Genomic DNA, 186,676 nt, shown 5'->3' on the forward strand with positions numbered 1-186,676 from the left:
CGCCGGCCTGGCTGACGACGGGATGCGGGCGCTGCAGACAGCGAAAGGCATGGCCAAGGACCGAACCCGTGACCGCGTAGAACTCATGATCACTTCGGCTGAACTGGCTCGCTTGCGCGGAGACAGTGCCGGGCACGCAGGATTCGCCCGCCGTGCGGCGCTCAGCGCTCAGCACTTGGCGAGCAGGAGGTTGGCGACGCGCCTCAAGCGCCTTGCCGCGGGGCAACCTCTGGAAGGGTTCTAGGGGAGCTGGGCAGGCCGAATGCCGCAGCTCCCCTCTGCTGATGGCTCGGGCCCTTCTGACGTCGGACGCTCTGCCCTGTCGAGGCGCTTCATGACCGCCTTCAGGACGGGCGGCGCCATCAGCGGCGTGATGACGGCGATGAGGACGACGATGCTGTACATCGCCGTGTTCAGCAGCCCGATGCGGACGCCGGTCACCGCGATCACCACCTGGATGACGCCCCGGGCGTTGATGCCGGCTCCCACCGCGACGGCCTCCCACCAGTTGAGCTTGCCGGCCGCCGCCCCGACGAAGGCGCCCAGGTACTTACCGACGACTGCGATGCCCAGCGCGGCCAGGCCCCACAGGGCGATTGAAGGTGTGGCGAGCGCCGTCAGGTCGACACGCAGGCCCGCGAGCGCGAAGAAGAGCGGGGAGAGGAACGCGAGAACGGTCGTGTCCAGCGGCTCCATGCGTCGGCTCTGGTGTCCGTCGTCGCAGGCGCCAATGAGGATGCCGCACAGGAACGCGCCGAGGAGAGGTTCGAAGCCGAGGGCATGCGCGCCAGCGCCGGACCAAACCAGCAGGAGCACAGTTGCGGTAACGGTCGGACCGTGAGAACCGGAGCGGTGAGCCCACTTCAGGACGCGGCGCACCGTCCAGCCTCCGACAGTGAGCGTGACGAGGAGCAGGACGGCCATGTGCCACAGCGGCACGGCGATGTCGTGGACGGTGAGGCCGGTGGTGGCCAGTGCGGTGACGACGGAGACGAGCAGCCAGCCGACGGCGTCGTCAATGGTGGCAACGACCATGATCATCTGCCCGACGGGGCGGTCGATCAGCCGCATGTCGACCAGTACGCGGCCGATGATGGGGATCGAGCTGACGCACGTGGCGACGCCGATGAAGCAGGCGAAGGCGAACGTGTTGGCTCCCGCGGGCATGAGCCGGTGGGGCAGGGCGTATGCGAGGGCGATGCCGAGAGCGAGGGGCACCAACAGGGCCGCGGCGCTCACGCCGGCGGCGGTGCAGCCGCGGTTCCGGGCGAGGGATATGTCGATGTGCATGCCGGTGAAGCCGACCAGGAGGAGGACACTGAGCTGTCCCACAGCGTCTAGCAGGTGCGTCTGCGCGGGGTCGCACGGGAGGAACCAGTCAGACAGGCCGGGTGCGAGGTGCGCGAGGAGGGACGGGCCGAGGACGACGCCGGCGGCGAGTTCGCCCGCGACACTGGGCAGGCCGATGCGCTCGGCTGCGTGTCCCAGGAGGAACGCCAGGCCGAGGAGGATGCCGACCTGCAGGAGGAAGTGCATCAGCGTGTCCGCGGGCAGGGGCGCGATCGTGCCGACCGCGAGGCGGGCGGGGCCCATGGGCGAGTCTCCTTGAGACGGGCAGGGACGTGGATGGAGGGCGAGCCCGCGCGGGTGAGGCGGAGGATGGTGACGGCTTGGCCGTGTCGCCGTCGGGGCATCAGGGGGCGCCCTCGCTGATGCGGGTCGGTGTGGGGGTCAGCTGCGGTGGAGCGGGAGGGTGCTGCAGCGCAGGGAGCCGGGGATCTTGGTGACCTCGGAGTAGTCGACGGTGAGGACCTCGATGCCGCGGTTGCTCAGTTCGGCAGCGATGCGGTCGCTGCCGTCGGTGACGATGACGGTTCCGGGAGCGAGGGCCAGGATGTTGGCCTGCACCTTGAGGGCTTCAGCGTCGGTGACGTCGATGACGTCGAAATGCCGTTCGAACCAGCGCAGTTGGACTGCGGAGAACACGGAACGATGGACGAGTGCGATGCCGGGAGCGGCGATGTTGAAGTGGTCGTCCAGGTGGACGATGCCGTGCGTAGTGAACTCGACCGGAATGACATCACGGTCGATCTCGGCCTGACTCAACGCAGTCCGCAGCGCCGCCACGCCCTGCTTGGACGTTTCCTCGCTGAGCCCGACCAGAACGCATCCGGCGTGGAGCATGACGTCCCCGCCTTCGATCGTGCCGCCGGCAAGGCGTGCCACGTTTGCCATGCCAGCGGTGAGCGCGATGAGCGCTTCGGCTTCCGGGCGGCGCTCCCTGGAGTTCAAGCGGGCGAGGAACAGAACGTCGTCGATGACGAAGCCCAGGTCACGCGGGTAGTGCTGGGCGGAGCAGCCGTCAGCCGGGGCAAGGAGGCTGATGTCGATGTCCCGTGCGCGCAGCAGGTCGATCACGGCGTCCTGCTGGGTACGGACCCTGTTGACGTCGTACGACGCCCAGGTACTGGTGGTCATCTGGCGGGCGAGGACGGGATGGATGTCCGGGCCGTACAGGTGGCGGGTGAAGGGGGCGGCGTAGCGCATGGCGACGTGCCGCAGCGTGCCGAATTCGCTGGTGGCGTGCGGGGGCAGCACAGGGTCTCCTTATGGCCTGGGGAGTGGAGGGGGTCGTCGAGAGCCCTCTGGTGGTGAGGCGGCTTGTGCCGTCGTTCCCCTTGGCCGGACCCAGGGCGGTAAGCGTGTTAAAGGTGCTCACTGCCCCGGGCCGCACCGTCGCCGTCAGCCGACAGAGCCGTGCCGGGTGTCGGTCACCACAGGGAGCCAGGACACGGCGTTCTCGCGGAAGGACTGAGCGACCGGAACGAGGTCCTGGCCGGTGGTGTCGTGCAGCGCGGTGACGTTGATGCCGATGTTCGGCTCGCTCGCGTCGATGGCGGCCACGCGGGTGCCGCAGTTGCCGCAGAACGCGCGCTTGGCCTCGCCCGGGAAGGTCTCGTACCACGTCAGTTCGCCCGCGGTCCACGTGATGCGGTCCTTGGGCCAGCCGGCCCACCACATCACCGGGGCCCCGCCGAGCCTCTGGCAATGCCCGCACCAGCACAAGTGGGGGAAGTCTGCCGGTCCCCGGACCGTGAAGCGGTTCCGGCCGCACAGGCAGCTGCCTGTGCGTTCTTCGAGGACCTCGGCGGGGGCGTTCATCAGACCATCTCCGTTGCTCGGTGGGCCAGTTGGGTCCACCACTGTGTCATCCCTTCGAAGATCTCCAGGAATCCGGTGAGCGTCTGCGCCAGGTCGAGGTGGAAGGTGTCACTCTTCCGGATGAAGTCGGCCAGGCCCTCGATGTGGGCGGCCTCGACGCTCAGCCCGTCGACCTGCGCGGCATCATGGTCGTCGTCGAGGTGGAGGCGGTAGTAGTAGTCGAGTTCCTTCAGCGCGCTGCCGCTCCCGCTGCCGGTCAGCTCACCGTAGCGGTCGGTGATGTTCCGCAGCAGCTCGGTCTCGACGATGGCCACGCCCTCGGTGGCGTAGTAGCCGCCGGCGATCACGCCGGGCTGGTGGTGGTTGACCATCCTCTCGTGCAACTGGAGCAGCATCAGCGTCTCGGGCGCAGGGACGTGGCCGATGACGAAGAGACCGAGGTCGCTGAGCAGCGCCTTGGAGTACAGGACGAAGTGGGCCGGGACCTTGCCCGGCTCGCCGCCCTCCTCCAGATAGTTGCGGTACAGCTCGTGGGCGAGCGGGGGGCAGAAGCGCTCGACCGAGGCGGCGGCCTGGCGCAGGTAGGAGGCGTTGTAGCGAGCGAAGACGGACAGCTCCTCGATGTACATCCGGGCCTGCGCCTGGTTGAGCTTCTCAGGGGCGACGAGCTGTCGGATCTGTCCGTAGACCCAGTCGATCAGCGGCTTGAGGTGCTTGTCGACAAGCGTCTGGCCGGAGGTGAAGGTGCCCTGCAGGACGCCGCCGAACGCGGTGCGGGTCTCAGGATTCGCCCTGAGATAGGTGTGGACTAGGGAGTTCTCGGGCGTCATGCGGCGTCCTTAGTGGTGGTCGCGGTTGTGAGGTGGATTCCGCCGGTGGTGCCGAGGGCGCGGATGGCGGCCAGGAGGTCCTCGTCGTCGGGCAGCGTCATCGTGGTCCGGGCGTTGAGGGCCCTGACGAGGTCGGGGGTGAGCGCAGCGGTTTCGAGGTCGGCCTTGATGCCGCGCAGAAAGGCCGTCTTGGGGCCGGTGACGCGCAGCTGGTACGGGGCGGGAATGCGGATGACCGCGCCGGGCGCGACCTGATCGGCATGGAAGGCAGCGGCAGCTTCCTGGCGGCCGAGGTCGTCCTTCTTGTACTCCCAGCCGCCGTTGCTGAGCGTCCCGTCCCAGTAGTCCTGCGCGTGTTCGGCGAGCTTGGACTCGGCCTTGCCGCGCATGGCGTCGAGGGCGGTGTGAGCCAGGGGGATCAGCCGGCGGGCGACCTGCGCGCTGCCGACCGTGAGGTCGTGCATGGGCGACGGGTCGCCGAAGGGGTTGTCGAGGTCCTCGGCCAGCACCTCGTCGAGCAGTTCGGGCAGCGCAGACATGCGCAGGAAGCGGCGCTCGGGATAGGTGTAGAGGGGGACGGCGACGGAGACGGAGAAGGTGTCCTGCCGGCCGACGTGGAAGACGCGTGCGGGCAGGAACAGGGCGTCTCCCGGCTCCATGACGAACCGCTCGCCGTACGGCAGCAGCCACTGGTAGTCGCCCTTGAGGGGGTCCTTGCCGCCGGTGCGCTTGACGTACTCGTCGGCGGGCCAGCAGTAGAAGTCCTTGATACCGGGCCCGAGGTGGCACAGGAAGGCGTCCTCGGAGCCCTCGTGAACGCCGAAGGCGGTCCCCGAGTAGTTGCCGGCGAAGACAGCCTGCTCGGCGCCGCCGATCGGCACGCCCCAGCCGTCGAAGAGGGAGCTGAGGAAGGTGCCTAGGCCAGCCGCAAGGGCGGGGCTGACGGTTTCCAGGCCGTTGAGGACCAGGCTGAAACGCTCGGCGCCCGTGGTCTGCTGCATCCATGGGACGAAGTCGCCGTCCTTCCAGGCGTCGGCGGTGAGCACGGTCTCGACGAGTTCGTCGTGTCGCTCCTCGCCGAGGTAGACGCGGGCCTTGGCGGCGCTCGCGGTGCCGGCGGCGTGCGCGCGGCGCATCGTGACCAGGCCATCGATGACGTCCTCTGGCTGGGCTGCGGTGGCCGGGATGATGCCCTTGAACAGGTACGGGCTGGTGCGGCCGTTGGTCTGCTGGGGGAACTCGTCGGTCCAGAAGCCCGGGTGGAGGGGCCAGTCGTGTGCCACGGGGTCTCCTTCGCTGTCTGGTTGATGAGGGCGGGCACGGGCGAGCGGCGAGGCGGGTCAGCCGAGGTAGTCCTCCGGGCCGCCGTCGCGACGGGTGTCCAGCGTGAAGCAGTGGAAGCCGCCACCGAACAGCCTCCGGTGCCGGTGCTGGACGGGGACGACCGTGATCCCGAGGTTCTCCAGGAGTGTGATCAACTCCCGGTACAGGGCGTTGACGATGACGGTGTTCTCGTCGACGGACAGGACGTTGATGTCGATGTAGCGGCTGGCGATGGCGAAGCCGAAGTCGCTGTAGTCCGGGAAGGCGGACTCGTCCATGGGGGGCGGGACGATGACGTCCCAGGACCGCATGGCCTCGGGGAGGTAGTCGAGGTACTTGGGGTCGCGCAGCAGCATCAGGCCCGGCCGCAGCGGCACGATGACGCTGTCGATGTGGCTGTCGGCGATGCCGTCGAGGACGTGGAAGCGCAGCTCGGGGAAGTTGTCCTTCAACCAGCGCAGCGCGAGGGCGTGGTTGTCGTTGGCGACGTTGATCAGGATGTCGCGGCCGAGCCGCATGCACTGGGCACCGTCGAAGATCATCTCCAGACCCAGGCCGTCGATCGCCAGCGCCGTGTCGGCGTCGGTGACGTGGGAGACGTCGATGCCTTGGCGGCGGAAGTAGGCGTCGTCGAGGGAGCCGTGTGCGAGCGCCGGCTGCGGCATCTTCAGCCACTTCGCGCCCTCGTCGTAGTAGCGGTAGAAGAGGGGCTTGAGCTGGTCGTTCTCGAAGAGGCGGGCGCGCACGTGCGGGGCGGTCTCCACGATCGTGTTCCCGAGGATGATCGTGTTGTCCCGCACGTTCAGGGCAGGGGTGGCCCGAGCGTCCCAGAGCGGCGAGCGGATGTCGATGTTCTTCCCCGGCATGGCCGGCCGGACGACGTCGACGCCGCAGCCGGTCAGGGCGTCCACCAGACCGGCGATGTCCTCATTCAGCTCGTCGGTCAGCTGCGGCGGGATCGGCAGGAGCGTCTGCCCGGTACCGGTCTGAAGGGTGATGTTGTCGTAGAAGAACAGCTCGAATGAGGCGTCGACGTGATGATCGGTGTAGTGCTCGGCGCGGCCGACGATCACCTGGCGCAAACGGGTGAACTCGTCGTGGCTGTTCACGACCGGGATTGTTGTCATGGTGTGCCGCCCTCCCTGGCGGCGCGTGCCGACATGCGTCGGCCTGATGCGCTCGCTGCGCGCGGCAGGGCGCCCGGCAGCTGCGCTGTCGACTGGTGGTGGAGAGGCTCGAAAGGCTGAGGTCTAGGTCGCCGCGGCCGCAGGACGCCCGGCGGCCTGGGCGGCGAGGCGGTCGATGATGTCCTCGATGACGCATGGCTGGTCGGGGGTGGTGCGGCGGCGGAAGAAGAACCCGCTGCACCAGGGCACTTCCGGCCACCGCTCGAGGCGCTGTTCGAGGATCTGGCGGGCCTCGGGGAGCCGGTGGAAGGGAATCTGCGGGCACCAGTGGTGGATGGGATGGTGCATGTCGTCCAGGTGGCCGCCGAGAAGGTGCCGCGTGATCCCGTGGGACGACCAGCCGCGGGTCTGCACCAAGGGGCTCCGGTTTTCGATGAGGCCCGCGTGATTGCCCAGGTCGGTGATCCAGGTGGTGCCGGGCCGCACGAAGATCAGCGGAAGAAGCCAGTACAGGAGGAACGTCCCCAACGCGTCGAACGGCCAGCACACGGCGACGGCCCCGGCCCACAGGCCGCCACGGGCCACCAGCGCCCACCACGACTCCTGCGGCGCCTTGGTGAGCAGGGTTCGGACCGCTTCCTTCGGCAGGCGCCACACCGCATTGCGGATGATGACCTTGAAGACGAACGCGCAGCGACTGGCCGCTGGCCCAGCCCTGTGGATGCCGCCAGCGAGGTAGGACTGAAACATCGGATCATCAGCGCTGCCGAGCTTCGCGTGGTGGATGCCGTGCGTGACCTTGTACGGCAGAAATCCTTCGCCGAGCAGGCCCGTCAGGGCGTACCCGACCAGACGGTTCCCGCGGCGATTGGCGAGCAGCTTGGAGTGGACACACTCGTGAGCCAGGTTGGAAACGTGCCTCTGCCGGATGCCGATATAGAGCACAGCGAAGACCGGGCCGATGACGTGGCCAACGACCATGCCGGTGACAGCCGCGGCCACGATGGACAGGATGTCCACGAGGACGTCGAGCATCCCGATCGTCGGCCGGCCGCAAAGGCGCTCAAGCGCGGTGATGATCTCGGGCCCCAGCAACTCGTGCACGGCGCGCGAGGCGCCGGTCCCGTGACGGGTGCGGCGGGAAGCCAAGGGCGCCGTCCTGCGCTGTGCTCGGATGATCATCCAGGTCCTCCCCACATGTCGATCTTCGGTGTCTGTATCGGGCGGGGCCCGGCGGCGGGTGATGTACCGCCGGACCCCTGGCCGACCGTCCCCAGATCACCGGGTGCCGAGCGCCGAGGTGCTGCGGCGCTCGACGCTGATGGAAGGGGCCAGCCACCGGGCCTGACTAGGCCAGCGCGTCCGGACGGACACCCGTCTTCAGGGCAGTGGCATCCGGCCGGACACCCGTCTTCAGGCTGGTGGCGTCCGGACGGACACCGGTCTTCAGTCCGACGGCGTCGGGACGAACACCGGTCTTCAGGCCGGTGGCGTCCGGGCGGACGCCGGTTTTCATCGAGGGGGCCATGACTCCTCCTACTTCTTCGAGCACGGGGAAACCCCGTGCATGCGTGGTGATGGTGGAGAGCCGCGCGCAGGGGATGCGGGATGTGGAGCCCCGCTCCCCGGCATGCGCGGGGCACACGGAACGGCGAAGCAGTGAGCTGGCGGACCTGGTCTGCCCCCGCGGGTGCGGGCAACACCCTTCGCCAGAAACAGGCTGCGTGACCGCGGTTGAACCGGGCGCCGGGCACTCACGCTAGGACCGCTGAACCGTGGTCGGCAACGCCTCGGAGCGTTGCATCGATCGCATGCCGGTGTTGCATCCCGTGCCCTAAGGGTGTTGCACGAGTGTTGCGCCCGCTATGGGGCTGACCTGCAGAAATGCTCCGTTCGGAGCGGGGTGTGCCGGTGGAGTTCCGTGATCGCGGGTGGGCGGCTAGCGTGCGTCCACTGGCAGCGCACCCCGCGTCCCAGAGGCAGTGACGCGGCTGCCTACCCCCTCCCCTGCTGATTCAGGAGTGCTCCGTGGTGGATGCGATCGCTGTGAAGTCGGATGTGCTCTTCGCTCTACGAGAGGTACTGCGTGCCGACGGCTTCCGCGAGGTCATCACGCCCGTTGCCCGCCGCGCCGACCTCGGTCCGGGCCGGCGGGCACCGGTCGACCTGGACGGCGACCGCTACCTGCGGGCGATGATCGGGCCCGCCCTGCGGGTGAACCTCGAACACCACCCCCGGATCTTCGAGATCGGCGCGTGCTTCCGGCCCGAAAGCCCGGACAGCCTGCACGCCAGCGAGTTCTCGATGCTCGATCTGTACGCGGCCGGCGAGAGCTTCGTGTTCCTCTTCGCCCTGGCCGAGCGCCTGGTGAAGCCGCACATCCCCTACAAGTTGGAGCGGGTCTCGGTCGCCGAGCACATCCGTGAGGTTTTCGGATGCGACCTGCGAACCGAGACCCTCGGGGACCTGCCGCAGCGGATGGCATCCCGGCTCGGACTTGAGACCACCACGCCCTTCAAGACGACGCTCGGGCAGTTCGTCGAACAGGAGTTGGAGACCCAGAGCAAGGGCCGAGCGGTGTTCCTGACCGATTACCCCCTCGGCGGAGACGAGCCGTGCGCCCGCCTCACCCCCCAAACCACCTGCCTGATCAACCGGTTCGAACTCATCATCGACGGTCTCGAAGTCGTCCACGGCTACGAAGACGAAGTCGACGGCGAAGCCTTCGCCGCCCGGGCCAAGGCCGTGGACCTCTATGACGACGAGCAGGCCCTGGCATGGCAAGCGATCAGCGCCGGGCGCGTGCCGGCCAACAGCATCGGCCTCGGTATCGGAATCGAGCGGCTCTGCATGGCCGCCACCGGCATCAAGGACATCACCGTCTTCCAGCAGTCGCCCCAGTTCTGACCGGCCCGTCCCCGTCACCGTCAAAGGAGCCGCACGATGTCCCTGTTGCTGCGCCCGCTGGACGACAGCGGCTTCGGCGCCGTCGTCGACTGCAACCTCGCGGCCGAGCACGAAGAACTCGCCCCGCACCTGGCAAAGGCACTGCACGACTTCCGGCTGCTGATCATCCCTCAGCAGCACCTCACCCACGCCGACCTCCTGGCTGCCGCCACCTGCTTCGGGACGCTCGACACCCACATCGACCGCCGGTACGCCGTCGGCGGCTTCCCTGGCCTGACCGTCATCAGCAACATCGTCGAAGATGGCGAACACATCGGCATTTACGACGGGGACGACGAGGAGGAGTGGCACGCCGATAACAGCTTCAAGCCGGAACTGACGCGGGCAACGCTGCTGTACTCGGTCATCACCCCCGAGCGCGGAGGAGAGACCCGCTTCGCCGACGCCACCCGCGCCTACGCCGACCTCCCCGGGCCGGTGAAGAAGCAGATCGACCAGATGCACACGCTGCACTCGATCGAGCAGCTCGGCGTCCTGCAGAGCCAGGCCAGCGGCGGCCAGTCATCTGCCGCGACCGGAAGCCTCGCCAGCCACCCGGAAGTCGATCACCCGCTCGTCCTTAAACACCCAGTCACCGGCGCCCGCTCGCTGCTGCTCGGCTCCATGGTGATCTGCGGGATCACCGGCCTGCCGGAACAGGTCAGCCGCGATCTTCTCGATGAACTGCTGCGGCACACGACGAGCGACCGGTACGTCTACAGCCACCGCTGGAACCAGGGCGATCTGGTCGTGTGGGACAACCTCGCCACCCTCCACACCGCCTCGCCGTGTGACAGCTCCCGGCACCGTCGGCTGCTGTACCGCGCTGCCGTCCGATAGCCGAATGCCACCGCGTCACACCGCCGGCGGACCGGCGGCCGGAACGCGAGAGCCCCGCCTGCCACCACTCCTAGGGTTTGCCCATGACCGTGAAGGTTCCTCTGAAGGAGACCGCGCTCAACGCCGAGCGCATCGCTCGCATCGCCCGCGAAGTACGGCACGTCTGCCGGGAGTTCGACGCGGACGGCTTCGTGCAGTCGGTGATGACCGACCTTCCTGGGCTGGAGCTGGGCGCCCGGATCGCCCGCACCAGCGAGGGACTGCGTGCCCACCTTCCGGTCACCGGCCCCGAGGCGCTCGAAGTCCTGCTGCGCTCCCTGCCGACGACGCCCGAAGCGGCCGGCGTAATCAACGACTTCGGCCTGCACATCTACTCGCCCCACTCCGACTACGTCTCCCGCTACCTGTGTTCCGCCGAGTACTTGGACCAGGCCCTGGCCGCTCTGGCGCGTATGACCGGGTACTTCTCCGCCGAGGTCGCCGTGCGGCACTTCCTGGCCGAGTTCCCCGCCGAGACGATGAAGGCCGTTGACGCTTGGGTCCACGACGAGGACTACCGGGTGCGCCGGCTGGCGAGCGAGGCCACCCGGCCACTTCTGCCGTGGGCACCGCGGATCCCGCTGCCCGCCGATGCGGCGTTGCCCGTCCTCGAACAGCTCTACACCGACCCACATCTTTACGTGCGCACCTCGGTCGCCAACCACCTCAGCGACCTCGCCAGCAGCCAGCCCGACCTCGTGCTCTCCACCCTGGAGCGGTGGAAGCAGTCGGGCCATCTCAACGGCGAGCACTTCGCGTTCATTGCCCGGGAAGCTTTGCGTAACAAGCTGAAGGAGGGCTGGGCGCCCGCCTACGGCGTTCTCGGATACGCGCACGACGCGCCCATCGAGCTGACCACCCTCGCCCTGGACTGCAGCGAACTGCGCGACGGCGACACGCTCAGGTTCTCCGCTGCTCTTACGTCCACCGCCACCACCCCGGTGCATGTGATGTACGTGATCTCCACGACGGGGCGGAACGGCCAGCCACGAGAGAAGGTGTCCTTCCTGCGCCGCGCCTCTGCCGGGCCCGGCAGGGAGCTGCGGCTCGCCAAGGATCACCCACTGCGCTCGACCGCCCGCTGGAAGGTGACGCCGGGCACCTACTCCCTCGCTCTCCAGGTCAACGGACGCCGCTTCCCCTCCGTCGCCTTCACCGTCCTGTCCTCCTGACTCCTGTTTTCCTCCCTCTTCCGAACACCCACGCTGCAGGGGCCGCCAGCCAGCCACACCGAACCCCGGCCCTCTACGACGCCGTTCCCTCGGACCCGGCGCCACCGGCCGGACTACCGGACAACGACGCCCGCCTGAGATCCGCCCACGGCCGCCACTCCCAGGAGCATGACGTGAGCCTCTGCCACCTCGACCGCGCCGACACCCTCGAACTGCCCGTCACCGGCGACGGCCCGTTCAACGCCCTGCACACCTTCTGGAAGCCGTCCCACTACGCCACGGGCCTCGAAGCCCACACCCAGGCCAACAGCTGGCGCACCTTCCGCATCGACGACCTCGTCGTCGGTGTACGGCTGCGCGCCGCGGACCGCACAGTCATCGCCGATGTCTATGCCGACGGGGACTTCAAGCCCGACCACCGTCAGCAGCTCGCGCGTCGCTTGGTCTCCTCATACGGCCTGGCCGAAGACCAGGCGGCGTTTACAGAACTCGCGGCCCGTGTGCCCGCGATGAGCGAGGCGCTCACAGCCTTGGGCGGGATGCGGCAATCGTGTCCCGAGGACCACTTCGAGATCGCGGTAATCGCACTGTTGCTGCAGAACGTCACCGTCGCCCGCAGCTCCCAGATGACCCGCAATCTCCTCGTGCACTACGGCCAGCTCGTCCGCTTCGACGGGATCACACTGAGAGTCTGGTTCACCCCCGACGAAATCGCGCACGTCACGCCCGAGACCCTTAAAGAGCGGGACCGGCTGGGCTTTCGAGCCAAGAGCCTGCCGCACTACGCGGCCTACTTCCGCGACCACAGCACCGAGGACCTCCGGGCCGCCGGAAACCTCATGGAGGCCGTCCAGGAAATCAAGGGAGTCGGGCCCTACACCGCCGCGGTGATCGCCTCCCACGCCTCGCGCGACCCGGCCGTCTTCGGTATCGACGTGTGGAACCGCAAGATCCTGGCCCGCTGCCTCCTCGACGCCGACGACGCCGAACCGCAGACCGTGATGGCCCGCCTCAACGAGCTGTTCCCCGGCTACGCCGGCACCGCGGGCCTTTACCTCGTCGAGCACAGTTACCTCAGCCGGCCCGTTGCTCCGTTGCTCGCCCCAGATCACCACGCCCTCGCCCGCTGGAACGCTTCCCTGGAGCAGGAGGCTTCTGCGTAAGCCGGCACACCCCACACAAAGACCCGTTCGCGCTTCACGGGCCGTGGCCACCTGGCGCCGCGGCCTGCCCCCGTCATGCCCCGGCGATCCCCTCGGGCATGCGCCGGGCCGCTCCATCCCAGCCGTGCTGCTCCTGATGGACACGGAGGCATCCCGTCGGCCGGACTCAGAAGCCCTTTGTGCGGCACGCCGCACAAAGGGCCGCGCAATCACCGGATCGTGTTCGGTTCATGCTCGGACGCCCACGAACGCGGTCGAACAGGTGCCGCTTCCCGTCAGCTCTAGCCTGAGGCAGCAAATCCGCACATTCGCTCGAAGAATTCGCCCGCACCACCCCCGAACGCGTTCCTTCCGAGGCCGTTAGTCCGAGCATCTGTCCGAGCTTCACGTCAACGAGGAGGCGCAATGCACCCCGGCATGCGACGCACCGACGTTCCGCGGAACTTCGAACAGAGCGGGTGCCTCCGACCTCCCGGACCTGACGCACCGGGGCCCCAGCGCGCGGCGGAGAGCCCCCACGTCGCCCCCTCCAAGGGGGCTCACGTGACGGACCGCTACAAGAGCATCGTCGACGTGCTTGTCCTCCTGCACCGGCAGGACGGCCGCGTGCTTCTGCTCCGCCGTGCCGAGCCCCGGTACGCGGGGCAACTCACCATCGTCGGCGGCCATCTCGACCGCGACGAGTGGTTCGAGGACGGGGCGTGCCGCGAGGTCCGTGAGGAAGTCGGGGTGCACGTCGAGCCGGAGGATCTGTGGCTGTGCTGTACCGCGCATCTGCTCTCTCCCGACGGGGAGCGTCGGCTCGCCTTGTTGTTCACCACCCAGACCTGGAGCGGTGAGCCGTTCAACGCCGAGCCAGACAGGCACACCGAGTTGGTGTGGGCCGAACCGGGTGAACCTCCCCTCGACGCACACCCCTTCACCGCTGCCCTGCTGGAGCACTTCGTCACGGGGAGCGCCCGCGCCAATATCCGCATGCCCGCCGCCGGCGAGGAGGCGATCACGTGACCGCCCCGTCTCCTGTCCCCCGTCCATGGCCGGCCACTCCCTAGGAGGAGATCTGATGGCAACCGCCCTGAACTTGATCGGTGTCCACCTGCTGTTCGAACGCAACGACGAAGTCTTACTCGGTCTGCGCGGCCCCAACGCCGTGTACGCCCCCAACACCTGGCACTTTCCGGCCGGGGGCTGCGAGCACGAGTCGGTCAAGCAGTGCGCCGTGCGCGAGGCCGAAGAGGAACTCGGACTCCACCTCGACCCTGAACACCTCGACCTGGTGCACAGCGTGCACCTGCTGGATCCCGGCAACCCCCGGCCACTTCTGGAACTCGTCCTGCGGGTGAAGCACTGGACAGGCGAGCCACAGCTGATGGAGCCGGACAAATGCAGCGCGTGGGCCTGGTGGCCGAAGACCGCGCTGCCCGACCCGATCGTCCCGTACGCCAAAGCCGCGCTCGAAGGCATCGCCGGCGGAAGTGCCTACACCGAACTCGGCTGGCCCGAAGCCCGCCTGCCCCGCTCCACCACGTTGACGGCACCGAAGGAGTCCTGACCGCACCGCACCCCTGCCCGCCGATTCGCCCTGCTCGTTGGAGGCCCGCATGCACCACATCACCCCTGACGCTCCCCACACCGCGCCACCTCCCCTGCCCGAGGAGGACCCCCGGGCCTGGCGGGCCCGCCAGGAGATGGTCGCCCGGCTGGAAGCCGATCAGCCCCTGGACCCGGTCGTGCGCGAGGCGCTGCTTGCCCTGCGTCTGGACGTACTGATCCCGCGGGCGTACGTGCGCCAGGTGCCCGACGGTGTCGAGCCGGGGGTGTGGAAGCTGCTGGACGGGGCGCATCCCGAGGACCGCGAAGAGTGGATCAAGGTTCTCTACAGCGGCGACAGCGTCCGCGTCCAGCACGATGGCGAAAGCCTGGACGGGCAGCGGCGGGGAGTGGTGACCGGCGGGCGCATCACGTCCATGTCCAGCGTGATGTCGATGACCGCCGCGTTCCTCGGCGAACTCCAGCCACAGAGGGGGCAGTCCTTTCTCGACTTGGGCAGCGGCCCTGGGGTGACGGGGGCGGTGGCGTGCCTGATCTGCGGACCGGAGCGGGTGACACTCGTGGACCGCGACCCGCATCTGGTGGAAGCGGTCCTGGAGCGCCTGGCCCCGCTCGGCCTCCGCCCTCGCGCCGTCACCGGAGACGGCTATGCCGGAGCACCTGCCTTCGGCCCGTACGACCGGGTGTTGTCCGGCTTCGCGGTCGAGGCCCTCCCACCGCACTGGCTGGATCAACTGGCTGATGGCGGTCGGCTGTTGACGACCATCACGACCCGGTCGCCGAGCTGGCCGGGACGTGCCGTGGTGGAGAAGACCACGAAGGGGCGTGTGGAGGCCACGTTGCGCGGGGTGCGCAGCGGTCATCGCCCCGCCCACGGGCTGCAATGGCTGACCGTGCTCGCCCATCGCGAGCGGATCGCCGCCGAGCCCGGCTCGCGCCGGAGTACATCGTTGGCGCCACCGGCCAAGAGCGCATACGGCCTGTGGCTCGCCCTCGATCATCTCGCCCCTGGGCTGGTGCGGGACTACCAGGCCGAGCACCTGACGCTCGTCGCCCCCGACGAGGACTCGTGGGTCGTCGTGCGCCCTGCGGCCGGCGGCGGTTGGATGGCCGAGTCCGTCGGCGAGCGGCCCGTCTGGGCCGAAGTCGAGGAGGTGCACGCGCGCTGGGTGGCGGCCGGCGAGCCGACCTCCTACCGCTTGGAGGTCGCCGCCGACGGAACCCAGCACGTCACGTCCGCCACCGGACCAACGCCAGTGGAGTGGGCACTGCTCGCCCCGGCCGCACCCGGCATTCCCGCCCCGGCACGGGAGCGGTCATGAGCGAAGGGAAAGCTCCGCGACCCGATGCGGAGGAAGCCGAGGAAGCGGTGTCGGCATCGGAGATGCTGCTGTTCGGTGGTCAGCTGGAGTACGACGTGGGCTGGAACGCCCACCATGGGGCGTGGCTGGGGTTGTCCTTGTGGTCGATGGCCCGGCAGCTTCCCCGTTTGGTGGCTACGTCGGTACGGCTGGCGCATTGGGCGGACCGGCGGGCGCTGCGCACGGTGGCCGTGGCCGAGATCGGGTCGGGAGTGACCCAGGCGGTCGGTCTGGTGGCCGTCAATTCGGTACTGAGTCATCTGCTGGGTGCGGGGACGATCACGGAGCGGATCACCCATGCGCTTCCCGTCCTGATGGCCGTATCGGTGATGGGAGTTGTCGGGGCGCTGTGTGCGGCGGCGTCGACCGCCGCGACGGGGGCTTTGGAGCCCAAGGTTCAGCGGGTGGCCACGGAGCGGTACCTGACGCTGGTCTCGCGGGTTGAGTTGAAAGCGGTCGAGGACGACGAATTCCACCGGCTGCTGGACTCAGCGTCCTGGGGTGCGGAGTCGGCCCGCCGGATGGTGAAGTACACCACCAGCGTGGTCAACGCGCTGATCTCTTTGATCGCCGCGGCCGGGGTTCTCACCGTGCTGCACTGGGCCTTATTGCCGCTGCTGGCCGCGATGACGCTGCCCAGCGCGTGGGGTGCGATGGCCAAGGCTCGCCGCCGGTACGTCAGTTTCCACCAGTTCGTGCAGCACGCACGCGCTGCGCAGCTGCTGACCCGGCTGTTGATCAGCCAGGAGGCCGCCGCCGAGATCCGCCTGTATGCGATGGGGCCGTTCCTGCTGGAGCACTTCCGAGGCATGGCCGACACCAGCGAGCGGGAGCAGTCCCGGCTGGCCCGGCTCGATGCCCGTACCGGTCTTCTGTCCGCTGCCGCGACCGGCGCTGCCACCGCAGCCACGTACGGAATGCTCGGTGTGCTGCTGTGGACAGGGTCAATGCAGCTGTCCGTCGCCGGGACCGCGGTGCTGGCCATCCGCTCCGGCTCCTCGGCCCTGCGCCGATGCGTCCTGCAGATCTCCGACGTCCACCAGGAGAGCTTGTTCGTCGGGGACTTCGAGCGGCTGTGCACGGAGGCCGACCGTCGCGCCATCCCGGACGGTGGCCAGGACCTCCCCGAGCACGTAGAGGAGATCCGCTTCGAGAAGGTGACCTTCACCTACCCGGGCAAGGAGAATCCGGCGCTGTCCGAAGTGGACCTGGTACTGCCTGCGGGCAAGACGATCGCGCTGGTGGGCAGCAACGGTTCCGGCAAGTCGACCCTCGTCAAGCTGCTGTGCGGGCTCTACGCGCCCGACGAGGGACACATCTGGTGGGACAGCGTGGATGCGGTCCGCGCCGACCGCGCACAGATCTTCGACCGCGTCGCCGCCGTGAACCAGGACTTCTATCGGTGGCCCTTCACCGCGCGGGTGAACATCGGCATCGGCCGCCCCCGCCGCCCGTTCGACGACGAGCCGATCATGGAGGCGGCCACGTACTCGGGTGCCGACACGGTCATCGACGAGCTGCCCCGCGGGCTCGGCACGCTCCTGCAGCGCGGCTACAAAGGCGGGCAAAATATCTCCGGCGGACAGTGGCAGAAGATCGGCATCGCCCGCGGGCGGTTCCGCTCAGGCCAGGTGCTTGTGGTGGACGAGCCCACCAGCGCCCTGGACCCGGCCGCCGAGCAGCGGGTGTTCGACCAGATTCGCGCCCTGGCCGGCCAAGGGCAAACCGTCGTCCTGGTCACCCACCGCCTGCACAGCGTCCGGCACGCCGACACCATCGTCGTCCTCGACCACGGCCGTGTCGTCGAGCACGGTGACTTCGACCAGCTCATGGATCCCCACACCGGCACGGGAGCCTTCCGCGACGCCTATCTGCTCCAGTCCGACGCCTTCAACCAGACGGTCCCGGACCAGACCGCGGCACCGGACCCCACCACGCCCGCCTCGGAGCCAGCATGAGCGCTTGCGCCCCCACACCTGCACAGCAGCCCGCCGCGACGCCACCGCCGGCGGCCAGCGAACGCTTCGCCGCGCCCATCGACGTACACGCGGTCCTCCTACACCCCGGCGCGACCGGATGGGAAGTCCTGCTCACCCGCCGGGCCGGTGACGTCTACGCCACCGGTCTGTGGCACATGCCCTCGGGCCGCATCGACGGTGACCACGAGGACATCGTCGAGGCCCTCGTCCGGGAGGCCGCCGAGGAAACCGGCGTCGCCATCGTCCCTGGCGATGTTCAGATCGCCGCCGTCATCCATCACCGCAGTCCCAAAGGCTCTGCCCGCGTGGGTGTCTTCGGTATCGTCCGCTCCTGGACGGGTGAGCCGCACATCCGCGAACCCCATCTGTGCAGCGAGATGGCCTGGTACCCCCTGGACCGCCTCCCGTCGGACATGGTCGCCTACCCCCGCGCCGGGCTGGAGGCCCTGCGCGCCGGACGGCACTTCGCCATCCATTTCCAGCAGCCCGACGATCCCATCGCCTACACCGCGGACGGCCCGAACCGGCTGCAGTTGCTGCCCGAGACCAACTCCCTTGACCTGTCGGGCCCTTCGCAGGAACTCTGGAGGTTCGCCGAGCAGGCCGTCGGCCCGCTCGCGGCAATCGAGGACGCTTCATGGAGCCGTACCACCAGCCGAGTCTGGAAGCTGACCGGAAAGTCGGGCGGCACCTGGTACCTCAAGCAGCACCCGAGCGAGAAGTTCTACTCGCGTGAGGTGTTCGCATACCGGGAGTGGGTGCCCGCTCTCGGCGAGCGCGCCCCGCGCCTGGTCGCCTCGGACGACCGGCTCCTGGCGGTCGTCCTGACCCAACTGCCCGGCCGCCACCTCCACGGCCTCACCCTGGCCTCCACCGACGAGCGCCGTGTGCACCAGCAGCTCGGTGAGATCGCGCGGGCCTTCCACGACAGCGCCCCTGGCCAGCCGACCGAGCAACCGTCGGTCTCCCGCACCCAGAAGGTGGACCGTCACCTTCAGGCAGCCCGGCCGCTGCTGTCCTCCGCCGACGAGGACCTGGTACGCCAGCTGGCCACGCGCTACGACAGCCTGCCGCCCGGCGAGCGTGTCCCTACCCTGGGCGACTTGCAGCTGCGCAACGCCTTGCTCACCGACACCGGCCTGGTCGGCGTCTTCGACTTTGAGCGGGCCGAGCCACGGCAGCGGGGCCACGACTTCGTACGCCTGGCCGACCTCTGGGACGGTCGCGAAGACCTGCGCGCTGCCTTCTTCACCGGGTACGGCAGGCCCCTGACACCGCTCGAAACCGAGCACATGGAGTGCGAGGCGGCCCTCGACGCCCTCAGCGGCATCGCCTACGGCCTCACCCACGACGACCCCGAGGTCGTCGAACGCGGCCGACGGACCCTGCGCCGCCTCCATCGCACCCAGAGCGCCTGACTACCCCCTTCGACCCTAAGGAACGACCTCGGTGGGATACACGCAGCAAGACGAATGGCACGACCACTACGCCCGCGGCGAGAGCTTCCGGGCCCTGACCGACGCCGAACACGCCGTACTGGATACCACCCTGCGCCCGCAGGGCCCCGCCGTCGCCCTGGACGTGGGCTGCGGCCTGGGCGAACTCGCCCTCCACCTCGCCAAGATGGGCTACTCGGTCGACGCCGTCGACTACGCGGAGTCCGCCGTCGAACTCGCCGCCGCGCAGGCTCCCGACGGAGCCGACGTGCACTTCCTGCACCACGACATCGAGCACGACTCCCTCGCCGCCCTGCCTCACGACGCGTACGACCTGATCACCTTCCGCCTGAGCTACGCCTTCCTCCAAAACCGCACATGGCTCCTCAACCGTCTGCGCGAGCATCTGCGCCCCGACGGCACCATCTGCATCATCACGCCGCTCGCCGACACCGTCCCCGCCGACCGGCGCGACATCGCCCTGGACGAGGACGAACTCACCCTGGCCGCCGCCGGGTGGACCACGGCCGATCGATTCGACGCCGACGGCTTGGCGGTACTGGTACTGCGCCATCCGGCCACAGGGCCGGTGGCCTTCGCCGACAAACAACGCCCCACCCCACAGGGCCTCATCGGCGCCGGTGTCGTGGTCACCGACGAAGAGGGCCGCGTGCTGCTCGGACGATCAGCGCGCGGCGTCTGGGAGCTTCCCGGCGGCAAGCCCGACGCGGGCGAATCCTTCGAACAGGCAGCCGTCCGCGAGCTGGCTGAGGAGACCGGACTGGAAGCCTCGACGGACGACGCTCAGGTACTCGCCGTCCTGATGGACACCACCTACAACGTGCCCCGCCTGACCGCCGCCGTCCGTGTCACCGCCCACCATGGAACTCCCGCAGTGCTCGAACCCGACCTGTTCCACCGCTGGGAGTGGCACTGGCCCGCCGACCTGCCCGCTCTCACAGGCGCGCTGTTCACGCCGTCCGCGCATGTGCTGGACTGCGTCTGGCCCGGCGTTCTGAAGGACTTGCCGCCCGTGCACCGTAACCTCGCCCTCCAGCCCAGGCCGTCAGAGGCTCCCGAGAGGGAGCGCGAGAGTCACCGGCTGCGCGAGGCAATGACCGACAAACTGATCGACCAGGGCTACATCGACGACGCCTCCATCGAAGCTGCCTTTCGACGGGTGCGCCGACACCTCTTCCTCCCCGGGGTACCGCTGGAGACCGTGTACGCCGCAGAAGACGCGATCGTCCCCACCAAGCGAGACCGCAACGGCCGGGCCACCAGTACGGTCTCGGCACCCTGGCTGCAGGCCGTCATGCTCCGCGAGGCTGCTCTCGGCCCTGGCCAGACCGCGCTGGAGATCGGTTCCAACGGCCCCAACGCCGGGCACATGCAGGAAGTCGTCGGCCCTGCAGGGCTGATCGTCACCATGGACATCGACCCGTTCATCGTCGAGCGCACGGCGCGGTTCCTGTCCGCCGCCGGGTACGACCGGGTGCGCGTCGTACTGGGTGACGGCGAGCACGGTGCTCCCGGCTTCACCGACGAAGGCTCTCTCGACGCAATTATCGTGACCGTCCAAGCCCCCGACATCCCGCCGGCCTGGATCACCCCGCTCGTCGAGGGCGGGCGCCTCGTGGTCCCGCTGACGATCCACGGATACAGCTGGGCGATTGCCTTCGAGAAGCGAGACGACCAGCTGGTCAGCCGCTCGTACACGGTGTGCGGGTTCGTCCCTATGCAAGGCGCCGGAGCGCAAGTGGAAGACGTCGTGTCCCTGCGTGGCGGGGAAATCCGCGTGCGGTTCCCCGAGGGCGGAATGGCGGACGCCGGGCAGCTCACCCGGGCTCTGGAGGCACCGCGGCTCGAACGCCGGACCAGTGTCACGATGCCCGGCAACACCCCCTTCGACAAGCTCATGCTGTGGCTCGCCACCACGATGGACGGCTTCTGCCGCCTGGCCGTCGACCCGGAACTCGACACCGGGATCGTCGAGCGCTCCAAGGGCTGGGACGCGGCAGCCGTGGTCCGAGACGGCTCCCTCGCCCGCCTGCTGCTTCAGCAGACCGGCCCTGCCGCATGGGAGTGGTGCATTCACGCCTACGGACCGGCCGCCGCGCAACTCGCTGAGGAGATGACGCAGCAGGTCATCGTCTGGGACCGCGACCACCACATCCGCGACGCTCCCCGCTTGACGGTCCGTTCCCGCCTCGGTGGCGGCACCGAAGAGACGGGCGCCCGCACCCTCGTGAAGCGGCACGCACGCCTCGACTTCGACTGGACGAGCCCGCACCGCACAAGCCGTTAATGCTGAAGCCGTCCCCGCGTACGAGCCTGTGGCGGCATCGCGAACCCCCGTCCGTCAAAGAGATCCGTTTGAACGTCATCCTGATGTCCGACCCGCGCGTGGCCGCCATCCCTGTCAAGGAGTGCCGACGAACCACTCGTCGGTGTCCGGGCCTATCGAGACCTGCTGGTCGACGATCTCAAGTCCGAGCTGGCCGGGCACTTCGCGCACCTATGTCAGGGCGTCCTGGAACGCCCCCTTCATGGCCAGTCGCAGCTTCCTGCCGGACTCCGGCTGCTGTTCGTCGAGGGATACCGGCCACCCCAGCTCCAGGGGTCGTACTTCGAGAAATACGCGGGAGAGCTGCGAGCAGGCAATCCGAGCTGGTCCGAGGAACAGATCCGCTCCCCAGCCCGCGCCGAACACACGCCCGCCCACCCTCGAGGAAGGCAGAGCCAATGACCACTCCCATCTCACGTTCGGATCATGTTGCACCGCGTGCCGCCCGGTCCGCAGGGCAGCACGCCGCCTCCCGGCACGCGGTGTGGGTCGGCGCCGCCGCGCTCGTCACTGACCAGATCGGCCGCGTCCTGCTCGTTCACCCCACCTACCGCGCGGACGACCGGTGGCTGCTGCCCGGAGGAGTCGTCGAACCCGGCGAACACCCACACGTCACCTGCCAGCGCGAGATCACCGAGGAACTGGGCCTGGCGAACCTGCCCCTGTCGGACGTGCTCGCCGTCCACTCCCTCTCCCCGCACCACCCCGACACCAAGCCCGGCACGCCTTTCCCCGGGGAAATCCGGTTCGTCTTCGATGGGGGAACCCTCACCCCCGACCAGGTGGAGGCGATCCGCCTGCCGCGCGAGGAACTGTCCGAGTTCGCCTTCCTCGAAACCCGGGACGCGGTGCAGCGGCTGAGGCCCGTGGACGGGCAGATCATGCTCGCCGCCTACCGTGCCCGGCTCGGGAACACCGCCACAGCACACCTCGCCGACGGCCGGCACATCCTCGACGTCCCGGCGCTGGACCGCCATGACGTCCACGTCCGCTACCGGCCCCTGTGGGACAGCCCCCTCAACCGCGGCCCCGTCCCCGAGCGGATCCCCGTGCAGCAAGCCTGGGCGTGGTCATTCATCCCCGACGGCCGGGTCGTCCTCGTGGCCGACCCCGGCCCCCGGGGCGCGCTGCCGATGCTGCCCGGCGGCACCGTGGAGAAGACCGATACGACGCCCGAGGACACCCTCCACCGCGAAGCCGCCGAGGAGGCCCAGCTCACCCTCGCCGATCCGGTGCGACTGGGCTGGGTGCTGGACGACACCGGCGAGGTCTACGGCTCAGTGGGGCCCAACGCTCGGCTCCGCCTGGCCGCCCGGGTCACCGACATCGGACCGGCGGCCGTCGACCCCGCCACCGGACACCCCTTCGCACGCCTGCTCGCCACCCCCGCCCAGGCAGCCGCCCTTCTGGGATGGGGCCCGCCAGGAGCGCGGCAAGCCCTACTCGCCGCAGAGACGGCCCGGGAGCGCTGGGGCCTTCCCACCGCTCGCCCCGCGGCCATCGAGGAAGTCTCTGCGGAGGGGATGCGGCTGAGCTGACACGAACGACCATCCCGCCTCAACTCGATCCGCCCTGCGTCCCTCTGAGGTAGCCCTATGCCGCTGTCGCACGACCACATCCGCACCACCGTCGAGACCTACCTCGCTCGCCACCCTGACGAGCGCAGGCAACTCGGCGGTCTCCTGGACGCCCTCGACCGGCCCGCCAACATCGCCAGTCGCTCCACCTTCTCCGGCCACGTCACCTGCGGCGCCATCGTCGTCGATCCGCTCGGCCGCGTCCTGCACGTGCTGCGCCCTGCGAGCGGGAAGGTCCTCGCTCCCGGGGGACACACCGAGCCGGAAGACGACTCCCTGGCAGAGGCGGCCCTTCGGGAGTTGCACGAGGAGACCGGCATCCCTCCCCAGGCCGTGACACCGTGGCCCGGCCACGAGGCCGTGCCGTTCGACATCGACATCCACGACATCGACGCCCGTCCAGGCAAGGGTGAACCGGGCCACCGGCACTTCGACCTCCGATTCCTCTTCCGCCTGCGCACGGCGGCGGACGTGCCGGTCGTGCTGCAGGTGGAGGAGGTCGGCGACATCGAGTGGCGGCCCGTGGACAGGGTGTACTCCCCCTCGCTGCGCGAGAAGCTGCTCAAGCTCACGCCCAAAGCCGAACCGGAGACGGCCAACGCCTCCGCCCTGATCTACAACGACCGCGGCGAGTACCTGCTCCACCTGCGCGACTACTTCCCCGGCCAGATCTGGGAGCCGGGCATGTGGTCACTGCTGGGCGGCGGCCGAGAGCCCCAGGACGCCACCCTGGAACACACCGTGCGGCGGGAACTGGACGAGGAAGCCGGTCTCGACATCGCCGACCTGACCCCGTTCGGCATCGAGGAAGCAACCGACGCATCCGGCGGGACCGTGCCCATCGCCATCTACGCCGGCCGCTGGAACGGCGATCGCCGCGAACTCCGCCTGACGGAAGGGGTGATGCTGGCCTGGTTTGCCCCCAACGACCTCCACCGGCTACGCATCGCAGACACCACCAGCGACCTCGTACGGCGTCACGCGGCCATCCGCACGGCCAGCGCATCCAGCGCCGCGGCGCACACCGGGGCAGCCTCCGACGAGGAGCGCCACCCGGCCTCCACGCACGGCACGGTCCTCAACGTCATCGGCGTCCACCTCTACCTGGAGCGGCCCGACGGAACGGTGCTGCTCGGGCTACGCCACCCCGACTCCGCGTTCGCGCCGTCCACCTGGCACGTTCTGGCTAGCCATTGCGAGCAGGAGAGCGCCATCACGTGCCTGATCAGAGAGGCACGTGATGAGGCCGGCCTGCAGGTCCAGCCGCAGGACATCGAACTCGTCCACGTCGTCCACCACATCGACCGCGCCGGGGACCGACCCCGCATGGGCCTCTTCTTCCGCGCCCGGACCTGGACCGGCGAGCCCGAACTCCGCGAGCCGGACAAGTGCACCCAGTGGAAATTTTGGGACCCGGCCTCACTCCCCGACAACCTCGTCCCCTACACCCGAGTTGCCATCGAGGGCATCCGCGCCGGCCGCCTTTACTCCGAAACGGGATGGGCATGATCACTGTCGCCTCCAAGCACCCGGACCTCGCGCCCGAGGAAGTGCGGCAGCTCGCCGAGCAGGCCGTGGGGCGCCTCGCCACCTGCACGGAGCAACGCCGGTTCATCCTCCACGGGCCACAGACCGCAACGGACCCCACCGCATCCATCGGAGGCACACGTGCCTGAAGACACCCAACAGGGGATCCCGGCCGTCCCGAGGCCGGCGACCGGAGACGAACCGCAAGAGCACCACATGCACCTGCTCCCGCGGTACTACCGCCAAGTGGAAGCAGGCCGCAAGACAATCGAAGTGAGGGTGGCTACCCCGCAGAAGCGCGCCGTCGCAGCCGGCGACACGATCGTCTTCCACGATCGCGACACTGGCCGGGAACTCGACATCATCGTGCACCGAATCACCCCGTACCCCTCCTTCGAGGACCTGCTCAGCTCGGAGGACCCCGCGTGCATCGACCCCGACGGACCGCACGGAGAACTGCTCGCCAACCTCCGCAGCATCTACCCGCCGGCCAAGGAAGCACTTGGTGTCCTCGCCTTCGCATTCGACCACCGCCCTGCTCGGCCCGGCCGCCCCATGCCGATGACGCCCGCGCAGTACGCACAGACCGTCCCCCACCACACGGTGTACGGCTGCCTGTACATCCGCGACGAGCAGGACCGGCCGGTCCAGCTGCGCTCGGTCTACGGCTCGCGCCTCTGGCAGTTCCCGGGCGGCAACCTGGACGCCCCAGGCGAGGACCCGCTGCAGACCGCCCGCCGCGAAGCAGTCGAAGAGACCAGCCTCGAACTCGCACAGGACACGCCGAAGCTCCTCCTGACGCACTTCCTGCACGCCGGGCCCCGCCTGCCGCTGAACAAGGTAGGGCTCATCTTCGACGGAGGCCGGCTGACCGCCAACCAGCTCGGCCGGATCCGACTCGATCCCGACGAGCACGACATGTGGGCCGTCCACGACCTCGCCACATGGCAGGAGCTGATGGCGCCGCGCGCCTTCGCCCGCCTCGACGCCATCGAGCGGGCCCGGCGCGGCGAGGGTCCCGCCTACCTCACCACGCACACCTGATCCCCAGCGCACCCACCCAGGAGGCAATCGTGCCCTCCGAGGACACCAACACCCGGGCCTGGCAGATCTACGGCCAGCGTCAACTGGCCCGCGCCTACATACCCCCCATCCCCGACCACCTCGCCCCGGGAAGGGGTCGGACGGGGAGCAGAAGCCCTCGGTGACGCCCTGTCCCGCAAGGCCGTCAAATTACTTCACCCGACCAGTCCAAGCGAAGGTTCGGCACACCAGCTGCCGCGTCGAGCGACCCACAACTCCGGCCTGGACCCGGGCAGCTCCGGGCCCAGGCCGTCAGCGTTCCAAAGGGCCCCACTCCGCTTACACCTATCCGCGTCTCGGGAGGACTCCGTGAACCTGACCGTGATGAGCCAGAACGCCCAGGTCGGTGCCGTCCAAGACGGGCGGTGGGAGGGCCTGGTCAGCATCGTCCACGACGTGAGCCCGGACCTCCTGCTCCTACAGGAAGTTGACTGGCTCGCCCTACCCTCTGCAGCCGACGCCGCCCGCGCCGCCCTGGGCATGGATCTGTTCATGGCCCCGTCCAGGATGTTCAACACCGCGATCGCCTGGCGGCCCCAGACCCTGGAACTGCAGGACACCGATACTCGCTACAGCACGACGGACCTGCACCACGGCTACGCGCTGGGCCTCTTCCGGCCACTGGGCGTGACCGCGGAATGGCCCGCGCCGCTGACCGCGATCAGCACCCATCTCACCCCGTTTTCCGTCGAGGCAGCAGGTCAGGAGGCACAGATCCTAGTGAACCGTGCCTGGCGCTACGGCGGCATCGCCGTTAGTGGAGTTCCTGCGGGTTCGTTCGAGGCCGTTCTGGCCGCATAGGGGCAAATCAGCAGGTAGATCCGCCTTCAAGCCGCGTAGCCCGTTCGCGTGAGATTTGGCCTGTAGCTGGCAGATTCTGCGAGTAGCTGCGGTATTCATGTCAATCGTGGCAGATTCCGGAAGTCGCTGGTTAACGCTCGTCGCGCCGCCCGAGGGGCACGCCGACGAGCTGCCGAGCACGCCACTCGTCGATACGGGGCTGGCAGACGTCGTCTCGCTCCAGCGTCGAACGGCCTCCGGGGTGTCCGAAGCCGACGCGGAGGCGTTCTTCCACGACACGCTGATGGAGTACGTCTGGGCCCGCGACGTCGCCGGCCTCGCGCCCGGCACGCTCCACAACCTAGTCAAGCCGATCATCGAGCTGCGCGACTTCTACGACCTGTTCCCCTGGCAGCTCACACCGCGTCACCTGGACAGGTACTTCGCGGGAGCCGGCAAGCGAGCCTTGAGTACGATCCGGGGCAAGCTCCTGCGGATCGACTCGTACTTCTCCTTTCTCGAACAGCGTTACGCCGGCGAGATCGCCCGGCGGTTCGGGGCGGCGATCGAGTCCCCGGTCGACCCGTTCAACCGCCCGGTCCACCGCGGCGACTTCGGCCTGCGGATCCCGCCGTCGAAGCGAGCGACGAAGGAGTTCTTCGCCTCGTGGCGGGACGCGCTGCCCGAGTCGCGGAAGTACCCGGTCGCCGCGCGGGACTACGTGATGGCGAAACTGACGTACATCTCTGCAGTCCGCGCTTCGGAGCTGTGTGGCCTGCGGATCGAGAACGTCCATTGGGAGCTCGGCCAGTGGGGGCGGTTCGTCGTTCAGGGCAAGGCCGCGCGCGGCTCGGGCCCGAGGGAGCGGCAGGCGTACCTGTTCCAGGAGGGGCGGGATCTGCTGTGGTGGTACATGGAGAATATCCGTGGGGAGTTCTGCGACGACCCGACGGACCCGGCGGCCCCGCTGTTCCCGTCCGAGCGGCTTCCCCCTGGTGTGGCGGCGCTGAACGTGCCCGTCGCGCCGCCAATCGGGGCGGACGCCTTCCGCCGGTCATTGAAGGCGGCGTCGAAGTTGCACCTGTCGGGCACAGTCACGCACCTGTTCCCGCACCTGCTGCGACATGCTTGCGCCACGCATCACTACGAGGACGGCATGCCACTGTGGGACGTCCAGCAGATCCTCGGGCATCGCTGGGCATCGACGACGGTCGGGTACCTCTCGTCCGTCAAGGCCGACCCTGAGCGGGCGTGCATGGAAGCATCGAACCGGGCGATCACCCGGTTGAGGGGACGAGCATAGCGATGAAGTGGAACCTTCGGATGGTGGCCGCCCAACGGGACATCTGGCGGCCGGTCCTGCTCCTCGAAGCGTTCAAGGAGGTCGGCTTCACGCCCTCATTGAGCAAGGTCGCGGCCATGTGGGGCGGCCAGCCCGTCACGGTGCGCCTGGACGACCTCGACAAGATCTGCGCGGCGCTGGACTGTACCGTGGCGGACCTCATGCAAGCCGAGACGGCCGCCATCCTCACCGAGCACGACGAGTCGCCGCTGCAGGCAGCTGTGGGCCAGCCGGGAGCGCGGCCGGTTCCGCGCACTCCCAGCGGCGGGCAGAGGCGGTCGCTGCCGCCGAACTGACCCGCCATCGGACCGGACCACCCTGAGAGAAGGACGCATGCCCAAGAGCCGCCTTACTTTCGGGTACGGCAGCTGCCGCACCTGCCTGGGATGGGGCGACCTTCGGTTCGACGACGTGTGCTGGCCCTGCGCGCTGTGGACGCGGAAGATCCGCGATCCGCACCACGGAGCCTGCCGGCGGTGCGCGCGGACGAGCACGCTCACCTACGAGAGCATCTGCCGCCCGTGCACCGTCGAGATCCACTACGCCGACGGAGACTGGGTCCGCGCCCAGCGCAACGGGGCCGCGGTCCCCGTGCGCCCTCTCCAGTTGGCGCTGCTGCTGCCGGAGGTGAAATTCGCCGTGCTGCAGCCGCTGCACAAGCGGAACAGCACTCCGAAGCTGAACATGATGCCGCGCACCCGGGACTGGAAGACCGTCCATCTTCCGCCTGAGCGCACCGATGACCTGCGCGTCTGCACCCCGCAGATTCACGGCCAGCTAGCCCTGCTGACCATGGCGCGAACCTTCCGTCCGGCCGACGGCCGCCGGATCTGGGCACGTGAGATCGCCGAAGGCCACCTGCTCGACCTGACCGTGCGTCGGCTGCAGAAGGAACTCGGCCACGGCCAGCAGTGGCGCTACACGTTGATGCCGGAAGCCCGGCTGATCCTGGCCGCGCGCGAGGCCGACGAGGACCTGGTCCGCGAGGAGGATATCGACCGACTCCCCTATCAGCAGGGACCGGTGACCCTGGTCCTGCGCGAGGCCGGGCTGCTGCGACCGCGCAGCGAGCCGAAGCCCCCGGTCCTCCGCCGGCGGATGGTCGGACCGCGGCGGCTTCGGTCCGACGCCAAGCAGCCCCGGCCCCTGGCGAAGCGACCTCCCAGGATCCTCCTCAGCTGCGAGCAGTGCCTGGCCTGGACCGGGAACGCCCGTCGCCCGTGCGACCTGTGCCGCGCTTGGGCCCTCACACCGGGCCGCGCTGTCGGAACATGCAGTCGCTGCACTCGGCAACTGCCCCTGCACGAAGGACGATGCCGGTCCTGCTGTCTGGCGGTCGCTGCTGGCAGCCCTCCAGACCGCGTGATGGACCAGCTCTGGCTCGGCGCCAGCGGATACAGGCCGCCCCGACCCCGACCCCCCGAGCCCGAAACTCCGACCGCTCCGCCCGTCCCGCTGCACCTGGCCATCCCCGGCCAGGAGCCGCTCTTCGAGACACCGGTCCGTGACTGGACGCGCCTGCTCGGAAATCCCCTGCACGAACTGACCGCCTCCGCCCGCGATCTGCTCGACGTGCTCGACCGCAAAGCCCGCGCCGAGTCCTGGGATATCCAGATCCGCCGGGCCAATCTGCGCGTCCTGCGCGCCGCCGTCGCCTACCTCGGAGCGAAGGAACCCATCCCTGAAGTGGACATTCGCGCCATCGCGAAGCTGGGCACCAACTACGCCGGCCTTCGCGTCGCCCACTTCCTGGAAGCCCGCGGCCTGCTCATCCCGCGGCCCGACCGCGACATCGGTATGGACCAGGCCGCCGTCACGCGGCTGATCGCCACCGCCCCGGCTGGCTACCAGGGTGACCTCGACGCCTGGGTGCGCGTCCTGCGCGGCCAGGGACGCCGCCGGTCCGTTCCGATCGAGTGGGTCAGCGTCCGGAGGTACGTCGGCTACGTCCTGCCGGTGCTCGCCGAGTGGGAGTCCCGCTTCGCCACCCTCGCTGAAGTCGACAAGGACGACGTCGTCAAGGCGCTCAAGGCCCGCCCCGGCCCGCAGGGGTTCTCCCTCTTCAGCGGCTTGCGCTCGCTGTTCGGGGCGCTCAAGCGCGAACGGCGGATCTTCCACGACCCGGCCCGCAACGTCCACCTCGGCAGCAGGCCCCCCGTGGTTCCCCGCCCCATCCCGGACACCCGACTCGTCGGCATCCTCGACAAGGCGCGCACTCCGTTCGGCAAGTTGGTCGTCGCCCTGGTCGCGATCCACGCCGTCCGCCCGATGCAGCTGCCGAAGCTGATGCTGTCCGGGCTGGACCGCTCACGCGGCCAGCTCAAAGTTGGCCTGCGGACCGTGTATCTCGACGAGCTCACTCTGAGGCTCGCGAGGGACTGGCTGGCGGACCGTCACCGGCAATGGCCATGCAGTACCAATCCGCACCTGCTCGTCAGCCGGCGCACCGCGATGCACTCCTTGAACCCACCGGTGAGCAAGCTCACCATCAACTACGTGTTCCGCAGTACGGGTCTGAACCCGTCCACCGTCGCCGTCGACCGGGTCCTGGACGAAGCAGACCACAGCGAGGACCCGCTCCACCTGATGAAGGTCTTCGACCTATCGGTCACCACCGCCATCAAGTACGTCCAGGCCGCGCACCCCGAACTATGCGTCATCGACCCCATCCGCGCCTGAGCCGGGAGGGCCAGTGCGGTGTTCCGCAGCGCGTGTCGCTTCCGGGAGTGTCCGGCCTGTCGCATTGAGGCGCCGCCGAAGGTTGTCAGCGGTATTCCCAGAGGTTGTCACGGGAGATCAGATAATCGCCGTGACCAACCCCTGGACCTACCGCTGAAGGTTCTCTGGCACAAGGTTGATCTGCCCAGGAGCGACATCGAGGAGGAGCGGCATGACCCAGGATCTGGATCCATGGCGCCTGTTCGCCGCCAGCCCACAAGAGGAGTCGGCGTTCCGCCTCCTGAGCGCCCACCTCGCGGCCCAAGGCCGGCACGTGGTGCTGCGTGGGAAGCCGGACGACGAAAAAGCGCGATACCAGCGGATGTTCGGAGTCGACGCGGGGGTGCTTACCGTGGACGCGCATCTCGCCGTTGATGGAGCGGACTGGTACGTGGACCACACCACGGTGCCCCTGCCCGGGAGCGCCTGGGTTCCGTCTGCGATACGGGCGGCTTCTGAAACCCTTAACCGCCTGCTTGCTCGCGCGGTATTGCTGAGCCCGACGGGCGGACTGCTGATCAGGGTCACGCCGCAGCAGGGCACGCCGAAGGAGCGTCGGCGCTACTTCGCGCGACTGGCGGCCCTGGGCGAACAGGCCGCGCGAACCGGGCGGCCTGTCTTCGACACCGAGGCCCCCGACTTCGACCCGTCCTCCGCCGACCCTGTCGCCGAACCCTGGCAGCCGACGGACCCGGCCCAGCCCGTCGCGCTGTCGTTCGCCTTGCCCGAGCCGCTGCTGGTGCGTCATCGGCTCACCCCCCAGGGCTGGGTGCATGATCTCGGTCCGGCCGGTGACGTTCTTGCCCAGCCCATCCACGAGAAGCTGACCCCGCACAAGCGGAAGACCGGCGGCCCCGGGCAGCTGCGCCGCGCCGCCGAACTCGGGCTGACAACAGGACTCGTGATCGATGCGCGGGTCGGCTGGCAACCTCCCCACCTCCACGCCGACAACACGGGCGCACGGAAGCCGTCTCCCGCCATCGCGCCGCTCAATCCCGACGTAGCCAGACATCTGATGCGCGAGGTGACCTCTCGCTACCCAGACGTTCTGGACCGGGCCTGGCTCGTGGACTCTGACGACACCGTGCACGAGGTATTTGCCCGCTCGTGATCGTGCCCGGATGCCGACGGACTTCGTTCGATCCACACCGACACCGCAAACCCGACGCTACCGCTGGACTACCACTAGGCACTGTCCGGTGGGTGGCAGGCCATCACGAGCTACCGGACACGCCTAAGTAGGGCTCCGTTAGGTCGGTCGAGCCGTCGCAGCTCACGGTGATTCTGGTGCGCTCTCCGGGGCTTCCGGGCGCCTGTGCATTGCCGGTTCGCGTGGGCAGTGGTCGGGAATGCTCTCGGCTGGTTCGTCCTCAGCGCCGACAAGCACCTTTGGGAGGCTCGTCCTGAGCACTGTTCGCCGGTTCGCCGCCGCCATCGCAGCGACCGCCCTTCTTGCCCTGGGGAGCATCGCGCTCGCCACCCCCGCTCAGGCCGCCGACGGCAACTTCTACGGCACCGTCTACGGCATCTTCAGTCTCGCCTTCAACTTCATCACGAACCCCTTCGGCTCATTCTTCTCGGGCTTCCCGGGCCCTTGAAGGCTTTGATCGCTTTCACCGTGCGCTCAGCCTCGTTCCCGCGCGCGCCCGTCCGGCCACTTCGCGTCCGTAAGATCACCCCGCCCCACACGGGACGGAAGATCCACCGCAAGGACCGTCACATGACCCATCGGACACGCCTGGCTTTGTTGTCGAGAGTCAGCAACGCTTGCTGTTCAGTTTCGAGAACGGTGCGCCGGTGACGAGAGCGGTGTTGCCGAGTTCTAGCAGCGTGTCGATGGTCACGTCTGACTGTCTGGTGTGCTAGGGGGTTTGAAGGAGGGCATGTCGTCGGTGCAGGAGGTCAGGGCACCTGAGTGTTGTCCATACGGTGTCTGGCTTGAGCGGTTAATAGAGAAGTCCCGGGGCGTGAGCGCCGGGACTTCTGTAGACGGGGGCGTGGTCGCCCTTGGCGCTCAGGTCTGTGGTTGCAGGCCGAGTACCGCAGCGGCCTGGCGGAGCTTGGTGACTTCCAGTTCAGCGGTGACGGTTCGGGTGAGCTGTTCGCTGGTGGGGTAGTGGCCGTCGAGTTGCGCGAGCTGGGTGACGGCCTCGAAGTAGTCGTGCTCGGCGGCGTGAAGCGCTTCGGCGAGGGCGCGCTGGGTGTCGTTGAAGGCGCCGGCGCGGGCGGTGAGGATGTGCTCGGAGACCGGCTGGATCTGTCCGGGGGCATGGATGGGGACCCGCGCCGGGTACATGGCCAGCTGGCCGCCTTCAAGGCCGTTAAAGTAGACGAGCCAGCCGCTGTAGAGACCGGCGTTGGCCCTCACGTCCAAGCGCTTCCACTCGCCGGCCTCGACCGGCATGTCGGTCGACTCCCTGCGCATCTTGGCGATCGTGGTGCTGTCGGTGCGGGTCTTGGTCCACTTGAAGGACGCGGTGCGCTCGACCTTGACGCCCTTGACATTGACGCCGGCTGTCATGCTCAGCCCGGCCTCCCACTGCTCCGTGGTCGTGGAGGTGACCGTGACTGTCTCCTCGTTGACGTACTGCTTGGTGACCTTGCCCTGCACCGCCGCCATCCCCGTCACGTATGGCGCGGCCCCCACCAGCTTGCCCACGAACGCCGATGGGTACGGCTTGGTGTCCTTCCGACCGCACGCGATTTTCATCGCGGCCACCGTCGCTGCGGTGGCTGGCCAACCCCACATCTTCATCAGCATGTCTGCAAGCTCCCCGACGGCGCCCGAGGGCTTCTCCTGCCAGTTGGCGTGTACGGCCACCACGTGCTTCCGGTCGAAGTCACCGTTGGGCCAGAGCGCCTTGGTGTTGGCTTCCAGCGCCTGGTACGCCTCTTCCAGGGACATCTCCTTCTCGATGTCGGTCTTGCTGACGCCGGTGTCCCACGCGGTGAACACCTGCTTGTCCTTGGCATCGCAGTCGGGGATCCGCCTGAGGGACGATTCCGCCGGCAGCGTGTAGGGCAGCTTGGTGGTCGTGGGCAGGACGTTGTACCGCCCCATGGTGATCTCGTCGAAGGCCATCTTCAGGGCCCTTTCCCATGTTGTGCGGCCCTGGCCGGGCCACGGCTGGACGAAGACCAAGCAGGCCGCACCGCCGCCACCCAACCCAGGTCGCAGACCACAGTCATGGCCGGGCAGCCTTCGGCGAGATCGAGCAGCACGCTGCCGCTCGGCACAGGAAGCACCCGTCTCAAGCGGAGCTTGATCACCCACGGGTTCTAGCTGCTCCCTAAGCAGGCTGACCAGGGGAAAACGCATCCACTCACCCAGGTGGGCGGCACGGTTCACCGCAGAAACGAACCAGCTCAGCAGCAGCCACATGGACTTCGGAGCCCACTGCCGCGCCCCTCAGGTGTTCCTACTTCTCGCCGACATTCCTAGCTTTAAGGGTCGGACAGCGGTCCTGAAAGCCATCAACAATCGTTCTCACTTGTGACGTACGTAGCCAGACACGCCCTAGAGCCCACGCTCGGCGCCGGCTGCGGGGCCGAACCGGCATCGGAGGAGGCCGGCTGCGGCCCATGCGCTCTCGGTCCAGCTGTGCACCCTGCCGTGGCTCGGCTTTGTCCCCGACCATGTCGCGTCCGCGTCCGCGCCTGTCGCCGGCGGTACGGGCGCCGAGGCGCTGATGGCGGTTCTCTACAAGGGGAGCACGACTGTGTTGGCCGGCCGGTCCGATGCGACACCGGCGGTCGGGTCGCCGCAGAGGATGGAGCCGACCATGGTGGCCAGACACTTCGGACTGCTGAAGAACTCCCAGGAAAGCCGGATCTCGATCTCGCGTTTGACGTCGGCGCTGCTGCGTTGGCACAGCGTCAGGTGCAGCACGCAATCGGCTATCCACTCGCGGATCTCGTCACATTGCTGCTGCCAGTCGTCGCCGTCAGCTATCCGCGTGATCCTGTGCGCGGTGCGCTGGATCTCCGCGCATTCGCCGCACTCGCACTCCACCTCGCGCACAACGTCGTCCGGGGGCAGTGTGTACGGCTTGTCGAACAGGTTGGCCAGCCCCACGCGGCAGCTCTCGTCGCTCACGAACAGCTTGCCGCACTCCAGGATCTCGTCGCGGGCGGCCCTCCACGCCACGGCCGCCCATTCCTCGCAAGGGTGCCGGTAGGCGGTGAACGCCCACATCTGCGAGGCGACAGCCGCACCTGTCGTCCGGGTGGCGCGGCGGGTGAGCAGCTCGTGCCGGTACCACGACGCGATCTCGCGCCACACCATGGAGCACGCCGTGACGATGTTTCCGCAGATGCCGAACGCCTCGACCACCATGCTCGCGGTGGTGTTCAGCAGCTCGCCGGTTGCCATCTCGGCGCCGACGTCCTCGATCCGGTGGTTGAAGTCGGTTACCAGGTAGCCGTCGGTGGCGTCGATGCCGTCGCGGTGCCGTGTGTCGTAGTGGTAGTGCAGGAGGTTGTTCTCGGCGAGCTCCCACAGGATGGCGTACTCCGGGCAGAACCGGGCGACCCGCAGCCGCCCATCCGCTGTGCGGGCATACTGCTTCTCCTGGCCCAGATGCCGCGCCGCGTAGTCCAGCGACAACAGGGCCGGGATGCTTCGCCGGCGCCCCGCAGCCATGATGCGGTCGAAGACTCGAGCGAGGTATGCCTCATCGACGCCCAGCGGCGTCAGCACGTGCAGGCCGACTTCGTAGTAGAACCCGATGTCGTCCTCGATCTCGGCCAGGTCGTCGCCTCCGGCGGGCCACAGCAAGGTGGCCACCGGTGTCCCGCCGTAGACAATGTTGCTCCACGCCCACCCGCGGCCCAGGCCGTGGTCTCCGAGCTGTCCTGTGGCGTGCCTGGCGTGGTAACGCTCCTCCTTGCGCAGGCGTGTCGGCACCTCGTACCACCGCTTCGCGCCCTCGAACGCATCGAGCGTGTCCTGGCTGTGGAACTCGACCGGCAGACGCTCGTACAGCGCCAGGCCGCACAGGTTGTACACCACATACTCGCGCCAGTCTTCCTGCTGCAGCAGAGCCGACAGCACACGGTCGCTGACACGGCAGGTCAGGTTCCCCGCCACGCAGTCGTCATATCTGCGGTATATCCGCAGCAACTCGCGGGCAAAGGCATGGCGGTCGGGCACGCCCAACCGCTCCTGCAACCACGTCAGGCAGACTCCCAGGCTGGGGTCGGCGGCCACGGCGTCGATGGCGGCGGTCAGGTTGGCCTGCACGTCGCTCTTCCTCCCGGGCGTGACGCCGCACGCTCGCATGGTCTCGCTGATGATGTGGTCCAGGCTCAGCACACGAACAGTGCCGACGCCGGGCGCGGTGCCCAGGCCATCGCTCAAGACAGATCCCTCAACGCTAAATCGAACACTTCACCGATGAATGCCGAGAATGATCATGCCAGAGGGGAAAGGGGCGGCAGGATGGTCTTGGGCCCGTCCTGTCCCACTTGCCGGTGCGGGCAGGAGGGGCCGCGGCGGCGACCGACGAACCGGCGAGAGTGCGTGTCGTAGGTGGTGTCGCTCGTGAAGCGCGTCGCCAGCGGCGGTCGTGCTGGGCGTTCTCTATCAGAAGCTGCTTTTGAACCTGGGGCAGAGGTCATGGGGTAGCTGGATCATCGGCCGCAAAAACAACGGGCGGATCCGCGCCAAGTGACGGCGCAGGGGCGCGTGTTGCGGCGCTTGAGCGCGCGGCTGGAATGAGTGGTTCGGAAGGACGGTAGATACGGGTGCGGATCTACCGCCCTTTGGTTTTGGAGGAGTTCGTGATGAAGCAGGTGCAGCGCGTGCTGACGGTGGCCGCGGTGGCGGCTCTGCTCGGCCTGGGAGCGACACCGGCCGAGGCGGAGGTGAACGTCAATGCTCTCGGGGGTGTGGTCACCGTGTCCGGGGACGGCGCCACGGCCATCGGGATCCTGGGGTATCGGATCACCCTCCCCCTCTCCCTCGACTAGATAACCCACGCACTTGGGCTTCCTCGACCCGCGCAACCTGTCAAGCAGCCGCATCGCCGCAGATCAGCCATATCCGTTGTTTTTGCGGCCGATGATCCGGCTACCCCGTGATGCTCTTCTCCGTGCCGACAGCCGCTCGGGGGATGTGGATGGGTGGCTGCTCAGATCACCAGAGACGACCGCAAAGACACCGGCGGACACGGCCAAACCGCCAACACCCGACCCACTAACAACCGCCACAGACCAAAGCACGACTGAACCCGACCACTTCCCCAACTCACCCGCTGACAACAGGGATTGATAGCAACTTCTCACGTATCCGGCCAGCGGATCGGCCCACCAAAGGCCCCAGGCCGCGCTCAGCAACAGGCCGAGCAGGACGGCGGTGCCAGCAGGCCGTCGATCAGGGTGACGCGGCCCTTGGTCTTCAGGACCGCCGGCATCGCCGAGCGCACCGCCAAGTGGCGCGCGGCAGTCGACGGTGCCGCGCGACGGGAGATCCCCGACGTACTGCGGCTGACGGCGCCAGCTGCCGCAGCCAACGTAGGAGCTTGAGGCCCTGTCGCCGCACGGGCGATTCCGTGACGCGGCCACGAACCCGATTGCCACACCTCATAATTGGGTGGCATGACCTTCGGGTTCCTTCTCGGGTCACGCCGGGATTCTGCGAACCCGTCGGGTTCTACTGGAGGCGACCTCAACCACCTCCCTCTGGGCGACGAGGAACCGAACTGGTCCGCTGCCCAGCCCCACCACCGCGCTTCACGCTGCCTGCGCCGGGGGACGCCCGATGAACCCTGGCGCGGCAACCGGGTAGTGGGAGAGATCCTCCGCGAGGGCGATCTGACGGATGTTGCGAACCATCTCGCAGTGTTCCACCAGGATCCCCGGTTCCTCGCTCGCACCGGTGGCGGGTGGATTCGGATGGATCAGATCCACGTCACCCCAGCTCTGGTCCCCGCTATCCTCGACTACCAGCTGGTGGATACCGGCGATAGCTCAGACCATGACGGCATCGTCACCATTCTCGACCTGAACCGAGTGGACCATTCCGCCGCGCGCCCGTACATGTGACTGCTGGCCCTCGGATGCGTGTCCGCACGCTGCGCTGCCGGCCTCGGCGCGATCGCTGGAGCGCGCCTCCGTGCCTGACGCCACCCATGCTGGTGCAGGATCCTGGGCCGCAACCTCGAGAAACTGGGCGCCGAAGTAGCCGGATCCGGCACGCGAAGCAGACGGTCTGCACTCGACGTTGTCCTCAGGTTCCCACCAGTCAGCGACAATGCGGAGCGCATGGGCGTCCGAGGTCCTGGCACGCTCGTACGACCACAACTCGTAGCGCCCCTTCGGCTTGCTGAGCGGGTGGTGCGAGCGCAGGTCGCACACGAGCACCCCCGCACCCTCCAGGTCACTTGCCAGATCGTCGGGCGGCCGGAGGTCACTGTCACGGTAGGGATTTGCCGCCAGGAGGCCGACGACCCAGTCCTCCTGGTCCCAGCGTTGGTCGCCGGACTCGACGATACGCCCCAGCACCTGCAGCGGGACGCGGCCGTCAAATCGTCGCCGCGTGACTGACTGTTCGACCAAGGGCCGGAAGTACCCGCGGCTGGGAACGTCGAACCGCCGGTAGAGCTGCTGCAGCGAGCCGGGGTCCAGCGGCATTCCAACGAGCTGGAAGGAGACGTTGCAGCGCGCAACCCGGCGCGTTCGTTCCGCAGAGATGTTGCCGCACACGGTGTAGAACCCGCCGTCACATGCTTCGAAGTAGACGAACTCCTCGCTGTGGTGGGGTTTCTCCAGCTCTCTGGTCCGCTCTCTCCAGTTCTTGAGGGCCTCGGTGAAGGAATGGACGCCGCAGCCATGCCAGTTGCGGCCGTTCTGCTGGATGCTCCACTGACCCCGGTCGCCCATCCACCCGAGTTCATTGAGCGAGTCGAGGAGTCGGAGGAGGTCGTGCTGGCCCCATGCGGCGACCGGCATGTCCAGGCATACGCCGCTTCCCGCGGCTGGCACCCAGTCGACATCGGGCAGGTCGAGGCAGAAGACCGCAGGGTTAAATCCTCCTGCCCCGTGGAACCAGAGCACCTCGTCCCCGCCCGCGTCGAGCAACCTGTAGCGACTCCGGGGCAACTGCTCTGCCTTCTTGCGCGAACGCCGGGCGGTCTTCTCCGCCTCCCGCTCCTTCTCGCCTCGATGGACACGCCCGTGGACAACCAGTGCATCGCGCTTGAGACGAAGAAGGCGGTCCGACTCATGCGGGTCCCTCAAGAGAGTCAGGATGTCGGCGTCGTCGAAGACGAGAACCAACCCTTCCCCGCGGTATTCGGCAATCTCCTTATCCACCCCCTCAGCGATCCCGGACATGGTGAACAGCAACGCCACAACAGTGCCGTCGACACGGCGCAGGCGGCTGCGGACGGCTTGGACGACATCGGTGCCGGCCGGTTGGCCCTCCCACTTCGCTTCGACGAGGTAGCGGTGGTCATGAGAGATCACCGCGAAGTCGGTCTGCCTACGTCCTGCCATCTTCGGGTTGTGCACGACTTGGAAGTGCGCCCGCCGAAACATGCGCTCCAGCAGTGCTTCCAGCATGTAGCCACGGCCCTGCGCATCCGACATCGCCCGCAGGGCGTGTAACTCACGGAGCAGATCCGACTCATGCGAGGGCTCGATCTCGAAGTCGTCGTCCGCCGCGTCCGGGCGTTCCTCTTCATGGAGGGCCATGCCAAGTCATCTTGGCGTACGCCTTCGGGGCGAGCGAAGCGCAATGCGCCAATGACGTCGCAAGCCCCCGAAGTATGCTGCCGTGCTGGTAGAAGCCCCCCATGTACGAGGCCGCGTGATGAGGATCGGCTGAGGCATCTTGTCCGCCAAGACGGGGGTCCGTCGTACTCGGCGAGGACCGTGGCGGACCCCTCAGGCAACTGGACGAAGACCGTGACTGCTACCTCGGGACAGCTCCGGGTACCTCCCTGTACGGGGTCACGCGCAGCGGGACGGGCCCCTCTTGAGGCGGGGGTACCCGCGTCGTGCCCATCGTCCATAGTTCTCCCGGTTCCGTCGGCAGGGCTCCGGCGAACGGTCGCTTCCTCCCGTCGGAAGCCCACGGGAGCCTCTCGCACGTGGCAGCCAGGCCCCACAGGCCGGGATAGAGCCGCCCGCTGAACTGCACGTGCCCTTGCCCTACAGGCGCTCCGCACCCCATCGTCTCAAAGCCGACGGAAGGCACTACCAGGACCGGCCAGGAGCCGTCGGCTGATGGGGGCCCCCACGCCTCCAGTGCGCATTCGCTGGTCACGGTCACGTCGTTCAGTGCCTCGGAGATCGCAAATGACCGTTCGACCCAGGGCTCTTCGCAGCGGACGTCCACCACTAGTTGCTCCCACTCATCAGGGTGCCCGGCCGGGAGGCCGACATGAGACCTCGACCGAACGCCTTCGGCCGTGTCGTGATTGGTCGCGAGACGGATCTCCGGACTGGTGAACACGAACTCCCCGATAGGAGTGAGGAATCGTTCCTCGTCCGTGGCTGTCACCCGCAGAGTGGTCGCACTGAATTCCAAGGGCTTCATGAGACAAAGCATGTCAGAGCACGGACACCCCCGGCCCTCGATCCGGAAGATCAGGCCGTTGGCGATCAGCCACCCCCTCGGGGGATGGCAGCAACGCGTTCCCGCACCATCGGCTTCACTGCGCCGTCAGCGGTCGCATCGGCATGGTGCACGGCATCAGTCCAGCGCACAACTCAGTTGAGCCACCGTATGGTTGCAACAGGAGCCTGAGGCGGGACAGGAGCGAGGAGCAGATGGATGCGACACGGTGGTGCGCGGCACTGACGCGAGCGGCCTCGCTCACCGAGCAGGCGGGCCATCGGGCGGCCACGTGGGACGAGCGGGCGGTACGCGGCGTGCTCACCGTCGTCCTTGCCGCCATCGCTGAGCAGGAAAGCCTCGCGGTGGATCAAGTGTCCGCGTGCGCGTTGGTGGCATGTCTGGAGCGAGGGCCGCGGGCCGTGTACGAGCTGGGGCGGAGGCTCGGGCTGGGCGCCACCGGCGTGCCCGAGGAAGCGGGAGCGGAGTGGGCGTGGCTGACCAGGCCATGGCCTGTCGACTCGCCGGCCGCCAACGGCGGAGGGCTGGCGCGCGGAATCGGACGCATGTCCCCGCTCCCAGCGATCGACGTATGCACTCGATGGGCATTGGGGGCTGTCTATGCGGTGGCCCACAGTGAAGGGCCCGCAGTATGACGGCGGCTGACATGACGCAGGAGGAGATTCTGACCGCCGTCGCTTATCTCCAGGCGGTCTGGGATGAAGACACCGAAGCCGTCGAAGTACTGTCGAGCCGTGACGCATCCGAACGGGGCATCCTCGAAGTGGTCATCGACCTTGCCGATCGCTTCGGGCAGATCTGGATGCTCATCCGCCTCGGAATCCGCGAAGACATGGAGGATGACGAACAGCGAGCGGCAGCCTTGAAGAAGGTGGATGACGACCCGACCATGGCCGTCACGGCGGTTCTGATCGACGCCTACCGACGGTGGGCCAAGAGCGCCGAAGGCCCAGCGGTCAGAGAGCTGAGCCTGAACGTCATCGGCTACCTGGCCATGTCAGCGAAAGCCACGAAGGACGAGATCCCCACCCTGTTCGAGATGCTCCGAACCGCTGCCATCGCCAACAGTGGCTGACAGGCGCAGTCGTTCACTGCTGATCGTCGGATGCGTGTCCGCTCGCTACGCTGCTGGTGTCGGTGCGGTTTAGCTGGTCTTGCCGCTGTCGTCGGGTTCGAACTCGGTAGACGAACGACGGCGGACCGCGACCAGGGTGATAGCGCCGGTGTGGGCGAGGGCGCCGGCCGGCGCCTTGGGCGCGGAGTCGCTGTCCAGGTCCGCGGCGGTGAACGAAGGGGTCTGCATCCGGTGTGCCGGTGCCCTGCGGGTAAGGCTTGACCCCTCCGGCCCCGCTGCCCGGCTTATCCGCGGGTGTGGACGGGGCGCCGCTGGCTTGTGCGTCGGCTTGTCCGCGGGGTCGGGCTTCGGATCGGTGGCAGTCTTGGCGTTGGTGACGGTCACGGTCACCGGAGCGCCGGGGCCTGCGGTGAACGACTTGGACGGCTTGTAAAGGTCGCACCCGGCGGGGGCCTTGATCTCCTCGACCCAGTACTCCGTCTTCCGGCTCGGCACGGGCAGTTCTCCGGAGGCCGTGCCGTTGGCACCGGTGGTCAGGGTGAGCAGCCTCGAGGTGCCAGAGCCGATGTTCACGGTCGCACCGGCAGGAGCTTGCCGGTCTTGTCGTCCTTGGCCTACAGGAGGACCTTGGCTGCCTTGAACGGGTCGGTGATGGTCAGCTGTGTGGCCGCGCCCGGGGTGACGATGGCGTCCTGATCTGCGACGGCCTCGTGGAGCGGGCTGCCTTCCCTTCAAGGCACTCTTTTCAGGTGCTTCAGGCCGCCCATGATGCTGTCCCATCTGTGCACGAAAAGGACAGACCAAGGCGATCGCTGCTTGGCACTACCGGGGCATTTCACGCGGGAAAGTCGTGAATCCTTCGCTCCAGCCGATCGGCAGCGGAAGCGAGGGGTGCCGCTACTGATCTGAACGCGTAGAGGTCCGTCGTCAAACCCTCGCCCGCCTACGCGCCCCCGCCCTGACTGCATGCCCCGCCCTGGCTGGGTGCCGCCGCAGCCCTGCCCTCACCAGTTCTGCGACACGCCTCATGGGAGTAGGGGGTGGAGTCAGGTACGTCAAATAGCGAATGCCCACCTGGATTTGAGACAGTTGAGAAAGGTCAACGGGGCTGGGGTCAGTGATGGTTAGGGTCCATGTGGTGACGGGGCTCCTGCCGTAGTAGGCCGGCAGTTCGGCGAGAGTGGTGGCAGACGGCGTGGGGACTGCCGCGCTCGAGGAGCATGTGATGACCACCTCGCTCGTGTCAGCAGGCGCTTCCAGCATCAGGGTGGCACCATCACTTAGACGCATGGCCTGTGCATATCCGCTGTGTTCGAGGTCACCTGTTAGGGATGGCACGCCGGTGGTGGCTCCTACCAGGTTGATGTAAATCTGCTCGATTTTTAGTTCGCGGGTATCGGCAGGCAGGTCCTTGAAGTCAATCTTGAATGTGCAGGTCGGATTATTTTGCGAGTTGGGTACGAATTTCGGAGTGTTTATGGGAACCCACACGAAGCCTTGCGACAGGTTGTTCGCCATGTCGATTCCCTGTTGCGTGAAGACCGACCACCCCGGAGCCTGAGCCCAACTGACCGCTAGGGCATTTATGAGATTGAGAGCTGCCTGCGAGTTTGCGGTCTTCGCGGCCTGGTCGTTGCCGCCACGCCGCATTTCGAGCAGGGCGTCGGCTACAAGATCGGGGTACACCATGCCAAAATCGAGAGGCAAGGTTCTCGTTCGAGGGAAAGGCTGAGGGGCAGCACCTGCAGGAGCGACCGCAACTCCGTCGGCGAACGAGAATATGTCCAGCGCGCGAGCCGCCAGGAAGACGTACCGGAGGACAAACTCGCTTAGACGGGAAATCAGTTCGAGAAGAGTGTCGACGACCGCTGCAATCGCGTCCATTTTACCGACATTGATCTTCTTTGCGGCTTGTATGGCGTCTATGTCATTCTGGCATGCAGTGATGCGCGCCTGGGCTGCTTCCACTCGCAGCGCCGCAGAGGTGAGCTGATTCTGCTGATGCAATAGCTGAAATTTCAGCTCAAGCGCCTGCGCCGTCAGTTGCCTGATAGCTGCCTCATCGCCTTTGATTGTCGCATCGTTATTCTCCTGCAAGTTTTGAAATAGCCCTATCGCCTTCTGTGCTTCCTGTACGAGGTCGAGCAAGCCACCTGCCTCTTTGGCCAATGAGGCTAGATTGCTCACATCGCCTTGCCTCGCCAAAGTCTGCGCGACGGCAGAGTCGCCCTGCGTGGTATACCAAGAAGGCACGATAATCCCGGCCACACCTGTATCAATGCCTGCCCCTCCTGCGGCCGCTGCGGCACCAGCGGCACCTCCTGCAGCGGCTGCTGCTGCGGCCGCCGATGCCCCTCCTGCGGCAGCAGCCGCTGCAGGAGTCAGGAATTTCGCCACGGCCGCAGCCATTGTTATGACGGCCTGCACCGTGTCCCACGCCGCCACCAAAGGCAGCTCGGCTTCGAATTCGTACTGGGCCTGCTGAAGCTCGGCTTTCTTGGCGTTAATTTCAGCCGTAAGGTCCTGCATCTGGTCATTGAGATGTGCAAGCGTCTGCTGACTATCCGTCAGTTCGACGTTTGCAGTCTTGAGGTCGTCGCCAAGGGATTTCTTCTCGTTGGCAGCTTCAGCATTCAGGATGTCCAATTGGTCGCTTACGGCACTCGCCGCCACAGCTTGCAGTATCAGGTCGTTAACTGCTTGCACCAGGGGTGTCAGCATCGGCGTGTACCCAATGTACGCGCTTTGGAACGTGTTGAAGTCCGGTTTAAGCCAGACATCGTACGAGAGCCCCAGTGAGTTCATGTTTTGAGCGAGCCAGTCACTCCACTGGGCGGCTTGGGCACTGACGGGTGAAGCGTTCCCAGCCGTAGACAGGTTAATTACCGACTGGAACTCTGCGTAAGCCTGGTAGAGATAAGAGGAGCGCACACTGTCGGACGCATTGAAAGCCCGATAGAAGTACCTTCCCATTTTCAAGCGGTATTCCGCCCAGGCATCCGCGCCACCGGTCGCCTGAGCCAGCGGCCAGAACTGCTCTGGGGGCTCACTAGTTATGATCGCGCGTCCGTCCCGTCCTGCTGCGCCTGCAGGACCTGCCCTCCCTGCTGTGGCCTGGGGCGCCCCGGTGACGGGGGCCCCCGGAGGGCCCCCAAGGCCCCCAGGCCCGCTCGCGCCTCCGGCCACATCGGCGTTTGAGACGGTCGGAGTCCCCTTCGGGCCTGCTTCGATGTAGTGGACGGTGATGTTGCCGCCCGCTCCCCCTGCGCTTCCGGCGCCGCCATCTCCTCCGTTCCCCGGGGACGCCGGGTCAATGAGAATAGGGTCGTGGGGCGGCCCGAGCTTCCGCCCGGGGGCGCCTTTGCCACCGGCACCTCCCTTACCGCCAGATCCTCCTGGGCCTCCTGCCGCGCGGAGGAGCAACGGATCGAGGGTGTAGGCAATAATCGTTATGTCGTTTGCAGCACTGCCTGGTGCCGGACTGTCGCCACCTTTTTCGCCGGTACCTCCCTCGTCTGTATGAGACGCAGAGGTGTAACCCGCTGACCCATCTTTGCCTGGATCTGGAACTCCAGGGATTCCAGGGCTTCCGCTGAGGTCAATGCCGGCTGAGCTGTTAGCGCAGGTGTAGGTGTTTGCCACTACGACAACGTTGAAGCCGACAGGCTTCCAGGTGAATGTGGGGTCTTGCGTACACAGTCGCGCTATCAAAACGATCGAATCGCCAGGAGACAGGTGACCGGCACCCTGTTCTTCGTCAATGGTCGCCGCGAGAGAAGAATCGATGGTGATCTTATCGCGGATATAATACCAGTTTTGAGGCATCGCATTTCCGCCAACTGCCTCGACGTCTCAACCCGTTTCACGCTGATCCGAGTGCGTTGCCCTCCCGCATGCGCGCTGCGGACGCATGTTCAGGGACTGCCCCGACGGGGCTGGTCTTCGAAGTGTGTCTCACCTCATCAGGCACTGCTTATTTCAGCCTAGTCGTGTCCTAGTGTGATCGCTAGTCGTGTCCTAGTGTGATCGCAATTTGCTACCTGCGTTCGCCTGGGTTCTGTGCAACCTGTTTGCTGAGGGCAAGTGTTGAACCTGGCACTGAACCTCTTGCATCCTGGTGCTGCGGTGATGAAATGGGCCGGTCAGCTTCAGCTGGGGGTGTTGCCACCACCGATAGAAGCCAAGCTCACTCAGCGCGCGATTCGTTGGGGCTTCCGCTGCGCGTGTGGAATCTCCATAGCGACGCCCTCCTTGGCCAGCCGCTGGACAGTCAGCCGGGCAGTCTGGTCGTAGCCGCCTACGCGATGGTGGACGGAATCCCTGGTAGCGATCCGTGAGGCGGCCGTCCACCGGCGTGTAAGCGGGTACCTACCTGGGGCCGCGACGCTGGCGGTCGCCGGAGAGCGCGCTGCGGATCCAAATCCTCGCCGGCGGGCGCGGCCTCGTCAACGACAATATCGCGGTGCACCGTTGGCCGGAGAACGTGCTCAGGTACGTCCAGCCCCGCTCTGGGCGACAGTGATCCAAGCGCTCGGGCAGGGGCTGCGTCATCCCTCCTACGGGCCGCAGGTAGTAGCTGTCCGACCAGGACCTCATGGTCTTGTCCTGGATGCCGATGGCTTGTCCCGCCAGCAGGGTGACATCTACGCCGACATACGGCCGCGAGTTCGCCAGCCATTCTGGAGAGACGTTCGTGTGCGCTATCCAAGGGACATGGGCTCGTGGATTCGTTCAGTCGTGGGAAGCAGGCGCTTCCCTGTATGTGTGGCGTTTTCGACGGTCTGGTCGCTGCTGGTACTCACTCGCATCGACAACGGCATGGCCAATGTGCAGGTACGGAATGCTCCCGCGTACACGGTCAGTAATCTGGCCGGACCTTTCTTCGGCCCGGCAGCGAATGTGAACCGTATTCTGTCCACCTGGTATGCCGTGCCAAGGCTGCAATCCTCGGTTACCTTCTGGCGTTGGTGGTACGCGTCCGGCGGCGTCCTGTTGGCATTCTCATGCACGGCGTTGATGTGGTGGCTGCTGACACGAGGACCTCAGTCGAGAGATCCCGCGTTGGACGTGGGGTCGTTTTGGAAGAACTTTCTTCCCCCCGTGCTCTTGGGCATCTGGGTCGCTGAGGACCTCTCAGAACTCCCGGACGTGCCCAGTGCATGGCTGATCCACACTTTCTTCTGGGTGAAATGGCTGCTCGTCATCGTGCTGGCGCTGCTGGTCGTGGTGAACGTGATCGGCCGGGTTGTCGAGCGCCGAAGTTCTCTGCGTAAGGCCATGTCGTTGGCCGGACGGCTACGTGTGCAACTGGTCACGGTTGCCGTCTTCGCTTTGCTCATGCTCGCGCCCATCACCGAGCAGCCTTACGACATGTTGCGCCGCTCGGCCGAGGAATGGCCCGTTTTGCTTCTTGCGTTGTTGGCGGTGTTCGTTCTTTCGCTCGTGCTGAGCTATTCCGATGCCTCCACGGCCCCCCGACGCCGCAACCGCCGAACACAGCCTTGGAGTTTGCTTGTCTGCGGTGGTCTGCTCCTGAGCCTATCGTGGGTGCCGCATGTGATCCGGCTGAGGGCGCCGGCCATTTTATTGCTGGGCATCTGGTTCATCGGCGCTCTGTCAGGTATGCCCTGGCTCGACACCGTGAAGCGACAGGCTGACCCCACCACAGCCGAAGAAGTGGCACGAGTCCATTTCGAAAAGGGTTACGAGGACCACTGGTTGCGCTCGAATGCTGAACCATTGCGGTTGCGTGTGTTGCAGCACTACCTCTTCGTGGCGCCCATCATCGTTACCGCACTCGCCATCGGAGGAGCGGAGACGGACCCGGCGGTCTTCGGACGGGCTCCCTGGGGGCACCGAGTGGTGCTCTTGGCAAGTTGGCTGGTGGCGATCGCTGCCTTGGTTGTCACCGGCCATCGTGCCCGTCGGGCAGCCGACGGACGGCCACCGGCGAAAACGCCTTCGAACAGGCCAGGTAAGGTCGGTTTCGTCGCCAAGTTTGTCGCGGTACTCGCCGCCGTGGGGCTGTGGTTCGACTCCGAGTACATGCCGCGGTGGTTGGGCGGACTGGGCGTCGTAGCGGTGTCCCTCGCAGCGTGGGTCGTCGCAATCACCGTCGTGCAGTGGTTGGTGAACCATCTGGAACCACCGCGAGGCTTGGTAGTGCTGGGCTTCCGGCGCGTTCCGCTGCTTACCTTGCTCGCCACGTGGTTGTTGCTCGGCGCACTCCTGGACACGCGGGGTTCATACGTGATCCGCACCATTGGGCCGCCGGATCGGGCACTGGCCGGGGGTGTGCGCGAGGAGTTGGTCGGGGCTGACGTGCGCAAGGAGTTCACCACGTGGGCTGATCGGTGTGCCACTCACGGTGTGCCTCGGCCACTGGTGTTGGTCAGCGCCTCCGGTGGCGGAATCCGAGCCGCCTACTGGACCGCCGCCGTCCTCGACCGACTTGCCCCGCCAGCGCGCACGGGCGGCGTCTGCGGGCCAGCTCAGAAGCTGTTCGCAGCCAGCGGGACGTCGGGCGGGGCGCTGGGGCTCGTCGGATACAGCACCCGCTTTGAGGACGCCTATGTCAGGGATTGGCCATGGCAGCAGTTCGGCGGAGATTACCTGGCACCGACGGTCGCCGCCATGCTCGTTCGGGACTTGCCCGAGGCATTCGTGTGGGATGGCGGGTATGACCGGGCGCAGGTCCTGGAAGACAGCTGGGCGCGATCGAATCCCCGTCTCAATGAGCCGTTCGACTGGAAGCCGGACACGGGTGGGCGCGGACCTAAGCTGATTCTCAATGGAACGACGACCAACGGATGCCGGGTGACAGTCAGCGCTTTGACTCTCGGTACCAACAGTCCATCCATGTGTACACAGGGCTCAGTCCCCATGAGCGCAGGGGCCCTCGATGTGAAGGCGCTTGTGTGTGGACGGGCTATTAGCCGCAAGACCGCGGCGCTGTTGTCGGCCCGGTTCATCTATGTGTCACCCTCAGGCGCCGTGCCCGGGTGTGACGCCACGACCCCGGTACACATCGTGGACGGCGGCTACTCCGAGAACAACGGCGCGCAGTCTCTCGTCGACCTCTATACGAAGGCCCTGGAACCGGCCGTCCGCGCCTACAACACCGCACACCCCGACACATGTGTCGTCCCGGTTTACGTGCACGTGGCGAATGGCTATCAGGGGACGACGCCGACGACGCTCGGTCGACGCCCGTCGGAAGTCATGGCGCCGCTCACCACGGCAGGGGCGGTCCACGACCAGTTGGCGCCGGTTGCGCTTCAACGGGCTCGCGCCGCCATGGAGACCCCTGTCGGCTGTCCCAAGGCCGAAGGGCGCCCGCGGTTCTTTGTAGTACAGCCAAGTGTGCACCCTGGCGTGCAGGCGCCGCTGGGCTGGACGCTGTCGTACGCCGCACGCTGGGATCTGAACTATCAGCTCTCAACCATCGCGTGCAAAGACGATCCGCCTTACCACACGGAGTGGCTGCAGTTGACCCGGTGGCTGGGCGTGCCAGCTTGCCGCCCGGATCCTTGAGCCTCCGCCGACTTGTCCTGCCGCGCAGCAGCCGCGGTATCGCCTGATGTGGCCTGGGAGACAGCCGCCCAATCACGGTCAGCCGTTACTGAACCGTTTTCATCCTGTCCTGCAGGGGTGAATGTGCAGGTCGGCGGGGTGGGGTGACGAGACGAGGCTCCTGGTCGTTGCGGTGGTGTTCTCTACGCACCACGCGTCGTCCGAGGAGCCTCGCTTGGTCCCGTATCGTGCCACGGTCGATGTCCCGTATGAGCTGGTTGAGCATGTGTCTTGGCTCATCTATGCCCGAAGGTGTGAACGTCGCTCGCGATGGCGCAAGTTGGGTTGCTTCAAGCAGGCCCTGCTGGCGCTGGTGCACCTGCGCAAGAACGAGACGCTGCCCCAGCTCGCGGCGGGGTTCGGTGTCTCTACCGCGACCGCGTGGCGGTACGTGCACGAAACTCTTGAGGTGCTGGCTTCCTGGGCGCCCGGCCTGCACGAGGCCCTCGTCGGCCTGGGCGAAGGGGACTTCGTCATCGTCGACGGCACGCTCATCCCCATCGACCGCATCGCCGCGGACGAGCCGTACTACTCCCAGAAACACAAGCAGCACGGCATGAACATCCAGGTCATCGCACGTCCGGACGGCACACCGCTGTGGTTCTCCCGCGCAATGCCGGGCCGCACACACGACCTGACCGCAGCCCGTGCGCACGGCATCGTCCAAGCCGGCCTCACGAGACAGATTCTCGTGCTGGCGGACCGCGCCTACCAAGGCGCCGGCGCCACCGTCCGCACCCCCTACTACCACCACCGCGAACAACCCGCCCACTACCAGCAGTTCAACCGCGACCACGCCCGTCTCCGCGCCCCCGGCGAACGCGCCTTCGCCCAGCTCAAGACCTGGCGGTTGCTACGCCGAGCACGCTGTTCCACCCGCAGCATCGGCACAGCAGTTCAAGCCGTCCACACCCTGATGAGCTGCACGTATTCAGGATGAAATCGGTTCACTGACCTTGCTGGCGTAATGTCGTCGAGGGAGGCCGGTTTCAGCGAGACACCCATCGACCAGGTGGCTGCGGTACTGGATCTCGCGAAGGCCCTGCCGGAGAGTGCGCATCAGGTGGTCCCCGCGGGTGCGGAAAGCAGACGGGTATCGCCGGGCATGAGTCAGCCACCGGGACCATCCCCACTACGTGGCCTCCCACGACTACCTGCCGCCGCCTTTTCGTCGAGGCCGTCGCGGCTTGCCCCGAGGGGTGGCTGTCCACCCCCGACGCGCCCGGGGTACTGGGCGAGGCATCCGGCGCGACTTCCGCCAGGGGTGACGCCACCGCCCGGGTGCACCCGCGTCCGTGCTGTCACCCGGGCTGGCCCCACCCCTCGGGTTCGATCGAGGTCGTGGGAGCGACCGCTCTCGGGACGGGCCAAGGCCACGACTCGGACAGCGTTCCGTCGGCCTCGATGCCGTGGCGTTCGTAGGTGTCCACCGGCTCTCCGCGGGAAGAGGCCAGGTCGCCGAGGGCGAACCGCCAGCTGTCGTCTCCGGTGTTGATAGCCGCGAGGTGCAGCCGCTCCGCCTTCTCACGGTGTCCCGACTCCGCCTCCCGCTCCGCCAGTTTCCGCAACGCATTGGAGTTCCCCAACCCGGCGGCCGCCTGGTACAGGCGTTCGGCTTCCTCGCGGTTGCCTTTACGTTCGTGCTCATCCGCGAACAGCTCGTGCAGTTTGCCGTACTCCAGGAACCAGCGGGTCAGCGGAGCGACGTCCGGCCTGTTGTGGCGCAGCACATAGGCGTCGACGTCCTCCAGGACGAACAGGGGCTTGTCCGCGGCCCCGGAGGGTGAGGGCTTCAACGCCTCCCGTCGCTCCGCATTCCGATCCGTTTCCCATCGCGCCTCCCAGTCGAGGTGCATTCGCGCGGACTCGTTTCCCAGCTCAGCTGCGGCCAGGTACATCTGCCTGGCCTGGACTCGGTCCCCGGCCAGTTCGTGCCTGAGTGCCACCCTCGCCAGGGCGTCCGGGCGCGCGGTATCAGTGACCTCCCCGAGGAGTCGGTCCGCTTCCGCAGCCTCCCCCGCCTCCATTCGCCGCCACGCCAGTTCACCCGCCGCCTGCCCGTCGCCCGCGGCCGCGGCGGCCTCGATGAGCCGGTGCGCCGTCTCGTGGTCTTCGGCCTGGTCCATCCGTATTGCGAGCGCGAACAGGGCGGACGGGTCCCCGGCGTCCGCACTGGCTGCGTACAGGACGGCGGCGTGGCGCAGCCTCGCCCGCTGCCCGGCGGCGTAGGCGAGGCGGTAGAGATCCGTGGCATCCGCGAGGTGCTCGGCCGCGGCGTCCCAGAAGGAAGCCGGCGGGCAGACGGTACGGCGGGTCCGGTCACCGTGCTGCTGCAGGTAGTCGGCGAGGCGCACCACACCCGACACAACACCCATCCGGCCCGGGGAGGCGACGTCTTGTAGCGGGCTGGTGGTCTGCTTGACGACGGTACGGCCGCGGGCGAGCGCGCGGATGAACCACCCGGGGGCGACGGCCCTTTCGTCGTCGTCCAGGTAGCCCGGGACTGCGGCCTCCAGGAAGGCAAGCGGCAATGGTCCGGTGACGCCGAGGCGGTGGGCGTCCATCGCGGCGCCGAGAACGGCCCTGCAATGGATCCCCGCCTCGCCGACGGGGTGCTCGTAGAAGTCGACGAGATCCGGACCAGCGGCCAGGACCTGGGTCAGATCGGCGAGGCCGGAGTCCAGGGCAACGGCCAACGAACCGTCCTGGCGGGCGAGTTCTCTGGCGGACTCCAGGGCCTCGGCAAAGGTCCGGGGCACGTGGACGTATGCGGCCTGGGCGAGGAGCGCCCGGGCTAGCCGGTGCTGATCGGGACTGCCGTAGCAGAACCCGCCGCCATTATTGCGTCCGTGCCCAGCGTCCCGCAGCGTCTCGAGATGCTCCGGCCACAGCGTGGCGACCACCACGAACGGCCCCACGCCGTCGAGCCGCCGCAGCAGCGCCGCGGCGACCGCCTCACCTGTTGGGCCGCTGAGGTAGTCCTGGGCCTCGTTGAGCCACAGCACGCTCCCCGGCTCGAGGGCCTCCGCCGCCAGGACGTCCAGCAGACCGGCCGAGTCCGCAGGAAAGAGCAACGGCACTTCCGGCGGCACCGCCGACCGCAGCCCCTCGAAGGCTGTTCTTGTCTTCCCTGTGCAGGAGCCCCCCTCCACCACGATCAGACTCGGCCGCGCCCCCGTCGCCACCGCCTCCGACAGCAGGCCGCGCAGCCGCTCATCGTGCGGGCGGAGCACGTAGCGGGGCAAAACGAAGGCCGGTCCGCCGCCGGCTCCTTCGCGGAAGCCGCCGCCGACAGGGCGCCCGGGGATGGCGGGGTGCACACCGAGCCGCTGGGCGCTCCACGACCCGGCCGGTCGCGGTCGGTCCGCGAGCGCGGCCTGCCGGGCACGCCGCTCGTCCTCCGCCAAGGCCGCCCGCGCCTGCTGGCGCTCGACCGCCGACCGGGTGTCCTCAGCCCGGCGCTCGCGCTCCTCGGCGAAGGCCGCGCGCCAGCGCCCGGGATCCAGCAGCTCGGCGGCGGTCTTCCCGGAGTCGTCGACGGGGCTGTCCAGGACGCCCGTGCGGGCGGCTTCGGCACGGATCGCGCCGAGGACGACGATCAGCTTCCCGAGGTCCTGCGGCAGGTTGGCACCGCCGAGCCAGGTGCCCGGCGTGCCGGGGGCGACCTCCGCCAGCCGCGCCAGCTCCCGGTTCGAGGGACAGTCGCGCAGCGCCCGGCGCTTGAACTCCCCCACCCGCCGGAGATCCGCTAATACGTCACCCATGCACCTGCTCCTCACCGACCGCCTACGGCCCGGCTGGGCGGATCGGGTGTCCGATCGGCCGCCATCGGACATCCGGGAGCGTAACAACCCGGAGCGGCGCCCCGGGCGCCTCGTGATCGATCCGTCGCAGAACCTCGCCGGACACACCGTCGGACGGACAGGGTCTCCGCCAGGCCCGCCACCCGGCGGGGCCACCGCCCGAGAAACGGATCGTTCCGATGACCCAACAGCAGCTCCTGGCCCTGCTCCTGGCCCTGTCTGCCGCCCTCCACCTCGGGTGCGCAGCCGCGTTCGTCGCGTGGCGCGATGGCGCCCGTCCCGGCGCCGCCCTCCTGATCGGCGGGAGCACCGCGGGCGCGGCGGGCGGCCTGTACCTGACCGCCGTCAGTGCCTACCGTTGAGAACTCTCACTCGCGGGAGCCTGGTCAAAGCGCACAGCTGGTCGGCGCGTGCCGCTCCCGGCTCTGCCAGCGCTTACCGTCACCGATCATGCGAAGCGGCCCGGACACCGAGGCGCTGTCCGGGCCGCTGGCCGAAGTGGTCATGCCGACCTCGCGCGCGTGGGTCGACTGAGACTGCGTTTGAGGTCTACGTCGATCGTGGGTGGAGGGGTGTTCTAACCTCTGCTGGTGAGCGATGCGCGGGTCCCATGATCACGTCATGGGGCAAGGCCATTGGGTGCGCCTGCACCGCAACAACGCCTGTCAGTTCTCGGTGTAACGGGCGAGAAAGTCCAGCTCGGCTTCCGAAATGCGGCGCGGCCTACCGGTGTCCAGGTTGTACGCAGCCATCGTGGTCGTAGCCTCGGCGTACAGCTGGCCGTCGTCACGGATCTCGTAGCCGAGTTCGAGCCTGGCCCCCCGGCATGCGACGACCCAGACGTTCACGTCCACGGGCGCCTCGCGGTACGGCAGCGGGGCGCGGTAGTCGACGATGGACCGGCCGACGACGAATGCGTGCTGGCGGCGGCCGGCCTCGTCCTCGGGCAGCATCTCCTGGAACATCCGTGTGCGTGCCTCCTCCATGTACTGGAGGAACTTCGCGTTGTTGACGTGCCCGTACGCGTCCGCGTCGGCCCAGCGCAGCGGGAGGGGATAGGTGTACTTCTTCACGAGAGGGTCTTTCTAGGCTAAGGGCTAGGTGCAGTGGGCCCACCGGCGTACGGGTCGACTCTCGGCGGGTCTGTGGTCTAGGACTCTTGGATCGCCGCCCGCCTCTCCGGCGCCCCGGTATCACTTTGCTGGATCGCGTGCAGGACGTCGTGGAGCACACGCTGCTCGATGTTGCGTTCGTCGAGTAGCTGACCAATGCGCGCCGTTGCCGCCGAGGGGTCCGCCGGCAAGGCGGCGCGGACCAGCTGGCGCATCTCGGCGAGGCAGGCGCCCTCCAGGGTGTCCCTGGGCACACGGGCGATCACTGTCGCCGGGGAGACGTGGGTGACGGCCCAGCATCCGGCTGTCTCTTCCACTGCCCACACCACGGTGCGCTTGTCGAGCGAGAGCGTCAGCTGGGCATCGGGGCCCAGGATTCTGCTGATCGACGGCATCGGTACGCCGTTCGTCCCAGCCTGCGCTGCTGCTTCTTCTGCGGTGGCAACGACCGTGCGGGATGCGAGCGTCGCCGCTTGCCGACGCCAGCGGGTGGCGGAGTCCTCGGCTGCACGGTTGTGTGCGTGCCGCTGCGCCATCGCTACGCCCTCCTGGTCCACGCTCGTCGCCGCCCAGGCGTTACGGATGCCTCCAAGAGCGTCGCGCTCGTCGTCCTCGTTGCCCTCGACCCACGTGATCACGACGAAGCGGCAGTCGGGCATCGAGGCCGGGTAGAGGACGTGACTAACCACTTCGATGGTCTCCCAGCCCAGCGTCGGAACGTTCATCCGGAAGACGTGGCCGTCGCGCGTCTCGCCCATGTCGTGCTCTGTCTCCCAGATGCGCCGCACGTCCGGGTCCTGCTTGACGTCCTCGATGAGCCGGCGTAGCTCGGCGTCGTTCGGCCGGGTGGCCTGGGCGAACTTCAAGATCTTCACGTAGGCCGAGGCGTGCTGGTCCCAGTCCTGGTATTGGGTGCGCGCCTCGGGTGCTGTCAATGCCCAGCGGATGAGGTTCGCGCCCGGCTGCATTACCCAGGGCCACCACTCGGCCATGGCGGTGTTGAAAGCCAAGATGTTCCAGTGCCGGTCGCACAGGTAGGCGGGGCTGGGCATCTGCCGGTCGATGAGCAGACGCAGCGCCTGCTGCAGCTCCGGCTGCCCGGCGCCGCTCGGCGGGGCGAGGTTTGAGCCGATGTTGTACAGCACGAGCGCGTGACGCTCGTCACGGTCCAGTCGAAGGAGCGTGGCCAGGGACTCACATTGCGCACGAGACAGGCGGGGTGGCGTCGCACCCCCCTCAATCTTGCGGTACGTGCGTTCGCCCATGCCCAGGGCTCGGGCCGCTCTTGCCTGGGTCACGCCTGCAGCTTTGCGCCACCTGCGCAGCAGAGCTGCGAACCCCATGTACTGGCCGGCCAACTGCTGCCCACTGCCGCCTTGCCCCGGGATCTCCTCATCCGCAGCGCCGTTGCCGCTGGGGTCATGTCCGTTTGTGACCACGAGAAACCTGCCTTTACGTGCCTCTGGGGAGACTCGCACTTCCGGGCACGCAAAAAAGGGGCCCGCCGAATGCACTGGATCCCCCCGTGGTCTCCCCGGAGAAACCATACGCAACGTTTAAATGATCTTCTTCGAGGGGGGTCAGCCCGGCCGAAAGCATCCCGTAGCTGGTTCAACTTCAAACAAACTACATATGGTTCAACATAGAACAAGGTGCACCCGACAACGCGGAGCGTTCACGCCCGAATCGGACATCAATCTTGATCCATAAGCGCGATCGGCAGGGGAATCGGCAAAACGTTGCCGCTTTTCGTCTCGCCGCCATCCGGCCGGTCTAGACCAGATAAACTAATGCGTCATCAGCTCTGCCAGTAATCACCATTCCCCTTACGCGACAGGTGACTTGAAGAGGCAGAGACGCACGTCGAGCCCGACTCGGCCGTAGTGATCTATGCGCTTATAACGGACAAACGATCACTGTTGCGCCCTCAGCGAGGCTTGACTTAAATCGCTCTGACCAGCCGGTTCAACAGAACCGTCGTGGCGTACGACATAAGGGGATCACAGTGGAGATCATCTTCGAGAAGCTCGGGGCGATCCGCTTGCTGCCCGTGTCACGGCCCGCCGCCTTCACCCGCAGGCGCAGCTGCCGACGCCCTTCACTGCGACTTGTAGAGGGTCCTTCAGCAAGGTCTGGATCTTGCGGCAGGCTCCGCATATGTTCGTCGTCCCTCGCCGGGCACCCCCGCCTGGCGATAGAAGACAGACGGAGCGATATGCGGAACGCACAATCCAGGCGGGCGAGATGAGCCCGTAGAAACAGCGTCGGCGCCCAAGGAGCTGCAACTCCCGGACGCCGAACGCTAAATGGCACTCCTGCCCCTGCAAGGGCGAGAGATTTACCCACCATCACCGCACCGGCCCTTTCCACAGGGCGCACCGGCGCGGGTTTCACTACGGAGGAGAGTCTTACATGCCGACTGCCCTGCGCAAAAGGCCAGAGCGTCTGGCCAGCGCGGCAGCCTTCCCCGCGCCCCCGTCCCACACCCCTCTGGCGTACCGCCGCCGAGTCGCTGCCGCGCCTGACGCCGTGGTCCTCGGCTCCTGCTTCCGCCCGGCGGTGGGCCGATGAGCAAGGATGCCCGCGAGTGGGTGTGGGAGCGCAGCGCCAGCCGGGGAACCGCACGCCTGGTTCTGCTGTCGATCGCCGACCGCGTACCGGACGAGCAGTGCGTGGCCTGGGCCTCCCTCGCCTCCCTCATGAAGCGCACGAACGCCAGCCGGAACGCCGTGCGCAGCGCCCTTGCCGCCCTCGCCACCAGCGGCGAACTGGAGCTGCTCGAGGACTACGACGGCCCGCAGCGCAGCGCGGTCTACCGGCTTCCGCGCGCCGCCGCATGGATCGCCAAGGCCACGAAGGCCAGGCAGTGCGACCCCGACGCGTACGTCGAGCCCCCGACCAACTCCGATCCGGTTCCCGAACTGGAGGGCAAGCGGCTGCGCAAGTACAGCATCTGGCCCAAGGAAGGGTCAGAATCCGACCCCCCTCGTCAGAATCCGACCGGGTCAGAACCTGACCCCTCACGTCAGAATCCGACCCCCCGACGGGTCAGATCTGAACCCCCCGACGGGTCAGAATCCGACCCCCAGAACCGTAGTGAACCGAAGGTGAACGGTAGTAACAGCAGTGCTGCTGCCACGCTCACCTCCGCCACGGACTGGGAGATCGACGACGCGAGCCGCGCCTGGGCCCAGCAGCACGGGCACCTCGACCGCCTCGGCGAACACGGTCTGCACGCGGCCGACGCGAAGTGGCGCTCCCACCGAGCGGCCTGGAGTCCCCGCTCTGCCGCCGCATGGGCTGCCGACTGGCGGGCCTGGATCGCCCGCGAGCACAGCCCCGCACCAGGGCGCCCGGCCCTGTACGCCCTGCCCGGAGGCACTCCCGGTGCCGGAACCGGGATGACCCGCGCGGACGCCCACACCGCCGCCCTGCTCGCCGCCCTGAACGAGCCGACAGGAACGGAGTAACTACCATGGACCGCCGCCAAGTTGCCGCCGTGCTCGCCTACGTCGGCCGCCTCGACCCGCGCACCATCCGAACGGACACGGGCGAAGCCCGTGACCAGATTGCCCAGTGGCACGAGCTGCTCGAAGATGTGCCCTTCGCCACCGACCTCGGCTGGGACATACGCGAGGCCGTACGCAGCCACATCGCCGCCTCGCCCTACCCGATCCTGCCCGGGGACGTCGCCCGTGCTTGGACGGCCTACCGCCGCGATCGCATCAGCCGGCACACCGACCCAACTCCGGCTGCCGACCCCGATGATCCCGAAGCCTGGCGTGCCGAGCTGATGGCCACGCGGGCTGCGGTCGCCACCGGGCAGGCTGCTCCTTCCGCCCACCGCGGAATCACCGCCGGCCGGTATCGCCCCGCCCTGGAAGGCCGCCTCGCCGCCGTCGGCCGGTACATCCCCGAGGCCGTGCGCGAGGAGCTGGCGCGCTACCGGCCCGCCCGCGCGGCCCGGGACGCTGCCATCGCCGCCGGAGGACCGGACGTGCTGAGCGTGCCGTGCGACTGGTGCCGCGCAGCCAAGGACGAGCCCTGCCGCAGGCGGCGCGTCGGCCTCGACGGTGACGCCCGCGGCAACATGCCGCGTGCCACGCCCCACCCCAGCCGCATCGACCGCGCCGCTCAGGCCCGACAGCGGGCAGCCGCGTGATCGCCCGCCATCCACTGGCGCAGCCGCAGGCGCTGCGAACGCCCTTCGCACGCCTGGCCGGCAGCCCGGTCGCCACGCCGGTCCCGGGTTGCTGAGCCGACCCCTCTCGCATCCGACCGACTGTGCTGCGGCCTTCCGCCGCCGCACCCTCGCCCGCCCTGCAGCCGAGTCACCGCACCTCCCGCTCCGCCACCGGTGCCGTGCAGCCGACCAGGCCGAGGCGTACTCCGGAGAGTCCCTTTGCGCACCATCACCACCAACAACACACCCACCCCCACGCTGCGCGGCATCGCCGACCACAGCTGGCAGGCCCGCAGCCTGTGCCGCGGCATGCCGCCCAAGGAGGTCGACCGGCTGTTCTTCCACGCAGCCAGCGACCGAGCGGCCATCAGCGAGGCAAAGCAGATCTGCAGCCAGTGCCCGGTCAAGAAGGCGTGCTTCGACTACGCCCTCGACAACGAGATCCGCCAGGGCATGTGGGGCGGCATCACCGAGACCGAACGCCGCCCCTGGCACGCCCGGGTCAACAAGCGCCTGGACTACACCCGGGTCAAGGCCGCATTCGAAGGCCGCGACATCCACCTCAGCGGCGCCGAGCGCGACGCCGTCACCCGCCACGCCTACGTCCGTGGCTGGAGCCCCGAGCGCCTCCAGTACGTGCTGCGTCTCGACAACCTCGACTGGGCCCGTGACCTGATGCGCAACGCCGCCCACGCCGTCGCCGACCGCGACCGCTACTGGGGAGCCGACGAGGCCGACAGGTCCGACGAGCACGTCGAGGAGGAGGCCGCCTCTCCCGTGCAGGTGCCCCGCCAGGTGCAGACCGACGCTCTGATCGCCGCTCTCCGAAGGGCCGCATGACTTACCTGATATCCCTCGGCACCGTTCAGATCGACCTCGTGTATGTAATCGGGGCCGGCGCCGTGCTCGCACTCCTGCTGATCGGCTGGCTCAACCGGCGTGGCCGGTCCCGAGCGAGCGCGGGCTCCGGCACCGTCGCCGTGGTGGTCTCGGCCATCGCCGCCATCATCTGCACGGTCTACAGCTGCGGCACCAGCTGGGTCTTCGCCGCCGACTATCTCGACATCTCCGGGACCGCCGAGCGTGCCGTGATGTTCGCCGCAGCAGAGATCGCGCTGTTCGCCGCCGCGCTGATGGCCCGACAGAACCTGAGCACCCAGGGGGCGCCAGGGGTGCCGGGCAGTCTGGTCTGGTTGATCACCGGGGTGCAGGTCATCCCGGCGTACGCCGAGTCGGGGCCGGTGGGCGGCACCGTGCGTGCCTTCGCCGGCCCGTTCCTGGCAGCGGTGCTCTGGCACCTTGCCATGGGCGTCGAGCTACGCATGCGCAAGCCGGGCGCCACCTCGCAGGGTGTCGTGGCCACGCTTGGGCGGGAGCTGCTGGAGCGCCTCCTTTCGCGGCTCGGTCTCGCCACGCGTAACCGGGATGCCGCGCAGATCACCCGTGACCGTGCCACCACCCGCGCGGCGGCCCTTGCCTCGCGGGTGGCCAGAATGTCCCCGGACAAGCTCGGGCAACGGCGGGGCCAGCGAATCGTGCGCCGCCTGGAGTCGGCTCTCGCGCGATCGGGTGTGGGCAGCGACCCTGAGCAGCGGCGCGCGCTCCTGGAACAGCTGGCCGCCCGACGGCAGGCCATAGCCCTGGCTCGAGTCGACCTGCCCTCGCTGTGGGACCACGACGCATACCGCGGGACTCCGTCCCCTCGCACACCGCCCCCGGCAAGCCACGAGGCGATCGGGGACCGCGCGGAAACGCACTGGCTGCACACGGTCCCCAACGACGGTCCCCCCGCGTTCACATCACCGATCGGGGACCGTCCCGCCGGGGAACGTGCGCGACCGGAGACGGGGACCGAGCCCGGCGGGGACCGTCCCCACCCCGTCCCCGGCAACACCGGGGACCGTGATACCGCCGGGGACCATCCCGGCGAGGAGGGCTCGACGAGCCTGGTCGGCGGGACCGAGAAGTCCTCGAATGGGGACCGGGACCTTACGGTCCCCGGGACCGTCAAGACCGATGACGCTGGGGGCACACTCACGGCCCGTGCACGCGAAACCGCTGGTCAGGGGGCCACTCGCCCGTCCCCGACTCCCGTCCCCCTCGGAGACCGGGACCGCGGGGACCAGGAGCGCGAGGGCAGCGGAACGGGGACCGACCCCGTCGGGGACCGTCCCCACCCCGTCCCCGATACCAGCGGGGACCGTGACACCGCCGAGGACCATTCCGACACCAAAACCGGGACCAGCTCCGACGGGGACCGTCCCCGCACCGTCCCCAACGACGGTCCCCATGGGGATGCATCGCCGATCGGGGACCGTCCGGACGGGGACCGAGCGGGACCGGGGACCGGGACCGAGCCCGGCGGGGACCGTCCCCACACCGTCCCCGTGCGAAGGAAGCCGAAGCCGAAGGGACCGCGCAACCGACCGCGAGGCGGTCAGCCCAAGCGGTCCCGGAAGCAGCCGCAACTGAGCGTGGAGGAGATGGTCGAGCGGGTCCGTCCCCATGTACCGGCGCTGCTGGAACGCGACGGCAACGAGTCGCTCACCCGAGTCCAGCTGAGGGAAATCCTCCGTGTCCAGGAACTCGGAGGCGGCCGGAACGAACGCCTGACGTCAGTCCTGCAGAAGCTGCGCGACGAACCAGGCACCACCACGACAAGGAGTACGACCCGATGAAGACCTGCGATTCCTTCGGCCGTATCAAGGCCGCCTACGAGCGGGACATCACGTACCTGCACAACCACGCCCAGCTCCAGGCGGGCACCCGCTCCGGGAAGGTCAGTGCGGCGACCGTCCCCGGCGTCAAACGCCGCATGGCCAGAGCCCTCAGCAAGCACTACGAACACTGCCGGATGTGCGGCTGAACGCCACATAACCGCAGGTCACGAGCCCGCAAGCCGCCCTTCCGGCACGGTGGCCCGGCTCTGCGCCGGGCCACCGCCCCGCACGACGGAGGACACGCCATCGCTGCCCGACACCCGCGAGCCCACGTACCGACGCACGCCGAGGCCGGCGCCTGGGCCGAGGTACTGGTTCGCCACCGCCTTCTGCACGCGGCCGTCCTGACCCCCACCGGCCAGTGGCTGGTCCAGGACCGCGCCGAATCACCCGTCCACGTCCTCAACGGCCCGGCCGCCCTGGTCGAACTCGCCGCCGAAATCCAGCACCGCATACGCACCACGAGGAACCGCACCCGATGACGGACCCGACCACACGCCCAACCCCCACGCCGGGTGAGCCGGACACCAACTCGGTCTCGGCGCGAGCAAGTTATCTGCCAAGACCGTCTTCCCTGTCGGGGAAGACGGCCTCGGCACAACCCGCCCCGGGGGTGGCGGGACCGGACCGGCACCAGGGGGCGCCGGTCCGGAAGGCAGCGACCGAGGGCGGATCGCAGCCGGAGAAGCAGTCACCGCCGCGCCGAAAGCGCCGCGCCCCGAAGAAGACCACGCGCAAGCGCTCGCCGAAGTCCGGCACCGACAAACGCGTTCACGTCTGCTACGTCCGTCTCAACGACACCGAGAAAGCACTGCTCACCGCTGCCGCCGCAACGACACGCTCAAGTGTGCCCGCCTTCCTCGCTCGCAGCGGCCTCGCCGCCGCACACGACCTCGACAACACCGCCGCCGCCATCGCAGGCCAGCGCGAGCTGGTCGCCGAACTGTTCGCCGCCCGCCGTCACCTCGGACACGTCGGCAACAACCTCAACCAGGTGGCCCGCGCCATCAACTCCGGTGACCGGCCAGGCGAAATCGACGCGGTCGTCGCAGCCGTCCAACGCGCCGTGGCCCGCGTGCAGGACGCCACGGAACGGCTGCTGGAGCAGAGGTGACCACGCGGCTCACCGTGACCAGGACGCACGGTCGGCGAGCAAGCCTCGCACGTCATCTCGCACGGCCTGCTGGAACCCGTCGCGCAGTGTCCCGACCTCGTCCTTCATGCCGCGCAGCCCCTGCCCGTCCTGGCGGTCGGCAGAAGCCACATAGTCGCGGGCATGCCGCAGGCCCCGGAAGACCACGTTGGCAGCGTGAACCACATCGAGGGGCGCCAGGACGTGGATCCGCTGGCGGACAGCGCCGAGACCCGATCCGGCGAAAGCTGTTTCGGCCGCCTCCGCGCGGTCCGCCGCCGGGTGTGTACGCAAGACACGGAGCAGATCCTGCCCTGTGTTCTCCAGCGCGACCAGGTACTCGGCATACAAAGCCGTCCTCAGTTCCAGCAGGCGCGTCACCGATTCCCTGCGCCAGCGCCGGTGATCGGCCAGAGCTGCCGCTCCGGCACCGAGCAGAACACCCGTCAAGGCAACAAGCGGCGATAACCAGTCCATCCATGGGGGCTTCCCCGTGCAAGGGCGCGTAACGCCCCTGCCCTGACGTCCCCTACTGAACGAGCAGCCCAGGAAAGCAGCATGATCCCCAGGATCCACAAGCGCGGGAAGCGCACCATCGGCCTGCTGTACTACCTGTACGGTCCGGGCACGCACGAGGAGCACACTGATCCGCATCTGGTCGCCTCCTGGGACAACAACGCCCCTGATCCCGGCCGTGACGAGACGGCCACGCTCCAGCAGCTCCAGCAGCTGCTCGACCAGCCCGTCGAGAACATCGACGCGGCCGAGCGGCCGAAGAAGCATGTGTGGCACCTGTCCGTCCGCAACGCCGCCGAGGACCGCATCCTGACCGACGAGGAGTGGGGGGACGTGGCCCGGCGCATGGTCGCCGCCGCCGGCATCGACGACCCCGAGGAGGGCGCCGGATGCCGCTGGGCGGCCGTGCGCCACGCCGACGACCACATCCACATCATCGCGACCCTCGTCCGTGAGGACGGCTACAAGCCCGACCTCGACTGCGACGCCGACCGCGTCCAGGACGAAGCGCGACTGCTGGAAGCCGAGTTGGGGCTACGTCGCCTCAACAAGGGAGACGGCACCGCCGCGAAGCGGCCCACCAGCGCCGAGCGCCACAAGGCCGAACGGCAAGGCCGGGAGCGGACGCCGCGCGAGGAACTGCGCGAGACCGTACGGCGTGCGGTGGCCGGAGCGGAGAGTGAGACGGAGTTCTTCGACCGGCTGGCCGCCGCCGGCCTGCTCGTCCAAAAGAGGGTCGCGCCCTCCGGCGACCTGCTGGGCTACAAGGTCGCGTTGCCCGACGACCGCAACAAGGACGGCGAGCCCGTGTTCTACCCGGGCTCCCGCCTCGCCCCCGACCTGTCCCTCCCCCGCATCCGCGAACGCTGGTCCGGCACCGGCACGGCGACGGACCGCAACCCCGAGGAGCCCTCGCACCTGACGACCGCTCCGACGAGCGCCCCTTCCGCAGCGCGGCGTCGGGCGGCCACCGCCGTCTGGCAGGCGGTCCTCGTCATCGACCACGGCGACGACGCCCAGGTGGCCGCGCACATCGCGGCGGCCGGCGAGATCCTCGACGCGCTCGCCAAGACCTCCGCCGCTCACACCCGCACCCAACTACGTGAAGCGGCCTTCGCGTTCGAGCGGGCCACCCGCTCCCACATCCGGGCCGAGCGCGGCCACGACCAGGCCCTGCGCCGGGCCGCCCGCGACCTCGTCTACAGCGGGCCGGCACTGGGCCGCGGGGAGGACGGGGCCACCACGGCGATGCTGATCGACATGGTGTTCTTCCTGGTCACCGCCGCCGCCCACTGGCACGCGAAGAAGGAGCATGCCCAGCAGGCCGCCGCTGCCCGCCAGGCCGCCGAGCACCTGCGCACCGCCTACCAGGCCGCCGCCTCCATGCCGTTGGGCGTGCTGTACCAGCACGGTCGGCGCCTGTCCCACCCGCTGCGGCAACGGCACGTCGCACATCTGCGGCAGGCGGTGCCAGAGCTGGCCGAGCAGATCCTGGCCGAGCCGGGCTGGTACGCCCTGGCGGCCACCCTCGCCGATGCCGAGAGCGCGGGCCATGACCCGACAGCGCTCCTGGCCGAGGCCGCCGGGCGTCGCGAACTGGACACCGCGGAGTCGGTCAGCGACGTGCTGGTGTGGCGGCTGCGGCGCATGGCGGATCTGCCCGCCGATGTCTCGACGCCCACCGGCAACGGCACGGCGCACACGGCATCCGAAGGGCGCCGCACGCCGTCGCGGCCCACGCGCCCCTCCCGGAGCACCGGAGGACCCGCAGCAGGCAACACACGGTGATCACCTGCGTCGTCGGCACGGGACCGCTGCAATCACGACGACGACGACCACAGCCCCGGCGATGCACCGCATCCGGACCCGCGCGATTCAACTTCTTAAGAGTTGCAGCAGGTCAGCGACCTAGGGCACTCTCCTCGTGCCCGGCAGGACAACAGACAGGAGACGGCATGTTCCGACGCAATCGTGCCGAGCGCGCGTTCCGCGAAGCCCGGCGGGTCGGCCAGGCGATGCTGGCGATGCACACCGAGTGGCCGTTCGACGAACCCTGCCCGGCGGCGGCCGAGGCCGCCCCGGCACCGGAAGCCACGGGGGTACCGGACTTCCTGCCGCCGGAGTTCAGGGCACCGTCCCGACAGGACGTCGCCGGCTTCATGATGCGCTGGGACCCGCCGCTCGTCATCGACGGCCAGGTCCGCGAGTGCCCCGAGTGCGGCGCCTACCGCAACTGGATCGTCTTCAACATGCGCGACGACTCGATCTGGCTGCGCTGCCCTGCCGACCACGAGATCCACGAGACCGGGCTGGACACGGCCTGGTACAACCGCCACTCCGGCCCGATCGACCGCGTCTACCCCACCCTGGACGACGGCCTGCGCCACCTCGGCCACTGACCCTACGAAACCCCTCAACCCCTTCACTCCCCCAAGTCGCTGGCACCGGAGGGCCGGCCCGGTCAGACCGTCCGCTCCGCATCACCGAGGGGTTTTGCATGCGCCGTTCCACCACTACCGTCCTCAGCCTGAGCGCCCTGATCGCCCTGTCCCTGACGGGCTGCTCCGGCACCTCCACCACCTCCGGCCCCGCCCCGGCATCCGCTGCCGGACAGACGCAGAAGGGCACGGCACCCGCGCTGCTGTCGTCGGCCACGCTGAACCGGCGGCTGCTGGACGAGAGCGACCTGGGCCAGGGCTACACCCGCACGCCGCAGCGTCCCACGCAGCACGACGACGTCACTGTGAACGGCTGCCCCGCACTGGCCAAGCTCGGCGCGGACGCAGCCCCCGGCTCGAACCTCGACTTCCCCCGCAAGGCGAAGGCGACCTTCGCCTACGCCGACAGCAGCAAATCCGTTGTGAGCGAGGAGTTGTACAGCGACGGCGCCTCGAAGCTGTCGAAGGGGATCGGTGAGATCGTCAACGCGATGGCCTCCTGCCCCGCCTATCAGTTGGTCGCGGGCAGCACCGTGATCGACATGGGCACCCAGCTGGTGCCCGCGCCGACGCCGAAGCTGGGTGACGAGCAGTGGAGTCTGCAGATGACCCACTCCGTCGGCGGGCAGAGCAGGATCGTCCAGCAGACGGCCGTCCGCGCAGGCACTCTCCTGGTGATCGTCTCGGGCGCGCCCGGTCTCGTGAACAAGCACCTGGGCAAGGCTCTCGCCAAGGCTCAGGCCCGCTGACACCAGCTCGTCGGCAGAACTCGGTGCCCTGGCCCGTCATCCACCGACGGGCCAGGGCACCGTCATGTCTGCGGGGCTATCGGTTCCGCACGCAGCCATCAAACCCACCGGTATTCGGCTCCGACGTGGCCGTGACGTCGTACAAAACGACACACCGGGTGCCTACCCGGCGAAAGTCTCGCCTTGGACGACCCGCGATGCCTTCCGGGCGAGGGCACCCTCGTAGGTACGTTGCCCTCGCAGCGGGTGCAGGTTGGGGATGAAAAGGGCCTCGCTCGCGGCGTGCACCAGATCCGCGACCGCATGCTCCACTGGAGTAGTCGGGGGCGGATCCGAAAGGGGCAGGCCCAGTGCCTTGAAGTCCTCGTCTCCGAGTGGTTGGGGCCTCTCATCCCTGAGCAGCACGAGGCCAGGGTCGTCGGAGTCCGGTGCGAACATGACCGATGTTGTCCAGCTGCACCCCGCCCAGATGCCCGTGGGGAACGCCTCAGCCAATACCACGCCACCGAGGTGCCACTGCACGACCGCTGTGCACCACTCCTTATCGGCTATGCGATAGGTCTCCACTCGCTCAACCGTACCGAGGGTCGCCTTCGTTGCCGTCCACGCGTACCCCGAAACGAGCACGGTGCCGTCAGCGAGTCCCGTCGACGCAGTGCAGTCTAGGTACCCCTGCATGGCGTTCGGAACGAAGTCCTGTGCTGTGGTCACGATCTCTTCGAGCACGGCGGGCGAGCGCAGGATTTGAAGCACGAGCGTATCGTTGGTCTCCACCGGCTCCGTGAATCGGGTGAGGACGTCGCTCATGGCGGTCAGGTGCACGAATCGGTCCTCGATGCCAGCGAGGTCATCGCACATCGGGAATGGATAAGGCGCTCCCTGGCTGAAGTCCCTGGTGTTGGCACTCACGAAGTACACGGTCTTCTGTGCGTACTTGCGAGCGTATTCCACGGCGGACAGCCAGATCGCCGCATCCCGTGAGCCGGTCTTCTCACCCTTCGACGTCTTGCATGGGGGAAGAGCGTTCGCCTCCCGGAAGGCCGCTTCGCGCAGAGCTTCCTCGCTCGTCGGGATCGTCTCGATGACCTCGCGCCACGTGCTCCGCCAGTAAGCGCGAACCCCGTCCAGCTCGCACTCTCCGAGCGAGACGTCCATCAGCCACGGGGTGGCATGTTGTAGGGCCTCGACGGCGCGGGCCGCCGCCTCGTACTTCTCCCGGTATTTGATGGCCTGCTGGGCGGCAAGCTCCTCCAGAACCATCCACGGGACCGCGACAGACTCGGTGCCCAGCTGCTGAATCGCTTGGACGAGATCGGCGGTGCTGCTGTCCGGGCTGAAGGTCCGAAGGATGCTCGTGTCCAAGATGATCAATGTCTGGCTCCCGTCGTCCTTGAAGTGCTCCCAGGGTTCCAGCCGGTGTGATCAGGCGCATGCGGTTTGCGGGACTCCGGAGCAGGCGAAGAGACGCCAGCAGCTGGTGCTGGGCGACACCTGCCGTCCGGACGCTGTAACGCCGTAGCCGCCGACGCCCTGGTTCGCCGTGTCGAAGGCCACGACCTCCACGCGTCCTTTGCGGCGGGTGGTCAGCTGAACAGTTCAGAGCCGGCCGTGATGGCTGCCTGAACTGCCTGTTCAGAGCCGGCCGCTACGGCGGAAACGAGGGCGGGGTTCACAATGCGCATGATCGCTCGCCAGATCTTGTGACCCCGGCCAGGCTCGGCTCCCTCGCGTTCAAGGGCGTCGATCCCCTCGGCGAGGTCCTGGGCGTCGTCTGCCCTCAGCTCCAAGGCCGGTGCAATCTGGCGTAGTTGGGCAACCAGCGACACAAGCGCGTCTACATTCACCCCCTGGTTGACCGTCTGGGTGTTGCCGCCGCCCGTTACGAGAGCGCTGCCGGATACATCCCCGTGGACGACGATACTGTCGCCGTAGTTGTTGGTGACGCCGGAAGACGGCAGCTTTTGGGTGCTCATGAAGGTCCTCAAGGTCATGTTGGAGAGGGCGAACTTGATGCCCAGGGGGGTCGGCCGGATACCGATGCTGGCGGTGGTGCGCTCCACCGCGAGAAGGTTCTCGGCTTCGAGGAAGTAGACCGCGGCGAGCACCTCGTCCCATGAGACCTGAGTGCCAGCGAACCACCAGTGCTCGCCTCCAGCGAATTCCTGAAGGCTCGCCGACCCCCCGGCGCGTTCAGCCTTGGACCGCGAAATCTGGCGCAAGTGCCGTGCATGCTCCAGACCGGCGCCCGTCAACTTGATCAGCCGTACGGAACCGTCGGCTCTCTCGCTCTCGCTGCTCACGTAACGCCGGGCGATCAGCATCGAGAGGACGCCGTCAATCTCAGCCATGTCGAGCTGGGCGGGACCCATGACCGCTTGAGGGTCCAGGAACTCGCTGAGCCTGCCCTCCGATGCTTCGAGCGCACACAGCAGGAACTGCTCGACATACTGCTCGACTGTCATGCCGAACGATCGTAGCCCTGGCGGACGAGATGGACTTCCTGCCGCCGGTACCAGAGGAGAGGGGTCTGATCTTGCATCCAGCCAAACAGATCAGCCTCACAGCGGCGCGGCCGACGGCAGAGCTGTGGCTGCCGGTACGGCGATAGCCCGGTGCTCCAAGCCGATAGGGCTTGGAGCACCGGGCAGCGCTTACGCCCGCCACGTGTTACGAGGCCGACGGCTCGGTGAGGGGCCGAACATCCGCTTCGGCCGGGGCCGCTCGATGGTCACGAGCCGAACGCAGTGCACGTCGGGCGAGGCGGCCCTCGGTCTTGGTGTAAATGGCCAGATCGGGGGCTCTCACGGATGCGACTGTCCGCGGCCTCAGCGACTGCGGACGACGTTCAGGCGGCCCTCGGCCTCCGCCGGGATCGTGCGGCGCCAGACCGGGACGGGTGAGGCGAGCGAGGAGGCGAAGGCGGCGACGAGGTCGTGGGGGACGCTCGCGCTGAAGCTGGCACACCACAAGTACGGGGCGCCGAAAACCGGTTCGGCCCACGCCTGCCACCCCAGCAGATCCTCGCGCGGGTCCGCGTCATGGATGAGCGGCGGCACCGTCTCCAGGGAGAAGCTGGTGGCAAAGGCCGGATCCGAGGCGGTCGTCCGCGGGCGGTCGATGTCCCGCACCCAGCCGTGCGCGCTGAGCGCCGCAAGGACGCACTCGGCGTCCGCGAAGCCAGTATCGGGCGCTTCGCGGACGTCGAGAGCGATGAGGAGATCGGTGAGGGCCTCGTGCGGGACGCCGGGGGTGAAGTAGGCGTTCCACTCCGTCATGACGGAGCCGGCATGGGAGCGGGCGGACAACTGCCAGGCCACGGGCAGGCCGCCGAGTTCGAACGGGTAGGACGCGCGGATCCACTCGGCGCCGCGCAGTTCGTCCGGGCTCACGTACAGCAGGGTGCTACGGGAGGTCGGCCACATGCGCCAGCCGAGGCCCGTGAGCGCCTCGGCGACCCGTTCGGCAAGGGCGTCGTCGTCACCGGCCAGGTGGCGTGGGGTGACCCAGTACGCCGGGTCCGGCGAGTCGGGACGGGAGGGATCGATGGGGTGGTGCGGGTGCAGGGGCGCCTCCGTATGCAGGGGTGGATCACTGGCCGTCGTCAGGACGGGACGTGCCGCGCCGGCGGCGCGGGGGTGCCTCGGTCGGCGGCTGCCAGGTCAGGTCGACGGCCACCTCGGGCGGCAGGGGGCCGAACTGCTCGGCCTCCTTGGACTCGGCGATGTAGACCACCGGCCGGCCGCGCTCGTCCACGGCCGCCCGCACACCGCCCAGACGGTGAGCCATGGGGAAGAAGGGATTGATGGCCAAGCGGACGGGCACGTCGCGGTCACAGGCGGACAGCATGTCGACGAGTTCTCCGACGGTCACTTCGCGGTCCAAGACATTCTCCAAGAGGTATCAGGCGACAGGCCGCCGCGAGCGGGGGCGGGGTACGCGTCGCGTATGAGCGGGTGGGGTGTGTCGGTCACAGCGGCCGGGAGGTGCCCAGGATCTGAGTCACGACTGCCAGGATGATCTCCGCCGGCGTTTCGGTACCGAAGGACATCCGGTAGCCGGGGACATTCGCGGTGCCGGTCACAGCGATCACCCAGCCCTCGTCCTTGACCCAGTCCTCGCCGTCGCCACCGGGCCGGCTGTTCGGGAACCAGCCGAGGTAGAAACGGCCATCGCGCGAACTGATATGAACATCCGCCCGGTCGTCGACGATGTGCTGGAAATCGGCCTCCGTGAACTGGTCGATCACGCCCATCGGCTGGCCAGAGCCGAGCCTCCAGGAGCGCAGCCGCAGGGCCTCGACAGTCGTGGCGAATCCGGGTTGTACGGCATCCGCTGCCACGGCATCACCTCTCTGACCTGGGGTTTTCCGGGAAGGTCGTCTAGGTTGACATGCCCCTGCGGTTTGTACCAGCCCCTTCGGCCGTCTTTCCTGTCTGCCCCCGGCGAACTGCCCGTTGCCATCGGACCCAGTCGGCGCCGGTCCTTGCCGTCCAGCCAAGTCGTCTCAGGTCGCCGGACTCGGCCCGCCGTACACCGAGGCGGCTACCTTGGGCGGCCAACCCGGGCGCCGCAGGTCACCTCATCATCGGCGACTGCCTTCCTTGACGGGGGACACGAACTGACCGCTGCCATGAGTGGATTGCCCCGGTCCCTTTATGACGATGACCGAGGCCCGGCAGACGAACGTCCGTGTGTCCGCTTGGCCGCCCGGACGCTCTCCTCGAGCGCCGCCATCAGATCGATCGCCACAGCCGGCTCAGCCGGTTCGACGAGCTGACCGCCGGTGATCTTCGCGTCCACGAGCCGTTCAAGGGCGTGGGCGTACTCGTCGTGCACCTCACCGACGTCGATACCGATAAGCTCCCGAATCAGCACCTCGGCCAGTTCCAGCTCCCGGTCGCTGACCGGCGTGGAGGGCGCGAGGTCTCCCGGTTCACGCAGTTCGTCCTGCCACAAAAGTGTCTGCAAGATGAGCACGCCATGCCGGGGGCGAAGCAGCGCCAGACGCTCCCGGCTGCGCAGGGCGACTTTGCACACGGCGACGTAGCCGGTGCGGGCGAGGGCCTCGACGAGCAGGGCATACGGCCGGTCGGCGCCAGGTCCAGGCCCCGCATAGTACGGCCGGCCGTAGCTGATGGGGTCGATGTCCTCGAAGGGCACAAAGCCGAGCACATCGACGGAGCGCTTGGTGGGCAAAGGCAGGCGGGCCAAGTCCTCCTCCGTGAGCGGCACCATACGGCCATCGGCCAGCTCGAAGCCTCTGCCGACCTGGTCGTAGGGGATTTCCCTGTTCTCGGCCCTACAGAAGCGACGGTGTTCGACGCGGCTGCCATCGGCGATATGGATCTCGCGAAGGCGCACGGGATGCTCCTCCGTGGCCGCGTACAGCCTGATCGGCAGGGCGACCAGTGCGAACTGGAGCATCCCGGACCACGTGGCCTTCATACCTCCAGAGTCATCCGGTGGCAGGTGGTGCGCATCCCGGTCACAGCCCATCCCACTCCAGCCGCGGGCCACAGGGACGGTCCCGGCCGGTCGCGATGGACGTGCGCAGCTTGTTCGCCGTGTCCGCGCTCAGCTCGGAGGTCGGGGCCAGCACGCCGTTCTCGGTCATGAGGGCGTGAAACTGCTGACCCTCGTACGGGACGCCGGGTGGCAGCCCAGCGATATGCCAGTGCACGTGTGCGTTGCCCTGCTGGCTTCCCAGCGACAGCAGGTAGGTCCGCTCTGGGCGGAAGACCTCCTCCACGGCGAGTGCGACCCTGTGGACGACGAGCATCAGGCTGCTGAACGCGGCCTGGTCCAGGTCGCGGGCAACGTGCTCGATGTGTGCCTTCGGGGCGACGAGTACTTTGCCGGGGACGGTGGGCCACCGGTCCAGGAATGCGACATGCGCGTCGTCTTCGTAGATCGTCTCGTGCTGGTAGTCCGGGTGTCCGCCCAAGTACGCACAGATGAAGCAGGGGCCGGTCCGGGCCCTGGTGACGTAGGCATCAAGATCCATGGGTTCCCGCTCCACCAGTTCACCAGTCCTTGATCGCGCTTCGGCAGTCGAGGCCCCGCGGTCACGACGGGTTCTCATCACCGGGGAGCCTGGCGCTGATCGACGTCTCCAGTTCCGCCATCGTGCGGCGATAGGCGGTCTCAAGATCGACGCCATAGCGCTGGGCCAGGATGAGCACCGACCACAGGCAGTCCGCGAGTTCGTGCTCCAGTGCCGCTCGACCGCCCGGCATGTCCCGCGCTCCCTCTTCGGCCATGACCAGTTTGGCCAGATCGCCGACATCGCCCGCGAAGCCGAGCATGAACTCCTCCCGTGTCCACACCCGGCCCCGTTCATGCCGGTTCAGCCGGTCGTACAGATCATGGACTCGCATCGCCTGCTGCTGCAGTTCATCAAGGCCCATCCACGCCTCCCGCCGATCCGCGTCGAAACGCACATGCTCCCAACGGGGTGACCGACAGGGTGAGCGTCAGATGAGTCGAATCGTCGGCTGTGACTCGCATCGATAGTTGGCCATAGGCTGCGAGAAGGCTGCTGGTGAGCGGACGGTGCTCAACGATGGTTGGTCATTTTCCTCAGAGATAGTCGGCCGCCGCGGACTCCACTTCGGCACAGAGTTGGGGCGAGGTGTGCGGCGGAGTCGCAAAGGCCCGAGCGTGGGAGGTTCCGGCTTCTGACTAGGCTAGCGGCATAACGGAGCATCCCAGTTTCGGCGCGATGATGGCATGGTTGCTGAACCCCAGAGAGCTCGACGTACAGGAGACAGATATCTAGAGAGCACCCATGATCCGCGCAGCCACTGTGCAATCAGCCAGGTAACCAGTGATTGCGTGAGGGTTGTCTTTGGGGTTATGAACGTCGCTCAAGTTCTCGATTTGCGCCGGGAAAGTGTCTCGGTCTAGGCGAGCGAACAAGGCAACCGGGTCACGGACATCGGCCGCATTGAGCCAAATTTTCACGCACGAAGGTTTACCGACTGGCCTTGGCAACCTCCTTTTTATCGCTTCAATCCCCAGGGGGGAGCCAAGCGTAACGAACAATGGAACAGGCGGTGGCGCCTTATGCTCCGCTAGAGCCCAATAGGCCACAATAGTACCCAATGAATGACTCACCACAACTGTAGGCCCATCGCCGCATTCATCGATGAACAATTTGTTGACCGGGTTACGGGCATGGGGCCAGTGCAGATACGCATGAACATCTGCAGTAAAACGGCGAATAAAATCTTCACCCAAAGATGGGAAGCGCCTGCTCAGTAGCCGTCCGGCAGCGAGGACCCACCTCCAGTTCTCTGGCTTGCGAGCCACCACGGGCTCGGCCAACTCCTCGGAGATCTCTTCGTCCGTGATCTCAGCTCGCGCGGCAAGCTCCAACAGAAGCTCTTCCTCTACGGGATCGGGCGCCTCGTCGCTGCCCCGGATGATCGCCTTAACAGGTACTTCTGCGGTCGCCTCATCAAGCGCGCGCCCATAGAAGGGCACTCCGAGATCGAGAGGGTCGGCTAGGCTCACGCCGGCCGACCTGCAACCAGCCTCCAGCGCCTCGAGCCATTTGTCTCGCAACTTCTCGCTGCTTGACTCACCTTGCCCACGCCCGTGAACGAATACCAGTCTCATCCCAAATCCTCCAGAAGAAAGGAATCGGCATGTCAGCAGTCTCCATGCAGAAGCGCACGCTGAACCTTTTCCGGCGGATCGAGCAATGTCGTCCAGAAAGCGGGAGCGAGATAGGGTTCGACCATTCTCGCAAATCCCTTACCGTATTTGCTTTGCCCGAGAAGGTACCACCCCCGCATTGTCCACGGATATCCAGGGGCTATGTCGGGTTCTGAAGGTCGCATCTTCTCTGCCATGAGGGCAACATCAAAAGGGACAGGAACATTTCGTTCTCTCAGAATCTCCAGAAGACGAGACACCTCGCTGGTTTGGCCGGACCGGTGCAATGAGTGAGCCATCAGTACGACGAGGACGGGATTTAGGCTTTCTTCGGTAGCGGTTAGAACCTTAGGATGTTCGTGAATCGTCCATCCCCAGCGTGACCGCGCAGTCACCCAGGCCATCACGTCTCTGTCGAAACCGTTGCCTTTGCGAAAACACGCTATATGCGCTACACCGTTGCGACCTACGCGCAATTGAGTAGCATAATCCGGAAGAATTGTGGAAGCAGACCACATCCTCTGGCCCTGCCATGCTCGATCGAGCTGAAGCAGGATTGGGGCTGCCTTCTTGGGGCGACCACGTATTGCATTGCGCTCACGCAGCTCATGGCTGGACTGCTGATTGCTAATCAATCTAAACTTCGTTATCTGGGCACCGTGAACAGAAATGCCCGTATCCAACCCCAAGCTGCGGGAAGCTTCAATGCTGGCGAGATTTTCAGCGACCTCATCTCTGAACTCCGGCTGACCCGACGGCAATCCACTGGAGTCGCCGCCTTCTTCGGATTTACCTTCCTGCGGTCGCGCTGAGCCTGACGTCGGCTTGTCAATCCACGCCATTACGTTGTCCGGCCAATGGGAATTCGCTTGAGCCCTCGGTTCTTGGACAAGGCGAGAGAGTCCAGCACGCCACGGCACTTCGTCTGCCAAATGGTCGCGTAGCTTTCTGGAGAGGACTGCGTGGGAAGCTGCGGCTCCGGGGGTTGGAGCAATGGCCGCAGGCGCCTCTCCAGACAGTGCCGCCACCAGATACTTCGTGTACAGCCCGTATCCGCTCGACTCTGGAGCGTCAAGGTCTGGTGGTAGTTCATGGGCAGGAGCTCCGGGGGCGCAGGCGTGGAACTGATCGACCTCTACCTTCTCGTGAAAGACCCGGTCTGGGAAGAGGGAGAGCCCCTTGCCCCGCACCTTGCTCGTAAGCACCCGGCAGGCGTCGCCAAAGAAGGCGACGTGTGGGATAGCCGAGTCCCACGCTCTCTGAGCTGTTTCAGTGAGATTAATCGCCTCGCGGCCATCTCGCATAACGCCACTGAGCAGCCAGCAGTCTTCGCCTGTTCCGTTGTCCTTTCCATGTCCAGCGAAGTAGATAAATAGTCGATCAATATTCCTAGATTTTTCAGCCTCCTCGACTATCTTGTTCACCTCCTTGTCCACCGCATGGAAAGTCACGGGAGCAACCTCGTCAAGAAACTCAATCACGGGGTCAAAACCCTGCTCTCGTGCCCATTTGGCAAAATCCCTGGCACCTTGACACGCGGCCTTGAGCGGACGGAGCCCCGGCGCCCGTCCCACGCCGATCGCGATTGCAGCCCAGCGTCCCATGGAGGTGAGCCCTCCTTGCTAAGACTCGCTCTCTTTCAAGCATCCAAAGGCATCTATGGCTGCGCAACCGGGACGGCCTGACGCCGAATCTGCTAGGGATCCCGCGAACCGACCACACTGACGGGCGCTTGTCTGCGTCAGGTGCCATCGCCTCCGGTCCCGGAGGCGATGGATGCCGCGGCGCTGCTGTGGGAGGCGCGACGCCTGTCCGCCGCCCAGGCACGACACTTCTACGAGCTGGCGCACTCCATGCGCGGGGACTCGCGACGGGTATCTCATCAACCTGTCTGGATCGCGACGTCTCCACCAGGACGCGTTGTGGCCAGGTAGCACTGCGACTGGCCAACTATCGCTATCGCTGCGAGGCACATCGGCCCTCCACGACTCGCCCCGAAAATCGAACACATGATTGAATTCGGTCATGCGACCGATTCCCGACGACCTCGCCCGAGCACAGGAGGAGTGGCACGCCGTCTACAGGCAGCTCGCTGTGCGCCCTCGGACCGCGCTGCGCAGACGACTGATCCGCCTGTCGTCGCAGGTGCTGTTCCACCCGTACTGGCAGGGCCGGCGGTCAGCAGCCTGGGCAGCGCTGCACGGTGAGCGCCGTGTCCGAACCTCCTCCTAACCCGCCGCTGCCGCCCGACCCCCACCGGCTCCGGGCCATCCTCGCGCACCTCGAGAAGGAGATCGCTGACAACGAAACGGTCGCCACTTACCTTCGGCTCCAGCGGGAGGCCGTCGTCACTGCGCTCCGACACGCCGAACGGCCGCCACAGCAGCAGCGGCCGGGGCGCAAGGTGAAGGGCGCAGGACCGCTGCCGGCGTTCGCTCCGCCGCCAGCGAGGACCGGGTACGTCGTGCAGCAGAAGCGCACCCCGAACGGCCCGGAGCCCGCCTTCATCCACCTGGCCAACTGCACCATGATCGAGGGGGCGCCACACCCGATCAGGGCCGACGAGGCGCGGGCCGCCCTCACGGACCCCACCATTTCGGCGTGCAACTTCTGCCGGCCGGACACCGAGCTGGGCATGGACCTGGCGTGACTTCCCCGGCCGTCCACGAACTGCCCGGCCGCCGAGGGGACCTGGGTTCGTTACTTGGGCGGGGTGCCGCAGCGCATCGCTTTGTGTGCTGGCCGGACCGTTTCCGCGCGGTTTCCCGGCCACCTGCCGGACGCGCTGCTCTCGCCGACCGCCCACAAGTGGGTTCGCGAGTCCCTTATCGTGTCCCACCATGACGGTGTTGATCGTTGGTGGCAGCGGGTTTCTTGGCAATGAGCTGGTCCGCCAGGCGTCAGAGGCGGGGCACTCGACGGCCGCGACGTTCTCAACCCTCCCCGGCTCGGCACCGAGCGCCGCCTGGCACTGCCTCGATGTGAGGGATCCACGGCGTGTGGAGGCCGTTGCGGCACAGACGGAACCGCCATGCGGTGGACGCCGGCTTCGGCGGCGAGGGCGGCCGCGGTCATGCTTCCGTTGGAGGCGGTGGCCTGGCCGGTGAGGAGCCGGTCCATGGCCTCGCGGATGCGGGTCCGTTCGTCGGGGTGGTCCTGATTCATGTCAGGGCCTCGGCGGTCTGGGCAGTGGCGTCATGGGCATCGGCCATCTTGCGGAAGTTGTCGGCGTTGCGCCGCAGTCGTTTGGCGAGCTTCTCCGGGACGAGGCTGGCCTTGAGGTCGATCTCGTCGGCCATTTCCCGCATCTGACGTGCGTGCATGTCGGTGCGGACGGTGTTGCCGCAGCCTTGCTGGCAGGCGTACTGCCTCGGCGCGGTCTCGCCCGGGTCGGGTTCGCAGAGTGCGTTGTCGTGCTTGAACGCGCAGATCAGGAACGAGTCAGGGTTGTCGTAGAGCACGACGCCGTCGCGGGCGAGGAACTTGGCGGCCTTCTTCGCGAACGTCTTGGGGACGATGCGGCCCTCGAACCGCGGCGTCGTCGCAGCGGCCGTCAGGGCCCGGCGGGCGGCCGGGCCGGAGACCTTCTCCTCGGCAGCGACGCGGTCGCGAAGGTGAGCGGCGGTGTCCGCGGCGGCCAGAGCGGTCTCGACATCGAGGACCGAGTGGATGCCCCGTCGGCTGCGGGTGCCGTAGCCGGCAGCGCTTACATAGTGCTGGCCCTGCCTCCAGGTGAAAGCCGATTCGGCCGAACCGGGTCGGTGCCGTACAGTTCACCGTACCGACGCGGGGTGGAGCAGCTCGGTAGCTCGCTGGGCTCATAACCCAGAGGTCTTCTCTGACACTACTGAACTCGTAGTGTCGTGAAGGTCTGACGCTTCATGCTCTCTGCGGCATGCCCTCGCCACCTCCCCGGACTCTTCCAGCACATCCCGCCCGGATCGGCTTCACCATCTGGCCTCGTGCACGGTGCGGGTCAGGCGCGTTATCTCGTGAGTGTCCAGATTCGCTCGACCGCGCTTGTGTCATGAGCAACGGTCCTTTCGTTGTTGTGGAAGCCCCCGGACAAACGGGGCTGCGGAGCGGAGGCCGGTGAAGACCTCGGTGTACTGATGACGCTCCCTGAAAGCGGCCACCCCCTGCTCGGGGGTGACCCCACACCTGCTCGGTGGATCTCCCCACCACGTGCTCGGCGTGGCGTCATGCGCGCTCGGCTTGATTCCCTGTTGCAGCCCGACTCGCGCACGGTCAACGGAGCTGCGGAGTCGGACCGTGTCCTGGCTGCTGGCGGAGTCGTTGAACTTCTCGCACTGCATCTGTGGGGGAGGAGCGCGGTGGAGGTCCGGGGAGTGCATCACGCATACGGCCGTCGTGAGGTCCTTCGAGGCATCGACATCGACCTGCGGGCTGGTGTGCTGGTCGGCATCGTGGGTGAGAACGGCGCAGGCAAGTCCAGCCTGCTGAAGATTCTCTCCGGTGAGCTGCGCCCGCAGCGCGGGACCGTGAACCACCGGGGCCGCTTCGGCTACTGCCCGCAGGACGCGGTCCTCAACGACGCCCTCACCGTCCGCCAGCATCTGGAGTTCTTCAAGACCGCCTTCGCCCTTGCCGACCTCCGGCATGCCGAAGGCATCATGGAGGCTCTGAGGTTTGCCGAATACGCCGACGAGCGCGCCGGGCTGCTCAGCGGCGGAACCCGGCAGAAGCTGAACCTCACCCTCGCGCTCATGCACGATCCAGAGGTGCTGCTGCTGGACGAGCCCTACCAGGGCTTCGACTGGGACACCTACCAGCGGTTCTGGGATCTCGCCGCCCGGCTGCGCGCCGCCGGCCGCTCCGTCCTCGTGGTCTCTCACCTGGCCTACGACGCCGAACGCCTCGACGAGCTGTGGCGGTTGGACGCTGGGGTGCTGCACCCGAACACGGCGGTGACGGCATGAGAAGACACCTCGTCCTCTTCGTCACGGCCATCCGGTATGACGTGATCGAGCATGCCCGGAACCGGTTCGCCATGTTCCTGGTCGTCCTGTTCGTCCCCTGTTGGATCATGCTCGTGCACGCGGCCGTGCCCGACAGGCCCGCCCCGTTCCGCCTCCAGGCCACCGGTCAGCTCCTGACCCCCGCGGGCAACAACCTCACCCAGATCACCGGCGCCATCAACGCCGTCACCCTGATCACCGGGTTCATGATGTTCGCCGCCACCTTCACCGGCGGCCGCTTCGACCGCCGTCTGGCGATGGCCGGCTACCCCCGCACTCACCTCGCACTCGCCAAGATCACCTCCCTGGGGCTCGCCTCCGCCACCGTCGCCTCCTACGCCACGGCCGTGACCGCCATGGCCTGGACTCCGCGTCAGCCCTTCCTGCTCGCCACCGCGCTGTTCTGCGATGCCATGACGTACGGCGCCCTGGGCGTCGTCTTTGGATCCGTGCTGCGCCGGGAGGTCGAGGGCATGTTCGCGATGGTGATGGTCAGCGTCGTCGACGTCGCCCTGCAAAACCCCCTCGCCAGCTCAGGCGCCGACAGTCCTGTGGTGCGCCTGCTGCCGTCCTACGGCACCATGCAGACCGCCACGGCCGCGGCCTTCTCCACCGGGTCGCTGCCCGCTTGCCTCGCCATCGAGCTCGCGTGGTTCCTCGGCGCCGCGCTCTGCGCCCTGCTTACCTTCCACCGCCGTACCCGCAACGCCCTCGGCCGGACGCGGCTCCCCGCGCCGTGTGTCGGAAGGCGCGCTGACGTGGCTGTCCCCGATTGATGCCAGAAAGAGAGAGGTCGGCGAGTGCTGGGAAGGCGATGGCTGGACGCGGCAGGTATCCATGATCCGGTCCTGCGCGAGTGCTACGCGGTGTGCCTGCGTGACGCCGGCACCCGAGACGGAGGCCGTACCAGGTGGTGGGCGATCAGATCGTTCCCCGCACAGGTACGGCCGTACGCGGCAGCAGTCATCGCCTTGGCTTTCACAGCTGACGATCACGCGGACACCGGGCCTGTCCACGGCCGGGTCCGCCGTCTGGACGAATATGTGGCAGCTGCCCGGGCAGCTTGCGCGGCAGGGGGTGACCGCGACCCGATCCTGCACGCCACCGCGCACACCATGGCCACTTTCGAGGAGCTGTGGCCACTGCTCGAAGGCACGTTCACCGCGATGCGCCAAGACGCCGCCTTCACCACGTTCACGACGTACGAGGAACTGGAGCAGTGGGCAGCGGAGATGACCGGCGGCCCTACCGTCGGCCTGGGCATGCTGGCGGGGTCCTGCGAGCAGGCCCGCAGCGCGGAGCCGCAACTGCGGGAACTGGGTGCGCTGGCCCAACTGGTCGACATGCTCTGCGATCTCGCCGATGATCTGGCTGACAGCCGGCTCTATCTGCCGCTGGAGGATCTCGACCGGTTCGGCGTCACCGTCGAGGAGATCATGGCCCGCCGGTGGACACCCGCCATCGCAGAGCTCGTCTCCTTCGAGGCCGAGCGCATCCAGCGCCGTCTTCCCAGCCTGGGCACAGAGCTGCAGCACGCGTTTCAAAGTCCGCTATGGCCTGCGGCGATCGAATACGGCTCCATGCTGCTCGACCAGGTCATCGCCGCCGGCGCCAACGTGCTGCGGCGGCCGGTCAAGCCACGCCTCGCCGACATTACGGCTGTGTGGAAACCCGTGTGGCGATGCGCCCTGTCTCTCTGACCACCGGAAGGTGTCTCATGCCGAACGTCGTGCCCGACGCAAGCGCCGTCGGCGGGCCCAGTGATGAAGTGGTCCACCTCGTCGAGTCAGAACTGCGGCGATGGGTCGGTAAAGGCGATGACCTGATGGAACTGGTCTGCCTGGACGCCCTGTTCCCCTCGGGCAAGCTGTTGCGGCCGATCCTGTGCGTGGAAGCGGCAAGAGCCGTGAACGGCGCGGTACAACCAGTGCTCGCGTTCGCCGCCGGTATCGAGTGCCTGCACGTCGCGAGCCTGGTACACGACGACATCGTCGACCAGGACCCGGTCCGCCGCGGACGTGCCTCTACCGCCGAACACTTCGGCATCGCCGAGGCACTGCTGGCGGGAGACGGCCTCTCCATGGCGGGCCACGCCGCCATGCTCAGCGGCGGACTCGCGCAGCGCGTCCTGCCGGCCACCCGGGCGGTCGTCGATGCGATGCGCCGCATGACGCAGGCCATGATGCGCGAGACCGAGATCCGGGAAGATCTGACCTGCTCAGTTGCGACGGTGATGGACGTCATCCGCGGCAAGACCGCCGCACTCATCAGCGCGGCCTGCGAAGCAGGAGCCATCCTCAGCGGCGCGACACAGCCCCAGACCCTGGCCCTGCGACAGTACGGCGAACACCTCGGTACAGCGTTCCAGATCCGCGACGACCTGCTCCCCTACACCAGCCCCGACCATGTCTCCGGCAAAGCGGCGGTCAGCGACGTCGCCAACCGGCAACCCTCACTCCCGGTCCTGCTCGCCTACGAGCTGGCAGACGCCGCAGACCGAAAGCGGCTCGACACCATCTTCCGAGACGAAAGCATCGATCCCGCCAGCGCGCACCAGGCCGTATGCGACGTGGTGACACGCACCGGTGCGGCGGCCGAGGCGGCCCGGCGAGCACGATCGTACGCAGACGATGCGCGCGCGACTCTCCACGGGCTGCCGTACACCGAACGACTGGCCGAACTCGCCGAGACCGTCGTCAACCGCCAGAGGTGACAGCCGCACACGTCATCCGCGTCATCGCACGGAGCACGACCTCGTCCCCCCGCCCCGAACAGACGGCCCAACCACCCTGGCCACCACTGCCCTTCGCACTGGCCTGCGATCGGGCGTCACATAGGGAGAGGCCGCCGCCAGCCAGCAGCAGGGGCGCCGCGGCCGGTCCCAAGTACGCCTAGCGCATCCTGTGAGCGACGACGCCGAAGGGGCCCTTGACGCGCCGGGGTGACCTGGAGACTGATCGAGCCGGCGGCCCCGGCTCACCACGAGCTAGGCGTTCACCGAACTTCCCCAGTCACTTGAGGGCTTCATCAAGTGAGGGGCGGAGCAGCCCTGGTCGTTTTCAAGGCTCTGTCCGCAGTTCCGTGAATGATCTGGCGGGTGCGGCTTCTGGTCGTGTGCAGGGTGTGTAGCGGTGTGTCAGGTCATGCGGGCGTCTGCGGATCTTCGCGTCCGAGCATGTCGGCGAGAGGAGTCCCGATTCGTGCTGCTGCGATTCGACGTGCTCGCAACTGGGCTCGGGTACGGGGGCGGAACTTGGGTTCCTTGCCGCAGCCGCAGGGTTCGCGGCCCTCGTAACGCAGTCCGGCGTCCAGCACCGCAGCCACGACGGTCCACGCTTTGGTGTCTCGGCGCCGCGGTGCCGCAAAGTCATGGCCAGCACAGAGCATTGGCTCGGCGCATCGGGGGCATCGGTGTCCGCCGGTCCCTGGGTGCCGCTTGAACGCGACGCGGCAGGGCACGCACACGTAATGCAGCTTGTAGGGCTTCTCGGCGTAGTAACACACGAGACGAACGTACCCGGCATGGTGGCGGCTGAGGAGGCGGTTTCCATGGTGCAGTTCATGGCCGGGTGAGGATGCGGGTTCGCAGGAGTTCGAACGAGGCCCGGCCATACATTGCTCTCTTGAGTGTTTTGACCCGGTTCACGTTCCCTTCGACAGCACCGGAACTCCACGGCAGCGTGAGTCCGGCGGTGACGGCGTCGAGGTCCTGGCGAAGGAAGCCGGCGAAGCCCTTCATTGGCTTCGGTGCGTCCTGTTCGGCCTGGTGGATCCACTCCAGCAGGAGGTATCCGCGCTGGTGGCGGACCAGGTCAGCGAAGGCGCGGGCGAGGTCGCAGGCCCGGGTGATGTCCGGGCAGGCGAGCCGGACCTGAAGGAGGCGCTCGTTCTGACTGTCGGTGAGGGTCTCGCGGGGCCGCATGATCCAGGAGGTGATCTTGCGGGGGCTCGGGATGTCGGCCCGGACCGGTTCGGCGGTGCCCGCCCGCACGGCGGCGAGGTGTTTGCGGACGACTTGGCGGCTGCCCCGGTAGCCGCGCGCCTGGATCTCCAGGAACAGCCGGGTGCCGCTGACCTGGCCCTGCGCCTCGGTGAAACGGGCGTTGAGGTATGCCTATTTCGTTGGTAACAGCCCCAGGGACGGCAGGGTGTGGTTCCCGGGGTGTTCGAGTGGTGAGGGCCGTCACGCCTTCTCGGAGCTGGGCTCGCGAGGCCTCTGGTTAGACCGTGCGGTCGGCCGCTCACGCTCGTGGTGGCGGTCTTGAGGGCGTCGAGCGGATGCCCAAGGTATGCCGGGCACTGATGCCTAGTTCAAGATCGGCGACGCTCGGCGTCCTCGCGACCGCCACCACCACACGTTGTGCCTCCTCGTTGCAGTTGGTGGTACGAGCCCGCCGTGCGGTGACCTCTCGTTAAGCCCGAGGCCCGAAGCTCCTGTTTAGACCGAGGCCCGTGGGGTGAGCTGGTGCCACGAACGGCTGCTGAGGTGGCGGACCGGCCATGGGGTCGAGTCCTTGAATTAGGTCGCTGCGTGGCCCGCATGCGCTCGTGACCAGCGCAAACAGTCAATGCTCAGGGAAGGAGCAACTTGATCTACTGCGGAATCGACTGGGCCGAACGCACCCACGACGTCGCCCTCGTCGACGACTCCGGCCAGCTGCTGGCCAAGCGGCACATCACCGATGATGCGGCCGGCTACCGAATCCTGCTGGACCTGCTCGCCGAGTACGGCGACACCGAGGACCACCCGATCCCGGTCGCGGTCGAGACCTCCCGCGGCCTGCTCGTCACCGTGCTGCGGACCGGCGAGCGGCAGGTCTTCGCGATCAATCCGATGGCCGCCGCACGCTACCGCGACCGCCACAGCGTGAGCCGCAAGAAGTCGGACCCCGGAGACGCGCTGGTGCTGGCCAACGTCCTCCGCACCGACATGCACGCCCACCGGCCCCCTGCCCCAGGACAGCGACCTGGCCCAGGCCGTCACCGTCCTCGCCCGCGCCCAGCAGGACGCGACATGGAACAAGCAACAGTGCGCCAACCAGCTCCGCTCCCTGCTCCGTGAGTACTACCCGGCCGCCCTGGACGCCTTCGCCAAGTGGACCAACGGCCTGTGCCGGCCCGAGGCTCGCGAACTCCTCAGGACCGCCCCCACCCCGACCAGCGCCGCCCGGCTGACCCGTACGCAGATCCAGGCCGCACTCAAACGCGCCGGCCGCAAGCGCGGCATCGAAGCGGAGGCCGAGCGGCTCCGCGAGGTGTTCCGGGCCGAGTGGGCCCACCAGCCGCCGCTGGTCGAGGACGCGCTCGGCAAGCAGATGCTGGCCCTGCTGGTCCAGCTGGAGGCTGCCTGCACCGCAGCCGACGACCTCGCCGAGGCGGTCGAGGAGGTTTTCCCTCAGCACCCGGACCCTAACGTGATCCTCAGCTTTCCTGGCCTCGGCATCCAGCTCGGCGCCCGGGTGCTCGCCGAGATCGGAGACGACCGCAGTAGGTTCGCCAACGCCCGCGGGCTGAAGGCATACGCCGGCTCCTCGCCCGTCACCCGCGCCTCCGGCAAAAAGTCGTCCATTACCCGCCGGTGGGTGAAGAACGACCGCCTCAACCACGCCGGCTACCTGTGGGCCTTCTCGGCGATCACCGCATCACCCGGCGCCAAGGCCCACTACCGCAGGCGGCGCGACGACCACGGAGACTGGCATGCCGCCGCCCAGCGCAATCTGTTCAACCGCATGATCGGCCAGCTCTATCACTGCCTGCAGAAGCACACGCTGTTCGATGAGAACACGGCCTTCCCCACCGAACTCGCGGTCGCTACTTGACGTGTTAACCGCCTGAGGTGTCTTGAACGGCTCCAGGACGCCGTTGGGGCGGCGGTCGCGGGCCGAGGCGAGCAACTGGTCGAGGTCGGTGTCGCGGAAGCGGCGGACGGTCTTGCGGTCGAGGTTCAGCCGGCGAGCGATCGCGCTGATCGTCCAGCGTTTCTCCAGCAGGCGGTGGATGTCCTCGTAGCGGTGACGGGTGCGCTCGATGATCTGAGTGCGGGGCGCCTCCGCGGGAGGTAACAGCATCGGCTCCACTTCGGGCACTTCGGTCACCGTCTCCTCCTCGGCACGTTTACGCAGGCAGTCACGATGCTGGTGACAGGTCTTCTCCACCGCTGCGGACAGGTTCTGAAGCAAATGCCAACGATCGGCGACTTCGAGAGCATCGGGGGCGGCTTCCCTGACCGCCTTGGTGTAGGCGGTCGCCCGGTCCCGGCAGATGATCTCCGCGCCGGGATGCTCGGTGAGCCAGGCCGCGAACGTCTCGGAGGTGCGGTCGGGCAGCACGTCCACGACGTGGCCGGCCTCGACGTCGACCAATACGGTGCCGTAGGTGCAGCCCTTGCGGAAGGCGAACTCGTCCACCCCCAGCACCCGCGGGGCACAGTCCGGCACCGCCGGTGCGGTCAGCAGCCTGAGCACCCGCGTCCGGCCCGCGGTCAGCCGCAGCCGACGGCACAGCCGTGCGGCGGGACGGCCGCCGAGCTCGATCGCGATCGACCGCAGCCAGCCCGCAAGCCCGGTACTGGAACGGCGGTAGCGCGCGGACAGCCGCGGTACCTGCTCGACGAAGGTCCTGCGGGAGCAGCTCCTGCGGTCGCAGAAGTACCGGCGAACCTGCAGCCGGATGATGACCCGGCGCGAGCCCAACGGCCGTTCGTCCAGAGTGCGTTGATACGTGCTGTGTACGCGGCGGGCCTGTTTACGGCAGTTCGGGCACCGGCCAGGACGGGCCGTCGACACTGCCTCCACCACCAGGATGCCGGAGGAGTTACGCACGTTCTCCACCCGCACATCGATCCCGGGAAGCAGCACATCCTCAATCGTCTTGCTCGCCACGGCAGGAAGTACGTTGCCGAAACGATCCCGCATTCCTGCCGCTGACCTGGGGATTCACGGAACTGCGCTCAGAGCCGTTTTCAAGAATCGCCATCAGTACTTGTCGTCCGGGATGCGTCGGGGGATCCGCTTGGGAACCGTCGGCTGGTAGCGGCCGGTCCGCTCCCGTCACCTGGCCAGCAACTTCTGGGCGACCATCGAACAACTCGCGCCCCCAGCCAGCCCGACCTGCGCATCGACTCGCCAGGGTCGCACCGGTCGACCTCGGCATACCCGGCATCTCGCAGCGATCAGCGGCCAGGCGAGAATGAGCGGATGTATTGCCTGCGGGCGGTCATCGCCACCGAATCCGTGCTCCGCGAGTTGGCCGGCTCCATCACAGAGGCGTGCATCGTTCCTCTCGGTCAACACCTCTGGCTCTTGCCGATGGCCGACGCACTGTTTGATGCGGTCACGGTCGCCGGAGCACCCGAACTCGACGGGTTCTGGAAGGCGCCAGCAGGCTTTGATCGTCTGCTGACCGCGTGCTCGGAGACAGGACCGGTGGCCTACATCGAGGCCGAGTACTTCGGCGGGGCAGGGACTCAGACCGCGCAGGTCTGGGATGCCCGGAAGGTAGTCCTTGGCCCATTGTGCTTGACCGAAGGGGAGCCGTCGCCGACGAGCGGCACTCCGATCTCTCAGGCGCTGCGGCGACTCGGCGCTGCCAAGGGCAATCACATCGACGAGTTCTCCGCAGTCGGACTCGGCCGCCACCGCGACACAGACGACTGGCTTTCACCCCAGAACCGGTCGAGGCCCGACGATCACGCCACTTGACTTGGTGCAGAGAAGGAACCGCCACCACCGCAACAGGTGCGCACCTTAGTTCAGTCAATACGCCGCAGGTTCAAATCCTGTCCCCGCTACTACGCACCCGGCCCCTTCGACACCACGCACCACGTCGAGGGGCCGGAAGCATGTTTCGGGCGCTGTCGGCGCATGTTGGGCCGACCTGGCAGACACCGGGTGGTACAAGTCCAGCTACAGCGGCGGCACCAACGACGGCTGCGGGGAGATCGCCTGCGGCTACGCCGTCGTGCCGGTCCGCGACAGAAAGGCGGGTCCACCGGGGCCAGCGTTGTTCTCCGCGAACGGCTGGGCGTCCTCGTGGCCGGCGTCAAGCATGGGCACCTGCACCGTTGACACGGTGAGGGGCCTGCCGGCGCGACGGCCGGGCACCCCTCACTCAGTCGAGCTGCCGGTTACGCGGGTGAGGTGACAGAACCACCCGCTCCAGCTGGTTTGACCAACCGCTCTGTAGGGAGCAAGAGGTAAGCGGTAGAACCAGACAAGGCGCCGTCACCAGTCGTGGCTGATTAGTAACTGTCAGTGTGTACGCGCTGCTGGGATGCTGCCTTCACAAACGATCTCACCGTTGCCGACCGGGAGTCACCATGGCCGACCAGACACTCGACGAGCTGCTTGCTGCCCTCAAAGAGGGTGGCGGCTCTCCAGCGGGCACGTGCTGAGCCACCGCGAAGTGCGCGAGCAGGTCCCCGCAAGCGCGTCCGCGCGACAGTGCCCGATGCACACTCCGGTCACGCAGCGGCCCCAGCCCCAGCCGCGCCCTCCAGACGACACCGTCCCCGGCCATATCGGAGTGATCCTCGACGGCAACCGACGCTGGGCCCAACAACACCAGCTGCCACTGGACCGGGCCTACCGCCAAGGAGCTCTCCGAGTGCGTGACCTCCTCAGCTGGTGCGAAGGCGCAGGCATCCCGGTGGTCACCGTCTGGGCGCTGTCCCGGGGCAACCTCGGGCGCCCCCCGCAGACCATCACCCCGATCCTGGATGCCGTCACCACCGGACTGGACGAAATAGCCGCCACCACCAAGTGGCGCATCCGTCCCATAGGTGCCCTCGACCTCCTTCCCGCCCCCCAGGCCGTCCGGCTCAACGCCCTGGCCCAGCACACGGCCGGCGCAACCGGGGGAACCCTAAACGTCGCCATCGCCTACGACGGACGAGCCGACATCGTCGCCGCCATCCAAGGTCTGCTCAACGACCGCTCCCCGGAGACCCTCACCGATCCCATCGACGAGGCGACACTGGCCCGCTACCTGTCCACTTCCGGCCAGCCCGACATCGACCTCGTGATCCGTACCTCCGGCGAGCAACGCCTCTCCGGCTTCATGCCCTGGCAGACGGCCCACGCCGAGTTCTACTTCTGCCCCACGCCGTGGCCTGACTTCGACCAAGTCGCCTTCACTGATGCCCTGCGCTGGTTCTCCGGCCGCACGCGCCGAACTGGGCTGTAGACGCACCGCGTCCCGACGGTGCGCCACGCAGATACCTCGGCGCGGCATCAACAGCACCTCGCCCGCCCGGTCCCGATCGCCCCGGATCACTGTCCGCTCCAGCAAGGAGGATTTGACATGCCGTACGACATCGACTTCTCAGACCCCCGCCTCCCCAACCGAGCCAACCCCGAACTCGACCCCGCTCGCAGCCGGAACCTGACCTGGGCCCGATCCCACGGCCTGGTCCATGACAGCGACCGGGCCGCCGCCGCCTACCTGTCGATGAAGCTCGCGGAAATCATGGGTGTGCTCCATCCCGACCCCACAGGCGAGGACTTCGACCTCGTGATCGCGGCGGCCACCTGGCTCATCGTGCTCGACGACCAGTTCGACGGGCCACTGGGACAAGAGCCCCAAATCGCCCGCGCAGTCTGCGAAGACCTGATCGCCTCCACCTACCGGCCGCCCGGCACCCCTGCACCCCCCAACCCCCGCTACGGCACGGCCTGGACCGACATCATGGACCGCACCGCCCAGGCAATGCCCTCCTCCTGGTACCGCCGGGCCATGATCCCGTGGCGGAACTTCTTCCGCCACTACCTCTACGAGACCCTCCACCGCAGCGCCGGCATCGTGCCCAGCGTCGACACGCTCCTGCGGATCCGCCGGCCGGGGATCGCCGCCCCGGTCGGATTCATGCTCATCGAGCGCGGCGAACGCTTCGAGACCCCCGAATGCGTCCTGTACAGCCCCCACATCCAGGCCATGGAACAGCTGTGCATCGAAGTCATCATCTGCGTCAACGACATCAACAGCCTCGAAGTCGAAGACGGCCGCGACGACGTCCACAACCTCGTCGTCGTCCTGCAACACGAACAAGGCTGCACTCGCCAGGCAGCCATCCAGACACTGCGCGCCTGGGTACCCGAGCGCTACGAACAGTTTCTCCAACTGCAAGACGCGCTCCCGCCTCTGTGGGACGCGCTGCACCTCACCAAAGACGAACGCAACCGGGCTGAGCAGTACATCGAAGGACTGCGCCGCTACCTGGGAAGCACCCAACATTGGTACACGGACAACCAGCGCTTCGAAGTGGGCGGCACCACCTCCGCCGCGCTCTACAGCAACCCCACCTGGCTCATGGACGCCTACCAAAAGAATCCGCAGACTGCCGCCGACTCGTGAAAGTCCCGTTACTGCCTGCGCACGCGACCGTCGGCATAGCCGATTCTTCTGCGGGGCGGCCGACGTTGAGCCGACAGCGCGTCCAGACCCGAGAGCACGTGCAGCCGCCATCCGGTGATCACCGGGTGACGCCAGCCGCAGGCGGCCTCCGTCTCGCGGGCGCGAGCCAGGGCGGTCGCTGAGTCAGTGCTCATGGTCACCCGGATTTGCTCGGACAGTGCACGTGATCGGCCGGCAGTGCTCACGGTGGGCGGGCGAGTGACGGGCAAGGTTGATCATCCGTTTGGGTGGCGGAGGAGCGAACTTCCCGCCCGCCAGCGCAGGCAGGGGCGAGTATGCGGCCATGGATGCATCAAGTGATCAGTCCGGCATCCCGCGCCGACGGTTCCTGAAGGGCACGCTCGCTATCACCGCAGGTGGCGTTCTGGTCCCGGCCGTTGCGGGCTCCTCGCGGGCAGCCGACCGCCTCCCCGCTCTCGGACAGACTGTCAGTCTGTCGGTCATCGTCTTCGGCGCCGTCATGACGAGTAACCTCCAGCCTGGTGAGCAGAGGCTCAACTTCATCGGCAGCCGTCAGGTCAAAGTGCTGGCAGGCGGTACCGACTTCGTGCGGCTTCAAACCCTCGACTTCAGGATCGAGGCAGCTCACCCGCTGTTCGGCAAGATCACCATGAGTCTTCCGGACATCGATGTGACGTCGGCGAGCACCGTGCGGCTGGCGCCCAACGGCGTCACCGAGACCTGGATCGAGAGCCCTGCCATCACATTTGAGAAGTCTGGAGATACGGAAGGCCCGTATATCTACTACACAGAGAAGCCGCTCACGGCTACCGCAGCCATGCCGAGTTGGCCGCCACCGCCCCAGGACACAAACTCGGACGGCTCGCCTACAGGCGGAACCCTCTACTCGCCTGTCCAGCTGCCGACGTTCACGGCAGGCGATGTGAGCGAGCGGGTTGATTTCACGGCGTTCCCGCCCAGCCTCGGCCGGCTGTAGCCGTCAAAACCCTGTCTTGCCCAGTGGGCCCGGCCGCTGATATGGGTGGCCCGTAGTAGGGGGGCGAGGAGCCCCGGAGCATCGCCGTGCCTCCGGTAGCGGTCCCCACCGCTCCGGATCCGGCACGAACGCCAGCCACCACTCGTCCATCTGCCACCCCTGTGAGTCCCTTGAACTCACTCAATCATCAGGGAAGCACAGGTGGGGGTCATCTGGGATGCCGGACGCCTCGTAAGCGGTGTCGCCGCACTGGCAGCTCCCACTCCACTGGTCGGGCACGACGATCGACTCGGCCACCGGAACGACTCCTCTGGGTGCGAGAACGCTGGTTCGGTGGCAGTGTGCCGTACCCCTACGCCCTCGCGCTGGTGTTCGGCGCCCTGCGGCCCGAATGAGACAGCGAATCCACCCCTGACGGTGAACGTCCTTGGTTGCGTGACATGTTGGGCGGTCGCATCGCAGCGCGACGCGCCCCGGGAAGAGGCGCTCCGCACTTCACAGTGCGCGCCTCGCCGCGAGAGCAGCAGGGGCCGACCCACCCTTCAACTTTCGAGTGAAGTCCGTCACGGTTGAAGAGGGGTGGCCCCGGAGAGGCGTCACCGACAGTCGGAGTGTCTCAACACACCTGACCAGCACGCCTCTTGATGTTGACCCGTATAACTTACCCATAACCCCCTCAATGGGTAAATTAGTGCATACGATCACATCTTGTACTGTCTCCGCATGGACCTCGACACGCAGTTCGCGACCCTCTCCAGTCCGTTTCTTGCCTTGCTGACGGTGCTGTGCGCCGTAGCCCTGTCACACCCCGAACCAGAGATCAGGGTGCGGGCGGAGCGACTGCTGGCGGTGATCTTCCGAAGCCGGTAGATCGACCCGACGGCCAACCTGCACATGGGCGTCTCACCCGTCTGTGCCTGCAACTACCGACGACATAGCCCCCGGAATCCTCGGCGGATTCCGGGGGCTATGCGCGGTCGGGCAGTTGGGGTTACTTCTCGGCGGAGCTGTTGTCGGTGGAGTCGTCCGTGCGCCGTCGGCGGGCGACGATGAGGGCGCCTCCGCCCGCGGCGATCAGCGCTGCGGCGCCGCCGATCAGCCACGGGGTGGCGTCGGCGCCGGTGTGTGCGAGCGCGCCCTTGGGGATGGGTGCCGCGCTGCTCGACGTGGTCTCTTCGGTGGCGGGGGCGCCCGATGCCGAGGCGGACGGTGTCGCGGTGTCCTCGTCCTTACCCGGCTTGTCCAGGGTAGGACGGTCGGTCGGCGTGTCGGTGGGCTTGTGGGTCGGCTTCTCCGTGGGCGGGGCGGTGGTGGTCTTGGTGTTGGTGACGGTCACGGTGACGGGGTCGCCCGGCTTGGCTCTGAACGTCTTCGAGGGCTTGTAGATCTCGTAGCCGGCGGGCGCCTTCACCTGCTTGACCCAGAAGTCGCTGCCGGTGCGGGAGCTGATGGGCAGCTTGCCGCTGGCCGTGCCGTCGGAGCCTGTGGTCAGCGTCAGGATGGTCGTGTCGCCGCTGCCGATGTTGACCGTGGATCCGGCCAGCAGCTTGCCGGTCTTGTCGTCCTTGGCCTTGAGCAGGACCGAGGCGGCCTTGAAGGGGTCGATGACCGTGAGCGGCGCGTCGGTTCCGGGTGTGACGATGACGTCCTGGTCGTCGACCGTGTCGAGCAGGCTGCTGCCGCTGGAGATCTCCTTGAGGCGGTACACGCCCGGGGTGAGGCCCTCGAAGATCAGTTTTCCGTCGGCATTGGTCTTGCCGCTGGCGGCCTCGTTGCCCTCGGAGTCGAGCAGGGTGAAGGCCGCCCCGGCGATGACGTCGCCGGCTGGGTCCTTCTTCAGGATGGCGACTCCACCGGTCTCCCCGTCTGCTGCGGCATGTGGAGTCGCCGTGGTGGAAGGGGTCGGGTCGGGGCTCTGGGCGGAGGCGGTCGGCGCCCAGGCAAGGCTGCCGGTCACCGTGGCGGCGACAGCGGCGGCTGCTGAGAGGCGGCGGATGGAACGGATGCGCAAGAAGAGACTCTCCTGGATTCAACGGGCGCGGATGCTCGTAGGTGTAGGGGTGGGTGGCGGCGCCGGGTCAGCGGGAGCGGCCTGGTGCCGGGCTGGGCGGCGGAGCGGCTGGTCCTGACGGCGGCCGGGAGGGTGCGGTGATCGCGTACCGCCGGGCGGCGGCGCGTACGAGCTGCTGTTGCTGCTCGACGGGAAGCTGTTCGACGGTGGCCAGGCCCTGGGCGGTGGCGAGGCCGAAGGGAGATCCGGCGTTCAGGCCCGCGGCCTAGACGATCTGGGCCGCGGCTTCGGCTTCGCCGAGGATGCCGTAGGCGCTGGGGACGTCGAGCATGTCTTCGGCGTGGTCGCGCGCGTCGTTGAGGACGTCAGTGAGCGGGATGTCGTCGTTCATGGCGTCCTCGACGAGGTCGAGCATGGTCAGGGTCGCTCTGTGCAGCTGGTCGCGAAAGAGCGGATCGGTGAGCTAGAAGCCGTTCGGCCCTGGCGGGACGGCCGACTTGTCTGCCGCGGTGGGGTGCGACAGCGGTCGTCGGTTCGAGAAGGGCCAGACAGGCGGGGTCATGGTGGCTCCGTGGAGGAGGGGCTGGTCAGCGGGTTCTTCTCGGGGCGGGCTTCGCGGGCGGGTGAGGCATGGGCGTCGAGGGGGTCTTCTGCTTGGCGGTTGTGGTCGTCGACGCGATGTGGACGCGGTCGCGGGTGCGCAGCGGTACGTCCTTCACCGCGCGCTGTACCGGCTCGGTGGAGAGCAGGGAGGCGGTGAAGGCCGCGACGAGTGTGGTGGGGGTTGCGCGGGAGAACCGCACGCGCCAGTGGGGGTCGTCGGCGTACCCTGCCCAGGCTGTCCAGGCAGGCTCGGCGGGGGTGTTGAGGCGTGGCTCGGCGTACTTGTGCCGAACCCCGCCGAGGATGTCCGGGGCGAGGAAGTGCTGAGTGCCGTCGGTCTTGACCACGTGGCCCCAGCCACGGGCGAGCAGCGGGGCATCCGCCTGCCGCGGTGGCGTCTGGTCGTCGAACAGGTGGTCTTGGGTGCTGTGGCGGCCTTCGAGGTAGAGGTCGAGGAGTTCGGCGTGGGTGTCCCGTAGCAGTTCGACCGGGGTGATGGCGTCGCAGGTGATCTGCCAGGTGGCCGGGCCGAATGGGTTGTGGTGTGCGGCAGTGATCCACTGCATGTGGCCGGGCCGGTCGGGGTCGGGCACGTAGCCGGTGCGTAGACGCAGGCAGGGGCTGCTTGCGACGGCCGATCCGCCTTCTGTGTGCTGGTACAGCGACCAGTCGCCGTCGAAGGGAAAGGGCCAGATGGTACGGAGGTTGGCTGTGCCGCGACCCGCGAGGTGACGGGGGCAAGACCGTCACTGTCTGGTCGGGTTCGAGGCTGTCGAAGGCGTCGGGCAAGGTTGCTTCCTGCGATGGGCTGGTGCTGTGGTGATCAATGGGTGCGGCTCGGACCGCGGGTGGACGGCCGGGCCGGCGCGTTCTGTGTCGTGCGGCCGACCGCACGACGCGGGGAGGACGCCTTCCATGCGCCGGGGAACCAGACGCAGGTGTACTGCTCGATCGCATCACGCAGTGCATTGGTGTGGGCGCCGTTCCATGGCACCCAGTCGGGTCTGTCCCGGAACTCCCTGAAGGTTCCGTATCCGGAGTTGTGCGGGTTACGGCCTTGCGTCGAGTCGCGGTGGTCGAACGTCTTGTACTCCGTGAACCACAGGATCGTCGCGTCGAGTTCGCCTCGATCCTGGTGGATGGCGGCGATCCGCAGGCCGTCGTACCCGCCAGCGTAGATGGTGGGGCTGAAGTCGATCCGCAGCCGCAGGGGACCTCCGGGCATAGGGATGGCGTAGTAGACGTCGCCGATGACCGCACTGTCGGTGAAAGGGAGCTTGAGTTCCACGAAGAACTTACGGGCGTGCAGGGCCATTTAGGTCTCCGACGGGATCAGCGGCGCGATCCGGGCAGGGCGGGGCGGCTGGTGGTGCTCCAGCGCGGGACGCTGGAGGTGGTGAGCGCCGGGCGGCGGGAGGCGGTCCGCTGAACGTCCAGCGGGGTCGGCGTCGCCGCTCGCGGCGGGACGACGGGAGTGAGCTGGGCCCTTTGCTGGACGTAGCTGTAGGTGTCATCACGCCAGCGCAGCAGGGGTGCAGGGTCGGAAAGACTTTCGGTAACAGCCTTGAGCAGGGCGACTGGGGTGTCGGTGCTGGCGGTGGCGTACCAGTAGGGATGGTCGACGGAGGTGCCGGCCCACAGATGCCAGCGGGCGTCGCGGGTGGTCAGCTCGGCTTCCGGGTCGAGGGAGCCGGTGGTCCACTCCAGGTGGGCGAGCTGGTCGGGTGACTGGACGGCGAAAACGCCCCAGCGGGGGCGGTCGATCCGCCAGCCACGGTTGATCAGCGGAGCAATCGCCAGGAAGGGGTCGTGGTCCTTGCTGCCGGAAACCGGCCTGGCGAGGTAGCTGTCCAGCCCCTGCACGTATGCCTCGGCGAGGCATGTAGTGAATGCGGTCACGAACTCCGTCGGACAGGAGTCGTTGAAGCACGTGCCCCAGATCGGCGGGCCGAACGGGTCCTTGTAGGCGTTGATGCGCCAGAGGCCGTCGTCTTCGCCTTCGGGGAGGTAGCCGAGGCGGACTTTACCGTCCGGCGCGTTCAGATAGGCGTTTCCGATGTCGTCGTGGTGAAGTTCCCAGCCGAGGTTGCGCAGCGGGTCGAGGCCGGGGTCTCCGATCGCGGTGGTGAGGGCGAGATAGCGCGGGGAGACGTAGACGTCCCCGTCGATGGTGTCGTCGTGGAGCGGCACAGATTCCTGAGGGGGTGAGGTCGGAGTGGGTCAGCCGGCGGGCAGCAGTGCTGCTTCGAGGTCGGCGGCCCGACCGGTGTAATGCAACGTGCGCAGGCCCAGGCGGGAGGCGGCGTCACAGTTGTCCGCGCGATCGTCGACGAACAGCACGCGCCCCGGGTCAGCAATGCCACTGGCCGTCAGGGCATGCTCGTAGGCGGCCGGGTGGGGCTTGCACACGCCGAGGCGCGCCGAATACAGGGCGTCGGTCATCAGCTCGCACCGCCAGTCGGTGGCATCGAGCGCGTCACTCAGGCAGTGCGGGGCGTTGGAGAGCAGCGTCATGGGCAGCCCCCGCGCGCGGGCGCGGCGCAGGATGTCGAGGACATGGTCGTCGGTGTGCATCCACATCGCGGTGTCGGCGGCGCGCAGTTCGCGCAGCAGCCGCGGTCCGGGATGGTGGCCCAGAACCTGCGCCCAGTACGCGAGATCGCTGAGTTCTCCCGCGTCGTATGCCTCACGCGGAGCCCAGAAGGCGCTCTGGAAGGCGTCGAGGTGCCGGTCGGGCCAATCGGCGATGCCGGCGAGGCGGGTCCACATAGGGGTGGTCGGCTGTCTTCCCAGGACGCCGTTGTAGTCGATGATCAGGGCGTCCACGGCGGCCGGGGAAGCGGTGGGGCTGGTCAAGAGGCAGGGTTCTCCAGGGCTTTACGGGACAGAGCGGCAACAGCGGCTGCGAGGACTGCGGGCAGCAGCAGTGCGAGAGGCAGGGAGGTGAGGGTGGCGAGGGCGCCGATGAGGGCGGGACCGGCGAGCAGGCTGGCGTAGCCGGTGACCGAGACGGCGGCGATCGCGCGGGGTCCTCCGGCGCCAGCGGCGGTGATCAGGCTGGGGATCGTGACGGACAGGCCCAGGCCGAAGAGCGCCCACCCAGCCAATGCGGAGGCGACGGTAGATCCGGCCAGGCCGCCGGCGAGACCGAGAGCGGCCAGCGCGGCGCCTGTGCGTACGAGGGCGGGGGCGCCGTATCGGGTGGTGAGCCGGTCGCCTGCGAGTCGTCCGCAGGCCATGGCCGCGCTGTAGAGGGCGAACGCCGCCGCGCTGACCGCGGCCGTCGCACCGAGACTGTGCGCATGGACGGCGGCCCAGTCGGCGGCGGCCCCCTCGCCCAGCAGGGTCGCGGCAGCCAGCGCGCCCAGCAGCCACAACCGGGGCCGGGACACTCTTCCGTGTGCGGTCGGGCTCGTCGTGCTGGGGGTAAGGACGGACTCGAGGCCGGATGTGGCGAGACGACGGGTCGCTCGTGTCGAAGCGCATGCCGCCACCACCGCGACCGTGCCGACGGCGACGAACAGGAAGGTATGGGGGATGTGAGCGGTGAGCGCGGCCACCGCTGCGCCAGCCAGGGCGCCCAGGCTGTAGGAGGCGTGCAGCCCCGCCATGATCAGGCGGCCTGTGGCGTTCTGGCAGCGCACCGCCGAAGCATTGGACGCTACATCCAGGACTCCGTGGGCGGCGCCGAAGACGAACGCCACTGCGAAGAGGGATTCCAGGCTGCGGCAGGTGGCCAGGGCGGCGAGACAGACGGCGAGTCCGATGGCGCCGCCGGTCAGGAGCACGGGGAGCCGAGCCGGTTGGGCAAGGCGCCCTCCGGTCTGCAGGCCGGCCACCATGCCGAGGGCGGCAGCCAGCAGGACCAGGGCGAGCCCGCCGGTGCTGAGATGGGCGGTCTTCTGGACCGCAGGCATACGTGCGCCCCATACCGCCATGACCGTGCCGAGGCCGGCGAAGTAGCCCGTCAGCAGACGGCGACTGCGCACCAGCTCGGCCGCGAGGATGCCGCTCACGCGGCGCGTCCCGCGCCGGCCGCTTCCTGGTGGACGGGGGTCACCTGAACGTCGATGTTGCGGTACGCCTCCTGGGCGCGCGCCTGGGCGATGGCAGCGGTCGGCCCGGTGGTGATCAGGAAGCCGACGCGGGCGCTGAACATGTCGCCGTCGGGCGGCAGAACGAGCCGGTCGCCGCCCTGGCGCTGGAAGCGGACACGCTCCAACCAGTCGGCACCAGCGGCGAAGTCGGCGTCGATCCGGCGGGCGGTGAGGGTGCCGGAGTAGGCCGGGTAGATCAGGCGGATGGCCGCTGCCTGCCGGCGGGTCGGGGTGAGGTCAGGGGCGCGTCCGCAGGCGATGTCGGCGGCAGCGCGCGCCAGGTCGACGCCGGTGGCCAGCTGAACGAGGTGGCCGATCATGTCGCCAGCGATTCTGGCGTTGACCTCGATCAGCCGGGGACGTCCGTCGACCAGGCGCATCTCGACGTGGCTGACGCCGTCGGTGACGCCGAGCGCGTCCAGGGCCGCGACGGCGACGGGAGCCACGGTGGCCAGCAGTGGGTCGGACGCGTCGACTACGTGCGCGAGTTCCTCGAAGTAGGGCGGCATACCGACGGTCTTGCGGGTGACCGCCACCACCGTGGTCTGTCCCTGGTAGGTGACGCACTCCACGCTCACCTCCGGTCCGTCGAGGTACTCCTCGACCAGGACCCGCCTGTTCTCCGTACCGCGGTCGGCGGCCTGGGCGGCGAAGGCGTACGCGGCGGGCAGCTCGTCACGGTCGTTGACGCGGATGACGCCGATGCTGGCGGCGTGTGAGGCGGGCTTGAGGACGACCGGGTAGCCGATGCGCTGCGCGGCCTCGGCTGCCTCCGCCTCGCTGTCCACGCTCACGGACGCCGCGGACGGAACGCCGTGGCGTGCGAACTGCATGCGGGAGGTGGCCTTGTTGCGGCAGCCCTGGACCGCTTCCGGGGCGGTGGTGGCAAGGCCGAGCTGGCGGGCCAGACGTGCGACGGGCACGAGGTACCACTCGGTCCACGTCATCACCCCGGCCAGCGGGTGGCGCTCGGCCAGCGCACGGCCGGCCGCTGACAGAGCCGCCTGGTCGGTGGGGTCGGCGACCTCCCAGTCGAGGAGGAACTCGCGTTCCCAGGTCGGCTCGGCGCCGGAGATCAGGACGATGTCGTAGTGGGCGGCGACATTCTCCAGGCAGTACCCGCGGTATGCCTGAGCCTCCATATCGGCGGCTGCCACGATCAAGGCGACGGGGCGAGAGGACAACAGAGCACTCCAAACAGATCGAGATGAGGGGGATGTGAGGGCCGGTTCAGGGGGTGCGTCGGCGGCGCAGTTCGAAGGCGGACACCCAATGGGGGTGGTCGGCGATCAACTTGCGTGCGTACAGAGCCGTGAAGTTGTTGTTCAGGCCGCGCACGCCCTGGGGCAGCTGCCAGCGCAGGTCCTCGAACAGCCCTTTCAGTCCGACGCGAGTGGCCCCGGCGGCAAGGCGCTCGGCCGTCAGACGCTCCAGCGCGCGGTAGATGTAGGGGTGTTCGGCGTCGAAGGCCGCGAACCGGTCGACAAGTGTCGGCCGCGAGCCCGCGCGAAACGACGGACGGGACACCGGCAGGACGAGTTGGTGGGCAGGGGCGTGCGGCGTGGTCATCGGATGTGGCTCCATGGGGAATGTGCAGGCAGCGAGCAACGGGGAAGGCGAATCAGGAGGTCAGGCGAGGCAGGTGCGCACGCCGGGGGTGGTGCGCAGCCGGGCGAACGCGGCGAAGAGGCCCAGGGCCTGCAGGGCTGCGCAGGCGCTGATCACGTGGCCGAGAAGGGCGGGTGACGCCGCGGCGACGAGGAGGCCGGCGAGAGGGAAGGGCAGCAGGAGCAGCAGGATCGTCAGCGACAGGGTGGCGCCGAACACGGGGGCGGGGATGAGGCGGGAGCGCAGGGTGCGCAGCACCACCGTCATGCCGCCCTCGCCGGCCATGAGGACGGCGATCAGGGCGAGATAGGCGCTGTAGGTGCGCGCCAGCGAGACAGCCGCGCAGGCGGAGGCGGCGATCGTGGCTGAGACGGCTCCGACCGGCCACAGACCCCAGTGGTCGATCGCCCGGCGGCACAGGGCGATGGCCGCGAGTGAGGCGACGGCGGCAGCCGACCAGACCATGCCGACGTCGGCGGTGGAGTGCCCGAGCTGCTTGACGACGATGACGGGGGCGGCGGCCTGCAACAGGCCGACGGCGAGATTCGACACGGTCAGCCCGCCAACCAGCCAGCCGAGCGCGGGCAGGGATCGCAGCGTCGACCAGCCGGTGTGCAGCCCCTGCAGGACCGGCTGCGCGGTCGCGCTCGAGTCCTGGTGGTGCTGGCGGGGGACGAGGAGGGCGGCGAGCAGGGAGAAGCCGGCGATCACGGTCAGCATCCCTGGAGCCCCGGCCCACTGGAGCAGCACTGCGGCGAGTGCGGGGCCGGCCAGGGTGGCGACCTGGTCGATGCCGAGCAGGACGGATTGCACGCGGTGAGCGCGGCCTTGGGCGTCGCGGCTTGCCTTTGCGCCTGCGGTCTCGGTCGCGATGTAGGAGAACTCGGTCAGCACTCCGGTGCACGCGGCGAGCAGCATGACGGTGACCGTCTGGCCGAGTCCGCCACTCTGGGCCGGCAGGACGAGTGCCGCGCCCAGGACGACCAGGGCCCTCGCCGCCGAGGCGAAGCGGATGACGCGGGTGGTGCCGTGGCGGTCGACGAGGGCTCCGGCTACCGCGAAGGCGCCCAGGCGCGGGATCCACTCAAGGGCGAACGCGAGTCCCGTCAAGCTGGCCGAGTCGGTTGCGGCCAGCACCAGCAGCGGAATGCCGTACGTCGTCATGGCGAACGCGGCGGCGTCCATACTGCGCGGCAGGTAGATCCCGCGCAGCAGGGTGGGGACCGGCCGGCGAGCATGGCGGGGTCCGGCGCGGTGTCTCACGTAGCGCGCTCCGTCTCGCTCGCGCCGTGGGAGGAACGGGACACGGTGGTGCGCACGGTCCGCGGATGGGCCCTCAGCCACTCGGCCAGCGCGCTGTGGGCCTGGCGGAGCGCGCGGGCAGCCTCAGTGTCAAGGCCCACGGCACTGGCCGGCAGCGGTCGCGGATCACCGGTTCGTCTGCTGTCGCCCTCAGCGGTGGTGTTCTGAGCGAGCAACTTGAGGGTGTGCTGGACGCGGGTGACGAAGTCGCTGGTGGTGCTGGGGAATTGGTGAGCGCGAGCCCAGCGGGCAGCAGCGTCGTACACGTCGGCGAGGTCTTTACCGCTGCGGGTGAGCCGATAGCGCACCGGCACCTGCTCACGTGTAGAGACCAGGCCGATGCCGTCGGCGGTTTCAAGGGCGTGGCGCAGCTGGTGGCGGGTGAGGTCGTCGAACGTGGCGCCGAGGCTGCCGCGGCTGACGGGGCCGTTGTCGTCGATCTCGCTGATGAACCGGATCAGTCCCGGCAAGGACAGGACCGTGATCGTGCGCCGTGCCTGCTGCTGGGTGAGGATCTCCAGAGTGGTCATCGGCGCGGGCCTCCTGCCGGAGCGATGGGCCGGGCGGGTATCTGGTGGGAGAAGAGGTCGCTGCCCTTCCACGCGGTGGCCGCCGGCACCCTGACCGCGGGGGCGGGCGCGGCCGGGGCGGGGGGCACGGGTACACGGGACTGGTTGGTCAGCCAGGGCCCGGACCGCGTCTGCGACGGGGCCGTGCTGATGCCCCACAGCGGGTGGGATCCGGCCTCGGCGAGTGGCCGTCCGGCCGCCCACGCGGAGAGAGCCTGGAAGACGGGCGCCAGGCCCTGACCGCTGACGGACAGCCGGAAGCTGCGAGCGCCGCTGCCGTCGGCCGTGGCGGTCACCAGTCCGTCGTCGACGATGCGCTCCAGCGGCTTGTAGACCGCGGGGAGCCCGTACCCGGGCATCGCCTCCGCCGCCAGCGCCTTGGCGGTCGCGGTGCCCCGCGCCTTCAGCGCCCACAGCAGCGACGTGGTATGCCGGGGGCTGAGCAGGGTGAGGGCGTCTTCGATGTTCTGGGCCGGGGCGATCGGCTCCGGCTCCACTTCGCCTGTGGTCTTGTTCCTGACGAGTTCCTTCGTCAGGAACTCGTTCCCCCAGGCCGCGATCACGGTGAGGACCGGCATCAACTCACGGCCGCGGGTGGTCAGACCATAGGTGACGTGGCGCGGCGCGTACTCGGTGCGCTCGACCAAGCCGGCATCGGTCAGGCGGCGGAGGCGCGGGTGGAGCTGGCCGTCGTCGAGCAGCGCCAGCCGGGTCTTGATCTCCGCGTAGCGCAGCGGCTGGGCGGACAGGGTCATCAGCACCCACGCCGTCCAGCGCGGGGCGAGCATCTCCAGGGTCTCGGTGACGCGCGAGAGGTCGTTCATGGTGGTGCGGGGCAGACCGGTGGTGGCCAAGGGAAGGGGTGCTCCTCAAGCGGTGCGGGTAGGTCAGCGGGCGCGGGAGGCGGCGGACGCCGGCGCCAGGGCGGCCGGTACGGGCGGAGCCGGCGTGGGCCGGGCCAGGTCGGGTTCATCCGGTCCGGATACGCGGCGCAGTCCTCCCAGAACCGCGCCAACGCTGTGTGCGTAGGCATCACGGGCGGCGACGGCCGCGGCGATACGGCGGGCGCAGTCGAGGATGTGACCGGCATCGACGCGGTCGATCTCCCGGTCGGGGTCGGCGAGTTCGAGCAGCCGGTCCAGTTCGAAGACGATGCCGCGTTCGGCGAGCACCAGCTCGGCGTGGGCGCCGGTCAGGGCGGCGAGCATGGCATTGCCCTCGGCATGGGCTTCGAGGACGGCGATCGGATGCCCGTACAGCGCCTCGATGCGCTCGGCGATCAGCCGGGAAGCGCAGTGCGCGGTGGTGCGGGGCTGGGACAAGCGGCGGACTTTCAGGGGCGTGGTGCCCGCACCGTCCCGGCACGCGTGGATGCCGGGACGCGCGGAACAGCGGCGGTGATCTTCGGCTGGGTGAACTGCACCGATTTCTCTGGTGGTTGGTGGACGGCGGGCATGCTCCGCAGCAGGTCATCGAGGGCGGCGACATAGCCGTCGCGGCCGGCCAGAGCCGCCTCCAGCCACTGGGCGTCCCAGCGCAGCACCTCCCCCCATGTCGCGGTCGGCGGCAGTCGCCTGGTGCACCCGGTCACGGACCCGGGCCACCTGTTCCTCGGCCACTGCCAGGAAGGAGCGCAGTTCCAGCGCGCTGCAGGGCCGCGGACGCCTCCCGGCCGACCGCCTGCTCGTACAGCTCGGCCAGCGAGGCGCCGAATGCTTTCTCCAGCGCCTGGTCCTGGCTAGTGGTCTTCCTGCTCACGCTCACCGCGCCGCTCCCCGGATACCGGCGCTCGGGGCACTCGGTACGGCCGGCGGCGTGGTGGGCAGGGCCGGACCGCGTCGAGCCGCCGGCGCCGTGCCACGCCAGGCACCGGGGCCACGCTTACCGGGGGCATTCGGGTCGAGGACGTAGTTGACGACCATGGCGCGTCCGTCGCGGACGGCGACAGCGGCGTTGACCTGGTGGGCCAGTTCCATCGCCGGGTCGTCGAGTTCGCTGGTGGTGGCCTCCAGCACCGCAACAAGCGCGTCCTCGGCCGTCTCCAGTGCGCCTTGGGCCTCGGTGAGCAGGCCGTACCAGTGCACGACCTTGGTCGCCTCGGTGTTGGCCCGGGGCGCCGCGGTCACCGCCCGGCGAAGATCCTCCAGCGGCATCTGGAAACGGGCCTCGATCTGCTGCGTGATGACGCCCATCACGTCGTCGGCGTCGTCGGGCACCGCGTGGCTCCTCTCGTTCTAGGTCAGGAAGAAATGCCGCCCAAGGCGGGGTACAAACAAGGTTTTTCGCATGCCGAATCCGGGCCGGAATACGGATCCGTGAAGTAGCGCGATGGCTAGTCGAGGCACATGTAGACCTCGCGGTAGACATAGGTGCCGGACACCCAGCCCTTCACACCGGTGGTCTTGTCGGTGATGTAGTGCCAATTGCCGCTGGTCTTGTGGACGGTGAACTCGTGGCCGCGGTAGAGGATGCCGACGCTGGTGGACTTGGCTGACGCCTTGGAGCGGATGGTCACGGCCTTCGTGCCGGTCACCCACGGTCCGAGCCGGTCGCACGAACGGGCGGTCGGCGCCGAGGCCGGAACCTGGGAAGGTGCGGCGCTGGCAGTCGGGGCGGTCAGGACCGGGAGCGCCAGCGCCCCGAGGAGGGCGGCGGATATGGCGAATCGGGTGGAGCGCATGGGTAACTGCCTCCATGGCAGGGAGAGGGAATGGGAAAGAAGACCCGGGCGTGTGCCGTGCGGGCCGATAACTAGAGTCCGGAGAATCCCCGGTTTCGGTAACCGGGGATTGCGTGCTATGTTCCGCGCCGCCCGTCAGAGCGGGCGGCATTTCTCCGGACGGCAAAAGGGCGGTAGCACGCTGGCAGCCGGGACTCAGCGGCCGGGCCGGCGAGGCGGAGCGGGCCGCGCTGGCGCAGCGGCAGGGGCGGCAGCACTGTGACGGAGGGCTGGAGTGGCGGTGGGCAGTGGGATGTCTTCGCCACGCCAGTGCGCTTCCCACCAGCGGGTAGCGGCGTCGAAGGTGGCGAAGCCGCCCTCGCGCAGGGTGTGCGTCCAAGTGCCGGTGTCGACCTGTTCGAGCAGCACGCGGAAGGGCAGTTCCGCCTTCTCGTCGAGGGCGCGCAGCAGCACGGTGATCTCCATCGGCTCGCTGTCGTGGGTGTAGCTGGTCAGCACGGCGAAGTGGTCGCCGTCGCTGCGCAGCCGCCGCTCCAGGGCGCGCGTGGCCTGGTCCGCGGGTGCGGTACCCATGCTCTCGGACAGGAGGATCTTCTCCTCGGGGCAGCCGCGGGCGATCAGCCACGACTGGGCCATGGATGCCAGCGGCAGCATCGCGTGGTCGAAGCCGAAGGTGCGCGCCTGCACATCACGCTTGAGGTGCAGGGCAACCAGCTGCGGCTCCCCGGGGATACCCCAGGTCACAGCCCGGTTGTGCAGCACGTAGAAGCTGTGCTCGCCGTCCTGGCTGTGGTGTTCGGCGAGCACGGTGAGCATGTCCTGCTCGATGGTGATGTGCTGCCGGAACTGCTCGGCGAGGCGGTCGTTGACGGGGCGGTAGCCGTCGAGGCGGAAATCCGGTTCGTAGTCGGGCATCAGTGCTTTCGGTTCGACGACGCCATCGGCGTCGCGGGCATAGCGCGGTTAGCCGCTCAGCGACGCGGGTGCGCGGCGGCTTGGGGCGCCGCAGGTACGGGCGGGGGCGTGGTCCCGGGCGGGCCTGCGGGGCGCGGGGCGGCGAGGACGGCCCGGCCTGCGTCGGTGAGGGTGACGGGCTGTCCGGCGTGCACTGGATGTGAGGTGTCGCGCTGGACCAGGCCGGCCCCTTCCAGGTGCCGCAACTGCCGGTAGGAGATGCGCGTGCGGGATCCGGTCGCCACGGCCAGCCGCTGGGTGATCAGGTTTTCGTGCAGCTTGGCGCCCTGGGTGATGGCGAGCAGTGCCGCGAAGTCCTTCGCGGACACCTGCTGCGGGACAGGCTTCGGGGCGGCAGCCTCGATCGGGACCAGTGCCTGCCGGACCTTGTCCTGCCAGGCATCGCGTTCGTCGGCGGCTTCCTCCAGTTGGCCGACGGTGCGGTCGATCCGCTCGAGCAGGAGCCCGTCGACCGGGAATTGACCGGATGCGAGTCGGGCGAGCAGAACGCGGTGGAAGGTCACGGCGGTCTCGGCCCTGACAAGGGCGCGGTGGGCATCGACCAGAGCGGCATGCGGCGCGTCCAGTAGGCCGCCGTCTCGGTACCGCCACAGCTGCTCGATGCTGCGTCCAACGGCCGCCTCGATGCGGTGATCGAGAGCGGTCAGCATCTTCCGCGCAGGCGAGGGGACAGGGGTGAAGGATGAGGGCGAAGTCATGGCCAAGCGGCTCCTGTGGACGAGCGGAGGTCCGGGCCGAGCCCGTCCAGGGCGAGGCGGACCTCGACATACGGGCCGTCGCGGATGTGCCGGGTCGGCCCCAGACGGTCCAGGAGCCGGAGCATGGGCGTGTTGGACGCCTGCGTGAACGCGGTCAGGGTGTGGAAACCGCGAGCCCGTGCCCTGTCGGCTGCGTGCCGGGCCAGGACGGTGCCGACGCCCTGGCGCTGGCACCTGTCGATCACCTGAAGCCCGAGGTCAACGGCGCCCGGCACACCGCTGACGGCCCCGATGCAGACGAGCGCGACGACCTGCTCGCCCGCATCGAGGCCGACCCAGCACTCTGCCCGGGCCAGCAGCCGCGTCAGGTCATCGGGCGCCACACGGATACGGCCCCAGCGACGCATCAGGTTCGCCGCCGGGCACTGCTGGTGAAAGGCGACGATCAGCTCCCGGTCCGCCGCCGTCACCCGTCGTGTCTGCGCAAGGGAGGGATGCGTCAGCAGGATCAGGCGGGACGAGCGGCGAGCAGGTCGCTGCGGTGATAGCCCCTGGAGCGGCTGCCGTCAGTGGCGCGGGGCTTGCGGGACCGGACGCCATAGGGGCCAGCAGGCGGGCGAGGCGTATGGGCGTGATGTCGGCATACGGCCGCTGCCCCTCGCCTTCGCCGGGCAGATCACGCAGGTGCGCGACCAGATCGGCGGTGGCGACGTATGCCGGGTCGGCCAGGGCGCCGAAGACCTGCAGGCAGGCGTGGACGATGCTCTCCGACAGGTCCTGGCAGGACGCCACGTCCTCCTCGGGTACGGGCGCCTCGAAGTCGTCGAAGTCGGGATCAAAGTCCGGCTCGAAATCTGGCTCGTACTCCGGCTCGAAGTCGGGCTCGTACTCCGGCTCGAAGTCGGGCTCGAAGTCCGGTTCCTCCTCTAGCGCCAGCTCGTACTCGGTCTCGTCCTCGGACTCCAACGCAGCTGCGCAGCGGCAGGACATGGACAGCCATGCACTCAGCTCGGCACCGGCCGCCATGCGGTCGATGAGAAGCTCGGTGAGCTGGTCGAGCTGCTCGGTGACGCTGACGCCGTCGAGGCGTTCGTCGCCCGCCATGGCAGCAAGCTTGCGGTCGAGATCCTGGACCTCGATGTACACGTCCAGGATGGCCCGGTGATACGGGTTCTCGTCGACCGAAGACCGCACCAGTACGGCGGCGGCAATCTGGTCGATCAGGGTGGGGAACTGCGTCAACGAACAGGGCCCTTCAGGGTCGGTGAAGTTGCGGGTCGGGGAAGGCCGGGCATCGCGTACGGCGGCGGTGCGGGCTTGGGGATCGGCTGCCGGGCAGCGAGCTGCGGGGAGCGGGTGCGGGCGGCGTGGGTGAGGGTGCTGACCGGGCGCCGGGTGATGCCGAGGCGGGCGCGGGCGGTGTCGTACACGTCGTGTGCCTCGCGCGGGCGCACCGCCACGACGTGGATCTCGGTGCGGTAGGCGGAGGTGGCGGGTGCCGGGCGTTGGGCGTAGACGATGCGCCACTCGTTGCGGTGGTCGACGTAGATCTTCCGGCAGCCGGCCAGATCGCGGGTGAGCTTGGCCCCGAACAGGCGGGCGCAGACGACGTCCTGGATCTGGGCCATGGACAGGTCGCGGATGTCCGAGGGAGCGGCCAGGAGATCGTTCAGAGCACGCGGGTCAAATGACAGGCCGAAGACCGGCCGGATCTCGGGGCCGTTCATCCTCCGGCCTGGTCCGGCTCGTCGTTCTCCTTCAGCTCCCCGGCGGCGGCCGTCATGGTGCGGGCCGAGGGAGGCGGGCCGGGCAGCAGGCGGTGGGCCGGCCGGTCTGGATCCGTCATGCACGCGGACAGCGGTCCGCCGGGGGCCCTCACGGTGGCCATGGCGTGGGTGAGGAAGTCCCGGTGCCACACGAACAGACCGGCCAGCCCGGCTTCGGGGTCTTTGTGCTGCTGGTAGGCCAGCCACAGGGCGTGCAGCCAGGCGACGACGTCGCTGTGCTCCTGCCACTGCGGGCACCACGGTGCGGCGGTGGTGACCTCCGCCCCGTAGACGCGGATGAGGAAGTCGTCCACCCAGTCGGAGAGGGCATCGAGTTCGTCTTCGTATTCCTCGCCCTCCAGCTCCAGGATGGGGCGGGGTTCCGCCGTGGTGCCCTGCGGCGGCATGCCGGCGAATCCCGGGATGCCGAAGGCGCCGAACGGTGAAGCAGGCGGTGCGGCAGCAAGGCTGTCCAGCTGCCGCGCCTGCTCTGCGGACTGGTCGAGCAGTTTGCGTACGCTCGCCTCGATGCTATCCAGATCGGATTCCGGAATCCGGACCGGTTCCAGATCCCCGTCCTCCGGGGGGTTGATGGGTTCAGGCACGAAAAGGGGCCTCCTTGAAGCCGCAGCCGAGGGGTGAATTGCGGCTCCAACCATCCGGAGAATCCCCGGTTTCGGTAACCGGGACTGTGGTGCTATAACCCCGTGCGCGGCACAGCGAGGGCGCACATTCGGCACGCCGGTGACCATGCCGCGCAACCGAGGGGACGTCAGGAGGTGAGCGTCATATCGTGATGGCTCAGGGTCTGTTGGAGGGTTTCGGTGAGCCGGTCGGCGGCGATCTTGGCGTAGTGCTTGGTCTTCTCGACGCCGATGAAGTCCCGCCCCTCCAGCAGGGCGGCCACGCCGGTACTGCCGGAGCCGCATGTGAAGTCGAGCACGGTCCCGCCCTGCGGTGCGATCTGCACCAACTCACGCATGACCGAGACAGGCTTCTGCGTGATGTGCTGGCGCGCCTTGCCGCTGGGCTGCGAGGCGCTGTAGAGGCCGGGCAGGTAGACCGGGTTGCGGGAGGCGTCAATGGGTCCATTGGAGGCCCACACGATGAACTCGCAGTTCTGCGTGAAGCGGCCCTTTTGTGGCCTGGCCTGCGGCTTGTGCCAGGCCAGCACGCCGCGCCACAACCAGCCGGCCGCCTGGATCGCGTCCGTGGTGATCGGCAACTGACGCCAGTCGGTGAACAGCAGCGCGGTCCCGCCGACCTTGGTGAGCCGGTGCGCCTCGGTCATGATCTGGGTCAGCCAGAACCCGTAGGACCGCTGGTCCATGTTTTCGCCGGTAAAGTCCGGCAGCTCGTGTCCGGCGTCGGCAGAGGTGTACTTCTGCTTCGCACTGCGGGTGGTGCGCTCCTTCGCTGTCCGCCCGCCGCTGTTGTAGGGCGGGTCGGTGATGACGGAGTCGACGCAGTTGTCCGGCAGCGTGGACAGCACGTTCAGGGCATCGCCCTGATGCAGGGAAAAAGGCAAAGAGGAATCCCAATTCGGGTCGGGTGAGATGAGGGAGAGGTACTCCGTCTCGCCTGGGAGACCCCGCAGGACCGAATACGGGGCAGAGGGCACCGCGGTCCCGCACAGCAAGGGGGTGCGAGGGGGAGGAGTCAAAACTGTAGGGCACGATCCCCGGTTGAGCGCTATCGACGCCGAATGCCCTGGAATCAAGCCTTGATCACCAACGATTTCGGCAACCGGGGATCCGCCCTTACTGTTTTGGAACTGCCCGGCGAACACCGCCGACGGCACATCCCCACGCCTGCCCTCACGGAGGTATCCCCGTGTCCCGGCACACCTGACCCGACGCCCGCCGCCGGTGCCAGCTGCAACTCGCACCCACGCTCCCGGGCCCCCATCTACCCACCCCCGGCCGCCGCACCCTTTCCACAACCGCGCACGCATGGTCGGGACTTCACTCCCAAGGACTTCGTTGTGACATCGCTCTACCCTTCCCTGCCCACAACCCGGCCACCGTGCCATAGCCGCCTGCCGGGAGGCCGGCCGGATTGAAGGGCATAGCCGCCGGCATCGGCGTCGTCGTCCTCTCCCCCCTCCTGCTCGCCGGGACAGCCATGCTGATGGCGTCCTCCAGCCAAGCCGCGACCACCACCGCTTCCAGCAGCTGCAGCCTGACCGGCATCGACACCGACGAGGTGACCAAACAGGTCACCAAGATCCTCGACGGTGCCGACGCCAAGCACATCCGCATCAAGGGCCTGGACCTGCCCGCCGAGCAGATCCCCAACGCCCAGACCATCGTGGCCACTGGCATCAGCCTCAACGTCCCCGCGAAGGGGCAGATCATCGCGCTCGCCACTGCGATGCAGGAGTCCCGGCTCCGTAACCTCGGCTCCGGCGACCGCGACAGCCTGGGCCTGTTCCAGCAGCGACCGTCCCAGGGCTGGGGAACCGCCCAGCAGATCCGCGACCCGGTCTACGCCAGCGAGCAGTTCTACAAGCACTTGCTCGCGATCCACGGCTGGCAGCAGATGCAGGTCACCCAAGCCGCGCAGGCCGTCCAGGGCTCCGGCTACCCCGACGCGTACGCGCAGTGGGAGGGCCTCGCCACCGCACTGCAGAAGGCCATCGCCGCCACGTTCCCGGACGCCGGCAAGGACAAGCCGGCCACCGGCACGGCCACCAAGTCCGCGACCAGCACAGGAGGATGCGCGCCGGACGGCACGTCGTGGGGACCGATCCCGGAAGGCAGCGTCCCCAAGGGCTACACGATCCCCAAGGACGCCGACCCCAAGGCGCGCACGGCCATCGAATGGGCGATGCACCAGCTCGGCACGCTCTACCAGTGGGGCGGATCCTGCACAGCCGCGCACGGCCCCGATCCGATGGGCCGCTGCGACTGCTCCAGCCTGATGCAGCAGGCGTACAAGCACGCCGGCATCAGCCTGACCCGAACGACGTACACGCAGGTCAGTGAAGGCAAAGCCGTCTCGCCGAACGCCCTGAAACCCGGTGACCTGATCTTCAGCCGCGGTACGGCCACACGGCCCGAACACGTCGGCATGTACATCGGCTCGGGCCTGGTCATCGAGGCCCCGCGCACCACCAAGCCCGTCCGGATCACGCCACTCGCGGACTGGGACATCCTCGCCGCTCGCCGCGTCGTCTGACGCCGCACCCCGCCCGCGCGGCTTCGGGCGGGCCTGGCCGCGGCCCTCTCTCGCGCCCCGCGCGCCCCTCCCCCCTCTCTTCCTTTCCTTCCCTTCCCGCTGGCCCTCACCCGGCCTGCGCCTGCAAGGAGCCCCGTCATACCTCTGTCTCTCGCAGACCGCGCTGCGGTCTACCTCGCCTACGATCCGGGCATCTCGCCCCAGGGCGGTGGCCTGCCGGGCCTGTCCGTCCTGAAGAACGTCGTCAACTCGATCAACTTGTTCGGCATCGTCGCCGTCGTCGGCGCCCTCGCCGTCTCCCTCGCCGTCTGGGCGTGGGGCCACCACACCGGTGGCCACCAGGCCGAAGCCAACGGGAAGAAGGGCACCACCGTTGCTGCCGGCGCCGCCCTCGGCCTCGGTGCCGCCAACGGCATCGTCGCGTTCTTCTCGTCCCTGGGGTCGCAGGTCCACTAATGCAGAAGCGATTCCCCTCCCTGTCCGGGTACGGCGTCACCTGGTCGGTAAACAAGCGCGTCGGACTCGTCGCGCTCGTGATCACCGTGCTGCTCGCCGCGGCGGCCACCACCGCGTACTTCACGGGCCGGGGTGAACAGCGCCAGGAGCAAACCCAGGGCTCGCCGTCCCCCGCGAGCAGCGCCTCGCCGTCCGAGGCCGCACCAACGCCGTCGGCGGGGTCGGGATCGGTTCCCGCTCCCCCGCAGATCGCCGAACCCGTCGCCTACGCCAAGGCCGCCGCCGCCATGCTGTGGTCCTACGACACCCGCGACACCAGCCGCGACCAGCAGCTCGCGGGCATGCGCGCATGGATGAGCAAAGAGCCCAAATACGCCGACTGGGCCTCGGTCTCAGGCCAAGTCCCGGATCCGCTGCTGTGGTCACGGATGGCCGACCAGGACCAGCACGCCACCGCGAAGATCACCGAAGGCCACTACCCGGGCGCCTTCAAGCAGGCCCTGGCCGAGGACCCGTCGGCAATCACCCAGGCATACATCTACGTCGTCACCGTCAACGGCACGCAGCACATCGCCTGGAAGAAGGGCGGCGGCGGAGCCGAGGACCGCGCCGTGACCCTCGCCGTGCAATGCCGGCCCAGCCACGACTGCACCCTCGCCGCCATCGCCCCCAGCGTCACGCAGTGACCCACCCCGCCGACACATAAGGAGGACAACCCCCTTTGGGTTTCTGCGACTACCCCATCGCGGACAAGCTGTGCGCCGTCGGCGACGCCGTCGACTTCGCCTCCGATCCCGGCAAGGCCATCGGCGACTGGATGGCCAAGAGCGCCGGCGAACTCGCCGCAGCAGCAGCCGACCTCGCCGCCAAGGCCGTCGACACCACGACCAGGGTCGACCTGAACGCCGGCTGGTTCCGCGACAACTACGAAATGCTGCTGCCGATCGGCCTGGTCATCCTCGTCGGCACATTCTGCGCCCAGCTCATCCGCGCCGCCGTCAGACGCGACGGACAAGCCCTCACCCAGGCGTTCACCGGCACCATGTCCGGCGTCCTGTTCGCGTTCTGCGCCATCGCCCTGACCACCGTCGCCATCGAAGTGGTCGACGCCCTGTCCGACGGGCTGTTCCAAGCCTCCCACCTGAGCATCGAGTCGGCCGTCCGCCGCATCGTCAAGGTGAGCCAGATCGCCGGCCTGGCCGGTCTGGGCTGGCTGGTCGCGGTGTTCGCCGGCCTCGGCGCGGCCATCGGCGCCTTCCTCTACTGGTGCGTCATGATGGTCCGCAAGGTCGGCATCCTCGTCATGGTCACCCTGGCGGTGTTCGCCGGGGCCGGAGGCGGCTGGGAGGTCGCCCGCCGGTGGCGCCGCGGCTGGGTCGAGGCCACCGCCACCCTCGTGGTCTCCAAGCTGCTGATGACGATCATCTTCGTGCTCGGCATCGCCGCCATGGGCAAGACAGAGGCCAAGGACGGGATCGGGGCACTCGCCGACGTCATGTCCGGCATCGTGATCATGGTCTTGATCCTGCTGTGCCCCTACGCAACCTTCAAGTTCGTACACTGGGCGGCCGAGGGCACGTCCGGCGAGGACATCCACCGCGCCGGTGGCGCCGGAGCCCAGATGGCCCGGCAGCACGCCGAACGCGTGGGCAGGAAGGGCGCCGCGATGGCGGCCACCGCCGGAACCGGCGGCGCGGCGGCCGGAGCGGGCGCGGCAGCCGGAACGAGTGCAGCACCTCAAGGCCCGGACGCCATACCGGGAGGCTTCCCCGGCGACATCGCTGCCCATCCCACAGGCGGCAGCGGCAAGGCCAGCAGCAGTGCGAACGGCTCCTCGGGAGGCAGCGGGCTGAAGGAGGGTGTGGAGCAATCCGTGCAGCCTCCACCGACCAGCCCCCGCGACGATGCCAGTGGCCCGTTCGGCGGCTCGCCCGGCCAGGGCGGGCACGGCTCGGGATCGCACGCCGGCCACGGCGGCTTCATGTTCCAGCCCGGCGCGGATGTCTCCACGCCACCGCCGCAGGGCGCCCCGCCGGCCCCGAACTCCTCCGGCTCCTCCGCTGGATTCGGAGGACCACCCCCCGGTCCCACTGGCCTGTGACCCTGCCCGACTCCGGGGCGGCACGCGCCGCGCACCACTCGCAGCGTGCCGCCCCGGCCACCGCCCCGCGCTTCACTGGAACAGCCCTTGTCTGATCTCACCGCCAACGCGATACCGCCCACGGTCAAATTCCCCCACCGTTCCAGGCGCGGCATCCTGCTCGGCCTCTCTCTTCCCCAGCTCGTCCTCGTCTCTGGTGCTCTGGCTCTGCTGCTGGTCACGGTGGTCACCACCGGATTGCTCGGCGGGCTCACCCTCATACCTGTGTGGGCGGCGGTCGCCGCCTTGGTCGCCCTCCGCCGTCAGGGCCGTTCCCTGATCGACTGGGCGCCGATCGTCGTCCGCTACGCCTGGCGGCGTCGCAGCGGGCAGACCCTGTGGCTCGCCCGACCCGTCACCCGGCCCCGGCAGGACGGCATCCTGCACCTGCCCGGCACCGTCGCCTCACTCAAGGTCGTCACCCCGGGCGACTCCGCCAACCAGGCCGCCGCCGTGCACGACCCGCACCAGCAGACCCTCACCGCCGTCGCCCGCGTCAGCAGCCGCGCCTTCGCCCTACTGGATCCGGCCAGCCAGAGCCACAACGTGGCGGGCTGGGGCCGGGCTCTGGCGGGCACCGCCCGCACCGGGCACGTCGCCACCGTGCAGGTCCTGGAGCGAACGGTCCCCGACTCCGGCGACACCCTGGCCCGGCACTGGGCCCAGCACGGCCGTCCCGAAGCCCCCGTTGCCGGGCAGGTCTACTCCGAACTCGTCGCCTCCGCCGGCCCCGCCGCCGCCCCGCACGAGACCTATCTCGCGATCTCGCTCGACCTCAAGGCCGCCAAACGCCTGATTTCCCAGGCCGGAGGCGGACTGCCCGGCGCGTTCACCGTCATGGAGCAGACCACCGCCGCGATCGCGCAGGCCGCCCGGAACGCCGGGCTGATGGTGACCGGGTGGCTGTCCGCCCGGGAGATCGCCGCCGTCATCCGCACCGCGTACGATCCCAAGTCCCTCGCCGCGCTCCAGCAGTGGTCGGACACCGGCCGCGCGGAAGCAGACCCGGCCGCCGCCGGGCCCGTCGTCCAGGTCGAGGAACACGACCGGATCGCCACCGACTCAGCCCGCCACGTCACCTACTGGGTGGAGAACTGGCCCAGGGTCGAGATGGGCGCCGGTTTCCTGCACGGGCTCATGTTCACCGCCGGGGTCCGCCGCACCCTCTCCCTCACCTACGTCCCCCAGGGGCTCGAGTCCGCGCTGCGTGACGTCCAGCGGAAGAAGGCCGCGATCATCGCGGATGCGTCCGAGCGTGCACGGCGCGGTCAGGTCGACAGCGAAGAGGACTCCGTCGAGTACGCCGACGTCAAGGCCCGTGAACGGCAGCTCATCGCCGGGCATGCCGATGTGGCCCTGACCGGCCTGGTCACCGTCTCCGCCGACACCGACGAAGCCCTGGACGGCGCGTGCGCGCAGATCGAGACCGCCGCCGTCACCGCCGGCGTCGATCTGCGAAGGCTCTGGTACCAGCAGCCCGACGCCTTCACCGTCGCCGCGCTGCCCCTTGCCCGCACCGCCCTGTAAGCCCTCCAGTCCCCAGGACATGCGCTGACATCGAACCCCGACCACGACCATCTCGTACGCGAACTGCGTGCCCTGCTCACTTCCTCCGAGGAACTGATCGCCCGCCACCACGACCTGATCGGCCAATACCTGGACGCCGAAGGCGAGGTGATCGAGGACAAATATCCCGAGTACGACGACGTCCGCATCACCACGGCCATCGAGGCAAGCGACCATCTCGACGACCTGGTGATCCGCCTCGCCGTCCTCCTCGGCCCACCGGCACCACGCGCGTTCACCCTCACGTTCGCCGGGCACGAGCGACACATCGGTGAGGCGCCGACGAGTTTTGTCGTCAACGCGACCAGCCTTGACGATGCCGCCCGCAACCTTGCCCTGCTCCCGAGCTGGCGCGAGTGGCTCCTGGCCAACGTCGCGTGTGACGGCGGTGCGGACATCGTCTACCTGCCGGAGCAAAGCCATCCCGGTCTCCCGACACGCGGCGAATTCGCCGACCTCCGCGCGGAACAAGGGCCCGTCGCGTCCCAAAACGCCTCCGCGGTTCCCGCCAGTCGCCGCGCCGCCGTCCCCGTCACCGGTCCCAGACCGACCCCCGCTCCCGTCAACACGGCGGCAAGGACACCTCATTGACCCAGCCCCACATCACCGCAACCGACGCGCATCCCTACCTGCGTGCCGCCACCGCCGGCATCCGCCACCACGCCCGTGCCCGCGTCCGCGCCCCACAGCCGGAGCCGGTGGACCGCACCCACCTCGACACACTCCACGCCCACCTCACCGAACTTCACCGGCTCATCGATCAGCTCGCCGAGGCAGCACGCCCTCCCTATCCCGGAGCAGGCCGGCACCTCGCCAGCGCACATACACGGCTCTGGCAAGCCAGTGCCGAGATCCACTCCGCCTTCCACCTCCTGCCAGCAGCCTCCGTGAACGCCACCGAGTGCCGTCCCGAGCAGCTCCCGGACGGGCCACCCTTCCTCACCATCTGCCAGCGCCACCTCGCCGCCGGACACGCCGTCCGCCGCAAGACCACCCCGGCCGACCTCAACCGCCCGCACACCACCGCATGCGTGCGATGACCGCCTACCGAAGCGAGGGCCCACGATGAACCACCGGCCCGCCCGCCGCGCCTCCGCCAGCCCGCTGTTCACCCCCCACGGCACCGACCGGGCCAGCCGCAAGGCCGCCCGCCGTCAGCTCGCCGACGCCGCCGCGAAAGCACGCGCCGAAGCCACCGCCCACCCGGCGGGCACCGCACCGGCCGAGCACGTCATGCCCGCGCCGCTCTACCCGACTGCCGGGCGCCCCGGCCTGGCCTCCGCGCGCGGGAGCCGGCTGAAGCTGCCTGCGCACCGTATGACCACCGCCGTCGCCGCCGGCGCATACCCCTTCCTCGCCGAAGGCGGACTCGGCGCCGAAGGCATCTACATCGGCCGCGACGTCCACGCCGAAGCTTCGTTCGTGTTCGACCCGTTCGCCCTGTACGGCCGCGTCGAGGGATTCACCAACCCGAACGTGCTGCTGGCCGGAGTGATCGGCCAGGGCAAGTCGGCGCTCGCGAAATCGTTCGCGCTGCGCTCAGTCGCCTTCGGCTACCGGGTCTATGTCCCGTGCGACCCCAAGGGTGAGTGGACCCCCGTCGCACAGGCGCTGGGCGGCACCTCCGTCGCCCTCGGCCCCGGGCTCCCCGGCCGCCTCAACCCCCTCGACGCCGCTCCGCGTCCGGACAGCGTCTCCGAGGCCGACTGGACGGGTGAGATCCGCAAGCGGCGCCTCCTCCTGCTCGGCTCCCTGGCCCGGACCGTCCTCGGCCGGGACCTGCTGCCCATGGAGCACACCGCCCTCGACGTCGCCCTCGACGCTGTCGTCACCCGCGCCGCTGCCACCGGCCGGACCCCGCTGCTCGGCGATGTCGCCGCCGCCCTCAACAACCCCGCCGTGCTCGACGAGACCGCCGGGATGCAGCTCGGGGATGCGGCCCGCGACCTCGCCCACGCCATGAGGCGCCTGGTGCACGGTGACCTGGCGGGCATGTTCGACGCCCCCTCCACCATCGCGTTCGACCCACGCGCGCCGATGCTCACCATCGACCTGTCCCGGCTCGGCGGATCCGGTGACGACACCGCCCTCGTCCTCGCCATGACCTGCGCCTCCGCCTGGATGGAGTCCGCCCTCACCGACCCGGGCGGCGGCCGGCGATGGATCGTCTACGACGAAGCATGGCGCCTGATGCGCCACATCGGCCTGCTCCAACGCATGCAGGCCCAGTGGAAGCTCTCCCGCGGACTCGGCATCGCCAACCTCATGGTCATCCACAGGCTCAGCGACTTGCTCACCGCCGGCGACGCCGGATCACGAGGCCGGGCGCTGGCCGAGGGACTCCTCGCCGACTGCTCCACCCGCATCATCTACCGGCAGGAACAGGACCAACTCCACGCCGCAGCCTCCCTGCTCGGCCTCACCACGGTCGAAACGGACGCCATCGCGCACCTCAACCGCGGACGCGGTCTGTGGAAAGTCGCAGGCAGGTCGTTCATCGTCCAGCACCTTCTCCACACACACGAGCTGACCCTTTTCGACACCGACGCACGTCTTCGCTGAAACCCCCGCCCTCGCGGCCGGCTACCCCACACGATCACTTCACCAGGAGCCACCGCACGGACAGCGGGGTCAGGGCACCCCGTCTGGCCGGCAGCACACAACCCGCAACGCAATGTCGTCCATACACGCTCATAGGAGCCCATGCCCCCTCCCCACACCCGCGCCGCTCTGTCCGACTTCGCCTCCGCACTCGCTCGGCGACTGCCCGGCGCCTGGCACAGCGAGCTTGAGAGCTATCCCGCCTTCGAAGACCAGTTCCCGCTCGCGGACCAGATCTGGGACTGCGGCCCGGCAGCGTCGGCGCCGCTGGACTGGGATCTCGAACACGCTGCACGCCTCCACGGCCCTGGTGACCAGCATCTGTACGTTATGGCCCGGCCCCGCTACCCGCACCAGTTCCTGGTGGCCCCGCTCAAGCCGGCCAGGTTCCGGCAGCATCACTTCCGCGGGGTGGACGAGCCGAACGGTATCTCCGTACCCCGTGACCCGGTACGTGCTGCCGCCGCAGTCACCCGCCGTGTTCTGCCCCACTACCAGCAGGCCCTGGCCGCGGTCGAGGACAACGCACGCACTCAGCCCGAGCCGCCGCACCGCCCACCCGCAGCTCAGGCGGACCGGACCCTCACGCTGGTCTGGTACCCCGACGGCGCGGTCGGGGCACCGTCCGAATCGGTGCCCAAGGAGATGCGTGCGACGCTGTTCGGCTGCCGTTTTCAGTACGACCCGCACCAGGCGGCGTTCGTGCTCTCCACCTACTACAGTCCTGCCGAGCGTGCCCTCCTCGTCCAACTCGCCGTCCAGCGCCTGATGGCCGAGGGCTTCGGTGTCGACTTCCGCCGGGCAGCCCCACCCACACCCGCCACCCCGGCAGGCCGCCCGCTCACCGCGGTCCACAGCACACCGCCTCCCGCCACCCCGGCATCCGCCGCACGTCGGTAGGCCGCGTTCCCGCGGGAAGTTGCCTCATGAGGCCGCACGTCTGCGCACGCACCCACCGTTTTGCCGCCGAGCATCGCCTTCCGTGCCCCTGGGGCACCGTCTTCCTCGGAAAGCAGCAGCGTGTGGTCTTCGACTGGGGCACAGAACACACCGATCCGGCCGGTGGCCTTCTCGGATCTCGACCCCGGACAGGCTGACGGCCAGAACACGCCGCCCGGCCGGCAGCGAACCCACAGCCCTGAGCGGCAAATCTCCGCCCTCCCCCACCACATGACGACCTGCAGGAGTCTTCTCGTGCCCGCCCTCATCCCACGCCGACGTCATCGGGCTGCCGTGTCCGCCTCGATGTTCCTGGCCTCAACCGCCCTGCTCGCCGGATGCGGCACCACCCAGGACAGCACCCACACCACGGCCACCACCACAGCACCGCACACGTCTACGCCCCGGCCGAGTGCTACGCCCACGGTCGGCGGGCTGGACGGCACGTGGCGGCCGATCAACTCCGACAGCCCCATCACCTCGCTAACCATTTCCCACGCTGCCGTCACCACCACCGGCACCCTCGCCTGTCCCGGAACGCTCACCCACACCACCACGGCCCACCCGGTGCTGACCCTGCACTGCACGACACCGGACCCGGACCGCACCCGGGGCACCCTCACCCTCCGGGCGGACAAAGCCGCGCTGGTCATCAACTGGGACGGACCGAAGTGGGGCGGCGTGCTCGACAGCCTGCGCCGTGCCTGACCCGGCGGCAGAACTCGGACTCTGCCGTGCGAAGTCTGTTTCCCTCCGATCTTGACCATCGGATGCTGCTGCACGATCTGGCCGACCGGCTCAACACCGTGGCCGACCAGCTCCCGCTCCCCGACCAGATCCGCCCCGATCCGGCGCTGAGCGAGATCCTGGACGACGAAGTCCGTCACCTGGCCCGGCTGCTGGGCTATCTGGCCGGGGAGAGCGCGCTGCGCCACCGGGCCGCGGCCCGCTACCCGGCCCAGGACACGGCCACCCAGCGGCGCATCACGTTCGCCCTAGCCCGCGCCGCCGAGCCCACCGGGGCCGCACTGGCCGCCCTCGGCAGTGCCATCCACGTCATCGGCGTGATCGCCAACCTCACCCACCAAGGCCCCGGCCAGGCCCGCGACCGGGCCGCCGCGCACCAGCACCTCGCGGACCGCCTCGACGAGAGCCGCACCCACCTCGCCCGCGCCGCAAAGGGCCTGCGCAAGGCCGCCGACACTCGCACGGCCCCGATCCCTGCCGCGCCAGCACCGTCCCCGCCGGCCGCCATCACATCCCGTACCCGCTAGCCCTCCCTATCCCGGAGCATTCCCATCCCCCAGCACACCTCCGCCCGCCGCACCGTCCTCCTGCTCAGCGCCGCAGCGGTCGCACTGACCGCGTCCGCCTGCTCCACCTCCGCCAGCACCACAACCACGGCCACCCGCACCGCGCATCCCACGCCAGCCGCCGAGCCGGCACTGACGAAGCAGCAGGCCATCGCTCAGATCGCCCACTATTCCAAGATCAACAACGAGGCCAACGCCGACAACAACCGCAAGCTCCTCGCCACCGTCGAAGGCGGCCCGCTGAACGCGATGTCGGTCGCCGACTACAAGGAAAGCGAGGGCCTGCCCCAGGCCGACCGGGAAACGTACAGGTCCTGGTCATACGACCTCGCCTCCACCGACGTCTACATCCCACGCCTCAAGCCGGGCCAGCAGAAGTGGTTCGCCGCCGTCACCCGCTCCGGCACCACCAAGCAGCTCGCCCGCGTCCTGGTCCTAGCCCAGAACGCGAAGGCGCAGCGGTGGGAGATGGTCGCCGCCGTCGACGTCGACGACCCCCAGCAGCTCCCGAAGATCGTGCTCGACAAGGACGGCTACGCCACCGCCATCGACGCCTCCTCCACCTCGCTGACCGCGCCGGTCGGCGTGCTGCGCACGGCGGTTGGCGACAACTTCGCCACCGGAGGCGAGACGACGGGCAAGAAGGTCTTCGTCCCGACCGATGCATCCGGGCGACAGATCAAGGTCCACGACCAGACGGTCCACAAGTTCGGCACGCGCGGCACCACCCGATTCGCGTCTGCCGATGCGCAGTTCCCCGACGCGTACGCGCTGAAGACGACCGCCGGCACGCTCGTGGTCTTCTCCCACACGCACACCCAGCACGACTCCGTCACCGCGCCGGGCCTTCAGATCGTGCCGGACAAGCAGGACCGAGCCTGGCTCAGCGGGCCGAGCCCGGCCTTCACCTACACGTTCACCTGCTCGGACCTCGCCGCCGTCCCCTCCGCACGCAAGCCGTCCAGTCTGCTGGGCTACGGCTGCCGCCGCACGGACGCCAAGGCCGCCGTCCCGGACCTCGCCCTCTAGGAACCGGCCGTGCGAGATCCCGACTTCGAGTTGTACGACAACGTCGGCCGCGACGCCGACCAGATCGCCGCCGCCCGCTATGGCATCGCCACCAGCCGCGACCTGCGGCGCTGGGCGGAGCGCGACGCCGCCCCCTTCCTGACCGAACACCCGCTGCCCAACGAGCCGCTGCCGGGCCCCGACCTGGCCCCGTACCTGGACGCGCTCGCCGCCGCCGAGACACCCGCGCAGGCCAACGCGGTCACCCAGCAACTGCTGGACGCAGCCGAACCCGTGCTCAAGGCGGTCAGCGACTGCCTCGTTGCCGCCGCCCGGTGGCGCGGACAGAACCGCGGAGCGGAGCTGGGCTCCCCGCCCAAGATGCTGATGGCAGCGGCCAGCAGGAGCCTTGGCGTACTGTCCCTCGCCGACCAGGCGGATCTGGCGATCCTGCGCGCCGAATACGACCCGGCACCCGCCCCGCCCCAGCCGCGGACCACACCCGGCCTCCCGCCGGCCCCGCCCGGCACACCGCCCACCGGACCGGCCCCTGGCCGCTGACCTGCGGCTCGCTGACGCCCGGTCTCCTTCCTGCCCCGGCCGGTAACCGCACTGCCGCAGGTCCGCGACGCCTGCCCCGCCCCTCCTGCCCCTCCCCTTTGGAGATCATCTGTCCACCCGCTCCTTCATCGCCCGCCCCACCGGCGACGGCTACGCCGGCGTGTACGTCCACTTCGACGGCTACCCCAGCGGACGCCTGCCCCTGCTGCTCGGCGCCTACCAACACCGCTTCGGCGGCGACGTCGAGGCCATGTCCCGTCACCTCATCGACAGCGTCGACTACGGCTGGTCCCAGCTCGGTACCGATCTCCTCGACGGCGCTCCCGACGACCTGCTCCAGGATCTGACCGGCGGGACCGAGTACCCCAGCCGCGCATACGACAACGTGATCAACACGGACGGCACGCCGGCAAAGCGCCGGCTCATCACCCCGGCCAACAACGGTGGCCTGGACTGGGGATACGTCCTGCACCCTCACGGCATTGAGGTCATCAACCTGCTGGAGGAGGACATCGGTCCGGTCGTCGACTGGCACACCGATCCGCGGGCCCGCTTCAGCGACAGCGTCGCACGGTGGAGGTCGAACCGACCGATCCCAGCCACCCTCCCGCCGCGCACCACCCAGCCCACCGCCACACCCGTCCAGCCAGCGGCAGCACCCGCCTCCACCACACGTCCGGCCGCCCGCCGCTGAACCCCGGCCCCGCCACCCGATCCCGGAGAACCCTCCTGCCCTTGCACACCCGCCCCGACATCACGGTCGTCATCGCCACCCAGCTACGCCCCGAACGCCTGGGCTACCTCAACGAACTGCACGCCAGCCTTGTCCGGCAGCTCGTACCGTGGGAGGCCGTCCTCGTCCTCGACGGGGCCGACCGCGCCCGTCTGCCCCAGCCGCTCGCCGCCGATCCCCGCATCCGTGTGGTCGAACTGCCGCGCCCCCTCGGCGCTGCCGCCGCCCGGAACCTGGGTTTGCGCTGTGTTCGCACCCCCTTCGTCTGCTACAGCGACGACGACGATCTCCTACCGGCCGACAGCCTTGCCGTCCGCCACCGGCGGATCACCGAGACCGGGCTCGGGTGGGTCGCAGGCTGGAGCGCGGACCTGCACGCCGACGGCACCACCACCATCTGGCGCTGCCCCACTCCGCCCGGCGTGCACCAGCCGGGTGACGTGACGGGGTACTGGACCAGCCCCGACGCGCAGATCCCGCTCGGCCAGACCATGCTGCTGGCGCGGACCGAACTCGTCTTCGCCGCGGGCGGGCACGGAGGTCTGCCGCAGGGCGAGGACTTCGTCATGGTCAACGGCGTCACCAATCTGGCCCCCGGTGAACTCCTCCCCCACGTCGTCTACTGCTACCGCAAGCACCCCGCCCAGATGAGCGCAGGTGGCGCCGCCTTCCGTGAACTGGAGGGCTCCGCACGCGAGTTCGCGTTCCGGCACGGCCGCGCATTGCGCTCGGCGCTGACGCGCTCGCGTATCCACGGGCAGGAGACGGCGACCTGATGCCTTCCAGCACTGCCCAGGCGACCCTGCACTTGATCGCCCAGTGCCATAGGAGGTCGCCGCACCCCTGCCCACCACCTCTGCGGACGGGACCCTGCGGCGGATTCACCCCGCCGCAGGCCGACGGGCACAGCGCCCTCGCAACATGGTCCACCCTGGTGCAGGCGGCCACCTGCGTCCCCACGCCCGTTAGCCCACCCCACTGCTTGAAGGCCCCCATGCCCAACGACCACACCAGTGCCGCGGAAGGAGAGGTCCTCCTCAGTCCCCGCTATCTGGCCGCCAGTTTCCCCGACGAGCACCACGCTCTGCTCCCCGTCTTCGCCAAGCGGTCCGGCTGGTCCGCGCACACCGGCGACGCCTCGTTCACCGTCACCAGTCCCTGTGAGCGCGTCACCATCCGCCACGACCGCACCGCCGAGGGCGACGGCCCTCACCTGGTGATCACCGCCCGCACGGACAAGGACGCGCCCGAACGCTGGAGAGCCGATGTCGCGGGCCTGGTGCCCGTCGAGTTCGTCGCCTCCCTCATCAGCACCGTCGCCACCGGGCTCAAAGCCGATCCCGACCACGCCATCTACGGCATCGGCACCGAGCCCGAGCTGATCGAGCTGCACGTGGACCCCGGCCACTGGGACTACATCGAGGACCTGGGGCTGGCCGGGTTCCAGTCCCACGACGGACATGCCGCCATACTCGGCCGCCCGCCCGGCTCCCTCGGCCCGCCGCTCCAGGACGACGAGGCGATCATCTGGCACCTCGGCGCCTACCCCGACGACCTGGGACCACTGTGGGCCGTCTCCTTCACCGAGAAGACGCCGCCGTTCGTCGTCAACGCGGTCCTGGCCCAGACGCTCAGCACCGCTGCGATCCGCCGGCCCGCCAACTCCGTCCTGCCCGAGGCACTGGCACCGCTGATGTCCGCTCGGTGGGTTCCTCCGTCCCCGCGACACCCCACCGTGCAGCCTGGGCCCGGCCACGGCCTGCCGGGCGGGCCCGGCATCAGCCGGTCCCCGCGGACGCACTGACCCCTCGCCGGCGACACCCCCAGGACGTGGATGCCCCCGCACTCTCCCGCACACATCACCCTGTCGGCCAGCACCACCGCCGGCATCGTCGCCGTCGCCCACGGTGAGAAGTACCCCTGGGCAGAAACCGCCCTGCAAATCTGCGGATTCCACCGCCGCGACGACGGCGCATTCGCCCTGTCCGGCTACAGCCCGAAAGCGACCCGTGACACCGTCCGCAACTTGATCCGCACCGCCCACCGCCACCAGACCAGCGTCACGGCCAGCCGCCGTCCCTACCTCGGTGACGTCGCCGAGGAGATCGCCGCGCACCTGCCCGGCACCTGGAGCGCCGAGACCAGCATCCACAGTCACCCGGAATGGCAGTACGACCTCGTCCCCTCGCTGTGGGACGACGGCGAACTCCTCCAAGCCGTTCAGCACCAGCGTGCTCCGTACACCGCAGTCCTGAACAACGGCGAGGGCATCAATCTGCTCCTCGTCGAACGGCCCGGCCACCCAGGCGACTACCTGGTCGGCGCGTTCGCCTCGGACGGGTTCGACGACAACATCGACGAGCCGATCGCGCCGCGCAGCATCGTGCTCCCCGGCGATCACCAGCTGGCGGCTGCGGCTATCGCGGAGCGGTTCCTGCCCGCCTACCACCAGGCTCTGCACGCCCGGCGGCTGGACACCGTCGTGTACGGACTCGACACCCTCCGCGAGGAGTACGAGACCTTGGCGGCGATGAAGGAGTCCGGCCGCTACAGCGACGCCACCCTCCTGGACCCGGACGAACTCCCCGTCTTGGAAGAGCAGTTCGCTGACATGGCCCACTACAAGCTCCGCAACTACCTCATCCACGCGCCGGATCTGCTGGAGCAGTGCCGACCGGAGCAGACCCCCTGGCCCGAAGACGCCGCAGCGCTGGACCGCATCCAAAACGCCATAGCGCAGTGGCAGAACGCATTCGTCGAATGGCGCCGGTTCGTCCCGCCCGGCCTCCTCGCAACGGCGTCGGACGAGGCCAAGGCACAGGCGAAGGCCCGGCGGGATGCCCGGCTCCGGCCGGTGATCGAGACCTGGCTCACCGACGGGGAAACCTTCCTGCGCCAGGCGAGGGCCGCAGCCCCCGCCCCGCCACGCCCGCTTCCCGGACCGGCCCCAGGCGCCCCGGCGCTCCCGCCCGCCCTGCCCATACCGCCCGGTGCGACACCCCCGCGCCGGTGACCCAAGAGGAGAGGCCCCACCTGTCTGACCACTTCCATTTCGGCGTCCACCCCGAACACGGCTTCGTGGCCGCCGCGACCGCGAACGTCCCCGCGCACCTGGCCCACTGGTATCTGGAGCGCGTGCAGTTCGAGCCCGTCCCCGACACCCCGGGCCTGTACCGGCTGGCCAACCCCGAGCAGGACGGCCTGCGCCGCGCCCGGCAGGCCGTGCAAGACCTGCGGGTCACGCTGCACCGTCACGGCTACACGGTCGGAGCCGACTACGCCCTCGAACCTGCCCTGGCCTCACCCCCCGCGCCACCGGAGGCCCGCAACCAGCTCGTGGAGCGCCGCAGTCGCATCGCGCAGGCCGCCGCCACCCGCTCCCCGCAGCGGGCCTCCGCCCCCGCAGCCACACCCGCCCGGCCCCTGCCCCAGGCCGGCGCCGTTCCCGCAGCCGGGCGCACGCAGTCGGCCGGAAGCGGGCAAGGCCGGTGACCGCACGCGACGCGACCATCCGCATCACCCGCGGCCAGGGCGGCGAGGTCGAAGTCGACGGAACCGTCGACGCCTTCGCCGCGAGCGTCCTGGCCCGCGCCGGATTCGTCACCTACCCGCATTTGCGGGGCGTCTGGACCCGCCTGCCGTTCGACCTCGGCCGCACCTGGGAGAACGAACACGCCACCTGGGCAGCGCAGATGCTCACCGCCGCCCGCTACGCCGTCGACCTCGACCCTGATCTGCGCCACGCCCCGACACCGGCCTCCGGCTCGCCGGCCAGCACCAGCAGCCGTACGAAGACCGCAATGACCACCCAGCCGCCGCCCGGCACCAGCCACGGCCGACAACGCTGACCGGCACGCCGAAACGAAAGACGCTCCCCTGACCTCCGAAGCCGAAATCACCCACCACCACAACCGCCGAGAACACCCCGCGGTGGCGTCCCTGTCCGACCACGCGGCGGCCCACTCCGCCACCCGTCGCTGACCCGGTCGGCGCACTGAACCACATCCCGACCACAAGGAGATCTCCCGTACATGGCCGTCCGTACGACCTGGACCATCGTCCACAGCCCCTGTGGACACGAAGTTGAACATGATCTTTCCGACCGCCCCGCTGACCGGCGGTCCGGATTCGCCCGCTGGCTCTCCACTCGCGAGTGCTCTGACTGCTGGAAGGCCGCCCGCGACCAGGACAGCGCAGACAAGAAGGAATGGCTTGCCGCCAAGCGCGCCGCAGAACAGCAGGAAGCCGCCGAGTGGGCCGCCCGGTTCGGCATGCCGCCGCTGGAAGGCCCCGCCAAGGCCCTCGACTGGGCGCAGCGCTCCCGCCATCAGCTCGTCACCGCCGCCTACACCGCGCTTGTAACCGAAGGCACCTGGGACGAGAGCGACTGGACGGTACTGGAGGACAAGATCCGCACCGTCACCCGGGCTGGCTGGTGGCTTGACCAACGCGACGCCGAGGGCACCGACCTGCCCGAACTCCTCGACGCGGCCACGAGCGACGACACCGGCACGGAGAACCCGTTCCGATAGCCGCAGGGCCCATATACCCCATGATCCCCGGTTACCGAAACCGGGGATTGTCCGGACCCTTGGTTCTCCCACCGCCGCCCCGTGCTCTTCGTGGAAGGACCTTCTGTGCCCAAGCCCGTCATCCGCCCGCCGCACCCGCCCAGGGACACCCTCACGCCCGAGCGGGACATCACCCACGCCCACTTCCGGCCCGGCGACCACATCGTCGTCTTCAAGGGCGTGGCCGACGGGCGGCTGTGGGGAGATGCGATGAGTGTCGTCACCCCGTCCTGGCACACCCCAACCGACGAGGACGGATGGCGGCTGCGTAACCCCCGCGGCGGCGAGCAGACCTACACCACCGGACACCCCCGCTACATGGTGCACCTCGCGCGCCGCTGCCCCGACTGCCTCATCTACCAGCGCGCCCTGGAGGACTACCTCCTGCCCAGGTTCGCAGGCACCAAGGGCACCGTCGACCTGGGCTGGTACAGGGTCTCGCCGACGAACCAGATCACCCACGTCAACGACACGGTCGCCCGGTGATCCCCCGCATCCACGAGCGCGGTCTCGACCCGGCCATAGCGCTCGCCAAAGCCCTCGGCCGCCGTGTCGGCACCCACGCAGGCCCGATCGACCACACCGTCATCGCCCACTGGCCGGGCCTTGACGCCTTCGCACCCGACGACGAGCACAACACCTGGACGTCCGCCGAGTGGGCCGAACACCTCGACGACCCAACCTGGCAGCACCCCTTCATCACCAGTCCCCAGGGCGAGCACCCCATCTGGCACGCCGACATCCGCCTGCACCCCCGCGACGACGATCTGACCGGACCGGAATGGTCCGAGATCGCCCACCGGCTCATCCGCACCGCCGACATCCACACCCTGGGCGAGGACAACGGGTGCCGCTGGATCGCCGTCAAGGCCCAGCCCGGCCGCCTCGACCTGATCGCCAACCTTGTGCGCAGCGACGGAAGCTGGAAACGGCTGCCGCACCGGCTCGGCCAGCTCCTGGCCAACGAGTGCCGCCGTATCGAGAGCGACCTCGGCCTCATCGCACCCCAGCCCGGTCCCGCCCGCGCGCCGGCCCCCGTGGTACAGGCCACCCGCATCGCGGCCCGCCACCAAGCAGGCGAGCAGGAGATGGCGGTGGAATCCGTCGAGGCCGCCGCCCAGCTCGGGCAGCTACTGAAGCGACTTACGGATGAGGACACCGGGCCGCTCGCAACTGTCCGCGGCCTCGTCGAACACGCCGCCTACCGCTTTGACCGGCTTCCACACCCCTCCGGCGCCGCTGCCGGGCATCAACTGGCGCTGATCGCCAGCCGGTTGTACGGCATCCAGCAGGACCTCGACTCCACCGCCGCCGCCCTGCCCACCCGCGCGCGAACAGCGCCGCCAGCCGCCCTGGCATCCGTCGTTCGGACGGCCGGCCGAGCCCGGCCCTCCCGCTGACCACACGAGAAAGATCCGTCGACGTGGCCCTTGCCGACCGCATCGTGACCCTGCGCCGCGATGTGCACTCCGGGGAAGTCCTCGCCCGAGGAGGAGACCCCGAAGCCCACAGCATCCTTGAGCGCAGCGGCTTCGTGCCCGTCCGCCGCCTGCACGAGACGTACCACCGGCTGCCCACCGCGCTGGATGAGGCCGAAGAGAAACGTCTCGCCATCCGAGCCATGGCCCGTCTGCGGGCCGTGAGCTATCACGTCGCGACCGATGACGCCTTCGACACCGAGATGCACGAGCCCCACTACCTGCCCCTCGGTGCCCAGGTCAGCCACCTCGCCGAACAGATACGCCAGGCCACGACCACCGACGAGGTCGCCGCTGCGCTCACCGAACTGACCGCCTCCCACGACGGCGTCCTGACCGCCCTCGGCCAAGTACTCGCAGCCACCGCCGCTTTCTACCAGGGCCTCGGCGGGCCGGCGGACCCCTACACCGCGAAGCGGCTGCACTACCTCGCAGAGCAGCGGCTCGGCGTCTTGTGGTCCGACCTGGCCCACATGCGCAACGACCTCGCCGACCGCCACCACGACCACCCCCAGCGTCGTGGGTGCACCGGCGAGGTCGGCCCCGACGAGACGGAAGTCTCCGCCGTCTGCGCCTGCCCGCCGCCTCCGCCACTGCTCACCACAGCCCCCACGGCCCCACCCGGCCCTGCCGCCCCCGCAGGCCGCCGGCGCTGAACCCGAACCGCGATCCCGCTCCAGAGGAATCCATGCACGACCCCATCCACGACACCGGCTTCGACTCCTTCGCCGCCGTCCTCGCCGACGAACTGCCCGGCACCTGGACCAGCCAGTACCACCCCGGCACCGCGCCGGACGACGTCACCGCGCAGGTGTGGGACCTCAACGAAGTCGCCGATGCGCTGGCCCGGCACCGCGTCCGCGCCCATGCGCTCCTCACCAGTGCCGAGGGCACCCGGCTCTTCGTGACCGATGCCCCACGCCGCCGCGACAGCTACCTGGTCGCCGCCATGGCACCACAGGGCGTACCGGCCGAAGCCTTCCGCGGCGTACGGGAGCCGGACGGCATCACCGTCGCTGCAGACCCGTTGCGCGCCGCCGAGGACATCGCGTACGAGCTGCTGCCCCGCTACGACAAGGCCCTCGCCCGGGTCCGGCGCAATGCCGCCCGTCTCGCGCCGACACCGGCCGCACCCGGCGACCACGTGGTGATGACCTGGTCCGGCGACGCCATCGTCGTCGACAGACCCGAGCAGCGCCCCGACATCGAACTGGCCCTGGTCGTACACGGCTTCAAGCTCGACGTGGCCAAGAACGCGTATTTCCTGTCCGGTGACGACACCGCCCTCCAGGCGGCGTCCGTGCGCGGCGCAGGCCGCCGCTTGTCCGAGATGGGCATCGGCGTCGTCCTGCGCAATCCGCCGGCCAAGCCCGCGCTGGACACGATCGCAGTCGCTCCCGTGGCCCCGACCGCCGCCGCACCGCACCGCAGCCGGTGACCCGTCCGCACACCGAGTACGAGCCGTTCTTCAGACGGCGATAGCCCCGGCCCGAGAACAGGAGCAACCCGTACATGGGAAACCGCGCCGACGACGAAGGCACCGACGTGGAGATCTACGTCAGACCGCTGACTGACACCGTTCACGCCGACACCCCTACGGGAGCACCCGAGCGGCTCCTGGCCCTGCTCGACAGCCTCGGCTTCGAGCGGAAGGTCCTCACAACCGCCGGCCCCGTCTACGTCTGGCACGAAGTACCAGCCGAACTGACCGAGCACGAGAAAAAGCAGCTCGCCACCCGCGCGGTGCCGTCGCTGCTCATGGCCGGATACCTGGTCAACATCAGCAACGACGTCTGGGACGCCGCCGCCTACCGGGACGCCGCCAGCGTGCTGCGCCGACAGCGCACCAGTACCTCCGCCACTTCCGTCAGTGAGCCGCCCGCGACAACCGCCAGCATCGGGATACACGACAGACCGGCATCCACACGGCGGCGGTAACCCATCCCCTCAGCGCCGCTCACTCCCGCCCCAGTGTCGCCGCCCGCCGACGAGCAACGGTCCCCTGATTCCCTCCTCCCCAGCGCCCTTGGAGTTCCCATCACCCCCGAATCCGATCCCGCCATACCGCCCATCACCGCCGAGGGCACGCCCCGCCTGGCCTCAGCCCTCTTCCGCCGCTACCTGCGCGCCGTCGCCGTCGGCAGCCGCACACACACCATTGCCCTCGCCGGCGGACGTCCCGAGGCAGCCCTCGCCGAAGCCCGCCGCCACGGCGCCCTCCCCCGCCCGGCCGACAAGCACCTCCCTGCCCAGCCGCGCCCCCACACCCGTTCAGGAGGCCGATGAGCGACCCGAGCCCCTACTCCGTACAGCTGGCCGCCTCCGTCGCCCGCCAGATCGACCAGCTCACCCGGCACCTGGCCCAGTCGCCGCCGCGTGAAGCAGCTCAGATCCTCGGCGCGGTTCTCGACTACGACGAGGGCATCCTCGGGCGGGTCACCGATCTCGTCGGCGCAGGATCACGCTTCGCCCAGGACCACTCCCAGCGCGGCATCCTGCCCCCCGAGGTCTGGCTGGCCCTGGGCCGCGCCGCCAACGAACTCGACAGCGTCGGCGTCGACCTGGCCGAGCACACCGACGCGATCCAGCAGCTCACCGGGCCGCCCACGCCCACGAGCAGCCCGACGCCTAAGCCCGTGGCCTCCGCGATGGTCGTCAGGCGGCGCCGGTGAGGAAGCAGAAGCAGCAGTGGGCCGGCTGGGGGCCCGCCGGCGGCGAGCAGGCCCAGCAGCACTACCTCGTCGAACCCCGCTATCTCGCCGGGGGCGGCGACCTGCGCCACGTCACCGAGTACCTGCGCGCCTCCGGGTGGAAGGACAAGTCCAAGACAGGCGGCCCGGTCGTGTTCGAGAGCCCGGACAAGAGTGTGCGTCTGGGATACGACCCGTTCACCCAGCCCGGCGGCTGGACCCTCAGCGGCCGGCAGACGCCGGTGCAGGGGGCGTGGCACGCCACGCTCTCCCGTCAGACTCCGGTCGAGATCGTCGCCGGGGTCACGGACGCGCTGACCAGGCCGCGCAGCGCGCACGCCCCCAATGTATGGGCGCCGCTTGAGGCACAGGGCTGGCAGATGGAGCAGGGCCGGCACGTCACCGTGCGCAGCGCGGACGGTGACGCCGTCGTGCGCTGGCACCAGTCCGGCCACGGGCACGGTCACTGGTGGGCCGGTGCCCGTAACGAGCACGGCAAGGTGTGGGAGGCGTTCTTCACCCCCACCACGCCGATGCACCTGGTGGAGGCGTTCAGCACGGCCTTGGCGGACCCGCAGCCGGTGATGCGCCCGCTCGGCCGCGTACCGCCCTCCCAGCGGATCCGCACCACCTCGGTGTCCGTGCGGCCCTCGGAGCTGAGTGCCTGGCAGCAGGCCCGGATCAACGCCGCCCGCGCCGCGACCTGGGCGCGCAGTTCCTTCGCGACCACCCGGGCGCGCACCGGACCCGGTGCCCGCCCCTATGCGGCGAAGGCGGGGCGGCCCCGGTGAGCCACGAGCGGTTCTACTCCCGCGTCAACGGGCCCGCCGTCCATGGCGTCACAGCCGTCCGCCGGCTGGATGAGGTCACTCCTCGGTATCTTGCCGGCGGCGGTGACCCCCGGCACGTCACCGAGCATCTGCTCGCTGCGGGCTGGACCAATCACTCAGTGCCCGGCTATCCCCACGTGCTGCTGGAGAGCCCCGGCCAGCATCTGCACCTGACCCTGGAGCCCACCGCGCCCGAGGAACGCGACACCTGGTGGCGGATCCACCCCGCCAACCACCAGGGCTGGAGCGCACAGTTCGGCGGCCACACCCCGGTCGAGATCATCGCCGGATTCACCGACGCCCTCCACAGCGCGGCACCGGCTCCGCGGAGCGACCCGTTGCATCTCGCGGCGAGCCGCGGCTGGACGAGGACCACGGCCGGAGTGGAGCAGGCCGCGTTGTCGCCGGACGAGACCGCGGTCCTGGCCCGGATCAACGTGCCCGTGGTGTCCGATACTCCCGTTCGGCGCTGGAAGGCCGAAGTCTGTATCCCTCGGTCCGACGGACGCCTGAGCTGGATCTGGGGAGCCTCGATCGACGAGAGGGCGCCCGCCGCTGCACTCGTCGGATTCGTCAGCGCACTCACCGACCCCATGCCACTCCTGCGGGACGAAGACCAGACCCCAGCCCGCGCCTTCGGTTACCTCGACGCCATCCCGAGCAGCATCTCTCCGGAACAGCACCGCCGTTGGCACGAGCAGCGCCTCGAACAGGCCCGCCGCACCCTCGCAGCGACGCCACCGTCACCCGCTGGCCCTGCCCGCCCCCAGGGCGGGCCGGCACACCGACGAGGGCGCCGCTGACCAAGCCGTCCCCGCCCGAGCCATGTCACCTATCCGAACAAGGACGTTGATGCCCACGCCCACCCCGAACCAGACCACTCAGGTCACCCAGGCCACGGATGCCCTGGTCCGCGTCAAGGACTACCTGCGCACTGACCCGCCCGTCGGCGACGTACTGCGGCTGCTCGCCTCGCTCCTGGACGAGGACACCGGCGTGCCCATCCTGCTCGGCGACATCCTGCGCAGCGCCGCCCGCCTGGTCGCACAGCAGGCCGACCGCCCCGAACAGGACGACGAGATACGCCAGATCATCGACGGACTGCGGGAAGCCGCCCAGGAAGCCACCGACTGGCACGTCCTTCACTGGGACGTACAGCGCCTGACGGCCCGCTTCACCGACACCACCCGTGCCGATTCCGGCAACTGACCACGCCACGAGGCCCGATATGTCTTCACCGTCCTCCACCTGGCGCGGCCCCAGCCCCGACAAGGTCGCCGGAGCCCTGGACGTCCTGGGCGAGGTCCACTGGCAGACCGACAGCACGGTCTACGTTCCCGATCTCCTGCCCGTCCTGGCCACGATTCTGGACGAAGAGTCCGGCATGCCCGCGATCCTCGGCAGCCTCCTGCCTAACACGGCGGGCCTGATCGAAGGCCAGGTGCTGCCATCCTGGCCTGTCGAGATCCGGCACATCATCGCCCAGCTCAGAACGGCGGCACCCGAAGTCACCGACTGCCACGACCTGCACCAGGCCGTAGACCGGCTCGCCCAGCACGAGGCGGCGTTCGACGCCCCCCTGCCCCGGTCGTACCCCCTCACCATCACTGCCGCCCCGGCCGCCGAGCCGCACCACCACGACCAGTCCACCCCGTCGGCCAGCCCCCGCCCCGAGGCCGTCCTCGACGAGGCGCGGCGATCCGGCCACGATCGCTGACACCCGCCGTCCGGGAGGACCATGCCCCACCCGACCCCCTATGTCCTGGCAGCGCCCGGCTACCTCGCCGGCGGCGGCGACTGGGAACACCTGACCCAGTGGCTGCAGCGCGGCCACGGCTGGCGGGATGTGTCCACCATCGACCAGCACACTGCCCTGGCCAGCCCAGACGGCCGCCTGCATGTCGTCCTCAGCCGCCGAGCGGCCTGGACATGGACCCTGCGCGCCACCGCCGAGGACGGGCAGGAATGGATGGCGCTGCTCGGCGCGCACATTCCCGTCGAGTACGCCACCGCAGTCGTGGAGGCCATGCTGCGGCCGGCCCCCGAACACGGCATGGACGTCCTCGGCCCGTTGCACAGCGCCGGGTGGACCACGGACCCCGCATCTCCCACACCCACGGCTGTGTCACCAGACGGACTGGTGCGCTTCGCCGAGGAACCCGCAGCCGGCCGCGCACCCCGGCCGTGGCACGCCGCCTGCACGGTCGACGGGTATCGCTGGTGGACAGCCACATTCAGCACCCACACCCCGCCCGGTGTGGTCGCCGCGCTCACCCGCAGCCTGTCCTGCGACGATCCGCTGCCGCGGATGGCGATTGGAACACCGCTGTACGGCTGCGAGCCCTACACCCGCACCACCCAGACGCCGCTCGGCTACGACGGCGAACGGGCACAGCTCGAAGCACGGATCGCCCAAGCCCGTGACCATCGCCTCTCCAGGACGCCACCGACCGCACCGCCGCCCTCCGCCGGGCGCGCTCCCCTCACCCGCGCCCGCAGCCGCTGACCGCAACAGCCTCTCCCGTTCCACGCCCCGTCTCCCGGACCGGGCTCAAGGACTACGGGCCGTAGCCACCGCGCTCCCCGTTGCTTCGCCCGTCTCCCGCCCGAGACGGCCCGCCGACCCGGGCCGTCCTCCCTTCCCAGCAACAGGACTCCATGACCGACCACACTCCCACCGCTCCCACGGCCGACGAGGTCCGCCAGGCCGCCCGAACCGTGGCCGACCTCGCCGCCTACCTGCGCACCTATCCCCCGCTCGACACCGCCCTGCCGCTCCTGAAGCCCCTGGTGGACGAGGACACCGGCGTGCCCGTCAAGCTGGGCGACGCGCTCATCGCCCTGTACAGGATTGCCGCCAACGAACCCGGCCTTCCCGGTACAACGAAGTACCCCCTCCTGTACGACGTGCGCGACGACGCCCTGCAGCTGTACGACCTCCACCACCTGCACTACAGCCTCGCCGAACTACAGCACCCCCAGAAGGCGGAATCCGGCGGCACCAGGCGGAACGCGGCGGAGCCTGGATGCCGGTGAGCGAGCGGCAGCTCGCCGCATTCGCCGACGAGCACGCCATGACCATCCCCTTCGACACCCAGCCCCGCTACATAGCAGGGCCCGGTGACCCGCGGCACGTCACCCACGCCCTGGCCACCGTCGGCTGGGCCAACCACGCCGACCCCCTCTCCGCCCAGGTCGAACTCATCAGCCCGGACCGGCGCACCACCCTCCGGATCTCGCCGCAGGACTCCGGGGCATGGTGGCGCATCGACGGGAATCCGGCCGACGGACCGTACTGGTACGCCCACTTCGGCCAGATGATCCCCGTCGAGATCCTCGCCGGACTGACCGACGCCCTCACCGGCCCCGTTCCACACGAGATCCCGGATGTGTGGGCGGTGTTCTCCGCGGCCGGCTGGACCTGCACGCGGCAGGACGACGGCACGCATCTCGCCGTCTCGCCCGACCAACTGGTCCATGTCAGCCGGGAGACACGCCACTCGGGCGAGGACCGTCCCTTCTGGCGGATCGAGGCGTTCGGGGCGTCGTGGGAGAGGCTTCCGTTCTGGACCGCGTGGCTGGCCAACTCCCCTCCTGCCCACGTGATGTCCGGCTTCGCCTCAGCGCTGGTCAGTGCTGACCCCCTCCAGCGCGGCATGCACGCCCGCACCGGCTACAGCGTCACCCAGGAACGCAGCCCGCTCACTCCCGAGCAGGTCATTGAGACCCACACAAGGCGCCTTGAAGCCGCCCGTGCACGAGCCCGGTCCGCCCGCCAGGCCCAGAAGCCCGCACCGCACACACGTCCCGCCGCCGTCCCCGACCGTCCCCAAACCGCTGTCGGCCGGGGCCGCTGACCGGCCCAGAAAGGTTCCATGCCCTCCCCGACCAGCCCCAGCGCAACCCACCGCCAGCGCCTGGAGCAGCTCACCGTCTTCATCCGCGTCAGCGAAGAGATCCAGCATGCCTGGGGCGTCTACGCCGACGAGCACACCGACCTGGACGACTGGCCCCTCGACGAGGACGCCTACGGCCGGCGGGCCGCCCAGCGCGACGCCGACACCTGGTGGGCCTTCAACCGCGTACGGTCCTTCGCCAAGGACTTGCTGGCCACCGCCGAAGTCCAGCTGCAGCTGCTCAACCCCGCCCACGTCCAGGCCCGCTGGCCCTGGCAGCTCGCCACCCTCGACGACGCCCTGAAGCAGCTCAATGCGCTGCAGCAGCAGTGGCTCGACGCCCGTGACAGTCTGCCGTCGTCCGCCCGACCGGGCACCGACGCGTACGACGACGCGCTCGCCGAGCGCAACGCGGAAGCCTGGTCCTACCTCGACGACTGGGCCAGCCACAGCCCAGCCATCCTCGAAATCCACGCCGCAGCCCAGGACCTCCCGCCACGCTCGTCCGCCCTCACCACTGTCAAGGCCCAGCCGCTCTCCTCGGCACCGGCCACGGCGCCCGTGGCCCGGAGATGAAGGCGGATGGCTAACGACATCGAAGTGGCGCTCGTCGCCCCCTGCTACCTCGCCGGCCCCGGCGACCCAGCCTGGATCACCGTCCCACTCCACCGCGCCTGCGGCTGGACCACCACCGAGGAACCACTGACACGCCGCGTCGTCCGGACCAGCCCCGACCGGCAGGCCGAACTGCGCGTCGACCCCACTCCGGACGACCAGTGGTGGCACCTGCACCACGCTGCCGACGCCGACCACCCGGCCTGGTACGCGAGTTTCGGGGCACGCACCCCGGTGGAACTCATCGCCGCCGTCCTCGACGCACTCACCGACCCCGTCACACCGCAAGCGACCGCCTGCGACCCCTTGGAGCCTGTGCGGCAAGCCGGATGGGCCTGGTCGCCAGGCGCCCGCATCTCGCCCGACGGCATCGCAGAGATCGAGCACTTCACCGATCACGGCAGCAACAGCTGGTTCATCACGGCCGCCCTCAGCGATGACCCGGAGAACTCGCTCTGGCAGGCATGCTTCGGCGGCAACACTCCGGACTACCTGATCACCGCCTTCACCCGGACCCTCGCCGACCCGTCGCCGCTGATCCGCGATCCCCTCAGCCTCCCGCCCCGCGCTCGCCGGCACACACACCTGCGCACCGAGCAACTGCCCGCCGGGACAGTCGCCTTCGCGCTGGAGCACCGCACGGCCGCCCTTGCCCAGCGTCGCGCCCCGTCACCGGCGACTTCGACGGCGCCGCCGGCCCCACCGCAGGAGCCAAGGCCGCGCCGAGCCCGCTGACCGGCCCACCCCGCCCGACTCCCCTTTCGGAACTGCCCTCTTGCCCCAGCCCTCCTCCAACTCCACCGACGGCTACGACATTGCCTTCAAGATCCTTCTGGGGGTTCTCGCCGTCGCCGTGCCCCTGTCCAACCTCGCCTGGCTCGGCGGACAGATCACCTCCTGGGCCACCGGCTCCGGACCCGCCGCCCCCTACCAGCCCGTCCAAGCCCTCCTGCACCCCGACCAGCTCTGGCCCGACCTGGGCGAGACGTCCCTCCTGATCGGCACCCGCATTCTGCCCAGCGCCGCACTGCTCGCTCTCGGTATCACCGCCGCATTCCTGCGGACTCGACACAACGGCGGCAGCAGCGGACGGAAGAAGATCCCCGCAATGGCCAAGGCCCGGGACATCGAGCCCCTGATGTCCAAGGCCATCACCGCCAAGGCCCGTTCCTTGCGTCCCAGTCTGAAGAACGCGAAGCACATCGACGCGAAGGACACCGGCATCCTCCTCGGCAACCTCCAGGGCACCCGCCACGAGGTCCGCATGGGGTACGAGGACGTCGCCGTCGCGATCATGGCACCCCGCTCCGGCAAGACCACGTCGCTGGCGATCCCCTCCATCCTCAACGCCCCCGGCCCCGTCCTGCTGACCTCAAACAAGGCGGCCGGTGACGCCTACACCGCGACCATCGACGCACGAGCGGCGGTGGGTCGAGTCTGGTCGATGGACCCCCAGCAGATCGCCCACGCGGCCCGTCAGATGTGGTGGAACCCGCTCGCGGACGCCAAGACCCTGGACGGCGCGGGCAGGCTCGCCGGTCACTTCCTCGCCGCCAGCGTGGACGCCTCCCAGCAGGGCGACTTCTGGTCCAAGGCCGGATCCAACATCCTCTCCCAGCTCTTCCTCGCCGCGGCCCTCGACGAACGGCCGATCACCGACGTCATGCACTGGCTCGCGTTCCCCGCCGACCGGACCCCTCTCGACATCCTCCGCGACCACGGCTTCACCGCCGTCGCCGCCCAGCTCAAGGGCACCGTGGAAGGCCCGCCGGAAACCCGCGACGGCATCTACGAGACGGCCCGCCAGTACGCCGCCGCGCTGCTCAACTCCGAGATCGCCGCCTGGGTCACCCCGCAGAAGGACGTCCCCGAGTTCCGTCCGTCGCAGTTCGTCACGTCCACCGACACGCTGTATCTGCTGTCGAAGGACGGCGGAGGCGGCGCCTCCGCATTGATCGCGGCATGCGCGGACTCCGTGATGCGGGCCGCGACTGCCCAGGCCGAACGTGCCGGCGGACGCCTCGACCCGCCCATGCTCGCGATCCTGGACGAGGCCGCCAACGTCTGCAAGATCAGCGACCTGCCGGACCTGTACTCCCACCTCGGCTCGCGCGGGATCATCCCGATCACGATCCTGCAGTCCTACCGTCAGGGGCAAAAGGTGTGGTCGGACGCGGGCATGGACGCCATGTGGTCCGCCTCGACCGTGAAGGTCATCGGCTCCGGCATCGACGACCCCGACTTCGCCGACAAGCTGTCCCGGCTGATCGGTGACCACGACGTCGAGACGACGTCCACCTCCACGTCCGAGTCCGGAAAGTCGACCTCCGTGAGCATGCGGCAGGAGCGGATCCTGCCAGCCGACGCGATCCGCGCCCTGCCCAAGGGCACCGCCCTCGTCTTCGCCACCGGCATGCGCGCCGCCATGCTCGACCTGCGCCCCTGGTACGCGGAGCCCGGCGCCGGCGAACTGGCCGCCGCCTCCGACCGGGCGACCAAGGACATCACCGCGCGCGCCGTCGCCAAGCACACCCCGGTCCAGTCCGACTTCCGGAAGGCGGCATGAGCGGTCCTCGGCTGCACCTGGTGCCGGTCCGCTCCCGCGAAGCGAAGGAGTTCGTCCGCACCTGGCACCGCCACCACCCACCGCCCGCCGGACAGATCTTCGCACCGTCGGAGCCGCCGACGAAGCAGGCACCCTGCGCGCCGTGGCCATCGTGGGCAGGCCGGTCGCCCGTCACCTCGACGACGGCACCACCCTCGAAGTCACCCGCACCGCCAGCGACGGCACACCCAACGCCAACTCCCTGCTTTATGGGGCGGCATGGCGGGCAGCCAAAGCCCTCGGATACCGGCGCCTGGTCACCTACACGCAGGAGGGCGAGAGCGGCGCGTCGCTGCGCGGTGCCGGATGGCGCCTCATCGCCAACCGCCCGCCCCGCGCCGGATGGCACACCCCTTCCCGGCCCCGCACCGACCACGGCACTGACCGCATCGCACGCTTCCTGTGGGAAGCACCCTGCCCCCCGTTCAGAGGTGGCGTGCAGACCATCGACGTGACCGAGCACACCCGTCACCTCGGCCAGGTAGCGCCCGCATTGGAGAGCCTGCGCACGGAGGTGGAGCAGGTCCGAGAAGGCGACATCGCCAAGCCGGTCAGGCAGATCGCACCCATCTGCCTGCGCGTGCAGCAGCTGGCCATGCAGTGCACCCAGCAGTTCCACGAACTGTCCATCAGCCATTACGCATTCATGAGGGGTGGCCAGGAGAACCTCGCTCATCTCGCCGACGCCTGCTACCGGGTCTCGCTTGCCGCCACCCTGTGCAACCTGGCCATCCACCAGCGCACCGAGATCCTGCTGTACGAGGACGCCGACCCGACCCCCGCCGCCAGCCGTGACCAACTCCGGCGTGCGGCAGACGAAATGAAACAGGCGGCCACCACCTACCGGGGTCTGGCACAAGCGCTGTCCCGCCGACTGGCCCCGGCCGCGGCACGAAACGAGGACCAGCAGCTCGTCGCCTCCGCGCTCACGGAGCACCCGGAGATCGCCACCGCGCGTACAGCACCCGCATCGGCCGCGACGCTCCCTCCGGGGACGGCGACGAGGCCGCCCGCGCCCGCGAGGCGCTGACCGCTTGCTCGTGCGCCCGCACACGGCTTCGGGCAAGTCGGCTCCCGGCGCTCTCGCGCACCCCGAGGGCCTCATCCCTCTGTTCCTTTCCTTCCCCATGGGCCCTCACCCGGCCCACAGGCCGCCACGGGCCACCAGCGCCCACCAGATCGACCTCCTCGCACAGGTCGACCATCTACGCACGCTCGGCGCCGACTTCGGCGCCCTGCACACCAGCGTCACCAAACTGAAGGCCGAGCCAGGCAGCGAACTGCTTGCCCAACTCGCTCCGAAGATCGTCCAGATCCACGAACTGTTCGGCCGCACCCTTCAGCGGCTGGCTGCCCTCGACGGCAGCCAGTACACCGTCGTACCCGGCAGCCGCTCCTCCCTGGAAACCCTCAGCTCCGCCGCCGCCACGGCCTCGCTCGCCGCCGCCGACCTGGCGAACGCGGTGGCCGAAAATCCACTGGAAGGCGCCGACTTCGCCGGCGGCCCGCCGGTCGATGACGATGCGGTGCGCAGAGTCCGGCATGCCGAGGCCGCGCCCCGGCTGGCCGCAGCCCTGGCCGATGCCGCCCACGATCTCGACCTGTGCGCGACTTCCTGCCTGTACACCGCCTCCGGCATCATCCGCAACCTCACGGACCACCCAGAGCACCGGCCGCCCCTCCCGCATCTGACCCCCGCCCAACACACGGCCCTGGAAAAGATCGCCCAGGGCGGCGCCAGCCTCTCTCGGTCACTGCGCGGCGGCCGGGAGAGCGTGCAGGCCAGTGACGGCAGCACTATCCATGCCAAGCCCTTCCACGTCCTCGCCGAGAACAGACTGATCCGTGTGCAGGGGACCTCCCTGCTCGTTCGGGACATCACAATCACCACCGCCGGACGACTGGCCCTGGCCACCCAGAAACCCGGCCGCGCGCCGACAGCGGCACCGGCCAAGGTGCCCACTGCCGTCGCAACGGGTGCCCGACGCCGGTGAACTGCTTCACTGCCCCGGCCGACGCCCTCGGCCAGCCCCGCTCCGCCCCGCCCCCCTGACCGCACCCGCGCCGCCAGTGGACGGACCATACCTGCGCCGCCGCCCAGCCACTCCCTTTGAAGACCTCCCGCTAATGACAACACCGCCCGACGATGCCCTGCTGTTCGATGTCGACGTGTCCGTGCCGCCGACCCCCGTGGGGCGGCTCCTGGCCCTCGCCGACCTCTACACCCAGCACAACGACAAGGTCGATCTCCTGCTCTTCGGCCGAGCAGCAGATCCCGACCCGAGCGACTACGCAGCTTCGGCCCGCCGGCTGGAGCGCGAGACCCTCGCCGCCATCAAAGCGATCCAGGACCAACGCCTGCGCGCCAGCGACACGGTGACCGACGCCGTCGTACGGCTGAAGCAGCTCGCCTACCTCAGCGGCGGCGCCACCCGCTACCTCACCGCGGCCCAGCAGACCCTTCCCCCAGCCGACACGGCAAACGAGCGCCCCGACCCCCGTCGTGGGTTGGGCCAGTACGCGCGGCTGGCCCGTGAACTCACCGCCCTGGCACCCCGGGAGGCCGTCGAGTGCGCCGCACGCATCGCCGGCGAGATGCGCCGACGGCGTCCTGCCGCTACCGCCGCCGCTCCCGTTGACGAGCTTGACCCTGAGCAGCGCAGTGTCCTGCTCGAGGTCGCCTGCGGCCACATCGCCGTCGCCAGGGACCTCGGCCGGCAACACGTCTACTTCCGCTACACATTCGTGGGAGTCGAAGAGCTGCGTCGACTGGATGCCGAGGACCTCATCGCACGCGAGTCCGCGTCCGCACCGCCCTCCTTTCGCGGTGGTCTGCCGCGCGACCGCGTACGCCTGACCGCCCGCGGCATCGCCACCCTGGGCGCACTCATCGAACCGCCCCCCACCCTCAGGTTTCCGCCGGCTGCCCGTCCGGTGCCGACCGCAGCCAGCCAGCCGGCAGCAGGGCCATCCGCCTCGACCGGTCGATCGGCCACCCGGTAGCCGCTCCGGCGCACCGCCACCCGCTCGCCGTCCGCACCAGGCTGCCGGCCTCCGCCAGCCGAGCCCGGAAAGCCGCCGCCCTCTTCCCGGAGCCCTCTCATTACCTCGTCCGTCCCCCAACCCGCGACCTGCACCGCGCTGCGGCCCCGAAGCACTTCACCACAGCCCCTGCCCCAAACCGGCTATGAGCCTCTTCACGCAAGGAAGCGCAATTCCCGCATCCCCCGCCCTCACCTGCATTTCACTAGGCGCCGGAATTCAGTCCAGCGCCCTGCTCGCCCTCTCCGCCAACGGAGTACTCCCCAAGGCTGATTACGCCATTTTTGCCGACACCGGATGGGAACCCCGCGCGGTTTACAAACATCTCGACAGACTCGAACAGGAAGTAGCCATACCGGCCGGAATACCCATCCTCAGAGTCTCCTCGGGTAACATCCGAAAGGACGCGCTCGACCCGGAACACCGATTCGCCTCCATGCCCCTCTGCATCCTCAATCAGGATGGCAGACAAGGGATGACCAGGCGGCAATGTACCGGGGAGTACAAAATTAAGCCGATCAAGAAAAGGGTCCGGGAACTTCTCGGATACCCCTACCCCGCCCGCATCCCGAAGGACGTCTTCGTCGAACAGTGGGTAGGTATTTCCACGGACGAATTCCATCGCGCGAAGGACGCCGACGTCCGCTACATGCGCAACCGGCATCCGCTCATCGACATGGACTGGTCGCGAGGGGACTGCATTCGGTACCTGACGTCGCTCGGCCTGGCGGACACTCCGAAATCGAGTTGCCTGGGTTGCCCGTTCCACGGAAATGCGCAGTGGCGGAATATCCGTGACACGAGTCCGGACGAGTGGCAGGACGTCGTGGAATTCGACGCCGCCATCCGTCAGGGCAACGCCCGCGCGAACGCGAGCGGCAATCGGCTCCTCGGGCAGGCATTTCTGCACCGTTCCAGGGTACCGCTGGGCGAAGCCCCGATCGACCATGTCACCGCAGCCGAATGGGCCGCCCGCCAGACCGAGTTGACCGACGCTCCTGATGCGCAGGAGCTGGAGCAGGGTGTGGTGGACGGCTGTTCGCCCTGGGCCTGCCGGGGCAGCGAACCGGACTTCACTCGGGACGACTTCGGGCTGGCCAGTTGATACTCGACCTCTTCGCAGGCCCCGGGGGTTGGAGCCACTCGCTCAGCGTGCTCGGGGCGCGGGATGTCGGTCTGGAGTGGGACGAGTGGGCGTGCAAGACGCGTGCTGCCGCTGGGCAGTTGACCATCCGGACCGATGTGGCGCGTTATCCGACGTGGCCGTGGGTCGGGAAGACCCAGGGTCTGATCGCCTCCCCTCCGTGTCAGGCGTGGTCGATGGCCGGCAAACGGCTCGGACTAGTGGACCAGCCGCTGGTGCACCAGGCTGTGGCGGACCTCGCCGCCGGGCGGGACACCCGTGAGAAGCTGCTGGCCGCCTGCAGGGACGAGCGCAGTCTGCTGGCCGCCGAGCCCATGCGCTACCTCCACGCCCTGAACACGGTCGGCGAACCCGAGTGGATCGCCATGGAGGAAGTACCGGACGTCCTGCCGCTATGGAGGCAGTATGCCGCCATCCTGCGCACCTGGGGCTTCTCCGTGTGGACCGGGATCCTCAACGCAGCCGACTACGGCGTACCCCAGACCAGGCGGCGGGCCATCCTCCTTTATCTGGACACTTTCATGTCCTGCGGGGGCGATATCCCTCGTCCGAGTGACACTCGATCAGGCGGGGGCCGGTCAGTGCTCGTGCTCTGCGAGCTCGGCCTCAGCCGCGCTCAGGGAGTCGAAGACCTCAGTAATGGGCCATGGGGCCTGATCAGGGTGCCCGGTCCAGGTGAGATGGACGACTGCCCAGCTGGTCGGCGTCTCGTCGATGCGAGCGAACACGTGGTCACACCCCTCGCAGCGGGCGATCACGTTCGCGGAACGTCCTTCCAGAACATGACCAGGTCCGAGCTCTGCACGAAGCTCTGTCGTGAGCCGGGACTCTTGCTCTGGAGTGACCCGTATCCACGGGTCAGCAAGCAGCTCTGGGCGCCGGCTGACGCCCCGGTCCGTACTTGCAGTGCGGACGGCTTGATCCGTGAACGAACACAGCTTGTCGATCCGCTCCTTCTCGTCCGCAGGGTTATGCCCGTTCTGTGCCCATTGCTCCCAAAGTCCATTGGCCTGCATGAATTGGGTGGCGTGGTGGGTGCGAAGACGCTCATCGATGTGCTGGAGGGCGCCAAGTGCCCAGTGCTGGTCGTATCGGCAATCTGGTCGCCGGAGGTATCGGTCCAGGTAGGTGACGAGGAGCTCGGCGTCCTTTGCCGTGCCGAGGCGGGCCAGCGCGAAGCAGTAGCCCTGGCCAGCGTAGGTGAGCTCGCTGGCCAGCAGCAGCTCTCCAAGTCGTCCACGGAACTGCTCCCGGCGGCTCAGCCCGATCAGCCAGGCCGCGGTGATCCGGGATCTCCACTCACTGTCGAGCAGGACTCCGAGTGCGTAGTCGGTGATCTGCTCGGCGTCCTCCGCCAGCGAGCGGAGGAAGTCCGCCCGTTCTGCCGGCACCAGCGTCACGAAGTTTCCGTGGAGGAGCTTTAGGTATCGCTTGATCTTTCCCTCGCCAGGGACCATGTAGCGGCGGACGGTGTTCATCAATTCGGGGTCGCTGGCGTTGGGATAGCGCATGACCGCATTCTCGCTGGGGCGTCGTCGCTGGTCCACGCGTTTGCGTTCTCAGTGATCTTCGTCCGCCGTAGCGTCATGGGGCTCGCCCAGATCGTCCAGAAGGCTTCGAAGCCGGTCAGCAGTGCGCTGATGCCGTTCGGCCTCGCGCTCCCAGCCACGGGCCTCGGCGTCGTTGACCAACTGCCGTTCCACACCAAGACGTTGACGCAGTCGTGGCGCGTACTGAGGTGTGGTGATGAACTTCGCGCAGGTCAGGTAGAGCTCGCACTCGCAGGGACCTTCCTGCGGCAGGCGCAGGCAACGGCCCAGCTCAAGTTCGGTCTTGTAGAAGTTGGTCTTCAGCCAGTCCAGTGCGTCCTGATCGAGCTGGCCAGCGCGCAGGGTTTCGGCGAGCGGTCCGGCGATGACGGCGCCGGGTTGAAGGACGGACTGGTAGTCGGCCAGGACGCTGGGGTCCGAGATGTGGGTGTACGTCATCGACATGCCGGGGCTTTTGTGCCCGAGGACCTTCATGATGGTCTGCATGCGGGCGCCCTTCTCGGCGAGCTGGGTGCCCAGGGTGTGCCGGAAGCGGTGCGCGTGGATCGCGGGTTTGCCTTCGCCGTTGAGGATCCCCAGTGCTGTGCAGATCTGGCCAAGGGGGTCGGCGAACAGGTAGTCGGGGTGGGCAAGGCAGCCGTTGCGCAGGAACAGGTAGCGCACTGGCTGCCCGAGGTCGGGATCGTAGATGCCCCGGTCGTGCTGGTTGCGCCGCAGCTGGGCAAGGGCGCGGATGGCATCTGCCGCCTCCTCGTGGACGGGGACGGTGCGTTCCTTGAGAGCCTTGCCGGCCGCAAGCCGCAGCCGGGGGGTGCCGTCGGGGTAGGCATCCAGACAGTCCAGATGAAGCTTGCGGATCTCGGTGCGGCGGGCGCCGCTCCAGCGGGCCACCAGCAGCGCGCATCGCTGCAGCGGGCAGGTCAGGGCTCGGATGCGTTCCATGACCGGTTCGAGTTGATGCTCGGGAATGAAGCGGGGAACCTTCTCGATGCGGCGGGGCATGTCCGCGGCGGTGATCAGCGGTCGGGTCGGGACGTCGTCCCATTCGCCAAGTGCGGCATGGCGGAAGAACACCGCGAGGGTGGGGATGATGCCGGCCCGGTAGGCCGGGCTCAGCGGCTCGTCCGGGTGCTTCATCTTCCGCAGCCGGTTGACCTTCTCCATGAAGGCGACCGCGTCGGCCCGGTTCAGCTGGTCGAGACGGTCGATGTGCGGTCGCTCGGTGTCCAGCCACAGCCCGAAGCGCCGCAGACCGCCGCGGGCGCTGCTCATACTCTCCGGCCGCAGCACCAAGGCTCGTTCGGCCAGGAAGCGTTCCATCACCGCGTTGATACGCGGCTTGCAACTCAGGAGCAAGCGCGGAGCGGCGGGCATCCGTGGGGGCGGATGCCCGATGACTCCCGTGTGGAACAGCGCCAACCCGGCTCGGTAGGCGTTGGTGCCCCATGCCGACTGCACGGTGGGCAACCGATGGGGAGCGATGACCTGGTCCATGCCCGGGACGCGCTGAAGGTGCCGGATGGCCTGGCGCATCTCCTCGATGTCGTCGGCGGTGATCGCCGAGATGTCGGGATCACCGCGGTGCAGGACCAGCCGGATCAGGGCCCAAGGCAGGCGCCAGTCTTCTCGGGAGTGGGCGTGCCCAAGAGCGATCAACCGCTCCTGCCGGTCGTTGACGTGTTCCCGGAAGGGCAGTCCCATCTGATCGGCGACCTGAAACGGCTTGAGCACGCCAATGCCCAGCAGCCATCCCCAGTCCAGCCGCAGGCGGCCGGTCAACCCCAGGTAGATCACGTAGTGGCGGGCCTGGAAGTTGATCCATCCGGTGGTCGCATCGAAGTCGGCGTCAGGGCGGGTGCGGCGGTTTTGGTCCTCACCGTTGCGCCAGCCCAGACGCTGCCGCAGCGGCTGGGCGAACCAGGTGGTCAAGTCAGGAAAGGTGTGCACGAACCGCTGGTGGGAGGAGGCGTGCCGACGCCTTCGGGGTTCGCTGACGTCGAGTTCGGCGATGAACGCGGCGTACTCCCGCATCGGGCAGTGGCGCGGCGCGCGCGGATCGGGGGCCGGCGATGAGGCCGGCAGCGGGACGATCGAGCTCACGGCGTCACCTCTCCGATCACCTGCCGGTAGTCCTTGATGACCTCGGGGTCGCTGACCCGGGTGTAGATCTTCATGGAGTCCGGCGTCGCATGGCCCAGCCGTGTCATCAGCGTCAGCTCGCGCATCCCGCCCTCGAACATTCGGGTGGCGTGGGTGTGGCGCAGGCTGTGCGGCGTCAGCCAGGCATCGCGGACATCGGCCCGTGTCGCTGCCCGGGCGAACATCCGCACCAGCCCGTCATAGCTGAGCGGTTCGCCGCGGCGCTTGCCCCGCCCGCCCACCAGGAAGACCCACGGGGTGTCGACATCGGCGGGACGTTCGTGCATCACGTATGCGTTCAACGCCGGCAGCGCACGCCCTTCCAGCAGGTCCACGACCCGGTCCCGTCGGGACTTCTGCAGCACTCCCCGCGGGTGATCGGGACGCTTTCGCACCGTGACTCGGCGCCGTCCGTAGGAGATGTCCTCCAGCTGCAGCCCCAGCACCTCGCCGGGGCGAAGACCCCCTTCCCACATCACCTCCAGCAAGGCCCGGTCCCGGCTGGTACGCAGCTCAGCCAGCAGCGCGGCATAGACCTCGGCCGACATGGGCCGCGGCATCGCCTCAACGGTCTTGACCCGCAGCACCCGGCGGACCGGTTGCTGCCGAGCGGCGTTGTCCAGCGCAGGCCGATGCCGTCCCGGCACCCGGGCAGCCGCCTGATCGACGACCTTGACGATCGGATTGTCCCGACCGGAGTAGCACTCGCTGGCGATCAGGAACTCGTAGAACGAGGACACCGCCGCCATGACCCGGTTGCACGTCTTCGCCGACAGCACCCGGCCCTCGGCGGTGGCAACGCCCAACTCCAGGCGCTGAGCCCGCCGCGCGGAGGAGACCAGCCGCAGCCACTGCAGGAAGTCCATCGCCCGGGACGGCGTGAACTCCTGTGCATTCAGCTCCACTTCACTCAAGAACAGGAACAACTTCTGCAGGTCATAGGCGTAGGCCCGCACCGTGTGCGGCGAGTACGCACGAACAGCCAGCAGTCGCAGGAACTCATCAACCTCGCGTACCGGCTCGCCGGACGCGTCGATCAGACGTACCTGAGGCTTACCAGGTCCCGAATCCATCACCTTCACGACACGCACGGCCGGAACCATATGCCCAACTACCCATACGCACAGTCACCGAGAAGAGGGAATCGTCCAGATAACACCGTCGCCTCCCGGGTCCGTACGGCACAGCCTCCCACGCCCACCCACGCCCAAGTCGCCGAGCCTGACTCGCTGTTCGGTCCGGGCCGCGCCCGCTGGGTCAGCATGGCCGAGGCCCTCGGATGGGGCGCGACTGACCGGCCCGTTCCCACCGTCTGCGCCGGCGGCGGACCCGGCGGCGGACCCGAACCGTTCCCTTCGGGCTCCCGCAAGTCGCTCTCCGACGCCCGGGAGCGCGGCACCTGGATGCCCAGGCCGGACGGTGTGCTCCTGCAGTCCCGCCGCGAAGGAACTGGCTGGAAGGCACGGCACGGCGCACGACAGAACCGTGCCGCCGACGCTCCGGCGCCGACGTTCACCGCCGACGCACACCGCTGGTCCTGGTCCCTGCGCAGCAACAACCAAGCGAACGCCACCGTCCGCCCGCTGTCCGAGCCGGCGGGCATACTGTTCTTCGGGCACCGCGCGAACGAGTGCACCTGGGTCGCCGAACCAGCCTCGCCTCCGAGCGAGGACACGGACACGCCAGCGGTACCCGAGCCGATCCGGATCACCGCCCGCGAGGCCGGCCTCCTGCAGACCTTCCCCGCCGACTACCCCTGGGCCGGCAACAAGGGCCAGCAGTTCTCCCAGATCGGCAACGCCGTACCGCCGTTGCTCGCCGGCCACCTCCTCGCCCCGCACCTCGGCGTCACCCTCAACCCCGACGACTTCACCCTCGCAGCCTGATGCCCCACGTCCCCGAACCCGAAGAAGACCACCTCGACGCCATCGCACCGCCCAGCCGGTGTTCCACGTCGAGCAGGCCCTCCTCGGCGCCCTCCTCCTTCATCCACACCGCCTCGGCGACGTGACCGGCATCGCCGCCGACTCGTTCTCCACCGCCGCGCACGCCGCCCTGTTCACCGCCATCAGCACCCTGCCTCCGCCCGACCCCGCCGAGCACGCGAAGAACACCAAATGGCTCGACCAAGTGCTCGCCACGGGGCGCGAACAGGCGCGCGGACTGACCGCCTCCTACCTGCACACCCTCGTCCAGGTCTGCCCCTGGCCCCGCCACGCACCGGCCTACGCCCGGATGGTAGAGGCCGAACACGCCCGCCGTCGCCTGCAGACGGCCGCCGAACGCCTCATCCAAACCGTCCACGACGCCTCCCACCCGCACCCAGACGAGACAGTGCTCGCCGAGGCCGACGCGCTTACCGCAGTCGTGGACGACATCGCGAGCCGGTTCCCGCCGCGCGCCGGAGTGCTGCCCCGCACCGCGGCACCGCCGCCGGTCAACACCACCGACCGCACCGAGGCGGTCGAGGAGGAGCAGCTGCTCCTAGCGACCGCCACCGCCCACCCCGCCGACATCGAGTCCGTCCGGTGGCTGCTCCCCGACGACCTCACCCGGCCCCTGCACGCCGGCCTGTGGCAATGCCTGACCGCCCTGGCCCGCCGCCGCGAGCCCGTCGACCCCGTCACCGTCCTATGGGAGGCCCAACAGCGCGGCCTGCTCGACAACGCGAGTGAACCCGGCGAGGTGCTCCGCCTGCTGGCCGAACCGGCCGGTTCCGTGGAGCACTGGGGCGAACGTGCCCTGCAGCGCTCCCTCCTAGCCACCGCCGATCACGCTGGCCGGCGCATCTCGGCGTACGCCGGAGACCCGGCGAACACCCCGTTCCAGCTTGTGGTGGGCGCCCGCCGCGCCATCGCCGACATCAGCGCGGTTCGCACCCGCTGGCAGCACGCCACGCGAACTGTCCCGCCACCACGGCCGCGCCCGGCACCTGCCACTCGCGCCGGCCCGCCGACCACGACGGCCGCTCACGCCGCCCGCGCCGCGCGAGCAACCCGATAGCACCCCGCATACGCCGGTGGTCGGGCCCGAAGGCCCGGCCACCGGCAGAAGAGACGACACCCCAACGTGACTCCCTCCATCGACGCTCACGTCCGCCTCGACACCCACCCAACCCATCCCAGCGCCGTGACCGCTGTCCTGACCGGCAGCCAGGCCCGCATCACTCTCATGGCTCTCGAGGCAGCCGACTGGGCCGTCCTCGCCGACAACGTCCTGGTCTTGGCCCGCATCGACCACGAGGAGCCCTACTGGGCTGAGGACGCAGCCAAGCATCTGTCCGCCGGCGGCATCAGCGTCGAAATCACCCCTCGACTCCGGGAGGCCATGGACGAGGAATGGACCTGGGCGGACTATCCGATGCCGTGGTGCACCCGCAGCGAGATCCGCGAGGTCTCCAACCACGCGCAGAAGATCCACGACGACATCCGCCACGGCCATCTCCTCATCCACGCACACGCCCACGACGGCCACACCACCGTCGCGATCGGCACGTACCTCGGCTGTGACGGCAAGTCGGTCTACCTCCACGGCGAGGACCACCTGCGCCAGGTCGCCGACACCTTCGACTCACCCGCTCAGGCCCTGCTCGCCTTCGAGAAGGTCCACTGCACCGACATGCGCCCCGGTCCGGCACCCCTAACCGACGCCGAGCGCGCCGCCGTCGAGGCCCGCACCGCCTTGGACCTCGGCGCAGCGAAACCCGGGCCTCACCGCCCGGAGCCGGAGACCGTCCCCGTCTACCTGGCCGATGCAGGCGACCACGACGCCCTCCTCGACTCCTTCCTCGACAGGCACGGCGAGTTCGAGAAGTGGCGGACCTGGTCCGACGAGACAACCCACGTCATCCACGAGTCGCAGACCCTGCGCATCGAGCGCATCCACGAGACCCCGGCCCACGAGACCGCGTGGACCGTAGCCGCCTACGAGACGCCCGTCTCCGACCGCATGTGGGTCGTCACCGCGACCGGCGCCACCCCCGCCGCGGTGATAGCGGAACTTCTGAATCACCTCGCCGACGGCGACGGCTGGGACACGACCACCGGCGTCCCGGTGGACGAGAAGATGGTCACCGCGGCCACCCAGCCGCTCTCCGACGCCGGATGGAAGCACACCGTGGACGGGCGATGGATCCGCTGGACATCCCCCGACGGGAACGTGGGCGTCCAGTTCGATGCCTTCGCAGCACAACACCCGAATCAGAACCTGGCCACCTGGACCGTCTGGGCCGGCCCCGGACCGGACCGGCCCACCTGGGCCATCACCGCGTCCCCGTATACCCCGAGTTCACTGCTGGCCGATCTCTCCGAAACCCTCGCCCACGAGACCGGCACGCGCCAGGCACAGCCTGCGGGCCGCGAACGCAGGACCAGCCTCGCTACCAGTCCGCCGGCCACGCCCATGTTTACGACCAGCCCAGCCGTCAGCCGTTCACGCTGATCATTGGCGCACACGAGCGCGGCAACGTAGCGCGGGATCGCCGGTTGGTCGAACCGGCGATCCCGCGCACATTCGTTCGCGGCGCACTCTGCCCCGTTCCATCGACGCCACGTCTGGGATTCCGCGGCCTCGGTCGTAGCACGCTCAGGCCGCTCTTGATGTCAGTGACACCCTTTAGGATTCGGTCCGAGGGTTGAGCTGTGCTTCCTGAACGCAGCGGCAGGAACTACGGCAGGCTTACAGACACGGACGGGGAGCCGCATGCTGGAAGACCGGTGGACGACGGTCACCGAGTCCGAGTATGAGCACGAGCGCCGTGGTCTTGAGGCGATCCGCCGGCGTCTGCCAGACGAGGAACCCTGGCGTGCCTGGACGAACTTCATGTTCACCGCGAACAGCGGGCACGTCCGTGAGGTCGATCTTCTGGTGGTAGCGCCGGCCGGGGTCTTCCTGGTCGAGTTGAAGGACTGGCACGGCTCGGTCCACGGCGGCGGCAACGACTGGGTGCAGACCACGCCCAGCGGGACCAGCCGTCGGCACGGCAACCCGCTGCACCTGGCGAACCGGAAGGCCAAGGAGCTGTCGGGCCTGATTAACGGCGTCTCCGGTCGGCCCGCGCACCGAACGAAGATCTGGGTGGGTGAGGCTGTCTGCTTCACGGACGACAAGCTTCAGGTGAACCTTCCGGCTGCCGACATGAACGGCGTGTTCACGGTCAAGCAGCTGGTGGAGATGCTGGCCGTGCCGCCGGGAGACGCCCGCTACCAGATCACAGCCGAGGCATCCCGCTTTGTCGATGCAGCCCTGAAAAAGCTCCGTATCGCACCGATCCGCCGCCAGTACGAGGTGGGCTCCTACCTCCTGGAGGCGAAGGCGTTCGACTCCGGGCTGTCCTGGGCCGACTATCTGGGACGCCATTCCCAGCTGCACGATCTGGCACGGGTGCGGGTCTTCCTCAGTGAACGTGGTGCCTCCGACGACGAGCGGCGCTCGGTGGAGCGTGCCGCCGCCCGCGAGGCATCGGTACTCAGCCGTTTTCGTCATCCCGGTGCGGTACAGCTGAAGAATTATCTGCCGTCGGGGCATCCCGCCGGGCCCGCGATCCTCTTCGACTACCACCCGGAGACGCTGCGCCTGGACGATTACCTGGTCCAGCACGGTGAGGGTCTCGATCTGCAGGGGCGCCTCGCGCTGGTGCGGCAGCTTGCCGAGACGGTGCGCTCCGCGCACTCCCGGCGGGTCCACCACCGCACGCTGTCGGCGCACGCGGTGCATGTGATTCCGCGCGACCGCGGTCCACGCGGGCGGGAGCTCGGCGAGGAGCAGCGCTGGCTGCGTCCGTGGACGCAGATCGCGGATTGGCAGATCGCCACTGGGCAAAGCTCCAGCCGCGGCCGGCCTCTGACCCTGGCTCCGACTAACGTGACGGGGTTCCATGTCGCCGAGCAGGCTGATCCCTATCTGGCTCCGGAGCTGAGGATTCCGAAGGCCGATCCAGTGCGCCTCGATGTGTACGGGCTCGGCGTGCTCACGTACCTGCTGGTGACCGGGCAAGCGCCTGGCGCGAGCCAGAGCGAGGTCATGGCACGTCTGGAGGCCGGCGAGAGTCTGCGTCCCAGCGCGCTCGTCGACGGTCTCAATCCGGACATCGACGATCTGGTGGAGGCTTCCACCGCGTACGAACCGGGTCGGCGTCTGTCCACGGTCGACGACTTCCTGGAGATGCTGGAGTACGTCGAGCAGGCATTCGTCGAGGAGGTCCCGGGCGGTGGGGATGCGGCTGCAGTCGCGGGCGGGGACGGCGGTTCAGCCGCAGGCGTGGGCGAGGAAAGATCCGAGCCGGAGAAGGACCCGCTGGAGGCCGTGGCCGGGGACGTACTTGCCGGACGCTGGGAGGTCGTGCGCCGCCTCGGTACAGGCTCGACCGCGCGGGCCTTCCTGGTGCGGGATCTGGAGGGCGAGCCTCGGCGCAGCGGCGGCCTGCCGGTGGCAGTGCTGAAGGTCGCGCTGAGCGAGGCCAAGCATGCTGTCCTGGATCGTGAGGCGGAGGTCCTGGGCCGGATCCACAGGGACTCCAGCATCATTTCGCTGTACGAGCCGCAGCCCCTGACATTGGCTGGGCGCCGGGTCCTGGTCCTGGAGTACGTGGGTGACAGCCGGGAGCTGAAGGACCAGGACGGCAGTGCGAGTAAGGGGCCGCGCCGCAGGGAGGACACCGTTGCCCGCCAGCTGCGGGACAACGGCCGCTTGGGCATGGACCAGCTGGAGGCGTACGGGAAGTACCTCTTCGGTGCTGTGGAGCACTTGGAGGCGGAGGGGATCTGGCACCGGGATCTGAAGCCGGACAACATCGCGATCCGGGTCCGCCCCAACGGCACCCGTCAGCTGGTGCTGATCGACTTCTCGCTCGCCGGGTACCCGGCGAAGGAAATCGAGGCGGGCACCGAGGGCTATCTCGACCCGTTCGTGGGCGTCATCACGCGCGGCTCGTACGACGGGCACGCCGAGCGGTATGCGCTGGCCGTGACGCTGCACGAGATGGCGTCGAACGAGCTGCCCCGCTGGGGTGACGGCTCGGTCACGGCCCGGCAGACGGATGCGAAGGAATGGCCGTACCCGCAGCTGGCGGCAGACGCCTTTGAGCCGGCCGTCCGGGACGGCCTTGTGGCGTTCTTCCGTAAGGCGCTGGCCCGAGATGTGAAGGACCGCTTCCCGGATCTCAAGCCGATGGAGCGTGCCTGGCAGCGGATCTTCCTGGACGCACAGCAGACCACGGCGCCGAGCACCGGTCACGGTGAGAAGTCGGGGCGCGGGGCGAAGGGCGGCACCGACGCGGTTGCCGGGTCGGCGGCGCAACCGCGGATCGGGCGGGAGGACGACGACGTCTCTGCCGAGCAGGTCCGCGACCAGCAGGCCGAGCGCGCCGACCGGAACACGCCGCTGTCGGTGGCGGGTCTGACGGTCGCAGCGCAGTCGCAGCTGTTCGCGATGGGGCTGAACACCGTCGGGGACGTCTTGGAATACTCGGCGAAGAAGTTCCTCACCGCGCCGGGCATGGGCTCGCGCACCCGGGAGGAGATCCAGCGCCGGCAGAAAGAGTGGAACGCACGCCTGGGCAAGGCGGCTCCCGCGCCGCTCAGCGCGGAGGCCCGCAAGGCGGCGGGCCAGGAGCTCTCCGACCTGGAGCGGGCGGTCGCAGAGTCGGTCGCCGCCGACGGGGACGGCGCTGACCCGCAGGTGCTGGGCGGCCTGAGCCTGGACGCGCTCGCCGCCCGTCTCGTACCGAAGCCATCCAGCGGTAGTGCCCGCTCCAATGCCAAGGAGCGCGAAGCAATCCGGCTGCTGCTGCGGCTGCCCGATGAGACAGGGACGCTGCCCGGGGGCCTGGCCTGGGTCCGGCAGCGGGACGTCGCCGATGCGGTGGGCCTGACCGCGGGCCGGATCCCGCAGATCGTGAAGAAGGCGCGCGAGCGCTGGTACAAGGACGCGGCCCTGGGGCTGCTGCGTGAGCAGGTGGTGGAGCTTCTGGCTGAGCGCGGCCGGGTGGCCCCGGTGATCGAGCTCGCCGACGCCCTCATCGCCCGGCGCGGCACCCAGCACGTGGAGCGGCGCGACCGGCGTGCACTCGCCCTGTCGCTGCTGCGTGCGGTGGTCGAACGAGAGAGTTACGACAACGAGTCCCCGCCGCTCTTCCGCTACTTCCACGCCCGCATGCCCAAGGGCGCCGATCCGGTACTCGGCCTGCTCGCCCTGGATGTCCGGGAGGACGTGGACGGTCCGGACACCCCGGCGCTGCCCGCCCTGCAGGAGTACGCGCTGAACCTGGGCGTGCGGGCCGACCGGCTCGCGGCGCTTGAGTCCCTGCCGACGGCGAGCACGGTCCTCACCGAGCTGGACGCGGTGCGACGGCCGCCGGGCAGCCTGGGCTGGGACGAGCGGCGGACGGCCGAGATCGCGGTCGCCGCCTCCACCCGGGCCGCGCTCACCCCGCGGTTGGAGATCTACCCGCGCGACCTGGACCTGGTGCGTGCGCTGCGGATCACCCAGGCCGGCGTGGTCGCCGTGCAGCCGGGCGTCGAGGAGGAGCGGCAGCCGGGCCTGACGGTGGACGCGCTGCACAAGCGGGTCGCCACCCGCTTCCCCGACCTGGGCACCGATCCGCTGGCGCCGCGCGAGCTGCCCACGGGCAGCGCCCTGGTCCGCGCCCTGAAGCAGGCCGGCTTCGAGCTGAAACTGGCCACCCGCTACGACAAGGTGCTCCGGCTCATCCCGGACCGCCCCTCCGGGGACGCCACTGCCGGGCTGACCTCGGCGAGCTGGGGTGCCTCGGCTGCGCGCCGCTCGGCCCCCACCCAGTACGACGCGGACGCGGCCGTCGCCGCTGCCGTCAAGGCTGAGCAGCGACTTATGCACTCGGCGCGGCAGGACGGCTTCCGGGTCCTGACCGTGCCCCAGCGGCGGGCCGAGGACGCGGTGCAGCGGCTGGCCGGTGAGCCATACGGGGTTCGGCCGGTGTCGGTGACCGGACTGTTCGTGGCCGAACTGCGCGGCGTGGTCAGCGAGGCTGCCCGGCCGACCTGGGAGACCGTCCTCAAGGCGGACGCCGCCGAGCCGGGTAGTCGGGCTCACCAACAGCTGCGCATACGCACCGACAAGGCGTGGGGGCGGATCGAGCCGCGGCTGCGGGAGCAGCTAGCGGAGGCCGATGGTCCGCTGTTGCTCACCGACACTGCGGTGCTGGCGCGCTACGACGCGCTCGACCTGCTCGGGCGCCTCTCGGAGGAGGCTCGACAGGGCGGCAGCCCGCTGTGGCTGCTCGTGGCCCAGTCCGATCCGGCACGGGCGCCGCGGTTGGCCGGGCAGAGTGTTCCCTACCAGGCAGGGTTCGACGAGTGGATCGTTGTGCCTGACGCCTGGGTCGCGCGCAAACATCTCGCGCTTGACGCCTGACCCACTTCTCCCCCTGACCTGATCTCCTTCCGTCATCTCCCTTCTCCACAGGAGCCGTTCGTGATCGACCGCAAGAGCCTCCTCGCCGACCTGCAAACGCAGGTCAAGGCGGCAGAGACGGACCTTGAGCAGCAGGTCAAGGCCGTCCCCGAGGTCCGGACACGGCTGCGCGGCGAGTACGAACAGGCCCGGAAGCTGGGCCGCACGGCGGCGACCTGGAACGCCTGGCTTGGCGAGCGGATCACCCAGGTCGCGGTGGCCTGGGTGCTCGGCACGGTCTTCGTGCGGTTCAGTGAGGACAACCGGCTGATCGATGAGCCGTACATCACGTCCCCTGATGTGGCCGGACGCGAGACCGCCCAAGCCCGGTACGAGGAGTACCTGGAGAAAGACGCCGACCCGACGTACCGAGGATGGCTGGAGACGGCCTTCGCTGAACTGGGCGCCGGGCAGGCCGGACGGCTGCTCTTCGACCGCGAACATAACCCGCTTTACCAGATCCCGCTTTCACACGACGGTGCGGGCGCGTTGCTCGCATTCTGGCGCGAGCAGCGCGTTGGCGCGGGTGGACTCGACGGGGACGGCGACGAAGGGGGCGGCAGCCCGGTGCTCGTGCACGACTTCAGCGACCCGCTGAGCGAGGACGGCACCGAGGGCTGGGACACTCGGTTCCTGGGCGACCTGTACCAGGACCTGAGCGAGGCGGCCCGCAAGACGTACGCGCTGCTGCAGACGCCGGAGTTCGTGGAGGAGTTCATCCTCGACCGGACGATGACCCCTGCCGTGCGGGAGTTCGGCTTCGAAGAACTGAAGATGATCGACCCGACCTGCGGGTCCGGACACTTCGTACTCGGCACGTTCCGGCGACTGGTGCGGATGTGGACCGAGCAACGGCCCGAGATCGGCCCATACGAGCGCGTACGGGCGGCTCTCGACTCGGTGCACGGGGTGGACCTCAACCCGTTCGCGGTAGCGGTGGCCCGCTTCCGGCTCCTGGTAGCCGCCATGGCCGCGAGTGGCATGCGGACGTTCGAGGAGGCCCAGCGGTACGAGTGGCCCATCCAACTCGCGGTCGGCGACTCACTCATCAAGGACCGGCAGCTGGAGCTTCAGCTGGGGCTCGGCCTTGAAGAAGAGGGCAGCAGCACGAGCGGTGACCCGCTGGCCGAGTTCTCGTACGCAACGGAAGACGTGCACGAGTATCCCGGGATTCTGGAGCAGGGGCGATACCACGTAGTGGTGGGCAACCCGCCGTACATCACGGTCAAGGACAAGAAGCTCAACCAGCTGTACCGGGAGCTGTACGACGCGTGCGCGGGGACCTATGCGCTGTCTGTCCCCTTCGCCCAGAGGTTTTTCGAACTAGCCAAGCGGGGCGGAGCCGATGGGAACAGCTACGGCATGGTCGGCCAGATCACGGCCAACTCCTTCATGAAGCGTGAGTTCGGAACCAAGCTCATCGAGGAGTACTTCGCCCACAAGGTCGAACTCACCGAGGTCATCGACACGTCGGGGGCATACATTCCGGGGCACGGGACACCGACGGTGATCCTCGTGGGACGGCCGAGGGCCGGATCGAAGCGGCAGGCGACGATCCGGACGGTGCGGAGCGTACAGGGAGAGCCTTCGACGCCGGAGAAGGCGGAGGAGGGGTTGGTGTGGCGGGCGATCGTCGAGCAGATCGACATGCCGGGAAGCTCCAGCAAATGGGTGTCAGCCGATGATCTAGGTCGAGTAGGCATTTTCGACAAACAACCCTGGATCCTGGCCGCCGGCGGCCACGAGATGGTTGAGCAGCTCAACACCACAGCCGCAGCCAGGCTCAAGTCGGTTGTTGAAGAAATCGGTGCAGGTGCCGTTACCCGCGAGGACGACGCCTACATGGTCGGCGCCGGAGCCTTGCGGAGGGCCGGTATCACCGAGGCACATAAACGTGAGCTGGTCGAAGGCGGAGCTGTTCGCGACTACCTCATCGATGGAGCCGAACCCTCCTTGTGGCCGTACGAAGAAGAGACCCTGGAGCCCGACGCCCCCGAGAAAGTGAGTCGATTTCTCTGGCCAATGCGTAGGTACCTCATCGATCGCGTCGCCTTTGGTAAGTCTCAACTCGATCGCGGCCTACGATGGTTCGAGTACTCAATGTTCTTTCGTCGCCGCTACTCCCCAGACGCGACCATTGCATTCCCCTTCGTTTCCACTCACAACCACTTCTCCCTGAATCGACGCTCACGCGTGTTCATCCGCACTGCGCCAGTTTTGGTGCTCCCAGAGGGGTCAACGGAGGAGGAGCATGTGCGGCTGCTGGGGCTACTCAATAGCTCCACAGCCGGGTTCTGGCTGCGCATGGTTTGCCATGACAAGGGAAACCGAGGCGGCGAGCGCGGCACCGGCCGTTACGCCTGGGAGAGCTTCTTCGAATTCACTGGTACCGCGCTGCAGGATTTCCCCCTCCCGGCCGCCTATCCCACAGCCCTCGCCACCGAGCTCGACGCGCTCGCCGAGCAGCTCTCCTCGACGACCCCCGCCGCCTGCGCCGCTGACTCCGTGCCCACTTCCGCCGCTCTTCGCAATGCCCGTGCCCACTACAACTCCACCCGGGCCCGCATGATTGCGCTGCAGGAGGAGCTGGACTGGCAGGTCTACTCCCTCTACGACCTACACTCCGAAGACCTGCGCCTGCCCGATCCCGCCGCCGTGCCCGAACTCTCCCTCGGCGAACGGGCCTTTGAGATCGCACTCGCGCGCCGGGTCGCAACTGGGGAGGCCAGTGACGAGTGGTTCAAACGACACGGGTCGACGCCGATCACAGAGATTCCCGCGCGCTGGCCCGCCGACTACCGCATGCTCGTCGAAAGGCGCATCGAGGTCATCGAGTCGAACCGTGCCATCGGCATGGTGGAGCGCCCCGAATACAAGCGGCGCTGGGCCACCGAGGGCTGGGACACAATGCGGCAGAAGGCGCTGAAGTCCTGGCTGCTCGACCGGGTCGAGGACCGCGCGTACTGGTTCGACGCTAGCGGCAATCCCACCGTCACCACCCTCGCCCGCCTAGCCGAAAATCTGTCCACCGACGAGGACTTCACGTCCGTTGCTGAGCTGTACGCGCCCCGGCAGGATCTCGTGAAGACCGTGCGGGAGCTGCTGTCCGAGGAGCACGTGCCGTTCGTGTCCGCGCTGCGGTACAAGCCGTCCGGGCTGAAGAAGCGTGCCGACTGGGAACAGGTGTGGAAGTTGCAGCGGGAGGAGGACGCCGCGCCCGACGAGCCCGCCAGGCGGAAGGTCCGTGAGCGGACGCCCGTGCCGCCGAAGTACACCTCGGCGGACTTCCTGAAGCCGAGCTACTGGCGTGCGCGCGGCAAGCTGGATGTGCCCAAGGAGCGGTTCGTGTCCTATGGCACGGTCAACGCGCAGTCGCCGGAGCTGTACGGGTGGGCCGGCTGGGATCACCTGGAGCAGGCCCTCGCGCTCGCCTCGTACATCCAGCAGGCTGGGCTCAGCGACGACGACCTCGTGCCTTACCTGGCCGGACTGCTTGAGCTGCAGCCGTGGTTGGAGCAGTGGTATGGCGAATACGACCCGGAGTTCGGGGCGTCGCCGGCCGCCGAGATCCTGGCGTTCAGGCAGCAGAAGCAGGGCGAGCTCGGGTTGACCGACGATGCACTGCGGGCCTGGCGTCCGTCGGCCGCCAGCCGCGGGCGCGGCGCGTCGAAGGCCGCCACATCGAGAACGCGCACGGGCACGAAGGCCGCCGTCCAGACGTCCATCATCGACGCTGACAACGACACCGTCACCGAGGCCGTAAGCGGCGCAGAGTACGCCTGAGTGGCGAGGAGCAGACACACCATGGCGTTCATGAACAGGAACAATCCTCGTCTCGAGGACCGGCCGCTGCTTCGGGAGCTGATCGACATCCCGGAGTCGGTGTCCACCTCCGACTTCGTGTTGAAGCTGAACGAAGCGGTCACGCCCGAGGGGGCCGAAGCGGCGCTGAGGGACTACGTCGTCACACACCGGCTGCTCGGGAACTTCGACGAAGCCCTCGACCTGATCAAGTCCGCGCTGGACAGCCGCTCATCGAAGGCTGCCTATCTACACGGCTCGTTCGGTTCCGGTAAGTCGCACTTCATGGCCGTGCTCTACGCGCTGTTGTCGCGTAACCAGGCCGCTCGGGCGCGCGGCGACCTCGACCCGGTGCGGGCCCGGCACGCCTGGCTGGATGCGGACGACCGCAAGTTCCTGCTGGTGCCGTATCACATGCTGGGTTCCAAGTCCCTGGAGCAGCGCGTCCTCGGCAAGTACGTGGAGCACGTACGGAAACTCCACCCAGACTGCCCGCTGCCGCAGGTCTACCGGACCGACGGGCTCTTCGAGGACTTCGCCGAGCAGCGCCGCCGGAACGGCGACGAGCGGGTGATCGAGCAGCTCGCCGATGCCGGCGACGGCCAGGAGGACGAGTGGGGTGACTCCTTCGCCTGGACCACTGAGCTGCTGGACCAGGCGGTGAACGCGCCGGAGGAACACGAGAACACCAAGGACCTCGACCTGGAGAACCCTTCCACGCCGCGGGAACTGCGGGCCCGGCTCGTGCAGGACCTCACCCAGACCCTGTTCCCGTCGTTCGCGCGCAACGCCTCCGAAGATGCCGACGGGTTCGTCTCGCTGGACAAGGGGCTCGGCATCATCGCCGCGCACGCCAAGTCCCTTGGCTATGACGGGCTCGTCCTCTTCATGGACGAGCTGATCCTGTGGCTGGCCTCCCGCATCCACGACCAGAAGTTCGTCTCCCGCGAAGCCGACAAGATCACGAACTTTGTGGAGGGCGGCGACGAACGGCGCGCTATCCCGGTGGTGTCATTCATCGCCCGCCAGCGCGACCTGCGTGAGCTGGTCGGCGAGGAGATGTCGGGGGCCGCCGAGGCCGCCGTCCAGGACAGTCTGAAGCTCAGCGGCGGGCGGTTCGACAAGATCGTCTTGGAGGACCGCAACCTCCCACAGATCGCGCAGGCCCGCCTGCTCAAGCCCACCAGCCCGGAGGCCGAGGCGAAGGTGGAGGCTGCGTTCGCCGAGGCCAAGAGGCTCGGTCCGGACGTATGGGACACCCTGCTCGGCCACGACAAGTCCACCACCGGCGCGGACGAGGGCGCGTTCAGGCGGACGTACCCGTTCCCGCCGGCGTTCATGGACACCCTGGTACACATCTCCGCGGCCCTGCAGCGCTCCCGCACCGGCCTGAAGCTGATGAGCCAGCTGCTCGTCGATCACCGCGACGACTGGCGGCTCGGGCAGCTTGTGCCGTTGGGTGATCTCTACCCGGCGATCGCGGGCGGCGGCGACAAGGCGTTCAGCGGGGAGACCAGTGTTCATTTCGAGGCCGCCGACAAGCTGTACCGGGACAAGCTCCGCCCGTACCTGCTGAAGACCAACCAGGTCACCGAGGACCAGGTCGAGGCGTACCGACGCCGCCCCGCGACCCTCGGCGACCCACAACTTGCGGCCCGCTGCCGCGACTTCACCGGTGACAGCCGACTGCTGCAGACCCTGCTGCTGTCTGCGCTCGCGCCCAGTGTGCCCGCGCTGGCCGACCTCACCCTGGCGCGGCTACACGCCCTCAACCACGGCTCCATCACCACCCGCATCGCGGGGACCGAGGTCGGCCGGCTCGAGCAGAAGGCGAAGGAGTGGGCGGCGACCTTCCCCGAGATAAAGGTGACCGGTACCGGGCCCGGTGCGGTGGTGCGACTGGAGCTCACCGGCGTCGACCTGGACGCCGTCCTCGCCAACGCCCAGGTCCACAACAACCAGAACAACCGACGTGCCAAGATGCGCGGCCTGCTCAAGGAGGCGCTCGGCGTCAGCGACGGGCCTGGCGGCTTCGACGCGTACGACGTGCTCAACCTGGTGTGGAAGGGCACCGAACGGCAGGTCGAGGTGGTCTTCGGTAACGTCGCCGATGTCGACTCGCTGCCCGAGGCGACCCTGCGGCCCAGCCAGGAGGACACCTGGCGGCTCATTGTCGACTACCCCTACGACGAGGGCGAGTTCGGGCCAATGGATGACCTGCAGCGGCTGCGCGCCCTGCGGGAGAAGCCGGGCGGTGACTCACGCACCCTGGCCTGGCTGCCCACCCACCTGACCGATGCCTCCCGCGGCGACTTCGAGCGCCTCGTCGTCATCGACAAGGCCCTCGCTGACGAGACCCGCTTCGACTCCGACTTCGCACGCAGCCTCAACGCCGACGACAAAGAGCGCGCCAAGGGCATGCTCCAGTCGCAGCTCCTCATCCTCACCGAGCGCGTCACTCAGGCGCTGCGGCAGGCGTACGGGCTCACGCAGAAGCAGGAAGGGGTCGTCGACCTCAGCTTCGACACCCACCTGGTCGCCCAGCAGGACGTGCACGAGCTACGGCTCCCGCTCGGCGCGACCCTGGATACCGCCGCCCGCGACCTCGCCGGCAAACTGCTCGCCCACCAATACCCCGCCCACCCCGACCTGGACCCCGACGGCACTGGCAGGCCCGTGAAGCCCGCCGAAATCAAGACCGTCTTCGAGTATGTCCGCAAGGCCGCCGAGAACCGTGACGGCCAGACCGAGGTCGACTCCAAAGACCGCAAGACCATGGCACGGATCGCGGGCGGCCTCGGGCTCGGCGCCATGCGGGAGGCGTACTACCGGCAGTCCACCGCCTGGCCCGACCACTTCAACGACCGAGCCCGCCGGAACGGCACCGCCGAGCCGACCCTGGTCAAGCTCTCCGACTGGAGCGACCTTCCCGAGCCCCGCGGACTACCCGAGCCGCTGCGCCGACTGCTCGCCGCCGCGTACGCGGAAATGACCGACCGCGTGTGGGTGCGCGGCGGCGTCCCCGTCGAACCCGCGCCCGCACCGCACGAGCTGAAGGGCGACTACGCCCTACGCGAGCAACAACTGCCCACCGAGAGCGACTGGGCAGAGGCGCGCAAACGGTTCGAGACCATGCTCGGCAACCAGGCGCCACAACTGCGGCGCGGCCGGATCGTCAACCAGTTCGCCGCACAGATCAAGCAGTCCGCCGCCTCACTCGGCCAGGACGCCGGACGGCTCGTCGGGGAACTGGAGAAGCACCGCGACTTCCTCCATCTGAACGACGACTCCCCCCGCCTCGTCCTTGCCCGGCGGGCGCAGGAACTGGTCAAGGAGGTGACGGAAGCGGGCATCGAGGCGAAGACCGTCGTGGACCGGCTCGCCCGCTTCCCTCTCGGCGACTTTTCCGCACACCGGTACGGCATGTCGTTGAAGAGCGCAGGGAAGGTCGCCAGCGCGCTGCAGAACACCAGCTGGGACCAGCTGAGCCTGGCCGACACCCTCGGCGTGGACGGCGCGGCCGTCCTGGAGCGGGTGCGGGATGCTGCTGCTGGCGACCCGGGTGATTACCCCGACCTGCCGGGCGTGCTGCACGCCAGCAGCCGGGAAGTGCTGTCCCTGCTGAGGTCTCGCCAGAGCACGACCGAGCGCCCCCAACCGTCGCCCACTCCGCCGCCGAGCTCCGACAGCGTGGACCTGAACGGCGGCTCCGCCCACCCGCAGGTGCTGCCGGAGCCGCCGCAGCAACCGGGGCCGCGCACACCATCCCGGTCCGTGGCCCGCTCCGGCGGCGGGCGGACTACCGCCGCCCGGGCCGCCGCCGAACTGCAGGCGGAGATCGCGGCGCTCGCGGCCGAGCACCCGAACGCCACCGTCGAGGTCACCTGGAAGGTCGTCGACTGATGTCCGACACGGTCACCACAGCCCCCACGACCGCCGGCCCCGCCCGGCTGTCGGCAGGAACCGTCCGTCAGTACCTCGCCGCCCGCAGTCGGCTCGGTGACGGCACGGTCCGCGTACTGCTGCTGCGGGCCGCTCCCGTCTGGGACGGGCCCGCCGTGCAGCGTACAGCTGGCGGGCTGCAGGCGCGGGTGGTCGTCGCGCCCTCGGTGCTGGCCGTGCACGAGCAGATCCTGGGCCACCTCGACGCGCCGACTCCTCCCGACCCCAAAGTCCTGGTCGTCCTCACCGACCGCGAGGACACCGACCTAGACCCCGGGCTGCTCGCCCGCGTCTACGGCGGAAGGATCCGGTCCGTCGACAATTGGGAGGTCGTGCAGGAGGCGTTCGACGCGCGCGGTCTCGACGGGCGGCTGCGGAGGGAGACCTGGGCGGCCGAAGCGCTCCTTGACGCGGCGGCCAGCCGCGGTTGGCCCTCGCTCGGCAAGGGACTGCTCTCCCGAGACGAGGCCCTCACCCGGCTGGCCCGGCGTCGGCTCCGGCTCGGCCGCCGTGACACGGACGCGCTGGGTGGGCCGGCCGCACACGACGACGGGGACCGCATCGACCCCATCACCCTGTTCCGGTGGACCCACATCCCCGGCAGCCCCAACCTCCTGCGCGATCTACGCGGACCGGAACGGGCCGGCCTGGCCCGCTTCCTCGCCGAACCCGAACAGGCCGGCTCCACCGGAAAGATCATTACCGCCCTGGTAGACGCCGACCACGGGACGGACGCAGCCGCCTACGCGGTCGTCTGCGCGGCTCTGTGGGGGCACGCGGAGGCCGACCACGACCTGTACCGGGCGCGCGGGCGCGCCGAGCGATGGCTCGGCGACCAGCCCCCCGCCCAGGGCGACGACCTCGACCGATTCCTTACCTCCTTCGGGCAAAGCGGTGAGGCGTACGTCCGCGGCCTCATCGACCGGGGCGAACACCGGCTCGCCGACCCGGTCCTGAGCAGGGCCGCACAGCTCGTCACACAATTCGGGGCGCAGACCGCCGCCGCTGCCAGTCCCCTGCTCGCCGCCGGACTCGATGCCCGCTTCACCGCCGCGGGCCGCGCCCTCACCGACGGCAGTCCCGAGACGGTCACGGCTGCCATCACCGCGCTAGCAGAACACGCCCTGGCCGTCGACGGCGCCACCCAGGCCCGTATCGAACGGGTACGGATGGCAGCGCGGCTGCGGCGGTGGCTGGCGTCCCAGCCTGAAGTCGACATCGCCTCGGTGGCAGACGGCGCCGACCGCCAGATCCGCGAACTCGGCTGGGTAGACCGAGCCTTGGAACACCTGGACGCGGGCGGCGACGCAGATGACGCACTCGCCAACGCCTACAGCCGGATCGGCGAGCAGGTGCGCAGCAAACGTCGTGAGCTGGACCGCGCGTTCTCCGAGCGGCTCGCGGTGTGGACCGCAGATGGCACCGCCCCCGGCGCCATGCTCACCGTCGAAAGCTTCCTGGACCGGGTCGTCGCGCCCGTCGTGGACTGTCCCGGCCGACGGGTCCTGCTCCTCCTCATCGACGGAATGAGTGCGGCGATCGCAGCCGAACTGGGTGAGGAACTGCACGCACACTGGTCCGAGTTCGACCCGCTGCAGGGCGCGACCGGAGCACCGGTGAGGCGTGCCGTGGCCGCTGCGCTGCCCACCCTCACCACCGTTTCCCGCACCTCGCTGTTCGCCGGCACCCTGATGAAGGGCGACCAGAACGACGAGAAGCGGCTCTTCCCCCAGCACCCGTGCTGGAACGGGGCCCCTGCGGCCGTCTTCCACAAGGACGATCTGCGCAGCCCCGACACCGGCTCGCCCTTCTCCACCGCCCTGACTGAAGCGCTCGCCGACGAGCGCACCCATGTCGCGGTCGTCCTCAACACCGTCGACGACCGGCTCGCCAAGGAGCAGAAACTCGGCGACGGCGCATGGGAGATCAAGGAGATCGGCGGCCTGGAACCGCTGCTGCGGGCCGCCCGCGCCAACAACATGACCGTGCTCCTCACCTCCGACCACGGCCATGTGATCGAGCGACGCGGCAGCAAGATCGACACGGCCACCGGCGCCATAGGGTCGGCCCGTCACCGCACCCCCGGCGGACCCGTCGCACCGGCCGAAATTGAGCTGTCCGGACCGCGGGTAGTCTGGCCGGAGCCCGGATCGCGGATCGTCGCGCTGCGGGACCACGACGCGCGGTACACCGCGCTGAAGGCGGGCTACCACGGCGGGGCAACCCTCGCCGAGTTCACCATCCCCCTCCTCGCCCTACTGCCGTTCGGCGCGGAGCCACCTACGGGGTGGCGGGAACTGGGCGACCTTACGCCCGCATGGTGGGAGCAGGACAACGACGCCACCACCGGACTCGAGGCCGAGACGAAGGCCGGAGCCGATGCCATCGCAGCACCCGAGGCCACCGCTGCACGCCCAAGCCGCAAGCAGGCCAAGAAGTCAGCCCCGCCCGTGACAGAGGGCGCTATCAGTCTCTTCGGCGAGGACGAGGTCGCACCCTCCACACCACAGGAACCTGTCGCCCCTGTAGTGAAGCCTGCGGCCGTACCCGTCTCCGATCAAACAGAGGACCCTGCCACCGCACTGGTGAATCGCCTCATGGCCACCGACCTGTACCAGGAACAGCTGGCACTGCTCGCCCGTGTGCCACGCGACAAGGCGGTCCTGCCGAAGGCTCTGGCCGCGCTGGTCGAAGCGGGCACCCTGCCCATGACCGCCCTGGCCGAACGCGCCGGCCAACCCGCCACCCGAGCCCCTGGCCTCGCCGCGACCCTGGCCCAGCTCCTCAACTATGACGGCGCCCAGATCCTGGAAATTCTCCCCGACAACCGCACCCTGCGCCTGCACCGGGGCCAGATGATCGAGCAGTTCGGACTGTGAACCGGGGGTCTGCGGCCATGCCGGGCGGTGCAGTCGGCCCGCCCGGCCGCTCCGAGCACCGGCGGCGCGGTGCACGGCCGGGTGTCCGGCCAGGTGGGCAGCCGGATGGGAGACTATTCGGGTGAACGCGTTTGGATCTTCAGCATCCGGGGCTACCACCCCGGTCAGCGCGGTGCGGCGGCGTGCTGTCGTGGACGCGCTGCGGCGCGGCGCCGTCCCCGAGAGCGGCCTCGACCTGCTCGCCACCGGACTAGACCGCTTCGAGCGGGCCGTCGATGAGGAACTGGACACTGCCGCCGCAGGCGGTTCGGTGTTCAAGGCCGTGCGCGGCGAGTACGGATCCGGCAAGACCTTCTTCACTCGCTGGCTCAGCGAGCGCGCCAAACGGCGCACCTTTGCCGTGGCCGAGGTGCAGGTGTCAGAGACCGAGACCCCACTGCACAAGCTGGAGACGGTCTACCGGCGACTCACTGAGCGCCTGGCCACCGCCAGCTTCCCGCCCAGCGCCCTGCGGCCGGTCGTAGACGCCTGGTTCTACGCACTCGAGGAGGATGCACTCGCCGACGGCGCGAGCGAGAGCGAGCTGCCACAGGCCGTGGACCGGCTGCTCACTGCCCGTCTGGCCGAGGTGTCCCGACACGCCCCCGCGTTCGCCACCGCCCTGCGCGGATACAAGCAGTCCCTGGATGCCGGCGACGAGGCCACCGCCGCTGCGGTGATGGCCTGGCTCGGCGGCCAGCCGCACGTCGCCGCAGCCGCCCGGCGCAGTGCAGGCGTCCGCGGCGACCTCGACCACTTCGGTGCCTTCGGCTTCCTTCAGGGCCTGCTCACCGTGCTGAGAGACGCCGGGCACGCCGGCCTCGTCCTCGTCCTGGACGAAGTAGAAACCCTGCAACGGGTCCGCTCCGACGCCCGCGACAAGGCACTCAACGCGCTGCGGCAGCTCATCGACGAGGTCCACTCCGGCCGCTTCCCCGGCCTGTATCTCATCATCACCGGCACGCCCGCCTTCTACGACGGGCAGCAGGGCGTACAGCGACTCGCACCGCTCGCCCAGCGCCTCGCCACCGACTTCACCACCGACCCCCGCTTCGACAACCCGCGGGCCGTCCAGATCCGGCTGCCCGGATTCACCGAGGCATCACTGACCGGCCTGGGCGCCACCATCCGCGACCTGTATACCGAAGGCTCCCAGTCCCCCGACAGGATCAAGCAGCTTGCCGACGACTCCTACCTCACCGACCTGGCCCGGGCTGTGGGCGGGGCACTGGGCGGGAAGGTCGGAGTCGCACCACGGCTGTACCTGAAGAAGCTGGTTGGCGACGTACTCGACCGGATCGACCAGTTCCCCGACTTCGACCCGCGCAGGCACTACAAGCTGACCGTGGGCAGCAGTGAGCTCACCGCCACCGAACGGAACTTCGCCGCGCCCGCACCGGCCGCCTCGGCTGACGACCTCGACCTCGACATCTGACGACCCAGTCCCGAAGTCCCGAACTCTGACGAACAGCCCGGGAGTTGCAGACGTGCAGGAGCAACCGCGCGGCACCGACCCGCTGGAGCGCCTTGACCCGGTAGTCCTGCACCACATCGTCAACACGCTCGGGTGGCCCGATCTGCGCCCGCTGCAGAAGGCGTCCGTGCACCCGCTGATGAACGGCGAGGACGCGGTCCTGCTCGCGCCGACGGCGGGCGGGAAGACGGAGGCCGCCACCTTCCCCCTGCTGTCCGCCATGCGAGAGCAGCGCTGGACCGGCACCTCAGTCCTCTACCTGGCCCCGCTCAAGGCGCTCCTGAACAACCTGGTGCACCGGGTCGACAGCTACGCCCAGTGGCTGGGGCGCCGAGCCGCCCTCTGGCACGGCGACACCCCCGAGTCCGTACGCCGTCGCATCCGCACCGAATCCCCCGACTTCCTGCTCACCACACCCGAGTCGCTCGAAGCGATGCTCATCAGCGTCAAGACCGACCACGCACACATGCTGGGCCGGGTGCGTGCCGTCGTCGTTGATGAGGTGCACGCCTTCGCTGGGGACGACCGCGGCTGGCACCTGCTCGCCGTGCTCGAACGCCTGGAACGGCTCGCCGGCCACCGTATCCAGCGCATCGGGCTGTCCGCCACAGTCGGCAACCCCGACGCCCTGCTCACCTGGCTCCAGGGCGCACGCCCCGCCGATCGCCCCGGCCTGGTCGTCGCCCCCGGCGTGACTCTGCCCGCCACAACCGGCACCACCGAACACCCGCGCCCCGCAGGGGAGGTGGAGCTCGACTACGTCGGATCGCTCGCCAACGCCGCCAAGGTGATCTCCGCCCTGCACCGGGGAGAGAAACGGCTCGTCTTCTGCGACTCCCGCAAGCAGGTGGAAGAACTCGGTGCGGCACTGCGCGCCCGCGACGTCACCGTGTTCCTCTCACACGCCTCGCTGTCCACCGACGAACGCGCACGCTCCGAGCAGGCATTCGCCGAAGCCCGCGACTGCGTCATCGTCTCCACCTCCACCCTGGAACTCGGCATCGACGTCGGCGACCTAGACCGTGTCATCCAGATCGACTCACCCAGCACAGTGGCCTCGTTCCTGCAGCGCATCGGCCGCACCGGGCGTCGCGCCGGCACATCCCGCAACTGCCTGTTCCTCGCCACCCGGCCCGACACCCTGCTCCAAGCCGCCGGCCTGCTCACTCTGTGGGCCCGTGGCTGGGTGGAACCCGTCACCCCGCCCCCCTCACCCCGCCATCTCGTCGCCCAGCAGCTCCTCGCCGTCACCCTGCAGGAACACCGCGTCGGCGACCGGTTGTGGCCCGAGCAGTGGAACGGCCTGGCTCCCTTCGACCAGTCTGCCGCGCCCCTCCTGTCGCACCTGGTCGCGGAAGGCTTCCTCGACAGCGACGGCGGCATGCTGTTCATCGGCTCCGAAGCCGAGAAGCACTTCGGCCGCCGGCACTTCATGGAGCTGACCGCCTCCTTCACCGCACCACCCGAGTTCACGGTGCTCGCTGGACGCACCGAGATCGGCACAACCGACCCCACCGTCCTCACCGAAGAACGACCGGGCCCGCGCCGCCTGCTGCTGGCCGGCCGCAGCTGGCAGGTCACGTTCATCGACTGGGCCCGACGCCGTGCCTTCGTGGAACCCGTCGAGGACGGCGGCATCGCCAAATGGCAGGGCAGCGAAGCCCGCGGGCTGTCCTACGTCCTCACCCGCGCCATGCGCGACGTCCTGCTCGGCACGGATCCCGACGTCCGCCTCACCCGCCGCGCCGTCGCGGCCCTTGCTGAACTCCGTATGGATCGCGCACCCCACGAAGTACACCCGGCGGGCACCCTGCTGGTCCGCGACGCGGACGCCACCCGCTGGTGGACCTGGGCCGGGTATCGCGCCAACGCCACCCTCGCCGCCTCCCTCGGCAACCTCGCCGACCCCGTCCAGCGCCCCACGGACACCCATATCCGGCTCCGCCAGGACCTCTCCCCCACCGACTGGAAAACCGCCCGCGCCGAACTCTCCGACTCCCTCACCCTGCCCACCGTTGACCCGCGGGCAGTCCGCGGCCTCAAGTTCTCGGCGGCCCTACCGCCCCGCATCGCCACCGCCACCCTCGCCGAACGCCTCGCCGACTTCGACGGCGCCCTCGCCGCAGCCCGCGAGCCCGTACGGATGGAATGGGGCACCTGAACAACCCGGAACACAGGCGAATTTTCGGGCGGCTGAGGTCCTTCTCGGCCTGGAGGACGCTCGCGCTTGTCTCGATGTCGATGCGGTGTCCGGTGCCGTCTACCCACCTAGGCTTCCACAGCGAGGGGCAGGCAGGTCCTGCTCACCAAGGTTGAGGTCCGCCTCCAGCAGCCACGCCCCGGTTCCAGCCTTGGTACCAACGCACTTACTCGAGCTCAAGAGATCGCCCATTTGAGATGGAACCACTCAGGTCGCCATGACCGCGTCGAGATACTCTTGCACCGGCTCGAACAGCCCATATGGCACATACTGTGAGATATCGCCATGGGCGACCCACGCAAGCTCAGCCAACTCCTCGGCGTCCGCGACATGGGCAGTACCGCCCACCACCTCACAGGCCGTGTACGACATCAACCGACCTGTCTTCGGGTGGACCCGCTCGCCGAGCAGCTTCATGGCGGCCACCTCCACCCCGGTCTCCTCGTGGGTCTCTCGTACGGCGGCGTCTTCGCGGCTCTCGCCCGGCTCAATTTCGCCGGCCGGGAACTGCCACGAGAGCTGTCCCTCGCTGACCCGGCGCCGCACCATGAGCACGCGCCCCTCGCTGACGACGATGGCCGCGGCGATGCCCGGCTGCTCCTCCGCGTTCTGCTGCGTCACGTCTACTCCTCCAGGACAGCCAGGATAGGTGAGAAGATCGTATCGACGGGGATGAAGCGGGGGACCGAGTTTCTTGGGACCCACATGACGTCGATGTTCTCGACTGCGTTCGTTGCCGAGGCGTAAGGCGGACTGCAGCAGGCAGGCGTAACGGCCGGTCCAGCGCTCGACCACGTCCATGATGCTGCCCCCTCATCGTCGCTCTGGTGCAGGAACCTGCGCGCGGAAGGTGCACTCCTACCGCACTGGCACTGCATGGTCACGCAGCTGGAGCGTCGGAAGAATCGGAGTCGCCAGGAGCCAGGCAAACACCCGCCACAGGCTCAGCCCTTGGGCAGGCCACAGAAGGGACGAGTCACGCTGCCGCGTAGCTCGCCAGGAACAGATTTTGCGCCCGCTCCACATCCCTCAGCGTACGCAACTGCACCTCCAGATCACCCGTCCCATGGTGACCCAGACCGGAGACATCCCGGGTGAATCCCGGGACAAGGTCGACGTCCTTCGGGTCAACCTTCAGGTAGACCAGCAGCTTGCTCCGCTGCGGCGGACAGAGGCAGGCGAAGTTCCGCAGCCGCTGGTACGCCCGGTACGTTTTGCGCTCGACGCGGTTCACACCGTCCCCGAGCCCGAGCAATGCCTCATCGACCGCGCTCGCCAGCTCAACCATCGACGCGTCCTGGATGCCGGCTGTCGCCCGGGCAACCGCCTGGCGGCGGGCTCGGCGTGCCGCCTGCATGCCGCCGCTCCCGGACGCAACGGTCTCAAGCCCGAGCAGGTCGCTCCCGAAGAGTCGGTAGCGAACCAGGTCGATCGATCGCCGGTGCTCGTGCACGGCGTGCACGTCGTAACGCGTGAAGTCGCCGGCGATACAGATCAGGCGAGGGCTGCTCCACAGGACCTGGGACGCGGCCCTCATCCCGAGCCGGTCGCGGACAAGGTGCTCGAACTCGGCACGGTGGTCCATTAGCCACGCCAGGTAGAACAGGCCCTGGTTGATGACGCCGGCGTCGATGCCGCGCTTGTACTCGACGATGACCGGCGATCCGTTCTCGTCCAGCCCGAGGGAATCGATCCGGCCCTTGTGGACCGGCCCGGTGCCGTACTCGCTCGCCAGGAATCGGACGCCTAGCAGCGTCTCCATGTGCGCCTCGACGAGACCCTGCACATCTGCCTCGACCTCAGCAAGACGCGGCATGACCTCGCTCACGCCGCATTTCGATGCGTCCGTCCGGAACAACTTCAAGCCGACCACCCCCGTTATCGCATAGGAGATCGACAACGTCGGACGGGCAGAGATTTGTTTCCGCAACCGGCGCGAGTCACGTGAAGAAGGTGTGCCGGACGCCCGATCGACTGGGTCAGCTGCCCCGGCGCGCAGCACGCAGGCCGGTGGTACCCGTGATTCGTCGGTGTCCAGCACCAATCCAGCACAGTACAGGAGATGCGGAGTTGACGGCAGGTGACGAGAGGTCAGGAAATCCAGCACCTATCCAGCACGGTGAAAATTAAGGGGCCTGACCCCGAAGAGCCAGACCCCAATTGACCTGCAGTGGTGCAACGGGGCGAACTGCGACCCATGCAACACCCAACTCATCCGTGGTAACCGCTCGTCACAGTGCTGGGCAATGCAGTGAAGTGCTGGACTCTGCCGACTCCTCTCCGGCATCGTGCCTCACGCTGCCAGAGTGAGCCCCTCCATGGCGAGCGAGGCAACATAGCCCCAAATCGCCGGTTAGCCAAACCGGCGATAACGCGGAGTATTGACGGTCACCGCGATGACCGGCGCATGCGGTGTCCGTAGGCCCGGCACGGGCTACCCGCCAAGACGAAAGTAATCGGAATGCACACGCAGATCGAAGAGACTCTGGGCCCTCGCTATAGCCCCGCTCACATCCGCGCCACCTGGGACGGAACGGGGAGCGTGGAGGACGCCTCAAAGGCGCTGGGATTCTCACGGGCCAAGGGATACGACCTGATCCGCAACGGGCAGTTTCCGTGCCGTGTGCTACGCATCGGCCGTAAGACGCGTGTTGTCACGGCGTCCCTACTCCGCGTCCTCGAAAGCGGAGATCCGGAGTATAACGATGCGTGCGCCGGATTCCGCCCCACGCCCTAAGCCAGCTTCGACGAGGCTCCGCTTCCGGCGGAGCTTCGTCGTTCCAAGCGCGCCCTTTCACTACCCCGCTCTGAAGGCAGACTGGCCAGCCGTGTCACCGTCGCTGTCGTACCCCCACGCTACGGTGTCATCATCTTCGGTGAAGACGATTTACGGGATGGCGCCAGTGCAGCTCACCACCTGTTTCAACACGCTCCTCACGGACACGGTCAACCTGAGCCGGTTCAAGCTCGACATGCTCGACGACCGAGTGGACAGTGTCTACCGAGCCCTCAAGGCAGACGAGGAGATCGGACACCTCGTCCTCGACAAGATCCCTCAAGGTTCGTGGGCGCAGAGAACCATCATCAACCCGGTCGGCGACAAGGAGTTCGATGCCGACTTCCTCCTTCTGATGGAGGAGAACCCGGATTGGCACGGCAGCCCCAAGACCTACATCGACAAGGTCTACGCGGCACTGGACCGCCACAGCCGTTACCGCGAGATGGCGCACTCGCGCAAGTGCCGTTGCGTGCGTCTGGAATACAAGAACCTGATGCACGTGGACATCGTCCCGTACGTCCAGCTCAGCGACGGCCGCGACGTCATCGTCAACCGGGACGACAACTGCTGGGAGGCGACGGACCCCGAGGGCTTCACGGCCTGGATGCGCAATCAGGACGACATCACCGGCGGGAACCTGCGCAGGGTCATCCGGCTGCTGAAGTACCTGCGCGACCACAAGAACTCCTTCACCGGAACCCGGTCGATCATCCTCACGACTCTGCTCGGAAACCAGGTCAGCGACACCAAGATGCTGATCGATCCCGGCTACTACGCCAACGTCCCCACGACACTGCTCCACCTGGTCCAGGACCTCAACACCTACCTGCAGGCCAACCCCACCAAGCCGTCCATCGCCGACCCCTCCGGGTCGGGCGTCACGTTTGACCACCGCTGGACCCAGGACACCTACGCCTACTTCCGCGAGCGGATCCGCGTGCACACGGAGGAGATCGAGGCTGCCTACCACCATGCGGACAAGGAGACCAGCATCGAGCTGTGGCAGGGTCTGTTCGGCACGGGCTTCAAGGAGCCCGACGCCCAGCAGAGCAGCGCGAAGTTCCCCGGCGCGGCCGCGTCCGTGGCCGCCGTGACGACGACGGGGCGGTCGGGGCGCGCTGGATGAGCAAGCGAAAGCCCGGGCAGCTCGGCGCTCCCACACCGTGGCAGAGACAGGCGCTCGCGGATCTCCGCGCGATCGGCGCCGAGCAGCCGGACACCCTGCGCGTGGTGGGAGTGCCTGACCGTACGGACGACGGCGCCCTGGCAATCACGATCGAGATCGACATGAGGGGGACCGTCTCGGTGGAGGGAGGGATTCGGCTTCGGCCGCGCGAGCGGTTCGTTCTGCGCGTCCCGTCCTCCCCGCTACTCCCCCCGCAGGTCGACGTCACGCACACCCGGTTCATCGGATACCCCCACGTCCTGCAGGGCCACCGGCTGTGCCTGTACCTGGACCCGGCGCGAGAATGGAACCCGGCAGGCGGCATCCGCTCCAGCCTAAACCGCCTGTGGGCCTGGCTCGGCGATGCCGCCGGCAACCGGTTCAACGCCTCAACCGCCCTCTATCATGCGGTCGGCGGGGTCCTGCATCAGTCCGCAGGAACACCCACCATCGTTGTGCGTGAATCCGTGCTCGGAAAGTGCGTCCAGGCCGCATACCTGATCCCAAGGACCGCTCAGCGCCTGGACCTCACCTTCACTCCACAAGAACCTCCCACGGCACGCCTGCCGGTCATCATCCTCCCCGCGCCCCTGCCAATGGGAGCCGGCACCACACTCGTCGAACTCCTCCGGCAGATCGATGCGCCACTCGCCAGCCGTGCCCCCACCGCCAGGCCATTCGCGCCGGCCGTGCTGACCTCCCTCGCGACCAGCGTGGTGAGAAACGCTGAGGACACACCCCAATACCTCCTCCTGGCCGTGCCCCACCCCGCCGGCGGCCCACCCCATCTGCTCGCGGGCCGAATCCCCGCAAGCGCCGCCAACGAACTCCGCAGCCACGCAAGGCGCCAGCCCGGTTGCCTGAGCACTCTCACCCCCAGCGCGGTCAACCCGGCCCTCCCGATCGAGTGGTGCCGAGTGTCCGACGAACGGCATACCGTCACAACCCGCCGCGACGACAACCGCCCCGTCAACAGCTACCAGAACAAGCACATCCACATCTGGGGCTGCGGAGGCATCGGATCCTGGACCGCTGAGTTCATCGCACGCGCAGGAGCAGCACGCATCACGCTGTGCGACCCCAGCGTCGTCACCGGCGGGCTGCTCGTCCGGCAGAACTTCCTCGAGACCGACCTCGGCGCGACCAAGGCCGCCGCACTGGCTGACCGACTACGTAACATCGACGACCGCCTGACCGTCGACATCGCTGAGGGCCTCGTCCCCGAGGACGCCGAACAGATCATGAACCGCGCCGACCTCGTGATCGACGCCACGGTCAGCCTGGCCATCGGGCAATGCCTCGATGTCCTCGCCCGCACACCCAACCGCAAGGCAACCCTCGCCCAGATCGCCACAGACACCCGCACCGGGACACTTGGCATCCTCACCGTCTGCGCACCGGGAACCCTCCAAGGCCCCCACAGCTTGGACTCCCTAGCTGGCCTTTCGGTACTCGACGACCACCAACTCGAGCTGTACCACGCCCTGTGGCAAGAAGCAGAGCCCGACGACGAACTCATACCGACCCGCGGCTGCTCCGTTCCCACCTTCCACGGATCCTCAGCCGACCTCGCCGCCGTCGCCGCCACGCTCACCACGTTTCTCGGCATGCAGCTGGCCGCGTCGAAGTCGGGAACCCACCTGGTCGCTCTTCCACACGCCCGCAGCGGACCGCATCATCACTACGTTCCCCATGTCCCCTAGCCCGGCCGGTGCGGCCAGACCGAGCGCCCATACCCCATACTTCCGCTGCACGGCACCACAGCAACAGACCGGTGTTCCCGAACCAAGGCCCACGACATACTCAACCCCCGCCTGCGCCAAGAGGAGTCGACCTGTGGCACGCAAGTCCATCCCCGACGTCGAGCGGCTCAAGGTCTGGGTCCGCGCCGGCGGACGATGTGAACTTTGCGGAACCTACCTTCTCGAGGGAAAACTCACCTATCAGGACTTCACCCTCGGAGAGCTCGCCCACATCGTGGGGCAGGACGCAACGCCGAAGTCACCGCGCGGCATGGACCCCCTCCCGAAGGACCAGCGCGACCTGGCTGACAACCTCATGCTGCTGTGCCGCGGCGAGCATAACGAAATCGACCGCAAGGGCTCTCTCGACGTCATGACGGTCGAACGGCTCCGGCGCATCAAGCGCGATCGGGAGGAGTGGATCCGGCGGCTGACCGCTCTTAACCCGGAAACCGGCACCGTGGTAATCCGGCTGATCGGACAAGTTCGCGGCCAGGAAGTCGAACTCACCAAGCCCACTGCCGCCGAGGCCGTCATCCGCTCCGAAGAGCGATTCCCCGACTTCCCCCTCAGCCTGCACGGCGACGGCTTCGAGATCGATCTACGACGCATACCCGGTGAGAAGGCCGGCGGGCCAGCGTACTGGGAACAGTGCCAGCAGCAAATCGATCGGGTCCTGGAACACAAGCTGGCGGAAGCGCTGCGTGAGGACTCAGTGCACCACGTGAGTGCCTTCGCCTTCGCCCGCTTGCCACTGCTTGCCTATTTCGGCTCCCGCTTGGACGACACATTCACCGTCTCCATCTACCAACGGCACCGCAGCACGGAATCCTGGTCCTGGCCCGACACGACGGACCGGATGGTGCGCTTCGTCACCGAGCCGCCTATCTCTCCTGCCCCTGACGCCTCTGACGGAGTGCTGATATTGAACATCTCCGGATCGATCCAGGCAGAAGAGCTACCCCAACAGCTTGCCTTGCTTCCGCGCTGGACGATTCACCCGCACGACGTCACCCCGTCCGTCGACGTAATCAATTCCGTTCCCACGCTCAACGAGTTCACCTCGGTGCTCCGGCAACTGCTCTCCGAGCTGGAGGCCAACCACAAGAACCTACGACGACTGCACATACTGGCAGCTATCCCCGTGTCAGCTGCGGTGACGCTCGGCCGCGTCCACGATGCCAACGTTCACCCCGACCTGGTCATCTATGACCGCACCGCCGGCCAGTACACGGCAGCGTTGCGCATCTCTTGACGATCACGCACAAGGCGGCAAAAACCTGCCGCAATGATTGCGTGCCCCAACTGCCGTGCGATGACCCGCAGCACCGTGACCGCCGAGTTCCGCTGCCGCGGTGACCGCATCCTCACATGGCCAGCCTTCTCCATACCGAGCGGGCCACCGAAGAGCGCTGACCGATCCGGCGGCGCGCCCATACCCCGCCGCTCTCCCCGGGACCGGCGGCGCAAGTCCGCTTCTTGCCGTGGTGAGGGCGGATCCACCAGTTCACGGTCGACCCCACCCCTCACACTCTCAGCCCGTTAGACCGCCCCTGCGTTCCCGCGTACGTTCGGCCTGGGTCGTGTCGTCGCCGATGAGGCCGGCGAAGACCAGTGCGCGTGAGCCGTCGAGACTGGCCTTGATCTGGGCCTGGATGATGTCACTGGCCCTGCCGCGGGTTCCGATCCAGCCGTCCTGCACGAGTTGGGTGAAGGTCGTGTTGTCGAGATACCGGGGCACCGTGTGGTAGCCGAACAGCTCACCCCCTTTCGGGCCGGTGGCCAGTCCGGGCCGCCCTCGCAGCCACTCGACGTGTTCGCGCGTGAGGTACATCCCGCCGATCAGCGCATCTCCCTTCGGCGCCACTTGTTCGGACTTGCAGAACTTGATCCAACATGGCTGGTGAACGAAGCGGTAATCGGCCGGCGGATCCTGTTCCAGCCGCATACACGCCTCTTCTACCTGCCTCATGCGCTTAAGCTGGTCGTCAAGATCACCGTCCGGCCGATATCCCCACTCGCTGCGCCCGGCTCCGACCTGGACCATCTTCTTGTACTGAACAAGGATGAAGCTGTCCCGGCTCACATGGTGATAGATCAGGTCGACCCCCAGCGTGTCCTCAGCCGGCAGGCGGTTCACGTTGGCGATGAACAGTTGCTGGTCGCCCTTGTGGAATACACGCTTCGCGAGATGCTCCGCGTCACTTCCGATCCAGTCAGAGAAGCGTTGCGCATCGTGAGCGACGAGGTGATCCTCGTGCGCCGGATGTCCCGGCAGGGTGACGGGGATCTGATCCCCGCCCTCTTCCGGGAACTTCGCCTCTTCAATGATGCTTCGGTCGAATCCGCCCAGTTGAAGTGCCAGTCCGGTGGCATCTCTCTGCTCCAGGAACAACTCCCTCACCCTGCCGAGGATCCGGACACCGCCCACCCTTTCCTGTAACTGGGCGATGACCGCGGCCAGATCCGCGCGGAGCGTGGTCAGAGCGTTCAGCAACTCTTCGCCGGACCGCTTCGTCAGCACGCCGGACCGGTCGACTACGTCCCTGTGTCGGAGCGGAAGCTGGTCGGACAAATCTTCCATCGGGACCGGAGGCGCGACTCGATGGAGTTGAGTCACCTCGACCACACGCCGGAAGGTCCCGGCGGGGCGACCGCACCGGGCCTGCCCCACGTATTCGACTCGCGGTCGACCTCTCTCCTGCCCGGTCACCACCAGGACGACATGTCTGCTCTTCCACTCGTCCCGTTCTCCGACCGACTCCCAGCCGGCATCGAGTTGCTCCTGCCGCTTCCGGCTGCCGAGGAACTTGGCCTCGCCTGGGGTGCACCGCAGTATCGCCACCATTCGATCACCGTACGCCGCCCTTCCCGCGGATTTCCACGACTCGTCGCCGGCATCGGATACATCGCCAACCCTTGGGACAGCAAAGGGAATCGGACCTTGGCACTCCGCGCCTCATACGGGCGTCCCTGCTCTCTCCGATCGACGCCCGCGACCGCTCTGCCACTCCAGAAGCGCATTCGCTGGGAAGCCGCCATGGAACAGGCCCGCATCCGGTACGCGGAGGCGTACCGCGTCAGGCACCTAGAAGCTCATGAAGCGGCATGGCGCCACGCCACCCGACTGACCCAATACGTGAGCGCCGTACGCACGCGAGTCGAGGCCATGTCACCGGGGCAGACCAGAACCGAAGCCGAGGAATGGATCAGCTGGGCAGCGGCCACCGTTGAGCGCCTCGACCCACTGAACGCACGGCCCCGGCTGCCCGACATTCCCAAGCCACGAGCCGACGACCTGAAACCCTTCCTCGGACACTGGAGCCCTTACGGCCCCACCTACTGAACGCCCGCACCGCACATTGTGCACACACAACCGCAGTTCAGGAGGTCTTCGCACCGGTTCAAGGATCGCGGCACACCGACGGGGTGGGTCATCGGAAACATGTGGCAGGAACGCCAACCTGTCATAATCGCAGGTCAATTAGGGTCTGAGGCCGCTTCGAGCGGATCTGTGGATGCACGGAGCGTCAAACGAGCGTCATCGGTCATCAGTTTCCTGCGGCATATTGGTGGCGTCGGACACGGGGTACGGCACGAAGGTGCTCGTGTTCTGGTCGATCCGCAGCTGATGACCAAGAGGTGGCGCGGCCCGCTGGGGGCAGTCGAGGCGCTCGCAGACGCGGCAGCCCATGCCGAGCGGGGTGGCGGCTGAGGCGCTGGTGAGGTCGAGGCCGTCGGAGTAGACGACGCGGTGGGCGTGGCGGATCTCGCAGCCGAGCCCGATGGCGAAGGTCTTGCCGGGTTCGCCCCAGCCGCCGCGGTGCCGGGTGACGGCTCGCGCGGTCCACAAGTAGCGCTGGCCGTCCGGCATCTCGGCGATCTGGACATGGATGCGGCCGGGGGCGGCGAACGCCTCGTAGATGTTCCACAGCGGGCAGGTGCCGCCGGCCCGGGAGAAGTGGATGCCGGTGGCCGACTGCCGCTTGGACATGTTGCCGGCGCGGTCGACGCGGACGAAGGAGAAGGGCACACCTCGCAGGCGGGGGCGCTGGAGGGTGCTCAGGCGGTGGCAGACCGTCTCGTAGCCGAGGCCGTAGCGGTCGGTGAGCCGCTCGATGTCGTACCGGACTTCTTCGGCTGCCGCGTGGAAGGCTCCGTACGGCAGGATCAGGGCCGCCGCGAAGTAGTTGGCGATGCCGATGCGGCCAAGGCGTGGGCGGGCGAGCCGACCTGGAAGTCTTCGGCGGCCTGCCGGTCCAGTTCCTCGCCGTACTCGAGAAGGGCTAGCTGCGTAGCCATCCGGAAGGCTCGCTGACCGGGGCGCAGGCGGCTGGACATACAAAGGGTGCGGGTGGCTTCGTCATAGCGGTAGAGGTGGTCGCCGGCGTCGGCCGAGAGGTGGATGCCGTGCCTCTTGGTGAGGCTGTTCGTCAGGGCCTGTACGACCTCGCCGGGCCGGATGCCGACCTCATCGGCCAACCGCTCGGCCGCGAGGTCGGTGTCGTGGAGGTAGTTCTGGCGGCGGTAGAAGAAGTCGCGGATCTCCTCGTGGGGTGAGCGGGGTGTCTCCCCAGCCGGGTCGCGGCCGTCAGTCGTGCCGGTCAGGCGCTCGGCCAGCAGTTGGTTGCGGCGGCCCCAGGTCGAGTAGGACCTGCGCGACCGCAGGCAGCCGCGAGGCCAGTTCGGCGAGGTCGGAAGAGGAGATGCGGGCGTTCGCGATGTCGCGCGTCAGCGCCTCGCGCGCGTCGGCGACCAGACGGGTCGTATCGCGTTCCGAAAAGAAGCCCGGGTCGACGCCGAACGTCTCCGTCAGCCTGAGTAGAACGGGCACGGTGAGCGGACGGGAATCGTGCTCCATCTGGTTGAGGTAGCTCGGCGAGATGCCCAGCACGCGGGCGAGTTCCGCCTGGCTCATGCGGCGCTCTTCGCGCAGCCGCCGCAGGCTTCACGTCCAGGTCGGCCAGGATCCGGCCGACCTGGGAGGCCGATATCGCGGCGGAGACGGTACCCGCAACCTGGGCGGCGATGGCCGTGTGGGCCAGGTGGCGGCGGGTCCGGGCGGAATGCTGGTGGCCGCGGCGACCACCGCGACGCGCACCAGGTCGTGGTAACGGCGCGGCCGGCCTGAGCGGGCGGCGTCCTTCAGGCCCTCCAGCCCGTGCTCGGCGAACCGTCCGCGCCACTTGCGGACCGTGTTCACGCCCACTGCCAGACGGCGCGCGATCGCCGCGTTGCCTGCCCCGTCCGCTGCGGCCAGCACGATCTGGGCCCGCAGGACCTGCCTCACCTGTGCCTTCGCCGACGAGGCGATCCGCTGCAGTGCACCGCGCGTATCCTCGTCCAGCACCACCGGTATTGCCGCACATCGCCCCGAGCCCTCGGTCATGAGCAATGATCATGACCGAGGACCGGTCAGGGGCGGCAGGATGGGGCCGTGCCGAAGAACCCGCCCGAGTCCTGCAGCACCACCTGCGCCAGCGGCTCAACGCCCACACCACCGAGCACTGGCCGCAACTCACCCGGGTCCACGTCCGATTCCGAGCCGGCTTCGCCTACGTAGACGGCGAGTTGAAGGACGGCGAGCGACTGCCGCTATGCCGCCTGCGCTTCACCGGCGTCCTGCACACCTGGGGCTTCGCCCTCTACGAGGCCAGCAACGACAGCTACCGGGACAACATCCTCCCCAGCGGTCTGCCGGCCGGCTCAGCGGAAGAGGCCCTGGACTGCGCGGGCGACCTCTACCTCAAACCTCACCCGCCGGGCGGCTCCGGGCCGACCAGCGTGCCAGCGGGACTCGTGCTCCTCGTCGGCCCACCGGCTTCCGGCAAGACCAGCTTCGTGCGGGCACTGATCGCGCACGGCCAGATCGAGGAGGACGCCGTGGTCTCCAGCGACGAGATCCGCGCGGAACTCTTCGGCACCTCACCCACCGACGCGGACCCCGACACGGCGGACGCCCGAGTCTTCGAGGAACGCGACCGCAGGATCGCCGCCCGGCTCGCCGCCGGACAAACAGCAGTCGCCGAGTCCACGAACGTCACCCCACAGGCGCGCGCCCGACTCATCGCCATCGCCAGGCGCTTCAACGCCCCGGTGACCATGCTGCGATTCACCGCGGACCTCAGCGCTCTCCTCCAACAGCACGCAGAGCGAGACCGTACTGACATCACCGCCGCAGACGTCGTCGCCTAGGCCGCAGTCATGGCCCGCCACGCCACGGGTGACCAACTGCGCACCGAGGGCGCAAACGCCGTCCACGACGTCCCCGGACGCCCTCAACGGGCCACGCCCGCCGAGGCCGCAGCCCACTTCTCATTCACCTGACAACCCGACGCATCCAGACTCGACTCCCCCCCCTCACGAACTTCTGCGGAGCAGCACTAGCGCGCGCCACCGCCTGCCAGTTGGCAGTGACACGCCCTCGAACCGGCCCCCGCCTCCGCTGTACTGATGGGACGGACGCCGCCGAGGCAAGGCCGGCAAGCAGGCGAGACAACGTACATCGATCGCATCAGAACAGCGCTTCTCTGGCACCCGTGGAAGGCACCGCATCTGGGAGCGGTGCGCCTGCGGGAAGCGGCAGGTTGGTCACGACGAACTGGTTCAGGATGTCATCGCGATCCATGAACATGATCTGGCTCCGCTTCGCCGCGTCCAAAGCGTTGCCCAGCCAGTTGCGGGCAGCCTTGGTGATCCCCCCGCCGGCCACGATGAACGCGTGGTCGACAAGGACGCGCCGGTTGGTCTCGGGGTCGAAGATCTCGTGCGCCAGCATCATCAGGGCCTGGTTGTGGATCTCGGCGATGTTGGCATTGCCCGCCCTGGACTTTCCGGTGGCGTCCAGCTTTTCGCGCTTCACCTGGATGCCGAAGTACAGGAAGTGCTGGGTCGGCAGGGTGTAGCGCATCCAGATGTCCTTGCCGTACTCCAGCGCCTTGTCCCGGTGCCCGGCCGCCGTGATCCGGTGAAAACCCAGCTGCCGGAACAGCGGCAGCAGCACTTCCTCAATGAGTGCATCCTCGCTGCACGTGTCCAGAAACGCGGCAAGTGCGGTACGCCGCTGCATCTCGGCAACGCTCAGCGGACGATGTGGGTTCTTGGCCAACATCGAGACAGTGTTCGTTCCGATGTGGCGCAGGTAGCAGTGCTTGTCCTGCCCGTGGAAGGCTTCGAACCCTTCCCGGGCGAGCGCATTGTTCAGCAAGCGCAAGGCATTGGGCCGGTCGAGACCCTCGTTGAGGGCATCCGCCGGATTCATCAGGTGGTCGATCACCCGGCAGAAGGACTCCGGCGGATGCGCAGGCCCCTCGTGCGGCTCCGCCAACAATTGTTCCAGAGCGTCAGATACCTCGAAGCCCAGGAAGCGGCATGGCGCCACGCCACCCGACTGACCGAGTACGTGAGCGCGGTACTCGCACGAATCGAGGCCATGCCACCGGGTCAGACCCGAACCGAAGCTGAAGCATGGATCAGCTGGGCAACAGCCACCGTGGAGCGCCTCGACCCACTGAACACGCCGCCTCGGCTGCCCGGCATTCCCAGCCCACGTGCCGACGACCTGAAACCCTTCCTCGGGCACTGGATCCCCTACGGCCCCGCCTACTGAACGCCCTCTCCGCAAAAACGTCCGGCCCTCCGAAGTACGGCGCAGCGCGACAGCCGCCGCCATCAGCGGCGCCGGAACTCGGCTGCCTTCCTCCAGCTCCCGCAAGGACAGCCTGCGGGGCCCTCACCTGGCATGAGAACGGCGACCTTTCGTGCTCATGAAGCACTACCCGCTGGCGTTCGAGGCGGACGCGGTCGCGCCGTACCAGTCGCGCCCTGAAGCGCAGTCAACCGCAATCCTGTGAGTCAGATCAAAAAACGCTAAGGGTGGTCACTCATCCATCATTTCACATGACCCGCGCCGGGCATGGACGACTGTCGACGGCGCCCTTCGACAAGAGGGCGCCGGCAACAGATCTCGTCCGCAGATCAGGCGGCCCCCACGCACAGCCGAGCGAGTGCGCGGGCGCCGTGACGCGATCAACGCCCAAAGCGTGCCCGCAACACCCCTACCATCGCGTCGAGCTCCTCGATCTTCATACGCCGTGCCGCGACGTAGAAGAGAGCCACCAGCACGGCCCCGCCGCCGACCAGGGCGACGAAGCCCCCGAACACCCCGCTCCCGACGAGGTGCATGATCAGATAGCCGACCGCCCCCGCAGTGAGTGCCGCGGGGACGGACGCGACGCACAGGCGGGCATACGTGCGCCTGACACGTGCGCCGTCCAGGTCTCCGTCCAGCCGCTTGCGCAGTCGGCGCCAGGCAACGCCCACTCCGACCGCGTAGGCCAGTCCGTAGGACGCCGCGATACCAATCACGGCCCATCGCGCGGGAAGCACGTAGAAGCACACCGCGGACGCGGCCGCATTGACGGAGGCGATGACGACGGTGTTGTAGAAGGGCGTCTTAGTGTCCTCGAAGACGTAGAAGCCTCGCAACACCACGTACTGCACGGAGTACGGGATCAGGCCCAGCCCGAACGCGCTGAGGGTGTAGCCGATGTTCTGGGCCCCGTTCGCGCCCGATCCTCCGTACAGCATGTTGGCCATCGGCACGCCCAGCGCCAGGAAGGCGAAGGCACTCGGGACGATGGCGACGGCGGAGGTCCTCAGTCTGTCCGAGATGTCGAGCCGCACCGCCGCCAGGTCACCGTCGATGACGGCCCTGGACATCCTGGGCAGCGCAGCCGTCATAAGTGACACCGTGATGATGGCGTGGGGCATCTGCCACAGCAGAAGGGCGTAGTTGTACGCGGTGATGCCGGTGCCGGTGTGCCCCTGCTTCTCCGCCACCGCGCCCGCCCACGTCGCAAGCTGCGTCACGACGATAAGGCCGATCTGGTTGGCGAGGACGAAGAACAGGGTCCACTTGGCCAGTGCCGCGGCCTTGCCCAGTCCCTGGCCCTTCCAGTCGAATCGAAGGCGGACCCGGAATCCGGTCTCCCGCAGATACGGCAACATCGCGCCAGCCTGAACGGCGAGCCCGAGCAGCGTACCCACGCCCAGGAGCCTGACCCCTTCGGACGGGAGAGTGGACGCGCTCACCCCGGAGCCCGGGTAGCTGCCGTAGGCCCAGATGAAACCGCCGAAGGTCATGATGACGATCAGGTTGTTCAGCACAGGTGTCCACATCATGGCGCCGAACCGACCGCGCGCGTTGAGAACCTGTCCCACTACGACATGCACGCCCATGAAGAACATCGTCGGCAAGCAGTAGCGGGCGAAGGTGACCGCGACCTCCATCTGGTGGGGGTCATCGGCCATCTTCGGCGCGAGCATGCTGACGAGCGGGCGTGCGCCCAGAACACAGACTGCGGTGACCGTCGCCATGAGGACCATGACGAGCGTGAGCAAACGATTGGCGTAGGTCTCGCCCCCGTCGTCGTCATCCTTCATGGCGCGCACCAGCTGGGGGATGAACACGGAGTTCAACGCGCCACCGCCGACCAGTACATAAACCATGGTCGGCAAGGTGTTGGCGACTTGATACGTGTCATTCAGCGTGCCCACGCCGATTCCGGCCGCCATGACCAGCGTGCGCAGAAAGCCAGTGACCCTCGAAACGATCGTCCCTGCGGCCATCAGCGCGCTTGAATTCAGCAGACTCGCCGCGCGCCCCGATTTCCTCGGGGGCTCCCCGTCGGTCCCGGCGGTGGCATCGTCAGCGTCAAACACCCCTGCTGGTGTCGTCATGGCCGTCTCCGACGAGGCGGGAGCAGGGACTGCGGTCTGCCCGTGAACAGTCCCGCTCACGCTGCCGCGTTGGTCCTGGTACAGGTAGGCGAACGCGTCCGAGTCATGCTGGCCGGCGTGGGCGTGAGGCGCCGGGTCGTAGGGGTTTCCGGATTGCGTCGAACCTCCGTCACCGCCATACCCGAAGTCACCCTGCATCCCTTGTTGTTGAGGATGAGGAATCGACGTCCCCGTGTAGGAGCCGGATGGGTAAGAGGTCGGCGGCGGCACCGCATAGGGCGATTGCACCGCTGCGTCGTCCGCGGTGGTGTTGGGGTATTGATCCGCGTCCTGGCGATAAATATCGTGGGTGTACCAGTAAGGGTCGGCATATGCGCCCTCGACCGGAGCCGAGCCCTCCGGCTCGTGCTCGTACCCGCTCCCATGCGACTCGCTCATCGTAAACCCACCTAATCGTCCTCCGGTAAGCTCCCGCGACGCCGGTTACCGATCGACGTCCAGGCTAGGCCAAGCCACACAAAATTGACCGCTCCCCATACCTGGGGGTGCAGGACGATCACCCGAAACACTCCTGGATGGGTGATGTGCACCTTTTGGGTGCCGGACTGAGGTGAAACCCAGTCACGCTATGGCGGCTTTGACCAACACGGCTAGAGTAGTGGATCTATTGGCCGCCGTCGGTCGGCTCTCGTCAGGTCACGACATCGCCCCCCAGGACGACCGCCTGCAGCTCACCCTCTGGGGACTTGGATGCCGCAGTTTTCGGATCTGTTGAAGGTGGTGTAGGAGCGGGGCGGCAACGGCGTGCTGCGGGGCCGGCTGTACTGGTGTGGCTGTCGCCATTTGGGACGACCGAGGATCGCAACGTCACCCACTGCGGGGCCACGCTGCGCGGTCCGGAACTACCCTGCCGGGCACCCAGCGAGGCGACCGTGCGCCGGGTACTGCAACGCATCGACGGCGAGGCGCTCGACGCGGCGATCGGTACCCGGCTCACCGCTCGTGCGGACGCGGCCGGACCGCCGACCAGGAAGAACACCTGCCATTTCGACAGGTGCGGGCGGCCACATCGCGATGGACGGCGAATCCCTGCGCGGCGCTGTCCGCGCTGCGCGGGGACAGCATCGTACTGGCCCAGCGCAAGGTCGACGCCAAGAGCAACGAGATCACCGCGTTCCGGCCGTTGCTTCACCCGCTGGACCTCACCAGTTGCGGTGGTGGCCTTCGATTGAACTGCTGTCCCAGACCGACCAAGCGAAGTACCTGGTCGAGGAGAAGGGCGCGCACTGCATCGCCGTGTTCAAGGCCAACCACCCGCACCCGACCCTGCATACCCTGATGAAGGGTCCTCCCTGAAAGGACGTGCCGCTGACACTCCCACCACCGCCCTCGGCCGTGACGAGATCCGCCGCCTGAAGACCGTCACTGTGCCGCGGGTGCGGTTCCCATACGCCAGCCAGGCGCTGCAGATCGTCCGTCGGCGGCGCACGGTGTAAACCAGGAATGTGCCACTCGAACGTCTTTACGCGGCCACCAGTCTGGCGGTTCACCAGGCAGCAACCGCTGACCTGGTGGCTCGGCCGCTGGCAACCCTCGGACTCACGTGATCATTCCCGGCAGATAACGAGAACGACGGAGCCCCGGCGCCCTGGACCGGCGTGATCGCCGACGCCCTGCAATGACTCACGGTCACGCCGAACCCCGGCTGACCAACAGCTTCCCGCCCCTCCGAGCAACACCACCCGACCGGAACCATGGACCCGGCGCACACCCGACGCGATAGACCGGCCACCAACCCGCCCACCAGCAGGATCTCCACCCCGAACGAGCCGAAAGGGTCCGTCACCAGAGTGACGGACCCTCAGGCAAGATCGGGGCTAACTGAAGTCCGGAGCAAGAATTGCAGCTATCTCCCGCATGGACTCGGGTGCACCCATCTGTCCATGAGTAACAGGGAGATCATAATTCCGAATGACGCCGAGAATATGCGGAGTCCAGTCAGTCAAGATGGGATCACCCTGCACCTTCCCCTTGGCAGCGGTGAAGAATATAATGTCGCCCTTATAGCGTTGGGGACGAAAGCTGTACCTGAGGCCGATATTATTCGCCAGCACTCTCACAGAGGCCTCTAGTTGCGCTTCGTCCACCTCATCGATCAGAACTGTGTCATCTTCAGTGGTACCCACAGCGTTAGATGATCCTGCAGTCATCCTTGTGTGAAGGCGAAGATCCTCCTGCACCTCGGCCCGCAGCACCTCTTCGTCCGCAGTGAAACCCATCTCCGTACTACGCACCGGATACGCGTCCATGATCGCTAGCACGGAAATTTCTTCGCCAGAGCGTTGAAGTTGCACGGCCATTTCGTGAGCAACAAGCCCTCCAATAGACCAGCCCAAAATATTGTACGGCCCGGAAGGCTGGATCGCTCGTACTTGCCGAATGTAGTCAGCGGCCATCTCTTCGACTGTGTTCGGCAGATCCGTGTCCCCGTCGAGACCTCGAGCTTGTATCCCATAAATCGGCAGTTCCTCAGGGAGGTAGTTTGCCATCTGCGTATACACCCAGGCATAGCCCCCACCAGGGTGGATGCAGAACAGCGGAGACATGCTTCCCTTGCTTTTGATGGGTACAAGGGTTCCTGCGTCTTCGTGCATCGAGGCTGCACTGATTGCCCGCGCGAGTCCCGCAACAGTTGAGTTCTCGAAGAGGGTGCGGATGGGCAGTTCGCAGCCCAGGGTGGTGCGGATGCGGGCGGCGAGGCGGGTGGCGAGCAGGGAGTGTCCGCCGAGGGTGAAGAAGGAGTCGTCGATGCCGACGTGGTCGAGGTTGAGGATGTCGGCGAACAGGCCGGCGAGGACCTTCTCCGTCTCCGTGGTCGGCCGTCGGTCACCTGTGGCGGCCTGGCGGTCGGGGGCGGGCAGGGCCTTGCGGTCCAGTTTCCCGTTCGGTGT

The 186,676-nt window shown here is 68.4% G+C and carries 166 protein-coding genes and 6 pseudogenes; 105 read left to right on the forward strand and 67 right to left on the reverse strand.

What is annotated here, in order from left to right:
• Positions 1-244, forward strand: a pseudogene (locus AB0L75_RS27725) (transcriptional regulator); the annotation flags it as partial.
• Here the strand turns inward: AB0L75_RS27725 and AB0L75_RS27730 are convergent.
• The 8 genes from AB0L75_RS27730 to AB0L75_RS27765 form a co-directional block, all read right to left on the reverse strand.
• Complete coding sequence (locus AB0L75_RS27730) at positions 241-1,593, reverse strand: cation:proton antiporter (protein ID WP_365185914.1); 1,353 nt, start codon at positions 1,591-1,593, stop codon at positions 241-243. The pseudogene AB0L75_RS27725 and the gene AB0L75_RS27730 overlap by 4 nt on opposite strands.
• A gap of 138 nt (positions 1,594-1,731) precedes the next feature.
• Positions 1,732-2,598 carry an arginine deiminase family protein gene (locus AB0L75_RS27735; RefSeq protein WP_365185917.1) on the reverse strand — a complete coding sequence of 289 codons (867 nt, stop codon included), beginning with the start codon at positions 2,596-2,598 and terminating at the stop codon, positions 1,732-1,734.
• Between the two features lie 144 nt (positions 2,599-2,742).
• Complete coding sequence (locus tag AB0L75_RS27740; RefSeq protein ID WP_365185919.1) at positions 2,743-3,162, reverse strand: GFA family protein; 420 nt, start codon at positions 3,160-3,162, stop codon at positions 2,743-2,745.
• On the reverse strand, positions 3,162-3,992 hold the full coding sequence (locus AB0L75_RS27745; RefSeq protein ID WP_365185921.1) for a DUF3865 domain-containing protein: 831 nt from the start codon (positions 3,990-3,992) through the stop codon (positions 3,162-3,164). Before AB0L75_RS27745 ends, AB0L75_RS27740 begins: the two co-directional genes overlap by 1 nt.
• The gene (locus AB0L75_RS27750; RefSeq protein WP_365185924.1) at positions 3,989-5,275 is read right to left on the reverse strand and encodes a hypothetical protein; all 1,287 of its coding nucleotides are present in this window, start codon (positions 5,273-5,275) and stop codon (positions 3,989-3,991) included. The genes AB0L75_RS27745 and AB0L75_RS27750 overlap by 4 nt, the downstream gene beginning before the upstream one ends.
• Positions 5,276-5,332: 57 nt before the next feature.
• A complete protein-coding gene (locus AB0L75_RS27755) occupies positions 5,333-6,442 on the reverse strand; it encodes an inosamine-phosphate amidinotransferase 1 (RefSeq protein ID WP_365185926.1) in 1,110 nt (369 codons plus the stop codon).
• 123 nt (positions 6,443-6,565) lie between these two features.
• Complete coding sequence (locus AB0L75_RS27760) at positions 6,566-7,624, reverse strand: fatty acid desaturase (protein WP_365185929.1); 1,059 nt, start codon at positions 7,622-7,624, stop codon at positions 6,566-6,568.
• 166 nt (positions 7,625-7,790) lie between these two features.
• A complete protein-coding gene (locus AB0L75_RS27765; protein ID WP_365185931.1) occupies positions 7,791-7,970 on the reverse strand; it encodes a hypothetical protein in 180 nt (59 codons plus the stop codon).
• 500 nt (positions 7,971-8,470) lie between these two features.
• Between AB0L75_RS27765 and AB0L75_RS27770 the strand changes: the two genes are divergently transcribed.
• From AB0L75_RS27770 to AB0L75_RS27865, 20 genes are all read left to right on the forward strand, one after another.
• The gene (locus AB0L75_RS27770) at positions 8,471-9,349 is read left to right on the forward strand and encodes an amino acid--tRNA ligase-related protein (RefSeq protein WP_365185935.1); all 879 of its coding nucleotides are present in this window, start codon (positions 8,471-8,473) and stop codon (positions 9,347-9,349) included.
• A 36-nt stretch (positions 9,350-9,385) separates the two neighbouring features.
• On the forward strand, positions 9,386-10,228 hold the full coding sequence (locus AB0L75_RS27775) for a TauD/TfdA family dioxygenase (RefSeq protein ID WP_365185938.1): 843 nt from the start codon (positions 9,386-9,388) through the stop codon (positions 10,226-10,228).
• Between the two features lie 83 nt (positions 10,229-10,311).
• Positions 10,312-11,439 (forward strand): hypothetical protein, encoded by a 1,128-nt coding sequence (locus AB0L75_RS27780; RefSeq protein WP_365185941.1) that lies wholly within the window; start codon positions 10,312-10,314, stop codon positions 11,437-11,439.
• A gap of 173 nt (positions 11,440-11,612) precedes the next feature.
• Entirely contained in the window at positions 11,613-12,602 is a 990-nt protein-coding gene (locus tag AB0L75_RS27785; RefSeq protein WP_365185943.1) for an endonuclease III domain-containing protein, read from the forward strand.
• Positions 12,603-13,145: 543 nt separating this feature from the next.
• Positions 13,146-13,610 (forward strand): NUDIX domain-containing protein, encoded by a 465-nt coding sequence (locus tag AB0L75_RS27790; RefSeq protein WP_365185946.1) that lies wholly within the window; start codon positions 13,146-13,148, stop codon positions 13,608-13,610.
• A 55-nt stretch (positions 13,611-13,665) separates the two neighbouring features.
• Positions 13,666-14,154 carry an NUDIX domain-containing protein gene (locus AB0L75_RS27795; RefSeq protein ID WP_365185948.1) on the forward strand — a complete coding sequence of 163 codons (489 nt, stop codon included), beginning with the start codon at positions 13,666-13,668 and terminating at the stop codon, positions 14,152-14,154.
• A gap of 49 nt (positions 14,155-14,203) precedes the next feature.
• Positions 14,204-15,475 carry a methyltransferase gene (locus tag AB0L75_RS27800; protein WP_365185950.1) on the forward strand — a complete coding sequence of 424 codons (1,272 nt, stop codon included), beginning with the start codon at positions 14,204-14,206 and terminating at the stop codon, positions 15,473-15,475.
• Positions 15,472-17,472, forward strand: a complete 2,001-nt coding sequence (locus AB0L75_RS27805; RefSeq protein WP_365185953.1) for an ABC transporter ATP-binding protein — start codon at positions 15,472-15,474, stop codon at positions 17,470-17,472. The genes AB0L75_RS27800 and AB0L75_RS27805 overlap by 4 nt, the downstream gene beginning before the upstream one ends.
• A complete protein-coding gene (locus tag AB0L75_RS27810) occupies positions 17,469-18,911 on the forward strand; it encodes a phosphotransferase (protein ID WP_365185955.1) in 1,443 nt (480 codons plus the stop codon). Before AB0L75_RS27805 ends, AB0L75_RS27810 begins: the two co-directional genes overlap by 4 nt.
• Positions 18,912-18,942: 31 nt before the next feature.
• Positions 18,943-21,237 (forward strand): methyltransferase, FxLD system, encoded by a 2,295-nt coding sequence (fxlM, locus tag AB0L75_RS27815; protein WP_365185958.1) that lies wholly within the window; start codon positions 18,943-18,945, stop codon positions 21,235-21,237.
• A 437-nt stretch (positions 21,238-21,674) separates the two neighbouring features.
• Positions 21,675-22,814 carry an NUDIX hydrolase gene (locus AB0L75_RS27820; RefSeq protein WP_365185960.1) on the forward strand — a complete coding sequence of 380 codons (1,140 nt, stop codon included), beginning with the start codon at positions 21,675-21,677 and terminating at the stop codon, positions 22,812-22,814.
• 57 nt (positions 22,815-22,871) lie between these two features.
• Complete coding sequence (locus AB0L75_RS27825) at positions 22,872-24,362, forward strand: NUDIX domain-containing protein (protein ID WP_365185963.1); 1,491 nt, start codon at positions 22,872-22,874, stop codon at positions 24,360-24,362.
• Positions 24,359-24,529: a hypothetical protein gene (locus AB0L75_RS27830; RefSeq protein WP_365185966.1), complete on the forward strand. Its 171-nt coding sequence runs from the start codon at positions 24,359-24,361 to the stop codon at positions 24,527-24,529. Before AB0L75_RS27825 ends, AB0L75_RS27830 begins: the two co-directional genes overlap by 4 nt.
• Positions 24,530-24,659: 130 nt before the next feature.
• Complete coding sequence (locus AB0L75_RS27835) at positions 24,660-25,424, forward strand: NUDIX domain-containing protein (RefSeq protein WP_365185969.1); 765 nt, start codon at positions 24,660-24,662, stop codon at positions 25,422-25,424.
• 348 nt (positions 25,425-25,772) lie between these two features.
• Entirely contained in the window at positions 25,773-26,264 is a 492-nt protein-coding gene (locus AB0L75_RS27840) for a hypothetical protein (protein ID WP_365185972.1), read from the forward strand.
• A 55-nt stretch (positions 26,265-26,319) separates the two neighbouring features.
• Complete coding sequence (locus AB0L75_RS27845; RefSeq protein WP_365185974.1) at positions 26,320-27,546, forward strand: site-specific integrase; 1,227 nt, start codon at positions 26,320-26,322, stop codon at positions 27,544-27,546.
• Between the two features lie 2 nt (positions 27,547-27,548).
• Positions 27,549-27,881: a helix-turn-helix transcriptional regulator gene (locus AB0L75_RS27850; RefSeq protein ID WP_365185977.1), complete on the forward strand. Its 333-nt coding sequence runs from the start codon at positions 27,549-27,551 to the stop codon at positions 27,879-27,881.
• Between the two features lie 37 nt (positions 27,882-27,918).
• Positions 27,919-30,264, forward strand: a complete 2,346-nt coding sequence (locus AB0L75_RS27855; RefSeq protein WP_365185980.1) for a hypothetical protein — start codon at positions 27,919-27,921, stop codon at positions 30,262-30,264.
• Positions 30,265-30,475: 211 nt separating this feature from the next.
• Positions 30,476-31,414: a hypothetical protein gene (locus tag AB0L75_RS27860; protein ID WP_365185982.1), complete on the forward strand. Its 939-nt coding sequence runs from the start codon at positions 30,476-30,478 to the stop codon at positions 31,412-31,414.
• 238 nt (positions 31,415-31,652) lie between these two features.
• Entirely contained in the window at positions 31,653-31,901 is a 249-nt protein-coding gene (locus tag AB0L75_RS27865) for a hypothetical protein (RefSeq protein WP_365185984.1), read from the forward strand.
• A 416-nt stretch (positions 31,902-32,317) separates the two neighbouring features.
• Here AB0L75_RS27865 and AB0L75_RS27870 read toward each other — a convergent pair whose 3' ends face one another.
• Together AB0L75_RS27870 and AB0L75_RS27875 are read right to left on the reverse strand one after the other, a co-directional pair.
• On the reverse strand, positions 32,318-33,685 hold the full coding sequence (locus AB0L75_RS27870; RefSeq protein WP_365185986.1) for a hypothetical protein: 1,368 nt from the start codon (positions 33,683-33,685) through the stop codon (positions 32,318-32,320).
• Positions 33,686-34,003: 318 nt separating this feature from the next.
• Entirely contained in the window at positions 34,004-35,662 is a 1,659-nt protein-coding gene (locus AB0L75_RS27875) for a hypothetical protein (RefSeq protein ID WP_365185989.1), read from the reverse strand.
• 425 nt (positions 35,663-36,087) lie between these two features.
• Here AB0L75_RS27875 and AB0L75_RS27880 point away from each other — a divergent pair, with 425 nt between their 5' ends.
• The gene (locus tag AB0L75_RS27880; protein WP_365185992.1) at positions 36,088-36,273 is read left to right on the forward strand and encodes a hypothetical protein; all 186 of its coding nucleotides are present in this window, start codon (positions 36,088-36,090) and stop codon (positions 36,271-36,273) included.
• A gap of 359 nt (positions 36,274-36,632) precedes the next feature.
• Here the strand turns inward: AB0L75_RS27880 and AB0L75_RS27885 are convergent, their stop codons facing one another.
• From AB0L75_RS27885 to AB0L75_RS27895, 3 genes are all read right to left on the reverse strand, one after another.
• Positions 36,633-36,815, reverse strand: coding sequence for a hypothetical protein (locus AB0L75_RS27885; RefSeq protein ID WP_365185994.1), 183 nt, complete (start codon positions 36,813-36,815; stop codon positions 36,633-36,635).
• Positions 36,816-37,035: 220 nt separating this feature from the next.
• A complete protein-coding gene (locus AB0L75_RS27890) occupies positions 37,036-37,212 on the reverse strand; it encodes a hypothetical protein (RefSeq protein WP_365185997.1) in 177 nt (58 codons plus the stop codon).
• Positions 37,213-37,272: 60 nt separating this feature from the next.
• Complete coding sequence (locus AB0L75_RS27895) at positions 37,273-38,997, reverse strand: restriction endonuclease (RefSeq protein ID WP_365186000.1); 1,725 nt, start codon at positions 38,995-38,997, stop codon at positions 37,273-37,275.
• Positions 38,998-40,529: 1,532 nt separating this feature from the next.
• On the opposite strand from AB0L75_RS27895, the gene AB0L75_RS27900 reads away from it, so the two are divergent.
• Positions 40,530-40,958 carry a hypothetical protein gene (locus tag AB0L75_RS27900; RefSeq protein ID WP_365186002.1) on the forward strand — a complete coding sequence of 143 codons (429 nt, stop codon included), beginning with the start codon at positions 40,530-40,532 and terminating at the stop codon, positions 40,956-40,958.
• Between the two features lie 69 nt (positions 40,959-41,027).
• On the opposite strand, the gene AB0L75_RS27905 is transcribed toward AB0L75_RS27900, so the two are convergent.
• Together AB0L75_RS27905 and AB0L75_RS27910 are read right to left on the reverse strand one after the other, a co-directional pair.
• Positions 41,028-41,531 (reverse strand): prealbumin-like fold domain-containing protein, encoded by a 504-nt coding sequence (locus tag AB0L75_RS27905; RefSeq protein WP_365186005.1) that lies wholly within the window; start codon positions 41,529-41,531, stop codon positions 41,028-41,030.
• A 354-nt stretch (positions 41,532-41,885) separates the two neighbouring features.
• A complete protein-coding gene (locus tag AB0L75_RS27910; protein ID WP_365186007.1) occupies positions 41,886-43,931 on the reverse strand; it encodes an OmpH family outer membrane protein in 2,046 nt (681 codons plus the stop codon).
• A gap of 1,791 nt (positions 43,932-45,722) precedes the next feature.
• Between AB0L75_RS27910 and AB0L75_RS27915 the strand changes: the two genes are divergently transcribed.
• Together AB0L75_RS27915 and AB0L75_RS27920 are read left to right on the forward strand one after the other, a co-directional pair.
• On the forward strand, positions 45,723-48,491 hold the full coding sequence (locus AB0L75_RS27915; protein ID WP_365186010.1) for a hypothetical protein: 2,769 nt from the start codon (positions 45,723-45,725) through the stop codon (positions 48,489-48,491).
• A 214-nt stretch (positions 48,492-48,705) separates the two neighbouring features.
• Positions 48,706-49,470 carry a transposase family protein gene (locus AB0L75_RS27920; protein ID WP_365186012.1) on the forward strand — a complete coding sequence of 255 codons (765 nt, stop codon included), beginning with the start codon at positions 48,706-48,708 and terminating at the stop codon, positions 49,468-49,470.
• 361 nt (positions 49,471-49,831) lie between these two features.
• On the opposite strand, the gene AB0L75_RS27925 is transcribed toward AB0L75_RS27920, so the two are convergent.
• Positions 49,832-52,294 (reverse strand): sel1 repeat family protein, encoded by a 2,463-nt coding sequence (locus tag AB0L75_RS27925; protein ID WP_365186015.1) that lies wholly within the window; start codon positions 52,292-52,294, stop codon positions 49,832-49,834.
• Positions 52,295-52,512: 218 nt separating this feature from the next.
• On the opposite strand from AB0L75_RS27925, the gene AB0L75_RS27930 reads away from it, so the two are divergent.
• Positions 52,513-52,695, forward strand: coding sequence for a hypothetical protein (locus AB0L75_RS27930; protein WP_365186018.1), 183 nt, complete (start codon positions 52,513-52,515; stop codon positions 52,693-52,695).
• A gap of 303 nt (positions 52,696-52,998) precedes the next feature.
• Here the strand turns inward: AB0L75_RS27930 and AB0L75_RS27935 are convergent, their stop codons facing one another.
• Both AB0L75_RS27935 and AB0L75_RS27940 read right to left on the reverse strand, forming a co-directional pair.
• Positions 52,999-53,406 carry a thioesterase family protein gene (locus tag AB0L75_RS27935; RefSeq protein ID WP_365186020.1) on the reverse strand — a complete coding sequence of 136 codons (408 nt, stop codon included), beginning with the start codon at positions 53,404-53,406 and terminating at the stop codon, positions 52,999-53,001.
• Between the two features lie 77 nt (positions 53,407-53,483).
• Entirely contained in the window at positions 53,484-54,788 is a 1,305-nt protein-coding gene (locus AB0L75_RS27940) for a helix-turn-helix transcriptional regulator (protein WP_365186296.1), read from the reverse strand.
• Between the two features lie 1,224 nt (positions 54,789-56,012).
• Here AB0L75_RS27940 and AB0L75_RS27945 point away from each other — a divergent pair.
• The 6 genes from AB0L75_RS27945 (at position 56,013) to mobC (ending at position 61,462) form a co-directional block, all read left to right on the forward strand.
• Positions 56,013-56,915 (forward strand): helix-turn-helix domain-containing protein, encoded by a 903-nt coding sequence (locus tag AB0L75_RS27945; protein ID WP_365186023.1) that lies wholly within the window; start codon positions 56,013-56,015, stop codon positions 56,913-56,915.
• 5 nt (positions 56,916-56,920) lie between these two features.
• Positions 56,921-57,607 carry a hypothetical protein gene (locus AB0L75_RS27950; RefSeq protein ID WP_365186026.1) on the forward strand — a complete coding sequence of 229 codons (687 nt, stop codon included), beginning with the start codon at positions 56,921-56,923 and terminating at the stop codon, positions 57,605-57,607.
• Between the two features lie 240 nt (positions 57,608-57,847).
• A complete protein-coding gene (locus AB0L75_RS27955) occupies positions 57,848-58,468 on the forward strand; it encodes a WhiB family transcriptional regulator (RefSeq protein ID WP_365186029.1) in 621 nt (206 codons plus the stop codon).
• Positions 58,465-60,306 carry a hypothetical protein gene (locus tag AB0L75_RS27960; protein ID WP_365186032.1) on the forward strand — a complete coding sequence of 614 codons (1,842 nt, stop codon included), beginning with the start codon at positions 58,465-58,467 and terminating at the stop codon, positions 60,304-60,306. The genes AB0L75_RS27955 and AB0L75_RS27960 overlap by 4 nt, the downstream gene beginning before the upstream one ends.
• A complete protein-coding gene (locus tag AB0L75_RS27965; protein ID WP_365186034.1) occupies positions 60,303-60,494 on the forward strand; it encodes a hypothetical protein in 192 nt (63 codons plus the stop codon). The genes AB0L75_RS27960 and AB0L75_RS27965 overlap by 4 nt, the downstream gene beginning before the upstream one ends.
• Before the next feature lie 467 nt (positions 60,495-60,961).
• Complete coding sequence (mobC, locus tag AB0L75_RS27970) at positions 60,962-61,462, forward strand: plasmid mobilization relaxosome protein MobC (protein ID WP_365186036.1); 501 nt, start codon at positions 60,962-60,964, stop codon at positions 61,460-61,462.
• A gap of 9 nt (positions 61,463-61,471) precedes the next feature.
• On the opposite strand, the gene AB0L75_RS27975 is transcribed toward mobC, so the two are convergent.
• The gene (locus tag AB0L75_RS27975; protein WP_365186039.1) at positions 61,472-61,957 is read right to left on the reverse strand and encodes a hypothetical protein; all 486 of its coding nucleotides are present in this window, start codon (positions 61,955-61,957) and stop codon (positions 61,472-61,474) included.
• 81 nt (positions 61,958-62,038) lie between these two features.
• Here AB0L75_RS27975 and AB0L75_RS27980 point away from each other — a divergent pair, with 81 nt between their 5' ends.
• The 3 genes from AB0L75_RS27980 to AB0L75_RS27990 all read left to right on the forward strand — a co-directional run bounded on the left by AB0L75_RS27980 (position 62,039) and on the right by AB0L75_RS27990 (position 65,183).
• The gene (locus tag AB0L75_RS27980) at positions 62,039-63,784 is read left to right on the forward strand and encodes a mobilization protein (RefSeq protein ID WP_365186041.1); all 1,746 of its coding nucleotides are present in this window, start codon (positions 62,039-62,041) and stop codon (positions 63,782-63,784) included.
• A gap of 167 nt (positions 63,785-63,951) precedes the next feature.
• On the forward strand, positions 63,952-64,395 hold the full coding sequence (locus AB0L75_RS27985; RefSeq protein WP_365186043.1) for a hypothetical protein: 444 nt from the start codon (positions 63,952-63,954) through the stop codon (positions 64,393-64,395).
• 98 nt (positions 64,396-64,493) lie between these two features.
• Complete coding sequence (locus AB0L75_RS27990; protein WP_365186045.1) at positions 64,494-65,183, forward strand: hypothetical protein; 690 nt, start codon at positions 64,494-64,496, stop codon at positions 65,181-65,183.
• Positions 65,184-65,345: 162 nt separating this feature from the next.
• On the opposite strand, the gene AB0L75_RS27995 is transcribed toward AB0L75_RS27990, so the two are convergent.
• The 10 genes from AB0L75_RS27995 to AB0L75_RS28040 all read right to left on the reverse strand — a co-directional run bounded on the left by AB0L75_RS27995 (position 65,346) and on the right by AB0L75_RS28040 (position 74,446).
• Positions 65,346-66,545, reverse strand: coding sequence for a PIN domain-containing protein (locus AB0L75_RS27995; RefSeq protein ID WP_365186046.1), 1,200 nt, complete (start codon positions 66,543-66,545; stop codon positions 65,346-65,348).
• Between the two features lie 221 nt (positions 66,546-66,766).
• Positions 66,767-67,645, reverse strand: a complete 879-nt coding sequence (locus tag AB0L75_RS28000; protein ID WP_365186048.1) for a hypothetical protein — start codon at positions 67,643-67,645, stop codon at positions 66,767-66,769.
• 363 nt (positions 67,646-68,008) lie between these two features.
• Positions 68,009-68,728 (reverse strand): DUF317 domain-containing protein, encoded by a 720-nt coding sequence (locus AB0L75_RS28005; protein WP_365186299.1) that lies wholly within the window; start codon positions 68,726-68,728, stop codon positions 68,009-68,011.
• Between the two features lie 43 nt (positions 68,729-68,771).
• Entirely contained in the window at positions 68,772-69,029 is a 258-nt protein-coding gene (locus tag AB0L75_RS28010) for a hypothetical protein (protein ID WP_365186302.1), read from the reverse strand.
• A 121-nt stretch (positions 69,030-69,150) separates the two neighbouring features.
• Positions 69,151-69,522, reverse strand: a complete 372-nt coding sequence (locus AB0L75_RS28015) for a DUF317 domain-containing protein (RefSeq protein WP_365186050.1) — start codon at positions 69,520-69,522, stop codon at positions 69,151-69,153.
• 314 nt (positions 69,523-69,836) lie between these two features.
• On the reverse strand, positions 69,837-70,628 hold the full coding sequence (locus AB0L75_RS28020; protein WP_365186052.1) for a Ku protein: 792 nt from the start codon (positions 70,626-70,628) through the stop codon (positions 69,837-69,839).
• Between the two features lie 40 nt (positions 70,629-70,668).
• Positions 70,669-71,187, reverse strand: coding sequence for an HIT family protein (locus tag AB0L75_RS28025; protein ID WP_365186055.1), 519 nt, complete (start codon positions 71,185-71,187; stop codon positions 70,669-70,671).
• A 61-nt stretch (positions 71,188-71,248) separates the two neighbouring features.
• The gene (locus AB0L75_RS28030; protein WP_365186057.1) at positions 71,249-71,623 is read right to left on the reverse strand and encodes a MazG nucleotide pyrophosphohydrolase domain-containing protein; all 375 of its coding nucleotides are present in this window, start codon (positions 71,621-71,623) and stop codon (positions 71,249-71,251) included.
• A 334-nt stretch (positions 71,624-71,957) separates the two neighbouring features.
• A complete protein-coding gene (locus AB0L75_RS28035; RefSeq protein WP_365186060.1) occupies positions 71,958-72,803 on the reverse strand; it encodes an alpha/beta hydrolase in 846 nt (281 codons plus the stop codon).
• Positions 72,804-72,835: 32 nt separating this feature from the next.
• Positions 72,836-74,446: a caspase family protein gene (locus tag AB0L75_RS28040; protein WP_365186063.1), complete on the reverse strand. Its 1,611-nt coding sequence runs from the start codon at positions 74,444-74,446 to the stop codon at positions 72,836-72,838.
• Between the two features lie 421 nt (positions 74,447-74,867).
• On the opposite strand from AB0L75_RS28040, the gene AB0L75_RS28045 reads away from it, so the two are divergent.
• Together AB0L75_RS28045 and AB0L75_RS28050 are read left to right on the forward strand one after the other, a co-directional pair.
• Entirely contained in the window at positions 74,868-75,074 is a 207-nt protein-coding gene (locus AB0L75_RS28045; protein ID WP_365186065.1) for a hypothetical protein, read from the forward strand.
• Positions 75,055-75,492, forward strand: a complete 438-nt coding sequence (locus tag AB0L75_RS28050; protein ID WP_365186068.1) for a DUF6233 domain-containing protein — start codon at positions 75,055-75,057, stop codon at positions 75,490-75,492. The genes AB0L75_RS28045 and AB0L75_RS28050 overlap by 20 nt, the downstream gene beginning before the upstream one ends.
• A gap of 511 nt (positions 75,493-76,003) precedes the next feature.
• Here the strand turns inward: AB0L75_RS28050 and AB0L75_RS28055 are convergent.
• The gene (locus AB0L75_RS28055) at positions 76,004-76,303 is read right to left on the reverse strand and encodes a hypothetical protein (RefSeq protein WP_365186071.1); all 300 of its coding nucleotides are present in this window, start codon (positions 76,301-76,303) and stop codon (positions 76,004-76,006) included.
• Positions 76,304-77,191: 888 nt separating this feature from the next.
• On the opposite strand from AB0L75_RS28055, the gene AB0L75_RS28060 reads away from it, so the two are divergent.
• The 4 genes from AB0L75_RS28060 (at position 77,192) to AB0L75_RS28075 (ending at position 80,534) form a co-directional block, all read left to right on the forward strand.
• Complete coding sequence (locus AB0L75_RS28060) at positions 77,192-77,782, forward strand: ATP-binding cassette domain-containing protein (RefSeq protein WP_365186074.1); 591 nt, start codon at positions 77,192-77,194, stop codon at positions 77,780-77,782.
• A complete protein-coding gene (locus AB0L75_RS28065; RefSeq protein ID WP_365186076.1) occupies positions 77,779-78,597 on the forward strand; it encodes an ABC transporter permease in 819 nt (272 codons plus the stop codon). The genes AB0L75_RS28060 and AB0L75_RS28065 overlap by 4 nt, the downstream gene beginning before the upstream one ends.
• Before the next feature lie 90 nt (positions 78,598-78,687).
• A complete protein-coding gene (locus AB0L75_RS28070; RefSeq protein WP_365186304.1) occupies positions 78,688-79,521 on the forward strand; it encodes a squalene/phytoene synthase family protein in 834 nt (277 codons plus the stop codon).
• Positions 79,522-79,538: 17 nt separating this feature from the next.
• A complete protein-coding gene (locus AB0L75_RS28075; protein ID WP_365186078.1) occupies positions 79,539-80,534 on the forward strand; it encodes a polyprenyl synthetase family protein in 996 nt (331 codons plus the stop codon).
• Between the two features lie 846 nt (positions 80,535-81,380).
• Here AB0L75_RS28075 and AB0L75_RS28080 read toward each other — a convergent pair.
• A complete protein-coding gene (locus AB0L75_RS28080; protein WP_365186307.1) occupies positions 81,381-81,881 on the reverse strand; it encodes a transposase in 501 nt (166 codons plus the stop codon).
• Positions 81,882-82,409: 528 nt separating this feature from the next.
• On the opposite strand from AB0L75_RS28080, the pseudogene AB0L75_RS28085 reads away from it, so the two are divergent.
• Positions 82,410-83,580, forward strand: a pseudogene (locus tag AB0L75_RS28085) (IS110 family transposase); the annotation flags it as partial.
• Here AB0L75_RS28085 and AB0L75_RS28090 read toward each other — a convergent pair.
• The gene (locus tag AB0L75_RS28090; RefSeq protein WP_365186081.1) at positions 83,464-84,735 is read right to left on the reverse strand and encodes an ISL3 family transposase; all 1,272 of its coding nucleotides are present in this window, start codon (positions 84,733-84,735) and stop codon (positions 83,464-83,466) included. The pseudogene AB0L75_RS28085 and the gene AB0L75_RS28090 sit on opposite strands and share 117 nt — an antisense overlap.
• Positions 84,736-85,017: 282 nt before the next feature.
• Between AB0L75_RS28090 and AB0L75_RS28095 the strand changes: the two genes are divergently transcribed.
• The 4 genes from AB0L75_RS28095 (at position 85,018) to AB0L75_RS28110 (ending at position 88,171) form a co-directional block, all read left to right on the forward strand.
• Complete coding sequence (locus AB0L75_RS28095; RefSeq protein WP_365186082.1) at positions 85,018-85,521, forward strand: hypothetical protein; 504 nt, start codon at positions 85,018-85,020, stop codon at positions 85,519-85,521.
• Positions 85,522-85,759: 238 nt separating this feature from the next.
• Positions 85,760-85,963: a hypothetical protein gene (locus AB0L75_RS28100; protein ID WP_365186310.1), complete on the forward strand. Its 204-nt coding sequence runs from the start codon at positions 85,760-85,762 to the stop codon at positions 85,961-85,963.
• A gap of 306 nt (positions 85,964-86,269) precedes the next feature.
• Positions 86,270-87,004, forward strand: a complete 735-nt coding sequence (uppS, locus tag AB0L75_RS28105; RefSeq protein WP_365186085.1) for a polyprenyl diphosphate synthase — start codon at positions 86,270-86,272, stop codon at positions 87,002-87,004.
• A 117-nt stretch (positions 87,005-87,121) separates the two neighbouring features.
• A complete protein-coding gene (locus AB0L75_RS28110; protein ID WP_365186088.1) occupies positions 87,122-88,171 on the forward strand; it encodes a hypothetical protein in 1,050 nt (349 codons plus the stop codon).
• Between the two features lie 8 nt (positions 88,172-88,179).
• Here AB0L75_RS28110 and AB0L75_RS28115 read toward each other — a convergent pair whose 3' ends face one another.
• The gene (locus AB0L75_RS28115) at positions 88,180-88,365 is read right to left on the reverse strand and encodes a hypothetical protein (protein WP_365186091.1); all 186 of its coding nucleotides are present in this window, start codon (positions 88,363-88,365) and stop codon (positions 88,180-88,182) included.
• Between the two features lie 149 nt (positions 88,366-88,514).
• On the opposite strand from AB0L75_RS28115, the gene AB0L75_RS28120 reads away from it, so the two are divergent.
• Entirely contained in the window at positions 88,515-89,168 is a 654-nt protein-coding gene (locus AB0L75_RS28120; protein WP_365186093.1) for a hypothetical protein, read from the forward strand.
• Positions 89,169-89,891: 723 nt separating this feature from the next.
• Positions 89,892-90,038, forward strand: a complete 147-nt coding sequence (locus AB0L75_RS28125; RefSeq protein WP_365186096.1) for a hypothetical protein — start codon at positions 89,892-89,894, stop codon at positions 90,036-90,038.
• 121 nt (positions 90,039-90,159) lie between these two features.
• On the opposite strand, the gene AB0L75_RS28130 is transcribed toward AB0L75_RS28125, so the two are convergent.
• From AB0L75_RS28130 to AB0L75_RS28240, 23 genes are all read right to left on the reverse strand, one after another.
• Positions 90,160-91,179 (reverse strand): SpaA isopeptide-forming pilin-related protein, encoded by a 1,020-nt coding sequence (locus AB0L75_RS28130; RefSeq protein WP_365186099.1) that lies wholly within the window; start codon positions 91,177-91,179, stop codon positions 90,160-90,162.
• Positions 91,180-91,444: 265 nt separating this feature from the next.
• Positions 91,445-91,594 carry a hypothetical protein gene (locus AB0L75_RS28135; RefSeq protein ID WP_365186102.1) on the reverse strand — a complete coding sequence of 50 codons (150 nt, stop codon included), beginning with the start codon at positions 91,592-91,594 and terminating at the stop codon, positions 91,445-91,447.
• Between the two features lie 172 nt (positions 91,595-91,766).
• Positions 91,767-92,375, reverse strand: coding sequence for a DUF317 domain-containing protein (locus tag AB0L75_RS28140; RefSeq protein WP_365186105.1), 609 nt, complete (start codon positions 92,373-92,375; stop codon positions 91,767-91,769).
• Between the two features lie 230 nt (positions 92,376-92,605).
• The gene (locus AB0L75_RS28145; RefSeq protein WP_365186107.1) at positions 92,606-93,097 is read right to left on the reverse strand and encodes a hypothetical protein; all 492 of its coding nucleotides are present in this window, start codon (positions 93,095-93,097) and stop codon (positions 92,606-92,608) included.
• A gap of 17 nt (positions 93,098-93,114) precedes the next feature.
• Positions 93,115-93,972, reverse strand: coding sequence for a DUF317 domain-containing protein (locus AB0L75_RS28150; protein ID WP_365186110.1), 858 nt, complete (start codon positions 93,970-93,972; stop codon positions 93,115-93,117).
• A gap of 30 nt (positions 93,973-94,002) precedes the next feature.
• Entirely contained in the window at positions 94,003-94,638 is a 636-nt protein-coding gene (locus tag AB0L75_RS28155) for an HAD family phosphatase (RefSeq protein ID WP_365186113.1), read from the reverse strand.
• A complete protein-coding gene (locus tag AB0L75_RS28160; RefSeq protein WP_365186115.1) occupies positions 94,635-95,798 on the reverse strand; it encodes an MFS transporter in 1,164 nt (387 codons plus the stop codon). The genes AB0L75_RS28155 and AB0L75_RS28160 overlap by 4 nt, the downstream gene beginning before the upstream one ends.
• Positions 95,795-97,021, reverse strand: a complete 1,227-nt coding sequence (locus AB0L75_RS28165; RefSeq protein WP_365186313.1) for an ATP-grasp domain-containing protein — start codon at positions 97,019-97,021, stop codon at positions 95,795-95,797. The genes AB0L75_RS28160 and AB0L75_RS28165 overlap by 4 nt, the downstream gene beginning before the upstream one ends.
• Positions 97,022-97,109: 88 nt before the next feature.
• Positions 97,110-97,448 (reverse strand): hypothetical protein, encoded by a 339-nt coding sequence (locus AB0L75_RS28170; RefSeq protein WP_365186118.1) that lies wholly within the window; start codon positions 97,446-97,448, stop codon positions 97,110-97,112.
• A gap of 60 nt (positions 97,449-97,508) precedes the next feature.
• Positions 97,509-98,750: an MFS transporter gene (locus AB0L75_RS28175; RefSeq protein WP_365186121.1), complete on the reverse strand. Its 1,242-nt coding sequence runs from the start codon at positions 98,748-98,750 to the stop codon at positions 97,509-97,511.
• Positions 98,747-99,319, reverse strand: a complete 573-nt coding sequence (locus AB0L75_RS28180) for a hypothetical protein (protein WP_365186124.1) — start codon at positions 99,317-99,319, stop codon at positions 98,747-98,749. The genes AB0L75_RS28175 and AB0L75_RS28180 overlap by 4 nt, the downstream gene beginning before the upstream one ends.
• Positions 99,316-100,212: a helix-turn-helix domain-containing protein gene (locus AB0L75_RS28185; RefSeq protein WP_365186127.1), complete on the reverse strand. Its 897-nt coding sequence runs from the start codon at positions 100,210-100,212 to the stop codon at positions 99,316-99,318. Before AB0L75_RS28185 ends, AB0L75_RS28180 begins: the two co-directional genes overlap by 4 nt.
• Positions 100,213-100,245: 33 nt before the next feature.
• Positions 100,246-100,680: a hypothetical protein gene (locus tag AB0L75_RS28190; RefSeq protein WP_365186130.1), complete on the reverse strand. Its 435-nt coding sequence runs from the start codon at positions 100,678-100,680 to the stop codon at positions 100,246-100,248.
• Between the two features lie 11 nt (positions 100,681-100,691).
• Positions 100,692-100,949, reverse strand: a complete 258-nt coding sequence (locus AB0L75_RS28195) for a hypothetical protein (protein ID WP_365186132.1) — start codon at positions 100,947-100,949, stop codon at positions 100,692-100,694.
• Positions 100,950-101,118: 169 nt separating this feature from the next.
• Positions 101,119-101,574 carry a hypothetical protein gene (locus AB0L75_RS28200; protein ID WP_365186135.1) on the reverse strand — a complete coding sequence of 152 codons (456 nt, stop codon included), beginning with the start codon at positions 101,572-101,574 and terminating at the stop codon, positions 101,119-101,121.
• Positions 101,575-101,690: 116 nt separating this feature from the next.
• Positions 101,691-102,038, reverse strand: a complete 348-nt coding sequence (locus AB0L75_RS28205; protein WP_365186137.1) for an SH3 domain-containing protein — start codon at positions 102,036-102,038, stop codon at positions 101,691-101,693.
• A 195-nt stretch (positions 102,039-102,233) separates the two neighbouring features.
• On the reverse strand, positions 102,234-102,953 hold the full coding sequence (locus AB0L75_RS28210) for a hypothetical protein (protein WP_365186139.1): 720 nt from the start codon (positions 102,951-102,953) through the stop codon (positions 102,234-102,236).
• Positions 102,954-103,009: 56 nt separating this feature from the next.
• Positions 103,010-103,711 carry a hypothetical protein gene (locus tag AB0L75_RS28215; RefSeq protein ID WP_365186140.1) on the reverse strand — a complete coding sequence of 234 codons (702 nt, stop codon included), beginning with the start codon at positions 103,709-103,711 and terminating at the stop codon, positions 103,010-103,012.
• A complete protein-coding gene (locus AB0L75_RS28220) occupies positions 103,708-104,181 on the reverse strand; it encodes a GNAT family N-acetyltransferase (protein WP_365186142.1) in 474 nt (157 codons plus the stop codon). Before AB0L75_RS28220 ends, AB0L75_RS28215 begins: the two co-directional genes overlap by 4 nt.
• The gene (locus AB0L75_RS28225; RefSeq protein WP_365186145.1) at positions 104,081-104,953 is read right to left on the reverse strand and encodes a DUF3631 domain-containing protein; all 873 of its coding nucleotides are present in this window, start codon (positions 104,951-104,953) and stop codon (positions 104,081-104,083) included. Before AB0L75_RS28225 ends, AB0L75_RS28220 begins: the two co-directional genes overlap by 101 nt.
• Positions 104,950-105,438: a hypothetical protein gene (locus tag AB0L75_RS28230; RefSeq protein ID WP_365186148.1), complete on the reverse strand. Its 489-nt coding sequence runs from the start codon at positions 105,436-105,438 to the stop codon at positions 104,950-104,952. Before AB0L75_RS28230 ends, AB0L75_RS28225 begins: the two co-directional genes overlap by 4 nt.
• Complete coding sequence (locus AB0L75_RS28235) at positions 105,435-106,082, reverse strand: DUF4913 domain-containing protein (protein WP_365186151.1); 648 nt, start codon at positions 106,080-106,082, stop codon at positions 105,435-105,437. The genes AB0L75_RS28230 and AB0L75_RS28235 overlap by 4 nt, the downstream gene beginning before the upstream one ends.
• A 167-nt stretch (positions 106,083-106,249) precedes the next feature.
• Positions 106,250-107,005 carry a site-specific DNA-methyltransferase gene (locus AB0L75_RS28240; RefSeq protein ID WP_365186316.1) on the reverse strand — a complete coding sequence of 252 codons (756 nt, stop codon included), beginning with the start codon at positions 107,003-107,005 and terminating at the stop codon, positions 106,250-106,252.
• Between the two features lie 530 nt (positions 107,006-107,535).
• On the opposite strand from AB0L75_RS28240, the gene AB0L75_RS28245 reads away from it, so the two are divergent.
• From AB0L75_RS28245 to AB0L75_RS28445, 41 genes and pseudogenes are all read left to right on the forward strand, one after another.
• Positions 107,536-108,657: a C40 family peptidase gene (locus tag AB0L75_RS28245; RefSeq protein WP_365186153.1), complete on the forward strand. Its 1,122-nt coding sequence runs from the start codon at positions 107,536-107,538 to the stop codon at positions 108,655-108,657.
• A 138-nt stretch (positions 108,658-108,795) separates the two neighbouring features.
• Positions 108,796-109,113 carry a DUF6112 family protein gene (locus AB0L75_RS28250; protein WP_365186319.1) on the forward strand — a complete coding sequence of 106 codons (318 nt, stop codon included), beginning with the start codon at positions 108,796-108,798 and terminating at the stop codon, positions 109,111-109,113.
• Positions 109,113-109,799 (forward strand): hypothetical protein, encoded by a 687-nt coding sequence (locus AB0L75_RS28255; protein ID WP_365186156.1) that lies wholly within the window; start codon positions 109,113-109,115, stop codon positions 109,797-109,799. Before AB0L75_RS28250 ends, AB0L75_RS28255 begins: the two co-directional genes overlap by 1 nt.
• 35 nt (positions 109,800-109,834) lie before the next feature.
• Entirely contained in the window at positions 109,835-111,214 is a 1,380-nt protein-coding gene (locus AB0L75_RS28260) for an ATP-binding protein (protein ID WP_365186158.1), read from the forward strand.
• 87 nt (positions 111,215-111,301) lie between these two features.
• Entirely contained in the window at positions 111,302-112,780 is a 1,479-nt protein-coding gene (locus tag AB0L75_RS28265) for an SCO6880 family protein (protein WP_365186161.1), read from the forward strand.
• 147 nt (positions 112,781-112,927) lie between these two features.
• A complete protein-coding gene (locus tag AB0L75_RS28270; protein ID WP_365186163.1) occupies positions 112,928-113,410 on the forward strand; it encodes a hypothetical protein in 483 nt (160 codons plus the stop codon).
• Positions 113,407-113,859 (forward strand): DUF6238 family protein, encoded by a 453-nt coding sequence (locus tag AB0L75_RS28275; protein WP_365186166.1) that lies wholly within the window; start codon positions 113,407-113,409, stop codon positions 113,857-113,859. The genes AB0L75_RS28270 and AB0L75_RS28275 overlap by 4 nt, the downstream gene beginning before the upstream one ends.
• A 25-nt stretch (positions 113,860-113,884) precedes the next feature.
• On the forward strand, positions 113,885-115,381 hold the full coding sequence (locus tag AB0L75_RS28280) for an ATP-binding protein (protein ID WP_365186168.1): 1,497 nt from the start codon (positions 113,885-113,887) through the stop codon (positions 115,379-115,381).
• A 141-nt stretch (positions 115,382-115,522) separates the two neighbouring features.
• Positions 115,523-116,320, forward strand: a complete 798-nt coding sequence (locus AB0L75_RS28285; protein WP_365186170.1) for a hypothetical protein — start codon at positions 115,523-115,525, stop codon at positions 116,318-116,320.
• A 294-nt stretch (positions 116,321-116,614) separates the two neighbouring features.
• The gene (locus AB0L75_RS28290) at positions 116,615-117,067 is read left to right on the forward strand and encodes a hypothetical protein (RefSeq protein WP_365186172.1); all 453 of its coding nucleotides are present in this window, start codon (positions 116,615-116,617) and stop codon (positions 117,065-117,067) included.
• Positions 117,068-117,129: 62 nt separating this feature from the next.
• Positions 117,130-117,633, forward strand: a complete 504-nt coding sequence (locus AB0L75_RS28295) for a hypothetical protein (RefSeq protein ID WP_365186175.1) — start codon at positions 117,130-117,132, stop codon at positions 117,631-117,633.
• Between the two features lie 288 nt (positions 117,634-117,921).
• Positions 117,922-118,701 carry a hypothetical protein gene (locus AB0L75_RS28300; protein ID WP_365186177.1) on the forward strand — a complete coding sequence of 260 codons (780 nt, stop codon included), beginning with the start codon at positions 117,922-117,924 and terminating at the stop codon, positions 118,699-118,701.
• A 9-nt stretch (positions 118,702-118,710) separates the two neighbouring features.
• The gene (locus tag AB0L75_RS28305; RefSeq protein ID WP_365186179.1) at positions 118,711-119,241 is read left to right on the forward strand and encodes a hypothetical protein; all 531 of its coding nucleotides are present in this window, start codon (positions 118,711-118,713) and stop codon (positions 119,239-119,241) included.
• 160 nt (positions 119,242-119,401) lie between these two features.
• Entirely contained in the window at positions 119,402-119,935 is a 534-nt protein-coding gene (locus AB0L75_RS28310) for a hypothetical protein (RefSeq protein WP_365186181.1), read from the forward strand.
• Positions 119,936-119,976: 41 nt separating this feature from the next.
• Positions 119,977-120,750, forward strand: a complete 774-nt coding sequence (locus AB0L75_RS28315) for a glycosyltransferase (RefSeq protein WP_365186184.1) — start codon at positions 119,977-119,979, stop codon at positions 120,748-120,750.
• 218 nt (positions 120,751-120,968) lie between these two features.
• Positions 120,969-121,778 (forward strand): DUF317 domain-containing protein, encoded by an 810-nt coding sequence (locus AB0L75_RS28320; protein WP_365186186.1) that lies wholly within the window; start codon positions 120,969-120,971, stop codon positions 121,776-121,778.
• Positions 121,779-121,808: 30 nt separating this feature from the next.
• On the forward strand, positions 121,809-122,987 hold the full coding sequence (locus AB0L75_RS28325) for a hypothetical protein (RefSeq protein ID WP_365186187.1): 1,179 nt from the start codon (positions 121,809-121,811) through the stop codon (positions 122,985-122,987).
• Positions 122,984-123,466 (forward strand): hypothetical protein, encoded by a 483-nt coding sequence (locus AB0L75_RS28330; RefSeq protein WP_365186190.1) that lies wholly within the window; start codon positions 122,984-122,986, stop codon positions 123,464-123,466. The genes AB0L75_RS28325 and AB0L75_RS28330 overlap by 4 nt, the downstream gene beginning before the upstream one ends.
• Entirely contained in the window at positions 123,463-123,822 is a 360-nt protein-coding gene (locus tag AB0L75_RS28335) for a hypothetical protein (protein WP_365186193.1), read from the forward strand. Before AB0L75_RS28330 ends, AB0L75_RS28335 begins: the two co-directional genes overlap by 4 nt.
• A gap of 183 nt (positions 123,823-124,005) precedes the next feature.
• Positions 124,006-124,506 carry a hypothetical protein gene (locus AB0L75_RS28340; RefSeq protein WP_365186194.1) on the forward strand — a complete coding sequence of 167 codons (501 nt, stop codon included), beginning with the start codon at positions 124,006-124,008 and terminating at the stop codon, positions 124,504-124,506.
• Between the two features lie 105 nt (positions 124,507-124,611).
• Positions 124,612-125,031 (forward strand): hypothetical protein, encoded by a 420-nt coding sequence (locus AB0L75_RS28345; RefSeq protein WP_365186196.1) that lies wholly within the window; start codon positions 124,612-124,614, stop codon positions 125,029-125,031.
• On the forward strand, positions 125,028-125,945 hold the full coding sequence (locus AB0L75_RS28350; protein WP_365186198.1) for a hypothetical protein: 918 nt from the start codon (positions 125,028-125,030) through the stop codon (positions 125,943-125,945). The genes AB0L75_RS28345 and AB0L75_RS28350 overlap by 4 nt, the downstream gene beginning before the upstream one ends.
• Positions 125,946-125,968: 23 nt before the next feature.
• Positions 125,969-126,679: a hypothetical protein gene (locus AB0L75_RS28355; RefSeq protein ID WP_365186201.1), complete on the forward strand. Its 711-nt coding sequence runs from the start codon at positions 125,969-125,971 to the stop codon at positions 126,677-126,679.
• Positions 126,680-126,711: 32 nt separating this feature from the next.
• On the forward strand, positions 126,712-127,461 hold the full coding sequence (locus tag AB0L75_RS28360) for a hypothetical protein (protein ID WP_365186203.1): 750 nt from the start codon (positions 126,712-126,714) through the stop codon (positions 127,459-127,461).
• Between the two features lie 74 nt (positions 127,462-127,535).
• Entirely contained in the window at positions 127,536-127,961 is a 426-nt protein-coding gene (locus AB0L75_RS28365; RefSeq protein WP_365186206.1) for a hypothetical protein, read from the forward strand.
• Between the two features lie 344 nt (positions 127,962-128,305).
• Entirely contained in the window at positions 128,306-128,695 is a 390-nt protein-coding gene (locus AB0L75_RS28370; protein ID WP_365186208.1) for a hypothetical protein, read from the forward strand.
• Positions 128,692-129,504, forward strand: coding sequence for a DUF317 domain-containing protein (locus AB0L75_RS28375; RefSeq protein WP_365186211.1), 813 nt, complete (start codon positions 128,692-128,694; stop codon positions 129,502-129,504). Before AB0L75_RS28370 ends, AB0L75_RS28375 begins: the two co-directional genes overlap by 4 nt.
• Entirely contained in the window at positions 129,501-130,346 is an 846-nt protein-coding gene (locus tag AB0L75_RS28380; protein WP_365186213.1) for a DUF317 domain-containing protein, read from the forward strand. The genes AB0L75_RS28375 and AB0L75_RS28380 overlap by 4 nt, the downstream gene beginning before the upstream one ends.
• A gap of 49 nt (positions 130,347-130,395) precedes the next feature.
• Positions 130,396-130,752 (forward strand): hypothetical protein, encoded by a 357-nt coding sequence (locus tag AB0L75_RS28385; RefSeq protein ID WP_365186215.1) that lies wholly within the window; start codon positions 130,396-130,398, stop codon positions 130,750-130,752.
• A gap of 19 nt (positions 130,753-130,771) precedes the next feature.
• Positions 130,772-131,260: a hypothetical protein gene (locus AB0L75_RS28390; protein WP_365186216.1), complete on the forward strand. Its 489-nt coding sequence runs from the start codon at positions 130,772-130,774 to the stop codon at positions 131,258-131,260.
• A 21-nt stretch (positions 131,261-131,281) separates the two neighbouring features.
• Positions 131,282-132,049 (forward strand): DUF317 domain-containing protein, encoded by a 768-nt coding sequence (locus tag AB0L75_RS28395; RefSeq protein ID WP_365186218.1) that lies wholly within the window; start codon positions 131,282-131,284, stop codon positions 132,047-132,049.
• A gap of 152 nt (positions 132,050-132,201) precedes the next feature.
• On the forward strand, positions 132,202-132,579 hold the full coding sequence (locus tag AB0L75_RS28400) for a hypothetical protein (RefSeq protein ID WP_365186221.1): 378 nt from the start codon (positions 132,202-132,204) through the stop codon (positions 132,577-132,579).
• Positions 132,570-133,400 carry a DUF317 domain-containing protein gene (locus AB0L75_RS28405; RefSeq protein WP_365186223.1) on the forward strand — a complete coding sequence of 277 codons (831 nt, stop codon included), beginning with the start codon at positions 132,570-132,572 and terminating at the stop codon, positions 133,398-133,400. The genes AB0L75_RS28400 and AB0L75_RS28405 overlap by 10 nt, the downstream gene beginning before the upstream one ends.
• A gap of 18 nt (positions 133,401-133,418) precedes the next feature.
• Positions 133,419-134,015, forward strand: coding sequence for a hypothetical protein (locus AB0L75_RS28410; protein WP_365186225.1), 597 nt, complete (start codon positions 133,419-133,421; stop codon positions 134,013-134,015).
• Positions 134,016-134,021: 6 nt separating this feature from the next.
• Positions 134,022-134,789: a DUF317 domain-containing protein gene (locus AB0L75_RS28415; protein ID WP_365186228.1), complete on the forward strand. Its 768-nt coding sequence runs from the start codon at positions 134,022-134,024 to the stop codon at positions 134,787-134,789.
• Between the two features lie 40 nt (positions 134,790-134,829).
• Entirely contained in the window at positions 134,830-136,620 is a 1,791-nt protein-coding gene (locus tag AB0L75_RS28420) for a TraM recognition domain-containing protein (protein WP_365186231.1), read from the forward strand.
• A 142-nt stretch (positions 136,621-136,762) separates the two neighbouring features.
• A complete protein-coding gene (locus tag AB0L75_RS28425) occupies positions 136,763-137,689 on the forward strand; it encodes an XF1762 family protein (RefSeq protein WP_365186233.1) in 927 nt (308 codons plus the stop codon).
• Positions 137,690-137,786: 97 nt separating this feature from the next.
• Positions 137,787-138,653: a hypothetical protein gene (locus AB0L75_RS28430; protein ID WP_365186236.1), complete on the forward strand. Its 867-nt coding sequence runs from the start codon at positions 137,787-137,789 to the stop codon at positions 138,651-138,653.
• 133 nt (positions 138,654-138,786) lie between these two features.
• Positions 138,787-139,662 carry a hypothetical protein gene (locus AB0L75_RS28435; protein WP_365186238.1) on the forward strand — a complete coding sequence of 292 codons (876 nt, stop codon included), beginning with the start codon at positions 138,787-138,789 and terminating at the stop codon, positions 139,660-139,662.
• A 271-nt stretch (positions 139,663-139,933) separates the two neighbouring features.
• Positions 139,934-140,806 (forward strand): hypothetical protein, encoded by an 873-nt coding sequence (locus AB0L75_RS28440; RefSeq protein WP_365186322.1) that lies wholly within the window; start codon positions 139,934-139,936, stop codon positions 140,804-140,806.
• Positions 140,803-141,351: pseudogene (locus tag AB0L75_RS28445) on the forward strand (DNA cytosine methyltransferase); the annotation flags it as partial. The gene AB0L75_RS28440 and the pseudogene AB0L75_RS28445, both read left to right, overlap by 4 nt.
• A 72-nt stretch (positions 141,352-141,423) precedes the next feature.
• Here the strand turns inward: AB0L75_RS28445 and AB0L75_RS28450 are convergent.
• The 3 genes from AB0L75_RS28450 to AB0L75_RS28460 all read right to left on the reverse strand — a co-directional run bounded on the left by AB0L75_RS28450 (position 141,424) and on the right by AB0L75_RS28460 (position 145,625).
• Positions 141,424-142,356 (reverse strand): DUF6000 family protein, encoded by a 933-nt coding sequence (locus AB0L75_RS28450; protein ID WP_365186241.1) that lies wholly within the window; start codon positions 142,354-142,356, stop codon positions 141,424-141,426.
• Between the two features lie 48 nt (positions 142,357-142,404).
• On the reverse strand, positions 142,405-144,324 hold the full coding sequence (locus AB0L75_RS28455) for a tyrosine-type recombinase/integrase (protein ID WP_365186244.1): 1,920 nt from the start codon (positions 144,322-144,324) through the stop codon (positions 142,405-142,407).
• Between the two features lie 167 nt (positions 144,325-144,491).
• The gene (locus AB0L75_RS28460) at positions 144,492-145,625 is read right to left on the reverse strand and encodes a tyrosine-type recombinase/integrase (protein WP_365186245.1); all 1,134 of its coding nucleotides are present in this window, start codon (positions 145,623-145,625) and stop codon (positions 144,492-144,494) included.
• A 69-nt stretch (positions 145,626-145,694) separates the two neighbouring features.
• Between AB0L75_RS28460 and AB0L75_RS28465 the strand changes: the two are divergent.
• The 9 genes and pseudogenes from AB0L75_RS28465 to AB0L75_RS28505 all read left to right on the forward strand — a co-directional run.
• Positions 145,695-146,420: pseudogene (locus AB0L75_RS28465) on the forward strand (DNA cytosine methyltransferase); the annotation flags it as partial.
• Positions 146,420-147,537, forward strand: a pseudogene (locus AB0L75_RS28470) (DnaB-like helicase N-terminal domain-containing protein). The pseudogenes AB0L75_RS28465 and AB0L75_RS28470, both read left to right, overlap by 1 nt.
• A gap of 66 nt (positions 147,538-147,603) precedes the next feature.
• A complete protein-coding gene (locus tag AB0L75_RS28475; protein WP_365186247.1) occupies positions 147,604-148,974 on the forward strand; it encodes a DUF317 domain-containing protein in 1,371 nt (456 codons plus the stop codon).
• 261 nt (positions 148,975-149,235) lie between these two features.
• Positions 149,236-153,924, forward strand: a complete 4,689-nt coding sequence (gene pglW / locus AB0L75_RS28480; protein ID WP_365186250.1) for a BREX system serine/threonine kinase PglW — start codon at positions 149,236-149,238, stop codon at positions 153,922-153,924.
• A gap of 60 nt (positions 153,925-153,984) precedes the next feature.
• The gene (pglX, locus tag AB0L75_RS28485; protein WP_365186253.1) at positions 153,985-157,746 is read left to right on the forward strand and encodes a BREX-2 system adenine-specific DNA-methyltransferase PglX; all 3,762 of its coding nucleotides are present in this window, start codon (positions 153,985-153,987) and stop codon (positions 157,744-157,746) included.
• A gap of 21 nt (positions 157,747-157,767) precedes the next feature.
• Positions 157,768-161,667 carry a phage resistance protein gene (locus AB0L75_RS28490; protein ID WP_365186256.1) on the forward strand — a complete coding sequence of 1,300 codons (3,900 nt, stop codon included), beginning with the start codon at positions 157,768-157,770 and terminating at the stop codon, positions 161,665-161,667.
• Positions 161,667-164,585: a BREX-2 system phosphatase PglZ gene (gene pglZ / locus AB0L75_RS28495; RefSeq protein WP_365186258.1), complete on the forward strand. Its 2,919-nt coding sequence runs from the start codon at positions 161,667-161,669 to the stop codon at positions 164,583-164,585. Before AB0L75_RS28490 ends, pglZ begins: the two co-directional genes overlap by 1 nt.
• 121 nt (positions 164,586-164,706) lie before the next feature.
• Positions 164,707-166,059, forward strand: a complete 1,353-nt coding sequence (brxD, locus tag AB0L75_RS28500; protein ID WP_365186261.1) for a BREX system ATP-binding protein BrxD — start codon at positions 164,707-164,709, stop codon at positions 166,057-166,059.
• A gap of 52 nt (positions 166,060-166,111) precedes the next feature.
• Positions 166,112-168,259 carry a DEAD/DEAH box helicase gene (locus AB0L75_RS28505; RefSeq protein WP_365186263.1) on the forward strand — a complete coding sequence of 716 codons (2,148 nt, stop codon included), beginning with the start codon at positions 166,112-166,114 and terminating at the stop codon, positions 168,257-168,259.
• Positions 168,260-168,505: 246 nt separating this feature from the next.
• Here the strand turns inward: AB0L75_RS28505 and AB0L75_RS28510 are convergent, their stop codons facing one another.
• Positions 168,506-168,919, reverse strand: a complete 414-nt coding sequence (locus AB0L75_RS28510) for an NUDIX hydrolase (RefSeq protein WP_365186266.1) — start codon at positions 168,917-168,919, stop codon at positions 168,506-168,508.
• A gap of 355 nt (positions 168,920-169,274) precedes the next feature.
• Positions 169,275-170,171 carry a DUF5655 domain-containing protein gene (locus tag AB0L75_RS28515; RefSeq protein WP_365186325.1) on the reverse strand — a complete coding sequence of 299 codons (897 nt, stop codon included), beginning with the start codon at positions 170,169-170,171 and terminating at the stop codon, positions 169,275-169,277.
• Positions 170,172-170,759: 588 nt separating this feature from the next.
• Between AB0L75_RS28515 and AB0L75_RS28520 the strand changes: the two genes are divergently transcribed.
• From AB0L75_RS28520 to AB0L75_RS28535, 4 genes are all read left to right on the forward strand, one after another.
• Positions 170,760-171,035 (forward strand): helix-turn-helix domain-containing protein, encoded by a 276-nt coding sequence (locus AB0L75_RS28520; RefSeq protein ID WP_365186268.1) that lies wholly within the window; start codon positions 170,760-170,762, stop codon positions 171,033-171,035.
• Between the two features lie 157 nt (positions 171,036-171,192).
• Positions 171,193-172,203, forward strand: a complete 1,011-nt coding sequence (locus AB0L75_RS28525) for a cyclic GMP-AMP synthase DncV-like nucleotidyltransferase (protein WP_365186270.1) — start codon at positions 171,193-171,195, stop codon at positions 172,201-172,203.
• On the forward strand, positions 172,200-173,945 hold the full coding sequence (locus AB0L75_RS28530) for a ThiF family adenylyltransferase (protein WP_365186273.1): 1,746 nt from the start codon (positions 172,200-172,202) through the stop codon (positions 173,943-173,945). Before AB0L75_RS28525 ends, AB0L75_RS28530 begins: the two co-directional genes overlap by 4 nt.
• A gap of 133 nt (positions 173,946-174,078) precedes the next feature.
• Positions 174,079-175,239: an HNH endonuclease gene (locus AB0L75_RS28535; RefSeq protein WP_365186274.1), complete on the forward strand. Its 1,161-nt coding sequence runs from the start codon at positions 174,079-174,081 to the stop codon at positions 175,237-175,239.
• A gap of 279 nt (positions 175,240-175,518) precedes the next feature.
• On the opposite strand, the gene AB0L75_RS28540 is transcribed toward AB0L75_RS28535, so the two are convergent.
• The gene (locus tag AB0L75_RS28540) at positions 175,519-176,832 is read right to left on the reverse strand and encodes a hypothetical protein (RefSeq protein ID WP_365186276.1); all 1,314 of its coding nucleotides are present in this window, start codon (positions 176,830-176,832) and stop codon (positions 175,519-175,521) included.
• Positions 176,833-177,024: 192 nt separating this feature from the next.
• On the opposite strand from AB0L75_RS28540, the gene AB0L75_RS28545 reads away from it, so the two are divergent.
• Positions 177,025-177,330 carry a hypothetical protein gene (locus AB0L75_RS28545; RefSeq protein ID WP_365186279.1) on the forward strand — a complete coding sequence of 102 codons (306 nt, stop codon included), beginning with the start codon at positions 177,025-177,027 and terminating at the stop codon, positions 177,328-177,330.
• Between the two features lie 195 nt (positions 177,331-177,525).
• On the opposite strand, the pseudogene AB0L75_RS28550 reads toward AB0L75_RS28545, so the two are convergent.
• Together AB0L75_RS28550 and AB0L75_RS28555 are read right to left on the reverse strand one after the other, a co-directional pair.
• Positions 177,526-178,929 (reverse strand): annotated as a pseudogene (locus AB0L75_RS28550) (short-chain fatty acyl-CoA regulator family protein).
• Between the two features lie 3 nt (positions 178,930-178,932).
• Positions 178,933-179,373, reverse strand: a complete 441-nt coding sequence (locus tag AB0L75_RS28555) for a helix-turn-helix domain-containing protein (RefSeq protein ID WP_365186282.1) — start codon at positions 179,371-179,373, stop codon at positions 178,933-178,935.
• 11 nt (positions 179,374-179,384) lie between these two features.
• Here AB0L75_RS28555 and AB0L75_RS28560 point away from each other — a divergent pair, with 11 nt between their 5' ends.
• On the forward strand, positions 179,385-180,179 hold the full coding sequence (locus tag AB0L75_RS28560; protein WP_365186285.1) for an ATP-binding protein: 795 nt from the start codon (positions 179,385-179,387) through the stop codon (positions 180,177-180,179).
• Between the two features lie 319 nt (positions 180,180-180,498).
• Here the strand turns inward: AB0L75_RS28560 and AB0L75_RS28565 are convergent, their stop codons facing one another.
• Positions 180,499-181,260 carry a hypothetical protein gene (locus tag AB0L75_RS28565; RefSeq protein ID WP_365186288.1) on the reverse strand — a complete coding sequence of 254 codons (762 nt, stop codon included), beginning with the start codon at positions 181,258-181,260 and terminating at the stop codon, positions 180,499-180,501.
• 21 nt (positions 181,261-181,281) lie between these two features.
• On the opposite strand from AB0L75_RS28565, the gene AB0L75_RS28570 reads away from it, so the two are divergent.
• The gene (locus AB0L75_RS28570; RefSeq protein ID WP_365186290.1) at positions 181,282-181,593 is read left to right on the forward strand and encodes a hypothetical protein; all 312 of its coding nucleotides are present in this window, start codon (positions 181,282-181,284) and stop codon (positions 181,591-181,593) included.
• 419 nt (positions 181,594-182,012) lie between these two features.
• Here AB0L75_RS28570 and murJ read toward each other — a convergent pair whose 3' ends face one another.
• Positions 182,013-184,163 (reverse strand): murein biosynthesis integral membrane protein MurJ, encoded by a 2,151-nt coding sequence (murJ, locus tag AB0L75_RS28575; protein WP_365186292.1) that lies wholly within the window; start codon positions 184,161-184,163, stop codon positions 182,013-182,015.
• A gap of 1,439 nt (positions 184,164-185,602) precedes the next feature.
• Positions 185,603-186,676, reverse strand: a 1,074-nt coding sequence (locus AB0L75_RS28580; protein WP_365186294.1) for an alpha/beta fold hydrolase, incomplete at its 5' end; no start/stop codon positions are given.

Source organism: Streptomyces sp. NPDC052101 (assembly GCF_040680235.1).
Classification (GTDB): Bacteria; Actinomycetota; Actinomycetes; order Streptomycetales; family Streptomycetaceae; genus Streptomyces.

What these genes read in the sequence shown, in the direction of transcription:
- AB0L75_RS27730 (WP_365185914.1), bottom strand. Translation starts at nt 1,593, where the DNA reads ATGGGCCCCGCCCGCCTCGCGGTCGGCACGATCGCGCCCCTGCCCGCG.
- AB0L75_RS27740 (WP_365185919.1), bottom strand. Translation starts at nt 3,162, where the DNA reads ATGAACGCCCCCGCCGAGGTCCTCGAAGAACGCACAGGCAGCTGCCTG.
- AB0L75_RS27745 (WP_365185921.1), bottom strand. Translation starts at nt 3,992, where the DNA reads ATGACGCCCGAGAACTCCCTAGTCCACACCTATCTCAGGGCGAATCCT.
- AB0L75_RS27755 (WP_365185926.1), bottom strand. Translation starts at nt 6,442, where the DNA reads ATGACAACAATCCCGGTCGTGAACAGCCACGACGAGTTCACCCGTTTG.
- AB0L75_RS27760 (WP_365185929.1), bottom strand. Translation starts at nt 7,624, where the DNA reads ATGATCATCCGAGCACAGCGCAGGACGGCGCCCTTGGCTTCCCGCCGC.
- AB0L75_RS27765 (WP_365185931.1), bottom strand. Translation starts at nt 7,970, where the DNA reads ATGGCCCCCTCGATGAAAACCGGCGTCCGCCCGGACGCCACCGGCCTG.
- AB0L75_RS27775 (WP_365185938.1), top strand. Translation starts at nt 9,386, where the DNA reads ATGTCCCTGTTGCTGCGCCCGCTGGACGACAGCGGCTTCGGCGCCGTC.
- AB0L75_RS27780 (WP_365185941.1), top strand. Translation starts at nt 10,312, where the DNA reads ATGACCGTGAAGGTTCCTCTGAAGGAGACCGCGCTCAACGCCGAGCGC.
- AB0L75_RS27795 (WP_365185948.1), top strand. Translation starts at nt 13,666, where the DNA reads ATGGCAACCGCCCTGAACTTGATCGGTGTCCACCTGCTGTTCGAACGC.
- AB0L75_RS27800 (WP_365185950.1), top strand. Translation starts at nt 14,204, where the DNA reads ATGCACCACATCACCCCTGACGCTCCCCACACCGCGCCACCTCCCCTG.
- AB0L75_RS27805 (WP_365185953.1), top strand. Translation starts at nt 15,472, where the DNA reads ATGAGCGAAGGGAAAGCTCCGCGACCCGATGCGGAGGAAGCCGAGGAA.
- AB0L75_RS27810 (WP_365185955.1), top strand. Translation starts at nt 17,469, where the DNA reads ATGAGCGCTTGCGCCCCCACACCTGCACAGCAGCCCGCCGCGACGCCA.
- AB0L75_RS27820 (WP_365185960.1), top strand. Translation starts at nt 21,675, where the DNA reads ATGACCACTCCCATCTCACGTTCGGATCATGTTGCACCGCGTGCCGCC.
- AB0L75_RS27825 (WP_365185963.1), top strand. Translation starts at nt 22,872, where the DNA reads ATGCCGCTGTCGCACGACCACATCCGCACCACCGTCGAGACCTACCTC.
- AB0L75_RS27830 (WP_365185966.1), top strand. Translation starts at nt 24,359, where the DNA reads ATGATCACTGTCGCCTCCAAGCACCCGGACCTCGCGCCCGAGGAAGTG.
- AB0L75_RS27850 (WP_365185977.1), top strand. Translation starts at nt 27,549, where the DNA reads ATGAAGTGGAACCTTCGGATGGTGGCCGCCCAACGGGACATCTGGCGG.
- AB0L75_RS27855 (WP_365185980.1), top strand. Translation starts at nt 27,919, where the DNA reads ATGCCCAAGAGCCGCCTTACTTTCGGGTACGGCAGCTGCCGCACCTGC.
- AB0L75_RS27860 (WP_365185982.1), top strand. Translation starts at nt 30,476, where the DNA reads ATGACCCAGGATCTGGATCCATGGCGCCTGTTCGCCGCCAGCCCACAA.
- AB0L75_RS27865 (WP_365185984.1), top strand. Translation starts at nt 31,653, where the DNA reads ATGCTCTCGGCTGGTTCGTCCTCAGCGCCGACAAGCACCTTTGGGAGG.
- AB0L75_RS27870 (WP_365185986.1), bottom strand. Translation starts at nt 33,685, where the DNA reads ATGTGGCTGCTGCTGAGCTGGTTCGTTTCTGCGGTGAACCGTGCCGCC.
- AB0L75_RS27880 (WP_365185992.1), top strand. Translation starts at nt 36,088, where the DNA reads ATGAAGCAGGTGCAGCGCGTGCTGACGGTGGCCGCGGTGGCGGCTCTG.
- AB0L75_RS27895 (WP_365186000.1), bottom strand. Translation starts at nt 38,997, where the DNA reads ATGGCCCTCCATGAAGAGGAACGCCCGGACGCGGCGGACGACGACTTC.
- AB0L75_RS27900 (WP_365186002.1), top strand. Translation starts at nt 40,530, where the DNA reads ATGACGCAGGAGGAGATTCTGACCGCCGTCGCTTATCTCCAGGCGGTC.
- AB0L75_RS27910 (WP_365186007.1), bottom strand. Translation starts at nt 43,931, where the DNA reads ATGGGAAGGTACTTCTATCGGGCTTTCAATGCGTCCGACAGTGTGCGC.
- AB0L75_RS27925 (WP_365186015.1), bottom strand. Translation starts at nt 52,294, where the DNA reads ATGGGTGACGTATTAGCGGATCTCCGGCGGGTGGGGGAGTTCAAGCGC.
- AB0L75_RS27930 (WP_365186018.1), top strand. Translation starts at nt 52,513, where the DNA reads ATGACCCAACAGCAGCTCCTGGCCCTGCTCCTGGCCCTGTCTGCCGCC.
- AB0L75_RS27940 (WP_365186296.1), bottom strand. Translation starts at nt 54,788, where the DNA reads ATGGGGTTCGCAGCTCTGCTGCGCAGGTGGCGCAAAGCTGCAGGCGTG.
- AB0L75_RS27945 (WP_365186023.1), top strand. Translation starts at nt 56,013, where the DNA reads ATGAGCAAGGATGCCCGCGAGTGGGTGTGGGAGCGCAGCGCCAGCCGG.
- AB0L75_RS27950 (WP_365186026.1), top strand. Translation starts at nt 56,921, where the DNA reads ATGGACCGCCGCCAAGTTGCCGCCGTGCTCGCCTACGTCGGCCGCCTC.
- AB0L75_RS27960 (WP_365186032.1), top strand. Translation starts at nt 58,465, where the DNA reads ATGACTTACCTGATATCCCTCGGCACCGTTCAGATCGACCTCGTGTAT.
- AB0L75_RS27965 (WP_365186034.1), top strand. Translation starts at nt 60,303, where the DNA reads ATGAAGACCTGCGATTCCTTCGGCCGTATCAAGGCCGCCTACGAGCGG.
- AB0L75_RS27975 (WP_365186039.1), bottom strand. Translation starts at nt 61,957, where the DNA reads ATGGACTGGTTATCGCCGCTTGTTGCCTTGACGGGTGTTCTGCTCGGT.
- AB0L75_RS27980 (WP_365186041.1), top strand. Translation starts at nt 62,039, where the DNA reads ATGATCCCCAGGATCCACAAGCGCGGGAAGCGCACCATCGGCCTGCTG.
- AB0L75_RS27985 (WP_365186043.1), top strand. Translation starts at nt 63,952, where the DNA reads ATGTTCCGACGCAATCGTGCCGAGCGCGCGTTCCGCGAAGCCCGGCGG.
- AB0L75_RS27990 (WP_365186045.1), top strand. Translation starts at nt 64,494, where the DNA reads ATGCGCCGTTCCACCACTACCGTCCTCAGCCTGAGCGCCCTGATCGCC.
- AB0L75_RS28000 (WP_365186048.1), bottom strand. Translation starts at nt 67,645, where the DNA reads ATGACAGTCGAGCAGTATGTCGAGCAGTTCCTGCTGTGTGCGCTCGAA.
- AB0L75_RS28010 (WP_365186302.1), bottom strand. Translation starts at nt 69,029, where the DNA reads ATGCTGTCCGCCTGTGACCGCGACGTGCCCGTCCGCTTGGCCATCAAT.
- AB0L75_RS28020 (WP_365186052.1), bottom strand. Translation starts at nt 70,628, where the DNA reads ATGAAGGCCACGTGGTCCGGGATGCTCCAGTTCGCACTGGTCGCCCTG.
- AB0L75_RS28025 (WP_365186055.1), bottom strand. Translation starts at nt 71,187, where the DNA reads ATGGATCTTGATGCCTACGTCACCAGGGCCCGGACCGGCCCCTGCTTC.
- AB0L75_RS28035 (WP_365186060.1), bottom strand. Translation starts at nt 72,803, where the DNA reads ATGAGACTGGTATTCGTTCACGGGCGTGGGCAAGGTGAGTCAAGCAGC.
- AB0L75_RS28040 (WP_365186063.1), bottom strand. Translation starts at nt 74,446, where the DNA reads ATGGGACGCTGGGCTGCAATCGCGATCGGCGTGGGACGGGCGCCGGGG.
- AB0L75_RS28045 (WP_365186065.1), top strand. Translation starts at nt 74,868, where the DNA reads ATGCGACCGATTCCCGACGACCTCGCCCGAGCACAGGAGGAGTGGCAC.
- AB0L75_RS28065 (WP_365186076.1), top strand. Translation starts at nt 77,779, where the DNA reads ATGAGAAGACACCTCGTCCTCTTCGTCACGGCCATCCGGTATGACGTG.
- AB0L75_RS28075 (WP_365186078.1), top strand. Translation starts at nt 79,539, where the DNA reads ATGCCGAACGTCGTGCCCGACGCAAGCGCCGTCGGCGGGCCCAGTGAT.
- AB0L75_RS28090 (WP_365186081.1), bottom strand. Translation starts at nt 84,735, where the DNA reads ATGCGGGATCGTTTCGGCAACGTACTTCCTGCCGTGGCGAGCAAGACG.
- AB0L75_RS28095 (WP_365186082.1), top strand. Translation starts at nt 85,018, where the DNA reads ATGTATTGCCTGCGGGCGGTCATCGCCACCGAATCCGTGCTCCGCGAG.
- uppS (WP_365186085.1), top strand. Translation starts at nt 86,270, where the DNA reads ATGCACACTCCGGTCACGCAGCGGCCCCAGCCCCAGCCGCGCCCTCCA.
- AB0L75_RS28110 (WP_365186088.1), top strand. Translation starts at nt 87,122, where the DNA reads ATGCCGTACGACATCGACTTCTCAGACCCCCGCCTCCCCAACCGAGCC.
- AB0L75_RS28115 (WP_365186091.1), bottom strand. Translation starts at nt 88,365, where the DNA reads ATGAGCACTGACTCAGCGACCGCCCTGGCTCGCGCCCGCGAGACGGAG.
- AB0L75_RS28120 (WP_365186093.1), top strand. Translation starts at nt 88,515, where the DNA reads ATGGATGCATCAAGTGATCAGTCCGGCATCCCGCGCCGACGGTTCCTG.
- AB0L75_RS28125 (WP_365186096.1), top strand. Translation starts at nt 89,892, where the DNA reads ATGGACCTCGACACGCAGTTCGCGACCCTCTCCAGTCCGTTTCTTGCC.
- AB0L75_RS28135 (WP_365186102.1), bottom strand. Translation starts at nt 91,594, where the DNA reads ATGCTCGACCTCGTCGAGGACGCCATGAACGACGACATCCCGCTCACT.
- AB0L75_RS28145 (WP_365186107.1), bottom strand. Translation starts at nt 93,097, where the DNA reads ATGGCCCTGCACGCCCGTAAGTTCTTCGTGGAACTCAAGCTCCCTTTC.
- AB0L75_RS28165 (WP_365186313.1), bottom strand. Translation starts at nt 97,021, where the DNA reads ATGGAGGCTCAGGCATACCGCGGGTACTGCCTGGAGAATGTCGCCGCC.
- AB0L75_RS28170 (WP_365186118.1), bottom strand. Translation starts at nt 97,448, where the DNA reads ATGACCACGCCGCACGCCCCTGCCCACCAACTCGTCCTGCCGGTGTCC.
- AB0L75_RS28180 (WP_365186124.1), bottom strand. Translation starts at nt 99,319, where the DNA reads ATGACCACTCTGGAGATCCTCACCCAGCAGCAGGCACGGCGCACGATC.
- AB0L75_RS28205 (WP_365186137.1), bottom strand. Translation starts at nt 102,038, where the DNA reads ATGCGCTCCACCCGATTCGCCATATCCGCCGCCCTCCTCGGGGCGCTG.
- AB0L75_RS28210 (WP_365186139.1), bottom strand. Translation starts at nt 102,953, where the DNA reads ATGCCCGACTACGAACCGGATTTCCGCCTCGACGGCTACCGCCCCGTC.
- AB0L75_RS28215 (WP_365186140.1), bottom strand. Translation starts at nt 103,711, where the DNA reads ATGACTTCGCCCTCATCCTTCACCCCTGTCCCCTCGCCTGCGCGGAAG.
- AB0L75_RS28230 (WP_365186148.1), bottom strand. Translation starts at nt 105,438, where the DNA reads ATGAACGGCCCCGAGATCCGGCCGGTCTTCGGCCTGTCATTTGACCCG.
- AB0L75_RS28255 (WP_365186156.1), top strand. Translation starts at nt 109,113, where the DNA reads ATGCAGAAGCGATTCCCCTCCCTGTCCGGGTACGGCGTCACCTGGTCG.
- AB0L75_RS28280 (WP_365186168.1), top strand. Translation starts at nt 113,885, where the DNA reads ATGAACCACCGGCCCGCCCGCCGCGCCTCCGCCAGCCCGCTGTTCACC.
- AB0L75_RS28285 (WP_365186170.1), top strand. Translation starts at nt 115,523, where the DNA reads ATGCCCCCTCCCCACACCCGCGCCGCTCTGTCCGACTTCGCCTCCGCA.
- AB0L75_RS28295 (WP_365186175.1), top strand. Translation starts at nt 117,130, where the DNA reads ATGCTGCTGCACGATCTGGCCGACCGGCTCAACACCGTGGCCGACCAG.
- AB0L75_RS28300 (WP_365186177.1), top strand. Translation starts at nt 117,922, where the DNA reads ATGTCGGTCGCCGACTACAAGGAAAGCGAGGGCCTGCCCCAGGCCGAC.
- AB0L75_RS28320 (WP_365186186.1), top strand. Translation starts at nt 120,969, where the DNA reads ATGCCCAACGACCACACCAGTGCCGCGGAAGGAGAGGTCCTCCTCAGT.
- AB0L75_RS28325 (WP_365186187.1), top strand. Translation starts at nt 121,809, where the DNA reads ATGCCCCCGCACTCTCCCGCACACATCACCCTGTCGGCCAGCACCACC.
- AB0L75_RS28340 (WP_365186194.1), top strand. Translation starts at nt 124,006, where the DNA reads ATGGCCGTCCGTACGACCTGGACCATCGTCCACAGCCCCTGTGGACAC.
- AB0L75_RS28360 (WP_365186203.1), top strand. Translation starts at nt 126,712, where the DNA reads ATGCACGACCCCATCCACGACACCGGCTTCGACTCCTTCGCCGCCGTC.
- AB0L75_RS28365 (WP_365186206.1), top strand. Translation starts at nt 127,536, where the DNA reads ATGGGAAACCGCGCCGACGACGAAGGCACCGACGTGGAGATCTACGTC.
- AB0L75_RS28370 (WP_365186208.1), top strand. Translation starts at nt 128,306, where the DNA reads ATGAGCGACCCGAGCCCCTACTCCGTACAGCTGGCCGCCTCCGTCGCC.
- AB0L75_RS28385 (WP_365186215.1), top strand. Translation starts at nt 130,396, where the DNA reads ATGCCCACGCCCACCCCGAACCAGACCACTCAGGTCACCCAGGCCACG.
- AB0L75_RS28390 (WP_365186216.1), top strand. Translation starts at nt 130,772, where the DNA reads ATGTCTTCACCGTCCTCCACCTGGCGCGGCCCCAGCCCCGACAAGGTC.
- AB0L75_RS28395 (WP_365186218.1), top strand. Translation starts at nt 131,282, where the DNA reads ATGCCCCACCCGACCCCCTATGTCCTGGCAGCGCCCGGCTACCTCGCC.
- AB0L75_RS28400 (WP_365186221.1), top strand. Translation starts at nt 132,202, where the DNA reads ATGACCGACCACACTCCCACCGCTCCCACGGCCGACGAGGTCCGCCAG.
- AB0L75_RS28405 (WP_365186223.1), top strand. Translation starts at nt 132,570, where the DNA reads ATGCCGGTGAGCGAGCGGCAGCTCGCCGCATTCGCCGACGAGCACGCC.
- AB0L75_RS28410 (WP_365186225.1), top strand. Translation starts at nt 133,419, where the DNA reads ATGCCCTCCCCGACCAGCCCCAGCGCAACCCACCGCCAGCGCCTGGAG.
- AB0L75_RS28415 (WP_365186228.1), top strand. Translation starts at nt 134,022, where the DNA reads ATGGCTAACGACATCGAAGTGGCGCTCGTCGCCCCCTGCTACCTCGCC.
- AB0L75_RS28430 (WP_365186236.1), top strand. Translation starts at nt 137,787, where the DNA reads ATGGGCCCTCACCCGGCCCACAGGCCGCCACGGGCCACCAGCGCCCAC.
- AB0L75_RS28435 (WP_365186238.1), top strand. Translation starts at nt 138,787, where the DNA reads ATGACAACACCGCCCGACGATGCCCTGCTGTTCGATGTCGACGTGTCC.
- AB0L75_RS28450 (WP_365186241.1), bottom strand. Translation starts at nt 142,356, where the DNA reads ATGCGCTATCCCAACGCCAGCGACCCCGAATTGATGAACACCGTCCGC.
- pglW (WP_365186250.1), top strand. Translation starts at nt 149,236, where the DNA reads ATGCTGGAAGACCGGTGGACGACGGTCACCGAGTCCGAGTATGAGCAC.
- AB0L75_RS28490 (WP_365186256.1), top strand. Translation starts at nt 157,768, where the DNA reads ATGGCGTTCATGAACAGGAACAATCCTCGTCTCGAGGACCGGCCGCTG.
- pglZ (WP_365186258.1), top strand. Translation starts at nt 161,667, where the DNA reads ATGTCCGACACGGTCACCACAGCCCCCACGACCGCCGGCCCCGCCCGG.
- AB0L75_RS28520 (WP_365186268.1), top strand. Translation starts at nt 170,760, where the DNA reads ATGCACACGCAGATCGAAGAGACTCTGGGCCCTCGCTATAGCCCCGCT.
- AB0L75_RS28525 (WP_365186270.1), top strand. Translation starts at nt 171,193, where the DNA reads ATGGCGCCAGTGCAGCTCACCACCTGTTTCAACACGCTCCTCACGGAC.
- AB0L75_RS28530 (WP_365186273.1), top strand. Translation starts at nt 172,200, where the DNA reads ATGAGCAAGCGAAAGCCCGGGCAGCTCGGCGCTCCCACACCGTGGCAG.
- AB0L75_RS28540 (WP_365186276.1), bottom strand. Translation starts at nt 176,832, where the DNA reads ATGGTGGCGATACTGCGGTGCACCCCAGGCGAGGCCAAGTTCCTCGGC.
- AB0L75_RS28545 (WP_365186279.1), top strand. Translation starts at nt 177,025, where the DNA reads ATGGAACAGGCCCGCATCCGGTACGCGGAGGCGTACCGCGTCAGGCAC.
- AB0L75_RS28555 (WP_365186282.1), bottom strand. Translation starts at nt 179,373, where the DNA reads ATGACCGAGGGCTCGGGGCGATGTGCGGCAATACCGGTGGTGCTGGAC.
- AB0L75_RS28560 (WP_365186285.1), top strand. Translation starts at nt 179,385, where the DNA reads ATGACCGAGGACCGGTCAGGGGCGGCAGGATGGGGCCGTGCCGAAGAA.
- AB0L75_RS28570 (WP_365186290.1), top strand. Translation starts at nt 181,282, where the DNA reads ATGCGCAGGCCCCTCGTGCGGCTCCGCCAACAATTGTTCCAGAGCGTC.
- murJ (WP_365186292.1), bottom strand. Translation starts at nt 184,163, where the DNA reads ATGAGCGAGTCGCATGGGAGCGGGTACGAGCACGAGCCGGAGGGCTCG.